This is a genomic window from Xanthomonas sp. fls2-241-TYG-148 (assembly GCF_030208815.1).
GTDB classification, from domain to species: Bacteria; Pseudomonadota; Gammaproteobacteria; order Xanthomonadales; family Xanthomonadaceae; genus Xanthomonas; species Xanthomonas campestris.
Genome location: NZ_JARVTE010000014.1, coordinates 1 through 209,127 on the forward strand (window position 1 = coordinate 1; position 209,127 = coordinate 209,127).

General features: G+C 65.9%; 157 protein-coding genes, 1 other RNA gene and 1 riboswitch. Of the genes, 62 read left to right on the forward strand and 96 right to left on the reverse strand.

All coding sequences use genetic code 11. The features are described from left to right. Positions 1-450 precede the first annotated feature (450 nt). Complete coding sequence (locus QRM60_RS14570) at positions 451-939, reverse strand: hypothetical protein (protein WP_043922206.1); 489 nt, start codon at positions 937-939, stop codon at positions 451-453. A gap of 268 nt (positions 940-1,207) precedes the next feature. On the opposite strand from QRM60_RS14570, the gene QRM60_RS14575 reads away from it, so the two are divergent. After that, positions 1,208-3,235 carry a sodium-translocating pyrophosphatase gene (locus QRM60_RS14575; RefSeq protein ID WP_285446455.1) on the forward strand — a complete coding sequence of 676 codons (2,028 nt, stop codon included), beginning with the start codon at positions 1,208-1,210 and terminating at the stop codon, positions 3,233-3,235. Positions 3,236-3,652: 417 nt separating this feature from the next. Here QRM60_RS14575 and QRM60_RS14580 read toward each other — a convergent pair whose 3' ends face one another. After that, positions 3,653-4,135: a hypothetical protein gene (locus tag QRM60_RS14580; RefSeq protein ID WP_285446456.1), complete on the reverse strand. Its 483-nt coding sequence runs from the start codon at positions 4,133-4,135 to the stop codon at positions 3,653-3,655. 199 nt (positions 4,136-4,334) lie between these two features. On the opposite strand from QRM60_RS14580, the gene ppa reads away from it, so the two are divergent. Together ppa and QRM60_RS14590 are read left to right on the forward strand one after the other, a co-directional pair. After that, on the forward strand, positions 4,335-4,871 hold the full coding sequence (ppa, locus tag QRM60_RS14585; RefSeq protein ID WP_002804918.1) for an inorganic diphosphatase: 537 nt from the start codon (positions 4,335-4,337) through the stop codon (positions 4,869-4,871). Positions 4,872-5,017: 146 nt separating this feature from the next. Continuing rightward, complete coding sequence (locus QRM60_RS14590) at positions 5,018-6,130, forward strand: HDOD domain-containing protein (RefSeq protein ID WP_012437451.1); 1,113 nt, start codon at positions 5,018-5,020, stop codon at positions 6,128-6,130. Between the two features lie 320 nt (positions 6,131-6,450). Here the strand turns inward: QRM60_RS14590 and QRM60_RS14595 are convergent, their stop codons facing one another. From QRM60_RS14595 to thiC, 4 genes are all read right to left on the reverse strand, one after another. Further along, the gene (locus tag QRM60_RS14595; protein ID WP_115575814.1) at positions 6,451-9,294 is read right to left on the reverse strand and encodes a TonB-dependent receptor; all 2,844 of its coding nucleotides are present in this window, start codon (positions 9,292-9,294) and stop codon (positions 6,451-6,453) included. A 48-nt stretch (positions 9,295-9,342) separates the two neighbouring features. Then, positions 9,343-10,236, reverse strand: coding sequence for a helix-turn-helix domain-containing protein (locus QRM60_RS14600; RefSeq protein ID WP_011038416.1), 894 nt, complete (start codon positions 10,234-10,236; stop codon positions 9,343-9,345). Between the two features lie 119 nt (positions 10,237-10,355). Then, positions 10,356-12,710 carry a winged helix-turn-helix domain-containing protein gene (locus QRM60_RS14605; RefSeq protein ID WP_285446457.1) on the reverse strand — a complete coding sequence of 785 codons (2,355 nt, stop codon included), beginning with the start codon at positions 12,708-12,710 and terminating at the stop codon, positions 10,356-10,358. Between the two features lie 396 nt (positions 12,711-13,106). Further along, positions 13,107-14,984, reverse strand: coding sequence for a phosphomethylpyrimidine synthase ThiC (gene thiC / locus QRM60_RS14610; RefSeq protein ID WP_285446458.1), 1,878 nt, complete (start codon positions 14,982-14,984; stop codon positions 13,107-13,109). 114 nt (positions 14,985-15,098) lie between these two features. Next, positions 15,099-15,197: riboswitch (TPP riboswitch) on the reverse strand. Between the two features lie 559 nt (positions 15,198-15,756). Here thiC and QRM60_RS14615 point away from each other — a divergent pair. Further along, a complete protein-coding gene (locus QRM60_RS14615; protein WP_285446459.1) occupies positions 15,757-17,727 on the forward strand; it encodes a prolyl oligopeptidase family serine peptidase in 1,971 nt (656 codons plus the stop codon). A 12-nt stretch (positions 17,728-17,739) separates the two neighbouring features. Here QRM60_RS14615 and QRM60_RS14620 read toward each other — a convergent pair whose 3' ends face one another. After that, entirely contained in the window at positions 17,740-19,578 is a 1,839-nt protein-coding gene (locus QRM60_RS14620) for a methyl-accepting chemotaxis protein (RefSeq protein WP_285446460.1), read from the reverse strand. 78 nt (positions 19,579-19,656) lie between these two features. Beyond that, positions 19,657-21,366, reverse strand: a complete 1,710-nt coding sequence (gene ggt / locus QRM60_RS14625) for a gamma-glutamyltransferase (protein ID WP_285446461.1) — start codon at positions 21,364-21,366, stop codon at positions 19,657-19,659. Between the two features lie 642 nt (positions 21,367-22,008). Between ggt and ilvC the strand changes: the two genes are divergently transcribed. The 5 genes from ilvC (at position 22,009) to QRM60_RS14650 (ending at position 27,771) form a co-directional block, all read left to right on the forward strand. Continuing rightward, positions 22,009-23,010 carry a ketol-acid reductoisomerase gene (gene ilvC, locus QRM60_RS14630; RefSeq protein ID WP_011038422.1) on the forward strand — a complete coding sequence of 334 codons (1,002 nt, stop codon included), beginning with the start codon at positions 22,009-22,011 and terminating at the stop codon, positions 23,008-23,010. A gap of 45 nt (positions 23,011-23,055) precedes the next feature. Continuing rightward, the gene (ilvG, locus tag QRM60_RS14635) at positions 23,056-24,777 is read left to right on the forward strand and encodes an acetolactate synthase 2 catalytic subunit (RefSeq protein ID WP_042596939.1); all 1,722 of its coding nucleotides are present in this window, start codon (positions 23,056-23,058) and stop codon (positions 24,775-24,777) included. Beyond that, positions 24,761-25,018 (forward strand): ACT domain-containing protein, encoded by a 258-nt coding sequence (locus tag QRM60_RS14640; RefSeq protein WP_011038424.1) that lies wholly within the window; start codon positions 24,761-24,763, stop codon positions 25,016-25,018. The genes ilvG and QRM60_RS14640 overlap by 17 nt, the downstream gene beginning before the upstream one ends. 75 nt (positions 25,019-25,093) lie before the next feature. Continuing rightward, on the forward strand, positions 25,094-26,212 hold the full coding sequence (locus tag QRM60_RS14645; RefSeq protein ID WP_011038425.1) for a threonine dehydratase: 1,119 nt from the start codon (positions 25,094-25,096) through the stop codon (positions 26,210-26,212). Then, on the forward strand, positions 26,209-27,771 hold the full coding sequence (locus QRM60_RS14650) for a 2-isopropylmalate synthase (protein ID WP_103700328.1): 1,563 nt from the start codon (positions 26,209-26,211) through the stop codon (positions 27,769-27,771). The genes QRM60_RS14645 and QRM60_RS14650 overlap by 4 nt, the downstream gene beginning before the upstream one ends. A gap of 1,128 nt (positions 27,772-28,899) precedes the next feature. Here the strand turns inward: QRM60_RS14650 and leuB are convergent. From leuB to leuC, 4 genes are all read right to left on the reverse strand, one after another. Next, a complete protein-coding gene (gene leuB / locus QRM60_RS14655; RefSeq protein ID WP_285446462.1) occupies positions 28,900-29,973 on the reverse strand; it encodes a 3-isopropylmalate dehydrogenase in 1,074 nt (357 codons plus the stop codon). Between the two features lie 37 nt (positions 29,974-30,010). Further along, the gene (locus tag QRM60_RS14660) at positions 30,011-30,796 is read right to left on the reverse strand and encodes a class I SAM-dependent methyltransferase (RefSeq protein WP_285446463.1); all 786 of its coding nucleotides are present in this window, start codon (positions 30,794-30,796) and stop codon (positions 30,011-30,013) included. Then, positions 30,793-31,440, reverse strand: a complete 648-nt coding sequence (leuD, locus tag QRM60_RS14665; RefSeq protein ID WP_285446464.1) for a 3-isopropylmalate dehydratase small subunit — start codon at positions 31,438-31,440, stop codon at positions 30,793-30,795. The genes QRM60_RS14660 and leuD overlap by 4 nt, the downstream gene beginning before the upstream one ends. A gap of 68 nt (positions 31,441-31,508) precedes the next feature. Further along, positions 31,509-32,948: a 3-isopropylmalate dehydratase large subunit gene (leuC, locus tag QRM60_RS14670; protein WP_115556713.1), complete on the reverse strand. Its 1,440-nt coding sequence runs from the start codon at positions 32,946-32,948 to the stop codon at positions 31,509-31,511. A gap of 124 nt (positions 32,949-33,072) precedes the next feature. Here leuC and QRM60_RS14675 point away from each other — a divergent pair, with 124 nt between their 5' ends. Next, positions 33,073-33,960: a LysR family transcriptional regulator gene (locus tag QRM60_RS14675; RefSeq protein WP_285446465.1), complete on the forward strand. Its 888-nt coding sequence runs from the start codon at positions 33,073-33,075 to the stop codon at positions 33,958-33,960. 34 nt (positions 33,961-33,994) lie between these two features. Here QRM60_RS14675 and QRM60_RS14680 read toward each other — a convergent pair whose 3' ends face one another. After that, positions 33,995-36,994, reverse strand: coding sequence for a ligand-binding sensor domain-containing diguanylate cyclase (locus QRM60_RS14680; protein WP_115571841.1), 3,000 nt, complete (start codon positions 36,992-36,994; stop codon positions 33,995-33,997). A gap of 206 nt (positions 36,995-37,200) precedes the next feature. Here QRM60_RS14680 and QRM60_RS14685 point away from each other — a divergent pair, with 206 nt between their 5' ends. The 3 genes from QRM60_RS14685 (at position 37,201) to QRM60_RS14695 (ending at position 40,054) form a co-directional block, all read left to right on the forward strand. Further along, complete coding sequence (locus QRM60_RS14685) at positions 37,201-37,854, forward strand: TetR/AcrR family transcriptional regulator (protein WP_011038433.1); 654 nt, start codon at positions 37,201-37,203, stop codon at positions 37,852-37,854. Between the two features lie 128 nt (positions 37,855-37,982). Further along, on the forward strand, positions 37,983-38,639 hold the full coding sequence (locus tag QRM60_RS14690) for a protein-L-isoaspartate O-methyltransferase (protein ID WP_012437436.1): 657 nt from the start codon (positions 37,983-37,985) through the stop codon (positions 38,637-38,639). A 20-nt stretch (positions 38,640-38,659) separates the two neighbouring features. Then, positions 38,660-40,054, forward strand: coding sequence for a TolC family outer membrane protein (locus QRM60_RS14695; protein ID WP_042596945.1), 1,395 nt, complete (start codon positions 38,660-38,662; stop codon positions 40,052-40,054). A gap of 379 nt (positions 40,055-40,433) precedes the next feature. Here QRM60_RS14695 and waaA read toward each other — a convergent pair whose 3' ends face one another. Continuing rightward, the gene (gene waaA, locus QRM60_RS14700; RefSeq protein ID WP_115571842.1) at positions 40,434-41,771 is read right to left on the reverse strand and encodes a lipid IV(A) 3-deoxy-D-manno-octulosonic acid transferase; all 1,338 of its coding nucleotides are present in this window, start codon (positions 41,769-41,771) and stop codon (positions 40,434-40,436) included. A gap of 422 nt (positions 41,772-42,193) precedes the next feature. On the opposite strand from waaA, the gene QRM60_RS14705 reads away from it, so the two are divergent. Beyond that, on the forward strand, positions 42,194-43,114 hold the full coding sequence (locus QRM60_RS14705; RefSeq protein WP_115556715.1) for an LpxL/LpxP family Kdo(2)-lipid IV(A) lauroyl/palmitoleoyl acyltransferase: 921 nt from the start codon (positions 42,194-42,196) through the stop codon (positions 43,112-43,114). A 229-nt stretch (positions 43,115-43,343) separates the two neighbouring features. On the opposite strand, the gene QRM60_RS14710 is transcribed toward QRM60_RS14705, so the two are convergent. From QRM60_RS14710 to QRM60_RS14720, 3 genes are read right to left on the reverse strand one after another with little or no spacing between them, the layout of a single operon-like run. Continuing rightward, complete coding sequence (locus tag QRM60_RS14710) at positions 43,344-44,678, reverse strand: O-antigen ligase family protein (RefSeq protein ID WP_285446466.1); 1,335 nt, start codon at positions 44,676-44,678, stop codon at positions 43,344-43,346. Next, positions 44,659-45,771, reverse strand: coding sequence for a glycosyltransferase (locus QRM60_RS14715; protein WP_225042418.1), 1,113 nt, complete (start codon positions 45,769-45,771; stop codon positions 44,659-44,661). Before QRM60_RS14715 ends, QRM60_RS14710 begins: the two co-directional genes overlap by 20 nt. A gap of 10 nt (positions 45,772-45,781) precedes the next feature. Then, complete coding sequence (locus QRM60_RS14720) at positions 45,782-45,979, reverse strand: zinc-finger domain-containing protein (protein WP_011038440.1); 198 nt, start codon at positions 45,977-45,979, stop codon at positions 45,782-45,784. A gap of 338 nt (positions 45,980-46,317) precedes the next feature. Between QRM60_RS14720 and QRM60_RS14725 the strand changes: the two genes are divergently transcribed. Then, positions 46,318-49,668, forward strand: a complete 3,351-nt coding sequence (locus tag QRM60_RS14725; RefSeq protein WP_285446467.1) for a GH92 family glycosyl hydrolase — start codon at positions 46,318-46,320, stop codon at positions 49,666-49,668. A 666-nt stretch (positions 49,669-50,334) separates the two neighbouring features. Here QRM60_RS14725 and QRM60_RS14730 read toward each other — a convergent pair. Then, positions 50,335-52,644: an NADP-dependent malic enzyme gene (locus QRM60_RS14730; protein ID WP_042596954.1), complete on the reverse strand. Its 2,310-nt coding sequence runs from the start codon at positions 52,642-52,644 to the stop codon at positions 50,335-50,337. A 165-nt stretch (positions 52,645-52,809) separates the two neighbouring features. Continuing rightward, the gene (locus tag QRM60_RS14735) at positions 52,810-54,156 is read right to left on the reverse strand and encodes a dicarboxylate/amino acid:cation symporter (RefSeq protein WP_042596956.1); all 1,347 of its coding nucleotides are present in this window, start codon (positions 54,154-54,156) and stop codon (positions 52,810-52,812) included. A 292-nt stretch (positions 54,157-54,448) separates the two neighbouring features. Between QRM60_RS14735 and QRM60_RS14740 the strand changes: the two genes are divergently transcribed. The 3 genes from QRM60_RS14740 to QRM60_RS14750 all read left to right on the forward strand — a co-directional run bounded on the left by QRM60_RS14740 (position 54,449) and on the right by QRM60_RS14750 (position 59,350). Next, entirely contained in the window at positions 54,449-55,618 is a 1,170-nt protein-coding gene (locus QRM60_RS14740) for an OprO/OprP family phosphate-selective porin (protein WP_042596957.1), read from the forward strand. A 115-nt stretch (positions 55,619-55,733) separates the two neighbouring features. After that, complete coding sequence (locus QRM60_RS14745) at positions 55,734-58,379, forward strand: PAS-domain containing protein (protein ID WP_285446468.1); 2,646 nt, start codon at positions 55,734-55,736, stop codon at positions 58,377-58,379. A 260-nt stretch (positions 58,380-58,639) separates the two neighbouring features. Beyond that, positions 58,640-59,350 carry a DUF1460 domain-containing protein gene (locus tag QRM60_RS14750; RefSeq protein WP_228418437.1) on the forward strand — a complete coding sequence of 237 codons (711 nt, stop codon included), beginning with the start codon at positions 58,640-58,642 and terminating at the stop codon, positions 59,348-59,350. 173 nt (positions 59,351-59,523) lie between these two features. Here QRM60_RS14750 and QRM60_RS14755 read toward each other — a convergent pair whose 3' ends face one another. The 4 genes from QRM60_RS14755 to QRM60_RS14770 form a co-directional block, all read right to left on the reverse strand. Beyond that, positions 59,524-60,162 (reverse strand): response regulator transcription factor, encoded by a 639-nt coding sequence (locus QRM60_RS14755; protein ID WP_011038447.1) that lies wholly within the window; start codon positions 60,160-60,162, stop codon positions 59,524-59,526. A 277-nt stretch (positions 60,163-60,439) separates the two neighbouring features. Then, entirely contained in the window at positions 60,440-61,489 is a 1,050-nt protein-coding gene (locus QRM60_RS14760) for an ABC transporter substrate-binding protein (RefSeq protein WP_011038448.1), read from the reverse strand. Continuing rightward, positions 61,489-62,874, reverse strand: coding sequence for a sensor histidine kinase (locus QRM60_RS14765; protein ID WP_228945258.1), 1,386 nt, complete (start codon positions 62,872-62,874; stop codon positions 61,489-61,491). Before QRM60_RS14765 ends, QRM60_RS14760 begins: the two co-directional genes overlap by 1 nt. Beyond that, positions 62,867-63,568: a response regulator transcription factor gene (locus QRM60_RS14770; protein ID WP_042596966.1), complete on the reverse strand. Its 702-nt coding sequence runs from the start codon at positions 63,566-63,568 to the stop codon at positions 62,867-62,869. The genes QRM60_RS14765 and QRM60_RS14770 overlap by 8 nt, the downstream gene beginning before the upstream one ends. Positions 63,569-63,834: 266 nt before the next feature. Between QRM60_RS14770 and QRM60_RS14775 the strand changes: the two genes are divergently transcribed. The 4 genes from QRM60_RS14775 (at position 63,835) to QRM60_RS14790 (ending at position 68,883) form a co-directional block, all read left to right on the forward strand. Then, positions 63,835-65,028, forward strand: a complete 1,194-nt coding sequence (locus QRM60_RS14775; protein WP_285446469.1) for an OprO/OprP family phosphate-selective porin — start codon at positions 63,835-63,837, stop codon at positions 65,026-65,028. Positions 65,029-65,252: 224 nt separating this feature from the next. After that, on the forward strand, positions 65,253-66,581 hold the full coding sequence (locus tag QRM60_RS14780) for a CitMHS family transporter (RefSeq protein WP_011038452.1): 1,329 nt from the start codon (positions 65,253-65,255) through the stop codon (positions 66,579-66,581). Between the two features lie 163 nt (positions 66,582-66,744). Beyond that, positions 66,745-67,485 (forward strand): acetoacetyl-CoA reductase, encoded by a 741-nt coding sequence (gene phbB / locus QRM60_RS14785; RefSeq protein WP_014508912.1) that lies wholly within the window; start codon positions 66,745-66,747, stop codon positions 67,483-67,485. Between the two features lie 366 nt (positions 67,486-67,851). Continuing rightward, a complete protein-coding gene (locus QRM60_RS14790; protein ID WP_011038454.1) occupies positions 67,852-68,883 on the forward strand; it encodes a LacI family DNA-binding transcriptional regulator in 1,032 nt (343 codons plus the stop codon). Positions 68,884-69,037: 154 nt separating this feature from the next. On the opposite strand, the gene QRM60_RS14795 is transcribed toward QRM60_RS14790, so the two are convergent. Beyond that, on the reverse strand, positions 69,038-70,357 hold the full coding sequence (locus QRM60_RS14795) for an MFS transporter (RefSeq protein WP_285446470.1): 1,320 nt from the start codon (positions 70,355-70,357) through the stop codon (positions 69,038-69,040). A gap of 266 nt (positions 70,358-70,623) precedes the next feature. On the opposite strand from QRM60_RS14795, the gene QRM60_RS14800 reads away from it, so the two are divergent. Together QRM60_RS14800 and QRM60_RS14805 are read left to right on the forward strand one after the other, a co-directional pair. Next, positions 70,624-73,080 carry a TonB-dependent receptor gene (locus tag QRM60_RS14800; RefSeq protein WP_285446471.1) on the forward strand — a complete coding sequence of 819 codons (2,457 nt, stop codon included), beginning with the start codon at positions 70,624-70,626 and terminating at the stop codon, positions 73,078-73,080. Positions 73,081-73,116: 36 nt separating this feature from the next. Then, positions 73,117-75,027 carry an alpha-amylase family protein gene (locus tag QRM60_RS14805; RefSeq protein ID WP_285446524.1) on the forward strand — a complete coding sequence of 637 codons (1,911 nt, stop codon included), beginning with the start codon at positions 73,117-73,119 and terminating at the stop codon, positions 75,025-75,027. A 320-nt stretch (positions 75,028-75,347) separates the two neighbouring features. Here QRM60_RS14805 and QRM60_RS14810 read toward each other — a convergent pair whose 3' ends face one another. The 3 genes from QRM60_RS14810 to rsgA all read right to left on the reverse strand — a co-directional run bounded on the left by QRM60_RS14810 (position 75,348) and on the right by rsgA (position 78,484). Then, the gene (locus QRM60_RS14810; RefSeq protein ID WP_285446472.1) at positions 75,348-76,028 is read right to left on the reverse strand and encodes a type 1 glutamine amidotransferase domain-containing protein; all 681 of its coding nucleotides are present in this window, start codon (positions 76,026-76,028) and stop codon (positions 75,348-75,350) included. A gap of 102 nt (positions 76,029-76,130) precedes the next feature. Beyond that, a complete protein-coding gene (locus QRM60_RS14815) occupies positions 76,131-77,393 on the reverse strand; it encodes a flavohemoglobin expression-modulating QEGLA motif protein (RefSeq protein ID WP_119960235.1) in 1,263 nt (420 codons plus the stop codon). Continuing rightward, complete coding sequence (gene rsgA, locus QRM60_RS14820; protein WP_274400193.1) at positions 77,393-78,484, reverse strand: ribosome small subunit-dependent GTPase A; 1,092 nt, start codon at positions 78,482-78,484, stop codon at positions 77,393-77,395. The genes QRM60_RS14815 and rsgA overlap by 1 nt, the downstream gene beginning before the upstream one ends. Positions 78,485-78,637: 153 nt before the next feature. Between rsgA and QRM60_RS14825 the strand changes: the two genes are divergently transcribed. From QRM60_RS14825 to QRM60_RS14835, 3 genes are read left to right on the forward strand one after another with little or no spacing between them, the layout of a single operon-like run. Next, a complete protein-coding gene (locus QRM60_RS14825; protein WP_011038462.1) occupies positions 78,638-79,909 on the forward strand; it encodes a pyridoxal phosphate-dependent aminotransferase in 1,272 nt (423 codons plus the stop codon). After that, positions 79,909-80,532, forward strand: coding sequence for an SGNH/GDSL hydrolase family protein (locus QRM60_RS14830; protein ID WP_115571854.1), 624 nt, complete (start codon positions 79,909-79,911; stop codon positions 80,530-80,532). Before QRM60_RS14825 ends, QRM60_RS14830 begins: the two co-directional genes overlap by 1 nt. A gap of 57 nt (positions 80,533-80,589) precedes the next feature. After that, entirely contained in the window at positions 80,590-81,261 is a 672-nt protein-coding gene (locus tag QRM60_RS14835) for a methyltransferase (protein WP_042596987.1), read from the forward strand. A gap of 368 nt (positions 81,262-81,629) precedes the next feature. Here the strand turns inward: QRM60_RS14835 and QRM60_RS14840 are convergent, their stop codons facing one another. Then, positions 81,630-82,406, reverse strand: a complete 777-nt coding sequence (locus QRM60_RS14840; RefSeq protein ID WP_076053841.1) for a polysaccharide deacetylase family protein — start codon at positions 82,404-82,406, stop codon at positions 81,630-81,632. A 60-nt stretch (positions 82,407-82,466) separates the two neighbouring features. On the opposite strand from QRM60_RS14840, the gene grxD reads away from it, so the two are divergent. Next, positions 82,467-83,393, forward strand: coding sequence for a Grx4 family monothiol glutaredoxin (gene grxD / locus QRM60_RS14845; RefSeq protein WP_285446473.1), 927 nt, complete (start codon positions 82,467-82,469; stop codon positions 83,391-83,393). A 100-nt stretch (positions 83,394-83,493) separates the two neighbouring features. Continuing rightward, on the forward strand, positions 83,494-84,363 hold the full coding sequence (locus QRM60_RS14850) for a hypothetical protein (protein WP_285446474.1): 870 nt from the start codon (positions 83,494-83,496) through the stop codon (positions 84,361-84,363). A 330-nt stretch (positions 84,364-84,693) separates the two neighbouring features. Here the strand turns inward: QRM60_RS14850 and QRM60_RS14855 are convergent, their stop codons facing one another. Then, positions 84,694-85,260, reverse strand: coding sequence for a DUF924 family protein (locus QRM60_RS14855; protein ID WP_285446475.1), 567 nt, complete (start codon positions 85,258-85,260; stop codon positions 84,694-84,696). A 134-nt stretch (positions 85,261-85,394) separates the two neighbouring features. Here QRM60_RS14855 and QRM60_RS14860 point away from each other — a divergent pair, with 134 nt between their 5' ends. The 7 genes from QRM60_RS14860 to QRM60_RS14890 all read left to right on the forward strand — a co-directional run bounded on the left by QRM60_RS14860 (position 85,395) and on the right by QRM60_RS14890 (position 92,238). Continuing rightward, positions 85,395-86,792: an amidohydrolase gene (locus tag QRM60_RS14860; RefSeq protein WP_012437413.1), complete on the forward strand. Its 1,398-nt coding sequence runs from the start codon at positions 85,395-85,397 to the stop codon at positions 86,790-86,792. After that, complete coding sequence (locus tag QRM60_RS14865) at positions 86,789-88,069, forward strand: amidohydrolase family protein (RefSeq protein WP_285446476.1); 1,281 nt, start codon at positions 86,789-86,791, stop codon at positions 88,067-88,069. The genes QRM60_RS14860 and QRM60_RS14865 overlap by 4 nt, the downstream gene beginning before the upstream one ends. Positions 88,070-88,235: 166 nt before the next feature. Beyond that, entirely contained in the window at positions 88,236-88,802 is a 567-nt protein-coding gene (locus QRM60_RS14870) for a hypothetical protein (protein ID WP_115529845.1), read from the forward strand. Then, positions 88,799-89,218 carry a DUF2809 domain-containing protein gene (locus QRM60_RS14875; RefSeq protein ID WP_285446477.1) on the forward strand — a complete coding sequence of 140 codons (420 nt, stop codon included), beginning with the start codon at positions 88,799-88,801 and terminating at the stop codon, positions 89,216-89,218. Before QRM60_RS14870 ends, QRM60_RS14875 begins: the two co-directional genes overlap by 4 nt. A 22-nt stretch (positions 89,219-89,240) precedes the next feature. Next, positions 89,241-90,059, forward strand: coding sequence for a hypothetical protein (locus QRM60_RS14880; protein WP_285446478.1), 819 nt, complete (start codon positions 89,241-89,243; stop codon positions 90,057-90,059). Between the two features lies 1 nt (position 90,060). Further along, positions 90,061-90,432, forward strand: a complete 372-nt coding sequence (locus QRM60_RS14885) for a hypothetical protein (RefSeq protein ID WP_042596998.1) — start codon at positions 90,061-90,063, stop codon at positions 90,430-90,432. Between the two features lie 204 nt (positions 90,433-90,636). Beyond that, complete coding sequence (locus QRM60_RS14890) at positions 90,637-92,238, forward strand: rhamnogalacturonan lyase B N-terminal domain-containing protein (RefSeq protein ID WP_042596999.1); 1,602 nt, start codon at positions 90,637-90,639, stop codon at positions 92,236-92,238. A gap of 62 nt (positions 92,239-92,300) precedes the next feature. Here the strand turns inward: QRM60_RS14890 and QRM60_RS14895 are convergent, their stop codons facing one another. Next, positions 92,301-93,089, reverse strand: coding sequence for a cellulase (locus QRM60_RS14895; protein ID WP_285446479.1), 789 nt, complete (start codon positions 93,087-93,089; stop codon positions 92,301-92,303). Between the two features lie 292 nt (positions 93,090-93,381). Further along, the gene (locus QRM60_RS14900) at positions 93,382-94,197 is read right to left on the reverse strand and encodes a cellulase (RefSeq protein ID WP_076053826.1); all 816 of its coding nucleotides are present in this window, start codon (positions 94,195-94,197) and stop codon (positions 93,382-93,384) included. Between the two features lie 469 nt (positions 94,198-94,666). Between QRM60_RS14900 and QRM60_RS14905 the strand changes: the two genes are divergently transcribed. Together QRM60_RS14905 and QRM60_RS14910 are read left to right on the forward strand one after the other, a co-directional pair. Continuing rightward, positions 94,667-95,611 (forward strand): DegV family protein, encoded by a 945-nt coding sequence (locus tag QRM60_RS14905; RefSeq protein WP_011038480.1) that lies wholly within the window; start codon positions 94,667-94,669, stop codon positions 95,609-95,611. Positions 95,612-95,709: 98 nt separating this feature from the next. Continuing rightward, positions 95,710-96,048, forward strand: coding sequence for a hypothetical protein (locus QRM60_RS14910; RefSeq protein WP_016944410.1), 339 nt, complete (start codon positions 95,710-95,712; stop codon positions 96,046-96,048). 152 nt (positions 96,049-96,200) lie between these two features. Here the strand turns inward: QRM60_RS14910 and QRM60_RS14915 are convergent, their stop codons facing one another. Together QRM60_RS14915 and QRM60_RS14920 are read right to left on the reverse strand one after the other, a co-directional pair. After that, the gene (locus tag QRM60_RS14915; protein ID WP_285446480.1) at positions 96,201-97,127 is read right to left on the reverse strand and encodes a DMT family transporter; all 927 of its coding nucleotides are present in this window, start codon (positions 97,125-97,127) and stop codon (positions 96,201-96,203) included. Further along, entirely contained in the window at positions 97,124-97,915 is a 792-nt protein-coding gene (locus QRM60_RS14920) for a PhzF family phenazine biosynthesis protein (protein WP_285446481.1), read from the reverse strand. Before QRM60_RS14920 ends, QRM60_RS14915 begins: the two co-directional genes overlap by 4 nt. Positions 97,916-98,042: 127 nt before the next feature. On the opposite strand from QRM60_RS14920, the gene QRM60_RS14925 reads away from it, so the two are divergent. Together QRM60_RS14925 and QRM60_RS14930 are read left to right on the forward strand one after the other, a co-directional pair. Further along, positions 98,043-99,452: a PLP-dependent aminotransferase family protein gene (locus tag QRM60_RS14925; RefSeq protein ID WP_285446482.1), complete on the forward strand. Its 1,410-nt coding sequence runs from the start codon at positions 98,043-98,045 to the stop codon at positions 99,450-99,452. A gap of 319 nt (positions 99,453-99,771) precedes the next feature. Beyond that, positions 99,772-99,844, forward strand: a non-coding RNA gene (locus QRM60_RS14930) — sX9 sRNA. A gap of 4 nt (positions 99,845-99,848) precedes the next feature. On the opposite strand, the gene fghA is transcribed toward QRM60_RS14930, so the two are convergent. The 5 genes from fghA to QRM60_RS14955 all read right to left on the reverse strand — a co-directional run bounded on the left by fghA (position 99,849) and on the right by QRM60_RS14955 (position 103,954). After that, positions 99,849-100,679 (reverse strand): S-formylglutathione hydrolase, encoded by an 831-nt coding sequence (gene fghA, locus QRM60_RS14935; protein ID WP_115556745.1) that lies wholly within the window; start codon positions 100,677-100,679, stop codon positions 99,849-99,851. A 59-nt stretch (positions 100,680-100,738) separates the two neighbouring features. After that, positions 100,739-101,314 (reverse strand): S-(hydroxymethyl)glutathione synthase, encoded by a 576-nt coding sequence (gene gfa / locus QRM60_RS14940; protein ID WP_012437406.1) that lies wholly within the window; start codon positions 101,312-101,314, stop codon positions 100,739-100,741. Between the two features lie 66 nt (positions 101,315-101,380). Beyond that, on the reverse strand, positions 101,381-102,490 hold the full coding sequence (locus QRM60_RS14945) for an S-(hydroxymethyl)glutathione dehydrogenase/class III alcohol dehydrogenase (protein WP_014508941.1): 1,110 nt from the start codon (positions 102,488-102,490) through the stop codon (positions 101,381-101,383). Between the two features lie 63 nt (positions 102,491-102,553). Continuing rightward, a complete protein-coding gene (locus QRM60_RS14950; protein WP_014508942.1) occupies positions 102,554-102,829 on the reverse strand; it encodes a metal/formaldehyde-sensitive transcriptional repressor in 276 nt (91 codons plus the stop codon). A gap of 210 nt (positions 102,830-103,039) precedes the next feature. Then, positions 103,040-103,954 carry a LysR family transcriptional regulator gene (locus QRM60_RS14955; protein ID WP_285446483.1) on the reverse strand — a complete coding sequence of 305 codons (915 nt, stop codon included), beginning with the start codon at positions 103,952-103,954 and terminating at the stop codon, positions 103,040-103,042. A 104-nt stretch (positions 103,955-104,058) separates the two neighbouring features. On the opposite strand from QRM60_RS14955, the gene QRM60_RS14960 reads away from it, so the two are divergent. Beyond that, complete coding sequence (locus tag QRM60_RS14960) at positions 104,059-105,231, forward strand: TDT family transporter (RefSeq protein ID WP_161962940.1); 1,173 nt, start codon at positions 104,059-104,061, stop codon at positions 105,229-105,231. A gap of 757 nt (positions 105,232-105,988) precedes the next feature. Here QRM60_RS14960 and QRM60_RS14965 read toward each other — a convergent pair. Then, positions 105,989-107,086: a glycosyltransferase gene (locus QRM60_RS14965; protein ID WP_285446484.1), complete on the reverse strand. Its 1,098-nt coding sequence runs from the start codon at positions 107,084-107,086 to the stop codon at positions 105,989-105,991. Positions 107,087-107,221: 135 nt separating this feature from the next. Here QRM60_RS14965 and QRM60_RS14970 point away from each other — a divergent pair, with 135 nt between their 5' ends. Continuing rightward, complete coding sequence (locus QRM60_RS14970; RefSeq protein WP_011038492.1) at positions 107,222-107,941, forward strand: response regulator transcription factor; 720 nt, start codon at positions 107,222-107,224, stop codon at positions 107,939-107,941. After that, positions 107,938-109,434, forward strand: a complete 1,497-nt coding sequence (locus QRM60_RS14975; RefSeq protein WP_285446485.1) for an ATP-binding protein — start codon at positions 107,938-107,940, stop codon at positions 109,432-109,434. The genes QRM60_RS14970 and QRM60_RS14975 overlap by 4 nt, the downstream gene beginning before the upstream one ends. Before the next feature lie 39 nt (positions 109,435-109,473). Here the strand turns inward: QRM60_RS14975 and QRM60_RS14980 are convergent, their stop codons facing one another. Further along, positions 109,474-110,838, reverse strand: coding sequence for a glutamate--cysteine ligase (locus QRM60_RS14980; protein WP_050911271.1), 1,365 nt, complete (start codon positions 110,836-110,838; stop codon positions 109,474-109,476). 368 nt (positions 110,839-111,206) lie between these two features. Between QRM60_RS14980 and QRM60_RS14985 the strand changes: the two genes are divergently transcribed. Next, a complete protein-coding gene (locus QRM60_RS14985; RefSeq protein ID WP_285446486.1) occupies positions 111,207-112,043 on the forward strand; it encodes a helix-turn-helix transcriptional regulator in 837 nt (278 codons plus the stop codon). A 104-nt stretch (positions 112,044-112,147) separates the two neighbouring features. Then, on the forward strand, positions 112,148-113,140 hold the full coding sequence (locus QRM60_RS14990; RefSeq protein WP_285446487.1) for an MBL fold metallo-hydrolase: 993 nt from the start codon (positions 112,148-112,150) through the stop codon (positions 113,138-113,140). Between the two features lie 120 nt (positions 113,141-113,260). On the opposite strand, the gene yihA is transcribed toward QRM60_RS14990, so the two are convergent. Then, positions 113,261-113,884, reverse strand: a complete 624-nt coding sequence (gene yihA / locus QRM60_RS14995; RefSeq protein ID WP_285446488.1) for a ribosome biogenesis GTP-binding protein YihA/YsxC — start codon at positions 113,882-113,884, stop codon at positions 113,261-113,263. A 147-nt stretch (positions 113,885-114,031) separates the two neighbouring features. Between yihA and QRM60_RS15000 the strand changes: the two genes are divergently transcribed. The 7 genes from QRM60_RS15000 (at position 114,032) to betA (ending at position 122,664) form a co-directional block, all read left to right on the forward strand. After that, positions 114,032-114,829, forward strand: a complete 798-nt coding sequence (locus tag QRM60_RS15000) for a c-type cytochrome (RefSeq protein ID WP_012437398.1) — start codon at positions 114,032-114,034, stop codon at positions 114,827-114,829. Between the two features lie 104 nt (positions 114,830-114,933). After that, positions 114,934-115,584, forward strand: coding sequence for a thiol:disulfide interchange protein DsbA/DsbL (locus tag QRM60_RS15005; protein WP_011038497.1), 651 nt, complete (start codon positions 114,934-114,936; stop codon positions 115,582-115,584). Between the two features lie 93 nt (positions 115,585-115,677). Further along, positions 115,678-116,499, forward strand: coding sequence for a thiol:disulfide interchange protein DsbA/DsbL (locus QRM60_RS15010; RefSeq protein ID WP_285446489.1), 822 nt, complete (start codon positions 115,678-115,680; stop codon positions 116,497-116,499). Positions 116,500-116,548: 49 nt separating this feature from the next. Then, the gene (locus QRM60_RS15015) at positions 116,549-117,286 is read left to right on the forward strand and encodes an endonuclease/exonuclease/phosphatase family protein (RefSeq protein WP_011038499.1); all 738 of its coding nucleotides are present in this window, start codon (positions 116,549-116,551) and stop codon (positions 117,284-117,286) included. Between the two features lie 124 nt (positions 117,287-117,410). Next, positions 117,411-119,390 carry a choline BCCT transporter BetT gene (gene betT, locus QRM60_RS15020; protein WP_014508954.1) on the forward strand — a complete coding sequence of 660 codons (1,980 nt, stop codon included), beginning with the start codon at positions 117,411-117,413 and terminating at the stop codon, positions 119,388-119,390. 40 nt (positions 119,391-119,430) lie between these two features. Next, positions 119,431-120,903, forward strand: coding sequence for a betaine-aldehyde dehydrogenase (gene betB, locus QRM60_RS15025; protein ID WP_285446490.1), 1,473 nt, complete (start codon positions 119,431-119,433; stop codon positions 120,901-120,903). A gap of 90 nt (positions 120,904-120,993) precedes the next feature. Further along, entirely contained in the window at positions 120,994-122,664 is a 1,671-nt protein-coding gene (gene betA, locus QRM60_RS15030) for a choline dehydrogenase (RefSeq protein ID WP_115556752.1), read from the forward strand. A gap of 757 nt (positions 122,665-123,421) precedes the next feature. On the opposite strand, the gene QRM60_RS15035 is transcribed toward betA, so the two are convergent. Continuing rightward, complete coding sequence (locus QRM60_RS15035) at positions 123,422-126,301, reverse strand: TonB-dependent receptor (RefSeq protein ID WP_285446491.1); 2,880 nt, start codon at positions 126,299-126,301, stop codon at positions 123,422-123,424. A 263-nt stretch (positions 126,302-126,564) separates the two neighbouring features. Here QRM60_RS15035 and QRM60_RS15040 point away from each other — a divergent pair, with 263 nt between their 5' ends. Together QRM60_RS15040 and QRM60_RS15045 are read left to right on the forward strand one after the other, a co-directional pair. After that, complete coding sequence (locus QRM60_RS15040) at positions 126,565-128,535, forward strand: transglycosylase SLT domain-containing protein (protein ID WP_285446492.1); 1,971 nt, start codon at positions 126,565-126,567, stop codon at positions 128,533-128,535. Positions 128,536-128,605: 70 nt separating this feature from the next. Then, the gene (locus tag QRM60_RS15045) at positions 128,606-129,838 is read left to right on the forward strand and encodes a multifunctional CCA addition/repair protein (protein WP_285446493.1); all 1,233 of its coding nucleotides are present in this window, start codon (positions 128,606-128,608) and stop codon (positions 129,836-129,838) included. Positions 129,839-129,967: 129 nt separating this feature from the next. Here the strand turns inward: QRM60_RS15045 and QRM60_RS15050 are convergent, their stop codons facing one another. The 24 genes from QRM60_RS15050 to QRM60_RS15165 form a co-directional block, all read right to left on the reverse strand. Next, the gene (locus QRM60_RS15050; RefSeq protein ID WP_261794201.1) at positions 129,968-132,631 is read right to left on the reverse strand and encodes a TonB-dependent receptor; all 2,664 of its coding nucleotides are present in this window, start codon (positions 132,629-132,631) and stop codon (positions 129,968-129,970) included. 551 nt (positions 132,632-133,182) lie between these two features. After that, positions 133,183-134,337: an N-acetylglucosamine-6-phosphate deacetylase gene (gene nagA, locus QRM60_RS15055; protein ID WP_285446494.1), complete on the reverse strand. Its 1,155-nt coding sequence runs from the start codon at positions 134,335-134,337 to the stop codon at positions 133,183-133,185. 2 nt (positions 134,338-134,339) lie between these two features. Then, positions 134,340-135,368 (reverse strand): SIS domain-containing protein, encoded by a 1,029-nt coding sequence (locus tag QRM60_RS15060; protein WP_042597036.1) that lies wholly within the window; start codon positions 135,366-135,368, stop codon positions 134,340-134,342. Positions 135,369-135,374: 6 nt separating this feature from the next. Beyond that, the gene (locus tag QRM60_RS15065) at positions 135,375-136,442 is read right to left on the reverse strand and encodes a LacI family DNA-binding transcriptional regulator (protein ID WP_011038510.1); all 1,068 of its coding nucleotides are present in this window, start codon (positions 136,440-136,442) and stop codon (positions 135,375-135,377) included. A gap of 40 nt (positions 136,443-136,482) precedes the next feature. Further along, positions 136,483-137,760: a sugar MFS transporter gene (locus tag QRM60_RS15070; RefSeq protein ID WP_076053790.1), complete on the reverse strand. Its 1,278-nt coding sequence runs from the start codon at positions 137,758-137,760 to the stop codon at positions 136,483-136,485. Between the two features lie 44 nt (positions 137,761-137,804). Then, complete coding sequence (locus QRM60_RS15075; RefSeq protein ID WP_161962941.1) at positions 137,805-138,527, reverse strand: GntR family transcriptional regulator; 723 nt, start codon at positions 138,525-138,527, stop codon at positions 137,805-137,807. A 253-nt stretch (positions 138,528-138,780) separates the two neighbouring features. Then, entirely contained in the window at positions 138,781-139,941 is a 1,161-nt protein-coding gene (locus QRM60_RS15080) for a heparan-alpha-glucosaminide N-acetyltransferase domain-containing protein (RefSeq protein ID WP_285446495.1), read from the reverse strand. 118 nt (positions 139,942-140,059) lie between these two features. Then, the gene (locus QRM60_RS15085) at positions 140,060-142,435 is read right to left on the reverse strand and encodes an alpha-N-acetylglucosaminidase (protein WP_285446496.1); all 2,376 of its coding nucleotides are present in this window, start codon (positions 142,433-142,435) and stop codon (positions 140,060-140,062) included. Beyond that, positions 142,432-145,326, reverse strand: a complete 2,895-nt coding sequence (gene galA / locus QRM60_RS15090) for a beta-galactosidase GalA (protein WP_285446497.1) — start codon at positions 145,324-145,326, stop codon at positions 142,432-142,434. Before galA ends, QRM60_RS15085 begins: the two co-directional genes overlap by 4 nt. 165 nt (positions 145,327-145,491) lie before the next feature. Then, the gene (locus QRM60_RS15095) at positions 145,492-148,200 is read right to left on the reverse strand and encodes a TonB-dependent receptor (protein WP_285446498.1); all 2,709 of its coding nucleotides are present in this window, start codon (positions 148,198-148,200) and stop codon (positions 145,492-145,494) included. Between the two features lie 730 nt (positions 148,201-148,930). Continuing rightward, on the reverse strand, positions 148,931-149,650 hold the full coding sequence (gene gspN, locus QRM60_RS15100; protein ID WP_285446499.1) for a type II secretion system protein N: 720 nt from the start codon (positions 149,648-149,650) through the stop codon (positions 148,931-148,933). Then, positions 149,647-150,099, reverse strand: coding sequence for a type II secretion system protein GspM (gene gspM / locus QRM60_RS15105; protein WP_115571879.1), 453 nt, complete (start codon positions 150,097-150,099; stop codon positions 149,647-149,649). Before gspM ends, gspN begins: the two co-directional genes overlap by 4 nt. Then, positions 150,096-151,160, reverse strand: coding sequence for a type II secretion system protein GspL (gene gspL / locus QRM60_RS15110; protein ID WP_285446500.1), 1,065 nt, complete (start codon positions 151,158-151,160; stop codon positions 150,096-150,098). Before gspL ends, gspM begins: the two co-directional genes overlap by 4 nt. Next, positions 151,157-152,149, reverse strand: coding sequence for a type II secretion system minor pseudopilin GspK (gspK, locus tag QRM60_RS15115; RefSeq protein WP_285446501.1), 993 nt, complete (start codon positions 152,147-152,149; stop codon positions 151,157-151,159). The genes gspL and gspK overlap by 4 nt, the downstream gene beginning before the upstream one ends. Next, complete coding sequence (gspJ, locus tag QRM60_RS15120; RefSeq protein WP_011269514.1) at positions 152,146-152,748, reverse strand: type II secretion system minor pseudopilin GspJ; 603 nt, start codon at positions 152,746-152,748, stop codon at positions 152,146-152,148. The genes gspK and gspJ overlap by 4 nt, the downstream gene beginning before the upstream one ends. After that, on the reverse strand, positions 152,745-153,116 hold the full coding sequence (gspI, locus tag QRM60_RS15125; protein ID WP_011038518.1) for a type II secretion system minor pseudopilin GspI: 372 nt from the start codon (positions 153,114-153,116) through the stop codon (positions 152,745-152,747). Before gspI ends, gspJ begins: the two co-directional genes overlap by 4 nt. Next, positions 153,100-153,573, reverse strand: a complete 474-nt coding sequence (locus QRM60_RS15130; RefSeq protein WP_043922212.1) for a GspH/FimT family pseudopilin — start codon at positions 153,571-153,573, stop codon at positions 153,100-153,102. The genes gspI and QRM60_RS15130 overlap by 17 nt, the downstream gene beginning before the upstream one ends. A gap of 60 nt (positions 153,574-153,633) precedes the next feature. Continuing rightward, on the reverse strand, positions 153,634-154,098 hold the full coding sequence (gene gspG, locus QRM60_RS15135) for a type II secretion system major pseudopilin GspG (protein ID WP_285446502.1): 465 nt from the start codon (positions 154,096-154,098) through the stop codon (positions 153,634-153,636). 26 nt (positions 154,099-154,124) lie between these two features. After that, positions 154,125-155,321 (reverse strand): type II secretion system inner membrane protein GspF, encoded by a 1,197-nt coding sequence (gene gspF, locus QRM60_RS15140; protein WP_285446503.1) that lies wholly within the window; start codon positions 155,319-155,321, stop codon positions 154,125-154,127. After that, complete coding sequence (gspE, locus tag QRM60_RS15145) at positions 155,308-156,807, reverse strand: type II secretion system ATPase GspE (RefSeq protein WP_285446504.1); 1,500 nt, start codon at positions 156,805-156,807, stop codon at positions 155,308-155,310. Before gspE ends, gspF begins: the two co-directional genes overlap by 14 nt. A 4-nt stretch (positions 156,808-156,811) precedes the next feature. After that, complete coding sequence (gene gspD / locus QRM60_RS15150; protein ID WP_228957656.1) at positions 156,812-158,884, reverse strand: type II secretion system secretin GspD; 2,073 nt, start codon at positions 158,882-158,884, stop codon at positions 156,812-156,814. Continuing rightward, positions 158,881-159,696: a type II secretion system protein N gene (locus tag QRM60_RS15155; protein ID WP_161962798.1), complete on the reverse strand. Its 816-nt coding sequence runs from the start codon at positions 159,694-159,696 to the stop codon at positions 158,881-158,883. Before QRM60_RS15155 ends, gspD begins: the two co-directional genes overlap by 4 nt. Before the next feature lie 158 nt (positions 159,697-159,854). Then, on the reverse strand, positions 159,855-162,509 hold the full coding sequence (locus QRM60_RS15160; protein WP_285446505.1) for a TonB-dependent receptor: 2,655 nt from the start codon (positions 162,507-162,509) through the stop codon (positions 159,855-159,857). A gap of 79 nt (positions 162,510-162,588) precedes the next feature. Then, a complete protein-coding gene (locus QRM60_RS15165) occupies positions 162,589-164,061 on the reverse strand; it encodes a hypothetical protein (protein WP_285446506.1) in 1,473 nt (490 codons plus the stop codon). A 186-nt stretch (positions 164,062-164,247) separates the two neighbouring features. On the opposite strand from QRM60_RS15165, the gene QRM60_RS15170 reads away from it, so the two are divergent. Further along, on the forward strand, positions 164,248-165,108 hold the full coding sequence (locus QRM60_RS15170; RefSeq protein ID WP_040940651.1) for a 2OG-Fe(II) oxygenase: 861 nt from the start codon (positions 164,248-164,250) through the stop codon (positions 165,106-165,108). Between the two features lie 44 nt (positions 165,109-165,152). On the opposite strand, the gene QRM60_RS15175 is transcribed toward QRM60_RS15170, so the two are convergent. Both QRM60_RS15175 and QRM60_RS15180 read right to left on the reverse strand, forming a co-directional pair. Then, positions 165,153-165,566 (reverse strand): VanZ family protein, encoded by a 414-nt coding sequence (locus QRM60_RS15175; protein WP_115571887.1) that lies wholly within the window; start codon positions 165,564-165,566, stop codon positions 165,153-165,155. Continuing rightward, positions 165,554-166,807 (reverse strand): class I SAM-dependent methyltransferase, encoded by a 1,254-nt coding sequence (locus QRM60_RS15180; protein ID WP_285446507.1) that lies wholly within the window; start codon positions 166,805-166,807, stop codon positions 165,554-165,556. The genes QRM60_RS15175 and QRM60_RS15180 overlap by 13 nt, the downstream gene beginning before the upstream one ends. On the opposite strand from QRM60_RS15180, the gene QRM60_RS15185 reads away from it, so the two are divergent. After that, the gene (locus QRM60_RS15185; RefSeq protein WP_285446508.1) at positions 166,806-167,543 is read left to right on the forward strand and encodes a pteridine reductase; all 738 of its coding nucleotides are present in this window, start codon (positions 166,806-166,808) and stop codon (positions 167,541-167,543) included. The two genes, QRM60_RS15180 and QRM60_RS15185, sit on opposite strands and share 2 nt — an antisense overlap. A gap of 6 nt (positions 167,544-167,549) precedes the next feature. On the opposite strand, the gene folK is transcribed toward QRM60_RS15185, so the two are convergent. The 5 genes from folK to QRM60_RS15210 form a co-directional block, all read right to left on the reverse strand. Continuing rightward, complete coding sequence (folK, locus tag QRM60_RS15190; protein WP_225042637.1) at positions 167,550-168,056, reverse strand: 2-amino-4-hydroxy-6-hydroxymethyldihydropteridine diphosphokinase; 507 nt, start codon at positions 168,054-168,056, stop codon at positions 167,550-167,552. 92 nt (positions 168,057-168,148) lie between these two features. Further along, on the reverse strand, positions 168,149-169,651 hold the full coding sequence (locus QRM60_RS15195) for a hybrid sensor histidine kinase/response regulator (protein ID WP_011038532.1): 1,503 nt from the start codon (positions 169,649-169,651) through the stop codon (positions 168,149-168,151). 3 nt (positions 169,652-169,654) lie between these two features. Beyond that, positions 169,655-170,095: a response regulator gene (locus QRM60_RS15200; RefSeq protein WP_011038533.1), complete on the reverse strand. Its 441-nt coding sequence runs from the start codon at positions 170,093-170,095 to the stop codon at positions 169,655-169,657. Further along, entirely contained in the window at positions 170,092-171,903 is a 1,812-nt protein-coding gene (locus QRM60_RS15205; protein ID WP_285446509.1) for an ATP-binding protein, read from the reverse strand. Before QRM60_RS15205 ends, QRM60_RS15200 begins: the two co-directional genes overlap by 4 nt. Before the next feature lie 543 nt (positions 171,904-172,446). Continuing rightward, complete coding sequence (locus tag QRM60_RS15210; protein WP_014508988.1) at positions 172,447-172,818, reverse strand: BON domain-containing protein; 372 nt, start codon at positions 172,816-172,818, stop codon at positions 172,447-172,449. A gap of 149 nt (positions 172,819-172,967) precedes the next feature. On the opposite strand from QRM60_RS15210, the gene QRM60_RS15215 reads away from it, so the two are divergent. Continuing rightward, positions 172,968-174,026, forward strand: coding sequence for an oxidoreductase (locus QRM60_RS15215; protein ID WP_285446510.1), 1,059 nt, complete (start codon positions 172,968-172,970; stop codon positions 174,024-174,026). 121 nt (positions 174,027-174,147) lie between these two features. Here QRM60_RS15215 and gnd read toward each other — a convergent pair whose 3' ends face one another. From gnd to QRM60_RS15255, 8 genes are all read right to left on the reverse strand, one after another. Beyond that, positions 174,148-175,089, reverse strand: a complete 942-nt coding sequence (gene gnd / locus QRM60_RS15220) for a phosphogluconate dehydrogenase (NAD(+)-dependent, decarboxylating) (protein ID WP_285446511.1) — start codon at positions 175,087-175,089, stop codon at positions 174,148-174,150. Between the two features lie 22 nt (positions 175,090-175,111). Further along, positions 175,112-176,476 (reverse strand): hypothetical protein, encoded by a 1,365-nt coding sequence (locus QRM60_RS15225; RefSeq protein WP_285446512.1) that lies wholly within the window; start codon positions 176,474-176,476, stop codon positions 175,112-175,114. Between the two features lie 95 nt (positions 176,477-176,571). Then, on the reverse strand, positions 176,572-176,931 hold the full coding sequence (locus QRM60_RS15230) for a glycine zipper 2TM domain-containing protein (protein ID WP_042597072.1): 360 nt from the start codon (positions 176,929-176,931) through the stop codon (positions 176,572-176,574). Between the two features lie 125 nt (positions 176,932-177,056). Continuing rightward, positions 177,057-177,824 (reverse strand): DUF2242 domain-containing protein, encoded by a 768-nt coding sequence (locus tag QRM60_RS15235; RefSeq protein ID WP_042597073.1) that lies wholly within the window; start codon positions 177,822-177,824, stop codon positions 177,057-177,059. A gap of 74 nt (positions 177,825-177,898) precedes the next feature. Next, entirely contained in the window at positions 177,899-178,963 is a 1,065-nt protein-coding gene (locus QRM60_RS15240) for a DNA methyltransferase (protein ID WP_042597074.1), read from the reverse strand. Beyond that, positions 178,956-180,101: a hypothetical protein gene (locus tag QRM60_RS15245; protein ID WP_161960638.1), complete on the reverse strand. Its 1,146-nt coding sequence runs from the start codon at positions 180,099-180,101 to the stop codon at positions 178,956-178,958. Before QRM60_RS15245 ends, QRM60_RS15240 begins: the two co-directional genes overlap by 8 nt. Next, a complete protein-coding gene (locus tag QRM60_RS15250) occupies positions 180,079-181,485 on the reverse strand; it encodes a nicotinate phosphoribosyltransferase (RefSeq protein ID WP_285446513.1) in 1,407 nt (468 codons plus the stop codon). The genes QRM60_RS15245 and QRM60_RS15250 overlap by 23 nt, the downstream gene beginning before the upstream one ends. Before the next feature lie 59 nt (positions 181,486-181,544). Then, on the reverse strand, positions 181,545-182,600 hold the full coding sequence (locus QRM60_RS15255; protein WP_042597077.1) for a bifunctional nicotinamide-nucleotide adenylyltransferase/Nudix hydroxylase: 1,056 nt from the start codon (positions 182,598-182,600) through the stop codon (positions 181,545-181,547). A 181-nt stretch (positions 182,601-182,781) separates the two neighbouring features. On the opposite strand from QRM60_RS15255, the gene QRM60_RS15260 reads away from it, so the two are divergent. Beyond that, positions 182,782-183,648: an endonuclease/exonuclease/phosphatase family protein gene (locus QRM60_RS15260; protein WP_042597078.1), complete on the forward strand. Its 867-nt coding sequence runs from the start codon at positions 182,782-182,784 to the stop codon at positions 183,646-183,648. A gap of 74 nt (positions 183,649-183,722) precedes the next feature. Here QRM60_RS15260 and QRM60_RS15265 read toward each other — a convergent pair whose 3' ends face one another. Continuing rightward, positions 183,723-184,628, reverse strand: coding sequence for a LysR substrate-binding domain-containing protein (locus QRM60_RS15265; protein WP_285446514.1), 906 nt, complete (start codon positions 184,626-184,628; stop codon positions 183,723-183,725). A gap of 88 nt (positions 184,629-184,716) precedes the next feature. On the opposite strand from QRM60_RS15265, the gene QRM60_RS15270 reads away from it, so the two are divergent. Continuing rightward, entirely contained in the window at positions 184,717-185,460 is a 744-nt protein-coding gene (locus QRM60_RS15270) for a sulfite exporter TauE/SafE family protein (RefSeq protein ID WP_285446515.1), read from the forward strand. A gap of 110 nt (positions 185,461-185,570) precedes the next feature. Here the strand turns inward: QRM60_RS15270 and QRM60_RS15275 are convergent, their stop codons facing one another. From QRM60_RS15275 to QRM60_RS15295, 5 genes are all read right to left on the reverse strand, one after another. Further along, positions 185,571-187,754: a carboxy terminal-processing peptidase gene (locus tag QRM60_RS15275; RefSeq protein ID WP_011038548.1), complete on the reverse strand. Its 2,184-nt coding sequence runs from the start codon at positions 187,752-187,754 to the stop codon at positions 185,571-185,573. A 223-nt stretch (positions 187,755-187,977) separates the two neighbouring features. After that, entirely contained in the window at positions 187,978-188,991 is a 1,014-nt protein-coding gene (gene lipA / locus QRM60_RS15280; RefSeq protein WP_285446516.1) for a lipoyl synthase, read from the reverse strand. 14 nt (positions 188,992-189,005) lie between these two features. Beyond that, positions 189,006-189,704, reverse strand: coding sequence for a lipoyl(octanoyl) transferase LipB (gene lipB, locus QRM60_RS15285; protein ID WP_285446517.1), 699 nt, complete (start codon positions 189,702-189,704; stop codon positions 189,006-189,008). Beyond that, complete coding sequence (locus QRM60_RS15290) at positions 189,692-189,970, reverse strand: YbeD family protein (protein ID WP_016944387.1); 279 nt, start codon at positions 189,968-189,970, stop codon at positions 189,692-189,694. Before QRM60_RS15290 ends, lipB begins: the two co-directional genes overlap by 13 nt. A 125-nt stretch (positions 189,971-190,095) precedes the next feature. Then, complete coding sequence (locus QRM60_RS15295) at positions 190,096-191,079, reverse strand: CsgG/HfaB family protein (protein WP_285446518.1); 984 nt, start codon at positions 191,077-191,079, stop codon at positions 190,096-190,098. 322 nt (positions 191,080-191,401) lie between these two features. On the opposite strand from QRM60_RS15295, the gene QRM60_RS15300 reads away from it, so the two are divergent. Continuing rightward, entirely contained in the window at positions 191,402-192,463 is a 1,062-nt protein-coding gene (locus QRM60_RS15300; protein WP_014509006.1) for a lipid A deacylase LpxR family protein, read from the forward strand. 138 nt (positions 192,464-192,601) lie between these two features. Here QRM60_RS15300 and QRM60_RS15305 read toward each other — a convergent pair whose 3' ends face one another. The 9 genes from QRM60_RS15305 to QRM60_RS15345 form a co-directional block, all read right to left on the reverse strand. Continuing rightward, positions 192,602-193,813 carry a D-alanyl-D-alanine carboxypeptidase family protein gene (locus QRM60_RS15305; protein WP_014509007.1) on the reverse strand — a complete coding sequence of 404 codons (1,212 nt, stop codon included), beginning with the start codon at positions 193,811-193,813 and terminating at the stop codon, positions 192,602-192,604. A gap of 128 nt (positions 193,814-193,941) precedes the next feature. After that, the gene (locus tag QRM60_RS15310) at positions 193,942-195,288 is read right to left on the reverse strand and encodes a septal ring lytic transglycosylase RlpA family protein (protein ID WP_285446519.1); all 1,347 of its coding nucleotides are present in this window, start codon (positions 195,286-195,288) and stop codon (positions 193,942-193,944) included. Next, positions 195,285-196,424 (reverse strand): lytic murein transglycosylase B, encoded by a 1,140-nt coding sequence (gene mltB / locus QRM60_RS15315; protein ID WP_285446520.1) that lies wholly within the window; start codon positions 196,422-196,424, stop codon positions 195,285-195,287. Before mltB ends, QRM60_RS15310 begins: the two co-directional genes overlap by 4 nt. Positions 196,425-196,779: 355 nt before the next feature. After that, on the reverse strand, positions 196,780-198,180 hold the full coding sequence (locus QRM60_RS15320; protein ID WP_285446521.1) for a glycosyl hydrolase family 28 protein: 1,401 nt from the start codon (positions 198,178-198,180) through the stop codon (positions 196,780-196,782). 399 nt (positions 198,181-198,579) lie between these two features. Further along, positions 198,580-199,698: a rod shape-determining protein RodA gene (gene rodA / locus QRM60_RS15325; protein WP_011038563.1), complete on the reverse strand. Its 1,119-nt coding sequence runs from the start codon at positions 199,696-199,698 to the stop codon at positions 198,580-198,582. Further along, positions 199,695-201,755: a penicillin-binding protein 2 gene (gene mrdA / locus QRM60_RS15330; protein ID WP_285446522.1), complete on the reverse strand. Its 2,061-nt coding sequence runs from the start codon at positions 201,753-201,755 to the stop codon at positions 199,695-199,697. The genes rodA and mrdA overlap by 4 nt, the downstream gene beginning before the upstream one ends. 3 nt (positions 201,756-201,758) lie before the next feature. After that, positions 201,759-202,244, reverse strand: a complete 486-nt coding sequence (gene mreD, locus QRM60_RS15335; protein WP_012437354.1) for a rod shape-determining protein MreD — start codon at positions 202,242-202,244, stop codon at positions 201,759-201,761. Then, a complete protein-coding gene (mreC, locus tag QRM60_RS15340) occupies positions 202,241-203,590 on the reverse strand; it encodes a rod shape-determining protein MreC (protein WP_285446523.1) in 1,350 nt (449 codons plus the stop codon). Before mreC ends, mreD begins: the two co-directional genes overlap by 4 nt. 165 nt (positions 203,591-203,755) lie before the next feature. Next, complete coding sequence (locus QRM60_RS15345) at positions 203,756-204,802, reverse strand: rod shape-determining protein (RefSeq protein WP_003482734.1); 1,047 nt, start codon at positions 204,800-204,802, stop codon at positions 203,756-203,758. A gap of 276 nt (positions 204,803-205,078) precedes the next feature. Between QRM60_RS15345 and QRM60_RS15350 the strand changes: the two genes are divergently transcribed. Then, positions 205,079-206,011: a carbohydrate kinase family protein gene (locus tag QRM60_RS15350; protein WP_011038567.1), complete on the forward strand. Its 933-nt coding sequence runs from the start codon at positions 205,079-205,081 to the stop codon at positions 206,009-206,011. 670 nt (positions 206,012-206,681) lie between these two features. Further along, positions 206,682-208,655: a sigma-54-dependent Fis family transcriptional regulator gene (locus tag QRM60_RS15355; RefSeq protein ID WP_016945071.1), complete on the forward strand. Its 1,974-nt coding sequence runs from the start codon at positions 206,682-206,684 to the stop codon at positions 208,653-208,655. Positions 208,656-209,127: the final 472 nt, after the last annotated feature.

A 209,127-nucleotide genomic window follows, 5' to 3' on the forward strand; every position in this document is an offset into this window, starting at 1 on the left:
CTTTTGGCGCATCCGCATAGTCTGCACTGATCAGGAAAGATCGTGAACAGGTTCTGAGGCGAGCCCGTCAAGTTTTTCTTCAGGACGGGTTTCTGGCCCTCCACCTTCTAGTTCCGAAAATCCCCAAGTAGGGACAGGATGGATAGCTACTCAAAATTGGGGGGACGTCGAACAACCTTCGTTGGCGCAACTTTTCTAAGCAACTAGCGGTATGCGGTATTAAGCTCAGTCGGTCTTTGGCTCGCCGGTCACCGCAACGGCGCCTAACGATTGAACGACGTGCCACTGCACGAGGTGGCACTACTGCTTGCCACGCAACACGGAAGCAGGCATTGATGCTTGACCCACTGCACCACCGCCGCGCGCGCTACATGCATGCATGTAGCGCCACAAAGCTGGGCACGCAGACCGAACTGACACCCTAGGCGTGCGCGGCCGCATCAGCCGCTCTTACTGGCAGGCCTTGCCTTCCATCGTCTGCTGCGCGGTAAACATGGGGACCTGCGGGATCTTGCCAGCCGCGGCCTGCTGCTTGGCCTCCTCCAGATAGATACGCGACTGTCCTTGTCCATCCAGCTGCGGCTTGGCCGCAACCGGCTTGCGCCATACCCGCACAACCGCCTGCTGTGACGGGCAGGACGCGCTCGGTACGCGGATCACATCATTGAAAATCCAACCGGAGGCCACGCTGGGTGCAGCTTTGGCGTAGTCGACGAAGCGGGCGCGCGGCTGACAGGTAGGACTGCTGCGCGTCACCGAAAACGTGTATGGCTGCGCCGCATTGCCGGTGAAAACGCCTTCCAGACGGGCACAGGCTTCGGGAATCTGGCGCAAGGTGTGCGCTGCACCAATCGCCTGCGCCGTGCCAGGGGCACGCTGCATTTCCGGTGCGGGCTCGGCGGCAAACACAGGAGCGCTCAGCAGCAGGCCGGTCATCATCAAGGCGGATTTCAACATACATAGGCTCCTGGATCGGGTCGATCACGGTGGCGGCAGGCTGTCATGCCATCACTGAACGCGGCGCCAAAGCCGCGGTGCTGGCAGGCATGCAGCACGCGGCGCATACTCGGCCGCAATCCGGCCACATGAACATCGCGACGCGCAGCAGGCCTAGTCAGGCCGTCGAGTCCGTCTTCGCCGTTCCACTCGTCGCGCACCGCCCTTCGTTCGTCCCGACCGGACGACATCCATTCTTTTGGGAGGGGTCATGCTGGAACACTACGGATTGATGCTCGCGCTGGGTTGTGCGGTCCTGGCCATTGTCTATGGCATGTTGTCGGCGCGCTGGGTGGTCGCGCAGCCGAGCGGCAATGCACGCATGCAGGAAATCGCCGCTGCCATCCAGGAGGGCGCACGCGCCTACCTCAACCGGCAATACCTGACCATTTCCATCGCGGGCGTGGTGTTGTTCGTGCTGGTTGGGCTGTTTCTGAGTTGGTACACCGCGATCGGGTTTGCGATTGGTGCGGTGCTGTCGGGGTTGGCCGGCTACATCGGCATGAACGTGTCGGTACGCGCCAACGTGCGCACCGCAGAAGCAGCCCGTCACGGAATCAGCAAGGCCATGGACGTTGCCTTTCGCGGCGGCGCCATCACCGGCATGCTGGTGGTCGGCCTGGGCTTGCTAGGTGTTGCCGGCTACTACGCCATCCTGCAGGCCATGGGACTGCCGCTTGATCAGAACCTGCACGCCTTGGTCGGCCTGGCGTTCGGTTCATCGCTGATTTCGATCTTTGCGCGCCTGGGTGGTGGCATTTTCACCAAAGGCGCCGATGTGGGCGCCGACCTGGTGGGCAAGGTCGAGGCCGGCATCCCCGAAGACGACCCGCGCAATCCGGCCGTGATTGCAGACAACGTCGGTGACAACGTCGGCGACTGCGCAGGCATGGCGGCGGACCTGTTCGAGACCTATGCGGTCACCGTCATTGCCACAATGCTGCTCGGCAGCCTGACCCTGGCCGAAACCGGACCGCATGCGGTGTTGTATCCACTGGTGCTGGGCGGCGTGTCCATCGTCGCATCGATCATTGGCGCAGCATTCGTGAAGGTGAAGCCGGGCGGCTCGATCATGGGCGCGCTCTACAAGGGCGTGATCGTGTCCGGTGTGTTGGCGGCGATTGCGTACTGGCCGATCACGCAGGCATTGATGCGCGACAACGCGCATGGCGCGATGTCGTTGTATGCCTGCGCATTGATCGGACTGGTCCTAACCGGGCTGATCGTGTGGATCACCGAGTACTACACCGGCACGCAATATGGGCCGGTGCAGCACGTGGCCGCCGCGAGCACGACCGGTCATGGCACCAACATCATTGCCGGCCTGGGGATCTCGATGAAATCCACCGCACTGCCGGTCATTGCGGTGTGCGCGGCGATCTGGGGCGCGTTCCATTTTGGCGGCCTGTACGGGATTGCGATCGCGGCCACGGCGATGCTGTCGATGGCCGGCATGATCGTGGCACTGGATGCCTATGGCCCGATCACGGACAATGCCGGCGGCATTGCCGAAATGGCTGAATTACCGCCAGAAGTACGCAATGTCACCGACCCGCTGGATGCAGTCGGCAATACCACCAAGGCGGTGACCAAGGGCTATGCGATCGGCTCGGCTGCACTGGCAGCGCTGGTGCTGTTTGCCGACTACACCCACAACCTGCAGGCCGCCAATCCGAACGAGGTATTCGCATTCGATCTGTCTGACCACACGGTGATCATTGGCTTGCTGATTGGCGGATTGATCCCCTACCTGTTCGGCGCAATGGCGATGGAAGCCGTGGGGCGCGCCGCGGGTGCGGTGGTCGAAGAAGTACGCCGCCAGTTTCGCGAAATCCCCGGCATCATGGCTGGTACCGGCAAGCCCCAATACGACCGCGCGGTGGACATGCTCACGCGCTCGGCAATCCGCGAAATGATCGTGCCCTCGTTGTTGCCGGTGGTGGTCCCGGTCATCGTCGGGCTACTGCTTGGGCCGCGTGCGCTGGGCGGATTGTTGATCGGCACCATCGTGACCGGGCTCTTCGTTGCGATTTCGATGACGACCGGGGGAGGTGCCTGGGACAACGCCAAGAAGTACATCGAAGATGGTCATTTCGGCGGCAAGGGCAGCGAAGCACATAAGGCCGCGATCACCGGCGACACCGTGGGCGACCCCTACAAGGACACCGCAGGGCCTGCCATCAACCCGCTGATCAAGATCATCAATATCGTCGCGTTGCTGTTGGTGCCGCTGCTTTAACGCTGTGCTTGAGGCGATCTGCAGACCTCGTGGGCCGTGGCTCCGGGCTCCAGGCTCTTTCTTTTGTCGGCTGGCAACGGCGCCTGGCCTCTGAGGCTCCTGAGGCTGCAAGCATGGCGATGCGTGCGGCTGCAAAGACCACTGCGGAGACCGGAAAGACGCCACTGGCCCGTTTGATCACTACGGGCCAGTGGCGCAGCGCATCTCCGCATGCAGCAAGTCAGCAAGTCAGCAAGTCAGCAAGTCAGCAAGGATCACGCCACAAGCCATCAGGCTGCGCAGGGTGCTCGTTACTTGGCGCATCAAGACGCATATCGGAGGCAAGCCGCGTAAGCACCAAAGACGCTGCACCAGAATCTGCTAGGTCGTCATGGATGATCGCTCGACCAACAGCATGAGCAAGACGCTGTCAGCGCCTCACAGGCAGCCGATCAGCCCGTCATAGATCGGCGGCGCACCGCCGGGCAGCGGCTCGAACAACGGATTGGTGACTGCAAGCACGCGATACATCTCGTCCAGGCGTGTTCCGGCCTTCAGAGGCGCCGTGCAGCGCCAGACCCGGCTGTCCGAGCGCAGATAACCGCTGCGCGGATCCACGCTGACCTCGCTCGCGCCAAAGGTCCAGATGCAGCTGCGCACCACCCCGCTCACCCGATTGACCGAGCAGCGGAACCGCAGCGGCTGGTAATCGCTGAACTCGCCGCCACAGAACGTATCGCCACAGATATTGTCGAAATCACGGTCCAGCCGTTGCTCCAGATCGACAAAGGCCTCCCAACCTTCGCCGTTGGCCGGCCAGTCCACCGCATCCACGAACGCCGGCGGCGGATCCGCGGCCAGGGCCGCCGGGGCGAGGATGGATGACATCAAGAGAACAATGACGCGCAGGTACCTGGACATGGGGCCAACTCCGTGGCTGTGGATGAGCCTGCAGCGTGACGCGAGGGCACAGTCAGCAACATCGGGCAGCGGCCCGTGATGAACGCGGACTATGCCGCACGCCACTGTCAGACGGAGGCCTATTCAGCGTCGCTGCACCGCAACAGCCGAACGCGTAGAATCGGCCTCCACACACAGCTGAAGCCTCGGAGCTACGCGCATGGGCCTGGAACTGGTCACGTCCGGCAAGAACCTGCCGGAAGAAATCAACGTCGTCATCGAGATCCCCAAGGACTCGGAGCCGGTCAAGTACGAAGTGGACAAGGCCAGCGGCGCGATCTTCGTCGACCGCATCCTGTCGACCCCGATGCGCTACCCCTGCAACTACGGCTACGTGCCCAACACCCTGTGCGGCGACGGCGACCCGGCCGACGTGCTGGTGGTGCTGCCGCTGCCGCTGGTGCCCGGTTCGGTGGTGCGTTGCCGCCCGGTCGGCGTGCTGCGCATGAGCGATGAGGCCGGCAGCGACGAGAAGATCCTGGCAGTGCCGATCGAGAAGATCTTCTCAGGCTATGCCCACATCGAAGATATCGATCAGGTCTCCAGCCACTGGATGGAGCGCATCGGCCATTTCTTCGAGCATTACAAGGACTTGGAGAAGGGCAAGTGGGTCAAGCTGGATGGCTGGGGCGGCGCGGCGGAAGCCAAGCGCATCCTGGTGGAGTCGGTGGAACGCTATAATTCCGACGCGCCCTGAGCCGTCGACCGTGACGCTGTCCCGCACGCGCGGGGCGATCGGCATCACGCTTTTGGCGTGATGCCGGTGACCGCTGTCGGCAGATTGGGTACATTGCCGACAGCGTTTGGCCGGCGCCTATCGCCGGTGACTCTTGGGGAAGTGCCTTGCGTATTTTGTTTGTTGGGGACGAAGCCAGTCTTCCGTCCGACCTTGTCGACTACATTGCCGAACTCGGCGACAACTGGCAGGCGCAGCAGGTCCCGGACGGGAACTCTGCCATCGAAGCCGCCGCGCTGTCGCCCTTCGATGCGGTCATCGTTGCCCCGGTCCTGCCGGACCTGACCGCCGCCACCTTGCTGGGGCAAATCCGCACCCTGCGGCCCGACACCATTCGCATTGCCCTGATCGATGCCCAGGACGGGCAGCGCACGCCACCGGCGCGCATCATCGGGGTGGCGCACCGTTTCCTGCCGATGCCGCTGGCACCGGAAGTGCTGCTGGAAGCCGTGACCAGCCTGGAAGAGTTGCGCGACCTGCTCAGCAATCCGCGCCTGCGCGCGGCCATTGGGCGGATCGAGAAACTGCCCTCCCCGCCTCATCTGTACTTGAGCCTGATGCACGCACTGGAAGAGGACGATGGCGCCGACGCGGCCGACATCGCCAAGCTGATCGCCGGCGACCCGGCGATCGCGGCCAAGGTGCTGCAGCTGTGCAACTCGGCGTTCTTCTCCGGCGGACGCAGCATCACCGACCTGCGCACTGCGGTAACGCGCCTGGGCGTGGCCACGCTGCGCGACCTGGTGCTGGCCAGCGAAGTGTTCTCGGTGCAGACCTTGACCCCGGCCGAGCGCGCCGCGATGCAGCGCCGCGCGCTGCTGTCTTCGCGCCTGGCCGCCAAGGTGTTGCCACCGACCAGCGCCGAACTGGGCTCCACCGCCGCGCTGCTGGCCGACATCGGCCTGTTGCTGCCCGGCGTGCGTGATGAACGCGAACCGGCCGTAGAAGGCGACGAGCGTCTAGGCCATACCGAGGCAGGCGCCTACCTGCTAGGCCTGTGGGGCCTGCCGATGCCGATCATCGAAGCGGTCGCCTTCCATCGCCACCCGCAACGCTCCAGCCTGCGCAGCTTCTGGGTGACCGGCGCCGTGCACGTGGCGACTGCATTGGCCAGCGGCGAGACCGTGGACGAGGAATACCTGACCAAGGTTGGCGTCATCAATCGCCTGCCAAATTGGCGCGAGCAGGCCGATACGTTGATGGGGCTTGCTGAGGCGTAAGTTGCCTCGCTACAGCTGAAAAAAACGCGGCGCAGGCCGCGTTTTTTTTTGACTGTTTGTTGAGCGCAACGCATTTTGCGCAGCGCGCGCCGTTGGCATTGGGTGCCAGGCGATGCTCGCTAGAGCAGCGGCACCGCAACGAAATGGATGCCCATATGCTGCAGCGTGGTCGCAGCCTCCCCACTTAATCACCTACCCCGGCATGAAGTGATGCTCCGGCGACAGAACCCCGATCGTCGCTAAGCAAACACTGTCTTCGGCCCACAAAAAAAGGACGGGCCTTGCGGCCCGCCCTTCTATTCACCAAACGCGTCGATCGATCAGAAGCGCTGGGTGTACTTCATGTACATGAAACGACCGATTTCGAAGCCGCCGTAGTAGGCGAAGCTGCTGTTCGGTGCCGAGTACTGAAGCGGACCGCGGTGATCGAACACGTTGTTCGCGCCGAGCGCGATCGTTGCATCCCACGGGGCCTTCCAGTTGACCTGCAGGTCGTGGAAGGTGTTGGAGCCGGTGTGGCGCAGCGGATCGGATTCACCGTTGGCGAAATGATCCGGCGCGTCGCAGTAGCCCTCAGCCAGAGTGATGCAGCTTTCCTTCATGCCCGAGTAGTAACGCAGGGTGTAGTTGACGCCGAAATCACCCAGCGTCCAGTTCACGCCAACGTTGGAGCGCACGCGGAAGATGCCCGGCTCGCCGACGCGGCCGATCATGATCGCGTTGCCTGCGCTGTCCTGGCCGGCTTCGTCGTACTTACTGACGTAGCTGGTCTGCCAGTCGAAGGTGAACGAACCGATCGCGGTTTCCGGCAAGCGGTACTTCACGCCGAGATCGTAGCCTTCGGTTTCCATCTGGCCGAGGTTGGCCACGCCGTAGGTCATCGACGAGATGTGACCGTCTGCAGCACGCGTCAGGCTCGAGCAGCGCGAGGTATCGCCGAGCACGTAGCAATCGCGCAGGATGCGGTCGACGCTATCGGCAATGATCATGTCATTGATTTCGTAGCGGTACCAATCCAGCGAGATGTCCAGGCCCTGCACCCAGCGCGGGCTCCATACCAGACCAGCCGTCTTGCTCGTGGAGGTTTCCGGCTTCAGGTTCGGGTTCGCGCCGCTGATGAATTCATCAGGCGTCTGGCACGGATACGTCGTGCAAGGCACGAAGCCCTGACCGAGCTGCGTGTAACCCAGCGGGACACCAGCGGCGTTACAGGCGGCATTGCCGTTCACGCTGTTCGGGGCACCCACGCCGCAAGGATCGATGTAATCCTCGAAGCTGCTGCTCAGGCCACCGTACAGGTCGCTGATGGTCGGAGCGCGGAAGCCTTCGGCGTAGGTCGCACGCACCAGCAGGTCTTCCAGCGGACGCCAGGTCAGGCCGAACTTGGAGTTCAGCGTGTTACCGAAGTTGCTGTAATCGGAGTAACGGGTTGCCGCGTTGAAGGTCAGTTCCTTGGCAAACGCAACATCGCTCAGCAGCGGCACGTTCAACTCGAGGTAGACCTCGTCCAGCGAGTACTGACCCTGCGTGGTCTTGGCACCCAGGCCGGTGCTCTCGCCCGACTGCGCAAATGCGTCCGGAGAGAAGCGACCTTCTTCCTTACGGTGCTCGTAGCCCACCGCGATACCCAGATCGCCAGCCGGCATCTCGACAATCGAACCCGACAGGTTGGCGGTGAAGCTGGTGGTCTTGGTCAGACCGGTGTCGGTGAAGGTCGGGAACAGGAATTCCTGCAGCGCCGGGTCGGCGAGCGAGCCCTGACCTGCAACGTTGTACGGCAGCAGCGGGTTCCACGGACGGCAAGCCGACAGCGAGACCGGGTCAGCAGCGGTACCGCACTGCGCAACGCCCTGGCCGTTGATGAACGACGGACCCAGCGCCTGACGCGAAGCGATCAGGCTCATGTCGCCGCGGCTACGCTTGGTGTTCTCGTTGCGGTTCCACAACGCGCCCACGTCCCAATCCCAGGTCTTGCCACCGAGATCGAAGTAACCGCTCAAGGTCGGCGCAAAACGCAGCGTCTTCAGCTGGTTTTCGCTGGCGCGCGGCACTTCCCACAGACGACGGCGGAAATCGACGTCCTGGCCGATCGGATTGAACGCGCTACCAGCTTCCAGCGGCGTACCGAACGAGCCGGACTGATACGGGTAACCCGCGATCTGGCCGTCGGTGGTGCGCTCGTTGTAGGCGATGTCGGCGTTGAAGGTGATCGCGTCGGCAACGTCGTAGTTGACGTTCGCAAACACCGACTTACGCTCGATGCCGGTCTGCACCATCATCTGCTGGTTCGAGTTGGCGTACTCGGCCGGCGTCAGCGGGTGGTAGTCAGCGGGATTGTTCGGGTTACCGCCGGCATTGAGGGTCTGCCACACCGCGGTGTCCGGGTCAGCGCAGTCGACCTGCAGCGGGTTGCACCACGAACCGTTCTGGCTGATCGGGCTCCAGCTGTTCGGGGTCGAGTTGGGACCACGCGAACCGTCGCGGCTGAACCAGCGGTTCTTGGCGAACACCGGATCCTGCTTGGAGTATTCGGCCGACAGCGTCACACCGCCACGCTCGCCCTGCGTACCCACAGTGAAGGAGTACTGGGTGGTATCGCCGTCGCCCTGGCCGAACTGGCCGAACTGCACGCTGGCTTCAGCGCCGTCGAAGCGCTTACGGGTGATCACGTTGACGACACCGGCAATGGCGTCGGAACCGTAGATCGACGAGGCGCCGTCCTTCAGCACCTCGATACGCTCGATCGCTGCCATCGGGATCTGGCTGAGATCCTGCAGGCCGGAGGTCGATGCACCCAGACGCTTGCCGTTCACCAGCACCAACGTACGCTGCGCGCCGAGGTTACGCAGGTCGACGTAGTAACCGCCCACGTCTTCGCCCGACGACAGCGCGTCGGCGCGCGAGATGGCCGGCGAGCCCGCCGAGGTCAGGTTCTGCAGCACGTCGGCGACCGACGTCAGGCCCTGCTTCTCCAGCGCCTGGCGGTCCAGCGTCAGAATCGGCTGCTGGGTTTCGACGTCCGCGCTACGGATGCGCGAGCCGGTGATCTCGATACGGTCCAGCGTGGTGGTCGACTCTTGCGCGGCGGCAAATGCCGGCGTCAACGCGATCGCAATACCGGCGGGCAACAGGCCCAGCCGCACTGCGGAGGTGCGAAGGTTCATCAATCTCTCCAGGGTTCGTTAGTGGCGCGTTAAGCGCCCCTGTGCAAATTACGTTTGCGTGAACGCCGTCGCTTTGCGCGTCACGTTCCGTGGCTTTGCCGAATCTGGCGGATTTGCTGCTTGGTCGCGGTAATGCGAAGCGGAAACGCCGAATCGCGCACGAAATGCACGCGCGAAGCTGCAGCAGTTGTCGAAGCCGCTGGCGGCCGCAACCTCACCGATCATCATCGAGGTATCGCGCAGCAGGTCCGATGCGCGTTCCAGACGCAAGCGTGCTGACAACGCCTGCGGACTTTCCTCGTACAGGCTCTGGAAGGTCTTGGAGACATACCAACTGGAGAAGTTGGTCAGTTGCGCCAGCTCGCTGATGCGCACCACGCGGTCGCTGTTGCCTTCCAGATATAGACGCGCCCGCTGCATCCGCCCGAACACCTGACGGCGACGGCTACGCGAGCGGCCCGGGCAGCGCTGTTCCTGTTCGACGAATTCGCGCTGCATCCCGGCCAGATGCAGCAGCAGCGGCCGGGCCGAAGCGCTACCGCTTTGCGCGGCGGCATTGCGCCACAGCCGCAATGCGATACGCAGGTCGCTGCGCGCAAGGTGGCTGCGACCGGGATACAACGTGGCGTCGGTCAGCTCGGCCAACGACTGCAGGCTGTCGCCATCCAGGCTGACGCCGACGCAGACGGCACTGCGGTCGGCCTGCACCGTGGGATGGGAATCCTTGTCGAAGGCGATCCAGTCACCTGCATGCAGGCGGAAACGTCCCTCCTTGGCTTCCACCCAGGAACGTCCGCGCAGCTGCACCCACAACGTAAAGGTCGCCGCCACCGTGCGCAGGCTGCCGAGTCGCGCAACTGCCAGACAGGTGGTCGGCGTGTGCTCGCCAGCACCGTCGATGGAGAGTGCAACGCCACGATCGGCAGTGATGACCTGTTGCATGCTGGCAGCCCGCTGTACAAAAGAGCGCACAGTGTTTTGCCGAATCTGGCGGCAGTCAGGATGTTTTGCTGAAGGTGTCCCGAAATCGCCACGAAGAGATTCCGAAGAACTTACGAAGCTTATTTCTTCAATTTGAACAATAGGTTGGAGACGATGCCGAGCGAGGTGGCGGGTGTTGCGGGTAGCGGCATGAAGGCAATGGCGCTGCCATCTTCCTCAGCCAGCGACACATACATCGCGCCACTGCGCTGATCGATGCTGAAGCCGTTGATGGCGGTGTACTTGGCAACATCCATGCACTGGCCCTGCTGCCTACTGCGCAGTTCACTGTCATGCGTGGAGCACGCGTCTGTGGAAGACAGGTAATGCACCTGCGCATGCGCACCCGGCGCCCAACTGCGGTAACGCCAGCGCGAGGGTTGCATGCGATCGATCGGCTGCAAGGTGTCGGCGGCCAGCGACGGCGCGATGCGCCACAGTCCGCCGCTGGACAAACGCGTGAACAACACCTCGCCTGAGGCGCGGTCCAGACGCAGCTGCGAGACATCAGGCAAGACGCTCAGCGCGCGCCACGGTTGCGTACGGCGGTCATAGACGGTGGCGGAGGTTCGACCGTCATCAGAAGCCGCAACCACCAGCAGTTGATTGGGGTCTGGCAGGTAGATTGCCTGCAAAGGCCGCGCCTGCGGCACCGCCAGCCGCGTGACCTTGCCGCTACCAGGCGTGACTTCGTAGATGCCACGGTGGCCGGTCGCATCGGTGCCGGTCACCAGCGCGTGCTGCGAATCGGCCGACCAATCCGCGGCCTGCCGGCTGTCCGGGCGCAATCCTTCAAGCAAGCGTACCGAGCCGGGCTTGGTGACATCGCCCCACCACAGGCCATAGGCGCCGGAACGATTCGAGGTGAACAGCAGTTGCTGGCCATCCGGCGCAATCATCGGTTGATCATCACGCCCATTGGACGGAAACAGACGACGTCGCAGGTATCCGCCGTTCATGGGGTCGCGGACCACTTGATACAGGCCAAACTGTGGCTTGCGCTGCACGAACACCGCATGCGTGCCGGCCACATCCGGTGCCTGTGCGTCGTCCACCCCAAGATCGTGCAGGCTACGGTCGTGTAACTCCAGCCGGTACAGCCGCGCTTCGCTGTCTACGCGCCGCCCGAAGATCACCCCACTGCTGTCGGGCAGCCAGCTCCAGCCGCGGATCTCGGCAATGTCGTCGGTCAACCGTTCCGGGGTGCCACCCTGCGCAGGCATGCGCCACAGGTCGCCCATCTGGGGGTTACGCATGAACACGATCCACGCACCGTCAGGCGAATACCGCGGCATGTAATCGAAGTCGTCCGGGTGCGCGCTGTACGTCAACGTCTGCCATTGCCCGGTTTCAAGCTCCAGCCGACGGATGCGCCGCGCGCCATTGGCACCGGTCATGGTGCCGAACAACAAGGCGCGCCCGTCTGGCGACCAGCTGAAACTCAGCATGTCCGCGCCATCGCACCGCACAACCTCGTGGGCCGCGGCCTGGCCGTTGGCGGCGGCAATCATGATGCGGCAGCTGCCATCTGCGCCATCGCGCTCGAATGCGATTGCACGGCCATCCGGCGACCACGCCGGAAGCCGGTCGGCCGCCCCGGGGCCCGGGGTGTCGAGCACGCGCGGATACGCGTTATTGGTGGTCTTGACCAGGATCGAGGTCCCAGGGCGGTCGTTGACCAGGGACGCGTACGCCACCATGGCGCCGTCCGGCGACAGGCTGGGGGTGAGGTCGAAGCCGCCACCGGCGGTGATCACCTGGTACGGGCGCTTGGGGCTGCCCACGACCGTGCCGACCGACACTGCGCCGGTGCTGGATGCATGCTGCCACAAGGCTTTTGCCGCCAACCCCAACACCACCAGCAGGGCGACGCAGGCCAATGCCAGCGCCACGCCACGGCGCCGGGCACGTGGCAGCTGAGCGCTCGCAGCAGGCTGTGCCGGGCTCGCGTCAATAGCGCTACCGATCAGCACGTGCGCGCTGGCGCTGTCTTCCCTCTGCGCGTTGCCGTTCGCATCTGTCTGTGACTGCGCAGGGTCAGGGAGCGCCGCCTTTGCACCAGCACGGTCAACGGCCTCCGGCGTCTCCCACGTCACCGGCGCCAGCAAGCGGTACCCGGTCTTTGCAATCGTTTCGATATGTGCGGAACGTTCGCTGCCATCGCTGGCAAGCGCCTTGCGCACCTGGGTAATGGCCTGCGTCACCACATCGTTGGTCGGCAGCGTGTCCGGCCAGACCTCGGCCAGCAGCTGCTCGCGCGTCACCACCTGCCCCGGCTGCCGGGCAAGCGCCAGCAACACTGCCAACGCCTTGGGCGCCAGTCGCGGGGTGCGCTTGGCACCGGGAACATGCACTTCGCGCGAGGCCACATCGACCGTGCAGACACCGACGCGCAGCCGGCCCATGGACGATGAAGGGATGGAGGAAGAACTCATGGGCAACAAAGACACACACGCCGGCAAGGACAACAAGACCAATCACGCACACTGCGCGAGACGCCAAATTCAGCAAAGCACGACAACCAACTGTGTCATGCATCTAATTGGTGCAAATTTTACGCTATGCACCGTTGCTTCCTATGACAGGCGGCGACGTCAGGCTCTCTCTCTCTCGCCGAAGAATTCAAACAATTACGACGTACCCTTCGCGCCTCTGGCGCGATTTTTTTATCTGCGATTCAGCTAGACGCGCCGAATTTGCTTGGATTTCGTGCCTCGACGCGAAAATTTTTCCGACGGCACTTGCGATGCGAGCGCCAATCTGCACCATTCAAAACTGAACTTTTCTTAAGCGGCCACAGCGATCGACTGCAGCCGCATGCTGCCCCGCAGTTACGACGCCCGATACACCTGTGCGCCCTGCGCCACAAATTCTCCAGACTTCTCCTGCATGCCCGCCTCCAGCGCATGGTCCTCGCTGATGCCGTGCTCAGCCGCGTAGTCGCGCACATCCTGGGTGATCTTCATCGAACAGAAGTGCGGGCCGCACATCGAGCAGAAATGCGCCAGTTTGTGCGCGTCCTTGGGCAGGGTCTCGTCGTGGAACTCCTTGGCTTTCTCCGGATCCAGGCCGAGATGGAATTGGTCGTCCCAGCGGAACTCGAAGCGCGCCTTGCTCAGTGCGTTGTCACGTACCTGTGCACCGGGATGGCCCTTGGCAAGGTCGGCCGCATGCGCGGCGATCTTGTAGGCCATGATCCCATCGCGCACATCCTGGCGGTTGGGCAGGCCCAAGTGTTCCTTGGGGGTGACATAGCAAAGCATGGCGGTGCCGAACCAGCCGATCATCGCCGCACCGATGGCGCTGGTGATGTGATCGTAGCCAGGTGCGATATCGGTGGTGAGCGGGCCCAGCGTATAGAACGGCGCCTCGCCGCACTCGCGCAGCTGCTTGTCCATGTTCTCCTTGATCAGCTGCATTGGCACATGGCCTGGCCCTTCGATCATGGTCTGCACATCGTGCTTCCAGGCGAGCTTGGTCAACTCGCCAAGCGTCTCCAGTTCACCGAACTGGGCCGCGTCGTTGGCATCGGCAATACAGCCGGGGCGCAAGCCATCGCCGAGCGAAAACGCCACGTCGTAAGCCTTCATGATTTCGCAGATGTGTTCGAAGTGTGTGTAGAGAAAGTTTTCCTTGTGATGTGCCAGACACCACTTCGCCAGGATCGAACCGCCACGCGACACGATGCCGGTGACACGCCCGGCGGTGAGTGGCACGTAACGCAGCAGCACGCCCGCGTGAATGGTGAAGTAGTCCACGCCCTGCTCGGCCTGCTCGATCAAGGTGTCGCGGAAGATCTCCCAGGTGAGCTCTTCCGCACGGCCGTCGACCTTTTCCAGTGCCTGGTAGATCGGCACGGTGCCAATCGGTACCGGCGAATTGCGAATGATCCACTCGCGCGTCTCATGGATGTGCTTGCCGGTCGACAGGTCCATCACGGTGTCGCCACCCCAACGAATCGACCACACCAGTTTCTCGACCTCTTCGGCAATGCCAGACGACACCGCACTGTTGCCGATGTTGGCGTTGATCTTGGTCAGGAAGTTGCGGCCGATGATCATCGGCTCGCTTTCCGGATGGTTGATGTTATTGGGTAAAATTGCGCGGCCGCGCGCGATCTCCTCGCGTACGAACTCCGGGGTGATGCGCTGCTGGATTGCCGCACCGAAGGCTTCGCCCGGGTGCTGCTTGCGCAACACCGCATCGGTGACCGCTTCCAGTCGCTGGTTTTCGCGAATGGCAACGAACTCCATCTCCGGGGTGATGATGCCGCGGCGCGCGTAATGCATCTGCGTCACATTGGCACCGCTGCGCGCCACACGCGGCAAACGTCGCGACGGGAAGCGCACCGCATCCAGCCGCGCATCATGCTCGCGACCACGACCGAAGCTGGAACTCAGTGCCTCCAATGGCAGCGTGTCGCCGCGTTCGACAATCCAGTCGGCACGCAACGGCGCAAGGCCGGCAGCAAGATCGATCGCCGCCTGCGGATCGGTGTAGGGGCCGGAGGTGTCGTAGACACTCAGCGGCGGGTTGTCCTGCCCACCGAACAGCGTCGGCGTGCGGGTCAGCACGATCTCGCGCATCGGCACCTGCAGGTCTGCACGCGAGCCTTGCACGAAGATCTTGCGGGAACCGGGAATCGGCTGGGTCACAGCCGCCGAGAGCGTCTGGGTCTGTTGCAGCAAAACGGTGGGCGCGGCATTCATTGGCGTTCGTCCTGTGTGCTGAGAAGCCAGCACCAAGGGTGCTGGCGCTGCGAGGGGTCGCAGTGCGGACGAAGCGGCGGCGCTCAATGGCGCGTACCCGTGCAGGCACGGAGCAGCGCATCTAACGAAGCTTCCCTACGCCGGTATGAGCCGGATCAGGTTCGAAGGGACTATCTCAACCGCAGCAGTGCTGTGGTACCCCCACTTCGGCGGCGATTAAACCACATCGCCGCACGGACGACATGTGTCTGTGGCGGTCTCAGGCGTCGTGGTGAGTCTGGATTAGACCAGCAACTATCGTCGTGTTGCCTACATCACCTTCAACGCCATACGGGCACTGCCATTTCCGTGGAACGCCACTGTCCATGTAGGCGTCAACCACGTGTTCGGGCGCGCCCCGCCGTCGTGGTCAGCACTCTGCCAAAAGGGTTCGACTGGGCGTCCGCCCTCCCGGCCGTTAAAGCTGCCTGCACCACACCTAGCGGTCTGATCGAACGGCCGCATGACGCAGCTGGAACGCAGCGTGTCTTTCGCAAAGCCGCCGCGTTCATGCCACGGCCGACAAGCAACGCGCATCCTGCCATGCAACACGCAATCGTCGGCATCCACCGGCATTTGCACGGCACGCCACAGCGCTAGCCTGCCCGCATTACAACAAGAAACCAGCTCTCTCTCCCTGCCGCCGATCTTCGGTGGCTTTTTTTTGCCGCCCCACTTGTCACCACCCGGCTCGCTTAGCTATCGTTCAGCAAACAGGGGATGGATGACGCAAATGCAGGGAACGCAGAAGTGTGCCTGGGCGGCAGCAATGCTGTTGATGTGGTTCGGCGGTCAGGCGTGGGCCGAGCCCGTGCCGCCGGCGGAGGCCTTCGTCGAGTCCGGCCCGATTTCCTCGCCATCGATGTCGCCGGATGGGAAACATCTGGCGGTGAGCGCTGATCTCGGCGAAGGCAGCTACGCCTTGGTGGTCTACCGAATTGCGGACATGCAATCCACCACCATGCTGCGCCTGCCGCGTTACGAGCTGCCGGTGCGGATTGCCTGGGTCAGTGACAGACGGCTGGTCATCGGCAAGGGCCGCAAGCTCGGCTCGCTGGAAGAACCGCTGCCGATGGGCGAAATCATTGCCACCGATCTGGATGGCAGCAACCAGCGCTATGTCTACGGCTACCTGCAGAGCACGCGCAATGCCGGCCTGGAGCGCGGTTTCGGCTATATCGAAGGGTTGCCGGCCCATCCCAACGGCCACTTCTACATGCGTCGCCTGTCGCTGGATTCGCGCCACTCGATGCTCTACGACGTCGACACCACGACCACCACGCATCGGCTGATGGCCGACATCGACGTGCCCGACCTGCGCTTCGTGCTCGACAATGCCGGTGTGGCGCAGTACGCCTACGGCACCGATGACAACGACAATTCGCTGTTGTATCGCCGTAACGGCAACGGTTGGGCCGCCCTGCAACAGGTGCAGGCAAACTGGCGCCCATTCGCATTCGCCAGCCAGCCGGGCCGCGTGTACGGCTGGTACAACGACGCCGGTGGGCCTGCAGCGCTGGTATCCAGCACGCTCGATGGCCAGCAACGCAGCGTGCTTGCAGCGGACCCGTTCTACACCGTGGACGACCTGCAGTGGGGGCCACTGCCGCAACCGCCGTTTGCGGCCAGGCTCGGGCCGGGAAAGCCGAAACTGCAGTACCTCGACGACAGCGCCGAAGCGCGACTGCACCGCAGCCTGAGTGAAACGCTGGCCGGCCAGTACGTGGATTTCATCAATTTCACCGAAGACGGCAACGGTCTCTTGCTGCACGCCTATAGCGATCGCAACGCCGGAGACTGGTACATCTTCAACCGCACGAGCAATACCCTCAAATTAGTCGTCAAGGCGCGCAACGCGTTGCAGCCGGCGCAGATGAGCGAACGGCGCATGGTGACCTTCCAGGCACGCGATGGTTTGACCCTGGACGGTGTGCTGACCGTACCGAACACTGCCGCCAAGGGCACGCGGTTGCCGATGATTTTGCTGCCGCACGGCGGCCCGCATGCCGACGGCGATGGCTGGGCGTTCGATACCGACGCGCAGTTCCTGGCCAGCCGCGGCTATCTGGTGTTGCAGGTCAACTACCGTGGCGGCCACGGCCGCGGCCACAACTTCGAGCGCGCCGGCTACCGGCAGTGGGGCGAACGCATCCAGGACGATCTGGTCGACGGCGTGCGCTGGGCGGTTGCGCAAGGGCTGGCCGATCAGTCACGCATCTGCAGCTATGGCGCCAGCTTTGGTGCGTATGCAGCGATGATGGTGCAGGTCAAGGCGCCGGAGTTGTTCCGCTGCGCAGTTGGCCTGGCCGGCATCTACGATTTGCAGATGATGTACAGCAAGGGCGACATCAACCGCAGCGACTACGGCATGAATTATCTGGAGCGCGCCATCGGCCGTGACGCCGCCGATCTTGCGGCGCATTCGCCGGTGAGCCTGGCCGACCGGATCAAGGTCCCGGTGTTGCTGGTACACGGCGAAGAAGACGAGCGTGCGCCATTCGCGCAGGCCAAGAGCTTGCGTGCAGCATTGACGCGCAGTGGCAATGCACCGCAGTGGATGGCCGTCCCAAAAGAAGGGCACGGTTTCTACAAGGACGCCAATCAAATTGCGTTCTATCGCACGCTGGAACGTTTCCTTGCCGAGCAGCTGGGCAACGCCGTGCCTGCATCGCCCGCCAGCACGGCCTCTGCCGCGCCGCAGTAAGCGCGGTGGCGGTTACTCCAGCGTATAGCCCACCCGCAGGCCGCCCCAATGCTTGCGGCCGACGAAGATCGGCGCGGACAGATCGAACATGATCTGCCCGGTGTCGCGGCGATAGACCTGCAGGCGGTACGGGTCGGTATGCGCGCCGACGCTGCGGCCGACACGGTCGGTGAACTTGCGCTTGGTGCGGTTGCCGACCAGGTCACGCTTGGCATCGCCGGTCAGCGGCTGGGTGAAGCGCAGGTTGTGGGTGGGCACATAGCCGTCGGGATTGGCACAGATCGCAAAGACGATCCACGCGTGCGCATCCAGTAACGGTTCCTGCAAGGCAGGCAGAATCTGATCACAGACGCCATCGAACGCGGTGCTGAACTTGGCCGGCTCCACGCCAGGAATGGGCGTGTAGGTGCGCGCAAACAGGGCTGCTTCGTCGATCTGGCCGCGCGCGATGGCTTGCGCCAACGCGGTGCCGATGCGCCCGGCGGTGGCCACCGCCAGTTCCTTGACCCGCGCATGCCGTGGCACCTGCAACGGGTCGGCCGGCAGCCGGAATAGGCCCACGCAGTCGCGCAGCGTTTCGGTGCCGCGCTCCAGAGCTTCGCTGCGTTCTGCCACATGCGCGGCATGCTGCAGATTGCTGCGCCCCAGCGCCACCACGCCATCCACGGCGCTTTCGATGCCACGGATCTCGCCGTCCTGCGCCTGGATGCGACCGGCCACTGCGGTCATCGCGCCACTGGCACGCCCGAGCAGGCCGGTGATGCCGTCGAGCACGGCTTCGGTGCCGCGCGCGGAAGCGGCGCCTTCGCCGATGGCTGCGCTGGTTTCGGCCAGGATTGCGCGCACATCGCGCGCAGCCGCCGCAGCGCGTTCGGCCAGGCGGCGGATTTCGGTGGCGACCACCGCAAAGCCGCGTCCGGCATCGCCGGCGTGTGCGGCTTCGATGCTCGCGTTGATGGAAAGGATGTTGGTCTGGAAGGCGACCGAGTCGATGACTTCGATGACCTCGCCCGCGCGTGCGGCGCGCCGTTCCACTTCCTGCATCGCCTGGCCCAGCGCACGCGCCGCGGCCATGCCCTGGCGCGCGCTTTCATCCGCGCTACCGGCCAGCGTGATCACCTGTGCCAGCTCGGCGTTGACGTCATGCAGGTTGGTCGCCAGCCGTTCCACCGCGATGCGCGCACCATCGAGCGCCTCGGTCTGCGCCTGCGACTGGCGCACCATTTCATCGTTCTCGGCCACCAGCGGCGGCACTTCGGCGGCGATCTGTACCGACAAGGCCACCGCCTGGCGGATCGCTTCGGCCAGATTGCCGAAACCCGCCTGTAGCCGGCGGCCCATCTCGGTCTCGGCCAGGCCAGCAGGGAGCAGCAGTTCAAGCTCACAGCCGGCCAGCGCCTGCGCGGTGCGTTCGAGCACCGTGCGGTCCTCGTGCTCGGCCTGCAGGCGGGCCACCAGCGGTTGCAGCAGTGGCGAGATCGGCACCGGGCGGCTGTCTTCGGCCAGACGTGTGGCCTCGCGCAGCAAGGTGGCGGTTTCCACGTGCGGCAAGGACAGCAGCCAGCCGCCATGCACGCGGTCGCGCGTATAGCGCACGCGGCGCGCCGGGTCATCGCCCGGAGCGGCCCACACGCCTTCCTCGCCGACCAGATCGGCTGCGTTCAAGCCCCACAGCAACATGGCGGGCGCGCCCTGCAGCTCGGCGGCGGTGATGCCCAGCACGTCGAGCCCGGCGCGATTGCAGGCCATCAGGCATGCCTCGGTCGAAAGCCGCAACAAGGCGACCGGTGCATCGGGAAGCAGTGCTGCCTGCGCATGCGCCGGCAGATCGGACTGTTGCATCGAATTCATGGGATTCCTCCGAATCCATCGAACACGTTAGCGGCGCGCGCGGCGTGGAATTGAGCGCGCATCATCGCGTGCAGCCGCTCAGTAACCGGCGGCCTGCCCGTCCTTGCGGCTCTCCGAGGCGCCGTAGTACACGCCGCTGGCCGGGTCGCGCGCAATCGCCTGGTAGCCGCCATAAGGTCCGTCGGCAAAGATCACCCGGTGACCTTTGCGCATCAGCCCGCGGATGGTGTCGTAAGAGAAGCCGGTTTCCAGGTTGACTTCGCCGCCGTCGCTCATCGCCGTGGCCTGGCCGGTGGGCTCGGTGGAGCCTTCATGCTGGATACGCGGCGCATCGCCGGCTTCCTGCAGATTCATATGGAAATCCACCAGGTTCATGACGATCTGCACATGTCCCTGCGGTTGCATCGCCCCGCCCATCACCCCAAAGCTCAGCCATGGCTTACCGTCCTTGGTGACGAACGCCGGGATGATGGTCTGGAACGGGCGCTTGCCCGGGGCGTAGCCGTTGGGGTGGTCCTTCTTCAGCACGAACATCTCGCCGCGATCCTGCAGGATGAAGCCCAGTCCCGGCGGCGCCATGCCGCTGCCCATGCCACGGTAATTGGACTGAATCAGCGAGACCATCATTCCGTCGGCATCGGCCACGGTCATGTAGATGGTATCGCCCTCCTCCAGCTGCTTGGGCGTGCCCGGCTGCACTTCCTTCAAGGCCTTGTCCATCGAGATCAACGCGCGGCGCTGCGCGGCATAGTCTTTGGAAATCAGCTTGGCCAGCGGCGCCGGCTGAAAGGCCGGGTCGGCATAGAAGCGTGCGCGGTCGGCAAAGGCCAGCTTCTTGGCCTCTGTGAACAGGTGCACGTGTTCGGTCGAGCCGAAGCCGATCTTGGAAAAATCGTAGCCTTCCAGAATGTTGAGCATCTGCAACGCGGCGATACCCTGGCTATTGGGCGGCAGTTCCCACACGTCATAGCCGCGGTAATTGGTGCTGACCGGCTCGACCCATTCGCCCTGGTGGCTGGCCAGATCCTCATAGCTCAGAAAGCCGCCATTGGCCTTGAAGTAGGCACCGATGGTGCGCGCGATCTCGCCCTTATAGAACGCGTCGCGCCCGCCATCGGCGATCTGCTGCAAGGTATTGGCCAGGTTCGGGTTCTTCCACAGTTCGCCCTTGCGCGGGGCATGCCCGTCGATGGTGAACTGCTCCTTGAAGCCGGGGTACTGCGACAACCGCGGCACGGAGCGGTCCCAGTAATAGGCGATCGTTTCGGCAACCGGGTGTCCCTCACGCGCGTAGCTGATCGCCGGCGCCAGGTCCTGCGCCATCGGCTTGCGGCCAAAACGGCCGTGCAACGCGAACCAGCCGTCCACCGCGCCCGGAACCGACACCGGCAGCGGCCCGGTCGGTGGAATGTCCTTCAACCCCCGGCGCTGGAACTCGGCCAGGGTCAGCGACTTCGGCGAGCGGCCCGATCCGTTGTAGCCGTAGAGCTTGTTGGTCTTGGGGTCCCACACGATCGCGAACAGATCCCCGCCCACCCCGTTGCCGGTCGGCTCCATCAGGCCCAGTGCGGCATTGGCAGCGATCGCCGCATCCACCGCCGAGCCGCCGTCCTTCATCACATCCAGTGCGATCTGCGTGGCCAGCGGCTGCGAGGTCGCGGCCATGGCATGCGGGGCGATCACTTCCGAGCGGGTGGCGAAAGGTTGCCCGGTGATGCGGTCGGCCGCACCAGACGGTGGCGCGAGCAGCACCAGAGCAGACACCAACAAGGCAGGTACGCAACGCATGGCAAGAGCCCCCAGGGACACATCAATGATGAGTTGCCAACGATACCAGTGCACCAGCGCGCAACGTCCAGACCGCAGGAACCGGGCGCAAAAGCCGCGCAATTGGTGACGCCGGTTGCAGCCACGCACCGCGCGTCGCTGCGGTTTCAGCGGTAACCATGCTGATGTGGCGGGGCTTTGCGCGCGCCACTTCGTACGATGACCGAAGTTTCAGCCGCAAGGGTTGACACCCCCGCAGCGGCGGTGGTTATCTCAGATCCATGCCGCAACGCACCGCCACCTTGAACGCCTTCCTGACCGCGCCCTTCGGCGCGTCGGCAGAGTCGCTTCTCGTGCTCGTACTTATTACCTCGCCAACCGGTGCGGGACGAGACTTCGTGTAGGCAACAGACACACAAGGCTTCGATCAGACCCCGCACCGGCAACGGCGCGGGGTTTCGCGTTTCAGGGACCACCAAAAGTTTCGAATGACATGAACAACGCCATCTCCACCACCGCAGGGTGCGTCACAAACGCCGCAACACGCGGCGCGGTGCATCCCTGCATGGACGACGCCGTTGTGATTCCCCGCTTTGTTCGGCCAGTACGTATCTCCACTGCCGGCTGATTCCTTTCCCACTGCCCACACCGCAAGGATTTTCAATGAGCAACGACACCCAACCGACCATCGCGATCATCGGCTACGGCAGCCAGGGTCGCGCGCACGCGCTGAACCTGCGCGATTCCGGCTTCGACGTCACCGTTGGCCTGCGCCCCGGTGGCCCGACCGAAGCCAAGGCCCAGGCCGATGGGTTCACCGTCGTTGCGCCGGCCGAAGCGGTAAAGACCGCTGATCTGGTCGCGGTGCTGACCCCGGACATGGTGCAGAAGAAGCTCTACGAAGAGGTCATTGCGCCGAACATGAAGCAGGGCGCCTGCCTGCTGTTCGCGCACGGGTTGAACGTGCATTTCGACATGATCAAGCCGCGCGCGGATCTGGACGTGGTGTTGGTCGCGCCGAAGGGCCCGGGCGCACTGGTACGTCGCGAGTATGAAATCGGCCGCGGCGTGCCGTGCATCTATGCGGTCTACCAGGACACCAGTGGCAAGGCCGAGCAGTTCGCGCTCACCTACGCCGGCGGCCTGGGCGGCGCGCGCGCCAACATCATCAAGACCACCTTCAAGGAAGAGACCGAAACCGATCTGTTCGGCGAGCAGGCGGTGCTGTGCGGTGGTGCGTCCTCGCTGGTGCAGGCCGGTTTCGAAGTGCTGGTGGAAGCTGGTTATCAGCCGGAAATCGCTTACTACGAAGTGCTGCACGAACTGAAGCTGATCGTGGACCTGTTCTACGAAGGCGGCATCACCCGCATGCTGGAATTCGTCTCCGAAACCGCGCAGTACGGCGACTACGTCAGCGGTCCGCGCGTCATCGATGCCAGCACCAAGGCACGCATGAAGGATGTGCTGACCGACATCCAGAACGGCACCTTCACCAAGAACTGGGTGGCCGAATACGAAGCCGGCCTGCCGAACTACACCAAGTTCAAGCAGGCCGATCTGGAGCACCCGATCGAAGAAGTGGGCAAGAAATTGCGCGCCAAGATGGTATGGCTCAATGGTGAGCAGCAGGCCGCCGCTACACCTGCCAAGCAACAGGCGGCGTAACGCCGCCGCCTCCCCCACCGTTTAACCGAAAGGTCCGCACAACGCATGAACACCTCCGCACACAGCAAGCCCCGCAATGGCGCGCGCTGGCTGACGCAGGCCCTGGAAGCCGAGGGCGTGGAAACGCTGTTCGGCTATCCGGGCGGCACCATCATGCCGTTCTACGACGCCCTGGTGGATTCCAAGCTCAAGCACATCCTGGTGCGTCACGAACAAGGTGCCGCATTGGCGGCCAACGGGTTCGCCCGTGCCAGTGGCCGTGTCGGCGTGTGCGTGGCCACCTCCGGCCCGGGCGCGTCCAACCTGGTCACCGGCATTGCCGACGCCATGCTCGACTCGGTGCCGATGGTGTGCCTGACCGGCCAGGTCGCTACGCCCTTGCTGGGCACCGATGCGTTCCAGGAACTGGACGTGTTCGGCATGACCATGCCGATCGTCAAGCACAGCTTTCTGGTGCGCAGCGTGGATGAGTTGCCGGAGATGGTGCGCGAGGCGTTTCGGATTGCACGCGAGGGGCGTCCTGGGCCGGTGCTGATCGACCTGCCCAAGGACGTGCAGATTGCCGATGCCTCGCATCTGCCCGACCACGTGCCGGCGCAGGTGCTGCCTCCGCCAGCGCCGCAGGACGCCAAGTTGGCCGAAGCGTTGGCGGCGATCGCCAGCGCCGAACGCCCGGTGGTCTACGGCGGTGGCGGCATTGCGCTGGCGGGCGCGGTGGAGGCCTTCCGTCGCTTCGTGGAAGCCACCGGCATCCCGACCGCGCTGACCTTGCGCGGCCTGGGCGCGTTGCCGCATGCCCACCCGGACTACCTGGGCATGTTGGGCATGCATGGCACGCGCGCGGCGAACATGGCCATCCAGGAATGCGATCTGCTGGTGGTGGTCGGCGCCCGGTTCGACGACCGCGCCACCGGCAAACTGAGCGAATTTGCACCATTTGCGCGCGTCATCCACCTGGATGCCGACGCGTATGAAATTTCCAAGCTGCGCACCGCCGACGTGGCGGTGCCCGGCGATGTGGCCACCAGCCTGAAGGCGTTGAGCGCGGCACGTGCCAATTGCCAGGCCTGGCGCACGCGGTGTTTTGCCAACCGTGAAAAGTTCGGCGCGCGCTATGACGCACCAGGCACCGATATCTACGCACCGGCGCTGCTGAAGCGCCTGAGCGAAGTGGCCCCGGCCGACACCATCATTGCCTGCGATGTCGGCCAGCATCAGATGTGGGTTGCGCAGCATTGCCGCTTCAACGACCCACGCAACCATCTCACCAGCGGCGCGCTCGGCACCATGGGCTTCGGCCTGCCGGCGGCGATGGGCGCGCAGTTCGCCTGCCCGGACCGCACCGTGGTGCTGGTCTCCGGCGATGGCAGCTTCATGATGAATGTGCAGGAGCTGGTGACGATTGCGCGCTGCAAGTTGCCGGTGAAGATCGTGCTGCTGGATAACAGCTCGCTGGGCATGGTGCGGCAGTGGCAGGAATTGTTCTTTGCCGAGCGCTACAGCGAGATCGACCTCTCCGACAACCCGGATTTCGCCGCGTTGGCGCAGGTATTCGGCATCCCGGCCAAGCGCATCATTGCGCGCGGCGATGTGGACGCCGCGCTGGCCGAGTTGCTGGCGCAGCCCGGCCCGGGCCTGCTGCATGTGGCCATCGACGCACGCGCCAACGTGTGGCCGCTGGTGCCGCCCAACAATGCCAACAGCACCATGCTGGACAGCAATCCCGCACATGCGGCCAAGGAGACCCCTCATGCGTTACCGGCTTGATCTGGTGCTGAAGCCGGCCGAAGGCGCGCTGGTGCGCGTGATCGGCATGACCGAACGGCGTGGCTTCCGCCCGTGCGCCATCCAGGGCGCCGCCGCGCCGGACGATGCCGGCCGCTGGCATCTGCAACTGGACGTGGACAGCACGCGCCCGCCGGAAACGCTGCGCCTACAGTTGGAAAAAGTGTACGACTGCGAGTCGGTGGCGATCACGGCATTGGACTCGGTGGAGGCGGCCGCATGAGCCTGCAGACCTCGCGGGATGACCAGATGGCTGTTCGGAGGTGTCTTCTTCCGGATCGGCCGCGCGCGTGCCGCAATGCCTGATTCCGGCCGCCCGACCACGCAGGAGCCAGACGTAGGCGAGGTCGCCGTCAGCGTGGCCGACGTGCTGGCCGCGCAGGCACGCCTGCGCAAGTACCTCTCGCCCACTCCACTGCATTACGCCGAACGCTTCGGCGTGTGGCTGAAGCTGGAAAACCTGCAGCGCACCGGCTCCTACAAGGTACGTGGCGCATTGAATGCGTTGCTGGCCGGGCTGGAGCGCGGCGATGAGCGCCCGGTGATCTGCGCCTCGGCCGGCAACCACGCCCAGGGCGTGGCGTGGTCGGCGTATCGGTTGGGCGTACAGGCCATCACGGTGATGCCGCACGGTGCGCCGCAGACCAAGATCGCCGGCGTGGCCCACTGGGGCGCCACGGTGCGCCAGCACGGCAACAGTTACGACGAAGCCTTCGCCTTTGCGCGCGAGCTGGCCGACCAGAACGGCTATCGCTTTTTGTCTGCGTTCGATGACCCGGATGTGATCGCCGGCCAAGGCACGGTGGGTATCGAATTGGCCGCGCATGCACCGGATGTGGTGATCGTGCCGATCGGCGGCGGCGGCCTGGCCTCCGGCGTGGCGTTGGCGCTGAAGTCGCAGGGCGTACGCATCGTGGGCGCGCAGGTGGAAGGCGTGGACTCCATGGCCCGCGCCGTGCGCGGCGACCTGCGCGAAATCACCCCGGTCGCCACCCTGGCCGATGGCGTGAAGGTCAAGATTCCCGGCTTCCTGACCCGCCGTCTGTGCTCGAGCCTGCTCGACGACGTGGTGATCGTGCGCGAGGCCGAATTGCGCGAGACGCTGGTGCGTCTGGCACTGGAAGAGCACGTCATTGCCGAAGGCGCCGGCGCACTCGCGCTGGCCGCCGGTCGCCGTGTTTCCGGCAAACGTAAATGTGCGGTGGTCTCTGGCGGTAATATCGACGCAACTGTCCTGGCCACCCTGTTGTCCGAGGTGCGGCCGCGTCCGCCACGCAAGCCGCGTCGTCGCAATACCGAGCGGCTCCGCAACGAACGCAGCACCAAAGCATCACCGCCATCCATTGCTATTCCCCGCCCATCCGCAGTCGCATCAACGCCTGTCACCGCCATCGCAGTAGAGGAGTCTTCCTGGTGAACACGACCGTATCCAACCAGACCCCGCATATCCGAATTTTCGACACCACCCTGCGCGACGGCGAGCAATCCCCCGGCTGCAGCATGACGCCCCAGCAAAAGCTGGTCATGGCGCGCGCGCTGGACGCGCTTGGCGTGGACATCATCGAAACCGGCTTCCCGGCCAGCTCGCATTCCGACCGCGAAGCGGTGGCGATGATGGGCCGCGAATTGCGCCGCCCCACCCTGGCGGTGCTGTCGCGCTGCCTGCAGGCCGATATCGAGATCTCTGCCCGTGCACTGGAAGCGGCCGCCAACCCGCGCCTGCATGTATTCCTGTCCACCAGCCCGCTACACCGCGAGCACAAGCTGCGCATGAGCCGCGAGCAGGTGCTGGAATCGGTGCACAAGCACGTGACGCTGGCGCGCGGCTACATCGACGACATCGAGTTCTCGGCTGAAGATGCCACGCGCACCGAAGAAGATTTCCTGGCCGAAGTGACACGCGTGGCCATCGCCGCCGGTGCAACCACGATCAACCTGCCGGACACGGTGGGTTTCACCACGCCGGAAGAAATCCGCGGCATGTTCTCGCGGCTGATCGCCAGCGTCGAAGGCGCCGAGAAGGTGATCTTCAGCGCGCACTGCCACAACGACCTGGGCCTGGCGGTTGCCAATTCGCTGGCCGCAATCGAAGGCGGCGCCCGCCAGGTGGAATGCACCATCAACGGCATCGGCGAACGCGCCGGCAATTGCGCGCTGGAAGAAATCACCATGGCCCTGAAGGTGCGTGGTGCGTTCTACAACCTGGACACCGCAATCAATACGCCGCGCATCGTCTCCACTTCGCAGCTGTTGCAGCGTTTGGTGGGCATGCCGGTGCAGCGCAACAAGGCGGTGGTAGGCGGCAACGCGTTCGCGCATGAATCGGGCATCCACCAGCACGGCATGCTGCGTCACCGCGGCACTTACGAAATCATGCGCCCGGAAGATGTGGGCTGGGAGTCGTCGCAGATGGTGCTGGGCCGCCACAGCGGCCGCGCTGCAGTGGAACAGCGCCTGCGCGCGCTGGGTTACCTGCTGGAGGAAGATGAGGTCAAGCTGGTGTTCGAGCAGTTCAAGGCATTGTGCGAAAAGCAGCGTGTCGTCACCGACGCCGACCTGCAGGCCTTGATGCAAGACGCCACCGTGCAGGAAGGCTACCGCCTGGCCTCGATGACCATCAGCGATGTCGGCAGCCGCGCCAATGCACTAGTTGAGCTGTCCGACCCAGACGGCAATCGCGTCGCGGAAACAGCGCAAGGCAATGGCCCGGTGGACGCGCTATTCGGTGCGCTGGCATCGGCCACCGGGGTAAAGCTGGAATTGGACAGCTACCAGGTGCACAGCGTAGGCATCGGCGCCGATGCCCGCGGCGAAGCCAGCCTGAGCGTGCGCCACGACGGCGTGGAATACGAAGGCACCGGCACCAGCAAGGACATCATCGAGGCCAGCGCCCTGGCCTGGCTCGATGTTGCCAACCGCCTGCTGCGTCAGCGCGAGCGCGGCGTGGTGGCGGGAAAGACGGCGGCGGTGGCGTAACGCGCGGTTTGGTTACAGCGTCGGCGACACGATGACGTCAGCAAAACGGCCAGCGAGTAATACGCTGGCCGTTTTGCGTTTGTGCTTCCGCTAGTTTTAGGGCGATTGAGGATGGATGACACTAGCTCGCAGCGGCTGGTGAATTTTTTGCACAACAACCAGCATGTTCGCGCACAGCACCTGCGGGCATCGCGTGCTGTGCTTCTCCTACTGCTCGCAGTAGGAGAAGGGCATCACGGGCCATTCCCTCGCGTTTCGTAGGAGCGCACTTGTGCGCGATGGGATTGATGGGAAGGCTTCATCGCGCACCAGTGCGCTCCTACGAGGTCATGGCTTCGGTACGTTTGTGCACAGTCGATTAGCAGAGGCGCATCGCAGCACGCGGCGCATTTTCGCGGTAAGTGCGACGTAGGAATATTGCTGATGGTAAAGGTGTGCCCTGCAGCGCGATGCGCGACGTGCCGCGATTGCTGGATAGGCGAACGGACCACTCTGGGCCATCCACGTATGCGGCATGGGCACCTGGACCTAGCGTTTTGTAGGAGCGCACGTGTGCGCGATGGGCTTTGCCGGATGGCTCCATCGCGCACAAGTGCGCTCCTACCAGGCCATGGCTTCATCATTGTTGTGCGAAGCCGAGCGGCAAAGGTGCATCTCTGCACGCGGCGCATTGCATTTTTTGCCTCGGAATAGCGTGAGCAGAAGCTACGCAAGTAGCCCTTCGCTCTTCGTTCCTCGCTCGTCGTTCCTCGCTCAGACAGCGCAATAGCGACAGAGCGGCGGTGGGTTCGGCGGCGGGACCATGTGGCGGCATGGATGCCGCCACTGAGCCTCCATGGACGGATTCACGGCGTGTCCCGGGGCCGGACCTACTGCCGCGCACACGGCCAACGTGCAGTGCAACTGCACCATTACGTACACAACTACGCATGCAAGCACTTACGCTTGCACTTGCACTTGCACTTGCACTTGCACTTGCACTTGCACTCGTATCGTGAGACGCAGACAAGAAAGCGACCACCGCCCCAACGAACGATGGCCGCCTCTCTAATCAAAAGCCCTCAGCAAAGCCAACAAGGGCGGCTCGCCGTGGACACTGAAGACCAAGCCGGATTGGTCGGCAAGCCGTTACAGCGCAGCCACCACCGCATCACCCATCGCAGCCGTGCCCACCTTGGTGGTGCCTTCCGACCAGATGTCGGCCGTGCGCAGTCCCTGATCGAGCACCTTGCCAACAGCTGCCTCAATCGCATCGGCCGCTGCCCCCTGGGCGAAGGTGTAGCGCAACATCATGGCGACCGACAGAATCGTGGCCAACGGATTGGCGATGCCCTGCCCGGCAATGTCCGGTGCTGACCCATGGCAGGGCTCATACATGCCCTTGCTGTTGGCATCGAGCGAAGCCGAGGGCAGCATGCCGATGGACCCGGTAAGCATCGAAGCCTGGTCGGAGAGGATGTCGCCGAACATGTTGTCGGTGACGATCACATCGAACTGCTTGGGCGCGCGCACCAGCTGCATCGCCGCGTTGTCCACGTACATATGCGACAACGCGATATCTGGATAGTCCTTAGCCACTTCTTCGACAACGGCGCGCCACAGCTGGCTGGACGCCAGCACATTGGCCTTGTCGACCGAGCACAGCTTCTTGCCGCGCAGCCGGGCCATCTCGAAACCGGCCTTGGCGATGCGGCGGATTTCGCTTTCGCTATAGGGCAACGTGTCGTAGGCCTGGCGCTCGCCATTGTCCAGCGTGCGCGTGCCGCGTGGCTGGCCGAAGTAAATGCCGCCGGTAAGCTCGCGCAGGATCAGCAGATCCAATCCGGAAACCACCTCGGGCTTGAGCGTGGACGCATCGGCCAGCTGCGGATACAGCAACGCGGGGCGCAGGTTGGCAAACAGGCCGAGTTGCGAACGGATCTTCAGCAGCCCGCGTTCCGGACGCAGTGCCGGATCGATGGTGTCCCACTGCGGGCCACCGACCGCGCCCAACAGCACGGCATCGGCGGCGCGTGCGCGCTCCAGCGTTTCGTCGGCCAGCGGGCTGCCGTATTTGTCGTACGCCGCGCCGCCCAGCTCGTCGTACACCAGGGTGACGCCGAGATTGTGCTGGGTATCGATACGCGTCAGCACCTTGACCGCCTCGGCCATGATTTCCGGGCCGATGCCGTCGCCGGGAAGAATCAAAATCTGCTTGCTCATGCAATCCTCGTGAGTTGGCGCCGCAGCGCCATGAAAATCAACGTGTCGCCCACAGCACCAGCACATCGGTGCTGAAAGAACCATCGGCGCCAATCTGGAAGTAATCGCGCACGTCATCCACCGCCGTGTCCTGCAGCGCCCGAATGGCTGCGCGCAGCACCTCCGGCGTGCGCATGCGATCGACCCAGCTCAGGTAATCCAGCTGCAGGCGTTGGCAATGATGGCGCTGTACGTGCAGGCCAGCATCGCCAACCACCTGCAGCCACTGCGCCACGCTGTAGTCGCGCACATGGCTGGTGTCGCGCAGTAACTCGATCGCCTGCAGATGCGTATCCAGCAGCGGCAGCCCCGGCGCCACCACGTCGATCAGTGCGGCGATTCCGCCGGGGCGCAGCACCCGCCGCACCTCACGCAGTGCCTGGCCCAGGTCGCTCCAGTGGTGCGCCGAATACCGGCTGACCACCACGTCCATGCTGCCGGACTCGAACGGCAGCCGCTCGGCGACGCCCTGCAAGGTACGCACCTGGGTCAGGCCACGCTCGGCGGCGGTGGCCGCCACGACTTCAAGCATGTCGGCGGATAGATCGTAGGCGACCACCTCACCCATCAACGGCGCCAGCTGAAAACTCACATGCCCCGCGCCGCAGCCTAGGTCGAGCAAGCGCCCGTTGCGATGACCTGCCAGGCCGGCGCGAAGCTCGGCGAATTCAACGCCCTGTGCATGCACCTCGCTCTGCAGATACGCCTGCGCCTGCGGCCCGAACTGCGCTGCAACATGCGTGCTCAACGCGTCAATCCCGCTGGATGGCGACGCAGCGCTCACTGCAGCGCGCCGAACAACCACGGCTGTTGCGCGCGATGCCCTTGCTCGAAGCGGCCAATCGCGTCGGCCTCCTGCAAGGTCAGGCCGATATCGTCGAGCCCATTGAGCAGGCAGTGCTTGCGGAATGCATCGATCTCGAACGCATACTCCACGCCATCGGGACGGCGCACGCGCTGCGCGGCCAGATCGACGGTGAGTTGGTAGCCTTCGTTCCCCAGGCACTGTTCGAACAAGGCATCCACTTCCGCCTCTGCCAGCACGATCGGCAGCAGGCCGTTCTTGAAACTGTTGTTGTAGAAGATGTCGGCAAAACTCGGCGCAATCACCGCGCGGAACCCATATTCGTCCAGTGCCCACGGCGCATGTTCGCGCGAAGAACCGCAGCCGAAGTTTTCGCGTGCCAGCAGCACGCTGGCGCCGTGGTAACGCGGGAAATTGAGCACGAACTCCGGGTTGAGCGGGCGCGTGCTGTTGTCGCGATCCGGCTCGCCGATGTCCAGATAGCGCCACTCATCGAACAGGTTCGGGCCGAAGCCGGTGCGCTTGATCGACTTGAGAAACTGCTTGGGAATGATCTGGTCGGTATCGACGTTGGCACGATCCAGCGGCGCGACCAGTCCGGTGTGTTGGGTAAAAGGGGTCATAAGGAGGCCGGGAATGGGGAGTGGAGAATGGAGAATCGGCAGAGCGCAAAGCGGGACGTGGCGATTCGCTATTCCCGATTCTCGATTCCCTGCAGTTCACGCACATCGACAAAGTGGCCGCTCACCGCCGCAGCCGCGGCCATCGCCGGGCTGACCAGATGCGTGCGCCCACCGGCGCCCTGGCGCCCTTCGAAGTTGCGATTGGACGTGGAGGCGCAATGTTCACCGCTGCCCAACTTGTCCGGATTCATCGCCAGGCACATCGAGCACCCGGGCTCGCGCCACTCGAAACCGGCATCCAGAAAAATCTTGTCCAGCCCTTCGGCCTCGGCCTGTGCCTTGACCAGTCCTGAGCCCGGCACCACCAGGGCCTGCTTGATGGTGGACGCCACCTTGCGGCCTTTGGCAACCACCGCGGCAGCGCGCAAGTCTTCGATGCGCGAGTTGGTACATGAGCCGATGAACACGCGATCCAGATGGATCTCGGTGATCGGCTGATTTGCCCGCAAGCCCATGTACTTCAGCGCGCGCTCGATCGAGTCGCGCTTGGTCGGATCCTGTTCGGCGGCCGGATCCGGCACCTGCTGATCGACCGCCAGCACCATCTCCGGCGAGGTGCCCCAGCTGACCTGCGGCTTGATGTCTTCGGCACGCAGTTCCACCACGGTGTCGAAGGACGCATCGGCATCGGACACCAGCGTGCGCCACAACGCCACGGCCGCGTCCCAATCCGCGCCCTTCGGCGCGAACGGGCGATCCTTGACGTAGGCGATGGTCTTTTCGTCCACCGCCACCATGCCCACGCGCGCACCGGCTTCGATGGACATGTTGCAGATGGTCATGCGGCCTTCCATCGACAGCGCGCGGATCGCGCTGCCGGCAAATTCCAGCGCATGCCCGTTGCCGCCAGCCGTACCGATCTTGCCGATCACCGCCAGCACGATGTCCTTGGCGGTGACGCCGAACGGCAGCGTGCCTTCCACGCGCACCTGCAGGTTCTTCATCTTCTTGGCGATCAGGCATTGCGTGGCCAGCACGTGCTCCACTTCAGAGGTGCCGATGCCATGCGCCAGCGCGCCGAACGCGCCATGCGTGGAGGTGTGCGAATCGCCGCAGACCACCGTCATGCCCGGCAGCGTGGCGCCCTGCTCGGGGCCGACCACGTGCACGATGCCCTGGCGCGTGTCGTTCATCTTGAACTCGAGGATGCCGAAGTCGTCGCAGTTCTCGTCCAGTGTCTGCACCTGCAGACGCGAGACTTCATCGGAGATGGACTCCAGCCCGCCCTGGCGCTCGGCACGGGTGGTGGGCACGTTGTGGTCGGGCGTGGCGATGTTGGCATCGATACGCCACGGCTTGCGGCCGGCAAGACGCAGGCCTTCGAAGGCTTGCGGCGAGGTCACTTCATGCAGGATGTGGCGGTCGATGTAGATCAGCGACGAGCCATCGTCACGGCGCGTGACCTCGTGCATCTCCCACAACTTGTCGTACAGGGTCTTTCCGGTCATCGCTTGAGATTCCGATGCGGTGGCGAACGGCGGATGCACCGCCTGGCTGAGACCGATGCTAGGAGCTTGCCATGGATAACGCAAATTCATATTGTTTATTCAACAAATGAATTTTAGGAATGGCATGGACCTCGCCAATCTGAGCGCATTCGTGGCGATTGCCGACCACGGCAGCTTTTCGTCAGCGGCCGAAGCGTTGCATCTGACCCAACCTGCGGTGAGCAAGCGCATCGCCTTGTTGGAAGCGCAGCTGTCGGCGCGCTTGTTCGACCGCCTGGGCCGCCAGGTGGTGTTGACCGAGGCCGGGCTGGCGCTGCTGCCGCGCGCGCAGCGCATCCTGGCCGAACTGGACGACACGCGCCGCGTGCTGGAGCACCTGGGCGCGGCGGTCGGCGGCCGGCTGAGCCTGGCCACCAGTCACCACGTGGGGCTGCACCGGTTGCCGGCATTGTTGCGACGCTTCGCCGCAGAGCATCCGCAGGCGGCCCTGGACATCCAGTTCCTGGATTCGGAACTGGCTTACGCGGCGGTGTTGCGCGGCGAGGTGGAACTCGCGGTGACCACACTGGCACCGGACACCCGCGCCCCGTTGCGCGCGCAGCCGATCTGGCAAGACCGCCTGCAGTTCGTGGTGGCGCCGGATCACCCGTTGGCCGCGTTGGAGACGGTCACGCTCGATGACGTGGTCGCCCACCCAGCGGTGCTGCCGGATCCGGGCACCTTCACCCATCGCATCGTGGCCGGGTTGTTCGCCGAACGCGGCCTGGCGCCGAGCCTGCGCATGACCACCAATTATCTGGAGACGATCAAGATGCTGGTGTCGGTTGGCCTGGCCTGGAGCGTGCTGCCCGAGCGCATGATCGATCACCAGATCATGGCGCTGCCGTTGGCCGATGTGGCGCTATCGCGTGCGTTGGGATGCGTCACCCACGGCGGGCGCACCTTGTCGCGCGCGGCGCAGGCGTTCGTGGCGTTATTGCATGCGCAGGCAGATCAGGCGGCAGGGCCATAGGTGTCGCCACGCTGACGCTACGCAAGACCGCACGCTACTGATCGATCAACCGATCGCGTCCCTGCCGCTTGGCGTGATACAGCCTGCGGTCGGCCAGCGCCAGCAACTCGCGCCGGCTGGGCGCTTCGTCGCTCATCGCCATGCCCATGCTCGCGGTGCACTGCACGGTGGTCTCGTCTGCGGCAATCGCAATGGTGCCCAGGCGTTGGCGCAGTTGTTCGAACAAGGCACGCGCGTGCGCAGCCTCCAAGCCGGTCACGGCCAGCAGGAATTCTTCGCCGCCGTGGCGTGCGGCAAAACAGTGCGCGTGTTCCTGGTCGGCCAATACCTCGCCCACTGCACGCAACACCGCATCGCCGACTTCGTGGCCGTGCGCATCGTTGATGCGCTTGAAGTGGTCGATATCGGCCAGCGCCAATGCCAACGGCGCGCCGCCCGCCTGCGCCTCGTCCAGCCATTGCTGCAGCACGCGCTCGGCTTCGCGCCGGTTGGGCAATGCGGTGAGCACATCGTGGCTGGCGCGGTATTCGAGCTGGCGCATCAGCGCTTCGCGCTCCTGGCTGGCCTGCTGCAAGGCCAGGTTCTTGTCGCTCAATTCGCGGGTGCGCTTGTCGATCACCACGTTGAGCTCGCGCTGGCGGCGGCGATAACTGGCGGTGCGCCACAGATAGAAGCCGTAGATCACACTGGCCAGGCACAACACGCCCAGGCCGATCACTTCGCCACGCCGCCACCACGGCGGCGCCAGTTCCAGCACCAGGCTGGTTTCACCGAGCAACGCCGCCTGGCGCCAATCCACCGGCAGCGACATCGCCTGCACGCGGAAACGGAACCGCCCCGGCGGCAGATTGGTATAGACCGCTTCGGTGGCGCTGTCGGCGTCCACCCAATCCGGGTCGAAACCGTCGAGCCGGTAGCGGTAACGCACCTTGTCCGGCCCGCGGAAATTGAGCCCGGCATAGCCAATGGCGATGCGTCGGGTATCTGCACTCAGACGATGCGGGCCGGCCAGCGGCTGCACCATGCCGTCCACCACCAGGCGCTCGAACACGATCGGCACGCGGTGGCCCTGCAGGGTGCCGACCCGGGTGGGGTCGATCACGCCCAGGCCGGCCGCGGTGGGAAACAGCAACTGGCCGGTTTGCGTCAGCCAGCCGGCCGGTGCGCTGCTGCCGTTGCCCTGGTTGCCGGGCATGCCGTCGCTGCGGTCGACCACTTCCACACTGAGCTGCTCGCGGGTGCCGGCGTCGATCTGGTCGAAGTCGCGCCGCGCAATCCGGAACACGCCGTGGTTGCTTGACAGCCACAGGTAGCCGCGGCCGTCGTCGATGACGCGGAACACCTTGTCGCGTGGCAGACCCACGCGATGGTCATACACCTGGAAGCGATCGCCGCGCAGCCGCAACAGCCCACGGTCGCTGGCAATCCACAGATCGCCGTTGGGATCGCGCAGGAAATCGAAGGCGTTCTGGCCCGGGAAATCCTGCTCGCCCAGCCAGGCGCGGGTGCCGCCATCGGGCGACAGCGCGGTCATGCCACGATCGGTTCCGCTCCAGATGGTGCCCTGGGCATCGCGATAGAGCACCTGCACCGAACCATCCGGCACCCCGTCGGCGGCGGTGTAACGACGCGCGCGGCCGTTGTGCCAGCGCACCAAACCGCCGGTGGTGCCGATCCACAGCGCATCGCCGTCCGGCAACACCGCACGCACCGACAACGAAGGCAAGCCCTCGGCCGCACCGATGCGCTGGACCACCGCACCTTGCGCATCCAGACGCAGCACACCCTGGCTATAGGTGCCGGCCCAGACCCCGCCATCGCCCGCATCGGCCAACGCCAGCACCGATTGCTCAAGCACCCGCCCGGCACTGCCCAGCGAGAACGGCACGCGCGCGATCTGCCCGTCGCGCCAGCGGTCCAGGCCCACCGCGCTGCCCACCCACACGGTGCCATCGGCGGTCTGCAACACGCTTCGCACGTAGTCCGAGGCCAGGCCATCGTCAATGGTGACGCCATGCGCGGCGCCTTCGGCGACCCGGAACAGGCCATGCGTGCTGCCCACCCAGATCAGGCCCTCGGCATCCTCCAGCAAGGCCGGGCTGGCCACGCCGGAAATGGCGATCTGTTCGTCTGGATCATCCGGCCCGCTGTGCACCACCAAGGTGCCGGCGGAAAGGCTCATCCACAGGTGACCGCTGCGGTCCATCACCAGCGAGTCGACCCGCTGGCCCTGGCGGAAGCGCTGCAGGCCACCGCCCCGGCTCCACCACCACACCCCATCGTCGCCCGCCACCAGCAGGCCACCCTGGCGATCGCTGGCGAGCCGACGCACGGGGGTGTCGGCCATGCCATGCGCCTGCCCCCAGGCAGTTACGGCGTTGGCGCCTAGCGGCAGCTGATACAGGCCGACGTCGGTCCCGATCCACAGGTCGCCACGCGCGTCCGTCGACAAGGCGGTGATGCGTACGCGTGGCAGGCCGGCCTGACGCCCGACATCCACCACCCGCCCATCCAGCTCGATCCGGTACAGCGTCTGCGGCGTGCCCACCCACAACGCACCATCGGCGCGCCGTAGCAACGCGCTGACGGCCAGATGCCTAGCGGAGGCATCGCCCAGCTGTTGCCAGCGGCCGTCCTGATAGCGGTACACACCGTCGAAGGCGGTGCCGAACAGCATGCCGTCGCCGTCGCGTACCACCACGAACACTCCGCCCAGCTCCACGCCCGGGGTGTTCTGACGGTCGAACACGGTGAAATCGCGCCCATTGAAGCGCGCCACGCCTTCCCAGGTGCCGAGCCAGATCACCCCATCGCTGCCCTGGGCGACCGCATGCACCAGGTTGTGCGGCAGGCCGTCATCCATGTCCCAGCGCGTGACTGTGTGGTAGGCGGTGTGCTTGAGCGGATGCGCGCCGAGCGGCCAGCCAGCCAGCAGCGCCCAGCACAGCAGCGGCCACAGCCACAGCGATGCATTCCGCAGCGCCTGCGCACTGCGGAGCTCGCCTGTGTGCGCATGCGCCCCGACCCCGTCCACGCGTCCTGCTTCGCCCCTTCGGCTGCCTGTCAACAGGGTGTTGCAGGCCGTTCGGCAATCTATCACCGGGGGTAGCAGCGACGCGCTAGGTGGATTCCCCACAGCGCCGGGGCAGACCACGACAGCGCAAGCGACTCACCGCAACGGTTAATGGACAGCGCGGTGCCGCCATATAAATATAGAACCCGATGGTCTAGTATTGGCGCATGTCCAGCTCGCCCCCCCTCAAGTCCAAGGCCAAGAGCAACGGCCCTGGGCGTCCCAAGGATCTTGGGAAACGCGCCGCCATCCTGGGCGCCGCCCGCTCGCTGTTCATGGAGCAAGGTTTTGCGGGCGTCAGCATGGACGGCATCGCCGCCCTGGCGGGCGTCTCCAAGCTGACCGTCTACAGCCACTTTGGCGACAAGGAAAGCCTGTTTGGCGAGGCGATCCGCGCACAATGCCAGCACATGATGCCCGACGACCTGTTCGACCATGCGCCCGAAGGCGCGTTGCGCGAGCAGCTCATCGAGATCGCCGACGCCTTCTTCGCCATGGTCAGCTCCGACTCGGCCATTGCCACCCACCGCATGATGATGGCGCCGGGTACCGGCGACGTGCACGTGCGCGAGATGTTCTGGGACGCCGGCCCCAAGCGGACCCAACAGGCACTGGCGGATTTCCTCAGCGCGCGCGTCGCCGACGGGCAGCTGGAGATTCCGGACGTGGCCCGCGCCGCCGCGCAATTCTTCTGCCTGCTCAAGGGCGAGCTGTATGCGCTGATGATGTGCGGCCTGCACGGCCAGCCCGATCGCGCGCAGGTGGACGAGCACATCCACGCCAGCGTGGATTTCTTCCTGAGAGCCTATGTGCCGCGCTGATCGGGCCTGCCCTTTGGTCGCGGTGACTTCCGGCACTGCGTGGTTTGGCGGCGCCCGGCGATGCTAGATGCGCCAGTTGCCCCAAGCCCCGCTAAAATGCCTGCCCCGCCGCGTTGGATAACCGCACCATGACGATCGATTTCACCCAGGCCCGCGAAAAGATGGTCGAACAGCAGATCCGGCCGTGGGATGTGCTGGACCTGCGCGTGCTCGACGTGCTGGCGCGCATGCCGCGCGAAGCCTTCGTGCCGGAGGCCTACAAGACCCTGGCCTACGTCGATGTGGAAATTCCGCTGTCGGCCGGCCACAAGATGATGAAGCCGGTGGTCGAAGGCCGCATGTTGCAGGCCCTGGATCTGCAGCCAGGCGAAGACGTGCTGGAAGTGGGCACCGGCAGCGGCTTCTCCACCGCCTGCCTGGCCGCGCTGGCCCGCGAAGTGGTGAGCCTGGAGATCGACCCCGCGCTGGCTGCCGCCGCGCGTGCCAACCTGGACGCCACCGGTCTGGGCAGCAATGTCCGCATCGAAACCGCCGACGTGTTCGCCTGGCAGAGCGAGCGTCGCTTCGACGCCATCTGCGTGACCGGCGCGGTCGATACGGTGCCAACCCAGTGGCTGCAGTGGCTGCGCCCGAACGGCCGGCTGTTTGTGGTGCGCGGTCACGATCCGGTGATGGAGGCCGTCCTGGTCCGTGGTGACGTCAACGCGCCGCGCATCGAATCGTTGTTCGAAACCGACCTCGCCTATCTCCAGGGCGCCGCACCGACGCCCCGATTCCAATTCTGATTCCCAAGGAAGCTTCCCCGATGATCCGCCGATCCCTCGTCCTGGCGCTGGCCGCCGCCCTGTCTCCGATGGCCGCGCACGCCACCGACCTGCTGCAGGTCTATGAAATGGCCCGCAACGGCGATCCGCAGCTGGCTGTTGCCGAGTCCACGCGGTTGGTGAATCGGGAAGGAGTGGTGCAGGCACGTGCGGCGCTGCTGCCGCAGCTGGATGGTACGGCTGGATATACGCAGGCGCACCGCAAGCTGGATACCATTAACAACTTGAACGAAGGGCGCTCCACCACCAAGCAGCGCCAATATTCGGTCCAGGGCACCCAGACCATCTTCAACTGGGCGCAATTCGCCAACGTGCGCGCGCAGCGCGAAGTCGCAAAGGCCGCAGACTTCACGTTGGAGTCGGCCAACAACGATCTGATCACGCGTACCTCGGCGGCCTATTTCCAGGTACTGGTGGGCATCGAATCACTTGCTGCGGCCGAAACCAACGAAGCTGCGGCCAAGAAGCAGTTCGACTATGCCGACAAGCGTCTGGAAGTGGGCCTGGCGCCGATCACCGATGTGCACGAGGCCCGCGCCCAGTACGACCAGGCGCGTGCGGACACTATCAATGCACGCAACACCTTGAAGGATTACTACCAGGCTTTGACCGAACTCACCGGCCAGCCGGTGGTGGGCCTGCGTGCGCTGCCGGAAGACTTCCGCCCGGAAGTGCCTTCGGCCTATAGCAATGTCGACCAACTGGTAGCCAGTGCCATCGCCGATAACCCGGCATTGAAGGCGCAGCAGTTGCAGGTCAGCGCAGCCGAGGCACAGGTCAATGCGGCACGTGCAGGCCACTACCCGACGCTCAGCCTGGGCGCCAACGTTGGCCGTAGCAATAGCTGGGGAGGTCAAGGCGCAGCAGATCAGGCAGCCGGTAACTTCACCACCAACGGCCGCGACATCGATACCGATTCGATCGGTGTGACCTTGTCGATCCCGATCTTCGCTGGCGGCGCAACCCAGTCGGCCGTGCGTCAGGCGTTGTCGCGTCGCGATATCCAGCAGGACACCTACGAACAGCAGAAGCGGGCGCTGGACCGCAATACGCGCAATGCTTATCAGACCGTAGTGGCCGGCATCAGCGAGGTGGAAGCACGTCGCCTAGCCGTGGTGTCCGCACAAGCCGCCTACGATGCGTCACAGGTGGGCCTGGAAGTGGGTACGCGCACCGTGCTGGACGTGGTGCAGAACCAGCGCACGCTCTTCCAGGCGCAGTTGAACTACGCGCAGTCGCGCTACACGTTCCTGCAGAACCGGCTGCTGCTGGGCCAGGCCATCGGCAAGCTCGACATCACCGATCTGCAGGACGTGAACCGCCTGCTATCGCAGGATGCAGAAGCCAAGCTGCAGGGCAGCGGTTCGTTGCAGTAAGCACCTCGCGCGGTGAATGAAGAGGCGGGCATGGCTCGCCTTTTTCATGTCTGCACTGTCAAACCCGGTGTCGTCATGTTTCGGTCTCGAATCACGGCAACGAGCTTGTGCAGATGTGCGCTTGGGCAGTGCGCTGCGCTGCTGAGTAAGGGCTGACGCAGCGGTAATGCCGCGATGTCTGCAATCATCAGTAGCAATCCGGATTTCGCCTCACTGACGATGCGCTTGCACGCAGGTCGCGCCGACCTCGCCACCCTGTTGAGCACGCTACGTAGTGCCTGACTCAACTGCAGGAAACGGAGCGCGCCTCGGCCCACCGGCAAGCCCCCGTACGCAACCTGGGCGCCAGCCGACATGCGCTGCGCGCTGCCGTCGCAACTCACTGCGACGAAGCGATCTCCTGCGACGAAGCGATCTCGCCAACCACTGATGGCAGATCCGGCGCAATCTGTACCAGGGTGCGTGCCACCGCGCCCTTGCCGTTAGCCACCAGCGCCAGCGCGGCCGCGGCCATGGCCTTGCGCTGTGCGGGATCGCCGAGCAGGCGAGCCAGATCGTGTTGCACGCACGCGGCGTCCTCGCAAATGGTCACTGCATCGGCCTCGCGCATGCGCCGCGAAATTTCCGAGAAATTGTGCAGGTGCGGGCCGGTGACGGCCGGTGTGCCGACCGCCGCCGGCTCCAGCAGATTGTGGCCACCGATCGGCTGCAGGCTGCCGCCGACAAAGGCGACCTGCGCGCAGGCGTAGAAACTCATCAACTCGCCCAGGGTATCGACCACGAACACCTGGTCGCGCGCCTGCGGCCACTGCTGCGCCTTGCGCGTGGTCACGGTCCAGCCGCGGTCACGCGCCAGCGCCTCCACCTTGGGAAAGCGCTCGGGGTGCCGTGGCGCCCACAGCAGCAACAGGTCCGGGAACTGTTTCAGCAGCTGCGCATGGATGTCGGCCACCGCCGCTTCTTCGCCTTCGTGCGTGCTGGCTGCAATCCACACCGGCCGGGTTGCCGGCACCTGCATGCGGAACTGCGCCACCAAATCCTGTAGCTGCGCCGGTGCGGCGATATCGAACTTGAGATTGCCCAGCGCAACCACTTGATCCGGCCGCGCGCCCAGGGTGATGAAGCGCCCGGCATCGTCCTGCGACTGTGCCGCCACGCAGGTGACAGTGCGCAAGGCGCGGCTGATCAGCGGTGCCAGCACGCGGTAGCCACGCAGCGAGCGCGCCGACAGCCGTGCATTGAGGATGTACACCGGAATCTGACGGTCGCGGCAGCCGAACAGCATGTTCGGCCACAACTCGGTTTCCAGGATCAGCGCCAGCCGCGGGCGGAAATGTTCGAGGAAGCGCCCGACGCTGCCGGGCACGTCGTAGGGCAGATAAACGTGATCCACCGCATCGCCCCACAGTGCGCGCACGCGCTCGGAGCCGGTCGGGGTGATGGTGGTGATGACCCAGCGGATATCCGGCCGTTGCGCACGCAAGGCGTTCACCAGTGGCGCCGCCGCATTGACCTCGCCGACCGACACCGCGTGCACCCACACGCGCGGCCGCCCGCAGGCATGCGTGTAGGAGGCGTAGCGCTCGTTCCAGCGGTTGAAATATTCGCGCACGCGGAAGCCGCGCCACACCAGATGGTACACCGTCACCGGCAGCAACAGGTAGAGCAGCGCCGAGTACAGCCCGCGCAACAGCCATTCGATCGGGTCTTTCCGCATGCGTGCAGGATACGGGAGGCATTGCGCGCGCGCATGTGTGGCCGTCCTGCCTGCTTGCTGATTGGCCTGGCCTGCCTGGCCCGGCTTGAGTGCGGTCGTTCGCAGTGCAGCCACAAGTGCGGCTCTGCGCGCGATCGCCGTGCATAACCGCCTGCATCACGATTCTGTGGTCCACCCGCTTCAGACACGCCGCGGGTGCACAGTATTCCGCCGACACGTTGGATACAGCGGTCCCGTCCTACTGGCATGAGAGATGCCTTCTGGCGAAGGCTACGCGTGACGTGGCGCCGCCGCATGCGCAAAGAACATGAGCGCGAACAATCCCTGCCAGTAGCGCTCACAACACGGTACGCGCGACACGTTGGCTGTACCGCCCACCGCCCACTCACCTCAAAGCCCGGAGCACGCTCTAGAATTACGCCATGTCCGAGTCCGCCAACGTCGCCGTCCGCCCTTCCCTGCGCAACCCCAAGCACTGGCCGATGTACCTGGGCCTGGCGGTGATGGTGCTCGCCGGGCGCCTGCCGTGGCTGCTGCAACGCGCGCTGGGCCGCGGGGTTGGTTGGGTGGCGATGCGCCTGGCGGGCACGCGCCGCCGCGCGGCCGAGGTCAACCTGAAACTGTGCTTCCCCGAGCAGGACGATGCGTGGCGGGCACGGCTGTTACGCGACAGCTTCGACGCACTGGGCGTGGGCCTGTTCGAATTCGCACGCGCCTGGTGGGGCAGCATCGCCACCATCCGCCCACGCGTGCAGATCGAAGGCCTTGAACATCTGCAGCAGCTGCAGGAACAAAAGCGCGGCGTGCTGCTGGTGTCCGGGCACTTCATGACCCTGGAAATGTGCGGGCGCCTGTTGTGCGACCACGTGCCGCTGGCCGGCATGTACCGCAAACACCGCAATCCGGTGTTCGAGTGGGCGGTCAAGCGCGGCCGGCTGCGCTACGCCACGCACATGTTCGCCAACGAAGACCTGCGCGCCACCATCAAGCATCTCAAGCGCGGTGGTTTCCTGTGGTACGCGCCGGACCAGGACATGCGCGGCAAGGACACGGTCTTTGTGCCGTTCTTCGGGCATCCGGCTTCCACCATCACCGCAACCCATCAGCTGGCACGGCTCACCGGCTGCGCGGTGGTGCCGTACTTCCATCGTCGCGAAGGCGGCAGCTACGTGCTGAAGATCGCACCGCCGCTGGCGGACATCCCCTCCGACGACGTGATCGCCGATACCACGCAGGTCAATGCGGCGATCGAGGACATGGTGCGCGAAGCGCCTGATCAATACCTGTGGATCCATCGCCGCTTCAAGCGGCAGCCCGGTGGGCGGAGCGACTTCTATCGCTGAGGGCACTGGCACTGGCACTAGTGCTTCAGTGCGGCGAACGCCTAGCAAGGTGGGCCGCCGGCGTACGGAGTTGATCGCGCATTGCAGGCAGCGATGGCGCGTCAAACGGATACGGCGCTCTTGCCAGGCATCCACGCCACCACATAAGTGCCGCATTCAGCTGCAGAGTCACTCAGCCGGTTGAACCCCGACGCAAACCACACACACCTCGCCCGAACAAAACATCCGCTCAGGCAGGCGGCGAACGATCCCCATCGTCATTGAGCAACGCACCGGCATACAGGCCGGCCAGCATCAGGCTGAGACCGCCCCAGAAGCTCGAATAGAACGCCAGGTGCGTGTTGAGCGGGAACACCGTGGCCACCAGGGCGATCATCGCCGGGCGTGCCTGCGCGCGGGCTGCCGGGCTCGAATAGCGCCACGCGCGCCACGCCTGCGCCGCGCCGGCCAGCCACAGCAGCAGGCCGATCACACCGGTTTCAGCCAGGATTTCCAGCAGGATCTGATGCGCGTGGAAGGCCGGGCCATCGCCCCAGGCCGGGGCCTGATCAGGTGCAGGATTGCAGGCCGGATACGCCTGGCGGAAGCCGCGCGCGCCCACGCCATTGAGCGGATGCTCGCGAATCATGCATAGCGCCGCGCCCCAGATCTGCGCACGCCCGGACAAGGCCTGATCCACGCCCTGCTCGCCATCGGTAAAGGCCAAGGTGGTGCGTTGCAGGCGCTCTCGGGCCTGCGGTGCCACGACAACCACGCCTGCGGCCAACACCGCGCCCAGCGCCGCCACTGCGATCACCTTGCGGCCGCCCAGCAACTGCCAACCGGACAACAGCACGATCACGCCGTAGGTGATCCACGAGGCGCGCGAGCCCGCCAGGACCAGCACCACGCCTACCGCCGCCGCCGCGCCGGCCCACGCCCAGGCGCTGCGCCGGCCCAGCGCCAGCAGCAGGAACGGTGACAGGCTGGCCAGGGTCTGGCCGAACTTGAGATTGCAAGGCCCCAGCACGCCACTGAGCCGGTCGACCACGGCCAGCTCCTGCGCGGTGCACAGGCCGTGCCCGCTGATCAGCTGTTTGACCTGATCCAGTGCGAAGAACAACGGGCTGCTGCCCAGCGCGACTTGCAGCAATGCGTCCAGCGTCCATACCCCGGCGATCACCGCCAGGCCGATAAAGGTGCGCTGCCGACGTTGCGCGTTGGCCACCGCGATGGCGCACAGCCACATGAAAGGCAGGTAGCGCAGATCAGTGGCGGACTTGCGCAACGCGCGGCCCACGTCCACCGCATCCACGGCCGCAAGCATCTGCGGGAGCCAGTAGGCGAAGAACAACACACTGGTCAGCGCCCAGGCAGCGCCGCTCAAGAGCCTGGTGCCGCCACGGAAGCGCGTGTGCAGCAGCCGGTAGGCGGCAAACACCGCGCCCAGCGACAGCACCGTTTCGGCCAGGCCCGGGGTGGGCCACAAGGCCACAAACAGCAGCACCCACACCGGCGCCCAGCGGCCGGCATCGGGCGTCAGCACGGGCGCGCGCGGCGCTGCCTCAGCGGCGGAGTTCGTCATAGACCTTCAAGGTGGCCGTTTGCATGGCCTGCAGCGTGTAGGGAAGCCGCGCCGGCGGTGCCGGGCGGTGGTGCAGTAACGCAAGCGCCTGTTGCGCCAATGCCTGGGCATCGAATGGCGGCACCGCGCCGGCGGGCTGCAGCTCGGCGAGCAGTTCACCAGCGCCGCCGTGCGCCCAGCCCAGCACCGGCCGGCCCACGGCCAGCGCTTCGATCACGGTGCGGCCGAAGGCTTCGGGCTTGCGCGAGAGTTGCAGCACCAGGTCGCTGGCGGCGTAGGCCTCGGCGATGCGGGCAGTGGGTTCGGTGAAGGCCACGGCATCGGCCACACCCAGCCTGGCCGCCTCGGCTTCCAGTTCGCGGATATAGGCCTCACGCCCCGGCTCGCGCGCACCGGGCAGCCACAACCAGGCCGGCAGACCGGCGGCGCGCACAGCGGCGAGCAGCTGCAGGCCATCGGCATGCCCTTTCAAGCGCGTGCCGCGGCCCGGCAGCAGCAGCAGCGGTGCGTCGGCTGGCAAGCCGGGCACCAGCGTCTGCGCCCACGTGCGTGCGCGCCGGTCTGGCTGCGGCCGGCGTGGGAACTGGGCGATCTCCACGCCGCGAGGGATCACCCGCAGGCGCGCGGTATCGGTGTGCGGGTAATGCGTGCACACGTAGTCGCGCACCGTCTGCGAGACGCAGATGACGCGCTCGCCGTAGGTCATCACCGCGCTGTAGCGGCTGGGCGAATTGAGCCCGTGCACGGTGGTGACGAAGCGTGGCCGCGTGGCCGGTGGCATCCCGCGCAAGGCGTACCAGCCCAGCCAGGCCGGCAGGCGCGAGCGCGCGTGCACGATATCGGCGCCCAGTTCGGTGAACAGCCGGCGCAACCCCACCACGTGGCGCAAGGTCAGCAACGACTTGCGCCCGATATCCAGCGTGAGATGTTCGGCGCCCACCTCCAGCAACGGCTGGACCAGACGCCCGCCCGCGGAGACGACCACGGCGCGATGGCCGGCGCGCACCAGCGCAGCGGCGATTTCCAGGGTGGAGCGCTCGACGCCGCCGGACTGCAGCGCCGGCAGCAGTTGCACCACGGTCAGGCGGTGCATGCCGCCAGGATCAGTCGGCGAGCACGAACAGTGCACCGCAGTACGGGCACTTGGCTTCGCAGTTGGGCTCGTCTTCGATCGGCAGGTACACCCGCGGATGCGAATTCCACAGCGCCATCGCAGGCGTCGGGCAGCTCAGCGGCAGGTCACCGCGGTGCACGGTGTAGCGCTTTTCGGCATTGGCGGGCGCGGTGGCGGTCTGGCTCATGGCGGCACGATCGGAAGGCGAAGACAGAGCGCGGATTCTAGCAGCCTGGCGCCCGGCACGGCCCAGTGACGCGCCCAGCGCGCGGTGCCGACGTTGGCCAGCGGGCTGCCAAGCGTGTTCACCATGACCATTGCCTGCGCTATCGGCGTCCCTGGCCTTGTTGCGGCACGGTCCCGAATCTGGTGCCGGTCGGTGTGACGCGAGCGGCGACGCATGCGCCGTATCATCGGCTGACACGTTGCCTGGGGTGCACGTGCGCGAACGCCGCATGGCTGCCCATGCGTCAGCACACTCGCCCCGGCGCTCTGCTGCATCCGCCTTCCGGGAGACATCATCACGTGCGTTCCTCTGCTGTTGTGCCGCGCCTGTTGCGCCCTGTTGCGCTTGCCCTGGCGGTCGCGACCGCGCTCCCGGCTGCTGCCGCCGAAGGGTTCTTCGCCTCCTTCGATACGCACGAGCGCGAGCTTGTCGCTGATCGTGCCAATGCGCTGCAGGTCGCGATCGGCAGCGGCCCGGACGCGCCGTATGCGGCCAAACATCATGCCGGCTACAGCGGCGCGCACGCACTGCATTACAGCAGCCAGGGTGGCGCGGGTCGGCGGACGTTGTTTACGACCGATCACCTGATCGGTGCCGACACCACGCTGTCGTGGATGGTCTTGCCCGAGAGCGTGGGCGATGACCATGTCAGCTCTACGTTTGTGTCGCTGGATCTGCTGCTGGACGACGGGACGCGGCTGTCGGCCAGCAACGCGCTGGACCAGCACGGTGTGGCGATCGGCGCGGCCGTGCAGGGCGCTTCCAAGACCTTGTACCCGCAGCAGTGGGCACGCAAGGCGGTAAGGCTGGGCGATGTTGCCGGGTTGCGCGGGCGGCGCATCACCGCCATCGCGCTGGAAGTGGCGCCACAGGGCGGCGCGCCGGTGAGTGGCTGGCTCGACGATATCGCCATTGCCGAAGTCCCGCGCGTGGCGCCTGCACGTCCGTCGGACTGGGTGCTGACCACCCGCGGCACGCAGTCCAATGGCACGTTTTCGCGCGGCAATAATTTCCCTGCCACGGCGGTGCCACATGGGTTCAACTTCTGGACCCCGGTGACCGACGCCGGCACGCTGGGTTGGCTGTATCGCTGGAACGAACACAACGGTGCCGACAACCGCCCGCGCCTGCAGGCGTTATCGCTCAGTCACCAGCCCAGCCCGTGGATGGGCGACCGCCAGACCTTCCAGGTGATGCCGTCCACACACAGCGGCGCGCCGGAAGCGGACCGCGTCAAACGCGCGCTGGCGTTCTCGCACGCCAATGAAGTGGCCAGGCCGTATCGCTACGCGGTACAGCTGGACAACGGCATCCAGGCCGAGATGGCCCCCACCGATCACGCGGCGCTGTTCCGCTTCCGCTTTCCACCCGGGGGCGATGCCAATCTGCTGTTCGATAACGTGGATGCACGCGGTGGACTGACCCTGGATGCGGCCACGCAAACGCTCTCGGGCTATACCGATGTGCGCAGCGGCCTGTCCACGGGCGCTACGCGCATGTACGTGTACGCCCGCTTCGATACGCCGTGGAAGGCGAGCGGCTGCAGCGACACCGGCCGGCCGACGGGCTGGATCAAGTTCGCTACAGGCAGCACGCGCGAGGTGCAGATGCGCATCGCCACGTCGCTGATCTCGCTGGAACAGGCCAGGCACAACCTGGCCCTGGAGATCGCACCACAGGACTCGCTGGAGCGCGTGGCTGCGCGTGCGCAGGACGCGTGGGATGCGCTGCTTGGGCGGGTCGAAGTGGCGGGCGCCAGCGACGATCAGCGCACCACGCTGTATTCCAATCTGTACCGGCTGCATCTGTATCCGAACTCCGCGCACGAGAATGCCGGCAGCGCCAGCGCGCCGGACTGGCGCTATGCCAGCCAGAACAGCTGGTCCGACGAAGCCACCGATGGCAGCGCCGTGCGCAGTTTTGCGCCGATCCGCGACGGCCGTGTCTACGTCAACAACGGGCTGTGGGATACGTTCCGCACCGCGTGGCCTGCCTATGCGCTGTTTGCACCCGAGGCCGGCGCGCTGGTGCAAGGATTTCTGGAGCAGGCGCGTGCCGGCGGCTGGGTGGCGCGCTGGTCCTCGCCGGGTTACGCCGACCTGATGGTGGGCACGAGTTCGGATGTGGCCTTTGCCGATGCCTGGCGCAAGGGCGTGCAAGGGTTCGATCCGGCCGAGGCGTACGCCGCCGCGTTGAAGAACGCCACCGTGGTGCCGCCCGACCGGCATGTGGGGCGCAAGGGCATGGCCCGTTCCACCTTCCGCGGCTATGCCGATACCGACACGCACGAGGGCATGTCGTGGTCGATGGAAGGTGCGCTCAACGACTTCGGGATTGCGGGCATGGCCGATGCGCTCGCTCAGCAAGCGCCCGACGCCGCAGCGCGCGAGCGCTATGCCACCGAGGCGCTGTATTTCCGCCACCGCGCCGCTGGCTACGCGGCGCTGTTCGACCCGGCAATCGGCTTCTTCCAGGGCCGCAGGCCCGATGGCGGCCGGCGCCTGGATGCCGCGCACTACGATCCACGCGAATGGGGCAACGATTACACCGAATCCAGCGGCTGGACCTTTGCCTTCACCGCACCACACGATGGCGAAGGCCTGGCTGCGCTGTATGGCGGACGCGACGCGCTGGCGGCCAAGCTGGATACGTTCTTTGCGACGCCGGAAACGGCACAGGCCGCGCTTTCCGGCTCGTATCGCGGCGTGATCCATGAGATGACCGAAGCGCGCGATGTGCGCATGGGCATGTACGCGCATAGCAATCAGACCGCGCACCACATCCCATGGATGTATCTGTACGCTGGCCAGCCGTGGAAGACCCAGCAGCTGACGCGCGAGATCCTGGCGCGGCTGTATCTGGGCAGCGAGATCGGCCAGGGCTATGCCGGCGACGAAGACAACGGCGAGATGTCGGCGTGGTACCTGTTCGCCGCGCTCGGGCTGTATCCGTTGCGCATGGGCGCGCCGGAGTATGTGATCGGCTCGCCGCTGTTCACGCATGCCAGCGTGCAGCTGCCCAATGGCCGCACGCTCACGGTCAACGCGCCGCAGAATTCGCCGCGCAACGTGTATGTGCAATCGCTCAAGGTCAACGGCAAGCCGTGGCGCAAGACCTGGTTGCCGCATGCCGACATCGCCGAGGGCGCAACGCTGGACTTCGTCATGGGCCCGCGCCCGTCACGCTGGGGCACGAATGCGGATGCGGCGCCACCGTCACTGACGCCACCGGGCCAGCGCCCTGCGCCGTTGCAGGATCTGCTGGGCACGCGCGCGCGCCTCACGCGGGACGATGGCCGCGCGGTGGACGCATTGCACGATGACGATGCGGCAACGATGGCCACAGTGTCGTCCGCGTCTGCCGTCACGGTGAGCGGCGTCGACTCAGGCACGCCGACGCTGTATACGCTGACCAGCGGCAGCGCGGCGATTACCAACGGCGGGTGGACCCTGGAGGCGCGTGCTGGGAGTGGTCACTGGACGGTGATTGATCAACGTCGCGATGAGGTGTTCCGCTGGCCCCTGCAGACGCGGCCCTTCCGGATCGCAACGCCCGGCGCGTACACGGACTACCGGCTGCGCGTGAGCACACCCAGGCCGGTGCAGTTGGCGGAGATCGAATTGCTGCGTGCGAGGCCGGTGTCGCCATGAGGGTTTGGCGAAGCGCGCGTGCGGGTGGCGCAGTGAGTACTGACATGCTGGCCTGGTAGCGACGACCAGGCGTGGCGGGCGGGTGCCGCGTTGTCGCGTGCTTGAAATGTTGCGCTGACTGTTTGGGATTGCGCACTTGCGGGCATTCTCACCGCAATTTCTTTACGCGTCGTCCTTATGGACGCTCATTGCTCGGCGGACCCACGCTCAGCCGAACCCTTCTCTCGCCGGGAGAGGGCTTTCAGCCACATTGGCAGGCGTACGGCAGCGAGTGACTGGCGCACCACTGATGCGCAGCGGATAGCGCATCAAAGGCCGTTGCTCGTGATCGCCGCACTCAAGCGACAGTTGCGCCAGCTTTTCGCATCGGCAATTGCTTCAGCGATATCCGTAGGAGCGCGCTCGCGCGCGATAGGGCTCTACCGATAACACTCAAATTTTTTGTCGAACAGATGCTCTAACGATTTATTCCAGCCAAATTGCTCACGCTGTTTGCTCGAATGGTCTGCGGTAGCGGCTTGCCATAAAGACTTGCTTCCGCCGCGTTGCTCCCAGCGCCTTCGCCTGTAGACGCGATCGCATCCACCACTATCGAACCTGCAACCGCCATTGGCGCTATTGATAACCGAGGCGTCACTCAACGCCCCGGTCACCAACGCTGCAACATCAGCCGCCGTTCTTCTCGGCGTTGTGCTTCTCGGCATCACGCTGCTTGCGGATCTGCGCATCCACCGCAGCAATCGCGGTCATGTTCATCACCCGACGCGAAGTGGCGCTGGTGGTGAGGATGTGCACCGGCTTGGAGATGCCCATCAGGATCGGGCCAATGGCTACGCCGTCGGTGAACACGCGCACCAGGTTGTAGGCGATATTGGCCGCTTCCAGGTTGGGCAGCACGAACAGATTGGCGCGGCCCTTGAGCGTGCTGTTGGGCATGATCTGCTTGCGCAGCGCTTCGTCCCACGCGGTGTCGCCCTGCATTTCGCCGTCGATGTTGAGCTCGGGCTTGCGCTTGAGCAGGGCTTCGCGCACTTCGCGCATCTTCAGGGCATCACGCGAATCGTGGCTACCGAAGTTGGAATGCGACAACAGCGCGATGTTGGGCTCGATACCGAATAATTTCAGGCGATACGCGGCCTGCAAGGTGGCTTCGACCACCTGCTCCACGGTGGGGTCCTCCTGCACGTGCGTATCCAGGAAGAAGAACACGCCCTGCTGGTTGATCACGCCGGTCATGGCCGAGGTGGAACTCACGCGCGGTTCCAGCGGAATCACGCTGCGCGCGTAGCCCAGCTTCTTGTGGAAGCGCCCCACCACGCCCGACAGCATCGCGTCGGCTTCGCCGCGCGCCACCATCACTGCGGCAATCAGGGTCGGACGCGAACGCATCAGCTCCTTGGCCGCGGTCACGGTCACGCCACGGCGCTCGGTGAGCGCGTAGTAGTACTGCCAGTAATCGTTGAAGCGCGGGTCGTCGTGGATGTTGGTGATCTCGAAATCTTCACCGGCACGGATGCGCAGCCCCATGCGCTGGATACGCGCCTCGATGACGTCCGGGCGGCCGATCAGGATCGGCAGCGCCAGACCTTCGTCGATGACGTTCTGCACCGCACGCAGCACCACTTCTTCCTCGCCTTCGGCATACACCACGCGCTGCTTGTCGGCGCGCGCGCGGTCGTAGACCGGCTTCATCATCAAGCTGGTGCGGTAGACGAACTGGCTGAGCCGGTCGCGGTAGGCCGCCATGTCGGCGATCGGGCGCGTGGCCACGCCCGAATCCATCGCCGCCTGCGCCACTGCCGAGGACAGCTCCACCAGCAGGCGCGGGTCCAGCGGACGCGGAATCAGGTATTCCGGGCCGAAGCTCGGGGTCTCGCCGCCATAGGCCGCGCCCAGGTCGGAGGCCTCGCGCCGCGCCATCGCCGCAATCGCCTTGACGCAGGCGATCTTCATGTCTTCGTTGATGCCGGTAGCGCCCACGTCCAGCGCGCCGCGGAACAGGTACGGGAAGCACAGCACGTTGTTGATCTGGTTCGGGTAGTCCGACCGGCCGGTGCCGATGATGCAATCCGGGCGCACCGCCTTGGCCGCTTCCGGGGTGATCTCCGGGTTGGGATTGGCCAGGGCGAAGATCACCGGCTGGCGCGCCATGGTGGCGACCATTTCCGGCTTGAGGATGCCGGCCGCCGACAGGCCCAGGAAGATGTCGGCACCTTCGACGATTTCGGCCAGGGTGCGCTTGTCGGTGTCGCGCGCGTAGCGCTGCTTGTCCGGGTCCAGATCGGTGCGGCCGGTGTGGATCACGCCATCGCGGTCCAGCGCCAGGATGTTCTCCGGCTTCAGGCCCAGCGAGACCAGCATGTTGACGCAGGAGATGCCGGCCGCGCCCATGCCGGTGGTAGCCAGCTTGACGTCTTCGATCTTCTTGCCGGTGACCACCAGCGCGTTGAGTACCGCCGCGCCGACGATGATGGCAGTGCCGTGCTGGTCGTCATGGAACACCGGGATGTTCATGCGCTCGCGCAGCTTGCGCTCGACGATGAAGCACTCCGGCGCCTTGATGTCTTCCAGGTTGATGCCGCCGAAGGTCGGCTCCAGGCTGGCGATGATGTCCACCAGCTTGTCCGGGTCGTTCTCGTTGATCTCGATGTCGAACACGTCGATGCCGGCGAACTTCTGGAACAGCACGCCCTTGCCTTCCATCACCGGCTTGGAGGCCAGCGGGCCGATGTTGCCCAGGCCCAGCACCGCGGTGCCGTTGGTGATCACCGCCACCAGATTGCCGCGCGCGGTGAGCTCGCTGGCCTGGGTGGCGTCCTCGACGATGGCCTCGCAGGCGAAGGCCACGCCGGGCGAGTACGCCAGCGACAGATCGCGCTGGGTCAGCATCGGCTTGGTCGCGGTGACCTTGATCTTGCCGGCCGGCTGCTGGCGGTGATAGTCGAGGGCGGCCTGTTTGAAGTCGTCGTTAGACATCGGCTGTGTAGGTCTCAAGGGCGCAGAAGGGCTGAATTCTACCCTCCTGCCTGAACAAGGGCCTGTCGCGCAGCTGTCAGCGCGGCAGGAAGATCGGTTGCTGCAATGCAAAAACGGCCCTGCATCCCGCTGGGATACCAGCGGAATACAGGGCCGTAGGAAGCATCAGCGTGCGCTGACCGGCGCAACTGCGTCCGGCGGCGGCACCGGTGCCTGCAGCGGCGGCGCACGGCCGTCCAGTGCCAGGCTCAACTGGTCGCGGTCCAGCGCATTTTCCCAACGCGAGACCACCACCGTGGCCACTGCATTGCCGATGAAGTTGGTCAGCGAGCGGCACTCGCTCATGAAACGATCCACGCCCAGGATCAGCGCCATGCCGGCCACCGGCACATCCGGCACCACCGACAGCGTGGCCGCAAGCGTAATGAAGCCTGCGCCGGTCACGCCGGCCGCGCCCTTGGAGCTGAGCATCGCCACCGCCAGCAAGGTGATCTGCTGGCCCAGGGTCAGGTCCACGTTGGTGGCCTGGGCGATGAACAATGCGGCCAGGGTCATGTAGATGTTGGTGCCGTCCAGGTTGAACGAGTAGCCGGTCGGCACGACCAGGCCCACCACCGACTTCTCGCAGCCGGCCTTTTCCATCTTCTCCATCAGCGACGGCAATGCCGACTCCGACGAAGAGGTGCCCAGCACCAGCAGCAGCTCGGCCTTGAGGTAGCGGATCAGCTTGAGCACCGAAAAGCCGCACAGACGGCACACGATGCCCAGGATCACCAGCACGAAGAACAGCGAGGTCAGGTAAAACGAGCCCACCAGCCAGGCCAGGTTGACCAGCGATTCCACGCCGTATTTGCCGATGGTGAAGGCGATTGCACCGAATGCACCGATCGGCGCGGCCTTCATCAGCATGTGCACCAGGCGGAACACCGGGGCGGTGAGCGCTTCCAGGAAGCTCAGCACCGGGCGGCCACGTTCGCCCACCAGGGCCAGCGCGATGCCGAACAAGACCGCCACGAACAGCACCTGCAGGATGTTGCCATCGACGAACGCGCTGATCAGCGTGGCCGGGATGATGTCCATCAAAAAGCCGACCAGGCTCAGCTCGTGCGACTTCTGCACGTAGGTGTTGACCGCGCTCTGGTCCAGCTCGGCCGGGTTGATGTTCATGCCGGCGCCGGGCTGCACCACGTGCGCCACGATCATGCCGACGATCAACGCCAGCGTGGAGAAGAACAGGAAGTAGGTCATCGACTTGGCGAAGACCCGGCCCACCGTCTTGAGGTGGGTCATGCCGGCGATGCCGGTGACGATGGTCAGGAAGATCACCGGCGCGATGATCATCTTCACCAGCTTGATGAAGGCATCGCCGAGTGGCTTCAGGCTTTCGGCGAAGGCCGGCTCGAAATGGCCCAGCAGGGCGCCAAGAACGATCGCCACCACTACCTGGAAATACAACTGGCGGTAGAAGGGGACAGGCGCCGGCAGGGGGCCGGCAGGCTTGCTGATGTGCATGACACCACTCCGAGGGAACTTGGAGGGCGCCTGAGCCAGGCACCCGGTGCAGGCATTCTGGCCGCACGTCACAGCCCGGGCCGATAACCCATTGGTACTACGCACTGGGCGTTGCCTGAACCTGGTCTTACACTTCAGCCACGCGCCCCTCGGCCGTTAATTCCGTTTAACGCAGACACCGACTTTCTGTGCTGTTGGCCGTCCCGGACCCTGCGCGTTTCATGAAGCTGTTCATTGCGCTCGCCATGGCAGGACGCCCGGCCCCTACTTTTCCTCGCCGAAGATCATTCCTATGCGCCTCAATCCGCTCGTTCTTGCGCTGGCCATCGCCGCCGCGCCCGCCGCCCATGCCGCCACCTCGATCGAGAACTGGCCCACCAAGTACACCTTCGGTGACGGCACAGAAATCGGCCTGACCGGCAACTACGCCTACGACGACAACAATTTCTCCGGCGACGACCGCCTGGAAGACCGCACCGATTTCCGCCGTAAGGAATTCGGCGCCACCTTGAAGAAAAAGGGCGTCTACGACGCCATGGTGTATTTCGACTTCGAAACCAAGCTGTGGCTGGACGTGTTCTTCCGCTTCGAAACCAAGGCGCTGCTGGGCCAGGACTACGGCCGCGTGCGCCTGGGCTACATGAAGGTGCCGGTGGGCCTGGAAGCGGTGCAGAGCTCGCGTGCAGGTAGCTTCATGGAACTGGGCCTGCCGATCCAGGCGGTGTTCCAGGGCCGTCGGACCGGTGTGGAATGGACCCTGGAGCGTCCGCAGTACCTGCTGCAGGCCGGCGCATACGGCGGCCAGGACCTGCAGGGCGACAACCCCGGCACCACCCAGGCCGTGCATGCGGCGTGGACCCCGTTCAAGGCCGAAGGCAACGTGCTGCACCTGGGCCTGGCCGGCTCGGTGGAAAACCCGCGTGGTTTCAGTGACGGCCGCGGCGTGTCGTTCAGCCCGCGCGTGCGGCTGCGCGCCCGCCCGGAAGCCGGCTTGACAGATGTGCGCCTGATCGACACCGGCACCATCCTCGATGTGGACCACGTGATCCGCGCCGGCGTGGAAGCGGTCTGGATCCACGGCCCGTTCTCGCTGCAGAGCGAAGCGCTGCGTGCCGAAGTGGCGCGCAACGCCAACCAGCCGCACTACATCGCCCAGGGCCAGTACGTCTACGGCACCTGGTCGCTGACCGGCGAATCGCGCAGCTATGCCGGCGGTGTGCCGGGCAACATCAAGCCCGCCCACGACTACGGCGCGGTCGAGCTGACCGCCCGCTATAGCCGCCTGGACCTGGAAGACAACCGCGTCAGCGGCGGCCGCCAGCACGACACCACCATCGGCGCCAACTGGTACCTCACCAGCCACTTCAAGGTGCAGGCCAACTACAGCTGGGTGGATGCCACGCGCAACGGCGTGCATGAAACCCCGCACGTGATGGAACTGCGCGCGCAGGTGATGTTCTAAGCACCCACGGCTGAGGCTTCAACACGCGTCACCCTGCGGCCGCCTCCTTCGGGATGCGGCCGCAGTCGTGTGTGCGATGGCTGCGCCCAGTGCCCACCGCCGCCATACTTGTGCGATGTATCCCTCGCAACGCCGCCGCCTGCTGTTCACCTTGTCCATCGTGCTGGGCGGGATGTTCGTGGCCATGTTCGCGGCCGGCTACTTCGTCGAACAGAACGCATTGCGCGAAGAAAGCGCCACGGTGCAACGTCAGTTGCGCCTGTATGCGCAGGCGCTGCAGCAACGCATCGACCGTTACCGCACCCTGCCGCAGATCCTGACGCTGGACCCGGACCTGCGCGCGGCCGTCGACGCGCCGTTGTCGGCCGACCAGGTCGAACGCCTCAACCGCAAACTCGAACGCGCCAACAACGTCACCCAGTCTTCCACGCTGACCCTGATCAACCGCGACGGCATCGCGCTGGCCGCCAGCAACTGGCGCGGCGCGCGCAGCAACGTGGGCGTGGATTATGCGTTCCGCCCGTACTACCAACAGGCCCTGGCCAGTGGCAGCGGCAGCTTCTACGGCATCGGCCTGACCACCGGCGAGCCGGGCTACTTCCTGTCCCAGGCCATCCGCGACCCTGCCGGGCAGGTGCAGGGCGTGGTGGTGATCAAGATCGCGCTGGCGGCACTGGAGCGCGAATGGCTGCAGACCCCGGACATCGTGCTGGCCTCCGACGCGCACGATGTGGTGTTCCTGGCCAGCCGCCCGCAGTGGCGCTATCGCATGCTCGCCCCGCTCAGCGAACGTGACCGGCGCGAACTGCAGGCCACCCGCCAGTACGCCAACCAGCGGCTGCTGCCGTTGCAGCGCCGCGTGATCGAACCCACCGGCAGTGGCGGTGTGCTGGCGGAGGTGCAGATGCCGCCCCTGAGTGGCCAGGTGCTGTGGCAGACCCTGCAGGTGCCCGAGAGCGGCTGGCGCCTGCACCTGCTGCACGACACCCGCGCCAGTGCGGCCGCCGGCCGCGCGGCGGCCATCGCGGCGGCCGGTGCGTGGCTGGCGCTGGCGCTGCTGTGGTTGTTCGTGCAACAGCGTAGCCGCCTGTCAGCCTTGCGCCAGCGCAGCCGGCATGAGCTGGAAACACTGTTGCAACAGCACGCTGAAGAACTGCGCACCGCTCAGGATGGCGTGGTGGCAGCGGCGCAACAGGCCAACACTGGCCTGAGTCGCAGCCTGGAACATCTGCCGCAAGGCGTTGTGGTCATCGACGCGGCGCTGAACCTGGTGGCGTGGAATTCGCGCTATGTGGAACTGTTCCGCTTTCCCGCCGAGCTGTTGCAGGTCGGCCGGCCGATCGAAGACCTGTTCCGCTTCAACGCGCGCCGCGGCCTGCTCGGGCCCGGCCCGATCGAGGCCGCCATCGAACGCCGCCTCAACCATCTGCGCAGCGGCAAACCGCACATGCGCGAGAGCGAGAAGGAAGACGGCACGGTGCTGGAAATCCGCGGCAACCCGCTGCCCGATGGCGGTTTTGTCACCAGCTACGCCGACATCACCACCTACAAGAACGCCGCGCGCGAACTGCGCTCGCTGGCCGATGCGCTGGAACACCGCGTGGCCGAGCGCACGCGCGATCTGGCCGCAGCCAAGCGCGAGGCCGAAAGCGCCAACCGCTACAAGACCCGCTTCGTCGCATCGGCAGTACACGACCTGCTGCAGCCGCTCAATGCCGCGCGCATGTTCGTCTCGGTGTTGCGTGGGCAAGTGCAGGCCACCGGCAGTGCGCAACTGGTGGACAACATCGACGGCGCACTGGCGGCGCAGGACGCCATCCTCAACAGCCTGCTCGACATCTCGCGCCTGGAAGCCGGCAGCCTGAAAACCCAAGTCCGCGATTTTGCGATCGGCCCGCTGCTGGACACCCTGGCGCGCGAGTTCGGCATCCTGGCCGAAGACCGCGGCCTGGTGCTCGACTGGGTGCCCACCTCGGCGGTGGTGTTGAGCGACGAAACCCTGTTGCGCCGCATCCTGCAGAACTTCCTGTCCAACGCGATCCGCTATACCCCGCGCGGCCGCGTACTGCTCGGGTGCCGCCGGCGTGGCGGCTGGTTGCGCATCGAGGTGCACGACCAGGGCCCGGGCATTCCCGAAGCGCTGCAGCACGAAATCTTCGAAGAATTCCGCCGCCTCGACGACGGCGTGGCCAACGACCGTGGCGCGGGCCTGGGCCTGGCGATTGTCGAGCGCATCGGCCGCCTGCTCGGGCATCGCATCGGCCTGCGCTCCACGCTGGGCGGCGGCAGCGTGTTTTCGGTCAGCGTGCCGCTGGGCGAACGTGCGGCCATCGTGCAGCCATTGCCCACGCCGCAGCTGCAGCACGAACACGGCAACGACCCCATCCTGCACGGCTGCCGGGTGTGGTGCGTGGACGATGACCCGCGCGTGTGCGAGGCCACGCGTGCACTGCTGGAGCGCTGGGAATGCCGGGTGGATTTTGCCGGCGGCCCCGACGACGCACTGGCCGCGGCCAGCGCCGACGATGCCCCGGAATTGCTGCTGCTGGACGTACGCATGGGCAACCATTACGGCCCGATGCTGCTGCCGCAACTGGTGGCGCAATGGCAGCGCGAACCGCGCGTCATCCTGGTCACCGCCGAGCCCAGCCCCGCCCTGCGCGAGCACGCGCTGGAGGCGGGCTGGGGCTTCCTGTCCAAACCGGTCCGGCCGCCGGCGCTGCGCGCATTGGTCACGCAGATGCTGTTGCGGCGCGGGTAAGTCTGTGCGGCAACGCACAGGCGCAGGCACCGCTGCCTGGCCGGGTCGGATCGTGCACCACCACTTCGCGTTTCAACGTCAGGCACTGGCCGTTAGCCTGAATCATCGTGCTTCCGCACCCGCAAGGTGGACACCCGATGATGAAGACGACGCTGCTTCTGTTGACGTCCTTGTTGATTGTCAGCTGCGCAGGCGGATTCACGGCGCATGCGCAGGACGCTCCGGCCGCTGCGCAACCCGGGTCATCAACACGCGTGCAGATGGATCCGTACACGGCAGGCAAACTGATCACCGTGCTGGATCAGGTCGCACGCCACCGCCATCTCAGCACCGGCCACATGATCGATGTGGTGTCCGCGCAATTCCTGGCGACGCCGTATCGCGATCACGTCCTGCAGGGCTCGGCGACCACGCCGGAGAAGTTGATCATCGACTTCACCGGCCTGGACTGCTTCACCTACCTGGACTATGTCGAGGCCGCGCGTCGCTCCTATTCGCAGCAGGACTTCGTCAATCAGCTGGTGCTCACCCGCTATGTCGACGGCATCGTCAGCTTCACCCACCGCAAGCACTTCTTCAGCGACTGGGCCAACCGCACCTATGAGCTGGCCACCGACATCACCGCAGCGGTCAGCCCCGACAGTGTCACCGTGGTGAAACAACTCAACCTCAAGGCCGATGGCAGCAACTACCTGCCCGGGCTGCCGGTGGTGGAACGGGCCATCACCTACATCCCCACCGCACACATCGACGCGGCGCTGATCCGCCAACTGCGTACCGGCGATTTCATCGGCATCTACACGCCGCTGGCCGGGCTGGACGTCACCCACGTCGGCTTTTTCATCATGACCGATCGTGGCCCGATGCTGCGCAATGCCTCCTCGCGCGCGGAGAACCAGAAGGTGGTGGATTCGCCGTTCCTGGACTATGTGGCAAGAACGCCGGGGATCATCGTCTACAGGGCCAAATAGTGATGCGGGTTTTGCACCTGCAGAGGATGTGGCATCCGCAGGCTGCATGAGCTTGGCTGCCGCGTAATAGCCGGTTGCAGCAGTGCATGCGCCACCTTGCGACTAGCTAGCTACGCAGCCGCTTAGGCCTTGTATCCGGAGCGCCCACCTGCCCTGCAACACGCGCAGTGCGCTCAGCCCTCGCCTTCCGGCTCCAACGCCTTGACCAGCACCGCCGCCTGGGTGCGGCTGTAGCAGTCCAGCTTTTTCAGGATGGCGGTGACGTGCACCTTGACGGTGTTCTCGGCCAGGCCCAGTTCGTGCGCAATCTGCTTGTTCAACAAGCCATCGGCCAGGCACAGCAACACGCGAAATTGCTGCGGGGTGAGCTGGGCGAGCTTGGCCGCCAGTTGCGCGTCGGCTTCGGAGCGCTCGGCGGTCATCGGCGGGAACCAGGTGCCACCATCGAGCACGCTGGCCACCGCGGTGCCGATCGATTCGGCCGGGGTGGATTTGGGAATGAAGCCGGCCGCGCCGAACTGCTGCGCGCGCCGGATTACCCGCGGGTGGTCGTTGGAAGAAATCACCACCACCGGAATGTCCGGATGCTCGCCACGCACGTGCAGCAGCGCGGAGAAGCCGCGCGCGCCCGGCATGGCCAGGTCCAGCAGCACCAGCTCGGCCTGCGGATGCGAGCGCAGCATCGCGCTCAAGGTGGTGGCGCTGGAGGCCTCCACCACTTCGGCAGTGGGCAGGGTCTGGTGCAGCACGTGGATCACGGCAGCACGGAACAACGGGTGGTCGTCGGCGACGAGGATGGTGAGATCGGCCATGCGCCAAGTCTGGCACATGGCTGCGTCGCTTTCCCGCTGCGCTGCGCGGTAGGTGACTCGTGCGCGGAGCTAGACGGCCCGGGCATGTGGCAGGCGCGCTGCCGATGCGCTCGATGCACTGGACTCCGCGCACGCGCCTCAGATGGCAGACGCGCGGACAATCCCTCCATCGAACGCCTGCATGGCGTGCATGCGCTGCTCCACCTCGCCGCGATCAAGCGGCCCGTTCAATGCGCGTTTTCACTATGGAACACGGACCGGCCCGCTCCGCGACCGCTCAGCGCGGCGGCTGGGTGCTGGCGCGCCAGGCTTCCAGAAACTGCCGGCGCTTGAGTTTGTCCAGATAGACCAGCAGGCCGGGACCAAGTGGAATCGGTCGAAACGGCGGCTGCGCCGAGCCACCGCGACCACCGGCCGAGGGCAGGATCGGCATCAGCCGCGCCTCGCGCGAGAGCACCTGCTGGCCGCGCGGCGAGAGCAGGTAATCCAGGAACCGGCGCGCCTCGGGCGCGTGCGGCGCGGTCTTAGGGATCACCGCGGTGCGCAGCGCCACCAACGTGTAGTCCTGCGGCTGCACGATGCCCAGCGGCGCGCCGGCATCGATGCGCGCCTGTGCGTAGGAGCCGAGCACGTTATAGGCCAGCAACAACTCGCCGCGGCTGACACGGTCCAGCAAGGTGCCGGTACGTTCTTCCAGACGCACCTGGTTTGCCCCCAGCGCGGCCAGCAACGCGCCGGCAATGCTGCCCACCTGCCCGTCCTGGGTGGCGAACAGATAGCCCACGCCGCTGCGTTCGGCATCGTAGGTGCCCACCTTGCCGCGCAACGGCGCATCGGGCGCGCGCAGCAGCGCGAGCAGTTGCCGGCGTGTCCGCGGCACCCGCGCGGCGGCGAGCTTGCGCGTGTTGTAGACGATGGCCACCGGCTCGTAGCTGATGCCGAAGACTTCGTGCCGCCACTGCGCCCAGGCCGGCAGCGCTTCGGTCTGCGCCGAGCGATGCGTCAGCGCGTGGCCATCGTTCACCAGCTTGGTCTGCAGATCCATGCTGGCGCTGATCAACAGATCCGCCTGCGGCGCATTGGCGGCTGGATGCAGGTACTGCTCGTAGATGTCCCAGGCGATCACGTCTTCGTAGATCACCTCGGTGCCGGGATGCAGGCGCTGGTAGTCCTGGATCACCGCGCCGAACACTTCCAGATCAGTCGAGCCCTGCACGCGCAGCTGCGCCTGCACCGCACCCTGCGCCGGAAAACGCCGTACATCGCCGGGCGCTGCCCAGGCCAGGCCGCACAGCAGCAGCAACACCACACCACACACCACGCGCATCACGCCGTGCCTCCGGGAAAATGCAATGACGCAATCAGCCCGCCACCGATGCGATTGGACAGATCGATACGTCCGCCATGTGCCTCGACCACGCGCTTGACGATCGCCAGGCCCAGGCCCGCCCCACCGGCCGGCGCATCCGGGCCGCGCACAAAACGCTCGAACACCCGCTCTGCTTCGGCCGGCGGAATGCCCGGGCCGTGATCGGCGATGGTCAGCACATGCTGATGGCCGTCACTGGTCAGCGCAACCTGCAATGGCGCGCCCGCGCCATATTTGCAGGCGTTGTCGATGAGATTCTTCAAGGCTTCGCGCAGCAGCAAGGCATCGCCGCGCAACAGCGCCGGCTGCGGGTCGATCGCCAGATGCACGCGCGGTGCCTCCTCGCCACGTGGCAGCGCGTCATGCAGCGCCTGGTGCAGGAGTTCGACGAGGTCGACCGTGGCAAACCGCTGCAGATTGGCGCGATGGATCACGCTGGCGTCGCTGAGCAGCTGGTTGAGCAGGCGGCTCATATGGCTGGCATTGCGCTCGATCGCCACCAGGCTGCGCTGCATGTCGCGCGGGTCGTCGTCGTCCATCGCCAGCTGCGCCTGCGCACGCAGCGCGGCCAGCGGCGTGCGCATCTGGTGCGCGGCCTCGGCCATGAACGCGCGCAGGGTTTCGTTGCTGGACGACAACCGCGCCATGAAGCGGTTGAGCGCGGCAACCATCAACTGCATTTCCTGCGGTGCGGGCACGGTGAGCGGTTTCAGATCGGAGGGCTCGCGTCGCGAGAGATCGCGCTCGATGCGTTGCAGCGGGCGCAAGGCGCGATACACGCCAATCCACACCAGCGCCAGCGCGAGCAGCGACAGCACTGCAATCGCCACCAATGCGTTGAGCACCACATCGCGCGCCACCGCATCGCGCGCGCGGCGGGTCTGTCCCACCTGCACGCGCACCTCGCCCTGCCCGGAGTCCGAAGCCACCCGGTGCATCACCACCGCAAAGCGCACCGGCTCACCGCTGTAGTTTGCGTCGAACAACAACGGCCGCTCGCCATCGGGCGCGCGCGGCGGCAACGGCAAGGTGTCTTCGCCGGTGATGGTGCGGCCCTGCGCATCGAACACGCGGTAGAACACGCGATCTTCCGGCGCCATGCCCAGCAGGTCGAGCGAGGCATACGGCAGATCCACCTGCCAATCGCCGCCCACCAACGCCACGCTGTCGATGATCGACAACGCCGACGACACCAGCAGGTGGTCGTAGGAGCGATTGGCCGCACGCTCGCCGTAATCGCGCGCGGCAAAGAACAGCACCACCGCGCCCAGCAACGACAGGCTGCTCAGATACAGCAGCAGCGTGCGCCGGATCGACGGCGCCACCGCCTGGGCTTCAGCCATCGCTGCCGGCCTCGGCGACGGCCTGCGGGTCGGCTTCTTCCAGCTTGTAGCCGGCGCCACGCACGGTGACGATGCGCAGCGGCGCACCGATCAACTTGCGGCGCAGCCGGCCCACATACAGCTCGATCGCATTGGGGCCGGCATCGTCATCGAATCCGAACAACCCGTTGCCGATCTCGTCCTTGCCCACCACCTGGCCCAGCCGCCCGATCAGGATTTCCAGCAGCCGGTACTCGCGATTCGGCAACTCGATCGCCACCCCGTCCAGGCTCACGGTGTGCGCAGCGTTGTCGAACACGAACGCGCCGAGCTGCACCACCTCACTGGCCTGGCCGCGATTGCGCCGCAGCAGCACCCGGCACCGCGCTTCGAACTCACGAAAGTCGAACGGCTTGCCCAGGTAATCGTCGGCCCCCACATCCAGCGCCTGCACGCGGTCTTCGATGCCATCACGCGCAGTCAGCATCAGCACCGGCGTGGTGTCGCCACGCTCACGCATCCCGGCGAGCACGCGCAATCCATCCAGCTTGGGCAAGCCGATATCCAGCACCACCAGATCAAAGCTCTGGTAGCGCAACACGCTGGCTGCGGCCAACCCGTCCTGCTGCCAATCCACCGCGTGCCCGCTACGGCGCATGCGCCGCACGATGGCATCGGCAAGGTCGGCGTTGTCTTCTACGAGCAACAGGCGCATTGGGGGCAGGGAATCGTGAATAGGGAATGGGGAATCGCAACAGCACGTCACCGCGGCCGGAAGGTAACAGGCCTCGCCAACAAAAGCTCTCCCATCCAAACCATGTGCTGCAGTCCGTCGCTGTTGCGATTCCCCATTCCCGACTCCCGATGCTCGCACCTGACAGGTCCATGACAGCTTCGCGGGACTAGGCTGCAGCCAGCTCGCCGTGACGCGGTTGCGGCCGATTGATTGCCTGTGCTGCACACATGTACCTGGGAGGGTCTGTGATCAACGACACCTTGCGCTTGCGCGCCATTACCGCCTGTGCGGCCATCTGTCTGGCGCCGGCGGCACACGCGGCCGATGACGAAGGCCCGGTGACCGCCGAAGTGGGCGGGCGCGTGCATTGGGACTTCACTGTCTTCGACAACGATGAACGCGGCACGCCCGAGCGCAACGACACCCAGTTCCGCCGTGTCTGGCTGGACGTGGCCGGCAAGTTCTACGGGTTCAACTACAAGGCCGAGGCGGAGTTCGCCGGCCTGCAGTACGAACCCGGCAGCCGCGGCATCCTGGCGCGCGATGTCTACATCGCCAAGAAGTTCTCCGCCGGCACGCTGACCGTTGGCCAGTTCAAGCAGTACTTCTCGCTGGACGACCGGACCGGCTCCAACTATGGCCCGTTCCTGGAACGCGGCTACGCCTCGACCACGCTGGCACCGATCTACCGCAAGGCGATTTCCTGGCAGACCAGCCGTCCGGACGCCACCTGGTCCACGGCCGCCTACAGCCTGGAAAGCATCGACAATTCGGCCACCAAGGGCGGTGCGCTGGGCACGCGCCTGACCTTCGCACCGGAAATGGGCGACGCGCGGCTGCGCCATCTGGGCGTGTCGCTGGCGCACGAGCGCTATTCGCATCCCGGCAGTGGCGGCGCCTCACCGCTGCTGATCCGCCCGCGCCCGGAAAACGATCTCGCCAACAACAGCCGCATCACGCTGGCACGCTTCGCCGATGGCCGCGACACCGACTTCGACAAATGGTCGCTGGAATATGCCGAAGTAATCGGCCCATGGTCGTGGCAGACCGAGTTCAGCGGCGGCCTGCTCGACGATGGCGCGCAGCATGCCAAGGTGCTGGCCAGCTATGGCCTGGTCAGCTGGTTCGTGACCGGCGAGTCGCGCGGCTACGATCGCAAGACCGGCCGCTTCAGCCGCATCAAGACGCCCAACCGCCCGTCCGGCGCGTTCGAGCTGGCGCTGCGTTACGACTACATGCGCGGCGACCAGCATCTGGATGGGCAACCCAACTTCATCGACGCCAACACGCAGTCGTGGACGCTGGGCGGCAACTGGTACTTCAAGCCCAATCTGCGCGTGATGCTCAATGTGATCGACAGCCGCAATCGTGACCGCATGGTGGATGCGGTGGTCGATCACACGTTGGCCGTTACCGGCCGCTTCCAGTACGACTTCTGAGTGGCCTGCATCTCTGCCCTGCGTCATCCCGCGTCTGCGCCCTGCCACTGCAGCGGCGCGCTGCCGTCCGCCAATGCGATGGCCTGCACCCTGCTGCATGACAGCCACACCGCCGTCACGTCAGCCACCACCAGCGCTGGCATGCACTACCTTCGCTGCTGCGCGCCCGGCGCAGTGGCGCGCTCCGCTTATCCCCCGCTGCACGCCTTAAAGGATTTGCCCGCATGCTGACCGCGCTCGGTTTCGGAATGGTGATCACCTTCATGTACCTGATCATGAGCAAGCGGCTGTCGCCGCTGGTGGCTCTGATCACGGTGCCGATCGTGTTCGCATTGCTCGGCGGCTTCGGCACCGGCATCAACGAGATGATGCTCGACGGCATCAAGAAGATCGCGCCTACCGGCGTGATGCTGATGTTCGCCATCCTCTATTTCGGGGTGATGATCGACGCCGGCCTGTTCGACCCGCTGGTCGGCCGCATCCTGCGCCTGGTCAAGGGCGATCCGCTGAAGATCGTCATGGGCACGGCAATCCTGGCGATGCTGATCTCTCTCGATGGCGACGGCTCCACCACCTACATGATCACCGTCTCGGCGATGCTGCCGCTGTACCAGCGCCTGGGCATGAACGCGCTCAACCTGACCTGCGTGACCATCCTGGCCAGCGGCGTGATGAATCTCACCCCGTGGGGCGGCCCCACTGCGCGCGCCGCCACTGCATTGCACGTGGATCCGGCCGATGTATTCGTGCCGCTGGTGCCTGCCATGGCGATGGCGATCGCCGGCATCATTGCACTCGCCTGGCTGCTCGGCATGCGCGAGCGTCGCCGCCTGGGCGTGGTGCGCCTGCCGGCCGACGGCAACTGGCTGGAAACCAGCCTGCCCGACGACAACGACGCCCTGCCGCGCGTGGAAGACACCGAAGACATGAAGCGGCCCAAGCTGCTGTGGGTGAACCTGGTGCTCACCCTGGCGCTGATGGCCGCGCTGGTGGTGGGCATCCTGCCGATGCCGGTGTTGTTCATGATCGGCTTCGCGCTGGCGCTGATGATCAACTACCCCAACCTGGCCGAGCAGCGCCGTCGCCTGGTCAACCACGCCGGCAATGTGTTGTCGGTGGTGTCGCTGATCTTCGCTGCCGGCATCTTCACCGGCATCCTGTCCAACACCGGCATGGTCGAAGCGATGTCGCGCAGCTTCCTGGCGGTGATTCCCGACAGCTGGGGCCCGTACCTGGCGGTGATCACCGCCATCGTCAGCATGCCGTTTACGTTCTTCATGTCCAACGACGCGTTCTACTTCGGCGTGCTGCCAATCCTGTCCGAAGCCGCCGGCCATTACGGCATCACGCCCGTGGAAATGGCGCGCGCCTCGCTGGCCGGCCAGCCCGTGCATCTGCTCAGCCCCCTGGTGCCCTCGACCTATCTACTGGTCGGCCTGGCCAAGGTCGATTTCGCCGACCACCAGCGCTTCACCCTGAAATGGGCGGTGCTGATTTCGATGCTGATGCTGGCGGGCGGGTTGTTGTTTGGCTTGTTTCCGTTGGCGCGCTGATTGCGCGCCGGGAATGGGGAATCGGGAATGGGGAATCGCAAAAGCGGCGCTGCGCTGCCGTTTCGATTCCTGACTTCCACATAAAAAAATAGAAACCGCGGCCCCTGCTCCACCGATTCCCCACTCCCGATTCCCCATTCCCAACTCCGAAGGAGTTCAAGCAATGACGCTTCGCATCGCATACGTCACCAGTGGCATGGGCAGTGTGGGTACTGCGATCTGCCAGAAACTGGCGCGCACCGGGCACACGGTGGTGGCCGGGTGCGGCCCCAATTCGCCGCGCAAATCAGCGTGGCTGCGTGAGCAACGCGAGCTCGGGTTCGACTTCGTTGCCTCCGAAGGCAACGCGGCCGACTGGGATTCCACCGTAGCTGCGTTTGCCAAGGTCAAGGCGGAGGTCGGCGAGATCGACGTGCTGGTCAACAACGCCGGTGGCAGCCGCGACACGCTGTTCCGTCAGATGAGCCGCGACGACTGGAATGCGGTGATTGCCAGCAACCTGCATTCGCTGTTCAACATCACCAAGCAGGTGGTGGATGGCATGACCTCGCGCGGCTGGGGGCGCATCGTCAACATCGGCTCGGTCAGCGCGCACAAGGGCCAGATCGGGCAGATCAACTTCGCTACCGCCAAGGCGGCCATGCATGGGTTCAGCCGTGCGCTGGCGCAGGAAGTGGCCTCGCGCGGTGTCACCGTCAACACCATTTCGCCCGGCTACATCGCCAGCGCTTCCATCAGCAATTTCCCACCGGATGTGCTGGACCGCCTGGCCACCTCGGTGCCGGTGCGTCGGCTCGGCAAACCGGCCGAAGTGGCCGGCCTGTGCGCATGGCTGGCCTCCGACGACGCCGCGTATGTGACTGGCGCCGACTATGCGGTCAACGGCGGTTTGTACATGGGCTAGCGTGCCATGCACGTGCGGCGCTGCTGCGTGGCGGCTGGCATCCATCACGCGCAGCGCAGCGATGCACTGGCAACGCAGCAGTGCGTATAGCCGCCCGTGCTGCGGCCGCCTCCCGCGCATGCAGCAACGTTTGGCATCGCATCCCCCTGCACGCCGCAGCCCAACGCGCTCCGTTTCATGCCCTGCATCAGCCCCCACAAGCACCGCGCCAGCGCGCTGCAATGCCTGAGCAAGCCGCTGTTTGCCGAGCGTTGTGCGCCCGCGTGGCACCGGCAAATGCCCTGCAAGCGACCGCCACCGCAAGGCCTGCCTGACACGTGGCGTGCACGAACTGATTACACTCTGGCTTTTCCGCAGTGCGGTGCCATGGCCAAACATCCCGAACGCGCCACTCCTGCTGCACGCCCGCAGATGGCCGACATCGCGCGCATGGCGGGCGTGTCCGAGTCCACCGTGTCGCGTGCGCTGGCCGGCAGCCCGGTGGTGGCCGAGCGCACCCGCGCCTACATCAAGCAGATTGCCGCCGATGCGGGGTATCAGGTCGATCCGGTGGCACGCAGCCTGCGCGCCAAGCGCTCCAACACGGTGAGCGTGGCGGTGCCGATGATGCATGCGCTGGACCAGCCGCTGTCGGACCCGTTCCTGATGACCATGCTCGCGCTGCTGGCCGAAGAACTCACCGGCCGTGGTTACAGCATGCTGTTGTCCAAGCTCAATCGGCATCAGGACGGCTGGGTGGAACAACTCGCACGCGGCAGCCGCTCCGATGGCGTGATCGTATTGGGGCAAAGCTCCGAACATGCTGCGCTGGATGCGGCCGCACGCGATGGCCTGCCGATGGCGGTGTGGGGTAGCCGAATCGACGGGCAGTCCTACATCAGCGTGGGCAGCGACAATTTCCAGGGCGGCGCACTGGCCACCGAGCACCTGATCGCCAGCGGCCGTCGGCGCATCGCCTTCCTGGGCGACGACCAGCTTCCCGAGGTGGCGCCGCGCTTTGCCGGCTACCGGCAGGCGCTGGAGCAGCACGGCCTGGAGTTCGACACGCGCCTGCACGCGCGCAGCCACTTCCTCAGCGAGGACGCCTACCGGCTGACCCGCGCCATGCTCAAGAAGACCGACGCGCCGGATGGCCTGTTCGCCGCTTCCGACGTGATTGCGGTCGGTGCGATCCGCGCCCTGGTCGAAGCCGGCCACCGCGTGCCGCAGGACATTTCACTGGTGGGCTTCGACGATATTCCGCTGGCCGCCTACAGCCAGCCGCCGCTGACCACCGTGCAGCAGGACCTGGGCTTGGCCGCCCGCCTGCTGGTGGACCGGCTGCTGGCATTGATCGCCGGCGAAGCAGTGGACTCGGTGGAGATGCCGGTGAAGCTGGTGGTGCGCGAGTCGGCTTGATTCGGGAATCGGGAATCGGGAATCGGGAATCGGGAATCGGGAATCGGGAATCGGGAATCGTAAGAGCGTGCGTCCGAGACGGATTGCACGCAATGTCTTGATGCTGCAATCCGCTTTTTTTTAGCGGCAAAACATTGCGACACCTTGCTGGCAACTAAGCCGCAACGGCCTTGGGTTTGCGGATGCGTACGCACAACATCGCCACCGCTGCAGCCAACATCAGTGCGCCGGCCAGGCGGATCACGTTGCGCGGGTCGCCGTGTAGCAGCGGTTCGTAATAGAGCGGCAAGGTCACGATCTGGATCAGCATTGGCAGCACGATGAACAGGTTGAACAGGCCCATGTACACGCCGGTGCGCTCGGGCGGAATGCTGTCGGCCAGCATCAGGTAGGGGTTGCCCATCATGCTGGCCCATGCAAGGCCAATACCGATCATCGGCAACAGCAACAACCAACGGTTTTCTATACCCGGCAACACCCACATGCCTACGCCAGCCGCCAGCAGGCAGGCCGCGTGCGTGTACTTGGGGCCGACGCGCCGCACCACCGGCACCATCGCAAAGGCCGCCAGAAACGCGATGAAATTATAGAAACCGCCGATCTGCCCGTTGACCAGCCCGGCCTCGCGGAAGCCGTGCGAGTTCGCCTCGGTGGTGCCGAACAAGGTAGTCGACAGCGACAGCACGATGTACTGCCAGTAGCTGAAGATCGCATACCACTGAAACAGCATCACCGGTGCCAGCTGGCGCATGGTCGGCGGCATGTCGCGCAGCGCGCTGCCGATTTCGCGCAGCGTGGCGCCCAGCCCGGTGCCGGCCTTGCGCATGCGCGCGATCTCCGCCGCAGACACCACCGGTTCGCGCACGCTGCGCGCGGTGAGCAGGATCGAGGCGGCCGAAAAGCCGGCACCGATCACGAACGCAGCAATGGTCACGTACGGAATATGGTGCGCATTGGCCGCGTCCTGGCTCATGCCGAACCACACCAGCAAGGGCGGGGTGAGATAAGCCAGCGTCTGCGCCAGCCCGGTAAAGGCGCTCTGGGTGAGATACCCCAACGGCCGCTGCGGTGGCGCCAGCACGTCGCTGACCAGGGCGCGGTACGGCTCCATCGCGACGTTGTTTGCGGCGTCCAGCACCCACAGCAGGCAGACCGCCATCCACAATGCGGTACTGAAGGGCATCGCCAGCAGGCACAGGCTGCACACCAGCGCGCCGAGCACCATGTAGGGCATGCGGCGGCCCCAGCGCGTCACCGAGCGATCGCTCAAGGCGCCGACGAACGGCTGCAGCACCAGGCCGGTGATCGGCCCGGCCAGCCACAGGTACGGCAGGCTGGCGTGGTCGGCACCCAGGTAGTTGTAGATCGGGCTCATGTTGCTCTGTTGCAGCCCGAAGCTGTATTGCACACCGAAGAACCCGGCATTGAGGGCCAGGATGCGTGCGAAGGAAAGCGGAGGAGCGGTCGACGACATGCAGGGTCCAGGCATCGGTGCGGCTCCCAGTGGCCGCAGCGCACTCTACCCTGGCCGCTTTGCAATCGATTGTAACGCTGCGCCGCAGCACGGGCGCTTTCCCGCTTTGCCCTCTTTTCATTAGCGCAATAAATGCTGCAACGCAGGATTGCAATCGATTGCATTAGGGCGTATCACTCCGCTCGCACTGCAGGCCACCCGGCCATCCCTGGGAGGGGACGACGCAGGGCGTCGACACACCACCATCCGTGAGAGAGAGAATCGCGATGTCCACCTTGCACACCCTGCGCCTGCACGCTTTGGCCTGCGCGGTCACCACCTGCCTGTGCGCGCCGCTCGCGCTGGCCCAGGACGCCACCCCGCCCGCACCCGCCACCCCGCCGGCTGCCGACAGCGCCGCGGTCAACCTGGATTCGGTGTTCGTCACCGGCACCTCCACCGCCACCACCAAGCTCAAGTCCAGCGTGTCGGTCAGCACCGTGGGGGCCGAGGCGATCGAGCAATCGGCCCCGCGCAGCACTGCGGAAATCTTCCGCAACATTCCCGGCATCCGCTCCGAGTCCAGCGGCGGCGAAGGCAATGCCAATATCGCCGTGCGCGGCCTCCCCGTGGCTTCGGGTGGCGCCAAGTTCCTGCAGCTGCAGGAAGACGGCCTGCCGGTGATGGAGTTCGGCGATATCGCCTTCGGCAATTCCGATATCTTCCTGCGCTCGGATTTCACGATGGATCGCATCGAAGCGATCCGCGGCGGCTCGGCCTCGACGTTTACCAGCAATGCGCCCGGCGGCATCATCAACTTCATCAGCAAGACCGGCGACACCGAAGGCGGCAGCGTCGGCGTCAGTCGCGGCCTGGACTACGACAACACCCGCATCGACTTCAATTACGGCGCGCCGTTTGCCGAGCACTGGCAGTTCAACATCGGCGGCTTCTTCCGCCAGGGCGACGGTGTGCGCGATGCCGGCTACACCACCGACAAGGGCGGCCAACTCAAGGCCAACCTCACCCGCCTGTTCGAGAACGGCTACGTGCGTGTGTACGGCAAATACCTCAACGACCGTGCCGCCGGCTATTTGCCGGTGCCCACCTCGGTGCGTGGCCGCGACGGCTCGCCGGACCTGGGCGGCTTCCCCGGTTTCGATCCCGGCAACGACACCTTGTACAGCCGTAATTTCCGCACCGATGTTGGCCTGGATGGCAACAACCAGCCGCGCCGCACCGACCTGGGCGACGGCATGCACCCGATCTCCCGCACCATCGGCGCCGAAGCCTGGTTCGACCTGGGCAATGGCTGGAACCTGAGCGATAAATTCCGCATCGCCGACAACAGCGGCCGCTTCGTCAGCCCGTTCCCGGCCGAAGTCACCGATGCCGCCGCGCTGGCATCGTCCATCGGCGGCGCCGGCGCGCAGCTGGTGGAAGCCGGTGGCGCCAATGCTGGCCAGGCCTACACCGGCACGGCCATCCGCACGCATCTGTTCAATGTCGCCATCAACGATCTGGGCAATGTCACCAACGACCTCAGTCTCTCGCGCGAGTTCGGCGGTGACGGCCGCACCCTCAACCTGCGCATGGGCTACTACACCTCGCGCCAGACCATCGATATGGACTGGACCTGGAACTCCTACGTGCAGAGCCTGGGCCGCGACTCGCGCCTGCTCAATGTGGTCGACGCCAGCGGTGTGTCGCGCTCGCAGAACGGCCTGTACGCCTACGGCACGCCGTTCTGGGGCGACTGCTGCATCACCCGCAGCTACGACGTGCGCTACGACGTCAACGCACCGTACGTGGCGCTCACCTTCGACAGCGGCAAGCTCAGCATCGACGGCAGCCTGCGCTACGACATGGGCGATGCACGCGGCAACTATTCCGGCACCGCCATCGCGCAGAACCTGGACGTCAACGGCGATGGCGTGATCCAGCCGGTGGAGCAGCGCGTGGCCACCGTGGACACCGCCAATGCGCGGCCAGTGGACTACGACTGGAATTACCTGTCGTACTCATTGGGCGGCAATTACCTGATCAACGACGACCTGGGCGCATTCGCACGCATCAGCCGTGGCGCACGCGCCAATGCCGACCGCCTGCTGTTCGGCGTGATCCGCGACGATGGCTCGGTGACCTCCGATGAAGCGGTCAACGTGGTGCGGCAGACCGAAGCTGGCCTGAAGTGGCGCCGCGACGGCCTGAGCCTGTTTGCCACCGCGTTTGCCGCGCGCACCCAGGAGCAGAATTTCGAAGTCACCAGCCAGCGCTTCTTCAACCGTAGCTACAAGGCGCACGGCATCGAGCTGGAAGCCAGCTACCGCTACGAGGGCTTCACCGTCAACGGCGGCGTGACCTGGACCGATGCAGAAATCGCCAGGGACCAGATCACTCCGGAGAACACCGGCAACGTGCCGCGTCGCCAGGCCGACTTCGTGTGGCAGCTCACCCCGAGCTACCGCGGCGACGGCTACCAGTTCGGCGTGAACCTGATCGGCACCACCGAGGCCTACACGCAGGATTCCAACCAGCTGAAGATGCCGGGCTACACCCAGGTGAATCTGTTCGGCGACTACCGCATCACCGATGCACTCACCGTCGCGTTGAACGTCAACAACCTGTTCAACACGTTCGGGCTGACCGAAGCCGAGGAAGCCACCATTCCGGCCAACGGCATCATCCGCGCACGTTCGATCGCCGGCCGCACCACCAGCCTCAGCCTGCGCTACGACTTCTAAAGGACTCGCGCCGGGCCCTGCCCAGCTTTCCCCATGATCGCTTCCTCCCCCATCGACGCCGCTGCACTGCGCGCCCGCGTTGCCGCCGCACTGGATCCGTTCACTGCCGCAGCAACACTGGCGCGTTTTGATACGCATGCCCCGCGCCTGCTCGACGCGCTGTCCACGCTCTACGGCGCCCGTGCCGACTACGCCAGCTGGTTGCCACAGTGGCTGAGTGCACTGGGCGTGGTCGCGCAGGCGCGGCCAGCGGCCCTGCGGCACCTCGACGACAGCCGCGCACCGGGCTGGTTCGGCCAGCAGGACATGCTGGGCTACAGCGCCTACGTGGACCGTTTTGCCGGCACGCTGCGCGGTGTTGCCGAGCGCGTTCCGTATCTGCAGGAACTGGGCGTGCGGTATCTGCACCTGCTGCCATTCCTGCGCGCACGCGCCGGCGACAACGACGGCGGTTTTGCGGTCAGCGATTACGGCCAGGTGGAACCGGCCCTGGGCAGCAACGACGATCTGGTCGCACTCACCGCACGCCTGCGCGCGGCCAACATCAGCCTGTGCGCGGATTTCGTGCTCAACCACACCGCCGACGACCACGCCTGGGCACAGGCCGCACGCGCTGGCGATACGCGTTATCTCGACTACTACCATCACTTCGCCGACCGCAACGCACCGGACCAGTACGACACCACCCTGGTGCAGGTGTTCCCGCAGACTGCGCCCGGCAACTTCACCTGGGTGGACGAGACCCGGCAGTGGATGTGGACCACGTTCTATCCCTATCAGTGGGATTTGAACTGGAGCAACCCGGCAGTGTTCGGCGAGATGGCCTTGGCGATGCTGGAGCTGGCCAATCTGGGCGTGGAAGCGTTCCGGCTCGATTCCACGGCGTACCTGTGGAAACGCCCGGGCACCAACTGCATGAACCAGCCCGAGGCACACACCATCTTGGTGGCATTGCGTGCCGTGGCCGACATCGTGGCGCCCTCGGTGGTGATGAAAGCCGAAGCCATCGTGCCGATGGCAGAACTGCCGCCCTACTTCGGCAGCGGCGTGCAGCACGGGCACGAGTGTCACCTGGCCTATCACAGCACGCTGATGGCGGCTGGCTGGTCGGCACTGGCCCTGCAACGCGGCGACATCCTGCAGGACGTGATCGCGCACAGCCCACCGCTGCCGCCCAACTGCGCCTGGCTCAGCTACGTGCGCTGCCATGACGACATCGGCTGGAACGTGTTGCAGCACGAGGCCGCCGGCACTGCCGCGCAACCGCCGTTCTCGCTGCGCGAGGTGGCGCAGTTCTACGCCAACGCCGTGCCCGGCAGTTACGCGCGCGGCGAAAGTTTCCAGAGCAGCGGCGATGGCGTGCACGGCACCAATGGCATGAGCGCGGCATTGGTGGGCGTGCAGGCTGCGCACGAACACGCCGATGCGGCGGCGGCCGCCCGTGCGGTGGACCGCCTGGTGTTGCTCTACGCCGTGTCGCTGGCGATGCCGGGTGTTCCGCTGATCTACATGGGCGATGAACTCGCGCTACCCAACGACAACGCCTACCTGGACGATGCGCAGCGGCGCCACGAAGGACGCTGGCTGCATCGCCCAGCGATGGCATGGGAGCTGGCCGCGCAACGGCATGACCCCTCCACGTTGGCAGGTACCGTGTACACGCGTTTGCGTGCGTTGATCCGGCTGCGTGCGGGCTTGCCTGCGCTGGCTGCCACTCAATCGCTGGGAAGCATTTCCCTAGCTGATGCACGGCTATTCGCGCTGACGCGTGGCGACAGCTTCCTGGCGGTGCACAATTTCAGCGAGGTGCCGCTGCCGGTGGATCTGACCCAAACCGAGCATGCGCAATGGGCTGTGCTGGACACCGACGGCACTGGCGATGCGCCCGAACCGCGTACGGAGCTGTTGCTTCCTGCCTATGGCGTGCGCTGGTTGCAGCGTCGTTGAATCATGGGTTGATCTAGACCGCACTCGGCAAAGCCGACGTCCCCCCGCCCTGAGTAGCGGCCGTGGTGCGCGTCGCGTGTCGATGCTTGATGCGCGAGGCACTGGAGTGCCTTGCCGACTCGACGCCAGCGCTTCATCAGTACGATGAGGTTCCGCACTCAGCCAACACTGCATTGCAGCGTGTACATCGGCAATAAAAAAGCACGCCGGTCAGGGCGTGCTTTTTCTCATCGCATTTGCTCGACCCGACGACCACGAAGGCCGCGCCGCCGCACAGATGAGTTGCTGCACTAGCGCGTTTCCGCGCCAGCAGTCGCATCTCAGCGCTTGCCCAGGCTCAACAGCGTTTCTGCAGTCTTCTCGGACGAAGCCGGATTCTGGCCAGTCACCAGCATGCCGTCGGTGACCACATGCACGCCCCAGTCGGCGCCCTTTTCATACTGGCCACCAAGCTCGATCAGCACGTCTTCCACCAGGAACGGCACGATCTTGGTCAGACCCACGCCCTCTTCTTCGCCATTGGTGAAGCCAGTGACGCGGCGGCCATTGACCAGCGGCTTGCCGCCTGCGCCCTTGACCCGACGCAGCGCGCCCGGTGCGTGGCAGACCAGACCATGTGGCTTGTTGGCAGTGGCGAACGCTTCGATCAGCGCGATCGAGTGCGCGTCTTCGGCCAGATCCCACAGCGGGCCATGACCACCCGGATAAAACAGCACATCGAACGCGTCTGCCTTGATGTCGGCCAGGCGATGCGTGCTTGCCAGGGCCTGCTGGGCGTCGGGATCCTGCTTGAAGCGCTTGGTCGCCTCGGTCTGCGCGTCGGGCTCGTCACTCTTCGGGTCCAGCGGCGGCTGGCCGCCCTTCGGCGAGACCAAGGTGATCTGCGCGCCTGCGTCCTTGAACACGTAGTACGGCGCGGCGAATTCTTCCAGCCAGAAGCCGGTCTTCTTGCCGGTATCGCCCAGCTGGTCGTGGGAGGTGAGCACCATCAGAACATTCATTGGATTGCCTTGGGTTATCGCCCCGGACTCGGGCAAGGCAGCCAGTCTGCGGTTCAGCCCGTTGCAGCGCCGTGTAGAGCGCGTGGGCGCCGCGCACACGGTTCAGACATTCATCGCTGGCGGCTGCAGCTGATCCATGCGGATGCGGTTGGCAAACAACGAGAACGCCAGCATGCCGGCCAGCCCGCTGACACGGCTCACCCACGGCGGCAGCCAGCGTGGCGCCACCAGCACACCGCTTTCGAACAGCGGCGCAAAGCGCGCCACATCGCCCAGCGCCATCTTGCCGGCGAACAAATACCGGCAGCGCTGCAGCTGATCGCGCTGCAACGCATGCCGGAAGAACGTGTGCACCGCCACCAGCCCGCGCAGGTACACCGTGTCCTTGGTGAAGGCACCACCACCGCTGGTCGGCACGCCGCGGAACACGCGCTGCGCGGAGGAAAAACTTTCCGGCGGGCTTTGCCCGCTCTCGGTGAAATAGCGAAAGATCTCGATGAAGTCCGCGCCGGAGCGCGCCATCGCAATCGCTTCGATGCGCAGGCTGATGCGCTTCATGCGTTCGATGTCGATACTGCCAGTGATCTGCTCGGCAAACGTCGCCAGGCCTTCCTGCGTGGCGGTGGTGCGTGGCGAAGAAATCCCCAGGCTGGGCAGGTGCACCTGCGCACGCCCGTTGAGCGCCGTGAGCGAGTGCACCAATGCTTCGTGATGGAACAACTGCGCGCGGTCGTAATCGCTGAAGGTCGCGCCACTGCGCAGCCGGATGCGATGCGCACCGGCTGCAGCCTTGGCCAGCAAGTCCGGGTCCAGCGTCACGGTGATCACGCGGCCTTCGAAAAACGCATCCAGATCGTTCTGCAACTGCATCCGCAACGCGGTGGCCGACACCGGCACCTGTTCTTCCGGCGCCAGCAATTCGCGGTCCAGCTCCTGCGCGATCTGGATGAAGTGCCGCGCAGCCTCGCGCGTGCTCGGCCCGTTGCCCGGCATCGGGTCGTCCGGCACGCCAAACAGCTGTGCCGAGTAATCACTGACCGCTGCGGTGCCCAGCGATTCCAGCAACCCGGCCGCCAGCCCCCAGCTATGCGCCGAATCGATCAAATACGCGCCGAGCGGATGCTGCGGGTCGGCGGCCTTCGCAATGACGGCCAGTTCGCGCCGGGTGTCGCCAAAATCCAGTACCGGGTACTCCACCTGCGGCAGTTCTGGCTGCCCGCGCGCCACGCTTTGCAGGAAGGGCTCCTGCAAGGCCCGAGGCCAGCTCGCCAAGGCGAGCAATTTGACCCCGCGCACCGCCTTGACCAGACGCGCATCCAGCGCCGCGTGATGGACGATGTCCGGCGGCCCCTTGCGCGATGGCATCAGCGCCGTCCGGGACGATCGACGCTGGCAGGCCGCTTGCCCGAGCCCTTGCCGCGATTGTTCTGCGCAACACGGGTGGCGAGTTTTTCGGCCGCGCTGGCCACTTCCACGCGCAGCTTCATGTAGTTGGCCACGCGCTCCGGGTCCAGCTGATCGGCCTCGATCGCCGCACGCACCGCGCAACCGGGTTCGGCAATATGCGCGCAATCGTTGAAGCGGCATTGCGCCGCCAACGCTTCCACATCGGAGAAGCCGCCTTCGGCCAGATCCTCCTCACCGGTGGGCTTGAGCTCGCGCATGCCGGGCGTATCGATCAGACACGCACCCGACGGCAGCGGAATCAACGCCCGATGCGTGGTGGTGTGGCGGCCGCGCGAATCGTTCTCGCGCACCGCGTTGGTCTTCATCTTCTGCGTGCCGAGCAAGGTGTTGGTCAGCGTCGACTTGCCCGCGCCGGACGAGCCCACCAGCACCGCGGTGCGGCCATCGCCCAGCCACGGCCGCAACGCCGCCACGCTGTCCGGATCCTTGGCATTGACCGTGAGCAGCGGAATGTCTTGCGCGGCCAGTTCTTCCAGCACCGCCAACGCGTCGTCGGCATACTCGGTCTGGTCGGCCTTGGTCAGTACCACCACCGGCTCGGCACCGCCCCCGCCAACCAGCAGCAGGTAGCGCTCGATCCGCCGTGGATTGAAGTCCGCATCCAGCCCGCACACGATGAACACCGTATCGATATTGGCCGCGATCACCTGCTGGTGGTAATGCTCGCCAGCCGCCCCACGCTTGATCGAGGTGCGCCGCGGCAACAACGCCACGATGCGCTTGCCCTCCATCAGCACCCAATCCCCCACCGACGCCCGCTCATGGCTGGGAAAGCGCGGCCGCTGCCATTCCGGCAACGACTCGGCCTTCAGGCTGGCCTCCGGCGTATCGGCCACCACATAACCGGTGCGGTGCTGCTCCACCACCCGCGCCGGCAACGCCTGTGGATGCGCCGCAAAGATCGCCTGCCAGGCCGGGTCCTCGGGAGGGCCAGGCCAGGGCCAGCCGATAGATTGAAGGGTGTGGTAGTTGGGGGATGTGTCGCTCATGTGCGGATTCTAGCGGTCCAACCTGGGCCGCTTGTGCATTCAAGCGTGATCGGAGCGCTTGCCGTGCACTTGACATTGTTGCCAATGCAAGCATGTCCGCCTGTCATATTTCCGCTACCATGCCAAGCCTCACGCCTACAACCGGCCTGCCGTATGTCCACCGCCCCGCAAAAGCCGCTCGCCATCCGCGAGCGCCTGTCCGAAGTCCGCTACGAGATCCGGGGCGAACTGGCGCGGCGAGCGCGGGAGTTGGAGGCGCAGGGCCGCAAGCTGATCAAGCTCAACATCGGCAACCCCGGTGCATTCGGGTTCCGTGCGCCGGAGCATCTGCAGCGTGCGATTGCCGACGACATGGGCCGCACCGACCCCTATACGCATCAGCAGGGCCTGCCGGAGGCGCGCGAGGCGATCGCCGCCGCGTATGCGCGCCGCCAGCATCCGGATGCGCATCCGGACCGGATCTTTATCGGCAACGGCGTCAGCGAGCTGATCGACCTGTCGCTGCGCGCCCTGCTCAACCCCGGCGACGAAGTGCTGGTGCCCTCGCCCGATTACCCGCTGTGGTCGGCGGCCACCATCCTCAACGACGGCCGCCCGGTATATTACCGCTGCGCGCCGGAGAACGGCTTCCAGCCGGACCCGGTGGAAATCGAGACACTGGTGTCGTCGCGCACGCGCGCCATCGTGCTGATCAATCCGAACAACCCCAGCGGCGCCAGTTATTCGCGCGAGTTGCTGGAGCGCATCGTCGCCATCGCGGTCAAGCACAACCTGCTGTTGATGGTGGACGAGATCTACGACCAGGTGCTGTATGACGGTGCGGCGTTTGTGCCGGTGGCACCGCTGGCTGGCGAGCACCCGTGCATCACCTTCAGCGGGCTGAGCAAGGTGCACCGCGCCTGCGGCTGGCGGGTGGGTTGGGCGCTGTTGTCCGGTGAGCAATCGCGCATCAACGATCTGCGCAACGCCATGGACCTGCTCGGCGCGCTGCGCCTGTGCGCGAATGTGCCGGGCCAGTATGCAATCGACGCGGCAGTCAACGGGCCGGACACCATCTCGGCGCTGTGCGCGCCGGGTGGACGCCTGTACGAGACCCGCCGCGCGGTGATCGAAGCATGCGCGGCCAGCTCACATCTGTCGTTGGTTGCACCGGCCGGCGCGCTGTATGCGTTCCCGGCAGTGGTGGGGCCGGCGGCGCGTGCTTTCGACGACCACACCTTCGCGCTGGATCTGATGAACGACGAAGGCGTGCTGGTGGTGCCGGGCTCCAGCTTCAACGTGCCGTATCGCCACCATTTCCGCGTGACGCTGATGCCCGAAGCTGCGGTGATGCGCGATGTGTTTGCGCGCATCGATCGCGCCCTGACGCGACGTGCAGAGGCGGTGACCAAGGTCGTGCCGCTCAAGTCGCGCAGCGTGGCGTGATGGCGGCGGTCGGCCTGCCGCGGCGCTATCTGGCGCTGGGCGACTCCTACACCATCGGCGAGGGCGTCGCCGCCGAGCAGCGCTGGCCGGAGCAACTGGCCGAAGGCCTGCGGGCCTATGGCTGGCCGGTGGCAGCGCCGCAACTGATCGCCACCACCGGCTGGACCACCGACGAGTTGCAGGCCGGGATCGACGCGGCCGCGCCGCAGGGCCCGTTCGATCTGGTGAGCCTGTTGATCGGGGTCAACAATCAGTACCGCGAGCGCACGCTGGATGCCTACCGCGCCGAGTTCGACGAGTTACTACAGCGCGCGATTGGCTTTGCCGATGCCCGGCCCGAACGCGTGGTGGTGCTGTCGATTCCCGATTGGGGGCTGACCCCATTTGCGCGCGCACAAGGACGCGATGCGGCCCTGATCGCCGCACAGATCGATGCATTCAACACGGTGGCCGCCGAACGCTGCGCGGCACGCGCGGTGCGCTTCGTCGACATCACCGCCACCAGCCGCGACGGCGGCGATGCGCCGGACATGCTCGTCGATGATGGCCTGCATCCGTCCGGTGCGATGTATGCGCGCTGGACTGCGCTGGCGCTGCCCGCCGCGCGCGACGCACTCAGCTAGCCGCGTTAAACGCCTCACTGCCAAGGACCGACATTGCACACCACCGCCACCCAACCCATGAGCCGCCCGCAGGCGCTGGCGATCGCACGCGCGTTTCTGCCGCCGCATCCGTTGGGTAACCGCTACGACTACTACTACACGCAGGCCAAGCTGCGCACCGACCCGCTGTACCCCGGCGTATTGGCAGAGCTACGCAGCACCACCGCGCCGGTGCTGGACCTGGGCTGCGGGCTTGGGCTGCTGGCCCATGCATTGCGCGCCGATGGCCAGACGCTGGGGTATCACGGCGTGGATGTGGATGCGTCCAAGATCCGCCGCGCACAGCACATCGCGCAGCGCTCGGCGTTGGGCAATACGCAATTCGCCGTGGTCGACCTGAGCGTGGCGTGGCCGCAACACAGCGGCAGCGTCACCATCCTGGACGTGCTGCAGTATCTGCAGGCCGACATGCAGGCCAGCTTGTTGCACAGCGTGGCGCAGATGCTGACCCCGGGCGCCAAACTGGTCATCCGCAGCGCGCTGGGCGATGACAGCGGCCGTGGCCGCACCAGCCGTGTCACCGACGTGCTGGCGCACCTGAGCGGCTGGATGCAGCGCATGCCGCGCAGCTATCCCACCCGCGACAGCCTGCAGGCGCAGCTGGATGCCGCGGGCCTGCGCGCGACGTTTGCGCCGCTCTACGGCAACACGCCATTCAACAACTGGCTGATCGTGGCCGAGCCGCGCTGAGCGGTGCTGCCGGTCCCCCCGCTGCGTTGCGGGGAACGGTGAGCTGCACGTTGTCAAAAAAAAATGGTGAACTCTTGTGCGTATCCGGTTTCGTCGCATCTTTCGTGCTGACGCAGTGCGTAGCGACGGATGTCGGCCTGCGGCGGCGTCCGTAAGGACGATGCATTTTCAAATGCCATCGGCTAGGCATTGGACCTGACTACCGAAAATGCATTGCCGAAGCATGCGATCGCCTCCCCCATGGCGTGACCTGCAAACTCAGCTCCATCAGACGTCGGCCGAACAGCGATGTCATGAATGGCACTGCGCACGCCTTGTGCATGCGTCGCCGTGTTCCGCGAGAATGGATTTGCAACACAGCCGCGCCGTCAATCCGGGCGCCGCGCGACCAATCCACGCGCCTGCATCGCCTCGAGCACGCCGCGCAGAATGGTGACGTTGTGGCCGTGCGCGGCGCCTTCGTGCAGCAGCACGATGGCGCCCGGTGAGAGGTCGCGCACGATGCGCGCCACCGTGGTGTCGGGTTCGCAGCGCACGCCGTCGAAGCCACGTGCGCTCCAGGCCACGCGTGTCAGGCCGTGCTCACGCAGCGCGGCCGCAACGAAGGGGTTGGTCATGCCTACCACCGAGCGGTACAGCCGCGGTGCCTGGCCGGTGATGTCCGCCAGCGCCTGTTGCGCGTCGCCGATCTCGCGCGCCATGCGGCGCGGGCCCAGCGCCCAGAACCAGGCCTGCGGATGGCTGTGGCTGTGATTGCCGATGCCATGGCCACGGCGCACGATTTCGCGCACCAGTTCAGGCCGCTGCGCGGCGCGTTCGCCCACCACGAAGAAGGTGGCGCTGGCGCGGTGCGCATCGAGCAGGTCGAGCATGGCCACGGTGTCGTCGGAAGGGCCATCGTCGATGGTCAGCCACACCTGCGGCCCCTGCCCGGGCAAACGCGACACCACCGGCGCGTACAGGCGTGCGCGCGGCAGGAACACCGGCGCAACGAACAACGCATGCGAGAGCAGCAACGCCGGCAGGCCCCAGGCCCAGCCCAGCCGCCACCACAGCAGCGCCACGGCCAGCTGCGAGACGGCCAGCCAGCCGACCCAGCGGTACGGGCGCGAGGGGATGCGATACAGCGTTTCCAGCGTGGTCATGCCTCATGATGCCACGGGGCGTAGAATGGTCGGCCTCCACGATCTGACCGAAGTGCTGCCATGTCCCTCGATCCCGCCCTGCGTTCCCGCATCGATACGCTGCTGCAATCCAACCGCGTGGTCCTCTTCATGAAAGGCCAGCCCGGCATGCCGCAGTGCGGCTTCTCGGCCAAGGCCATCGGCGTGCTGGACGGCCTGGGCATCGACTATGCCCACGTCAACGTGCTGGCCGACCAGGAGATCCGCGAAGGCATCAAGGCCTACGGCGACTGGCCGACCATTCCGCAGCTGTATGTGGATGGCGAGCTGATCGGCGGCAGCGACATCATCGTGCAGATGGCCGACAGCGGCGAGCTGAGCAGCATGCTCGGCCTGCAGGCACCAGACCGCAGCCCGCCTAAGATCACCATCACCCCGGCTGCGGTCGAGATGCTCAAGGGTGCACTGGCCGATGCGCCGGATGCCTCGCTGACGCTGGCCATCGATGCCAATTTCCAGCCGAACTTCCAGCTGGCGCCGACCAATCCGAATGCTATTGCCGCCGAATCCAACGGGCTGCGCGTGCAGTTCGACCTGGCCAGCGCGCGCCGCGCCGACGGCATCATCATCGACTGGGTGGATGACATCCGTGGCCGCGGCCTGGCCATCGACAACCCCAACGCGCCCAAGCCGGTGCAGGAGCTGTCGGTGCGCGATGCCGACGACCGGCTCAAGGCCGGCACCCTGACCCTGGTGGACGTGCGCCCGGCCGATGAGCGTGCGCTGGCCACGGTGGCAGCGCCGTTCCGCACCCTGGACGCACACGAGCGCCTGGAGATCGAGCAACTGCCCAAGGACACCCCGCTGGCGTTCATGTGCCACCGCGGCGGGCGCAGCCTGCAGGCGGCCGAGCATTTCCGCGGCCTGGGCTTTACCAACGTCTACAACGTCACCGGCGGCATCGATGCCTGGTCGGACGCGGTGGACAACGGCGTGCCCAAGTACTGAGCACGCCGGGTGGCCACGCACGGCCGCCGTAACACCCAAACGGGCGCTCCCATGGAGCGTCCGTTTTTTCATGCCTCCCATCACAAGGACACCGATGCGCATGCACTGCCGATTGCTTTCCCTCGCCCTCACCGCCCTGCTGCCGCTGGCCGCGCACGCCGCCGCACCGCCGCGCGCGGTGATGCTGGTACAGACCTACGACACCCAGCCGGCGGATGAGCCGTTCGAATATGTGCCGGTGTGGTTGGGCCGTGGCGTGGTGCAGGAAGCCACCATGCCGCGCTCGCTGATCGGCCAGCCGCTGCAGCTGTTCGATGCAGGCGCCTCCACCGGCGCAGTGCGCCTGACCGCATTGAGCGTGGACGACAACAGCATGTGCGGCGGCACCGCGCGCCTGCGCTTCAAAGGGGCGACATCGCCGACCAGGCCGGTCTTGCTGTCGTCGGTAGACCTCAACCCGGGCCAGCGCTTTGCTACGCGCGCGGCCACGCCCACCGAGCAGACCGAGCTGCTCCGTCTGCTTGGTGAGAGCGCGCAGCTGCGGCAGAAGGTCAAGCCGGCGGCGTTGAACAAGGCGTTGGCGGCATTTGCGGCAGACCGTACCAACGACGCCGCGTCGCTACAGATCTTCACCGATGCGCGCGCACCGCAACGCCGCGTGGCCGTGCTCACCCAGAGCCACCCCACCCAGACCGGCAACACCGAAAGCCCTACCGGCGTGCTCACGGTGTTCGCCCTGCTGGAGCACACCGGCCAACGCTGGCAGCTACGCCAGGGCAACGCCGAGAATGGCTGCGACGACTGCGAAGGCCTGCCACGCAGCACGCACTTGCTGCAGTTCGGCGACATCGACGGCAACGGCACGTTGGACTTCGTGCTGTCCGACAGCGGTTATGAAACCTACGGGTTCTATCTACTGCTGGGCGAAGGCGACCGCTGGCAGAGCGAGACCTTGATGGGCGGCTGCTGAGGCATCGAACGCGTACAGGGAGGCGCCTGTCGATGCATGAAAACGCGTGATTGGCTTGGACGCGCGCAGATCAGCCCTGCGTGCGTCCATCCACGCGATTGCGTTGAGGTGCAGACAACGCGATCTGCTCAGCCATCAGCATCTTTCAGAATCGGCTGGGCGCGCACGCATCAACACTGCGTGCGCCCACGCATGCGGCTGCGCGCAGATCCAGACGCACGCGACCCGGGCAGTCAACACTATCTTCAGCGCCTGCTTCAGCGCCTGCGCGCAGATGCCAGCTCGCCGTCATACCCAATGGGGGCAGTCCGCGCCGCACTCATCAGCCGCCTAACCGGCAAACCCACCTTCGTCGAGAAACTGCTGCTCTTCGACAGTGGTTTCGCGCCCCAGCACGGCATTGCGATGCGGGAAACGACCGAAGCGCTGAATGATCTGCTGGTGCTCCAGCGCATAGCGCGTGGTCTCGGCCTCGCCGAGCGCGGTGATCAATGTCACCGAGCGTGCCTGCTCCTGCAGATCCTCCGCATGCTCGAATGGCAGATATAAGAACAGGCGCAATTGCGCTGACACCTGCTGGTCGAAGCCGCGTGCAATGGCCTGCTTGGCGTAGAACAGCGCCAGGCCGTCGGTGGCATAGGCGTGCGCACTGCCCCGGAACGCGTTGCGCGGAATCTGGTCGAGCAGCAACAACAACGCCAGCGCATCTTCGGCGCGGGTCATCCAATCGGCGTACTCGCCCCGAGCCGCGGCAAAATGCTGTTCGCTGAAATGCTGGCGCACGTTGGCGTCAAAGGCGTCGTTGCGGGTAAACCAGCGCGCCTCGCCGGCCAGTTCCCAGAAAGCCAGCACCACATCGGCCTGTTTGTTGCGTTCGGTTTTGGCAATCATCGACATTCTCCCCCATGAATACGGCACAGCATGCGCCTGCAGGCGTGATGAGCCCGCTGCGCCGCGACCATCAGCACTTGGCAAGCGCGCCGCCGGCCGCTAGGTTTGCGCAGACGTCTTTCGTTCCACCGGGGAAATCCATGCGTTCCATCCTGTTCGCCGCGCTGGGCGCGGCTGTGCTGTGCGGGCCCGCCGCGGCCGCGTCGCGCTTTGTCGAAGACCCGTACCCCAGCACCTACCACGCACTCGCCTCTGGCCCGGTGCTGATCCAGCATGCCACCGTGCTCACCGGCACCGGCCAGCGCCTGGACGATGCCGACGTACTGCTGCGCGACGGCAAGGTGGCCGCGGTTGGCCGTGGCCTGGAGGTGCCCGCCGACGCGCGCCGCATCGACGGCACCGGCAAGTGGGTGACGCCGGGCATCATCGACGTGCACTCGCACCTGGGCGTGTACCCCAGCCCGGGCGTCAGCGCGCACAGCGACGGCAACGAAATGACCGCCCCGGTCACCCCCAACGTGTGGGCCGAGCATTCGGTGTGGCCGCAGGACCCGGGCTTCGGCACGGCACTGGCTGGCGGCATCACCTCGCTGCAGGTGCTGCCCGGTTCGGCCAATCTGATTGGTGGCCGTGGCGTCACGCTCAAGAACGTGGCGGCCACCACCTACCAGGGCATGAAATTCCCCGGTGCGCCGTGGGGCCTGAAGATGGCCTGCGGCGAAAACCCCAAGCGCGTGTATGGCGAGAAAGGCGGCCCGGCCACGCGCATGGGCAACGTCGCCGGCTACCGCGCGGCCTTCATCGACGCGGCCGAGTACTTGAACAAGAACGCGCCCAAGAAGAGCGAGAAGAAGCGCCACTGGTGGAGCGGCGGCGGCGACAACGACAGCAGCGGCGATGCCGGTGGCAAGCGCGATCTCAAGCTGGACACGCTGGCCGGTGCCATCAACGGCGACATCCGCGTGCACATCCACTGCTACCGCGCCGATGAAATGGCCACCATGCTGGATCTGGCCAAGGAATTTGGCTTCCACATCGCCGCGTTCCATCACGGCGTGGAAGCCTACAAGCTGGCCGACCGGTTGGCGCAGGAAAACGTCTGCGGCGCGCTGTGGGCCGACTGGTGGGGCTTCAAGATGGAAGCCTTCGACGGCATCCAGGAAAACATCGCCATCGTCGATCGCCCGGCCAACAGCTGCGCCATCGTGCATTCGGATTCGGAAGAAGGCATTCAGCGGCTCAATCAGGAAGCGGCCAAGGTGATTGCCAACGCGCGCCGCGCCGGCATGGAGATTCCGCCCGAACGCGCCATCCGCTGGCTCACCAGCAACGCCGCCAAGGCGCTGGGCATCGAGCAACAGACCGGTGCGCTGGAGCCGGGCAAGATGGGCGATATGGTGGTGTGGAACGGCAACCCCTTCAGTTCCTACGCACTGGCCGAGCAGGTGTATATCGACGGCGCGCAGGTGTACGACCGCCACGACCGCAGGTTGCAACCGGTCTCCGACTTCATGCTGGGCCAGGAGGTGGCACGATGAGCCGCGCCATGTTCCGCCGCCCGCGCCTGCGTGCGTTGTCCGCCGTGGTACTGGCTGCGCTGGCATTGCCGGCGGTTGCGCAGCAGGTGCTGATCCGCGGCGCCACCGTGCATACCGCCACCAGCCAGGGCACGTTGCGCAATACCGATGTACTGGTGCAGGGCGGCGTGATTCGCGCCATCGGCACTGGCCTGGCCGTGCCCGCCGATGGCCGCGTGGTGGAGGCCAAGGGCCGCCCGCTGACGCCGGCCCTGTTCGGCGGCATCACCGAGATCGGTATCGAAGAAGTGTCCGGCGAAGCCGCCACCGTGGACAGCGGCGTCAAGCTGACCGAGCAGCCGATGCGCCCGGAATTCGACGTCACCCTGGCCTACAACCCGGACTCGGTGCTGATCCCGGTGGCACGCGTGGAAGGCATCGGCTTCACCGCGCTCGGGGCGACCACCAGCGGCGCGTTCATCGCCGGCCAAGGCGGCATCGTGCGCCTGGATGGCGGCCCGGATCCGGTCGGCCCGCATGCCCTGTTCGTTCGTCTGGGTGCGGCCGCGTCGGACCTGACCGGCAGCTCGCGCGCCGCGCAGTGGATGCTGCTCGATCAACTGGTGGCCGAAGCACGCGGGCGCGTGCCGGCAGACTCGCCGCATGCCTTGCTCACCCCGGTTGGCCGCAGCGTGCTGGCCAACTACCTGGCCGGCCGGGGCCGCATCGTGGTGCAGGTGGAACGGGCTGCGGACATCCGCCAATTGCTGCGTTGGGCGCAGCGCGAGAAGGTGCGCATTGCCATTGCCGGCGGTACCGAAGCATGGAAGCTCGCCCCGCAGCTGGCGCAGGCCAAGGTGCCGGTGCTGGTGGATGCGTTGGCGGATCTGCCGTCCACCTTCGACCAGATTGGCGCCACGCTGGAAAACGCCGCACGCCTGCGCGCGGCCGGCGTGGAGGTGAGCTTCACCCAGAGCGGCGATGCCTCGCACAACGCGCGCAAGCTGCGTCAGCTGGCCGGTAATGCCGTGGCCAATGGCCTGCCATGGGAATCCGGCCTGGCTGGGCTAACCCGCGTGCCGGCGGAAATCTTTGGCGTGGGCGATCGCATCGGCAGCATTGCGGTGGGCAAGCAGGCCGACCTGGTGCTGTGGGACGGCGACCCGCTGGATGTGGCGCATTACGCCGAACAGGTCTGGATGGGCGGGCGCGACATGCCGATGCGCTCGCGCCAGACCGATCTGCGCGACCGCTATCTGCAGCAGGCCGGCCCGTTGCCACGCGCCTACCAACGCTGAGCTGCGCGGCGCAGACGGCTGCGCCGCTGACAGTGGTCGCAGCACGTTGTAAGCGCCGCATTGCAGCGCCGCGCACTGCACTGCACTGCACTGCACTGCAAGCATCGCAATGCACTCCACCGTCGCAGGCGACACGCCTGCGACACCTCATCGCAAAGGATTGCCCATGCGCCTGATGCGCACACTGCTGTTGTCGTTGCTGCTGCTGCCGCTGCTGGCCAGCGCCCAATCCGGCTGGATCGATACGCGAGGCCAACCGATTCCCAACTCCGCCAGCCGCAAGGCGGTGCAGGACCTGGGCGCTAGCCTGTTACTGACCCCCGACGCGGACTGGCAACAGAAATGGAATACGCCCAGCGACACCACGCCGCACTTCAACGAAGTGGATCACCTCGCCACCGGCGAGGTGTTGTTCATGCTGATCCTGCTCTCCAACCCGGGCCTGGATGCGCGCCGGCATACCGACGTGGTGTGCAATATCCGCATCATCGACCCGACCGGGCACTTCGTGCAGGACACGACAGATACGCCCTGCCTGCAGGGGGAACTCAGCGGCGACCCACGCAATGTGTACATGGCCCAGGCTAGCCTGCATGTGGAGGCCGAAGCCGACGACCCGCCGGGCCGCTGGCAGGTACAGGTCATCGTCAATGACCGCCTGCGTGGCGTCAGCATTCCGCTCAGCACCAGCTTCACCATGGGCCGCAAACGCGCCGCAGCGACCGCCCGATGAGCAACATGCCGCGACGGACCCGCGCCGCGTACCTGCTCATCGCGGCGGCCATCTTCTTGATCGAAGTGGCCATCGCCGCCGGCTGGATCGGCGGGCCATGGGTGCGCGGCAGCCTGGGCGATGTGTTGGCGGTGGCGTTGGTGTATTGCGGCCTGCGCGGTGTGTTCGCCTGCCCGCCGCGGTGGGCCTGCATGCTGGCAATTGCCATCGGCCTGCTGATCGAAGGGCTGCAGGCCGTGCACCTGGCGGACCGGCTCGATCTGCGCCCCGGCAGCGCCGCCTACATCGCACTTGGCAACACCGCCACGCTGCACGACCTGGTGATGTATCTGATCGGCGGGCTGCTTGCCTACGGGTGCGACGCGCTGCTGCGTCGCCGTGTCATGCGTGCATCGCATCATGTAGCGCAGCAGTGAGCCACTTTTTCTGGAGACACGAATGGCCGGTTCGATGACCACGGCGCTGACACGCATCACCGCCCTCTGCACGCTGCTTGCGCTGGCCGGCTGTGAGCGTGCGCCCGCGCCTGCTCCCGCGCCATCGCCATCGCCGTCGGCCGCGACGCCGACCACACCGGCGATCAATGCGCCGGCAACACCAGCCGCACCAGCCGCGCCAGCAACGCCAGTCGAAGGCGCATCGCTCACGCTGGGCTGCGCGGAAGGCGACGACCCCGCGCAGGAAGCCAGTACCATCGCCGCACGCGGTGGCGGCATGGTGCAACGGGTGTCCGCGCATCGCCTGCAGGTCACCACACCGGCCGGCGTGCAGGTCTTTGCCGACACCGCGCCCTTCGATGAACCGCTGGACGGCGAGGACTACCGCTTTTGTGATCGGCGCGATGGCTACCTGCTGCTGCAGCATCGCGACGGCGGCACCTTCGCCGGTACTTTGATCGACGCACGCACCGGCACGCAGACGCCGGGCGGCCTGCGCGTGGTGATCGCGCCGGACCGTAACCGCTATCTGGCCACCGCGCAGCCCGATGGCATGGATGGCGAGGAGTGGCAGGTGCTGAGCATCGGCGGAAAGCAGCTTGCGTCCACGACCAATGCCTTGCTCAGTGACGACGCTGTCGAGCCCGGCATCATCGCCACGCTGGACGCACCGCAGTGGAGCACCGCGCAGCAGCTGCAGGCCACCGCCACCTGCCTGAGCGATGAGACGCAGCAGTGGCAGGTGCGCCTGGTCGAGCAGGCCGGCCGCTGGCAATGGCAGCCACGTCGTGATTGCGCGGGCGCACCCACGGAGCAATGACATGTTCCAGGGCAGCACGACGGGGTCGATTCAACAGCGTGTCCTGCAACAGGCGCCCGCCAATCTGCAACGCGGCCTGGAAACGGTGGGCGGGCGGCTGATCCTGACCGCCGATGCGCTGCACTTCCAGCCGCATGCCTTCAATATCCAGACCCAGTCGCTGACCATCATGCTGCTGCAGATCGCATCGCTGCAGTTGTGCTGGACGCGCCTGCTCGGCCTGCTGCCGCTGGCACCCAATTCGCTGGCGGTGCAGCTGGCCGATGGCAGCGAGCATCGCTTCGTGCTTGGCAAACGCGACCAGTGGATGCGCGCCATCCAGGCGGCGAGCGATGCCAAACGCCAGGCCGCCACACCGCCGCCATTGCCGTAGCCGTCACCGCCGGTTTGCGCAGCCGGCGGGGCCGCGCATCAGCGGCGACGCATGCCGGTCGCACCGCGAGCGTGACCTGCACTGCGCTTCGCGTACCGGGCGTGAACCCAGCGCACGCTCCTGGGCTGCGGTTATCGCCGCTGCAGCCGCGCCCGCCTAGCATCGCGCATCGGCGCACCGCGCTTGCTCGTTACGGAGATCGACATGCATCGCATCCCGCTGCGCACGCTGGCCTGTGCGCTTGTGCTCTACGCCGGCGTCGTCGTGCCCGCATCCGCCGCCTTCGGCATCACCCGTAGTGGCGATCGCATCGTGGTGGATACCGGCGCCGAGCTGCTGTTTTCGGTCAACGCCAGCAACGGCGATCTCGTGTCGATGCGCTACCGCGGCAACGAACTGCAGACCACCGAATCCAAGGGCTCGCATATCGCCTCCGGGCTAGGCACCGCCAGCGTGGAGGCGCGCGTGGTGGGCGGCGCCATCGTGGTCACGGCCAAGGCCGGCGACCTCACCCAGTACTACATCGCGCGCAAGGGCCGGAATGCGATCTACATGGCCACCTCCGCGCCCAGCTTGCTACCGGTGGGCGAGCTGCGCTTCATCGCCCGCTTGAACGTGGCCAAGCTGCCGAACGCGTTGCAGGAACCGGATTCCAGCGTCGGCACTGCGATTGAAGGCGAAGACGTGTTCCTGCTGCCGGATGGGCGGACCAGCTCCAAGTTCTACTCGGCCCGGCGCATGCTCGAAGACCCGTTGCACGGCGTGAGCGGCAATGGCGTGGCGGTGTTCATGCTGATGGGCAATCGCGAGCGCAGTGCGGGCGGGCCGTTCTTCAAGGACATCGCCACACAGAAAACCCGCGTCACCCATGAGTTGTACAACTACATGTATTCGGACCACACCCAGACCGAAGCCTTCCGCGGCGGATTGCACGGCGTGTACGGCCTGTTGTTCACCGACGGCGGTGCGCCTTCCTCAGCACAGACCAGCACCGACTTCATCGATGCCAGCCTGGGCGTGAGCGGCTACCTGGCCGCGGACGGGCGCGGCACGCTTGCCGGGCGCGTGAGCGGCGTGCTGGCGGGGCAGCCGGCAGTGGTCGGCTTGCGCAACGCTCAGGCGCAATACTGGGCCACGGCCACTGGCAGCGGCGACTACCAGATCAGCGGCGTACGCCCGGGCCGCTACCGCATGACGCTGTATCAACACGAGCTGGAGGTGGCGCAACGCGATGTCGAGGTGTTTGCCGGCGCCACCGCACAGGCCGCGCTGCAGGCGGTGAGCTTGCCCGGCGCGGTGAAGTGGCAGATCGGCGTTCCCGATGGCACGCCCGGCGGCTTCCAGTACGCGGACCTGCTGCCGCGCGCGCATCCGTCCGATGCGCGCATGCGCTGGGCACCGGTCACCTACACGGTGGGATCAAGCAGCGTGGGCAGCTTTCCGGCGGTGCAGTGGCGCGGGATCAACACGCCCACGCAGATCGTGTTTAGCTTGAGCAGCAGCGAAGTGCGCAGCTATCGCCTGCGCATCTTCGTGCCGTTGGCGCAGGTCAGTGCGCGCCCGCAGATCACCGTCAACGCACGCTGGAACGGCCCCGTCCCCGCTGCACCGAATCAACCCAAGACGCGCGGCATCACCCGTGGCACCACACGCGGCAACAACACGCTGTATGAAGTGGATATCCCAGCGACGGCGCTGCAGGCCGGCAGCAACCGGATCGCCATCAGCCTGGCCTCGGGGTCGCCGGACAATGGCTTCCTCAGCCCGGCCATCGTCTACGACAGCGTGCAGCTGGTCGCACCGTAATCACGCCACGTCCGGGTGCCCGCACACCACACGCAAGAACGCGTGGTGTGCGGCGCATAGCATCAATTGGCGGTGATGCCGCCGCTCAACGACACGCTCCCGGTACCACCGGTCACCTCGAAGCCACCCTCCACCACTTGCAGATACAAGGCATTGCTGTAGCGGCCATCGCCACTGCGCAAGGTCTGCAACCTGTCGAGAAACGCCTTGATGTTGGCGTTGAGGTTGCCACTGGTTGGCAGCGGATTGCTGTTGCCTGCCGTGCCATGCGGAATGAAGGTGTAGACGTAATAGCCCGCAGCATCGTTATTGCCTTGCCACAGGTCGTAGCTGACACCGCCGGAGCTGATCGCGTTGGGCACGCTCAACGTACCCAGGGGATAGGAGTTGTTGGCACCCCAGATCATCACTTCCAGCTGCGGCGTGCCCTTGCTTGCGTCCTTGCGGAAGAACAAGTCATAGGCGAAATCGCCGGTTTGCCCACTGCCCTTGGTGGTGAAGGCCACCGCGCCGCTCAATGTCTTGATCGCCGATACCTGATGCGGAAAGAAGCTGTCGGTGGCCGGGTTCATCGTGTAATGCCAGCCGCGGCAGATGGCTGGGTAGCCGTAAAGCTGCCCACTGGGCAGGCTGTAGGACACCGTCATGCTGGGCGTGCTGCCGCTACCGAATGTCGCGGTGATGGCGTTATTGCTGTCGTTGAAATTGTTGTTATAGGCGTATTGCGTGCCGTATACCTTGGTCTGCCCGGTGTAGGCGATGGCAGTACCGGCGGCAAGCAGAAGTGCGGCAACGACACTGCCTGCAAGCCATGAGGGGGCGAAACGCACTGCGTGTGTGGACGTTTGCATGTGGACTCCAGTGATGGACGGACAACGCGCCTACTTCTGCACATGCGCTCTTGGGCGATACACCGGTTAACGAAGCCGTTACGCAATATCCGAAGCCAACAGCGAGAGAAAACATCGCGCATCCCTTCGCATTTCGCGCTCAGCACCAGATGTGCGCGCACGAAGAAACGCGTTACACCTCTACTGGTGTAACGCGTTTTGATCATCGCGCCGGCTAGGCGGTGATCAAGGCCGACCGGGGCCAGCACCGACAACGCCAGCCGTGGCCGCGCAGCCGCGCTGATCGCCGCTGTTACTTGGCGTCCATCGTGGCGCTGACCTTGGCCCAGCCGTTGCCGCGCACCACTTCGAAACCGGCTTCGGCCGCATGCAGATACATGCTGTTGTTGTAGCGGCCATCCTTCGAGCGGTTGGTCTGCAACCAGTTGAGGAACGGCTTGGCATCCACGTTGAGGCTGCCGCTGGTCTTCAGCGTGGCCTGCCCTGCGGTTCCGGTCGGGATGAAGGTGTAGACGTAATAGCCCGCACCGGAGTTGAAGCCTTCCCACAGATCAAAGGTGCGCCCGCCAGCGGTGATCACCTTGCTGGCGGTCAGCGTGCCGATCGGCCAGGAGTTGTGCTCGCCCCAGATCATCACTTCCAGCTGCGGATTGCCTTTGGCGGTATCCCAGCGGAAGAAGATGTCGTAGGCGAAATCGCCCGCAAGGTTGGTGCCGCCGGCGCTGTAGCTGAACTTCATCGGGATCGAGCTGATCGAGGAGATCTGCTTCGGAAACAGCGTGTCGCTGGTGGGGTTCCAGTCGTAATGCCAGCCGCGCACGATTGCCGGATACCCGTAGAGGTTGTAGTCGGCGAAGTTGAAGGTGACGGTGAGCTCCGGCGTGCTGCCGGTGCCGAACGTGCCCTGGATGATGTTGTTGGGATCGTTGAAGTTGTTCACCCACGCGTAGTGGTTGCCGAAGATCTTGTACGGCCCGGCCAGCGCGACCGGCGCCAGTGCCACCAGCCCGAGGGTCAGGGCGGCCTTCCACCAGCGCGAGGCACGCCGCCTTGTGGTGGGCGCCTGCGCAGTGGCCTGGTCGAGGATGCGATGTTGAGTCTGCTGCATGTGGTGTCTCCCTTGGATTCAGCGCGCGACGCCACCGTTGCGGCGTCGGGACCGCTGCCTGGCAGCGATCGCAGCGGGACCCTAACAGCGCCGCGTCGCCAGGAGCTATAGCGAAACCTGGGGGCCTGCAGGTGCCCGCACGATAGCGGGCGCTACCCGGCAATCGGGGCGTGCGCCCGTCCTCAGTTCGTCGTCGGCGTGCTGCCACGCCACTGCATCCCGGTCAGGTGGCGGCGGCCTTGGTGAGCGCGATTGCTGCGTTGCCACATCGCGCGACGGCGCACTGGCGCCGTGCAGTGACCTGCCTGGACAGGTGCTGCGCGCAGCGTGCCCGGGCCATCCGGCAGACCCCGGCGACGCTGCCGCCAAGCCCGTCTCCGCACGCCTTCCGACCAATGCCCTTCGCCTCGCGCCCGATTTGCGATAGCGTTCACATCCAGAGACGACGCAACAGCCGGAGGGGGCGACGATGCGCATCGGAATCGTGGTGGATAGTGCGTGCGACTTGCCGCAGGACTTCATCCAACGCAACAACGTCATCGTGCTGCCGATCAGCGTGCGTATCGGCGAAGCCGTGCTGGCCGACCATCGCGATGAGGAAGCCACCTTGAGCTTCCTGCATGCGCACGTGGCCGAGCGCGGCCATGAGGCGGAGACCACGCCGTTTTCGGTCAACCAGATCCGCGACCTGTTCCTGCAGCGGCTGGTCATCGATTACGACCACGTGTTCTGCCTGACCATCTCCAAGCTGCGCAGCCAGATCTTCGACAACGCCACCCAGGCGAGCTTTGCGATTCTCAACGACTACAAGCCGGTGCGGCAGGCGGCCGGGCACACCTCGCCGTTCGCGCTGCGGGTGATCGACACGCTGAACCTGTTCGCAGGCCAGGGCATCACCGCGGTGGAAGCGGTACGCCTGCGCGCGCAAGGCCTGGGCGTGGCGCCGATCCGCGCCCGGCTCGAGCAATTGGCCGAGCACACATATGGCTACATGATTCCGCGCGATCTCTACTACCTGCGTGCGCGTGCGCGCACCAAGGGCGATCGCAGCGTGGGCCTGATCGGCGCCGCGCTGGGCAGCGCGCTGGACATCAAACCGGTGCTGCGCGCCTACCGTGGCGTCACCGAACCGGTGGCCAAGCTCAAGGGCTTCGAGCCCTCGGCCGAAAAGCTGTTCGCCTTCACTGTGCGCAAGCTCCGCGAGGGGCTGATGACGCCCACCGTGTGCGTGGGCTATGGCGGCGAACTTGCCGAACTGCACGCGTTGCCGGGCTATGCCGCGTTGCAGGCCGCCTGCCAGACGCAGGGCGTGGAGCTGTTCGAAAGCGTGATGAGCCTGACCGGCATGGTCAACGTCGGCAAGGGCGCGTTGGCGGTGGCCTTCGCCGCCGAGCCGCACAGCTTCTCGGCATAGACGTGCGCCTGCACGCCAGCACACGGCAGCAGGCCTCGACGACGCACTCACCGCTGCTGGCATAAGGTGCCCGGCACCTGTCATCCGAGTGTGTGCCCATGCCTGTCAGCTATTCGATCAGCCTGCCCGACCCCAAGCTCGCCCGCGGCAGCGCGCCGGCGGTGAGCTTCAGCGCCAACGGTGCGGAGGCCTTTGCCGAACAGTTGCAGGCTGCCCTGCGCGACCCGGCCTGGTTCGACCGCTGGCGCCAGCTGCAGGCCGACCCGGACGAGGTGGACCCCAGCCTGGGCGTCACCGACCCGGCGGCCACCGTGACCGGCAAGCAGGGCGACCTGCGCATCGACCTGGTGGCCACCACCAGCATCCCCGGCGACTTGCTCAAGCAGCGCATGCAGGCCCTGGCCGGCCATCACTGGGAACTGCGCGACGTGCGTTGACGCGCAGATGCCGTGCCGGTTTGCGCGAACGATCGTGTTGCGCAAACCGGTACGGCTTCAAGACACTGCCGCGCTGACTACGCACGCCGCAGATCGCATTCCTCTCCAGCATACGAGCGGGATGACTGACTACTCGTCATCGCCAGCGCGCGTTATCGCTGCAGCACTGCCTTGCCAGTTGCCCACCGCGGCCAGCGCCATTTCAGATTCACCGCCAGCGTGCCGCAGACGATCAGGCCCAGGCCCAGCCATTGCACCGGCGCCAGCGCATGGCCGTACAGCAGGTAATCCAGCAGCAGCGTCACCAGTGGATACACGAAGGCCAGCACCGCAATGGTGGCCACATGCAGATGGCGGTACGACGAATAGAACAGCACGTAGACAATGCCGCTGTGGATCACGCCCAGGCCCACCAGCCAGGCCCAATGCAGGCCCGGATGCAGCGCAGCGCTGCTGGAAAACCCCACAAGCAGCACTGTCCCGACCCAGCATTGCACGGTGACCACTGCCATCGGCCGCTCACGGCCGATGCGTCGGGACATCAGTAGCGAAGTGCCACAGAGCAGTGCCGCCAGCAGCGTCAGCCCGATGCCCAGCAGATAGCTGCGGTCGGCGGACTGCCACAACCGCAATGGGTCTGCCGAACACGCCACCCCGATGAAGGCGAGCAGCGTCCAGCCCAGATCGGCGCGACGCGTGCGTTCGCCCTGCACCACCGCCGCCAGGATCAGCATCACGAACGGAAACACGTGATACACCATGGTGGCCACGCCGATCGACGAGCGCGCCATGCCGGCAAACAGCGCCACCCAGTTCAACACCAGCAGCACGCCGCTGATGGCCGCATCGCGTAACAGGCGGCGCTCGCGCCATAGCCCGCGCAAGTGCCCACCAAGCACCCCGCACACAGTGAGAAACAGTGCGCCAAACAGGCAGCGGTAGAACACCGCCGTCACCGGGTCCTGGCCGCTTTCATGCACGAAGACGCCAACCGAGCCGATCAACACTTCGGCCAACAGCAGCTGCCAGATTGCGCGGCGCGACGCCGCCGCCGGTGGTGGTGCAGCCGCAACGCTCATAGCGTGATCTCCCCACGCAGATACTGCACGGCGCTGCCACGTACGTAGACATGCGCCGGTGTGACACGGCATGCCAACTCACCGCCACGTGCCGAGGCCTGCAGCGCGCGCAGATCGGTCTTTCCAAGCGTGCGTGCCCACAACGGTGCCAGCGCTGCATGGATCGAACCGGTCACAGGGTCCTCCGCTCCGCCATTGGCCGGCCAGAAATAGCGCGACACCAGGTCATGCGTGGCTCCCGGTGCGGTGATGGCCACATCGCGTGGTGCCAATGCCAGCATCTGCGCCAGGTCGGGCACCACGGCACGCACCTGCTGCTCGTCCGCGTACACCGCGATGTAGGCCTGTGCGTTGGCATACACCGCCTGCGGTGCGATCGACAACGCGGCCAGCAGTGGCGCCGGGACCTGCGTGACCAGGGTCGGCAGCTGATTGGGAAAACGCATCTCGAACGTGGCTTCGTCCACCTGCTCCACACCGATCTCACCGACCGCCGGGGCGCGCAGCCGCAACGGAAACGGTGCCAGCTGCTGGCGCGCAATGACGTACGCACTTGCCAGCGTCGCATGGCCGCAGAAGCAGACTTCCTTCAACGGCGAGAACCAACGGATGTCGAAGACGCCAGCGTGATCGCGCACAAAGAACGCTGTTTCGGACAGATTGTTTTCGGCAGCGATCGCCTGCATCACCGGCACCGGTAACCATGCCTGCAACGGCACCACCGCCGCAGGGTTGCCCTTGAAACGCACACACGTAAACGCATCGACCACGAACAGGGAAAGCAGCACGTTGCAACCTCGCCAGAAGACCGGGCCGCGCGGGTCGCCCGGCACGGCCAGTCTGCGGCGCGATGCGCGACCAGGACAGATTCAGATACGCTACAAACAGACCAATACAGATGCGGGCACCGCACCCATGCTGCTTTACGAATCGCTGGCCACACAGCTGCGGCACCAGATCGAGCGCGGCACCCTGCGCGCCGGCGAACGCCTGCCTTCCATCCGCCAGCTGGCCGCCAGCCATGGCATCAGCCCCGCCACCGCCGTGCAGGCTTGCCTGCAACTGGAACGCGAGGGCCGCGTCCAGGCGCGGCCACGTTCCGGCTATTTTGTGCGCGCCGCTGCCGCGCCACTGCCGGCCGCCACGCCCACGCCGCGCCGGCGTGCGCCGGGCGTCATCGCCAATCCCGCCCTGCAGGGCGTGTTCGACCTGCTCGCACGTACCGACCTGGTGCCGCTGCACCTGGCGACGCCTGCGCCCGCGCTACTACCCGGCGCACACCTGGCTGCAGCGATGTCGCGCCAGCTACGCCGCCAGCGCACCGCGGCACTGGACTATGCACCTCCACAGGGCCACGCCGCGCTGCGTCGGCAGATCGCGCTGCGGTATGCGCAATGCGGCACCAACGTGGACGCAGACGAAGTGGTGATCACCGCTGGCGCGATGGAGGCAATCAGCCTGGCGTTACGCACCATCACCACGCCAGGCGATGTGGTGGTGGTGGAGACGCCCACCTACCATGGCATCCTGCAAGCGGTCGCCGCGCTGCGCCTGAAGGTGCTGGAAGTTCCCAACCGTGCAGGGCAAGGCATTGACGCCGCGCATCTGGATGCACTGCTGCAACGCACGCCGGCGCGCGCCGCGATCCTGGTGCCCAACTTCAACAATCCGCTGGGCAGCCTCACCCCCGATCACGCCAAGCGCGCTGTGGTGGACAGTTGCGCACGGCATGGCACGGTGGTGATTGAAGACGATATCTACGGCGAGCTGGCCTGGTCTGGTCAGCGCTCACGCCCGCTGCGGCAGTTCGACACGCACGCCAACGTCATCACCTGCGGTTCGTTTTCCAAGGTGTTGTCGCCCGGCCTGCGGGTGGGCTGGCTGCTCGGTGGGCCTTGGACCGACGCGCTGGTGCGCGCCAAGTATTTCTCCACCGTCGGCAACGCGAGCCTGCCGCAGCTGGCCCTGGCCGATTACCTGGCGCAACACGATCTGGAGCGGCATCTGCGCAAGCTGCGCCGCACGCTGGCCGACAACGGTCAACGCCTGCGCGATGCGATCGTGCGGTACTGGCCATCCGGCACGCGCATCGGCGAGCCAGCAGGTGGATTGTCGCTGTGGCTGCAATTGCCCGATGGCGGCAGCGGCCAGACGCTGTTCGAAGCCGCGCTGGCCAAGGGCATCGGCACATCACCTGGCCAGGCGTATTCCAGCCGCGGCGACTACGCCGACCATCTGCGCCTGACCTGCGGCCAGCCGTGGAGCGAGGCACTGGACCGCGCCATGCGGCAGCTGGGGCGGCTGGCCGCGCAACGCCCGCGTTGAATCGCGGGCGTAAGCGTTGTTGCCAGAAATCCGGCAAGCGCCTGACCTGTTCGCAGGTACTGCGCGTCGATGGTCGGGAGGTGATCAACGTCGTCCGCAGTCGTGACGCGATGCGCGGCGGGAAGTAAAAGCAAAGGCTCACAGGGCGACAACACTGCGGCATTGCCACCGCATTTAGCAATGGCGCCTTATCGCATCAGCGCGAGCGACATGGCAACCACCACGCCACCACGCACGCCGGCATCGCCTCACTGAGAGCAGCGATCAAAACAACGACGCAACCGCCAGGCGTGCGCGGCGACTGGTGCACGGAATCGGCATGGCCACCGTACCTTCTGATTCCTCTGCGCCGTTCGCACCCAGCTGACGATTGCTCGCTGCGTCTGTTAGCCGCTTTTAGCTTTTCAGCGCGCGCGCATGATGGGCAATATGCTCACCGATGAAGCTGGCGATGAAGTAATAGCTGTGGTCGTAGCCGGGCTGCAACCGCACGGTGACCGGATAGCCCGCCGTCTTGGCGGCATCTTCGAATAGCTTTGTTTTCAGCTGGTTTTCCAGGAATTCATCGGCATCGCCCTGGTCGATCAGCAGCGGCAGGCGCTCGGCCGCGTGTGCGATCAGTGCTGTGGCGTCGTACGCCTTCCATGCCGCGCGATCGTCGCCCAGATACTGACCGAAGGCCTTCTCGCCCCACGGCACCTGGCTCGGTGCAACGATCGGCGAAAACGCCGACACGCTGCGATAGCGGCCTGGATTCTTCAAGGCAATGGTTAGCGCGCCGTGCCCGCCCATCGAGTGACCACTGATGGCGCGTACGCCGGTGGTGGCGAAGCTGGCCTCGATCAATGCCGGCAGTTCGTTCACCACGTAATCGTACATGCGGTAATGCGCGGCCCATGGCTGCTCGGTGGCATCCACGTAGAAGCCGGCACCCTTGCCAATGTCGTAGCCCTCGGCATCGGCGACATCGTCACCGCGCGGGCTGGTATCCGGGGCCACCAGGATCACGCCGTGTTCGGCGGCATAGCGCTGAGCGCCGGCCTTGCTGATGAAGTTCTGCTCGGTGCAGGTCAACCCGCTCAGCCAGTACAGCACTGGCAAGGGGCCGTCGGCTGCCTGCGGCGGCAGATACACGCCCACCTGCATGGCGCAGCCCAGGCTCGTGGAGTGGTGCCGGTAAACGTCTTGCCAGCCGCCGAAGCAGGCACGGTGTTCGATGCGTTCCATGGGATTCCTTGCGAAGAGAAAATCCTGCGGCCGGGATCACCGGCCGCAGGATCGGACCATCAGTGCAACAAGCCCTTGTGACGCGCCACGTTGGTCGACAGCGCATCCATCAGCGCCGGCGACAGGCAGTCGTACGGCGTCAGACCCAGTTCGGTGAGACGCGCACGCACGCCATCCATCTGGTCCGGCGGCGTGCCGGTTTCGATGATCGACGAGACGAACGCGGCAAAGCCCGGCGGCGACCATCCCGACTGCTGCGACAGCTCGGTATGGATGAAGTCCAGACCATAGAACGCATGGTCCTTGTTCTCGATCCGGCCATACAGATGCACGCCGCAACCGGTGCAGGCATGGCGCTGGATCGTCGCGCTTTCATCGACGATCTTGAGCTTCTCCGGATGCGCGGTCACGGTGACCTTGTCGCGTGGCGCAACCGCCACCACCGAGAACTTGGCACCTTCCGGCTTCCAGCATTTGCTGCAGCCGCAGGCGTGGTTGTGCGCGCTCTGCGATGCCACGTCCACGGTCACCTTGTCGCTGGCACACAGGCATTGCAGGGTGCCCCCTGCAAAACCTTCGGTACTGCCATGCACAACACCACCATCTACTGCAGGGTGAATCGACACGTTAGCCATCATGCCCCTCCCGGTTACGGGTCCCACGTGCGCGGAAGCGGCCGCGCGCCGCTCCTGGCCGTCCGGTCAGAAATGAATCACGGTGCGGATCGACTTGCCTTCATGCATCAGGTCGAAGGCTTCGTTGATCTGTTCCAGCGGCATGGTGTGGGTGATGAACGGATCCAGATCGATCTCGCCCTTCATCGACTGCTCCACCATGCCCGGCAATTGGGTACGTCCCTTGACGCCGCCGAAGGCCGAGCCGCGCCACACGCGGCCGGTCACCAGCTGGAACGGGCGGGTGCTGATTTCCTGGCCGGCACCGGCCACGCCGATGATGACGCTCTCGCCCCAGCCCTTGTGGCAGCACTCCAGCGCCGAGCGCATCACGTTGACGTTGCCGATGCATTCGAAGCTGAAATCCACGCCGCCTTCGGTCAATTCGACGATCACTTCCTGGATCGGCTTGTCGTAATCCTTCGGGTTGATGCAATCGGTGGCGCCCATGCTGCGCGCCAGGTCGAACTTGCCCGGGTTGGTGTCGATGGCCAGGATGCGTCCGGCCTTGGCCTGCACCGCGCCCTGGATCACCGCAAGACCAATACCGCCCAGCCCGAACACGGCCACGCTTTCACCCGGCTTGACCTTGGCGGTGTTGTGCACGGCACCGATGCCGGTGGTGACACCGCAGCCCAGCAGGCAGACTTTTTCCAGCGGCGCTTCCGGGTTCACTACGGCCAGCGAAATCTCCGGCACCACGGTGTATTCGCTGAAGGTGCTGCAGCCCATGTAGTGGAAGATCGGCTCGCCGTTGTAGGAGAAGCGCGTGGTGCCGTCGGGCATCAGGCCCTTGCCTTGGGTTGCACGCACGGCCTGACACAGGTTGGTCTTGCCGGACAGACAGAACTTGCACTTGCGGCATTCGGCCGTGTACAGCGGGATGACGTGATCGCCCACTTTTACGCTGGTCACACCTTCGCCGATCTGCTCGACGATGCCGCCACCTTCGTGCCCGAGCACCGACGGAAAAATGCCTTCCGGGTCATCCCCTGACAGCGTGAACGCGTCGGTGTGGCAGACGCCGGTGTGGGTGATGCGGACCAGCACTTCGCCGGCCTGCGGAGGTGCCACGTCGATCTCGACGATTTCCAGCGGCTTGCCGGGTCCGAATGCAACTGCTGCACGGGATTTCATGGATGAGTGCTCCTGACGAGGATGTTCGAGGACGGGCGCGGCGCATGCCGACCCGGTGGGAGTTCATTTGAGATAGGACCGGACCAGGCCAAGCAATTCCTGCACCCGTTCGGCGCGTTGCGCATCGGACGCGGCGGCATGCCCGAAGTCTTCACGGATATGCGCCTCCAGTACCTGCGACATCAGCCCGTTGACGGCCCCCCGGATCGCGGCGATCTGCTGCAGGACTGGCGCGCAGTCTGCGCCTATTTCCAGCGCGCGCTCAAGTGCATCGCACTGCCCACGCAGCCGACGCACACGCGCTAGCGCTCGCTTTTTCTCCTGTGGCGAATGCGGCATGCACGGTCCCGCTCCGGATACTGGGGGGTAGTATATGGATAGAAGACAAAAAAGCCATGACCGCCGCATGACAGACGATGCAGTGCGCCGATTCAAAGCTTCTCCCTCTTCGCAGCGCAGGCGCACGTCACGCCCCACCACCACAACTCCCCCGCGATGGCATATGCAGTGGGCTGCGAACATTCGGCAAGCTGCGCTGCAGCAACAACGTTACGGTGTAACAGGCACTCTCTGCGTCTTTGCAAACTGCCGGCAGCTGCTGCGAAAACGCGCAAGACTCGGCGAGAGAAACTTGTCGCGATGCGTGATCAGAAAGAAGCGACGTGACATCGGCGGGAGCACGCCGGTGATGGCCTTCAACGTCCCGGCAGCCAAGGACGCCTCCACCACCCAACGCGACAGACAGCTCACGCCCAGGCCGTGCATCACCATGTGCTTGATCGCTTCGGAGCTGCCGATCTGGCGTGCATCGGCCAACTGATGCAGATGCCGCAGCAGTCGCTGCTCCACCTCCTCACGTGTGCCAGACCCCGCTTCGCGCAACAACCACGCAGCGGCGCGCAGATCCTTGCGGGTGACGTTTGCCTGCTTTGCCAGCGGGTGTTGGCTACCAACCACGATGAGCAGTTCGTCGGACAACCAGGGCTCGACGTGCAACTCGGGCACGTGGCACGGGCCTTCGATCAGCCCCATCTCCAGCTCGAAATTGGCAACCTTCGCAGCGATGGCCGTGCTGTTGCCGGCTTCCATTTCCACGCGCAGATGCGCAGCGGTTGCACACAGCTCGCGCAGCACCAGCGGCAGCACATAGTTGCCGATGGTGGTGCTGCAGCCCACCTTCAGACGTGTCGACAAACTGGCGCTGCCGGGATGGAAGCCGGCTTCGATCTGCTGCGCGTTGTCGAGCATCCTGCGTGCGTGCGGCAGCAATGCGCGACCGCTGTCATTCAACAGCAAGCGTTTGCCGACCCGATCGAACAGCCGGGTGCTCAAGCCACTTTCCAGTTCATTGAGCGAGGCGCTGGTGGCCGACTGCGACAACGCCACCTGCGCCGCCGCTGCGGTGGTGGAGCCACACTCGGCAACCGCACAAAAGATCTTGAGCTGCCGCAGGCTGAGTTTCATCGTTAGCGATTTATTGGGTTACATCAACCGATATTACGCGCTTTACCGCTAGATCCAGCTGCCTAGACTCACTCACTTCTTCAGCCGACACCGCTGTGACCCAAATGCCGATGCCCACCTCCCCGACCTGCCCTGCAACCGCCTGGCCGCTGTACGCGCTGCCCAGTCCGGGCGAAGCGATCCGCCAGTTCACACCAAACTGGTTCGCGGTGACGATGGGCACCGGCATCCTGTCGCTGGTGCTGGGCCAGCTCCCCTGGCCCGTGCCTGGCGCCGCGCTGCTCGGCGCTGGCCTGTGGCTCTGCAATATCGGGTTGTTTGTGGTGTTCAGCGCGTTGTATCTCGCTCGCTGGGCGCTGTATCCGCACGAAGCCCGACGCATCCTGGCCCACCCGACCGCCTCGATGTTTCTGGGCACTATCCCGATGGGATTGGCGACGCTCATCAACGGCCTGCTGCTCTATGGCCTGCCGCGCTGGGGCGCTGCCGTCATTCCCGTGGCCACTGCGTTGTGGTGGGTGGACGCGGCCATGGCGCTGGCCTGCGGCGTGCTGGTGCCCTACCTGATGTTCACCCGCCAGCAGCACCGCATGGAACAGATGACTGCACTATGGCTGCTGCCAGTGGTGGCTGCGGAAGTCGCCGCGGCCAGTGCTGGCGCGCTCGCCCCGCATCTGGCCGATGCCGGCAGCCGCTTCGGCATGCTGGTTGCCGGGTACGTGCTGTGGGCGTACTCGGTGCCGGTGGCGATGGGCATCCTGGTGATCCTGTGGCTGCGCATGGCGCTACACCAGTTACCGCCTGCCAGCATGGCCGCTTCGAGCTGGCTGGCGCTGGGGCCGATCGGCACTGGTGCGTTGGGCATGCTGGTATTTGCCGGCGACGCGCCGACACTGTTCGCCGCACATGGCATGGGCACCATCGGCCAGGCCGCGGCGGGATGTGGCCTGATCGCCGGCCTGTTGCTGTGGGGGCTGGGGCTGTGGTGGCTGGCGCTGGCCATCCTCATCACGGCCCGCTATTTCGCAGACAACGTGCCGTTCAATCTGGGCTGGTGGGGATTCACGTTCCCACTCGGGGTTTATGCGTTGGCGACACTGAAGCTCGGCGCCGCGCTGCAAATGCAGGTCTTCGATGTACTCGGCAGCGTATTGGTCCTGCTGCTATGCGTGACCTGGACGATCGTGGCGGCACGCACTGCGGCAGGCGCCTATCGGGGCACGTTGTTCGTTGCGCCCTGCCTTGTCGAATCCTGCGGGAATGCACCTGCACACTGAAGTACAGGTTGCATGTCCGATAGGTGTGCTTCGACGTTGCCGGATGAGCACGCATGCGCGTTCGGCTACTCTGCGGCGTCCAGATCCGGTGGTGGTGGATCTGATGGGTCATCGAACCAGTCGGCATCAGGCGCATCTAACGTATCCGGTGGCGGTGGTAGCGGGGCAACCATGTCGTGATCCGCCAGGCAGCGTGCGAGCGCTGCCGGATCTACGGGGATGTCTTCAGCGCCATCGTGCAAGGCGGGTGGCTGGTCCGGTGACTGCAGGCACTCGCGCAGGATCCCTCGCTCCATTGCAGACGGCGGCGGCTCGCGGTGCACATGCACTGGGGGAGGTGGAGGTGGCGGTGGGCCCGGTGGAGCACCGCACAGGCTTGCACAGCCTCCGAGGGTCAGCATTGCAAGGATGGTGCTCACGGCAGCAATGGCCGGGCGCATCTGCCCCATATTTTGATCTCCCTGGTGTGCGGCAAACGCAGCGCGCGGCGTGTGGCGGAGCGATGCGCTCTCCGTTACCAGGAGATCCTTGCAGGCACGTTTTGCACAGGCGTGTTGTGCGCTGGCGCCGCATGGCATGCCGTGCCGGGCGCGTACAAACGTGAGGAAACAAGCGAAACGACGACAAACATGCTTCGTGCATCAGCATTGCGTCAGCGTGATCCAACGCCGCGCTAGAGGAGGCCTACACGTGAGTGGGTTGCACACCACAGCATCTCAGCGCTGCAAAACAAACCGTACGATCAGTGCATTCCCAATCAGCTCTTCGCGGCCACCGGCACCACGTCGGCCACTGCCTCGGTCGGCATCGCCACCGCAGCCATGACCGCAGCGCGGAAGCGCCCCGCAAAAACCGCGTCGTTGGCCAGATAGCACGTCCGCGCAGCGGCCGAGAGGCGCTCCAGCTCTGCGGGCGGCAGCGCCAGCGCGGCTTGCACTGCCTGCGCAATGCCTGCCGCATCCACATAGTGATAGCTCGCCAGCCGACGCTGGCGCACTGTCGCCACCGGAATCAGCAGGCCGTGCTCGGGGCGGACCAATTCATTCATCGGCTCGCCATCGGTGGCCAGGGTGATCGCACCCACGCTCAAGGCCTCCATCAGGTAATGCCCGAAGCCTTCGGCCTCCGATGGACAGATATGGAACTGGTGGGCGTTCTGCAGGCGGCGCAGCGCTGCATCGTCGAGATACCCAACGCGGTGATCGATGTTGGCCGCCACCACCGGCTTGCCCGCGGTGCGCGGGTTCTGCACCACCGTCAGCAGCGGCCATTCGGGATGCTGCTGCCAGGTTTCCAGCAGCACGCGGGTGCCCTTGGCGGTGCTACGCCCGGCCAGGTGGAAGAAGGCACGCTGACGGAACACCTCCGGATCATGGCGATCGGGGCTGGTGAAGCCGATGTACTGCGTGCGGCAGCCCAACTCGCGGAAGATCCGCTCGGCATGGTGGGTCTTGCACAACACCGCGGTGAACCGCGGCAGCAATGGCAACCACTTGGGCAGCAGCCATTCCGGGTTCGGGACGAGCAGGTTGGCCTTACCGAGTGACAGGCAACGCGTATAAACGCGCTCGGAAAAAATCTGAACCGGCACGTGTCCGACCAATGCACGCTGCGCCCACAGGCGCAACTCACGCCCGGTGTCGTGCAGGCGCTGGCTGGTGAAACCAACTTCCTGCACCTGCGCCCCGCCGGCACGCAGCGTCTGTGCCATCAACACCATGTCGCGGGTCAGGCCCACGCCATTGTCACGGCTGATCACCCGCATCATCGGCAGCACCACGTCATGCACCTGCTCGACCTTGTCGGCGGGCAGTGTCGGTGCAGCGGATTTTGGTGGGATGTCCCGGTCTGTCATGCTGCGTCACACGTGTGCCAATGGTTGACAAATTCGATCATTATGATGCGTGCTCCCGTCCTGCACCTTGCGAGCACCATGTTTCCGGTAGCCACCCCGCGCAGCCCGACCGTTGCGCCTCCGACGATGACCTCCATGGACATGCAACAACCCTGCGTTCTTGTGGTCGACGACGACCCCGACCTGCGCAAGCTGATCGGCGAGTTCCTGAGCGCCCACGGCTACCAGGTGGATGTGGCCGAGAATGTCGCCGAAATGCGCAAGCGCATCACACAACGGCGTCCGGACCTCATCGTACTCGACGTGATGATGCCGGGAGAAGACGGGCTGAGTGCGGCGCGTTCGCTGGCCAGCGAGCGCGGCTCGCCTGCGGTGATCATGCTGAGCGCGCTGGGCAATGATACAGACCGCATCATCGGGCTGGAGGTCGGTGCCGACGATTACCTGGCCAAACCCTGCAACCCGCGCGAGCTGCTGGCCCGGGTGCGCGCCCTGCTGCGCCGCAGCCAGGTCACCAGCGACCAAGCCGAGCCGCGCGGCAATGTCTACGAGTTCGCCGGTTGGCGGCTGGACGTGGTGCGGCGCGACCTGCGCGACCCCACCGGTATCTTCATCAATCTCTCCGACGGCGAGTTCGCGTTGCTGCGTACCTTTGTGGAGCATCCGCAACGCGTGCTGAGCCGCGACCAACTGCTCGATTACGCGCGCGGCCGCGATACCGACGTCTATGACCGCGCCATCGACAGCCAGATCAGCCGGCTGCGCCGCAAGATCAACGAACGCGTGCACACCGAGCTGATTCGCACCGTGCGCAACGAGGGCTACATGCTGCTGCCGAGCGTCGCGCGTCTGTGAGTGAACCGGCGCGCCGCGGGCTGTCGATCTTTGCCCGCACCTTTGTCCTGCTGGCGGTGGCCCTGGTCACCGCACAGGCGGTCGGCATCGCCCTGCTGGTGATGCGCACCCCCGTCTACGAGCCGCCAGTGCATCCGCCGGAGGTCGTGGCCCTGCTGTCCACCCGCATGCCGGCCGGCACCCAGACGCTCAAGGTGCACGAAGCCCGCCAGGCGCCCACGCCACCGGCCGGCCAGGTCCGCGACGGCTTCGCCGAAATGCTGCTGGCGCATTGGCTGGATGTGGACAGCGCGCGCGTGCGCTTCTATCGCAGTGCCGATGACGGCGAGGCGCCACGGCTCCTGCCGCGCGAGGGCACATCGAACCGGACGTCGGCCCAGGCCCGAGCGGCTGGCGCGGGCAACGAGCAACTGCCAGCCGGGGCACCGCCATTCAGCAAGGACTGGCCACGCCCCAGCCCCGAGGGCGCGCCCTTTGGCAACGGGCTGCGGCCTGACGACCCGCGCGGCGATTGGGAAAGCGAACGCCTGACCCCGGGCGTGCCGCTGCTGGACGGCTTTACCGCCGCGCTGCAACAGCCCGACGGCCGCTGGCGCACGGTGGAATCGCCGCGCCGCCGCCTGTCGGCCGAGTTCAAGACCCACGTGGTGCTGCTGTTCCTGGCCGGCCTGCTAGCGAACGTGCCACTGGCGTGGTGGTTCTCGCGTGCGCTGTCGGCGCCGATCAAGCGCTTTGCCGAAGCCGCAGACCGCCTGGGCCGCAATCCCGACGCGGCGGCCCTGCAACGTAGCGGCCCGCCGGAGATCGTGCGCGCGGCCGATTCGTTCAACGCCATGCAGGCGCGCCTGAACCGGCTGATCAACGAGCGCACCCACATGGTGGCGGCGATCGCGCACGACCTGCGCACCCCGCTGGCGCGGCTGTCGTTCCGCTTGGACGACCTGCAAGCGCCGCTTCGCGACAAGGCGCTGGCCGACATCGACGAGATGAAGGCGATGATTTCCGCAGCGCTGGATTTCATCCAGAACGACCGCCATCGCGGCGAGCGCGCCCCGCTGGACCTGCGCCTGCTGGTGGAGAGCGTGGTCGACAACGCGGTGGACACCGGCGCCGATGCCGAACTGCTGCCAGGCCCGGCGATCACCCTGGACGGCGACCCGCTGGCGTTGCGCCGCGCGGTGATGAATCTGCTGGAAAACGCGCTGAAATACGGCCGGCGCGCGCGCCTGCGGCTGCATCGCGAAGGCGAGGACGGCGTGCTGTGGATCGACGACGACGGCCCGGGCATCGACCCCAGCCAGCGCGAACAACTGCTGCTGCCGTTCGTGCGCGGCGAATCCTCGCGCAACCGCGACACCGGCGGAATCGGGCTGGGGCTGTCGGTGGCGCACAGCATCGTGCTGGCGCATGGCGGCGCACTGCGGCTGGACAATCGCGACGGTGGCGGGCTGCGGGTGACCGTGCGCCTGCCGTGCATGCCGGAACGGCGCTGACGGCGACGCAGGCAGGCCTGCGCCGCACTGCTCACTGACTCAGTATGCGAACTCGCGGAACACCGGGTCGATATCGCCCTTCCAGGCGCCGTGATACAGCGCTAGCTTGCGCTCTGCAGCAGTGACGCCGGTTTCGGCAATCTCGGCGATCACATCGAGAAAGCCGGTCTCGTCCTGGCCATCGCGGTTCAGGCGCGCACGCCGGCGCAGACCTTCGCGGGCGATGTTGACCGCCTCCAGCGCCAGATCGCGCACCACGCCGTTGCGGAACGGCAGGCCCAGCGCCTGCTTGGGGACGCCGTCGCGCAATGCGTGGCGCTCGGCCAGGGTGAAGTCCTTGACCAGGTCCCAGGCCGCATCCAGCGCAGTCTGGTCGTACAGCAGCCCGACCCAGAACGCCGGCAGCGCGCACAGGCGATTCCACGGCCCGGCGTCGGCGCCGCGCATTTCCAGGTACTTCTTCAAGCGCACTTCGGGAAACGCGGTGGTCATGTGGTCGGACCAATCGCGCAGCGTCGGCAGTGCGCCCGGCAGCACCGGCAGCTTGCCCTGCATGAAATCGCGGAAGCTCTGCCCGCTGGCATCGTGGTAGACGCCATCGCGGTAGGAGAAATACATCGGCACATCGAGCAGGTAATCCACGTAGCGCTCGTAGCCGAACCCGTCGTCGAACACGAAATCCAGCATGCCGGTGCGATCGGCATCGGTGTCGGTCCAGATGTGCGAGCGGTAGCTGAGGTAGCCGTTCGGCTTGCCTTCGGTGAACGGCGAATCGGCGAACAGCGCAGTGGCGATCGGCTGCAGCGCCAGCGAGACGCGGAACTTTTTCACCATGTCCGCTTCGGTGGCGTAATCCAGGTTGACCTGCACCGTGCAGGTGCGCGTCATCATGTCCAGGCCGAGCGAGCCGACCTTGGGCATGTAGCTTTTCATGATCTGGTAGCGGCCCTTGGGCATCCACGGCATCTCGTCGCGGCGCCACTTGGGCTGAAAGCCCATGCCCAGGAAGCCCAGCTGCAGCTCGCCGGCCACTTCGGCCACCTCGCTCAGGTGGGTGCCGGTTTCCACGCAGGTGTGGTGCAGCGTTTCCACCGCCGCGCCGGACAACTCGAACTGCCCGGCCGGTTCCAGCGTGACCGAGGCGCCATCGCGCAGCAGCGCAATGGTGCGGCCGTTTTCCTGCACCGGCTCCCAGCCGAAGCGGGTCATGCCGACCAGCAAGGCCTCGATGCCGCGCTCGCCATCGAAGGTGGGCGGGCGCAGGTCATCCAGCCGGAAGCCGAACTTCTCGTGTTCGGTGCCGATCCGCCAGTCCGCACCGGGCTTCTCGCCGGAGGCGAGCACCTGGATCAGCTCTGCGCGTTCGGTGATCGGCGTTTCGGCAACGTGGCTGGGACTCGACAAGGGCACGCTCGCAGGCGAAAGGGGGGTGGGACGATGTGGGGATCCTCCCCAGCCACCGCAAGGCCCGCACTATAACCGCCCAACATGGAAGAATTGCCGCCATCGGCCGGGTCTTAGATTTCCATCCATGCTTACTGCATGCAGATGTAGGCGAACGCCCACCGTCGTGCTGGCAACGCGTGCCGGGACTTCACACACACAGCGACAAGCGCAGGCATGGCCGGGGCTGGTCAAGGTCGGGCAGCGCCGCAGCCCTGCAGATGCCAGATGGCCGTACGAGGCCAGCATCCATGCGTGCAATAGCGCGGCAACCGCGACGCTGTTCCAGCTAAAGACATGCGCACATGATCCTGTAGCATCGCCCGGCCATGACTGTTGCGCCAACACCCGCCGACACCCTGCTTGCGCAGATGACCAGCCTGATGCACTGCGAGCGCGCCGAAGGCTTTGCCTGCGTGAGCGCGCGGCGCGCTCACGGCGCGCGCTCGGTGGACCTGACCCAGGCGCAATTTTCGATTCTGCTGCAGGGCCGCAAACACGTGCGTACCGCGACCCAATCGCTGGAGTTCGTGCCGGGCGACCTGTTCCTAGTGACGCGCTATTGCCGGATCGATGTGATCAACACGCCCGACCCATTAACCGGACTCTACCTGAGCGCAGTGGTGCCCCTCTGCGAGGAAGCGCTTGCTGCTGCGCGCGCGTTGTGGAACGAGCCGCTGCCCAAGGCCGGCGACGACATCGCGCGGCTGCCGGCGATCGATTTCGGCCCGACGCTGCGGCAATGGCGCGATGCGCTGCAACACGGCCTGTATACCGAAGCACGCCTGGCGCTGGCCTCGCTGGTGGTCAGCTTGAGCCGCCGTGGTCATGGCGGCCTGCTATTGCCGCCCGCACCAAGTCTCGCCTCGCAGGTGCGCACGTTGATCACCGCGCAGCCACAGCGGGCTTGGCGCTCACGCGATGTCGAAGACAGCCTGGGCATCAGTGGCGCTACCTTGCGCCGGCATCTGGCCGCAGAACACTGCTCGCTGCGCGAGCTGATCACCGACGCGCGGCTCGCGCATGCGATGGCCCTGCTCTACACCACACGCTGGCCGCTCAAGACCGTGGCCGCACGTGCAGGCTATCGTTCCACCCGCAGCTTCAGTCAGCGCTTCCAGCAGCGTTACGGGCTGGATCCGGCCAGCATCGGCAACAGCCGCTAGATCGCTGCAGCGAGCGCTTCGCGCAGCGCAATGAGCGAATCGCGCAAGTCGCTGCCGCCAGCATGGCGACATCGCGGCCGTTGCCGCCTGCCCTGGAGTTGCTCATGTCTGTTTCCGTACTGCGTTCGCTTGCGCCGCTATTGCTCGCCGCAAGCGCCACGCTGGCGCACGCCGCTGCGCCCGCGTCCACCCACGCACAGGTTCCCGGCTTTTACCTGCAGCGCATCGGCACGCTGCGCGTCACTGCGTTGTTCGACGGCAGCGTCGCGTTGACGCGTCAACAACTGTCCAATGTGGACCCGACAGAGCGCGACCGCCTGCTAGCGCAGGGCTACGTGCCCGAAGACGACAAGGGCCTGCAGACTGCAGTCAACGCCTATCTGATCCAGGACGGCAGCCACCTCAGCCTGGTCGATACCGGCACTGCTCGGTGCCTGGGCCCCGGCCTGGGCCCCGGCCTGGGCCAAGTGCTGGCCAACCTGCGCGCCGCCGGCTACGACCCGGCCCAGGTCGACGATGTGCTCCTCACCCACGCGCATCCGGACCACCTGTGCGGCCTGCTCGATGCGCAGGGCACCCCGGCATTTCCCAACGCCACGGTGTGGCTATCCGACGCCGATGCCGCGTACTGGCTGGATCCCGCTTCGGAGGCCGGTGCCGCGCCAATGCTGCAGTTCGCCTTTCCGCTGGCGCGCGCGGCGGCAGCGCCCTATCAGGCCCAGGGTCGGCTGCGCCGTTTCCAGCCGGGCACGACCGCATTGCCGGCCGGCATCATTGCCCTGGACAGCCAGGGCCACACGCCCGGCCACGTGTCGTATCGCTTTGACGGCGGCGCCGGCAACACGCTGCTGGTGTGGGGCGATGTGTTGCACTACCACGCCGTGCAGTTTGCCCAGCCGGATGCCTCGTTCGAAGCCGACAGCAACCGCAGCAAGGCCATTGCCTCACGCCGCAGCATGCTGGCGCAGGCCGCCGACGGCCGCTGGTGGGTGGCCGGCGCGCATCTGCCCTTCCCGGGCCTGGGTCATGTGCGCCGCGAGGGCAATGCGTTCGCCTGGGTGCCGACCGAATTCGGCGCCGTGCCGGCGACACCTTGAGTGATGGGGCGTCCAGACAAGGTCCCTGTCCCGCAGTGCAGCCCGGCGTCGCCCGGCCCCGATATCGGTGCCGCAAATGAAAACGCCCGCAGGGCCAGGCGTCATGGCGCCCGGCCCGGCTTACTCCGCTGCGGGCGGCACCCCATCCAGGCCCAGCCAGCCGCCGACGATGCCGCGCAGTTCGTCCACGCCCTGGCGCGATTCGCCCGAGTAGGTCTGCACGGTGACACTGTCGCCGAAGCGGGAGGTCATTTCCTTCTTGACCTTCTGCAGGGCCTGCATCTGCTGGCCACGGCCGAGCTTGTCCGCCTTGGTCAGCAGACCGTGCGCCGGAAGCCCGCGTTCGGCGGCGTAGCCCAGCATCTGCAGGTCGTAATCCTTGAGCGGGTGGCGGATGTCCATCACCACCACCAGGCCGCGCAGCGCTTCGCGGGTGCGGAAATAGCGGTCGATGAAGGCCTGCCAGTGCGCCTGCAGGTCCTGCGGCACCTTGGCGTAGCCGTAGCCGGGCAGGTCCACCAGATAGCGCTCGGGCTGGATCTGGAAGAACACCAGCTGCTGGGTGCGGCCGGGTGTCTTGGACACGCGGGCCAGGGAATTTTGACGGGTCAACGCATTGAGCGCGCTGGATTTTCCGGCGTTGGAGCGGCCGGCGAAGGCGACCTCGTAGCCGCCATCGTCCGGCAATTGCCGGGCGTTATGGGCGGACAGGTGGTAGCGGGCTTGTTCGATAAGGAGCGACATCCCCCTAGGATCGCACGTTCGGCGCCCCAGGCGATTTTGCTGCACTGTTCGTTGACCCTGGCGCGAAGGCGTGTCGATAATCGGGAACGCCTGCCACAGCCAGCACCTTCCACGCGCGCGGGCCGGGTCCATACGGAGCTTTAGCTGATGCGCCATGCTCGTGTGCTTGTCCTTGCCGCCATTGCCGTGCCGGTCGTTGCCGCGGTGGCGTTTGCCCAGTCGGCGGTCACGCCGATCCCCGATCCGCCGCCCATCCGCGTTGCGCCGCTGGAGGTCGACCTGTCCAAGACCACCTGGGGCGATGCCAAGGCCGGCCAGGCCAAGGCCGCTGCCTGCGCGGCCTGCCATGGGCCGGACGGCAACCCGGCCGTGCCGATGTATCCGCGCATCGCCGGCCAGACCGAGCGCTACGTGGCGCACCAGGTGGCGCTGATTGCCAGCGGCGAGCGCAATACCGGCATGTCGGCGGTGATGGTGCCCTTCGTCAAGGACCTCACCGCGCAGGACATGCGCGATCTGGGCGCCTACTTCGCCACGCAGAAATCCGCCGCCGGTGTCGCCGACGATGCGGTGATCAGCGAGGGCCCCTACCAGGGCATGAAGTTCTACGAGGCCGGCGAAAAGCTCTACCGCGGCGGCGACATCGCCCGCGGCGTGCCGGCCTGCATGGCCTGCCATGGGCCCTCCGGCAGCGGCAACCCGGGGCCGGCCTACCCACGCCTGGGCGGTCAGCACGCCGAGTACGTGGCGCGCCGCCTCAAGGAATACCAGGCCGGCACCACCCAGGAGCGCAATCCGGCGCTGTTCAATATCATGGCGCAGGTGGCCAAGCCGCTGAGCGAGCAGGAGATCCAGGCGCTGGCCAGCTATCTGCAAGGCCTGCACGACCGCGCCGACGATGCCGCGGCCGCGCAACTGCCCGCCGGAACGCCCGCACGCTCATGAGGTGAGTGCCGCGGCGCTCCACCCGCTTCGCAACGCCGGTCTTCGGGCCGGCGTTGTCGTTTCACCGCGTCGTATCACCGCAATCCATCCCCCTCGGAGCCCGCATGAACCTGTTTTCCCGTCTGTCGCTGCTGTTGTTGATCCTGCTGCCGCTGGCCGCCTGTGCCGCGGACAAGAAGGCCCCGCCGGTGGAAGGCGAGGACTATGTGCTGATCGACGGCGGCCAGCCGTATGCGCCCCTGGCGGGCAAGGTCGAAGTGGCGGAAGTGTTCGGCTACACCTGCCCGCACTGCGCCCACTTCGAGCCGACGCTGGAAGCCTGGACCGCCAAGCAGCCAGCCTATGTGCGGGTCACGCCGGTACCGGCGGCCTTCGGCGGCTTCTGGGATGCGTTCGCGCGTGCCTACTTCGCCGCCGACACGCTGGGCGTGGCCAAGCGCAGCCACCGCGCCATGTTCGATGCCATCCACGAAAAGCACACCGTGCCCACCCAGAACGTGGCCCCGGAAGAGCTGGCGGCCTTCTACGTCGCCTACGGCGTGCCGCAGCAACGTTTCATCGACACGCTCAAGAGCGCGGCGGTGGAAGACAAGGTCAAGGCCGCGCGCGAATTTGCAACGCGCGCCAAGATCCCCGGCACGCCGGCCCTGGTGGTCAACGGGCGCTATCTGATCACCGCGCGTGACTACACCGACATGCTGCGCGTAGCCGATTATCTGATTGCCCGCGAGCACGCCGCGCCGGCCGCGCGCTGAGCCGCATAACCGCCATCACGCACGGCCCGTGGCATCATGCGCCCCGCGGCCGCTGCGGCCTCCCCTTCCGCCCCACGCTGGAGATCCAATCCGATGAAGACCCGCTTCGCCCTGACGCTGATGGCGCTGCTGCCGATCCTGGTCGCCTGCAAGGCCCAGGACGGTTCGTCCGACACCGCCCCGGCGCCTGCCCCGGCTGCCGAGACCGCCACCGCGCCTGCGGCCGCCCCGGCCACTGATGCCGCTGCCCCGCCTGCCGTGGGCGAGAGCGCCAACGCGCCGGCCACCGACACCGCCGCTGCGCCGCCAGCGCCGGCACCGCGCGCGCCGAACGGCCCCGAGCCGGTCGCCGGCACCGATTACCTGGATATCGAAGGTGGCCAGCCGTACCAGCAGGCCGCCGGCAAGATCGAAGTGGCGGAAGTGTTCGGCTACGTCTGCCCGGCCTGCAACGCGTTCCAGCCGCTGATCGGGCCGTGGAAAGCCGGCCTGCCGTCGGACGTGCATTTCGTCTACGTGCCGGCGATGTTCGGCGGGCCGTGGGATGACTACGCACGCGCCTTCTACGCCGCAGAAACGCTGGGCGTGCAGGAAAAGACCCACGACGCGCTGTACAAGGCGATCCACGTCGACCAGAGCCTGAAGGGCGAGCGCGGCAAGGATTCGGTGCAGGACATCGCCGGTTTCTATGCCAAGTACGGTGTGGACTCGAAGACCTTCATCGACACCATGAGCAGCTTCGGCGTGTCGGCCAAGACCAACCGCGCCAAGCAGTTCGCCACCCGCAGCAAGATCACCGGCACCCCGTCGCTGATCGTCAACGGCAAGTACCTGGTCAAGGGCCAGAGCTTCCCGGACATGCTGCGCATCGCCGATCACCTGATCGCGCGCGAACGCGCCACGCTGGCCAAGTGACCCGAGCGATCGCCACGTCGTGAACGCTTCGGACTCGCGCACCCTGCGGGTGCTGACCGCCAATATCCAGGCCGGCTCCAGCACCCGCCGCTACAGTGACTACGTGACCCGCAGCTGGTCGCATGCGCTGCCGCTGGGCAGCAAGCGCACCAGCCTGGACAGCATCGCCAAGCTGGCCGGCGAGCGCGACATCGTGGGTCTGCAGGAAAGCGACCCCGGCAGCCTGCGCTCGGGCTTCACCAATCAGACCCACTACCTGGCCGAGCGCGCCGGCTTCAATTACTGGAGCCACCAGCCCAACCGCCGCATGGGCGGGGTGGCGTCCAGCGCCAACGGCCTGCTCAGCAAGCTGGAACCGCTGGAAGTCCAGGACCATGCCCTGCCCGGCCGCATCGGTGGGCGCGGCATCCTGCTGGCCAAGTTCGGGCAAGGCCGCGAAGGCCTGGCGGTGGCCGTCGCGCATCTGTCGCTGGGCGCCAATTCGCGCATGGCGCAGCTGGCCTTCATTGCCGAATTATTGTCCGACCATCCGAATGTGATGCTGATGGGCGACTTCAATTGCGTTGCCGATCGGCCGGAAATGCAGGCCTTGTATCGGCACACCCGGCTGCAACCGCCAAGCTGCGTGGTGCACACGTTCCCGAGCTGGCGCCCCGACCGTGCGATCGATCACATTCTGGTCAGCGACAGTCTGGTGATCGAACACACCGAAGCGATTCCTGCAGCGTTCTCCGACCACCTTGCAGTGGGCATGGATCTGCGCGTTCCGCTGCAATTGCTGCGTTAAACCCGCAGTAGAACGCCAGCGCCCGGTTGCGCTGGCGACCTCAACCGATGACGTGCTCTAGACACCGCTTGTGGCATAACACAGGCGGTTTTTTCGTTGGAGCACGCCACGTGACGCACCGCGCATGAATGTGTCCGAGCCGCAGCTCGCACCGGTACGCACCCTTCGGCCGGTGTTCGTGTTGGCGGCGACGGTGGTGTGTACGTTCGCGCTGCTGGTGGCGCTGTTTCCCCTCGATGCCGGGCGCATCTTGCTGGATGCGCAGACCTGGGCCTCACGCAATGTGGGCTGGTACTACCTGCTGGCAATGACGCTGTATCTGGTATTCGTGCTGGGTGTGGCGCTGTCCAGCTACGGCAACATCAAGCTTGGCGCCGATCACGACGAACCGGAATTCAGCTATCTCTCCTGGGCCGGCATGTTGTTCGCCGCCGGCATCAGCATCACGCTGTTCTTCTTCTGCGTCTCCGAACCGCTCACGCACTATCTGCAGCCACCGCAAGGCGGCACCGGCAACGGGGAGGCGTCCGCACGCCAGGCCATGCAGCTGCTGTTCCTGCACTGGGGCCTGCACGGCTGGGGCGTGTTCGCGTTGGCGGCGATGGCGCTGGCGTACTTCGCATTTCGCCACAATCTGCCGCTGGCCTTGCGCTCGGCGTTGTATCCGTTGATCGGCAAACGCATCAACGGGCCAATCGGCTATACCGTCGATGCGCTGGGCATCGTGGCCACGGTGTTCGGCCTGGGCGCAGACATGGGCTTTGGCGTGCTGCATCTCAACGCCGGCCTGGCCACCTTGTTCAACGTGCCGCACACGCATTGGGTGCAGGTGGCGTTGATCGTCGCCATGATGGGCGCGGCCATCCTGGTGGCGGTGTCCGGCGTCGAAAAAGGCGTGCGCTGGATGTCAGACATCAACATGCTGCTGGCGATCGCGCTGCTGTTGTTCATGCTGTTCGCAGGCCCTACGCAATATCTGCTCAATGCCTTGATGCAGAACCTGGGCGACTACCTGGGCAGCGTAGTCGGCAAGAGTTTCGACGTGTACGCCTATGGCGGCCGCCCCGACTGGCTCGGCAACTGGACGGTGTTCTATTGGGCGTGGTGGATTGGCTGGGCGCCCTTCGTGGGGCTGTTCATTGCGCGTATCTCGCGTGGCCGCACCATCCGCGAATTCGTGCTGGGCGTGTTATTGATCCCGCTGGGATTCACGCTGGCGTGGCTGTCGATCTTCGGCAACAGCGCGCTCGATCAACTGCTGCACCACGGGCAAGCCGCCTGGGCGCAGCAGGCCATCGATGCGCCGCAAACGGTGCTGTATTCGCTGCTGCAGGATTACCCGTGGAGCCGCGTGGTCATCACGATCACGGTGGCGATCAGCTTCGTATTCTTCGTCACCTCGGCCGACTCGGGCACGGTGGTGTTGTCCACGTTGTCCTCGCATGGTGGCGAGCCGCATGACGACGGCCCACGCTGGCTGCGTGTGTTCTGGGGCGTGCTCACGGCCGTGGTCACCGCAGGCTTGCTGCTGGCCGGCAGCATGGACGCGCTGAAATCCGCAGTGGTGCTGGCGTCGCTGCCCTTCTCGGCCGTGTTGCTGCTGATGGCGTGGGGGTTGTCGCGCGCGCTCAGTGAGGAATCGCAGCGCAAGCGTGCGCAGCTCTACAGCCCCAGCCCGCTGATCGGGCAATCGCGCGATCACCGCGGCTGGCGTCAGCGCCTGGGCCAGGCGATGCATTTTGCCGCGCGCGATGAGGTCTATCGCTTCATGCACGAACAGGTTCGCCCGGCGATCGAAGCGGTGGCCGCGCAACTACAGGATGAAGGCTGGCAGGTCAGCAGCCGGCTCGACGACGCCGACATGGAGATCAGCGTGGACCACGGCGAACAACAAGGCTTCCGTTACCAGGTGGTGATGCGCGGCTACCTCACCCCGTCGTTCGCCGCGCAGCGCCTGCGCAACCAGCGCTATTACCGCGCCGAGGTGTATCTGTTCGAAGGCAGCCAGGACTACGACCTGGTCGGCTACAGCCGCGAACAGATCATCAACGACATCATCGATCAATACGAGCGTCACCTGCAGTTCCTGCATCTCACCCGCTGAGGTGTCGTCGCTGCGGCGAGCGTCCCACAGGAGGTTTGTCATGCCACGTTTACCCGACCAGCTGCTGTACATCGGCGGCCGCTATGTTCCCGCCCGCGGCGGCCACACGTTCGAGGTGGTGAACCCGGCCACCGGTGAAGTCCTTGCCAACGTCCACAACGCCGGCGCCGACGATCTGGATGCAGCCGTGGACAGCGCCAAGGCCGGCCAACGGCACTGGGCCGCACTCACGGTGGTGGAGCGCTCACGCATCCTGCTGCGTGCCGTCGCGCTACTGCGCGAGCGCAACGACGCCCTGGCGGAGCTGGAAACGCTCAACACCGGCAAGCCGCTGAGCGAAACGCGCAGCGTGGACATCGTCACCGGCGCCGACGTGCTGGAGTACTACGCCGGCGTGGCGCAGGCGCTGCAGGGCGTGCAGGTGCCATTGCGCGAAGGCAGCTTCTTCTACACGCGGCACGAGCCGCTTGGCGTGGTGGGCGCGATCGGTGCGTGGAATTACCCGATCCAGATCGCGCTCTGGAAAGCCGCACCGGCCCTGGCCGCCGGCAACGCGATGATCTTCAAGCCCAGCGAGGTGACGCCGCTCACCGCGCTCAAGCTCGCTGAAATTTTCACCGAAGCCGGCCTGCCGGATGGCGTGTTCAACGTGCTGCCCGGCGACGGCGCCAGCGTGGGCCACGCGCTCACCGAGCATCCGGAGATCGAAAAGATCAGCTTCACCGGTGGCACCGCAACCGGCCGCAAGGTGATGGCCAGCGCCTCCAGCTCGTCGTTGAAGGACGTGACCATGGAACTGGGCGGCAAGTCGCCACTGATTGTCTGCGCCGATGCCGACCTGGACCTGGCGGCCGACATCGCGATGATGGCCAACTTCTACAGCTCCGGCCAGGTGTGCACCAACGGCACGCGCGTCTTCGTGCCACGTGCACTGCGCACTGCATTCGAAGCGCGCCTGCTGGCACGCGTGCAACGCATCCATATCGGCGACCCGCTCGATGAGCGCACCACGTTCGGGCCGATGGTCAGTGCCGCGCACATGCAGCGCGTGCTGGAACACATCGAGCAAGGCAAGGCCGAAGGGGCGCGCCTGCTGTGCGGTGGCGAGCGGCTGCGCGATGGTGCACTGGCGCAGGGCTGCTACGTGGCGCCGACCATCTTCAGCGATTGCACCGACGTGATGACCATCGTGCGCGAAGAGATCTTCGGGCCGGTGCTGAGCCTGCTCACCTACGACGACGAAGACGAGGCAATCACGCGCGCCAACGCCACCAGCTATGGCCTGGCAGCGGGTGTGGTGACACCGGATCTGTCACGCGCGCATCGGTTGATCCATCGCCTGGAGGCCGGCATCTGCTGGATCAACACCTGGGGCGAATCGCCTGCGCCGATGCCGGTGGGCGGCTACAAGCAATCGGGTGTGGGCCGCGAGAACGGGCTGGCCACGCTGCAGGCCTACACACGCACCAAGTCTGTCCAGGTCGAACTGGAACGCTACGCGTCGGTGTTCTAGGCGCGGCTCACAGCGCGCGTACTGCCGTTCAAACGAGCGCAGACGCGTGCCGATCCGCACGCCTTACCGACCACGCATCAGGAGATCACCATGCAACGCGAATACGACTACATCATCATTGGCGCAGGCTCGGCCGGCAACGTACTGGCCGCGCGCCTCACCGAAGACCCGGGTGTCAGCGTGCTGCTGCTGGAAGCCGGCGGGCCGGATTACCGGCTTGATTTCCGCACCCAGATGCCCGCCGCATTGGCGTTTCCGTTGCAGGGCCGCCGCTACAACTGGGCCTATGAGACAGAGCCAGAACCGCACATGGATAACCGGCGCATGGAGTGCGGGCGCGGCAAGGGGCTGGGTGGCTCATCGCTGATCAACGGCATGTGCTACATCCGCGGCAACGCACTGGATTTCGATCATTGGGCCAAGCGCCCGGGGCTGGAAGACTGGAGCTACCGCGATGTGCTGCCGTACTTCCGCAAGGCAGAAACGCGCGACATCGGCGCCAACGATTACCACGGCGGCGAAGGCCCGGTGAGCGTGGCCACGCCGAAGAACGACAACAACGTGCTGTTCCAGGCGATGGTCGATGCTGGCGTGCAGGCGGGTTACCCGCGCACCGACGACCTCAACGGTTATCAGCAGGAAGGCTTCGGGCCGATGGACCGCACCGTGACACCGCAAGGCCGGCGTGCCAGCACCGCACGCGGCTATCTGGACATGGCCAAGCCGCGCGACAGCCTGCACATCGTCACCCACGCCACCACCGACCGCATCCTGTTTGCCGGCAAGCGCGCGATCGGCGTGCATTACCTGGTGGGCAACAGCAGCGAAGGCATCGACGCGCACGCGCGCCGCGAAGTACTGGTCTGTGCGGGCGCGATTGCCTCGCCACAGTTGCTGCAACGCTCAGGCGTGGGTGCGCCGGACCTGTTGCGCGCGCTCGACGTGCAACTGGTGCACGACCTGCCAGGCGTGGGGCAGAACCTGCAGGACCACCTAGAGGTGTACATGCAATATGCATGCACCAAGCCGGTGTCGTTGTACCCGGCGCTGCAGTGGTGGAATCAGCCGGCCATCGGCGCCGAGTGGTTGTTTGCCGGCACCGGCACCGGGGCCAGCAACCAGTTCGAGGCCGGCGGTTTCATTCGCACCCGCGAAGAGTTCGACTGGCCCAATATCCAGTACCACTTCCTGCCGGTGGCGATCAATTACAACGGCAGCAACGCGGTAAAAGAGCATGGCTTCCAGGCCCATGTGGGCTCCATGCGTACACCTAGCCGCGGCCGCGTGCATGCCAAGTCGCGCAACCCGCGCCAGCATCCATCGATCCTGTTCAACTACCAATCCACCGACCAAGACTGGCAGGAATTTCGCGACGCAATCCGCATCACCCGCGAGATCATCGCCCAGCCCGCACTCGACCCTTACCGTGGGCGCGAGATCAGCCCCAGCGCAGACTGCAAGACCGACGCCGAGCTGGATGCATTCGTGCGCGCACGCGCCGAAACCGCGTATCACCCCTCGTGCTCGTGTGCGATGGGCACCGACGACATGGCGGTGGTGGATGGTCAAGGCCGCGTCCACGGCATGGAGGGGTTGCGCGTGATCGATGCCTCGATCATGCCGCGCATCATCACCGGCAACCTCAACGCCACCACCATCATGATCGCCGAGAAGATCGCCGACCGGATGCGCGGGCGTGCACCGCTGCCGCGCAGCACCGCCGACTATTACGTGGCGGGCGATGCACCTGTACGCCGGTGATGTGTGATCGACCGAATGCATGGCTTGAAACCGCTTGCCAAGCGAGCTGTCGGCCGACTTGCGTTTGATCTAGATAGCCAAGCGCAGCGCCCTCACCGCTCGCGGGACACGCGGGACACGCGGGACATCCTTTCATGAAGGCTTCGTGCGGCATCTGGCCCGCCGCAGGTTTCGGCAAGCGGCGAGGACATCGCATGTAGCACGTGAGGTGTTTTTTGAAACCCACGCAAACCAGCCAACTCGCTTGGTCCTTGCGTGCCCGCCGTCGCGGGACCTTTGGCGGCATGGATGCCGCCAAAGAGCCTACAGGGACGTACTTGCGGCGTGTCCCACGATGGCGGGCGCGCAAGGGCCCTGCATGCGCTATACGGCCCTGCGTTTTGCGCGCATACATCAGCTGATCGACAGCACTCATGCGTGCACCGAACAACGCCGAGCGACCAGGCACCCAACATCAGATAATCGCTCAGCAGCGGGACAACGCCAACGATGTAGCCTGGCGCAGAAACGCCTGTGCTCCCGAGCGCACGATGCCCTCGCCGCCCCCGGGACACGCCGTGAATCCGTCCATGGAGGCTCCTTGGCGGCATCCATGCCGCCAAGGGTCCCGGACGCGGTGAGGGCACCGCGCCATCCGTCCTGGTCGCTGACTGATGCAGGAGCAACGCCGATGCGCGGTGCGTCACTGCACATCTGCATTGCAAGCAGAGTGCTGCCCGCCGCAAGCATCAAGCGCGGCAGGCAGCCGTCGTGCCAACTAGAACTTCAGGTCCGCGCGCACGTACCAGAAGCGACCACCGGGGATGTCATAGGTGGACGCGTCATAGCCGTTGAGTGAGCACGACAGGCAGATCGGTGGATCCTTGTCGAACACGTTGTTCAAGCCGGCGGTCAGTTGCAGGCCCTTCAACCAGTCGAAACGGTAGCCCACCTGCGCATCGTGATAGGTGATGGCATCCAGTTGATTGGTGCCCTCGGCCGGCGTCGAGCACACCGCAAATTCCACTGCGTCGCCGCACTGTTCGGTGAGCTTGGAAATGTGGCGTGCGGTCCACGATGCGGTCCAGTTGCCCAGCGACCAGTCCAGCACCGCGTTGCTGGTCCACTCGGGAATCGCACTATCCACCACTTCGATGCCCGGCCCCTGCGGCTGCCGCTGCCCGGCGGCGCCCAGCGCCTCGTAACGGCCCACGAAGGTGTTCTGCCAGGACAGCTTGAAGCGGCCCAACGCGCTTTCCGGCAAGGTCCAGAAGAGGTCCACGTCCCAGCCGTCGGTCTTGATCGAGCCCAGGTTGGTCAGGCGGTTGTTGAACGCATTGATGCCGCCGGTGGACGCGCGGCCGATGCCGTCGCAGTACAGCGCGTCCAGCGTATCCACGCACAGATCGAGCTGGGTCTGCGCGTTGATCGCCTGGATCGCGCCATCCACATGGTGACGGTAGAAGGTCACCTCGAGATCAAGCCGGTCGGACCAACTTGCGTTGCTGCCAAAGCCCGGGCTGAACACGAAGCCGGCGCTGAAGCTACGCGAGCGCTCCGGCTCCAGTTGCTCGTTGCCGCCGGTGGTCACCGAAATCTGCTGGTTGGCCTGCTGGTAGTTCACTGGCACCCCCAGCGTTGCGCAGTTGGCGGCGCTGCCACGCGGCGCGGTCCCGCCCAGGCCGATGGAACACGGGTCGGACAACTGCAGATCCGCACGCGCCGCCGAACCGAACAACTCGCCGATGGTCGGCGCGCGGAAGCCTTCCGCATAACTGGTGCGCAGTACGAACTCGTCGCTCACCTGCCAACGCAGGCCGTACTTGGGCGTGAACTCGCCGCCGAAAGTGGAGTAATCCGAATACCGGCCCGCAATGTTCAGATCGAGTTTGTCGCCCAACGTGGAGTTGGCAAAGATCGGGATGTTGAGTTCGAGATAGGCTTCATTGACGTCGTAGCTGCCGGAGGTAGGCAACGACGGCACGCCGTTGTAGCGGCCGGCCACGGTGAGCGGGTCCGGCTGATACGAGCCTTCGTATTTGCGGTACTCGTAGCCGGTGGCAAAGCTCACCGCACCGCCGGGCAACTGGAACAGCTCGCTGCTCAGGTTGGCGGTGAACAGGCTCAGTTCGTTCTGGCTGCGGTCGCGCACCACCGGCTGGATCCAGCGCAACATCTCCGGCGTGATGCTGCCGGCGCCGCTGAAGATATCCAATGGCACGCAGCCGGCCACCGCCGCGCAGGCGGCCGGGTCGCCGAGCCCCAGGTTGATGTTGAACAGGTTGTAGCTGCCGTAGTTGGTCTGCTCGGCCTTGTTCTTGCTGTACATGCCGTTGACGTCCCAGAACCAGGTCCGCGACGCGCCTTCGAAGGTGCCGACCAGGCCAGTGCCGAAATACTGCGTGTCCACCTGTTGCTCATACCGCCGCGGGCCGCCTTCCACCGGGCGCCGCCCGATCTGGATCAGGTTGGTGGCCGAGTTCAGATCGAAGCCAAACGGGTTGAACGGGTTGAGCGCGGAAATCACGATGTTGTCGGCCAGCGGATTGCCGGTGCCGGCATCGGGGCCGAGGAAGATCGGCTCGGGCGCGGCCTGGTTGGTGGACTCGCGCCGGTTGCCCAACGCCTTGACATACCACTGCACGTCGTCGTTGAAGTAATAGCGGAACTGCGCGAACACACCCTTGCGCTCGGACGGCGTCAACAGCAGGTTCTGCTCGGCAAAGTTGTAGCGGTCGGCGGTGCCGAAGCAGTGGTAGTCATCGCTGCGGGCGCAGCCACCGCTGCCGTCGTATTGCGGCGTGCCCACGCCCACGTTGGGGGTGAGGTTCTGGCGCACGCCGGTGTTCGGGTCGACGAACTGGAAGCGCCCATCGGGCGTGGCCGAACTGGCAAAGGTCAGCCCGGTGCCGGGAATAGGGAAGCGTGCCTGGGCACGGTCGCGCGCATAGATCGGATCCTGCTTGACGTAGCTGGCGCCCAGAAACAGGCTGAAATCCTCGCCACTGGTGCCCCAGGCCAGGTCCATGCCCTGGTTGGTGCCATCGCCCTTGCCGTATTGCCCGTAATTGAGCGTGACCTGCGCGCCATCGAACGTGCGCCGCGTGATGATGTTGACCACACCGGCGATCGCATCCGAGCCGTACAGCGACGAGGCGCCGTCTTCGAGCACTTCGATGCGCTCCACGATCGCCAGCGGAATGGTGTTGAGGTCCGTCGACGAGCCCACGCCCGAGGCGGAGGATTCATTGACCCAGCGGATGCCGTCCACCAGCACCAGCACGCGCTTGGAACCGAGATGGCGTAAATCCACCTGCGCCGAGCCGGCACCCACGCCGCTGCCGTCGGGCGGAAAGCCGAAGTTGCCGGACGAATTGAACTTGGCATTGAGCGCCGAGCCGGAGGCAGTGAGCTCCTGCAACACCTCGCCGATCGAGGTGAGCCCGGTGCGCTCGATATCGGCGCGGTTGAGCGTCTGGATCGGCACCTGGCCCTGCAATTCGGCCGTCTTGATGCGGGTGCCGGTGACTTGCACGCTGTCGAGCGTGCGCGTACTCGGGGCGGCTTCGGGCTGCTGCGCCCAGGCCAGCGAAGGGATCAGACACAACGACAACTGCACGGCCAGGCACGACCGACGGGAGCCACTCAGACGCTTCATCCTTTCTCTCTCCAGAAGGATTTCAGGAAATGTCACCGCACGCCCCCGTGCCCTGCGGTCCATGCCGACTTTTAAACGAAACCTTAACGCACCGCAACCTGGCAACGCAGCACTGCCTCTGTCATCGCATCGGCACGCTTGCTTCGTGCTCCCTACTGAGCGAGTGCCAGCCCCGCCTACGCAGCGCGCGACAGGCGCACATGCGCGGCGCCACCGCGCCACATTCACTCAAGTGCTCAGCCAGGCTTCGGTATAGTCGCGCGATGACTTATTCCCCACGTTTCGCCGCTGTTTTCGCCGGCCTGCTTTGCCTTGGCAGCACTGCGCTGCATGCCCAATCGCTCGATCCGCAATTGACCGCCATGCGCGATGCCATCGCCGCCGCCGAGCGTGGCCAGGCCGACGCCGGCCAGCTCACCGCCCTGCGCCGGCATCCGCTGTACGGCTGGCTGGAATACGCCGCGCTCAAGCGCAACATCGACAGCATCTCCACCGCGCAGGCGCAGGGCTTTCTGCAGCGGTATGCGGGCCAGCCGGTGGCTGAGAGCTTCCGCGGCGCCTGGTTGCCGGCCGTGGCGCGGCGTCAGGACTGGACCACGCTGCTGGCCAACTGGAAGCCCACCGACAACCTGGGCCTGCGCTGTGCGCAACTGAGCGCGCGTCAGGCCACCGGCAAGGCGGATGCGCAGTGGAGCCGCGATGCCTTGACGCTGTGGCGCACCGGTAAGGGCCTGCCCGATGCCTGCGACGCGGTGGTTGCCGGGCTGGAGTCGCGCGGCGAGCTCACCCCGGCCTTGCGCTGGGAGCGCGTGGAAGCCGCTGCCGACGCGCAGCAGCCTGCGGTGATGCGCACAGCCGCACGCGGGCTGCCGGCAGCCGATCTGGCCCTGGCCACCGACTACGCGGCATTCCTGGACAAGGTGCATCCGCGTGCGGCGAGCTGGCCCAGGACCGAGCGCAGCCGCAACATCGCCGTGGACGGCCTGGCCAAGCTGGCCAAGAGCGACCCGGACGCGGCCGAACAACAACTGCCTGCACTGGCCGCCGCGTTGGGCTTCAGCGACGCGCAGCGTGGGCAGGTGCTGTACCAGATTGCGTTGTGGACCGTGGCCTCGTATCTGCCCGATTCGGCGCGCCGCCTCAATGCGGTGCCCGATGCGTCCTACGACGAACGCCTGCACGAATGGCGCGCGCGCGAGGCGATGTCGCGTGGCGATTGGCCTGCGGCACTGGCCGCCATCCGCAAGATGCCGGCTACCCAGCGCAGTGATTCGCGCTGGCAGTATTTCGAAGCACGGCTGGCCGAAAAGACCGGCGCCGCCGCGGCGGCACAGCCGCTGTATCGCGCCGCTGCGCAGTCGCCCACCTTCCACGGCTTCCTGGCTGCCGATCGCCTGCAGCAGCCCTACCGGTTGTGCCCGTGGGAGCCCAAGGACAGCCCGCAGGCCAAGGCCGCGGTGGCACGTGACCCGGCATTGGTGCGCGCCATCGCGCTGTTCCAGATCGACCGCCCCGGCTGGGCCGTGGCCGAATGGAACGATGCCGCCAGCCGCTTCGACGACACCCAACGCCGCCTCGCCGTGGAGGTCGCCAGCGACAACGGGTGGTTCGACCGCGCGGTGTTCGCACTCGGCAAGCAGCCCGACGAACAGCGCCTGTACGCGCTGCGCTTTCCGCTGCACCACGACGACAGCATCCGCCGAGAAGCAGCCAAGAATGCTATCGATCCGGCATGGGTGGCCGCGGAGATTCGCGCAGAAAGCATCTTCAACCCACGCGCGCGCTCGCCAGCCAATGCAATGGGCCTGATGCAGGTGTTGCCGGGCACCGGCGCGGCGGTGGCCAAGGGCATTGCCCTGCCCAACTACGGCGGCGCCGCCAGCCTCTACGAGCCAGACACCAACATCGCGATCGGCACGGCTTACCTGCGCCAGCTGCTCAACACCTACGGCCTGCCCTACGTCACCATCGCCGCCTACAACGCAGGCCCCGGACCGACCGGGCGCTGGCAGGCCCAGCGGCCCGGCTTTGATCCGGATTTCTGGATCGAGACCATCAGCTACAAGGAAACGCGCGAGTACGTTGCGCGCGTGTTGGCCTTCAGCGTGATCTACGACTGGCGCCTCAACGGCGATGCATTGCCGTTGAGCGACCGGTTGATGGGCCGGCTGGTGGACAAGCGCACGCGCCCGGTGTGTTCGCCGGGCCCGGCGGCTAACGCCGCACAGGACTGACGCCGCCCGCGCACTGCCGCGCGCGCTTGCCGTGCGTGGCAGTGCGCGGGGCATCGGGCATCATGTGCGCATGAAGATCTATCTTGTGGGCGGCGCAGTCCGCGATGCCTTGCTCGGCCAGCCAGCCGGCGACCGCGACTGGGTGGTGGTCGGCGCCGATCAGGCGCAGATGCAGGCGCTGGGCTACAAGCCGGTGGGCAAGGATTTCCCCGTGTTCCTGCACCCGCGCAGCGGCGAGGAATACGCGCTGGCACGCACCGAGCGCAAATCCGGGCGTGGCTACCGTGGCTTTGTCGTGGACGCCGATCCGTCGGTGACGCTGGAAGAGGACTTGCTGCGCCGCGACTTCACCATCAATGCGATTGCACGCGACGAAGCCAGCGGCGAAGTGTTCGACCCGTATGGCGGCGTACGCGATCTGCAGCAACGCGTGTTGCGGCATGTGGGCCCGGCGTTTGTGGAAGACCCGGTGCGCGTGCTGCGTGCGGCGCGCTTCATGGCACGGTTGGCGCCGCTGGGGTTTAGCATTGCGCCGGAAACCGCCGCGCTGATGCGCGAGATGGCCGACAGCGGCGAACTGGACAGCCTGGTGCCCGAACGCGTGTGGCAGGAGCTGCGCCGCGTGCTGGCCAGTGCGCAGCCTTCCGCGTTCCTGCGCACCTTGCACGACACCGGCGCGCTGCGCGCCATCCTGCCCGAGCTCGATGCGCTGTACGGCGTGCCGCAGCGTGCCGAGTTCCATCCGGAAGTGGATACCGGCGTGCACCAGGAGATGGTCAGCGACATGGCTGCGCGGCTTGCGCCCGGCGATGCGCTGGTGGGATTTGCAGCGCTCACCCATGACCTGGGCAAGGCGCTGACCCCGCCGGAGCAATGGCCGCGCCATGTGATGCATGAGCAGCGCGGCGTGGCCCCGTTGCAGGCGCTGTGCGAGCGGCTGAAAGTGCCGCAGGACTATCGCCAGCTTGCGGTCACCGCCTGCCGCGAACATCTCAACGTGCATCGCTTGCCCGAACTGCGCGACCGCACCGTGCATGAGCTGCTGGTGCGCTGCGACGGCTTCCGTCGGCCGGAGCGCATCGCCCAACTGGCGCTGGTCTGTGAAGCGGACAAGCGCGGCCGGCTGGGCAGCGAAGAAGCCGCATACCCGCAAGGGCCGGAACTGCAGCGTGTGCATGCCGCGGCGCTGGCGATCAATGCGCGCGACCTTGCGGCAGAAGGCTTGCAGGGCCCCCAGATTGGCGAGGCATTGGCCAGTGCGCGCATCGCTGCCATTGCACAGGCGCGCAGCTTGCGTCAGTAAGCGCGGGATCGACGCGCGGTGTGGGCGCCGCGCGGCCACACTGCAGGCCAAGCCGTATCGGTAACACCCACTCGGTAACACCCACCTGGCGAACGCCCGCCTGCAGCCGGCGTTCGCCAGGTGGTACAGCTACAGCTTGAAGTTGAGGCTCAGCATGAAGGAGCGGCCGTTCTTGTACAGGTAGTACGGCTGGTTCTTGTTGCCGATGTAGCTGAAGTAGGTTTCATCCAGCAAATTGGTGGCTTCCAGCGCCACGCGCAGCCGCTCGGTGGCCTGATAGCCCACCGACGCATCCACCTGGGTAAACGCATCGGTCATCTGCTGCCCGTTGAGCCGCCCGATCTGGGTGAAGTATTCCGAGCGCCAGCCCAGGTTGACGCGTGCACTCCACTTGCCCTGCTCGTAGTACGGGCTGATGTTGTACGCATTGCGCGAGTTGTACGGCAGGCTGTAGTCGCCATCGGTGTTGGAATCGGAATAGGTGTAGTTGGCCACCACGCCGAAGCCATTGCCGAAGTTGTGCTGCAGATTGACCGCCACACCGCGCACCTTGGCATCGCCGGCATTGGTCGGCACCGAGGTCTGGTAGGTGCTGGAGCCGCCGGTGGCGTTGTTGAAGAACACCCGGTCCTGCACGGTGGTGAGGATGTAGTTGGAAATATCGCGCGAGAAGAACTCGCCGCTGAGCACGCTGCTATCGGTGAAGTACCACTCCAGCGATGCGCCCAGGTTGGTCGACTCGTACGGGCTCAAGCCGGGGTTGCCGGTGGAGGCGGTCAGCGTGGTGTCGTCGGTGGCCACGTACGGGGTCATGTTGGTATAGCGCGGCCGCGCGATGACCTTGGAGGCGGCGAAACGCATGATCAGATCGTCGCGCAGGTCGTAGGCGATGTTGAACGCCGGCAGCCACTTGCCATAACTGCTCAGGAAATTCACCGGCGTATAGCCACCGCCCGGTGCGTAGCTATAGCCATCGGTGGAGTCGCGCGTATGCACATAGCGCACACCGATGTTGCCGCGATAACGCTCACCGGAAAAGTTACCCTGCAGGAACCAGGCGCGGTTCTGCTCTTCGATGCTGTAGTTGCCCGCATAGCTGATCGGCAAGCCTTCATCGCCTTCGAGCCCGCCGATGTACTGGCTGATGGCGCCACTGTTGATCGTCGACCAGCGCTGCATGTCGGCACTGGTCGACAGCCCGTCCAGATAGCCGGAGGGCGTGGTGCCCGGCGAGAACGCGGCCAACGTGCTGCCATCGTTCGGGTTCCAGGTGCGGCTGTACGACGACTGCCCGGTGGCATGATTGGTGAGCTTGATGCCGGTAAGAATCTGCGTAAACGGGCCCCACTCCACCGCATGGTCGAAGTCCAGCTGCAGGTAGCGTTCCTTGTCGTACTGCGGGCTATGGCTGGCCGAGGCGTTGTTGAGCTGCATCGCCGCCGCATTGGTGGGGTCGGTGCTGTAGTCCATCGCGGTGCGGCGCCCGTCGATGTTGTAGCTATAGCCGGCCAGGTTGCGAAACTGGATGCCGTAGATGCGCTCGGCGCCGCCTTGCGAGCTGGTGTAACCCACCTGGCTGGAGGCGTTCCAGCCATCGCCATGCCAGTCGGCGCGCAGATGGATGCTGCCGGTACTGACCTCGCTGTTGCGCAGGTAACCGTCGAGATAGGTGTTGGACTGGTCGCCGAAGGTGCCGGAGGTGGCGATGCCGTTTTCGAACCCCAGCGCTTGCGCATCACCAGGCGTGGAGCCCCAGTAGCCGTAGCGGCTCTGGTTGTAGTTGTCGAAGCTTTCTTTAACGTACAGGCCGGTCAGGTTGAGCTCGAAGTCTGCATCCGGCTTCCACTGCAGTGCGGCGCTGACGCCATCGCGCTTACGCGTCTGCTGAAACAAGGCGGTGTTGATCGAGGTGGGAAACACCCCGGTATTGTTGCCGACCACGGCAGCGGGAAAGCCGGCGCCTGCCACATCGTCGTAACCGAAGATCTCCACACCATCACGGCGCAACACGCGTTGCGAATGCATCACCGAGGTGAGCACGCCGAGCGTTTCATCCTGGTTTTTCCAGCTGTACAACGCGGAGGCATTGGGCTTGCCTTCTTCGGAACGATCGTTATACCCGTAGCTCACGGTGCCGGTGAGCGTGTTGCGCTCCAGCTCCAGCGGCTTGCGCGTGTGCACGATCACGGTGCCACCGATCGAGCCCTCATCAATGCGCGCCTCAGGAGTCTTGTAGACCTCCATCAGGCCCACCACTTCCGGTGCCAGCGTGCTGTAGTTGAACGAGCGGCTATCCGGGTCATTGGGGTCGCCGCCCCAGCTGGTGGAGGCGATGGTCTGACCATTGAGCAACACGCGGTTGAGTGCCGGATCGGTACCGAGGATGCTGACTTTTTCGCCTTCGCCGAACTGGCGGTCCACCGTGATGCCGGATAGCCGCGACAGCGACTCGGCGACGTTGGTGTCGGGGAATTTGCCGATGTCTTCGGCGCTGATCGCGTCGACGATGGCATCGGCATTGCGCTTGACGTTGAGCGCCTTGCCGAGACTGGCCTGATAGCCCACCACCTTGATTTCATCCAAGGTGGAGACCGATGGATTGGTTTGCGCGGGTGCCTGTTGCTGGGCGGGTGCAGGCTGTTCCTGTGCGAATGCGGGAAGTGCCGCAGTGTTGGCAAAAGCCGCGCCACCCAACAGCAAACCACGGACCGCTGCGCTCAGTGGCGAACGACGCGGTGCACGCGCATGACACATGACATGACCGGACAACTCGAACACACGGGGATACACCATTGCGTGGACCTCTAGGCTGATACGTCGCAACCGGTGAGTTGCGCAAGAACGCGCGATGCGCGTGCCATGTTCGCAATCCGTCCCCTGTGCCGGATGCGAGCAGCGTCCCGCACTGCCTCGTGGCGTACGGGTCAAGGCGCCAGACCGATGCATGATCGGCGGCAACGTCTGCATGAATTCGGAGCGTGCTCCTGTTTCGCTGACAACGTTATCAGCGAAGGTGCCTCCCGCAAGCCGCGCTGTCAACTCAACGACACAAACAGCCTGATTTATGTGTAATTCGTCGAATTCAACGCAGATAACGGAATGACGACGTGATCACCATCGCGTTCTTTTGGTGTGCAGGCAGACCACTGCGCATGGAACCCTGATGCCATAAGGCTGCGCACGCAGATGTTGCGATGCAAAGTGTTTGCACGCTTTGATACGGCGCGTACTCGTACGCAACGCTCTCACCAGAAAGCGCTCGACTTCTGCTGCAGAAGTGCTGCAAGTCCATGCGGCTGCGGCAACTCGCCGCGCAGCATGGATCCACGCACCGGCACGCACGCTTACTCGCGCTGCCCGGCCACCCAGGTCGCTAACACCTGCACATCCGCATCCACCAGCACCAGGTCGGCCTGGTAACCCGGTGCGATGCGGCCCAGGCGCTCGCCCAGGCCGATGCACTGCGCCGGATAGGTGGACGCCATGCGCGCGGCTTCGGCCAGGTCCACGCCCAGCCACTGCACGCTGTTGCGCACCGCGGTGGCCATGTCCAGCGCGGAGCCGGCGAGCGCACCGGCGGCGTTGCGTACCACGCCGTCGATGGCGGTGATGGTTTCGCCGTACAGATCGAAGCTGGGGCTATCGGCGCCGACCATCGGCATGGCGTCGGTGACCAGCAGCAGCTTGCCGCGCGGCTTGGCGGCCAGCGCCACGCGCAGGCTGGCCGGATGCACATGCACGCCGTCCACGATGACGCCGCACCACACCGCGGGATCTTCCAGCGCGGCGCCCACGGCATTGGGCTCGCGCCCGGCCAGTGGCGACATCGCGTTGTACAGATGGGTGAAGCCGCTGACGCCAGCGGCAATGCCGTCGCGCGCCTGTTCGTAGGTCGCGGCGGTATGGCCGGCAAACACAACTGCACCACCGGCGACAAAGGCGCGGATGTCGTCCAGCGGCACGCGCTCGGGCGCGAGCGTGATCAGGGTGACGCCGTTGTCCAGCGAAGTATCCACGGCGATCTCGTGCGCGTCGGGCACGCGAAATTTCTGTGCGTCGTGGGTGCCTTTGCGCGCCGGGCTCAGGTACGGGCCTTCCAGGTGGATCCCGAGCACGCCCGGCACGCCCTGTGCGATCGCCTGGCGCGTGGCGGCGATGGCCTCGGCCATCACCTCGGCGGTGTCGCTGATCAGCGTGGGCAACATGCCGGTGGTGCCGTAGCGGCGATGCGCTGCGGCGATCGTCGCCAGCGCCTGCGGCGTGCAGGCGTTGTTGAACAACACCCCGCCGCCGCCGTTGACCTGGATGTCGATGAAGCCGGGCAGCAGGGTGGCGCCACCCAGATCCACGCGCGTGCCGGCCTGCGCCACGCGCGCATCGTCGGCCGCGACAACGGCCTGGATCTGCGCGCCGTCCAGCAGCACGGCCAGGCCGTCCTGCAGGCCGGTATCAGTGAGCACGCGTGCATTGCAGAGCGCTTGAATCGGGGAAGCATCCATGTTCAAACCGTTTCCGTGACCTTGTTCAAATGCGGCGGCAGATCGGGGTTATGCCCGCGCTGCAGCGCCAGCGCGTTGATGGCGCGGTAGAAGCTCTGCACGGTGAGCAACGGTGCGCACGCCGGGTGCGCAGCGTCGGCCAGCGGCAGGTCGCCATCGGGCGCGGCCAGCCACACCTGCGCGCCACGTGCACGAAATTCTTCCGCCAGGGCGCGCGTGCCTGCGCCGGTTTCATCCGGCTGCGCGAACACCAGCACCGGGAAACCCGGGCCCACCAAGGCCATCGGACCATGCTTGACCTCGGCCGAGCTGTAGGCCTCGGCGTGCAGGCCGCAGGTTTCCTTGAACTTCAGCGCGGCTTCCTGCGCCGCGCCCAGGCCCAGGCCACGGCCGAGCACAAACAGGTTGTGCGCCGGCTTCAGGCCGCTGGTGAGTGCGGACCAATCGGCCTGCCAGGCGCTGCGCAGCTGCTGCGGCAACTGCTGCACGGCGGCAAGCAACGCGGGGTCGTTCTTCCATACCGCACCCAGGTGCAGCACGGCAGCGAGCGAGGCGAGATAGCTCTTGGTCGCGGCCACACTCTTTTCCGGGCCGGCACCAAGCGGAATCACCACCTCGGCCAGCTGCGCCAGCGGCGAATCTTCCACGTTGACCAGCGCCACCACGCGCGCACCGGCGGCTTTGGCGGCTTCGGCATTGCGCAGCAGGTCCGGGCTCTTGCCCGATTGCGAAATGACGATGTACAGCGCGCCGCGCAACTGCAGCGGCGCCACATAGACCGAGCCCACCGAGGGCGAAGCCGACGCGGTGACGATGCCAAGCTGGGTTTCGAACAGGTACTTGGCGTAGGTGGCGGCGTGATCGGAACTGCCGCGCGCGCAGGTCACCACGAACGGCGGCGGGTTGTCGCGCAGCGACTGCGCCAACGTGGCGATGGTGTCGGCATTACGCGCGAACTGTGCAGCGACCACGTCGGCGGTTTCGGCCGCCTCGCGGAACATCAGGGTGTCGGTTTCCTGGGGGAGATTCATCGGAGCTCAGGCGGATTCGGGGGAGGGGGACTTGGCGGCCGGCGGTTGCGCCGGTGCGGTGGAGCCGCGCACCACCAACTGCGGCACAAAGCCGCGGTTCTGCAGTTGCGCCGGTTGGTCGTCGTAGGCGTCGCTGCGCAGCTGGCTGATCAGCAGGCGTGCGGCGTGCCGCGCGATGTCTTCGGTGGCCTGCTTGGCGGTGGTCAGCGCCGGCCACGACTGCCGCGAGAATGGGCTGTCTTCGAATCCAGCGATCGACAACTGGTACGGCACGTTCATGCCGGTGGACTTGGCCGCGGCCAGCACGCCGGCGGCGATCTCGTCATTGCTGCCGAAGATGGCCGTGGGCGGCTCGCGCAGCGACAACAACCGGCGCGCACCACGAAACCCATCGTCGAAGGTGTAGTCGCCCGGAATCACCAGGTGCTTGTCGAGGCTGATGCCGTAGTCCTTCAATGCGGCTTCGTAACCGGCGTAGCGCTCGCCGCTGGAGCGGTGCTGCGGGCCGCCCCACAAAAAGCCGATGCGCTGGTGCCCAAGCTGGATCAGATGCTCGGTGATTTCATAGGCGGCATCGCGGTCGTCGATGTACACGCACGGCCCATCGCCCGGGTCGGTGGTGGAGGCGATGATGCGCACGCTCTTGATGCCGCGCGCGGCCAGGCCGGCCAGCAACTCGGGGCGCTCGGACATCGGCGCGGTCAGCACCACGCCGGCCAGGCGCGAGCGCTGCACCCATTCGGCCAGTTCTTCGGCCAGCAGCGGCGAAGTGGAATCGCAGGGATGGATCTGCAACCCGAACCCGGTTTCGCGGCAGGCGGCCAACACGCCGTTCTGGATGCCGATGATGTGGTACGGGTTGGGGTTGTCGTAGACCAGGCCGATCACGAACGGCGTGCCGCTGCGCAGGTTGCGCGCGGACGGATCGGGTTCGTAATCGAGATCGGCGATGGCACGCAGCACGCGCGCGCGCGTGGCCTGCATCACTGACGGTTCGTTGTTGATCACGCGCGACACGGTCTTCAAGGAGACCTTGGCGCGCTCGGCGACATCTTTGATGGTGGGCCTGCGCATACTCGTGCCTTGTTCGTCTGAACGCATCATGCCGCTTCACTCATTTCGGTTGAGCCGGCAGCCCCACACGGTGGCCGCGCAGCGAATAGAACAGGATGTACAGGTAGCACGGCACCATCAGCGCGGCGAACACCACCTGGAAGTCGTAATGCTGTTTGAGAATCGCGAACAGCTGCGGAATGATCGCGCCGCCGGCAATGCCCATCACCAGCAGCGCCGAACCGATCTCGGTGAACCGGCCCAGGCCGCGGATGGCCAGCGGAAAGATCGCCGGCCACATCATGGCGTTGGCAAAACCGAGCGCGGCCACAAACCCCACCGACACATAGCCGTGGGTAAGCAAGGCGCCCAGCGAGAACAGCACGCCCAGCAGCGCAGACACGCTCAGGTAGCGCGCCTGCGAAATCACCCGCGGAATCAGCACCAAGCCGGCGATATAGCCCAGCAACATTGCGCCCAGCGTGTAGGAAGTGAACAGCTTCGTGCTGTCCAGCGGCAGATTGAAGCCGTGGCCGTAGGTGCCGATGGCATCGCCGGCCATCACTTCCACACCGACGTACACAAACAGACACAACACGCCCAGCCACAGATGCGGGAACTGGAAGATGCTGGACTTCTGCGCTGCGCCACCGCTGCCCGGCGTGGCATTGGCTTCGGAGGCCTTGAGTTCGGGCAGCGGCGAGAACAACACGCCCACCGCCAGCACCAGCAACACGCCGGACATCACCAGATACGGCGCATGGATCTTGGCGGCGAACGCATTGAGCAGTTGCTGCTTGGTCGCCGCATCGGCCGCGGCAACCTGGGTGGAGAGATCGCCAATGCCGTGCAGCACCAGCGAGCCGATCAGGATTGGTGCCAGGATGCCGGCAATCTTGTTGCAGATGCCCATCAGCGCGATGCGCCGCGCCGCGCTTTCGATCGGCCCGAGAATGCTGATGTATGGGTTGATCGCGGTCTGCAACAGCGCCAGGCCACTACCGATCACGAACAGGCCGGCCAGTGCGCCCGGATACCAGCGTTGCGTGGCGAATTGCCCGAACGCTGCCGCGCCCAGCGCCATCACCACCAGGCTCAGCGCCAGGCCTTTTTTCATGCCGGTGCGCTTGAGGATCCACGACGAGGGCAGCGCCAGGAAGAAGTACGACAGGTAGAACACCATCAGCACCAGGAACGCATTGACCTCGTTGAGATCGAACGCCAGCCGCACGAAGGTGATCAGCGGCCCGTTGATCCAGGTGAAAAAGCCGATGATGAAAAACAGCACGCCGACGATGGCGATCGAGACAACGGGATTTGCGGGCCTGGCGGTAGTCATGGATCGGCTGGCTCTAGGTTGTCGTGCGGGGAATGCCGTCGGCGTCAGCGGCGCAGTTCGGCGACGAAGTCGTAGAAGTCGTTGTGGCAATAGGTGTCGGTGAGTTCGATCGCGCTGCCGTCGCGGGTGTAGCCCACGCGCACCACATGCAGGATCGCCTCGCCGGTCTTCATGCGCAGGTGTTCGGCCAGCCGTGCCGGCAGATTGATCGCGCGGAAGTACTGCAGCGCACGCACCACCGGGGTGCCTTGCGCATCGAGAAAGCTGTAGAGCGAATCGCCCACCTGCTCCGGGTCGGCGACCACGCGCTGCGGCAATACGGCGTGCTCGTAGGCCATGACGCGGTCATCGGCGCTGCGCAAGCGGGTGAGCGAGGCGACCGCCGCATCCGGCGACAACCCCAGGCGCAGGATTTCCTCGCCATGCGCGGGCCGCAGGCGCCGTTCCAGCCACTTGGTGCCGGGCTCGTAGCCTTTGATGCGCAGCGTCTCGCTGAAACTGGTCAAGCCGCTGAGCTGGTGCTGGATGTGCGAGGTGACAAACGTGCCGGCGCCCTGGCGGCGCGAGACCAGGCCCTGCTCCACCAGCGCATCCACCGCCTGGCGCAAGGTGACCCGCGAAATCTGCAGCCGCTCGCACAGCTGGCGCTCGGCGGGCAGCGCTTCGCCGGCCTTCCAGTGACCACCGCGGATCTGCTCGTCCAGCCTGCTCGCCAACTGCAAGTACAGTGGCGTCGGCGCAGAGGCGTCCAACGCCAGCGCATCCATCCTGGGGTCGGCGTCCGTCCTGGCATCGGTTTTCGGTTTGGCCATTGCCTGTCCTCTGGACCGACTTGGATTCATTAGGTCCAATATAGTACCAATTTGCCCGGAGCGCATCAGTGCAGTGAATTGCGGAGCGATACGGGTGTCGGTGGGGCGCTGCGGCACCGCGAGGGAGCGAACCGCAGCGGACCACCGCATAGCCGCGCATGAACTTGCGCTGCCGCCACCGCGCCTCACCACGTAGGGCGCAAGGCCATCACAAGCGCAGATACCACCGCCGCCGGTCCATCCACCAGCCCACACCCCAGCACAGCAGGGTGTAGCTCAGCGCGCACAGGAAAGACCCAAGCGGCCCGGGCGCGATGGCCTGGAACACGCGGATGCCGGCCCAGGCGTACAGGTCCAGACCAGAATGACCTGCCGGCAGCAGCCGCAATACGACCACGAACAACTCGGAGAACAGGTAGATCGCCAGCGGGTTCCGCCCCAGCACGGTGAAAAAGCCGCTACCGCCGACCCAGCCGCGCAGCTCCAGCAGATAGACCAGCACGCTCAGCGCCAGCAGATCCAGCCCCACGGTGCAGGCGACGAACGACCCGCTCCAGAGCTTCTTCGACAGCGGCCAAGCGGGGTGCCAGAGCAGCGCCAGCAGCACCAGCCCCACGCCGGCCAGCAGCAACGCGCGCGTGGCGGCGCCCGTCTTGCCGCGCCGCTGCAGGAAACGCCCGGCCAGATAGCCGGCCAGTACGTTGACCGTGGCCGACAACGTGCCGAGCAGGCCCTCCGGGTCGAAGCCGCCATCCTTGCGATACAGATGTGCGCGCCCGAACAGCCATAGATCCAGCCGCGTGCCAGCGTTGCCGGCTTTGCTCAACTCCGCGCCGGGCCGGCCGAAGACATACAACGCTGCCCAGTAACCCAGCAGCAGCGCCACGCAGGCCGGCGCGATGCCGCGCGGCGGCAGGTAGCGCACCAATAATGCCGCCAGCAGATAGCACAGGCCGATCCGTTGCAGCACGCCAGGCAAACGGATCTGTTCGATCTCAGTGAACGCCCATCCGCCTCCAGGCTGCAGATGGAAGAACGGGAACCAGTACATCAGCACGCCGCACAGAACGATCAGCGCGGCGCGCTTGCTCACGCGGCCGAGGAACTGCCGATGCGGCGTATCGGTGGCCAATGCAAAACTCATCGCGCTGCCGACGGCGAACAGGAACGAAGGAAACACCAGGTCGGCGAGGGTGAAGCCGAACCAGGCCGCATGCGTCAGCTGCGCGTATGCCTGCGCGCCCGGCCCGGCGGTGTTGACCAGAATCATCAGGAAAATGGTCAGGCCGCGAAAGACGTCCAGCGATAGAAAACGCGCGCGCTTCGGCGTGGCGGCGATGGGTGCGGCAGCATGGGTCTGCCCGCTCATCGGCCTGCCTCGCCGATCCACAACGGTGCGCCAGGTGCGCACGCGACGCCGGTGAATTGCGGCGTTGCATCGGCTCGATCACCATCCTCCACGGTCACGATAGGCGCTCCGGGGCCGATCATCGAACGGCGCCTTCGGCCGCGCCACGCGTGGCGCCCTGAACCGCGCCCTGCATCTCGCTGCGTACGCCCTGTTGCGCATCCACCTGCGCCAGCAAGCGGCCCAGCAGCTTCAGCGGATCGCGTGGCGGTTGGCGCTGCGGCACCGTGCCCTGCTCGGCCCAGTCGCGCTCCCACGCGGCAAGCTGCACGTTGACCGCCGCTGCATCGAACGGCGTGCCGGCCTTGCGTGCAGCACGGTACGCGCCGAGAAAGCTCGTCCAGCGCTGCAGATAGAAATCCGCGTACATGCCTTGCCATGCCTTGGACGCGTAATCGGCAAGATTGCCGTCGCCGCCCCACACGCTGACCTGCGCACGCGCATTGCCGATATAGGCGCGACGCAATCCGGCATCCTCGCCAGCGGCAGCGGCAGCCTGGCCGGTCCAGTCAGCCAGGGTTTCGTGTTGACCACCGACCAGTGCATCCAGTCCCTGCACCAGTTGCGTGGTGCGCGCCAGCAGCGCATCGCCGTGTGCGAAGTCGTCGGCGTCGTACGCCTGCACAACCGCCTGCAGTTGGCTGTCGGCTTGCAGGCTTAGGTAATGCCGCGCGTCTTCGATCAGGTCGTAGCGGTACAGCGGCGCGTCGGCGTAACGGTCGGCTTGCTGCAGTAGCGCGTCGATGGCGCGGCGCAGGCGTTGCGGATCGCCGGGGCGATCGTCGAAGTCCACAATGTCGGCAGTCGGTCGCTTGAACAGCAGATACGCGCCGGCACGCTTGTTCCACCAGCGCGGCGACCAATAGCGGGCCTGATAGATCCCCGCTTCCAGATCCGACCAGGCTTGCAGCAAGGCCGCATCACTGCGCCCGTAGCGCGCACGCATGTACTGCGCAAGCCATTGCGACCAGGACTGCTGCGGCCCTTCCCACGCCAGCGCGTAGAGATATTCATAGACCACCGAGTTGCTGTGCAGGCCCTCCGGGAATACTCCAAAACCGCGCAGATTGCGCTTGTCCGGATCGGCCAGCAACGCCTGCAGATCCTGCCGATAGAACGCAAAGTCGCCGTACAACGGATTGCTGGCGCCGTAGTTGTGCACGTAGCCGTAGATCCACTGCTTGTTGTCGAAGGCCTGGGAGGCCTTCCAGGTACCGGGATAGCGATCGTTGCCAATGTCCAGCACCATCAAGCGTGCGTCCGGCACCTTTCCGAGAAACGCGGCAATCGCCTGCGGTTGCCAGAAGTCGCGGTCGGCACCGAATAGCCAGCCCTGCATCACCCAGGTGGCCTGCGGGTTGACCTGCGCGATGGAGCGATACAACGCCTGCCCATACTCGGCCAGGCGTGCATCGCGTTGCGCTGGCGGCACCGCTTTGGCGCGTGCGGCATCGGAGTTGGCCGTGCTGTCGCCGTACTTGGCGGCCGCCACGTCGCTGCCATCGTCGGCTACTGGCGGCAACATCTCGTTGAAGGCATCGGCCAGATAGAACTCGCCTGCGCCATAGGTCTGCGTGTACAACTCCAGGAACCGGCGTGCGACCTTGGCGAACAGCGGATCGCGCGGATCCAGCCAATAGGTTTCGTGAAACCCCTCCCAGGCGCGCATCCGGTAGATGCGCGCCTTCGGATGCGCCTGTGCGAATGCCTTCGGCACATAGCCTGCAAACGCCGGCAGCACCGGTTTCATGCCCAGTTCGCGCATGCGGGTGAGGATCTGCCCCTGCAGCATGCGTTTACTGTCGATCCATTGCTGCGGCAACGGCGCACGATAGCCTTCGATATTGCCCATGCGCTGCCACGGGGTGAATGCCGGACCGGAGAAATACTCCGCCAGCGCAGCATCGTCTACATCGAACTCGCGCCACAGTGCCTGCCAGATGGCTTCCTGCCCTTCCATCGCCAGCGGCATGTCGATGCCGTGCAGCGCCATCCAGTCGATCTCGCGCTGCCAGCGCGGCCAGTCCCAGAACGGTGTGGTGTACCCGTAGGTGCAGGTGTTGAGATAGGCGCGATGGGCAAACGGCGTGCGCACCTGGCCGCTGGTGTAGGCAGGCCATTGCGCCGGCAGTGCCACGCGGTCGCCCTCCCAACTCATCGAGGCCGCACCGGCCTGCCCCAGATACGCGTAGGCGCCACGCGCCAAGGCCACCTGCGAGGAGCCGGCAATGCGCACCGTGTCGCCGCCGGCATCGATGCGATACCAGTCTGCACCGTCTCCGCGCGGTGCCACGGTCATTTCGAACTGGGCGGCGCGCGCGCCGATCAGGCGTTGCAGCACCGCCTGTGCAGGCGGGGCGGCCAGCACGGTGACGGGAATGATGAGCAACGCGCTCAATGCTGTGCCGGCGAACAGGCGCGCGTGCGACGACAAGGAAAATGGTGTGGCAATCATGGCGAGTTCCGATAATGCACGGTGACGACGTCGTGGAATCCAAACGGTTGATCGGCAGCGACCTGCAGGATCACCGCCAGCGTGCGTGCACCGCTTGCCGGCGCAAGCACCAATTGGATCGGCATGCCGGCCGCTGCCTGCGCGACTGCGCGACCATCCAGAAACACCTGGGCCGTCCCGCTGAGCCGGCCCAGATCGAGCATGCCGCCGTGGGCCTGCACGCCCTGCCAGGGCGTGAACTGGGTGCGGTACAACACATAGCCAGCGCGTTCGGGTGCCGTTTCCAAGGTGCCGGGCAGCGTGTTGCTCCAGCTGTTGTTGTCATTGGGACGACGCGACAGATCCGGTGCCGGCGGCTGCGCAAACGCGGCGGTGTGGCGCCAGCTTTCAACCACCATCACTGGTGCGGTCACTGCCACAGTTGCTGGTAGCGGCACCGCCGTGCAGGTGATCTCGGCCACCGCTTCCTGCAATCCTGATGCACGCGCCTGCAGGCGCAGTACGCCCGCGCCGCGGCCGGCCTGCACGATGGCCTGCGCCAGCCCGTTGAACAAGGCCACCTGCGCGGCCTGATCGGGTGCATGCGCATTCGGGTCGCCATTGCCCACGCCCAGCAGACGTCCGCCACTGATGTGCAGTGTCAGCGTTGCATCGCAATCGGGCACGTGGCGGCCTTGCGCATCCACCGCTTCCAAGGTCACCGGCTGCGCGTCGCGGCCATCGCCGCGCAGCTGTGTGCGGTCAGGCGTCAATCGCAGCGCGACCGCTGCGCCGGTAGTCGCCACGCGCGTACGCGCCACCTCGTGGCCATCGCGCCAGGCCACCGCTTCAAGGACGCCCGGCACGTACTCCACCTGCCATTGATTCATCTGCACGCGATCCACTGCCTGTCTGCCAAGCGAGCGGCCGTTGAGCCACAGTTCCACCTGCGCGGCATTGCAGAACGCCATCACCTTGATCGGCTGGCCTTCGCGGCCCGGCCAGTTCCAGTGCGGAAGCAGGTGCAGCACCGGCGCATCATCGATCCACAACGCGCGGCGCAGCCAGTAGGCACCTTTGGGAAATCCGCACTGGTCCATGATGCCGAAGAACGAGCCCACCGACGGCCATTCGAACGGCGTGGGTTCGCCGCGATAATCGAAACCGGTCCACACGAAACTGCCGGCAACGAACGGCCTCTCGGCAATCAGCTGCCAGGCACGACGATGGGTATTGCCCCAGTCAGCCGCCAGGCTATCGTCTTCGGCCACCACGTGCGCGCCCAGGTCAGTGAACCATGCGCCGCGGGTCTGAAAGGCGCTGGTGTCCTCGCTGGACAGCATCGGCGTGCGCGGCCGCGCGGCATGCACACGGTCGTAGTTGTATTGGCGATAGTTGAAGCCGAGCACATCCACGACATCGGCCGCGCCACGCGTGGCGAACATGCCATCGTTCATGCCGGCGGTGATCGGGCGGGTGTCGTCGAGCGCGCGCACCGCGCTGGCCGCGCGCGCCATGATCGCGTAGCCGGCTGCGGTGCCCTGTAGCGGTTCTTCGTTGAGCAGTGACCACAGGAACACGCTGGGATGGTTTCGCTGGCGCCGCACCATGTTGCGCAGCAGCGCCACATAATCGGGCGCAGGATTGAACAAGCGGTTCTCCGCCATCACCAGCATGCCGAGCCGGTCGCAGGCCTGCAGCAGTTCCGGCGCCACCGCATGATGCAGGCGGATGGCATTGCAGCCCATCGATTTCAGGCGCCGCAGACGAAATGCGTGCAAGGCATCGGGTAGCGCCACGCCAACGCCGGCATGGTCCTGATGCAGGCAAACCCCCTTGATCTTGAGTGCGCGGCCATTGAGAAAGAAGCCGTGGTCGGCATCGAAACGCAAGCTGCGAAAGCCGATTTCGCATTCGGCACGATCGCCGCGGCCGTCTGCGCCGCGCACGCTGGCCTGCACGTGATACAGCACCGGCGTGTCTACACTCCAGCGCTGCGGCTGCGGCACCGACAGGTTGATCGCGGCCTGCGCGTTACCGAATGCGGCGACGCGCACTTGCGTCGCGCCGTGCGCCACCACCACACCGCCTGCGTCACGCAGCGCGACGTCCACCCACGCATCGGCAGGCCGTTCGCTGCTGTTGACCAGGTCTAGCTGGACCGGCACCTGCCAGACGTCGCCCGGCCCTTCGCGCGGCACCGCCGCCAGGCCATCGCCAGCGATATGCAAGGGTGTACGCACCACCAGCCACGTGTGCCGATAGATGCCGCCACCTTCGTACCACCAACCATCCATCGCTTCGGCATCGACACGGATGGCGATGCTGTTGACGGCATTGCCGTAGCGCGCGACCGGCGTGAGGTCGATGACCAGCCCGTTGTAGCCGCTCCAACTGCGTGCCATCAGCATGCCGTTGACCCACACCGTGGCATGACTGGCGATGCCATCCAGACGCAATTCCACCGCCTGGCCGCGCGCGGACGCTTCCAGCCGCAGTGTGCGCCGATACCAGGCAATCCCGCGCGGGCGATAGCCCTGCGCGATATTGGCGTCGGCGCGCACCGCTTGTTCCACCACGAAGTCGTGCGGCAGTTGCAGCTGCCGCCAGCCGGTGTCGTCGAAGTCCGGGGCCGCCGCGCCCCAGGCACGCCCGGCCTTGGCGTTGTCGTACGTCTCGTCTTGCGCAAGCAGGCGCGGGAACGGGAGATCGCCGGCATGGAAACGCCAGCCTTCGTCCAGATCCAGCCATTGGCCACTGCCATCTTCAACCGATGGCCGCGGCGTGGGACGCGGCGTGCCGGTATCACCCGTGCGCGCAGTCGCGGCGCTCGCCATGCCTAGAGTCAGCGCCGGCACACCGAGCAATGAGGAGGCGCAGACGCTGCTAGCGAGAAAGTCACGTCTGCGCATGGCAGCGCCCGATCGCCAGCGTTGCATACGTGCGCTGCAACAGGCGCAGAGCCGCAACTCCCCCAGCACCTTTAAACTGCGTTTCCACAGCATCGACAGCAGCGCATTCACTGTGTGCCGCAGCACGCAACCATGCGCCCTGGCGCTGCGCTCGCTCCGCCGCCATCAAAGCATGTCCCACTGCATCGACAGGTAGTAGCTGCGGCCGGTGACGCCAGTCATCTGCCAGCGGCTGGCGATGTCCTTGTACGCCTCTTCGGTGCGGTTGGTGAGGTTCAAACCACCTAGCTGGAAGCTCAGCTTGTCACTGACCTGATAGCCAAGCACTGCATCCAGCTGGGTGCGCGCCTTCATGGTGTGGCCTTCGCGGGCGAAGAAGCTGTCGCTACTGTCCTGTTCGTATTCGCTGCGGTGGTTGAGCGAAACACGCGCCGAATAATGCGCGCTCTCCCAGTATGCGGTGGCGTTCCAGGTCTGTTCGGACAGGTTGCGGATCTGGAACGCGGTGCCGCGCTGCGGAATCACCCGGGTGAAATTGGTGGTCACGCCGAAGCCGTCGATCGGCAGCCAGGCATCCAGCGATTGCGTCCAGCCCAGTTCGTAGCCGCGGATCTTGACCTTGCTCGGATCGTTGGTGGTGGCGGTGATCTCGTAAATGTCGCCGCCACTGTCCACACAATCTCCGGCCGCGTTGCTGGACAGCGCAGTGCCGTTGAACGTCGTCGGGCAGACGATGCTGTTGAACGTGCCGTTCTTGATGTTCTTCCAGAACCCGGCCACGGTCAGCGCACCGCCGTTGCCGTAGTACCACTCCAGGCTCAGGTCGGCCTGGTCGGCGGTCAGTGCCTTCAGATCGGTCTGCCCCTGGGCGACGATATACGTGGTGGTGCCGCCGGTATTGGTGCCCGTGGAGATGGTCGAGGCGATGGCGGTATTGCTGTCTAGAATTGGCCGCACCAGCACTTTGGCCGCGGCAAACCGCAGCAGCAGGTCCTCGCGCATGTCCAGCACCAGATTCATGCTGGGCAACCAGTTGGAATAGTCGTAGGGTGCACGCGCGGTGCCGATCACCAGGTTGGCGTCGTCGCTGGCCTCCTGCGTCTGGGTCAGGTAGGTGTCGGTGGTGCGCTTGGTGTTCTCGTAGCGCATGCCGACATTGCCGCGTAGGCGCATGCTGCCGAGATCGGTATCGATGCGCGCCATCACATATGCAGACGAAATATCGTTTTCGATGCTGTAACTGCTTTGCGGCGCGAACAAGATCGGCACGGTGATGCCGGCGGCCGCCAGCGAGCGCGCATAGGCGCCGATGTCCGGAGTGACCCAGCTGTCCTGCGAGGCAAGCTGCCCGTCAAGGAAATTGCTCACTGTGCTATTGGCGGCCGACAGTTCCGGGAACATGTCGAACCCCGACACGGCACCTGTCCTGATCAGATACAGAAAATCGCGCCGGCGCACGTCGCGCTCGAACGTTTCGCGGCGGTATTTGGCACCGAAGCGCACCGCATTCAACGCGCCCATGTCCAAATACCGTTCGGCATCCAGTTGCAGCGACCATTCCTTGTTGCTGAGCGACTGGATGGAGCCATTGGGATACTCGCTACGCACCAGATTGGCCTTGTCCCAGGCGCTGGCATCGTTGGCGTCGGCATCGGTGGTCAGCGAGATCGCGTCGGGATTGGAGGTATCCAGCAGCGTCGCCGAGGGAACACGCCCCAAAATTGCGGCGCGTTCGTTCTCGTCGGTCTTGCCCTGGGTGTAGTTGGCCGCGCCACTGAGCGTCCAGGCATCGCCCTTCCATTTGAAGTCGTAGGTGAGCAATTGCGTCGACAGATCGTGTTGTTCAATCTGGCGATTGTTTTCCAGCCAATAGTCCGATGCCGACACTTGGGTGGCGGTCAGCCCGTTGGTTTGCAGCACCGACAGCGGATTGCGCTCGAATGAATACACCAGCTGATTCATGTCGTTGGCGGTCTTGTCCTGCGAATACAGCGCCGTGAGGTTCATTTCCACACTGTCGTTGGGCTTCCACTGCAGGCCGCCGTTGAACATCTTGCGCGTGGTTTCACGTTCGATCGAGCGATAGCGCGGGCGGCGCGGGATATACAACGTGCCGGCATCGGTTTCCTGCGTGTACCACCGGTCGATCCACAGATAATCGGCGCGGTCCTTGAGCTTCTGATAGCCGGCACTGAGGAACACGCCCACATCGCCGCCGCCGACCTTGAACTGGTCGATATAGGTCAGCACGCCCTTGGGCGTGGGCGCGCCACCGGCGAATTCGGCGTATTGGGTCTTGGCCGAGAACAGCAGCTTGGTCTGTTGATAGTCCAGCGGTTTGGTGGTGTTGATGTTGACCGTGCCGGACAAGCCACCGGCGTCCATGTCGGCCGAGGGCGACTTGATCACCTCGATCCCGGCAGCCACTTCCGGCTGGATGATGTCGTAGCGGAAACCATCGGTAAAATCGGCGCTCTTGATCACCTGGCCGTTGATGGTGGTGGCCGAGTACTGCGGCCCCAGGCCGCGCACGCTGATGGTGGAGCCACGCCCGTTGATGGTGGAGATCTGCACGCCGGGAATGCGCTGGATCGCCTCGGCGATATTTTCAGCGGGAAATTTGCCGATGTCCTGCGCCGAGATGCCATCGGTCATGCGCACGTCGTCGCGCTTGTTGTCCATCGCGGTGATCAGGCTCTTCTGGTACGAGCTGGTGACCTTGACTGTGTCGAGCTGGGAGATGGCCGCAGGATCTGCAGGCGGCGACTCCTGCGCCTGTGCGGCGCCACCGCAGGCCAGCAGCGATAGTGCAATGGCAATGGACAGCGAGGAGGGAGAGCAACGGCGCATGGCGGCACGGGACACGGACGGCATAGGAGTTCCTGGTTGGAATGGCTGGGCGACAACGCGACTGGCATTCCGATTGACCAGCAATCAACAGACCCACGCGGCAGCAGGCGCTACCCAACACGCACAGCTCTGCGTCCCGGATATCCGAAAAGTACCTGCGATCTGTTGTTTGCAAACACCCCGTACGGCCCCCCGTGGGTGCCGATGCCACGCCCCCTCCCAGGACAGGACACCGCAAACCGTTGCTGATCAACGGTCCTGATTGGCAAATACCAATTCAGTGGTTTCGAGTTTTATGGTCTTTAAAAGATCGTGTCAACAGTCACTGATGAAAACGTCTTTCTAAAATTGGACGCACGCTAATGGTGCATCTTTCTGCGGATTTATCGCCAAGGCGCCTACGAGAAGGCAAATCGACGCGGGCACCGTTGTCATGGGACCAGTCAGCGACCAATCGCCGTGGACCAGACCAATCGTGGCGTCGCGACCGGCGTCAAGCACGCCGTGGTTGAGGCAGGCAAAACCAAACTGCACGCGTTACATGCGTCAGCACGCTTGAATCAGACGCGCATGCCTCGCTGCCAGGGCGCGCCTGAGAACGGATGACTCAAGCGCATCAGTCCCCCGACAACGTTGTCGGCGGTCGCGCCGGGGTGTGGCCGTTGCAGACCACCGGCAAGCTCCATCCCGGCGCAGCGGGCGCTTACCGCAGGCAGCGACGGCAGTGCACAGTGGCGCACCACGCAAGCTCGCCTCAGTAGAGCTGCCCTAGATCGGTGCGCACCAGCACGCGTTCGGGCGTAGCGGCAAAGCCGAGCAATTGCAGGCCCATGCCCAGCGCTGCGTCCTGGCCCGGGCCCACGCGCGATTGCAACTGCCAGCGGCCATCGCGCTGCAGGCGCAACTCGGCGTTGAGCTGCACGCCGTCGGGCATCCCGCCATCGGGCTGCAGTGCAAGCTCCACCGCAGCGTCATTGCAGCGCGGGCTGCCGCGCAGGCGCAGCGGCAGCAGGCCGACCGCTTCGCCAGCGCTGGTTGGCACGATCTGCACGGTCACCTCTCCTGCGGCCTGTACGCAGCGGGTGGCGTCGAATAAGGCCTGCACCTGCCGCAGGTCCACTGCCAGATCCAGCAAGGTGATGCCACCGGGTTGGCGCAGCAACACGCGCCCATTGCCTTGGTCGATGCCGTGGCGCGCCCCCTGCAGGGCGATGAGCGCTGCCGTGGACGTGGCGAGCCGCACGCGCTGCTCGCCGCGCACCAGCGGCCACGGCTGCAGGGCCACCTGCACATCGCCGATGGGCTGCGCCTTCCAGGTGACGCCGCGCAAGCTGCCGTTCCAGATCGAGCCCTGCGCCTCCAACACCGCGATCGGCAGCGACTGCGCAGGCAGCACCCACCGCAACGGCAAGGTGGCAATGACAACGGCGATCAGTACAGCGAGCACCAGCAACGACCAGCCCAGCAGCCTCATGGCGTGAGGCCCTCGAAGCGACAGCGCACCTGCAGCTGCTGGGCGTGGCGGGTGATCTGCAGTTGCGTGGGGGCTAAGCCATGCGCAGTGCGCAGGCGTTCCAGCCAGGCGAATAACGCCGGGCTGTTGACGGCATCGATCTGCAATTCGACTGCGCCAGCCACCGCACGCGGCGCAGGGCCGATGGCCACGCCGGCATCGCGTGCGGCCTGCAGGATGTCCGCCAAGGTCACCACCGCGCTGCGTTGCCGGCCCTGTGCGTCGAGCAGGGCTTGCGCGGCGGTGTCATAGCGTGCCTGCGCGGCACTGCGCCACTGCCGCAGCGGCACGAGGATGGCGTACCACGCAATGAAGGCAGCGATTGCCGCGCCCATCACGGCCAGCATCACGCGCTCGCGCGGTGCGCGCTGTTGCCACCAACGATGGCTGCGGTGTCGCAAGGCGGTCATCGGGGTGGCTCCAGTTCCAAGGGGGTCTGCAGCCTGGTCTCGACCGCCTGGCTGCTGGCCGGGCGCACCTGCCAGCCGGCGCTGCGCAAGCGTGCCAGCAATTGCTGCAATTGCGCGTCATCGTCATGCACCAGCGTTGCGCGCACTGGCTGCGCTTGCTGATACGCAAGGGTGTCGAGCTCGGCACCGGGCACGCTATCGACCGCGGCGATCACCGCGGCGAGCTGCGCTGCGAATGCATCGGCCGACACGGGCGGTGCGCCGGTGGCTTGCACGCCCTGCACCGCCACAGCGCGGCGCTGCAACAGCTGCGCGCCGATCTCATAACGCAGTGCCTGCGCACCCAGCAACAGCATCGGCGAGATCAGCAGCAACACGCCAAGCCATGCGAGCCTGCGCGGCGTCAACCCGCGCCGCTGCGGCGTGGCGCGTGCGAAGGCATGCTGCCGCAATTCGATCGGTGCCTGCGTCACATGGCGGGCGAAGATGGCGATGACCTGCGTTGGATCCTCCAGAGGCCGAAGCGGCGACGGATGGCCTTGTGAATCGAGCACCAGCTGCGCGGTCTCCGGCTCCAGGCTGCAGGCCAGGCGTGCGCCGCGCACCAGCCAACGCCCGTCCCACTGCACAACCGTCGGTGGCGCATTGGCGTCCACCGTGGGCAGCAGCAGACATTCCGGCACCACGCTATCGGGCACGAAGCCGAGCTGCGCGGCACGCTCCAGCCACTGGTGCAGGGTTGCCTGCTCCACTGCGGCCACCAGGCGCGTGCCATCGGCCTGCGCGTTGGCGGCAATCACCACATGCAGCGTGCTGACATCGCTGGCCAGATGCTCGGCCAGTTGCAGGCGCGCGGCCGCCAACGATTGCGCCGGGCTGCGTCCGGGCAGGGCCAGCCAGCGCAGATGCATCTGCGTGCCCGGCACCACCAGCACCGTGCGCGCCGCGGGTGGGGTCGACGCAGCTGTGCCATGGACGCGCACATGCCCCTGCGCATCCACATGCACGGCGGTGGCGGCTGCGCCTGCGTCGGCCGGCAGCAACAGCAAGGTGGTACTCATTGATCGGAACTCCATTGACGCGCCACCAGGCGGATCCGCCCGGCTGGCGCTTGTTGCAGCAACGCTTCCAGCATGACCTCGGCACCCGCGTAGTCGACCTGGCTGTAGAGCGAAAAATATTCGGTGCGCAGCACGATCTGCTCGTACATCGCATCGGGCAGGGTGACCTGCAGCAATGCCGGCTGGCGGAAGAACGCCTGCACGTCGCGCCAGCCGCCGGCCGGGCGCGCGGCAATGAGGCGGCGCGCCGCGCCCAGGTCCAGCGTGCCTTCGGCGATGGCCACCAGCACGGCCGCATCGGTGGTGCGCAGCGTGTTGATGTTCACCTGCGACAAGCGCCCACTCGGCAGCGCACACACATGCGGCTGCAGGCGCGTCAGCAACGCAGGGGTGTAGCCGGCGATGGCGCGTAGTTCGCTCACGCCCGCCAGCAAGGTGTCACCGGTGCGCAGCGGCAGCGCAGACTGCAGATATGCGGCGTCCTCTGCGCCCTGTGCGCCGGGTTGCTGGTCACTGTCGATCCAGTCCACCAAGGCGTCGGCCAGCGCATCGGCCTGCGCGGGCGCGATGCCCAGCGTGCGCAACAGGGCCACGTACTGGCGCACGCCTTCTTCGCTGCGTTGCCATTGCTCGGCCGCGCCGAACACCACGCTGTTGAGGTTGAAGCAGCTGCCGCGGTCGCGCAGGCGCAGTTGCACGCTGCCGCCCTCCAGCGGAAAGCTGAGCGGCTGGTCATCCCACCCGCCGTCCAGCGTGGTGCGCAGCGGGTCGCGCCTGGACAGGGTCTGCAGTCGCTGGCGCGCAAACGCTTCGCTGCCCAGCGCGTACCACTGCGCCTGCGTCATGGCCTCGCCGTTCCCGCTGCGGCGCAAGCCAAAGCGCAAGTCATCCAGCACCGCGACCATCAGCACGGTCATCACCGCCACCAACAGCAACACGGTGAGCAAGGCCACGCCGCGCTGCCGGCGAGCCCCCCCACGCCTGCTCATTCGCGCCCCTCCGGCACCAGGAACAATTGCCGCACGCGGCCCCAGTCCTGCATTTCCAACTCCAGTGCCACCGCATCCGGCAGCGCCGCTACACCACCGCTCCAGCCATCGCTCCATTGCGCGCGGTAATGAAACCCCACGGTGGCCGCACGCACGCCACGCAGCAGCACCTGTGGTGCGCCGGTCACTGCACCGTCCAGCGCTGGACGTGCGCTGCGCTCGAGCCGGTCCTCCACCAGCCGGTATTCCACGTACTGCAGCGACGCACGCGGCGCCTGATCCGGATTGCTCCAGCCGCGTCGCACGAACGCCAGCAACGGGCCTTGTGCGCCGGGTGGTGTGGCGACAAAGGCAGTCCGCGCAGGCACGCCATCACTGCCACGGGTGCGCCGCACCGCGGCCTGTTGCAGATCACTGCGTAGCAACCCGTGCGCAATCTGGAAATCGCGCAGCTGCTGCAGCCGCGCCTGCACCGCAGCGCGCTGCTCGATGCTTTGCCGCAACACCCCCACTGCCGCGGCAGCCACCAACGCAAACACCGCCAACGCCACCAGCAGTTCGATCAAGGTGAAACCAGCGGCGCGGCGCAGGCGCATCACTCGGTACTCCGCACGACCTGCAGGCTGGCCAGTTCCTGCGCCTGCCCGGCCGCGTGCACGCTGATGGCGATGCGCAGCATGCCCTGCCCGGCGGGTGTTGCCGTGCGCTTCCAGTCCCAGCCGCGCGCACCGGCCGATTCCTGCCCTGCGGCAGGTGCCGCGGCAACGGCGGCCGGTGCAAGCAGTGCTTCAATCGCCTGGTTTTCCGCCACCACGGCCGCGAGCGCGCGCTCTTCCAGAATCACCGCGGTGCGCGTGCTTTCGCCGGACAGATTCAATAGCCCTACCACCGCCATGCCGAAGATCGCCAACGCGACCAGCAGTTCCAGCAGCGAGAACCCTGCCTGGGTGTCAGCGCGCCGCTGCATCGACCCGCACCGTGCCCACTGCATCCACTACCACCTGCACGCGTTGCTGGCCCTGCCCCAACGCCAGGCGCTGCGGCGTGGCGGCGCCAGTCGGGTCGAAACGCACGCTCACCTGCGTCGCACCCTCCGGCAGCTGCGTGCGCACCCCTTCCGGCCACTGCACGGGCGTAAACGGCACCTGGTCCAGCGCCACCCAGCGCTCGCGTGCCTGGCGGCGGAAGGCATAACCCCCGGCGCTGAGCACCACCTCGGTCATGCGCAGGCTCAGGATGGCCTCATCGCGCGCGTGCGACAGCGCGGTGGCCAGCGCATCGGCCTGATCGGGCAGCGTGCGCTGCGTGTCGGGCAGGGTCAGCAGCACAACGGTGCTGGCCAGCGCGGTGATCACCAGCACGGCCAGCACTTCGAGCAAGGTGAAGCCCCGTGCATTGCACGCGCACGGGAGCGCGGCGCGCATGCGTGTTTGCGGCGCACGGGAGCCACTCGATGCCAGCGCGCGCGCGGCCATCCCTGCGACTCAGCGCCAGTTGCCGATATCGGCGTTGTCGGCATCGCCGCCTTCGGCACCATCGGCGCCGAACGAATACACATCGAAGCCGCCGCTACGCCCGGGACGACGGTACTGGTAGGCGTGACCCCACGGGTCTTCCGGCAACCGGCGGATGTAACCGCCCTGGCGGTAGCGTTCCGGCCGGCTCAGGCCGCCGGGCGCGCTCAACAAGGCCTGCAGGCCCTGCTCGGTGCTGGGATAGGTGAGGTTGTCCAGGCGATAGGTTTCCAGCGCCTGCTCCAACACGGCGACGTCGGCGCGCGCCTTTTCCACCATGGCGCGGTCCTGGCTGGGCATCACGTTGATCATCACCACCGTGGCCAGCAAGCCGATGATGACGATGACCACCATCAACTCGACCAGGGTGAACCCGTGCGCCGCACGGCGCGAGGCGGTGCACGGGGAAACGCGGCGAAACGACATACGCGACATGAGACTCTCCGAATACGCGGCTGCCATCAGCCGAGTGCCAAGGTGTTGAATTGCAAAATGGGCAACAGGATGGACAACACGATCACTGCCACCACGCCGCCCAGCAGCACGATGATCAGCGGCTCCAGCAGGCTCATCGCCGCAGTGGTGAACGACTCGAATTCGCGCTCCAGATAGTCGGCGGCACGTTCCAGCATCGGCGCCAGGCGCCCGCTGTTTTCGCCGCTGGAGGCCATGTACAACAAGGTAGGTGGAAACACGCCCGCGCGCTTCATCGCCGCACCCAGGCTGCCGCCTTCACGGATGGCGGTGACCATGCTGTCGGTGGCCAGGCGCAGCGCATGGTTGTCCACGGTGCGTGCGGCGATCATCAGCCCTTCCATCAACGGCAAGCCGCTGTTGACCATGATCGCCAGGGTGCGCGCCATGCGTGCGGCATGCAGGTCGCGCAGCAAGCGCCCCAGCAGCGGCGCGCGCAGGATCGCCCGGTCAATCGCCAGCCGCACCGGCGGGCGCTTGCGCACCTGCACGGCCACCACCGCAGCGATCACGCCAGCCACCAGCAGTGGAATGCCGGCATGCAGCAGAAACTGCGAGAGCGCGATGACCGCGCGCGTGAGCCACGGCAGTGCGCGGCCCATCGAATCGAACTGGTCCACCACCTTGGGCACCACAAAGGTCATCAGCACGATGACCACCACGCCGGCAGTCATTGCCAACGCTGCCGGGTACACCAGTGCGGATTGCAGCTTGCTGCGCACCTGCGCCTGGCGCTCGAGCAGGTCGGCCAGGCGCTCGAGCACCTGCGGCAAGGCCCCGGCGCTTTCGCCGGCCGCCACCATCGCGCGGTACAGCGGCGGGAAGGCAGTGCCCTGGCCCGCCATCGCATCGGACAGGCGGAAACCTTCGACCACCAAGGCATGCGTCTGCCCGGTGACTGCGCGCACGCCGCGGCGCTCGGACTGGGTGCCGATGGTGCGCAGCGCTTCTTCCAGCGGTGCGGTGTCCACCAGGGTGGCGAGCTGGCGGGTGAACAACACCAGGTCCTTGCCGCTGAAGCGCGCCGCACGCACCGGCGTGGCGGCCGCTGCCGGCTCCACCCGCAACGGCACCCATTGGCGCTGCTCCAGCAAGCTGCGCGCACTGCGCACGCTGTCGGCGCTGATCACGCCGTGACGATTGCGGCCGTGCAGATCCAATACGGTGTAATCAAACTTCGCCATGCGCCTCGTCCTGCTGACGGGTGACGCGCAAGGCTTCTTCCAGCGTGGTCACGCCTTGCAGCACGGCCGCGCGCGCGGCGTCGCCCAGGCGTGGCGCACGTACGAAGGCCGCGGCGGCCAATGCGTCTTCGTCGGCGTTGTCGCCGATCAGCCGGCGCAAGGTGTGGTCGACGGTGATGGCTTCGTAGATCCCCACGCGCCCGGCATAGCCACTGTGGTGACAGGCCGCACAGCCGGCGGCGCTGTAGATCACCGCATCGGTAGATGTGCCCAGCATCTGCGTGGTGGCCGCATCCAGCGGCCGTGGCGTGCGGCACTGCGTGCACAGCCGGCGCACCAGCCGCTGCGCCAGGATCAGGCGCAGGCTGGAGGCCAGCAGGAATGGTTCGATGCCCATGTCGCGCAGGCGCGTGACCGCGCCCACCGCATCGTTGGTGTGCACGGTGGACAGCACCAGGTGGCCGGTGAGGCTGGCCTGCACGGCGATCTGCGCGGTTTCGGTATCGCGGATCTCGCCGATCATCACCACGTCCGGGTCCTGGCGCAGGATTGCACGCAGGCCGGCGGCAAAGGTCATGCCCACGCGCGCATTGACCTGGGTCTGGCCAACCCCGTCGATGGCGTATTCCACCGGGTCTTCGACGGTGAGGATGTTGCGCGAACCGTCGTTGAGCAGGCTCAGCCCGGCATACAGCGTGGTGGTCTTGCCCGAGCCGGTGGGCCCGGTCACTAGCACGATGCCGTTGGGCACCTGCAGCGCACGTTGCACTGCGCCCATCACACCGGCGGGCATGCCCAACTGGGTCAGCGACAAGGTGCCCTGCTCCTTGTCCAGGATACGCAGCACCACGCGTTCGCTGCCGCGGGTGGGCAAGGTAGAGACGCGCACATCCAGCGCCTTGGCACCCATTGCCAACGACACCCGGCCATCTTGCGGGATGCGTTTTTCGGCGATATCCAGGCGCGCCATCACCTTGACGCGCGAGACCAGCAACGGCGCGATCCGCCCCGGCAAGGTCGCCGCTTCGCGCATCACCCCGTCCACGCGCAAGCGCACGCGCAGGCGCGACTCGTACGATTCCAGATGCACGTCGGACGCACCCAGGCGTGCGGCCTCGGCGATGATGCCGTTGATCAGGCGAATGATCGGCGCATCGTCCTGGCTGTCGAGCAGATCGGCGGTGGGGATGTCTTCGATCAGCGAATCCAGACTACCGTGCAGGTCCAGCGCTTCCACCGGCATGCCCTGCTCCAGCCCGGCATCGGCATAGATTTCCGACACATGCCGGTCGAACACCGCCGGTGCCAATGTGCGCACCTGCAACGGCACGCCGAGCACGCGGCGCACTTCGATCAAGGCCTGCACGTCGCCACCTGCGCGCAGGCCGACCTGTGCGTGCGCGGCGCTCTCGCCGGTGAGCAGCACCACGCCGTGGCGCTTGGCAAACGCGTACGACAGCGTGGCCGTGGGAGTGATGGTCGACATGCTGTCAGCGCGTGCGCGGCGCGGCGGTGGGTGCCGGCGGCTGCGGCGCAGGCGTGGCGGGCGCGGACGCCGGCAGCTGTGGCGGCTGTGCACGCAGGTAGTCGCGCACCAACGCATCCAGGGCCGCTTCCGGGTCGCCATCGGCCAACTGCCGGTCGCGCAGGTAGTTGTAGCGTGGCGCGGTCATGCGCTGCGCATCGGCGGCGTCGCGGATGATGGTGGGGCGGATGAACACCATCAGGTTGGTCTTGTCGCGGTTGCGCGACTTGTGCCGGAACAACGCACCCAGCCCGGGCACGTCGCCCAGCAGCGGCACCTTCTCCACGGTCTGCCGGTCGTTCTGATCCAGCAAGCCGCCCAGCGCGACGATGGCACCGTTCTCCACCACCACGCGGGTTTCGATCTGGCGCTTGTTGAACACCAGCTCGGAGGACTGCGTGCTCACCGGCCCGGCAATGGCCGAGACTTCCTGCTTGATCGCCAATGTGATGCCACCGGCGGTATTGATCTGCGGGCGTACTTCCAGCTCCACGCCCACATCCTGGCGCTGGATGGTGCGGAACGGATTGTCATTGGCCGCGCCCAGCACCTCGCCGGTGGTAATCGGCACTTCCTGGCCCACCAGGATGCGTGCCTGCTCGTTGTCCAGGGTCATGATCGACGGCGTGGACAACAGGTTGGAGCCGGTGTCGCTCTTGACCGCATCGATGATCATGCCGAACACCGCATCGTTGCTTTGCCCGGCCAGGCCGATCAGCCCGCCGCTCAATCCGAGCAGCGATTGCGCGGCCACGTTGCGCGCCTGCTCCAGTACCGAATCGTCTTCCCCGTTATTGCTGCGCGTGCCGGCGGCCGCAGCAGCCAGCGGCACGATGCCCGGCGCGGCGCCGCTGTACTGCGTGGCCAGCAACGGCACGGTGCCGTTGCGCCCGGCCAGCAGCAGCTGCACGCCCAGACGCTTGGCAGCGGTGTCGGAAATCTCCACCACGATCGCTTCCACCAGCACCTGCTCGCGGTGCACGTCGAGCTGGCGGATCACGTCCATCAAGGCGCGCTGGGTTTCCGGGTCGGCATTGATGATCAGGGCATTGGAACCGGGGTAGCGCACGATCACCGGGCGCTTGCCGGCGGCCGGTGCAATCACCTGCGTCTGCGCAGCGCCAGCGCTCGCGGCCACATCCACGGCGGTGGGGCGCGCCTCTTGCCCGGGCTGCGCCTCGTTACCCGGGGTTTGCCCAACCAGTTGCTGCAGCACCGGCAGCAGTTGTTCGGCGCTGGCGTGCTGCAGGCGCACCACGCTGACATCGCCCCGGCGCTCGGCCCGCCCATCCAGATCCAGCGCGGTGCGTACCACGCGCTGCACCAACGCCGGGTCGCCGCGCACGATCAACGAATTGCTGCTCTCCACCGGCAACACCGACAACACCGCGCTGCGCTCACCAGCCTGGCCAAACAGCGTGGTGAGCGTGCGTGCCAGTTCCTGTGCCGAGCTGTTGCGCAGCGTCACCGTGTCGATGGCGGCGCGGTCGGTGTCGATCTGCGCCACCAGGCCACGGATACGGCGCAGGTTGTCTGCGTAGTCGGCGATCAACAGGCTATTGCCCTGCGGCATCGCCATGATCACCCCGCCGCGTCCCACCAGCGGCTTGAGGATCTCTGCCGCACTGCGCGCATCCACGCGCTGCAGCGTGAACACCTGGGTGGCGAAGCCGAGATTGCCGCTGGCCGCGCTGCCGGGCTGCTGCGCGGCGGTGTCGTCGGGGATGATGCGGTAGGTCGATGGCCCGCTGGAGACTGCAATCAAGCCATTCGCACGCAGCACCGCCAGCAGCATTCCCAGCAGGTCGGCTTCGGACATGGCCTGCGCACGCGCTACGTTGACCGAGCCCTGCACGCGCGTGTCGACGATGAAGGTAATGCCGGTGGCACGCGAGACATCCTGGATGAAGGCGCGCAGGTCCACGTCCTGCATGCGCACCGCCGGTGCATCGGCGGCGTGCAGCGGCAGCATCGTCAACGACGGCAGCGCAAGCAACAAGGTGGCGGACAACAGCCAGGGGCGACGGACGACGATCATTGCGGGCGCTTCAAGGTCATGGTGTGGGTCTGGCCGTCGCGGCGGTAGGTCAGCGTGGCGGTCTGGCCATCGCGCAGTTCGTCCTGCAGCTCGCGCAGGTGTTCGGCGTCGAGCGTGCGGCCATTGAGTTGGGTAAGCACATCGCCGGGCGCCAGGCCGGCCTGACGCAACAGCGCATCATCGCCGCGCGGCATCACCGTGAAGCCGCCGCCATCGGCATTGGCACGCAAGCCGGTGGTGCGCAGCAGCTGTTGCGGGTCGACCGCCGTGGTGCCGGCCGCTGCCGTGCGCACGCCGACATTGGAGGCCACCGCCGCGGCTGCTACGGGAGCGCCACTCGCCGGCAATGGTGCCGTTATTGCTGCGTTCGCCGCAGCGTGTTCGATCAACGGCAGCCGGCGCAGTGCACTGCCTGCACGCACCATCACGTGGTCGGCTGCGATCGCCTGCAGCGTCAGCCCCGGGCCCACTGCATCGCCAATGCGATACGCGCCCTGCCGGCCGTCCCCTGTACTCAAGTACGCAGCTGAGTCCGCACCGCCCACGCGCACGCCATGCAGCGCCAGGCCGAGGTCGCCGCTGTCGGCGGGCGCGCGAAAAAACACGTCGCGCTGCAATGCAGGCAAGGGCGCAGCGGTGGTTGCGCTGCCTTGTGCGGTGCCCAGCGGGCCCAGCGGCGTTACCAGCAGCCACACCAGGTGCACGCCCTGCACGGCAAGCAGCACGAGCAACACACAGACAGCGGCAGTGCGCACGGCGCGCGCCGACATCAGGTCATTCAACGAGGGCGAAACGCGCTGCAAAGCGGACATCCGTCTCAGGATTGCGGTCGAATGACAGAATGCGGCGGAATTGTGTCAGTTCGAAGAAAGTGATGACACGCATTGCCACACGCTTCCAACACGCCAATGCAAAACGCCCGCCGTGCGAGGCAGGGCGGGCGCTTGCGTTCATCGGCACTTGGCGCAGATCAGAAGCGCGCTGTCACACTGATGTCATAGGTGATGCCCGGCTGATACTCGTACAGGTCTACGCGGTTGCCACCGCGCGATTGATATTCCTGGTACTTGGTCTTGAGCAGATTGCGCGCGGCAAAGTTCAGCGAGAGCTTGTTGCCCGACCACACCAGCCCCTTCTTGATCACCAGATCCAGCTGCGTTCCCGGCTTGTCGATGTAGTCGGGCTGGCCCGGTCGGCCGCGTGCGGAAATCCGCTCGCCCACGTAGTTGGCAATCAACGTGGCCTGGCTGTTGGTGCTTTCGCTTTCCACGCCGATCTGCAGGTTGGCGATGTCGTCGGACTGCCCCTGCAGCGTGCTGCCATCGCGCACGAACAAGGTCGCCTGCACCGGTGCGGCAAACCCGAACGGCTGCACCGTGTCGCCGTCGCTGGCGCTGACCTCGGACTTGGTACGCGTGTAGTTGCCCGAGACGAACATGCGGTTGTCGCCCCACCAGTTGGCGGCGATCGGCAAGTCCAGATACTTCTTGGCTTCCAGCTCGATGCCGTACAAGGTGGCTTCCGGTGCATTGATGAAGCTCTGCACGATGCCGCCGCCGGGCGCGTCATTGACGATGGCTTCGATCGGCTTGTCGATCTGCTTGTAGAACAGGCCAGCGGTGACGTACTCGCCCGGCTCGAAGAACCACTCGTAGCGCGCATCCAGATTGACCAGTTCGCTGTCGACCAGGAACGGGTTACCGAAGAACTGGCGGTCGATGTCCGGGTCCAGATACTGCTGCGGCGCCATTTCGCGGAACTGCGGCCGCGCGATGGTCTTGGACGCACCGAAGCGCAGCTGCTGGTTCTCGGCGAAATTCCAGGTCACCGTGGCCGAGGGCAGCGCGTAGCTGTTCTCCAACGGTGCCACGCTGTCCTGGCGCGTGCCGCTGAAGATGTCGTACGGATGCACCGCCTGGGTGGCGTCTTCATAGCGCAGGCCCACCGTGGCACGCAGGGTCGGCACGATCTCGCCTTCCATCTGCAGGTAGGCCGCCTTGACCTTGAGCGTGGCGTCATAGGCGGCCGCACCGAAGCTGCCGGTGGTCTCGCGCAGGCGCAGGAAATCGTTACTGAGGTTGTAGTCGGAGATCAGGTAGTCCACGCGCTGGTACTGGTTGTAGAACGGCAGCGGGCCGTCCAGCGCCAGAAAGCGGAACTCGCGATTCCATGCAGTGCGGTCGTTGTCCAGATACGCCAGGCCACCCTTGACGGTGAGGTCGTGCTCGATCGGCAGGCGCCAGGTCACGTCCACGCCGCCGCTGGCCACCTTGTCGTCGACCTTGCTGAAACGCGTGTAGTTCTGCACGCGCGAGGCATCGTGCGCCCAGTAGCCGTCCAGCAGTTCGTAACGGATGCCGGTTTCGTACGGCACATCGCGGCTGGCGTTGGCCAGCGCTGCACGCCATTCGATCTTCAGATCGTCGTACTCGCCAAACGCATGCGTGCCGCGCAGCTGGTTGTTGATCAGCTGGCGCGCGTACCACTCGGTGTTGTCGTCGCGCACATCGAAGCCGGCCAGTTCATCGCGGCCGGCACGGCTGCGCGCCACCTTCAAGGTGTCGTGCACGTACAAGGTGGTCCAGCCGATGGTGTGGCGGCCGTATTCCCAGCCCAGGCCCAGCATGCCGTTACTGCGCACGTTGTTGCGGGTGGTGGCGAAGTCGTAGTTGGAATTGAACTCCACCGTGTCGCCGGTGAAGATGCCGTCCTGCTGCTTGCCGGTGCGCGTGCGCCATTCGTTGTCGTAACTGGCCACGGCCAGAATGCCCAGCTTGGCCTCGCCAATGTCCATGCTGTAGCCGGCGCTGGCGCCGACGTTGACGTCCGGGTCGATGCTGTCCTTCTCCTGCAGCACATACAGGTTGGCGTTGTTCATGCTGCGGCCAATGCGGCGGATGTCCTCGCGCGAGAAGCTGCCCAGGTCCACGCGCCGGCCGGTGGCGATGGCATCACGCAGCGCGCCCGGTTGCTTGCGCGCGCCATCGTCGAAGCCCCACTCGTCATCGCCGGAACCGTAGTAGGTCAGGCCCTTCTCGCCGGTACTGACACTGTTGGCGCCGCCACCGACGGTGAGCGAAAAGAACGGTTTTTCCGGCACCGCCATCGATTGCAGATCGATCACGCCGCCGCCGAATTCGCCGGGATAATCGGCCGAATAGGTCTTCTGCACGGTCACGCTCTGCAGCACGTCGCTGGGAAACAGATCCAGCGGCACCACGCGCTGCATCGGCTCGGGGCTGGGCAATGGCGAGCCATTGAACAGTGCCGAGGAATAGCGCTCGCCCAGGCCGCGCACATAGACATATTTACCGCGCGACAGGCTCAGGCCGGTGACACGCGTCAGCGCGACCGCGGCACTGCTGTCGCCGGTGCGCTCCATGTCCTCGCGGGTGACGAACGACGCCACTTCGGAGGTCTGCAGCATCGGTTCGGGAATGTATTCACCGCGCACCACGACCTGGTCGAGTTGCTTGGGCGCAATGGCGGCAGCACTGGAGCTGCTGGTGCCGCCGCCGGCATCGGTGGTGGTGGACTGCGCCATTGCTGCACCGGAGGCGAGCAAAGCGGAAATGGAAAGAGACAGGCCCGTCCGCGAAAGACGGGCAACAGCGAAGGTTCGCATCGTGGGAGCCCTGGCAACAGAAGAATGAAGGCGTGGATGCAGCGCGGAGCGGCCAGATGCCGCTCCGCGCTGCCCGGCCTCAGCAGGGGCGGTCGGCGGTCAGGCCGCAGGTCCAGCCCTGCCACCAGGTGTCGTTGGCATCACGCACGCCACCGATGTAATTGACCTGCTGGAAGAAGCTGCTCACCCCGGTCAGGCCCTGGAACGCGGGCACTGCGGACTCGTTGGCGCCGTTGATGAAGGTGTTCTGCAAGGTGGACACACCGTTGGCCACGTTGTTGGTGCCGGCCGCGAACGAGGTCGCTGCACGCGGGTCGCTGCCGAAGGCGGTCGGGCAGGCGAAGAAGACCGACTGGAACACGCCGGCGGTATCGGCATCGGCCATGTTCAAGCACACCAGGCCATCGCCGGTGCCGCCTGCAGGACGGGTGAACACCGCGTTGTAGAACGCTGCCTGGGTGCCCTGGTTGAGCATGATCGCCGCACCGGCACGGGCATTGCCCACGTAGGTGAAGTTGGCCACCTTCGGGCGCGAATACGGCTGCCGACGCAGGCTGCTCCACTCGTTCATGCGGTCGCCGCCGCCGGCGCGCTGCACCACGATGCCGAACTGCAATGCACCGCTCCAGCCGGCATCGGTGTCCAGTGCATCGTCGTCGGCGCCGGTGATCACCACGTGGCTACCGTTGACCGTGCCACCGAACCATTCGATGCCGTCGTCGGAGCTGTTGTGGATCTGCACGTAATCCATCCGCGTGCCGCTGCCCACGCCGGCCATGGTGATGCCCTGCAGCTCGTTGTTGGGCGAGATTTCAAAGCCCGAATACATCACGCGCAGATAGCGCAACGTGCCGCTGTTGTCGGTGGCGTTATTGCCGCCGTAGAACGCGTTGGTGCCTTCCACCTGTGCCTGGCATTCCGGCGTACCGGACACCGTGGCGGCCGGGCAGTTGTTGATCGCCGCGCGACCCAGCACCACGATGCCGCCCCACAGACCGATGGTGTTGGCACTGACCTGGCCTTCCAGCGCCTGGCGTGCGGTAAACACGATCGGTGCGGTGGCGCTGCCTTCGGCAAAGATCTGCGAGCCGCGGTTGACCACGATGTAGTCGCTACCCGACGAGCCGTACAAGGTCACGCCCGGCTCGATGGTCAGCACGCCCTGCACGCTGCCGGCGGCCGGCGCGGTGGCGTTACCGCCACGGTCGGTACCGACATTGACGCGGCCGCTGATCGAATACGCCGTGCCGGCGCGCGCAGGCACCACCAGGTTGCCGCTGACGGTCTCTGGCAACTGGCAGGCGCGCAGCGTGTTGTTGGCGATGGTGCCGACGTTGGAAAAACCGGTGGGGCAATCCGCAGCCGGGCCGGTCGGCGCCGGGGTCGGTGTCGGAGCCGGCGTTGGTGCAGGCGTGGGCGCCGGCGTCGGTGCCGGCGGAAACGCGCCTTCGCCCGGCGACGCGACACGGTCGGCACCGCCACCGCAGGCGGACAACGCCAGCGCGGTGCCGAAGGTCATGAGAAGGGTTTTACTGCTGTTGCGAACGGACATGCGGCTGATCTCCAGGTCAAAGGGTCCGGTATGAAGAGGAGTCGTCAAGAATGGTTGCGTTCCGCTCACTGCAGTGGCGAGCACGTTCAAGATCCCCGTCACTTTTATAGAGGGCGTGTGTTGCATTTGTCTTACGCGACACACGCTGACACACAGCTGCCACATGTCGGCATGCACTGTAGCGGGATGACAAACACCTCCATTCCCGCCGATTTGGGCGACTGGATCATTGCCCAGGCCATCGCCGGACAACCGCCCGAGCACACGCTGCAACCGCTGCTGGAAGCGGGCTGGAGCGAGCAGGACGCCATCGATGCGGTGGAAGCACTGGTACGCACGCATGTACAGGCACACGCGCAGGCGCACGGCCTGCCGGTGCCGGTGCGCGTGCCCGCACCGCTGCAGGCCGACGCGTCGTCGCTGCTGGATCTGGGCGATCGCCAGGTGCAGGTACTGGTCAGCCTGATGCTGCCGCGCGTGGTGGTGCTGGGTGGCCTGCTCGCCGATGACGAATGCGATGCATTGATCGCACTGGCACGCCCACAGCTGGCGCGCTCGCGCACCGTGGACAACCGCGACGGCAGCGAGATCGTGCATGCCGCGCGCACCAGCCACAGCATGGCCCTGCAACCGGGCCAGGATGCGTTATGTCAACGCATCGAAGCGCGCATTGCGCGGCTGCTGGAGTGGCCGGTGGAGCACGGCGAAGGGCTGCAGGTATTGCGCTATGCCACCGGTGCGCAGTACGCGCCGCATTACGATTACTTCGAACCGGATGCCCCCGGCACGCCGGTGCTGCTGCAGCACGGCGGGCAGCGCGTCGCCTCGCTGGTGATGTACCTCAATACGCCCGAACGCGGCGGCGCCACGCGCTTTCCCGATGTGCATCTGGACGTGGCCGCGGTGAAAGGCAATGCGGTGTTCTTCAGCTACGACCGCCCGCATCCGATGACACGCACCCTGCACGCCGGCGCACCGGTGCTGGCCGGCGAAAAATGGGTGGCCACCAAATGGCTGCGCGAACGCCCGCTGCACGCACCGACCTGATCGGTGCTGCAGCGCGCCGGCATGCGTGGGCTTTCGTGGCGGTGTTAGCGGCTACCGAACACGCGCTGGTCGATGCGCAGCATCACCAGGCGCAGCGGCGTCCACGCCAGGCACAGGCCGGCCAGGATGCCCAGGGTGTCGGCCAACGCGTCGTACGGATCGGCGCTGCGATTGGTGGTGAGCGCGCCCTGTGCAATCTCGATCCCGATGCCGAGCAACACCAGGCCTGATGCCGCGAACACCAGCGCACGCCGTGTGGCGAACAACTGCACCGCGCCCCAGCACAGCAACGCGAAGGTCAAAAAATGCTCGGCCTTGTCGCTATTGGACGGCAGCTCCGGGAAGTCCGGCGGCGGCCCCAGGCACACGCCGATCACCACCAGGATTGCCAGAACCCACAGCCCCACCCACAGCGCTGGCCGCCGAAACGGCCGCAACGCCTGGGTCATAGCCGCCACGTCAGGTCGCCCGCCAGAAACGCCGGCGCAAAATCCACGTCGCGTGCAAAGCCCATCACCTGGAAACGTTCGCCCATCTCGCTGGGCAAGGTGAGCTGTTTGACCTGCTGACGCAGGCGCATGCGGCCAACCTCGTCGGTGCGCGCATCGGCTTGCGTCAGCAACGCATCCAGCCCGTTGCCGAGCAGGAAGTTGGCCTGCGTGCAGTAGCCCGCCAATTCGAAACCGGCGCCGGTGCCGGCTTCGGCCAGCGCGGTGAAATCCACCGATGCGGTGAGGTCCTGCAGGCCCGGCCAACGGTACAGATCGGTGTGCATGCGATGGCGATAGAACGCGCGCAAGGTGCCGTCTTCGCGCTGCGCACGGTAGAACTCGCCACGCGGATAACCGTAGTCGACAAACAGCATCGCGCCACGCTTCAAGCCACCGGCCACCGCCTGAATCCAGTACGGCAACTGCGGCAGCAACTCCGAGCGGTAACCATCGGCAAACGGTTGCTCCAGGTAACGCTCCAGATGCCGCACCGCCGCGCCCAGCAGCGCATCGGCCGGCTGCTCGCCCCGCGCGAAGTGCTGCTGTGCATCCAGCACCACGGTTTCTTCATACACCTCGCCATCGCGCAGGGTGAAACGCGGCGTGGGCAATGCGTCGATGACTTCGTTGGCGAACAGCACACCGTCCCAATCGTCCGGAAACGGGCCATCCAGCCACTCCACCAGGTCGAACACCGGCGGGATCAGGCTGCGTCCCAACCGTTCGCGCTGGCGCTCGCGCAGATCGGCGCTGGGCTCCAGGATCGCGTAGCGCTCCGGCAAGGCATCCAGTTCGAGCAGGCGCTTGAGCGTGACCTCGGCAAACGCGCCGCTGCCGCCACCGACCTCCAGCACACGTGCCTGCGGCCCGAGCTGCTGCAGCACCGGCGCCAGCGCACCGGACACGGTGGCGGCAAACAACGGGCCCAGCTCCGGCGCGGTGACGAAGTCGCCGCTCTCACCGAACTTGCTCGCGCCGGCGCTGTAGTAGCCCAGGCCGGGCGCGTACAACGCCAGCTCCATGAAACGCGAGAACGGAATCGCGCCACCGGCAGCGTTGATTTCGGCGCGCAAATGCGCGGCCAGTTGATCGCTGTGGGCCAGTGCGTCCTGATCGGGAACGGGAAGGTCGGCGTGCATGCGGGCACCGGTTGCGGAGACAATGCACAGGATAGCCGAGCCTTTCGCAACGCCGAGCGAGTACGCCATGACAGACAGTTCCAAGGTGGTCCTGATCACCGGTGCCGCCCGCCGCATCGGCGCGCAGATCGCCACCACCCTGCACGGCGCCGGCTACCGCGTGGCCCTGCATGCGCACCGCTCCGGCGATGCATTGGCCGCGCGCGTGGAAGCGCTGTGCGCCCAGCGCGCGGGCAGCGCCTGTGCACTGCAGGCCGACCTGCGCACGCCCGAGGCACCGGCCCAGCTGGTGGACGCCTGTATGGCTGCATTCGGCCGCCTGGATGCGGTGGTCAACAATGCCAGTGCGTTTTATCCCACCGTGCTGGGCGAGGCCACGCCGGCGCAATGGGACGAGTTGTTCGCGGTGAACGCACGCGCGCCGTTCTTCATTGCACAGGCCGCTGCGGCGCAGTTGCGCGCGCACCACGGCGCCATCGTCAACCTCACCGATCTGCATGCCGAACAACCCATGCGCCAGCACCCGCTGTATGGCGCCTCCAAGAGCGCGCTGGAAATGCTGACCCGTTCGCTGGCGCTGGAGCTGGCGCCGCAGGTCCGCGTCAATGCCGTCGCACCGGGCGCGATCCTGTGGCCGGAAGACGGCAAGGCCGACGCCGCCAAGCAGGCGCTGCTCGCGCGCACGCCGCTGGCGCGCACCGGCACGCCCGAAGAAGTGGCCGAGGCCGTGCGCTGGTTGCTGGACGATGCCAGCTTCATCACCGGCCACACCTTGCGCGTGGATGGCGGCCGCCGGCTCAGCTGAGCGCGGTTACTGCGGCAACGCCACCGCGATGTCCAGTTCCACCGTGGTGAACGCACTGCCGTACTGCGGATGCGCCTGCCACAACGCCGCCAGGGTCTTGCCGCTCAGCGGGTCGACGAATGCCGGCGCAATATCGGCCAGTGGCTTGAGCACGAACGCATGCTTGAGCTCGGGCCGCGGCACGCGCAGGTGGCCCGGCCCTTCCACAATGCGGTCGCCGAAAAACACCACGTCCACATCCAGGGTGCGGTCGCTGAAACGCGGCCCGCTGCGATCACGGCCGTGGCGGTCTTCCAGCGCATGCAACCAGTCGTCCAGCGCCTGCAACTCCCAATCGGTCTGCAGTTGCACGCCGTTGTTGACGAAGTCCGGGCCATCGAAACCAACCGCCGCGGTGCGATACGCCGGCGAGACGTCGATCGGGCCAAAACGCGCGCGCAAGGCCTCGACGGCCAGACGCAGGTAATGGGTTGGCTGGACGTTGCTGCCCAGGCTGAGGAGCACGGTGGTCATGCGATATTCGCGCATGCGGGCGGCGTCAGCGTCAACTGCCTTGCGCGCATGCCAGCTATTCGCTGCGCGCACGCCGCGGTGCGCAACCCGGCTCAGGCCACTTCGAGTGCGTGCGCCACCGCGCGGAACACGCGGCGCATCTCGAGCGGTTTGCGCAGCACGTGCACCGGGATATCGTGGGGAAGATGCGCACGCTGCAGCGGCGCGCCAACATCTTCCAGCACGATCGCCGGGCCCTGGTAGCCCAGTTCCTGCATGCTCAACAGCACGCTGACCGCCGACAGCAGGATGATGTCGCTGTCGATGATCACCAGATCCGGCATGGCGTGCTGCTGTACCAGTTGCAGCGCCGCAGCGCCATCGGTGGCCAGCTGCGGCTGGTAGCCCTGGCTGGAGAGCGCATTGCCCAGCAGCGACAGCCGCGTGGCTTCGCCGTCCACCAGCAGGATGCGCTGGCCGTGCCCAAGCGCCAGCGGCGGCTCGCTCTCGGTGGTGGGCGTCACCGCCGCGCGCATCGGCACGATCATGTCAAAGCGCGTGCCCTCGCCCAGGCGGCTGTCGACCAGGATCGTGCCGCCGTAGCTTTCGATGATGCGCTTGCACGAAATCAGCCCCAGCCCGGTGCCATCGGTCTTGGTGGTAAAGAACGGGCTGAACAAGCGCGCGCGGGTGTCATCGCTCATGCCCACGCCGGTATCGGCCACGCTCATGCGCACGCGGGTGCCGTCGTGCTGCTCGGCCGACAAGGTGAGCGTACCGCCACCGGGCATCGCCTGGATCGCGTTCAAGCCCAGGTTGAGCAGGCACTGCTGCAGCTCGGTGTAGTTGGCTTCGATGGTGAGGTCGGAGACCACCATGTCCATCTTCAGGCGCACGCCATCGGGCAGGCTGCTCTTGAGCAGCATCTGCACCGCCTGGAACAGGTTGGCCACCGACACCTGCTCGCGCGGCTTGTTGGAGCCGCGCACGAACGACAGCATCGACTCGGCCATCTCATGGCCCCGGCGGCCGCATTCGGCCACCACGTTGGCCAGCTGGCGCAGTTGGGGGTCGTCGGTGCGCCCGGCCAACAGGTCGGGCACGATCAGCAGCGGCTGCAGGATATTGCGCAGGTCGTGACTCAGGCCGGCCGCCAGCATCGCCAGGCTTTCCAGGCGCTGCGCACGCATCAATTCGCTTTCCACGCGCTGGCGCTCGATCTCGGCGCGTGCCTCGCGGATGGCGCGCAATACCGCGCTTGGCAAGCGGGTGGGATTGTGCTTGATGATGTAGTCGTTGGCACCGTCCTGCAGCGCCTTGACCGCAGTCTCCTCACCCATGGTGCCGGAGACGAAGATGAAGGGCGTGGCGCCGCTCTGGCGCACCAGGCGCAAGGCCTGGTGACCGGAGAACCCCGGCATGCTCAGGTCAGACAGCACGATATCCGGCTGAAACCGCTCCATCGCCGCGCGCAGCGACGGCTCGCTGTCCACGCGCTCGAACGCGGCATCGATGCCCGCGTCTAGCAGCTGATCGGACAACAGCTCGGCGTCTTCCGGTGAATCTTCCACCAGAAGAATCTTCAACTGTTCGTGCTGGCCACCCTCATGCGGCATCGGTCAGTCCAGCTCCGGTGCCTGATTGATCACTGCCCAGAAGGTGCCCAGCGTCTTGACCGCGTTGAAGAACTGGTCAACGTCCACCGGCTTGACCACATAGGCATTCACGCCCAGGTCCCAGCTGCGCGCCAGGTCGCTCTCTTCGCGCGAGGACGACAAAATCACCACCGGCAGGCGCTTGAGCGATTCTTCGTTGCGAATCTGCTTGAGCACTTCCAGCCCATCCAGGCGCGGCATCTTGATGTCCAGCAGCAACACGGCCGGCAGGCCTTCCTCGCGGTTGGCGAAGGCGCCGCGCCGCAACAGGTAATCCATGGTTTCCACACCGTCTTCCACATGCACGATGGGATTGGCCAGACGGGCATCACGCAGCGCGTCGACGGCCATCTCCGCGTCGGCCGGGCTGTCTTCTGCCAGAAGAATGGTACGGATGGCGGTCATACGGTGGACTCTTGGTTGGGCGCTTCAAGCGCAGGGGGAAGGACAAAATGGAAGGTGGCGCCCTCGTCCACGACGCCTTCGGCCCAGACGCGGCCGCCATGGCGCGCGAGGACGCGGCGCACGCTGGCCAAGCCAATGCCGGTGCCGGGATATTCGCTGACCTTGTGCAGCCGCTGGAACACGCCGAACAGCTTGCCGCTGTAGTCCATGTCGAAACCGGCGCCGTTGTCGCGCACGGTGAAATAGTGGCCACCGTCGGGCATGGGCTCGTAGCCGATCTCGATCTTGGCCACCTCGCGCTTGGTGCTGTACTTGACGGCATTGCCCATCAGGTTCATCCACAGCTGGCGCATCATGTTTTCGTCGGCAATCAGCACCGGCAGCGGCGCGATGTGCCAGTCCACGCGGTGGCCGGTGTTTTCGCTTTGCACGTTGGCATCCAGGATCGCGCGCGTCTCGGCCACCAGCGATTGCATGTCCACGGCCTGCAGACGCAAGGCGCTGCGGCCCAGGCGCGAATACACCAGCAGGTCGTCGATCAGCGAGGCCATCCGCCGCGCCGAGCTGCTGATCACTTCCATGTAGTGGCGCGATTTCTCGTCGGCCGCATCGCCCAGATGACGGGCCAGCTTGTCGGAGAAGCCGGCCACGTGCCGCAGCGGCGCGCGCAGATCGTGCGAGACCGAATAACTGAAGGCCTCCAGTTCGCGGTTGACCTCCGAGACCTGCTCCACCTTGCCTTCCAGCTGTCGATTAAGCTCCTGGATGCGCTGCTGCGAGACCTTCTGCAGGCTGATGTCGCTGACCGTCATCAGCACCACTTCTTCCTCGGCATCATCGGGCAGCGGCATGCGGCGCGCGTTGATCAGCATGGTGCGCAGCACGCCGTCGGCGCCACGCTGCTCATGCTCGAAATCCCACAGCTCGCGGTCGCGCAGCAACACGTCGGCCAGGCGCTGGTGGATCTGCGGATCGCGCCAGGCGCCATCACCCACATCGTCCAGCAGCATCAATTCGTTACCGCGCTCTTCCAGGCCATACAGCTCGGCAAATGCCGGGTTGTGCAGCACGATGCGCTGGCGTGCGTCGAGCAACACGATCGGTTCGCGCACGGTCTGCAGCACCGAGCCGGCACGGCCGCTGGCGCGCAGGTATTCCTGTTCGGCCGCCAGGCGGCGCCGGATCTGCCGCTGCAGCAACCAGATCACCGTGCCCAGCAACAACAACTGCACCGCCAGCGTGGCCCAGCTCAGCACCTTGTAGTGCAGGCGTTCGCGTTCGGCGCGCGCATTGCGCACGCTCAGCAACCGGCCTTCGGCGGTCTGCAGATCGCCGATCAATTCGCGGATCGGGTTGCTGACCGTCATCTCCTCGATCAGTGCACGGATCTGCTCCGGCGCGCGTGTCACCGCGATACGCTCGGCCAGCAACAGGCGGCGCTCGATGGTGCTCTGGATACGCCCCATGCGCACCTGCTGGCCAGGGTTGTCCTTGGTCAGCGCGATCAGATGCGTGATGGCCTTCATGGCCTCGGTGCGGCCTTGGCGCATGCGCTCAACCAGCACCGGGCGATCCACCCTGTGCGAGCGCATCATCGCCGCCGACTCGGTATCGCGCATCGACGCTTCCAACCGCTGCGCGGTCTCCTGCACGTCCTGGCTATGCGACACCCACTCCGCCGCCTGATTGGCGTTGGCGGCCATCTGCTGCAACAGCAGCGACGGCACCACCACGATCAGGAACACGGCAACCGCCAATAACGGCAGGCGCCAGCGATCCCAAACGTCTTCTCGGACCGGTGTTTGCATTACGGGGTCTGTGTCCGCTCGCGGCAGTGGGCTAGGCAGGGCGTATTGTCCCCGATCAGACCCGCATTGGAATGAATGCTTCAGGCTCAGCTGCGCCGGTCCATGACATAGCTGAATGGGCATATCATAAGTGCAGCGCGCGTGAAAACGGCGCGAGAACTAGCCCAGCCGACCGGCGGTATTCGAGGTGCTCTACGCCCTGCTACCAACCGCCCCAGACCTGCCCTGACGAGCGATCAGGCGCCAGCACCCGTGGCGCTGCTCCACGGTTGCGCCTGCAGATTGCCTTCAGGGCACCCGTGTACGTGGCGGCCCCAGCGCCCCGCCCTCACCGAGCACAGGCGGCCATCGGACCTTGGCAACTTCACATCGGGCAGCGCGAAGGCCACCACGCAATGTCGATGCGTGCGCTGCCTGTCAGCAGGCATGGTCCGCCCTCAGCCTTCGACATCCCACGCACAAAAAAAGGCGCACTCCCGTAAGAGTGCGCCTCGTGTCGGGCAGCCGCCTCGCCTCGGCCGGCCCGGCATGCGTGCCTGCTGCTTACATCTTTGCAGCAGTGACCTTCAGGCCGGTCGACTTGACGCTCTTGACGCCCTCGATGCCCTTGGCAACGGCCACGGCCTTGTCATGCTCGGCCTTGGTGGCAACGCTACCGGTCAGGGTCACGATGCCGTTCTTGGTCTCGACCTTGACGTCGGTGCCGGACACATTGTCGGTGGCCAGCAGATCGGCCTTCACCTTGGTGGTGATCCAGGTGTCGGTGACCGGCTTCTTGGACTCGTTCATGCCGGCGGCATGGTCCTTGTGGTCTGCGTGTTCCTGCGGTGCGGCAAATGCCTGCGACGCGCCAAGCGTCAGACCGAGCGACAGCGACAGAGCCAACAACTTGCGTGCATGCGTCATGGTGTTCATCCGATTACCCTCCGTTGGGTGTGGGGCGAGTCTGCGGGCCCAGCCGTCGCGCGGATGTGACCGCTGGATGCAGAGTTCGTGAACCCGGCGCACACGGGTGGGTGCAATACCATGCAGGTCTTCCCCAGCGTTGCGGTGAATCGTTTTCAATGCCTAAACCATTCAATCTGGCCGTCGTCGGCTATGGCTATGTTGGCCGCACCTTCCACGCACCGCTGATCGCCAGCACGCCGGGCCTGCAGTTGCACAGCGTGGTGTCGTCCAAGCCGCAGCAACCGCAGGCCGACTTCCCCGAGGTGCGCGTGCTGCCCGACCTGGAAGCCGCACTGGCCGACCCGGCGCTGGATGCGGTGGTCATCGCCACGCCCAACCAGACCCATGCGCCGATGGCGCTGCAGGCGCTGGCCGCCGGCAAGCACGTGCTGGTGGATAAACCCTTCGCGCTGGATGCCGCGCAGGCCCGCACCGTGGTGGGCGCCGCCGCAGAGGCCGGCAAGATCGTCAGCGTGTTCCAGAACCGCCGTTGGGATGCGGACTTCCTCACCGTGCGGCGCTTGATCGAAGACGGCCAGCTGGGCGAGGTAGTGGAGTTCCATTCGCACTTCGATAGGTATCGCCCGCAGGTACGCGACCGCTGGCGCGAAAGCGATATCCCCGGCGCCGGGCTGTGGTACGACCTGGGGCCGCATCTGCTGGACCAGGCGTTGCAGTTGTTCGGCATGCCGCAGGCGATCAGCGCAGACCTGCAGCGCCAGCGCACCCAGGCGCGCAGCGACGATTACTTCAACGTGGTGCTGCGCTATCCCCGCTTGCGGGTGATCCTGCACGCCGGCTCGCTGGTGGCCGATGGCAGCCTGCGCTTTGCCGCGCACGGCACGCGCGGCAGCTATCTCAAGCATGGCGCCGATACGCAGGAAGACCAGCTACGTGCCGGCCGCCGCCCCGGCACCGCCGGCTGGGGCATGGATCCACTGCCCGGCACGCTCACCCGCGTGGACGACGAAGGCCGTGTGCATACGCATCAGCCAGATGGCGTACCCGGCGACTACCGCCATTGCTATGCGGCATTCCGCGACGCAATGGCCGGCACCGCACCGCCGCCGGTCAGTGCAGCGGATGCGGTGCGGCTGATGGAGCTGCTGGAGCTGGCGCAACGCAGTGCCGCACTGGGCCAGGTGCTCTGGCTGGAAGGCAACAGTAGCGGCTGAGCGCCAACGACCGGCAGAGGCGGTGCGGCGCTCACCGCGCGCGGCTGCTGCCACGCGCACACGCTGTTGTTGAGCAGACATGCATGCCACGCCAAGCGTGGCGCACACGTTCGTGGCCTGATCAGGCGTCCTTGCTGCCGATCGGCGGCGGGGTTGGCGTAGTGGTCAGCACCGCATGCCCACCGAACTGATTGCGCATCGCCGCCAGCAGTTTGTCGGTAAACGAATCCTTGTCGCGCGACCGCAACCGCTCCATCAGCGACAAGGTGATCACCGGCGCGGAGACTTCCAGGTCGATGGCCTCTGCCACCGTCCAACGGCCTTCGCCGGAATCGGCCACATACGGCGCAATGCCGCCCATGGTCGGGTTGTGCGCCAGCGCATCGGCGGTGAGGTCCAGCAGCCACGAACGCACCACGCTGCCATCGCGCCAGATCTCGGCAACCTGGTGCAGGTCCAGCGCGAAATCGGTCTTGTGCTGCAGCAGCGCGAAGCCTTCGGCATAGGCCTGCATCATTCCGTACTCGATGCCGTTGTGGACCATCTTGGTGAAGTGGCCGGCACCGCTCGGGCCCACCCGTCCCCAGCCCTTGTCCGGCGCCGGTGCCAGCGTGGCCAGCACCGGATGCAACGTGGTCACGGCCGCTTCGTCGCCGCCCACCATCAGGCTGTAGCCTTCCTGCAGGCCCCACACGCCACCGCTGGTGCCGCAATCGACAAACGCAATGCCGCTGGACTGCAGCTGCGCGGCGCGGCGCTGCGAATCCTTGTAATACGAATTACCGCCGTCGATGACGATGTCGCCGGCCTGCAGCAACGGCAGCAGCTGCGCCAGCGTGTCGTCGACGATCTTGCCGGCCGGCACCATCAGCCACACCACACGCGGACTCGGCAGTGAGGTGACCAGCGTGGCCAGCGCGTCGGTTGTCTGGATGCCCTTGGATTGCGCACTGGTGCGTGCCGCAGCGCCCAGATCGAACCCATGCACGCGATGCCCGCCGCGCACCAGCCGCTCGGCCATGTTGGCGCCCATGCGGCCCAGTCCCACCATACCCAGTTCCATAGTCACTCCTCGTGTCATCTGATCAGTGCAGGGTGCCACGCGGCGCGTAGAACGGCGTGGCGGATTTCTCAATGGATTGTTCCAGCGCGTGACCGGCCGCGCACTGCTGCAGCTGCCAATCGATCCAGCGCCAGTACAGGGTGCTGCGCAGGTTGTGCAGGGTCAGGTCGATGGCATACGGCGTGCGCGGGTTACGGTCGAGCAGGCGCGCCACGTGGTAGCCGATCGGCTTGACGCCCTTGGGGTGCACGTACACCTGAAACCCCTGGTAGAACGGGTCGTCCAGCAGCGCAAGCAGTTCCTGCAGACGGGCCCGCTGATGCGCATCCAGGCTGGCGCGCAGCGCGGCATCGCGTTCGTACAACAGCCGCTCGAAACGCCGCCGGCCGGGCCCGCGCAACTCTTTGGCCAACTCCCAGATCTGACGGTTACGCGCGTCGTAGTACCCAAAGCCACCGCGGCGTGCCAGCGCCTGCGCGGCTGCATCGCTGACATCCACCACCACGAAGTTTTCGGCCTGGTTGTGGATGTCGTCCAGATACGCCTTGTCGAACACATGCGCGATGAAGCCAGGCGCCCCCACGAAGGCTTGGCGCCCCAGCTGCGCAGTCTTGACCGCCTTGCCATCGGCGAAAAACTCGCCGGCGTGCGCCCCCAGCAAAATGCTGTCGGTGTCGTGCAAGGTCACAAATGTGCCGATCGACAGCTCGCCCGCGCTGAAGACCGTATCGAAGCCCGCATCGCCGTAGAGTTCGCGCTGCGTGGCCAGCTGCGCCACCTGCCGGCCCACCCCGCATTCGGAGCGCACCTGGCCGCGATAGAACGCATCCAGCGCCTGCGCGTTGCTCCCGCTTGGCTGATAGCCGCGACCGAAGCTCTTGAATCCACTCCACCCCTGCGCCGCAGCGCCACGCCAGCCAAAACCGATCCAGCCCAGTTGCACTGCCGAAAAGCGATAACGCGAGTTGCTCTGCAGTTTGCTCACTGCACGTTGTGTGGCCGCACCCAGCTCGAACGCGTACGCGCACTGCGTGGCGGGATCGTCCAGCAGCGCCCGCAAGGCATTGCCACGTTGCTGCGCGTTCCACTGCGCCGGGAGCACGGCGTGCAAATCGCCTGCCTGCTGCGCCTGCACCAAGGTGGCGCGCGTACACGGCAGGCCACGATCGATTACCGGCGCCGTGGTGGATGCCTGCTCAATCCGCCAGCCCATCCGCCGCAACAACGCCTCCACGCAATCCGCATCGGCCGCGGCGGCGGCTGTTGGACTGGGTGCCGCCAACACGCTTTGCAACAGTTGCGCACCCAACAAGACCGCCGCACAGGCAACGCGCGTGCGGCGCCTTTGGTGCGGGCGTCGCTCAACGGGTGTGGGAGACAAAGTCATGCGAGGCGGCATTGATCGAGCGTAGATCCGCACTGCGGCGCGGGCAAAAGAAAGCCCCGGCAGGGCCGGGGCTCGTGGCGTTCAGTCGCTCAGCCTCAACGACGCTCGCAGACGCGTTCAACCCGGCGATCCCCATTATTTTGCTGGCTGTTGCCCTGGATCGTGCGGCCTGCCGCACCGCCTGCCACCGCACCCAGCACGGTTGCGGCCTTCTTGCCGTTACCACCGCCTACCTGGTTGCCGAGCAGACCGCCGACGATGGCGCCAGTCGCGGTGCCAGCGATGCGGTTCGGGTCACGGGAATTCTTCTGCACTTCAACGTTCTTGCAGCGCACGCGGGTACCGTCGTCTGCCGTCGTGTACCGGTGCTGCGAGTAGTTTTGCGCCTGCGCGAAGGTGCTCGTCGCCATCAGAGCGATCAGGGACATACCCATCAGGGAAGTGTGCATTTTCATCGTACGTCTCCATCGTTCTCGCCCATTCGGCGAGCCATGGCTGCACTCTGGTCGCTACGTCGAGAACAGTACGTGAAGCGAACACCCCGCTATTCAGGCTTCAGCGCGGAGCGTGAAATGCACCGTCACGGCTGCTTTGCGGGCTCGCTCTGCGGCACCGGGGCTGGTGCGGGCGGCGGGTCCTGCGCTTCAACCGGCAGCGGCGCGACAGGCGGCTGCGCAACGCTGGTCGGCATTGCTGCTGGCGACGGCGCAGTGCTTGCCGGCGCGGCCGTGGTGGGCACTGGCTGCGTTGCTGGCGCTGGCGCCGGAGACGCAGCTGCATGCGCTGGTGCAGGTGCCGCCGAAGCCGGCGTGGATTCGGCCACCTTCGGCAGGTACGAATTCAACCGCTCGAAGAAGCGCTTGTAGAAGGCCGCGTCCTGCACGGTGGTGCTGGACACACGCACCAGCGAATCGCCGCTACTGCCGACCGGCACCGACAACGAGCCCAGCACGCCCACGCCCACGCTGGCGGAGGTGGAGCTCTTCTTCAGTGCATAACGGTCCTGCAGCGCGCTGACAAACACCTGCGCGGTGCCACCGTCCTGCCCGGCGCAGGAAATACGCAGATTGAGCTGCTCGCTCTGGTCGGCGTCCTTGAGCTGGAAGTTCTTGCTGCCCTCCACGGCGGCGGCATCGGCGCGCGTGACCGCATAGCCCTGGCTCAACAGCACCCGCCGCGCCGCTTCGCACGCCTGCGGCGAGGTCGCGCTGACGTTGCGCGAATAGGTGTCGTCGGAATTGAACGACTCGCGCATCAGCATGGTGTCGCCTTTGCTGCCACCGCAACCGGCGAGAGCCGCCAATGCGCCAAGCAACGCGCCGCGCGCAATCAGGGAAGAACAAGACATGGGTAAATTCCGGCATCCAAAACCGGCACAGAGCATAGCCGCAACCCATGTGCGCGCGGTGTCGCGTCCGCCGCTCAGGGCTGCGCGGGTTCATCCATCGGCAGTTGCAGGTCCACCTGCAGGCGGCGGCCATCGGCGTCCAGCCGTTCGGCGCGCAGATAGTGGTGCGCCGCCACCATCGCCAACGGCACGGCGGGCAGACACGGCGCGCCCCACAGGCTCAGCGCGAAGCCCTGCGCATGCAGCCAGTGGGTCAGCCGGTCCCAGACCGCCTGCTCGCCGGGCACGGTCAGGTCCAGATCGGCCGGGCCATCGGGCACCTGTCCGGGCGCCTGCAGCCAATGTGCGTAACTGCCGTGCGGGGTGACGGGCATGCCTTGGTCGCGCAGCGCCTGCAGCAGCTGCGCGGCGGCCTGCAGATCCAGGCGGCTGCGGCAGTGCTGGAAGATCAGCGCATATTCGTGGCTGCGGTTGCTGGCGGTGTCGCCCTGCGCCAGCACCCCGCCGGCGCGTGGATAGCACAGCACCCGCTCCTCGCGCAGCGTAAACAGACTGGACAGGATGCGCCCCAGGTCCCAGGCCTGCGGCACCAGCTGCCCGTCCAGCACCACGTTCTCCACCATCGCCACGCCGAAGCCGCCTGGCCGCAGCTGGCGACGCAGCGCATGGAACACCGCACGCAAGCCAGCCAGATAACTGGCGTAATCGGTGCTGGCATACAGCTGGCCGGGCCCTACCTGCCCGGACCAGTGGCAGCCGAAATACGGCACGTTGGTCAGGCACAGGTCCACTGGCGCGGCGGGCGGCACCTGCGCCAGCCCGCCCACCACGATCGGCGCCTGCACCGCGTGCCGCCGCAAGCGCTCGCGTGCCGTTGCGGCACGCGCCGGGTCGATCTCCATGCCATGCGCCTGGCGGCCTTCCAAGGCGGCCGCGAGCAAGGTGCTGCCGAACCCGCAGAACGGGTCGAACACCTGCTGCCCCGGCGCACTGAAATGGCGCACGAACGGGCGCATCTGATTGACCCAGCCGCAGTCGCGCCCGTGCAGGGGATCGGTGGCGCGCAGGTCGTCCGGCAGCGCCCAGGCCGGATCGTCCGGCGCTGGCGTCCACCAGCTGCGCTGATCGAATTCATCCATGGCCAGGCTCCCACAGGATGTCCGCATCCGGGTCCCAGCCTGCGCACAGCCGGCCATTGGCGAAGAACACCAGCTTGTACAGATCGCCGCTGGCGTGGCGGGCATGCATGGCGGCGTAGTCCGCGCTTTCGAACACGACATGCATGCCGTGCGCATCGCGCAGCCGCACGTTCCAGAAGTAGTAGCCCTGGGTCATGCCGTCGAGCGTCCAGCCCGGCCACCACGGCTGTTGCATGCACTCGGCCAACAAGGTCTCCACGCCGATGCGCCGTTGCTCGATGTAACGCACGGTACCGTTGGTGCGGTAGCCGGCATCCAGCCGCGACAGCTCACGGAAGATCACCTGGCTGGCGCCGCAGCGTCGCGCGAACTCCAGATAACGGGCGATTTCCTGCGCAGTATCTACGCCGCCCTGCTGCACGATGCACACCAGGCGCACCGGCACGCGCAGTGCCAACCGATTGGCGGTGTGCACGAACGCATCCACCTGTGCGATCGGCTCGTCCGGGCGGAAGCGCATGATCGCGTCGTTGCCGGCCTGTAACGGATGATGGCGCGACAGCTCGATCCACGACAGATCGAAGTCCACCAACGCATCGATCAACGCCTGCCCGTGGCTGCGCGCCAACCCGGCGCCATTGCTGTAGAGCACCCGCTGCGCGACCTGCGGCCCGTTGCGCGTGTTCGCCAGCGTCTGCAGCAGGGTCTGCAGCCATGCCGCATCGTCGGTCATTTCCAGACCCGACAACGAATACGACAACGGCACCCCAGCCAGCAGCTGCAGCACCTGCTGCAAGTGGTCGAAGTACGCCGGCCCTGGTCGCAGCTGCGCGGCCGCCACACCGCCGGACTGCGAGCGCAGATTCTCCGAGCAGAAGCCGCAGCGCGCCGAACACGGCCGCACCGAGGCGTAGGGCGTCAACGTGATCGGCAGCGCCGCGCGATACCGGCGCCCGCCGATCTCCAATGCATGCCAACGGTCGACATCGTGGGCAGCCGGCACCCGCTGCTCGATCGCCGGCGCGGCAGCCCGCAGGGTGGCCAGCACCGACGCCGCTGTCACCTGCGTGCTGGGCTGCTCCGGTGTCAGCGCCGCGCTGGCCTGCGCACCTGCCTCACAACCGGGCAGCGTCTGCATGTGCACGCACCTGCTCCAGCGTCCATTCCTGCAGCATCTGCCCGTTCTCCCACACCGTGACCAATGCATCGTCGCTATCGGCTGCGTGCGTGGCGACCTCGTCGAGCAAGGCGCTGCGGTACTGGCCCGTGGTACGGTCGCGCAGCAGCGTCAGCCGGCCACGCTTGCTCTGCTTGCCCTGATCGGTGATCGGGTCCTTGTAGACATCGATCCATGCGCCATCCACGCGCACCGCCGAGCACTTCAGTGCGAACTTCTGCGTGTCGCGGTCCACCTTCTGCAGCAGCGCACCACCCATGCCGAAGGCGACATTGTCGGCCGCATATCCGGCAGCGGTGATGCGTTCGAGGATGGCGCGCAGCGACTGCGGATTGATGCCATCGCCCTGGATCACGCGCACGTGATTGAGCACCTTGTAGCCCTTGCCGTTGACCTGATGGCCGAACGCCTCGTCCAGCAACAACAGACACTGCTCGACCACGTCCACCGGGTCGCCCGAATCCGGGCGGATCACCACGGTGGCACCGGAGGCGATGATCTCCTCGCGCAGCGTGGTGCCCCAATGCTCGCGAATGGCGCGGTAAATGTCGTAGCTGTCCGACACCACCGCCACGATCGCGCCCGGCCGCGCAAACTGCGTGAGCATGTTGCGGTATGCATCCACCTCGCGCTCGCGCCCCCAGCTGGTGATGGTGCTGTGCTCGGCTGCGGGGATCGAATAACCGGCCACCGGCGTGTGGTAATGCGCGCGTGCCAGCAACAACGCCGATAAAGTATCGGTGCCGAGGAAGTTCACCAGGTGCGCCGCACCACCCAGCGCGGCCGAGCCCAGGCTGGACACGCCACGCGCACCGAAGTCATGCAGCTTGAACGGCAACTGGCCTTCGGGATCGTCGCTGGTGCGTTGCAGGAAATCGCGCACAATCTGCTTCACCTGCCAGCTCACCGTGGCCACGGTCACCGGATACCACACGCGCAGCAGCAGGGTTTCCAGATACGACGGCACCCAGAACGCCTTGGCGTCGGTGGATTCGATCGTCATCAGCACGTTGTGCGTGGGCACCACGCAGCCTTCGGGCACCGCACGGATGCGGATCGGCAACTGCCCACCCAAACGGTCGACGATATCGCGCCAGCCGGCCTCGTTGAACGGCTCGCCATGCGCCGCCAGCAACGCCTTGGCATCGTCGATGTCGGCGTGCGTCACCGGGCGGTTGATCGCTTCTTTCAGGATCGACTGCAGGCCGAAGAACACAGTCTGGTCGTACACGCCGCCGCGCGATTCCACGTAGAAAAACGAGGCATCGGTGCCGGGAGGATATTGCAGCCAGTGGCTGGCCTTGTAGCTGTCGGTGTTGAGCAGCAGGTTGTCGAGATAATGCATGACGGAAGCTCCTTCGCGTCGGGAGGCCGGCGGTCTGTCCGCCAGCGGGAGGTCATGGCTCAGCCATGGCCCAGAAAGAATTCGAGGATATGCAGATGGTCTTCGTAGAGCCGCGGCCCCATCGCCATCACCTCGGCGATCGGGATCCAGCGCGCCTTGTCGGCATCGTCGCCGCCACGCACCGCCGGCAATTCGCCCGCGGCAAATTCGAAGTGGAACGCATGGGTAATGGTGCGCCCGCGCAGGCTGCGCTCAGGGTGATCGAACACCTGCCGTGCACGCAACGAACCCTTGATGACCGGTAGCGGCACCTTGAGCCGGGTTTCCTCGCGCAACTCACGCAGGCAGCTGTCCAGCAGGCCTTCGTCCTGCCCCACAAACCCGCCCGGCAGCGCCCACAAGCCCTTGCCTGGCTCGGCGCGACGACGCACCAACAACACGTGGCCGGCCTGCACCACCACCGCATCGGTAGTGACGAAGGTGGGCGCATACGGCGCGTCCTTCCAGGCAGCGCGGTACTGTTCGATGAAGCGGAATTCGGCCACCAGCTGCGCGTAGCTCGGTGAGCTGCGACGGAATGCTTCGAGCATGTCGTACACCGGCGCCGGCACATTGCCGCGCAACATCAACAGCCCACCATGAAAGCCGATATCGCCGGCTTCGAAGAGATAGCGGCGCAGTTCGGTGGCCGACAACGTGGCGGTGTGCTGCACATCCTCCAGCGGCCACTGCGGAAATTCCCGCAGGTAATAGCTGCTGGCGTCCTTGTCCATGCCGATCAGGCCCACACGTGCATCAGCATTGCCGCCATCGGCCTGCACGGCTTCGGCCACCTGCCGTTGCACTTCGGCAATCCACAGGCTTTCGTTGTACAGATGGTCGCGCAGCGGGCGCAGGATCAGGCGTTCGGCATCGTCGGGCAATGCGGCCTGGATCATGACCGCGCGTTCGGCGACGGTCCACGGATTGCGAATGGTGCGGGGGGTATCGGCAGAACCGATCAGCACGATCAGCTTGCGGGCCTTGCCCAGCGCGTGGCGGGCGACGGCGGCGTGGCCGTTATGAAAGGGCTCAAAACGCCCGATAAAGACGAGATAGTCGTACGGTGTTGCCATGAGAATCCCTCACGGTTGTGTGGTCAGCCAGTGGTCTGTCCGCTGGCTTGCACCAAATGCTACGCCGATGCGCAGCGACGTCAAGCGCGCGATGGCATCGGCGAACACCGGCGTTGCCATGACACAGCGGTCATCATTGCTGACTAGACTTGGCGGCTCTGTTCTTCAGGAATTCGCCTGCATGCCACGCCTGACCACGCGCGCACTGACGCGCTGCTTGCTTGCCACCATTGCACTGCTGTGCATCGCCTTTCCGGCACTTGCCGCAGCGCCAATCACGCCGTTGCGTGTGATGTCATTCAATGTGCGCGTGCCCGTCGATACCGATGGCGACAAACGCTGGCAGGCGCGTCGCGGTGCGATGGTCAGCGTGATCAAGCAGACGCATCCGAATGTGTTCGGCACCCAGGAACTGGTCAGCGAGCAAGCCGGCTATCTCACCGCGCAGTTGCCTAACTACCGCTGGTTCGGCCAGGGACGGCGCGGCGATGACAGCGACGAACACATGGGCGTGTTCTACGACACGCGCGCGCTCAACGTGGTGGAATCGGGCAACTTCTGGCTGTCCGATACGCCCGAGGTGGCCGGCAGCATCACCTGGGGCAACGTGTTGCCGCGCATGGTCACCTGGGCCTTGTTCGAGCGCCGCAGCGACAAGCGCCGCTTCTACCTGTTCAACACGCATTTCCCGTACCGCGACGAAGACGAACCCGCGCGCGAACGCAGCGCGCGGCTGATCCTGTCGCGCATCGCGCAATTGCCGGCTGATATTCCGGTGGTGCTGACCGGCGACTTCAACAGCGACCCGGACAAGATCACCTATCCCACGCTCACCGCCGTGCTAGGCGACGCACGCGCGAAGGCGCCCAAGCGCAGCGGGCCGGAGAACACCTTCCAGGATTTCAGTACCCACCCCACCCGGCGGATCGACTGGATCCTGTTCCGCGGGCTGACGCCAACGCAGTTCACCACGCTGGATGACCGGCCCGGCGGCGTGTTGCCGTCGGATCATTATCCGGTGCTCGCCGAGTTTGCCTGGCCGCGCTGAAAGCACGCGCTTCAGCCACGGCTTCACAGGCGCGCACGGAGTGAGCACACCGATGCCTGCGAAACAGCCGGCAATCACGGCGGCTGGATGCCCGCCTGCGCCGCGCTTGCCTGCAGCCATTCCAGCAACGCCTGCAAGGCAGCCGATGGCGTATCGCGCCAGACGATGGACAACTCACGCCGTGCCCAGGGTTCGTCCAGCGGCACGGCCACCAGTTGTTGGCGGACGCTGGAACACGCCAGCGCCGCGTGCGGCACGATCGCCACGCCGACGCCGCGCGCCAACATGCGGCACAGCGTTTCGATCCCCGGTACACGCGCGCGAATGCGCAGGTGCACGCCGGCTCGCGCCAGGTGCATGCGCAGATGACGCTGCAAGGCGTTGTCGGCCGATAACGCCAACAACTGCATGTCCTGGATATCGGCCAGGCGCAGCGTGTCCGCGCCGCCAAGCGGATGGCGGGCCGCCACCGCAACCACCAATTGATCGTGGCGGAACGGGCGCCGCTGCAGACCAGTGAAATCCACATGCCCGGCGACCACCGCCAGATCGGCGCGCTCCTCGCGCACTGCATCGGCGGCCTCCTCACTGCCCCACTCGGCCAGGGTCAGGTCCACGCGGGGATGCGCCAACAGAAAGTCGGCCACGCACTCGGGCAACCATTCCGACAGCGCGGCCGTGTTGGCAGCCAGCCGCAGGGTGACCTGCCCACCCGCACCGTAGTCGCCCAGCTCGGTGCGCATCGCCTGCTCCTGTCGGGCCAGCACCCGTGCGTGTCGCAGCAGCACCTGCCCGGCGGCGGTAAGCGTCACGCCACGCCGGCCACGCTCGAACAGCGCAGCGCCCACCTGCAGCTCCAGCGCGCGAATGCGGGCACTGGCGGCTGCCAGCGACAGCGCCACGCGGTCGGCACCGGCGGTGATGCTGCCGGTGTCGGCCACTGCCGCGAAGATCCGCAAATCGACGAACTCCACTTGCATCGCGCACCCACAGCCTTCGGCGTGGACGAAGTCTGCCTCAAACAAAGACAGCTTGCCGCCTCGCCCCGGCGGCAGGATCCTGCCCGGCATGAATGACGATGCATTGCACTGGATCTTGATTGCGGGCGTGTTCCTGCTGGCTGGCGGGGTCAAGGGTGTGGCCGGCATGGGCCTGCCGACCGTGGCCATGGGCCTGCTCGGGCTGTGGCTGCCACCCAGCCAGGCAGCCGCGTTGTTGGTGCTGCCTTCGCTGGTGACGAATCTGCAGCAGGCCTGGGGGCCGGCACCGGGTGCACTGTTGCGGCGACTATGGCCACTGCTGGCACTGATGAGCGTGGGCACCTGGCTGACTGCCGGGGTGATCATCGGTGGCGACCCACGCACCCTGCGCGCCGCGCTCGGCGTGTTGTTGGTGGCTTATGCGTTGCTGGGGCTTGCCCGCTGGCAGTGGGCGCTGCCACCACGCCATGAACGCTGGGCCAGCCCATTGACCGGCCTGATCAGCGGCCTGCTCAACGGCGCCACTGGCGTGGTGGTGCTGCCGATAGCGCCGTATTTCGCCGCGCTGGGGTTGCCACGCGAACTGTTGATCCGCGCACTGGCCACCTGTTTTGGTACCGCAACGCTTGCCCTGGCCATCGCGCTGGTCTGGCAGGGCGGCGTGCCGCTAACGGCGGGCGTGCCGTCGCTACTGGCGCTGCTGCCAACAGCGCTGGGCGTGTGGGCCGGCACCCGGGTGCGGCGACGCATCTCCGCCGAGATGTTCCGGCGTGTGTTCTTCGGCACCTTGCTGCTGCTCGGCCTGCAGGCCTGCTGGCAGGCACTGGCCTGATCTGCTGCGGGCAGTGGCTGCGTGCATGTATCGCTAACCGATGCGCCGCCTCAAAAGACAAACGCCACCGACAAGCGGTGGCGTTGCTCACCCATCAATGACGCAGGCAATCAGTCAGCCCAGCGACCCGGTGCCGTCGATTGCGGCAGTACTTGCGCCGACAGCGGCTGGTCCTTGGACAACAGCCCCAGCGCATCGGCCAGGATGGCCGCCGATTCGTGCAGCAGCGGATCCGGACGCTTTTCAGCGGCCTTCTCGCGTGCGGTGTCCTTGACGATGTCACGCTCGTTGCCGGTCAGGCCGTCGTCGCTGTCGTCGGCCAGCGGGTCCAGCGGCAGACCCAGCTGCTTGCGCACCTGCTGGCGGTCCTTGCGCTGCTGATCCTGCTTCTGCCGTTCGGCAACGCGCTCGGCTTCGTTCAACGAAATGTACTTCTTGGCCTTCTCGTCACGGAACTGCTTGACGTCCTCTTCCCACCACTGGAATTCCTTGTCGCTGGCGATGCGCGTGGCGTGCAAGGTCTGCAGCTTCGGCAGCAGCGGGGCGAAGTTGCCGTACTGGGTGTGCGGCACGGCGGCAATCCGCGTCCACGGCAGCGCATTGTCGTAGGTGCTTTCGCCGAACTCGGTGGCATCCACGCTGGCCGGGAAGGCGATGTCCGGCACCACGCCCTTGTGCTGGGTGCTGGAGCCGCTGACGCGGAAGAACTGCGCAATGGTCAGCTTGACCTGCCCATAACGCTGCCCTTCGGCGGCCGGCCAGCGGTCCAGGTCAACGATGTTCTGCACCGTGCCCTTGCCGAAGGTGGTTTCACCAATGACCAGACCGCGGCCGTAGTCCTGGATGGCACCAGCAAAAATTTCCGACGCCGAAGCCGAGCCGCGATTGATCAGCACGCCCAGCGGGCCATCCCAGGCCACCTTCGGGTTGCTGTCGCCATTGACGGTGACCCGGCCACCGGATTCGCGCACCTGCACCACCGGGCCCTGCTCGATAAACAGACCGGTGAGCTCGATCGCTTCGTCCAGCGAACCGCCACCGTTGTTGCGTAGATCCAGCACCACGCCGTCGACCTTGTCGGACTTGAAGCCCGCCAGCAGCTTGGCGACATCGCGGGTGGCCGAGGCATAGTCGGCCGCGTTACGGCGACGGCCTTCGAAATCCTGGTAGAAGCCCGGCAGTTTGATGATGCCAATCCGGCGCTGCGGCACGTCGCCACTGGCCGGCAGCGTGATGGTCTCGCCCTTGGCGGCCTGTTCGGCCAGGCGCACCTTCTGACGCGTCAGAGTTACGGTGCGGTGCGTGCCGTCGATGCCCAGCTCGGCCGGAATGTACTCCAGGCGCACCTGGGTGTCCTTGCTGCCGCGGATCTTGGCCACCACGTCATCGATGCGCCAGCCGATCACATCTTCGATGGCGCCGCTCTTGGCCTGGCCAACGCCAACGATGCGGTCGCCCGGCTTGAGCGTGCCGTCCACCGCGGCCGGACCACCCGGGATCACCTCGCGGATCACCACCATGTCGTCCTGCTTCTGCAACTGCGCGCCGATACCTTCCAGCGACAGCGACATCTGCTGATTGAAGGTCTCGGCGGTGCGCGGCGTGAAGTAATCGGTGTGTGGGTCAACTGCATTGGTATAAGCGTTGAGGAAGAACTGGAACGCGTCTTCTCCCTTCAGTTCATTGACCGAATCGGCCAACGTGGCATAGCGCTTGTCCAGCGTCTTGCGGATGTCGTCCGACTTCTTGCCGGCCAGCTTCAAGCGCAGCCAGTCGTTCATCACCGACTGCCGCCACAGCACGTCCAGCTGCTTGTCGTCGGCTGCCCACGGCACGTCCTTGCGGTCGTACTCGAACTTCTCGCTACCGGTGAAATCGAAATCCTGCTTGAGCAGTTCGCGCGCGTATTTGACGCGCTGATCGACACGCTTCTTGTAGACCGAGAACACCTGGAACGCCGGCTCCAGATTGCCGCCGCGCAGCGCATCACCCACGCCCGCCTGCAGCGGCGCGAACGCATCCACATCGGCCTGGGTGAAGAATTGCTTGCCGCCGTCCAGCGTCTCCAGATACCGCTTGAACACGTCCTTGGACATTGCCTCGTCGAGGGTACGCGGGCGATACGCATACCGGCTGTCCGAGAGCAGCCCGTAGACCAGTTTGGTCGCCGTCGCCTGTTCGGGCGTGGCCGCGGCAGGCAGCGCCGTGTCCGCACGCGCCAGCAATGCCATCGGAGTGGTGAGCACCAGTGCCAGCAGGCCGGCCTTCAGGGACGCAGAAACGTTGTAGGTCATCGAATGGCTCTCGGCACGGGGCCGATGAAAGAAGGGCGGTGATCGGATGTGACAGCATGACAGTGCCGAAAGTTGCTGGCGTTGTCATCCGCTGGCTGAATCAGCCTAGCTCCGGGCATGTAGCAGATTGTGAACGCGCCCGTACCCTCGGCACGCTGGCCCGGATACGACACGGCCCCGCGCACTGCGCAGGGCCGTGATGCACACACCACTGCGGTTGGGCTCAGGCGGCGACGCCGGCACCGGCAGCCTGGCGGTCGGCGTGGTACGAAGAACGCACCATCGGGCCGGACGCCACGTGGCTGAAGCCCAGCGCATTGCCGTAGTCTTCCAGCGCCTTGTATTCCTCCGGCGTCCAGTAGCGCATCACCGGGTGGTGGTGCGGCGTGGGCTGCAGGTACTGGCCGATCGTGATCATGTCCACATCGTGCGTGCGCAGGTCACGCAAGGTGGCCTGCACCTGCTCCATTGTTTCGCCCAGGCCAAGCATGATGCCGGACTTGGTGGCGATGGTCGGGTGCTGCGCCTTGAAGCGCTGCAGCAGCGTCAGCGACCACTGGTAATCGGCACCGGGGCGCACGTTCGGGTACAGGTCCGGCACGGTTTCGATGTTGTGGTTGAACACGTCCGGCGGGCTGGTGGCCAGGATCTCCAGCGCGCGGTCCATGCGGCCCTTGCCACGGAAGTCCGGGGTCAGGATCTCGATGCGGGTCTTGGGCGCGCTGGCGCGGATCGCCGAGATGCAGTCGACGAAGTGCTGGGCACCGCCGTCGCGCAGGTCGTCGCGGTCCACGCTGGTCACCACCACGTACTTCAGGCCCATGTCGGCCACGGTGGTGGCCAGGCTGGCCGGCTCGCTCGCATCCGGCGGCTTGGGCCGGCCATGCGCCACGTCGCAGAACGAGCAGCGCCGCGTGCACACCTCACCCAGGATCATGAAGGTGGCGGTGCCGTGGCTGAAGCACTCGTGGATGTTCGGGCAGCTGGCTTCTTCGCAGACCGTGACCAGGCGGTTTTCACGCAGCTTGGCCTTGAGGTTCTGCACCGCGTTGCCGGACGGGATCCGTACCCGGATCCACGACGGCTTGCGTAGCACCGGCGCGTCGACGAACTGCACCGGCGAGCGGTTGATCTTGTCGCCACCGATCTGCTTGACGCCGGTCTGCAGCGACGCAGGTGCGGCGGTGTCGCCGGAGACGACCTGCAAGGGAATGGAACGGGCGATAGGCTGGGTCATGACGGTACGGGCGCTCAGGCCGGAAGCGAAAGGTCGGGCAATGCGGAGGTGGGCTGCAACACGAGGCCGAACTGGCGCGCCAGCTGGTCGAGCAGCACCGCCTTGACGGCGTCAATCCCGGAGGGGCCGCCCAAGTCTAGCACCGAGGTCACCTGCAGACCCTGGTAGCCACACGGGTTGATGCGGTGGAACGGTTCCAGGTCCATCGCCACGTTGAACGACAGGCCATGGAAGGTGCAGCCGCGGCGCACGCGGATGCCGAGCGCGGCGATCTTCGCCCCGCCCACATACACGCCGGGCGCGCCATCTCGGCGCTCGGCGATGATGTTCCACTCGCCCAGCGTATCGATCAGCGCCTGCTCGATCTTGCACACATAGTCGCGCACGCCGATCCTGAGCCGGCGTAGATCCAGCAGCGGATACACCACCAGCTGGCCGGGACCGTGGTAGGTCACCTGCCCGCCGCGATCGACCTGCAGCACCGGAATCTCGCCCGGAGCCAGGACATGCTCGGGCTTGCCGGCCTGCCCCAGGGTAAACACCGGCGCATGCTCGACCACCCACAGCTCGTCGCCGGTGTGCTCGTCACGTGTATCGGTGAAACGCTGCATTGCACGCCAGACCGGGGCGTAGTCCTGCATGCCCAGGTCGCGGACCTGCGCCGGCAAGGGCAACACCGGGGCGATGACAGGCTCGGCCGCTACAGCGTCCACTTCACTTCCGGATGCTCGCGCAGCGCTTGGTGCGCGGCGTCGAACTGCTCGCGGGTGTCGGCCCGAAAGCCGATCCGGACCGAGACGTATTTGCCACTGGAGGAGTGCTTCCAGCTGATGCTTTCTTCCAGCAGTTCAACGCCGGTGGCGGCAAGCAGGCGCGGGAGTTCGGTTTCCAGCCCGCGCTCGGCCGTGCCCATGGCGCTGAGCTCGAAGGTGCCGGGGAACTGGAAGCCGTGATCGGGGTTGTCGGAGCTGATTTCCATCCGCCCATTATCGGGCCGCCTGGCGGCAAACCCAACCCCGCCCTGTCGCAACACCTGTCGCAGATAGCAAAACGGGGCCCAGTGGGCCCCGTCGTTTCACACCGGATGTGCGTCTTGCGGACGACTTACTTGGACAGTTCCAGCATGGCCGACGACACCCAGCCGCGGTTGCCCATTTCGTCTTCGACTTCCCACATGACGCCTTCCTTGGTGCCGGTGGGGTACAGCATCATGCCCGGCTCCAGCGTACGCACTGCCGCGCCCGTGCCCTTGGCATTGGCCAGCAAACGACCCGCACGGGTCACAGTGACTGCCTGCTGGGCATTGGACGCTGCGGCATTGCCGGACAGGCCACCCAACTGGCTGACGATATCGGTGTAAGCCTGTAGATACGCCAGCGTGATCACCTGGCCGATCTCGGTATTCGCATAACCGCCAGCACCGGCAGCGCCGTAGTCGCTACCGCCGAACACATTGCCGCGCGCGCCCCAGCCGAGGTCGGTCTTTTTGGCATTGCCTTCAGCCATTGCGACCTGCTCGGACGAGCGCACGTCGGTGATGGTCAAGACCACATCGGCGGTCTTCTTGCTCAGATTCAACCCACCCACCAGATTGCCGGCGTTACCGCCAACCAGACCGCCCAACATGCCGGCAATGGCGCTGCCACCGGCATTGCGGTTCTGCGAGATGAGGTCCGGCGTCATCACATAGTCGGCCGCGCGGATCTGGCCCTTGCCAATATTGGAGCGCGCGCGCAGGTCGCCATTGGCGGCCATGTCGCGCTCGCGCTGCGAGGCAGCCATGCCGGCGCCACGGTCCACCAGGGTGAAGCAGCGCGACCGGTTGACGAAGACCTTGATCAGCTTGGAGGGCGCAGGCAATTGCTGACCCGACCACCAGTTGACGGCGTCTTCCGGCTCAATCACCGACAGGCTGCCCAGGGGCTTGGCGCACACCGGGATCTGCGCGACGGCATCTTTCCGCTGGTCCTGCGCGGATCCCTTGAAGGCGTCCTTCAGCCCGGCGGACGCCGGCGCGCTCACGCTGGCCAATGCAATACCCAGCACGCTGGACAGTACCGCTGCGCTCACAGAAATCGTCTTGCTCATGTTGTTCCCCTAACACCTGCGCCGCCGTGGGCGAACGCGATCCGTTGGTAATGAAATAGCCTGCTGCAGGCCGCCGTTCCTTGGGGCTAGTTCCCCCGGGGGCGGATCATATGCTATTCGCGCGCGAAATTCATGGCCGCGGGCTCATGCCCGCCGTGCAATTCGCGCCGACGGGCCTCCTGAGCGCGATAGAACGAACTGGTCCGCACATGCAGTCATGCCCGCCACGGCAGGCGCGGCATCATGCAGCCCATGTTCACGCGGCGCAGCAGTGGCCGCAGGCACCTTTGCCGCATCCTGTCCCTCTTGCTCCGGGTCCTCCATGCTCCGACCGCGCGCGCTGTCCGCTGCCTTGTTGCTTTCCCTCACCGGCCTGGCGCTGCCCGCGCTGGCGGCCGACCAGTGCGATTCCAGCCGGCTGGGTCGTACGCCGCCGGCGGTGAATTTCCGGGTCGACAACGACCTGTTCGGTGGCGAAGACCAGGACCAGGGCTATTCCAACGGCGCGTTGCTGACGCTGGTCTCGCCGAACCTGGTCGACTACACCGACGACCCGTGTCTGCCGCGCACGGCGCGCTGGGTCAACAGCTATCTGGAACGCCTGCATCCGGGCGAGTTCGACCAGCAGAACATGGTGTTCTCGATCGGCCAGGCGATCTTTACCCCGACCGACTACACCCGCCGCGACGTGATTCCGGACGACCGCCCGTACGCGGGCATCCTGCTCGCCAGCTTCGGCTACAACGCGCGTAACGACGCGCACCTGCGTACCACGCAGCTGCAGATCGGCGTGGTTGGCCCGTGGGCGTTCGCGCAGGAAGCGCAGGACGCCATCCACGACGCATTGGGCGACGAGAAATTCCAGGGCTGGGACAACCAGCTGCACAACGAGCCGCTGATCAACCTCGTGCACGAGCGCATGCGCCGCTGGCCGGGCGACGCCACGGTCAACGCCGATGGTTGGGGCTGGGACGCGATTTCGCATTGGGGCGGGTCGCTGGGCAACATGTCGACCCATCTCAATGCCGGCGGCGAAGTGCGCTTCGGCTGGAAGCTGCCGGATGACTTCGGCAGCACGCCGACCCGCCCGGCCGGCGAGAACACCGCACCCAGCCGCCTGGGCCGCGCAAGTGGCTGGTCCGGGCATCTGTTCCTGACCACCGACGCGCGCTGGGTGATCCGCGACATCACCCTGGACGGCAACACCTTCCGCAACAGCCACAGCGTGGACAAGCGCCCGTTCGTCGGCGATGTCGGCTACGGCCTGGCGGTGATGTACGGCCGCTGGAAATTCGCCATCGCCCGCTACCACCGCACCCGCGAGTTCGAGACCCAGCGCGAGACCCCGGTGTATGGCAGTTTCACGATCAGCCGGATGCTTTGAGGGCTGGGAATAGAGAATCGGGAATCGGGAATCGGGAATCGGGAATCGGAACAGCAGGAGCGGCGCGCAGCTTTACGATTCCCGATTCCCCACTCCCAATTCAACAAAAAAAAGCCGGCTTTTGCCGGCTTTTTTTTGTTATTCGGATTCCCACCACATCCAGAAGGCGTCCCAGAGGCGCTTGAAGAACCCGCCCTCTTCGACCGCGTTGATCGCCACCAGCGGTGCCTGCGCGATGACCTTGCCTTCCAGGCTGACCTTGACGGTGCCGACCTGCTGGCCCTTCTTGATCGGCGCCTGCAGGTTCTTGGCCACTTCCATGCTGGGCTTGAGGTCGTTGTAGCGGCCACGCTGCAGGCTGACCAGCAGCGGCTGCGCCACGCCCAGTTGTACTTCGTCCTGCTCGCCCTTCCAGACCTTCTGCTTGGTCACGACCTTGCCCGGTGCGTACAGGCTGTGGGTCTCGAAGAAGCGGAAGCCCCAGTTGAGCAGCGCCAGGCTGTCATCGGCGCGTTGGCGCTCGGAGGTGTCGCCCATGACCACGGCCACCAGCCGCTGGTCGCCACGCTTGGCCGAGCTGAGCAGGCAGTAGCCGGCTTCGGAGGTGTGGCCGGTCTTGATGCCGTCCACGGCCGGGTCGCGCCACAACAGCAGATTGCGGTTGTTCTGCTTGATGGTGCCGACCTGGAACTCCTTGATCTTGTTGTAGGCGTAGGTCTCGGGGTAATCGCGCACCATCGCACGGCCGAGCATGGCCAAATCGTAGGCGCTGGAGTGATGGCCCTCGGCGCTCAACCCATGCGCGTTGACGAAGTAGGAGTTCTTCATGCCGATCTTGGCGGCGTAGCTGTTCATCAGCGAGGCGAAGGCTTCTTCGCTGCCGGCGACATGCTCGGCCAGGGCAATCGCGGCATCGTTGCCGGACTGGATCGCCATGCCCTTTTCCATGTCTTCCAGACGCGCAGTCTGGTTGACCGGGAAGCCGCTGTAGCTGCCGTCGGTGCCGGCACCGCCCTCGCGCCAGGCGCGCTCGCTCATCATGACCTGGTCATCGCGGCTAATCTTGCCGTTCTTGATCTCGGCCGCCACCACGTAGGAGGTCATCACCTTGGTGATGCTGGCCGGCGCCAGTTCCTGGTGGATGTTCTCACCGGCGAGCACCTGCCCGGTGGCGTAGTCCATCAGGATCCAGGACTTGGACACGGCCGGTGCCGGTGCCGGCGGAACCGGCAATGCCGCCGGAGCGGTCGGCGCGGCAGCGGCGGGGGTCGGCTGCGGCGCAGGGGTCTGTGCGCAGACCAGGCCGAACGCGAACGTGGCCACGGCAGCGGCGGCGAAGCGGAATTTCATTGAAGAACGACTCCTGACGGGCCCGAAGGCTGGGTAATACGAAATTGTAAGGCGCCACAGCGATCAGGGCGATGCGCACCGGCGCCGCGCCTGACCGAAATTCAGCCCCGATCAGGCGCGCAGGGCGCTCAGTTGGCCACGATCTGCGGGCGGCCGAAGCCCAGCCCGGCAATGCGCTGCGCGATTTCCGAGGCATTGGCGTGGTCGCGTGCATTCACGCGCAGGCGCCACAGGGTGCGCCCGCCGCTGACGATGTCGCTGACGCTGGCACCGGCAATGCCGGCCGAGGCCAGCTGCGACAGCGCGCGGTTGGCGTTCTCGCGGCTGGCGAAGCTGGCGACCTGCAACAGGATGTCGCCCAGCGTGGCTTCGGCGGCGGTCGGCGGCTTGGCAACGACGACCGGAGCGGCGGGGCGCGGCGCTGGCGGAGCATCCGGCGTCCTGGCCACCGCCACCGTGGTTGCCACGGCGGCGGCAGCGACCGGGCGCGGCGTGGCCGCTGTCGGTTTGCCGGTGGCCACGCGCACGCCTTGCGACTTCATCCACGCATCGAAATTGTCGGCATTACCGGGCTGCCGCGAATCCGCCACCCGGTAACGCCAGCGCTCGCCCATCGGCACCGGCGCGGCGGCCGTGCCGGTGGCGGGCGCACGCGCTGGGGTGCCGCGGGCGGGCAGCTGCTGCACCAGGCTGTCGATCTGGCTGCTGGCCGCCGGTTTGGCTGCGGCCACGGTGGCGACCGGCGCGATGCCGCTGCGGCGCTTGGCCAGCAGATTGGCGTTGTCGGCTTCGGTCAGGCCGCGTACCTCGACATTACCGGTGCCCTTGCCGGTGATGCCCAGCTTCACCGCAGCGGCGTAGCTCAGGTCGATGACCCGGCCATCGTGGAACGGGCCGCGGTCGTTGACGCGCACCACCACCGATTGCCCGTTGTCGGTATTGGTCACCAGCGCAAAGCTGGGCAGCGGCAAGGTCTTGTGCGCAGCGGTGAAGGCGTACATGTCGTACACCTCCTTGTTGGAGGTCAGCCGGCCGTGGAACTTGCTGCCGTAGTACGAGGCGGTGCCGCGTTCGACATAGTCGCCGGGGTTGTCCATCACCACGTAGCGCTTGCCCAGCACTTCATACGGCGAGCGATTGCCCACCGCCGAGCGCGGCTCATTGCTGACCAGCGGCTCGGGAATGCAGGCCACGTTGGGCACGTGGTCCGGGGTGGTGTCCTTGACGCCGGGCTTGTACAGGCCGCCGGCGGTGTAGTCGCCCCGCGTGGAGGGGTCTTCCTTGGCGGCGGCATACGGCGAGGTGGACGGGCAGCCGGTGGCGACATGCGCCGGCCCCTTGCCCTCCACCTTGACGCCCTTGATCGCGCCATTGCCGGCGCTGCCGGCGGTTTTCTTCGGTGCACTGCTACAGGCCGCCAGCCCGAGCATCAATGCCATCGGGATCAGCCACTTGGGACCTGTGCTGCTGTTCATGCCGGGGGTAACTCCTTGCCGGCGATGGCCTCGGACAGCTGGAACACGGCCATCGCGTACATTTTGGAAATGTTGTATCGGGTGATCGCGTAGAAGTTCTGGAAGCCCAACCAGTACTGCTTGCCGTTGGCATCGTCCAGCGTGATCGGTGTGGCGGTGCTGCCGGCAACCACCGGCGCGTTGGGCTGGTAGCCGCGCGCGGACAGATCGGCCAGCGTGTACACCGGCGACCAGTCGGTGGGGTTGAACTCCTCGCGCCCCGCGGCCAACGTGGCCGGCACGGCGACCTGACCATCTCGCACCCAGCCGCCCTTCTTGACGAAGTAATTGGCGATCGAGGCGAAGACGTCGTTGTGATCGGTGAACAGATTGCGCTTGCCGTCGGCATCGCCGTCGACCGCGAACTGGCGGTAGCTGGACGGCATGAACTGGCCCATGCCCATGGCGCCGGCATAGCTGCCGATCAGGCTGGTGACGTCGAGTTGCTCTTCCTTGCCGAGTGCGAACAGCTGGCCGAGTTCATCGCGGAAGAACAGCTCGCGGCGCACTTCGCGTTCGAGCTTGGCCGGGTCGCCGCTGCGCGGGTAGCGGAAGGCCAGCGTGTACAGCGCGTCCAGCACACGGTATTTGCCGGCGTTGCTGCCGTAGCTGGTTTCCACCCCGATGATGGCCACAATCACCTGCGCTGGAACGCCGGTGGCGGCTTCGACTTTGCTCAGCTCGGCGCGATGCTCGGCCAGGAACTTGCGGCCGCCGTCGATGCGCGCCTGTGTGATGAACATCGGCCGGTATTCGTTCCACGGCTTGACCCGCTCGGCCGGGCGCGACATCGCGGTGACGATCGCATCCTTGAACTGGGCCTGTGCCAGCACCGCTTCAATCCGTGCCGCGTCGATGCCGTACTTGGCCGCGGTGTCACGCACGAAGTTGGCGCGTGCGATCTCGAACGGCACCGGGGTCAGGTCCACCGGCGGCAAGGCCGGCGCTTCGGCCGCCGCACTGGCGGGCGCAGCGGGAGCAAGCGGCGGCTTGGCCGGCGGCGCGCTGGCGGCCGGAGGCGCAGGTGGAGGGCTGGGCTGGGTCGCGCAAGCGACTAGGCCGAGGGTGAGCAGGCAGGTCAGTGTGCGTCGAATCATCGGCCGAGAGTAACAGAGACCAGATGAACTTCTGGCAATAAGGCCATGAAACGCAAGAACTTTAGGTCTTGTCAAGGCGGGGCGCGGCACTGGCCGGCCCTCGCTGCGACTACAGGCGAGCGGTCATGGGCATGGACGAACTGCGAAAGCGAACAGATGGGCCTGGTTGCCGCGAGTGCCGGTCGCGGCTGCCGCGTGCCGCATCTGGCATCACCCTTCCCTACACATTCCTAGGTGCGGCCAGCTTCCGGCCGCACCTGGCTGGGCTACGTCGTCTGAAAGCAGGACGTCCAGGCAGGTCGGCGTGCTGCCGGCCGGTTGCACAATCCGCGTGACCCGGCCGCAGCTTGTCCGATTACAACGCAGGAAAGTGCGGTGCGCTCGAGCAGGTCGGGATGCTGCCGGCAAGCTGCACGGTGCTGGTGGTGACATTGGTGCCGGTCGGCACGAGCTCGCTGTTGCTCAGCCCGATCCGCGCATTGCTGGCGGTGACGGCCTTGTTGCCTGTCGCGACATTGGCAAGCACCAGGTCCAGCGGTGTCTGCGCGTTATAGCCTTCCAGGATCCAGCCCTTGCCCTTGAGACCCGCATCGCCGGTGGTCCGCAAGCCATTGACGACGATCTGGCTGAAGGTGGGCGCGGTGCCGCTATCGCCGCGGGAATAGAACGGATTGATCACCAGCGGGCTGGTGACGCCGTACAGGCAGGTATTGCGATAAGTGATCAGGCTGACCGGGCCACCCTTGGTAATGCTGGTCTTGATGCGCAGACCGTTGTTGTCGGTGCTGCGGTTGCCGGCATCGTCGCTGGCGGTGATGGCAGTGGAATCGACCAACACATTGCTGACGCCCGACATCACCTCGCTGCCAATCGAGATGCCGTGCGTGCCGTAGCAACGATTGTTGCGCAAGGTGATGTTGCCGGACTTGGAGGCGATGGTCTTGATCGCCACGCAATCGTCGCCGCCCATCACATCGTTATCGAACACGGTGGCGTTGACCACGCTATCCAGGTCCAGACCATCGGTGTTGGGGCTGGTCGCCGGCGACTTCACCCGCGTGCCCCAGATGGTCAGGCCATCGACGATATGCGCGAAAAAATGGAAGTACGCCGCATTGATCAGATTGACGTTGTAGAGTGTAAATGCGCTGGAATTCTGCACCTTGATCAGGTCCGGGCTGTTCTGCACCTGGTTGGCCTTCTTGGCGTTCTCGCCGAACTCCCACCACGTGGTGCTCTTGCCGAGCATGGTCAGATCACCACGGCCATCGATGGTGCCCTGGCGCCCACCGATGCGCACACCCATCACACCAGACCTGGTGCCCTTGACGCTGATCAACGGCAGGCATCCGCCGCTCTTGGAACCGGCCGTGCCGCAGCCACTGCCGTAATCGGCGGGGTTACGCGAGCCGTACACGGTGACGCCCTGATCGACCACCAACGTCACGCCAGTGGGAATCGACAGCGGCCCGGTCAGGAAGGCGTTGCCCGCGCCCGCCGTCAGCAGCACGCTGCCATTCTTCCCCGCACACGCGGTCAGTGCGGCCTGGATGTTTTTGGTATCGGGCGGCGCACTTTCCAATGCCGCCGCGAACTGGCGCGCGCTAGCCGTGTGCTCAGCCTTTACCGCCTGGCAGGTCGCAGGAATACCAGGCTCGGAGACCGCACGGCTATCGCCGGTTGCCTGGGTGATGGCGCTCGCCTGTGAGGCAAGCGAAAGACAAAGACCGCCGATGGCGGCAGCGAGCAGTTTCATGACGTAGTCACCCGAAGAATGAAGAGACGCGTGCCGTTCGAGTGCGACGCAGCACCCAGGGAACCAACACGGTGAGTGGCGCACTCTACGGCGCGTCGACCGGGGGCGATGGCAGCGCGCGAACCGGCTGCCGTGCAAACGAAGCAGCACTGCGCCGATGTGTCTGGTTGCGATGCAAGGCGCAAACATGTGCACGGTCCGTATGCTGTCAACTGCGCGACATCACCGTGTCGCATGCAACACGGCCATGCTGCACAACGCACTGCACGCAGTGCTCAACCGCAGGGTGTTGGGCCGCATGAGGCCGCGCTGTGCATTAGGCGGGTCATGCATGAACCATGCGTGACCTGCACGCCGCACTCATACACATGGCACGCGCTCATGCGCGTAACGACAGCCTCAGTACCCGTGCACCGGTCGGTGCGATTTCACCGCCATCACCAGGCCCAGCCCTGCCAGCAGCGAGACCGCCGAGGTGCCGCCGTAGCTCATCAGCGGCATCGGCACACCGACCACCGGCAGCAGGCCGGAGATCATGCCGCCGTTGACCAGCACGTAGACGAAGAACGCCAGGCCGGTGGCGCCAGCGATCAGGCGCGAATAGGTGTCACGTGCCTGCGAGGCGATCCACAGGCAGCGGCCGATCACCACCAGGTAGAGCGTCAGCACCGTGGCCACGCCGATCCAGCCGAATTCCTCGCTGAGTACCGAAAACGCAAAGTCGGTGGTCTGTTCGGGGATGAAGTTCAGATGCGACTGCGAGCCCAGCCCCCAGCCCTTGCCGTTCAATCCGCCAGAGCCAATGGCGATCTTGGACTGGATGATGTTCCAGCCGGCGCCGAGCGCATCGTTTTCCGGGTTGAGGAACATCATGATGCGGTCCTTCTGGTACGGCCGCAGCAGCCAGAACCAGGCCACCGGCGCCGCGGCCGAGACGCCGCCAACGCCCACCGCCACCCACCACCACGGCAGGCCGGCCAGCAGCAGCACGAACACGCCGCTGGCGGCGATCAGCACGCCGGTGCCGAAGTCCGGCTGCAACATGATCAAGGCGGTAGGCACGCCGATGATCACGCAGGTGACCAGCACGGTGGAAATGCGCGGCGGCAAGGGCATGCGGTGCAAATACCAGGCGGCCATCATCGGCAGGCTGATCTTGAGCAGCTCGGCCGGCTGCAGGTAGAACAGCTTGAGATCCAGCCACTGGCGGCCGTATTTGCCGGTACCCAGCGCGAACACCGCCAGCAGCGGCAGCATCGACAAGCCATATACCCACGGCGTCCAGGCGCGCAGGCGCAGCACCGACATGCGCGAGATGCCCCACATTGCCGCCGCGCCGATGGCAAAGCGCACGCCTTGCGCCATCACCAGGTGATCGCCGTTGGCGGTGCCGCCGGCGCTCTTGAGCACCGACAGGCCGATGACCATCAGCGCGGCCAGCGCCAGGCACAGCACCCAGTCCAGGCTGCGGGCGAAGCGTGCGGCCAGATCCACCAGCCAGCGCAGGATGTCGCTCACCGGTCGGTCTCCGAGACAGTGTCCGGCACGTCCGGAATCACCGGTTGCGCGGGGCGGTTGGGATCCAGGGCCACGGCCACCTGGCCGATCACCACCGGCAATTCGTCCAGCGCCGCAGCGGCGGTATCGCCTTGTTGGCGCGCATCGGTGGCGCCGGCCTCGAACTGGTTCACGCCGACCGCGGTCATGCCCAGCTCGCTATCCAGCGGCTCCAGGCCTTCGGGCAACTTGCCGAGCAGCCAGGCATCGAAGATCTTGCGCGCGATCGGCGCGGCCGAACTGGTGCCGAAACCGCCACCTTCCACCGCCACCGCGACGGCGATGACCGGGTTGTCGGCAGGGGCGAAGCCCACGAACAGGCCGCGGTGGCGCAGATGCAAGGGCAGGCTGCGCGGGTCCACGGCGGCCACGCCGCGGCGGCTGACCACCTGCGCGGTGCCGGTCTTGCCGGCCATTTGGTACGGCGCGCCGGGGGTGATCGCATAGCCGGTGCCGCCCGGGCGCATGGTGTCCATCATGCCCTCGCGCACCACCTGCAGATGGGCGGCGTTGGCGCTGATCGGCTTGCCCGGCGGCTGAATCATCGGCTGCCAGGGGTGATCGAACCCGGTGCGTTCTTCCAGCACCAGGTGCGGGCGCAGCAACAGGCCGCCGGCAATGGCCGAGACTCCGCGCACCAGCTGCAGCGGCGTCACTTTCCAGTCGCCCTGGCCGATGGCGATGTTGACCGTATCGCCCGGGTACCAGCGCTCCTTGCGGGTCTTGTACTTGTAGGCCGGCGACGGCAGGATGCCGCCGATTTCGCCCAGCAGATCCACCCCGGTGGGCTGGCCGAAGCCGTATTCGCCCATATAGTGGTCGAAGCGGTCGATGCCCATGTCCACCGCCAGGCGGTAGTAATAGGTATTGACCGACTGGGCGATCGACTTGCGCAGATCGGTCCAGCCATGCCCGCCACGGTGCGAATCACCCCAGCCACGGCTGACGCCCGGCAGGTAGAACATGCCGGTGGAGAGCACGCGGTCTTCGGGGCGGCGCAGCCCGCTGTCCAGGCCGGCCAGGGCGATCAACGGCTTGAGCGTGGAGCCCGGCGCCACACCACCGAGCACCAGCCGGTTGAACTGCGGCCGCGAGGGGTTGTCGTTGAGCGCCTTGAAGTCGGTATGCGAGATGCCGTTGACGAACAGGTTGGGGTCGTAGCTGGGCAGGCTGACCATGCCCAGGATCTCGCCGGTGCGCGGGTCCATCGCGATCGCCGCACCTTCGTGTTCGCCGAACGCGGCCACCATCGCGCGCTGCAGGTCGGCATCCACCGACAGGCGCAGGTCTGCGCCCGATTGCGGCGCCACCCGGCCCACCGTGCGGATCGCCCGGCCCTGCACGTTGGTTTCCACCTGCTCGTAGCCCACCTGGCCGCGCAGGTCCTGTTCGTAATAGCGCTCCAGCCCGGACTTGCCCATGTGGGTGAGCGCGGCATTGCCCTCGCCCAGCACCGCCAGGTCTTTTTCGTCGATACGCCCGACGTAGCCGATGATGTGCGCAAACAGCGGACCGTACGGGTAGCGCCGGGTCAGGTACGGCTCCAGCTCCACGCCGGGGAAGCGCCAGCGCTCCACCGCGAAGCGCGCCATCTCCTCATCGCTCATGCGCAGCTTCAGGGTGACCGGCAAGAAGCTGCGGCGGGCCTTGCGCTCGCGGTTGAAGCGCTCAAGGTCCTCGGGCGCGATCGGGATCACCTTGCCGAGCGCGGCCAGCATGGTCTCCATGTCCTCTACCTTGTCCTGGGTCACGTCCAGGCGGAACGCCGGCACGTTCTCGGCCAGCAGCCGGCCGCTGCGGTCGTAGATCATGCCGCGCCCGGGGACCACCGGACGCGGCTTGATGCGGTTGGCCTCCGACCGGGTGGCATAGACCTCGTGGTCGAGCACCTGCAGCTTGAAGTACCAGCCGCCCAGCCCGACCAGGCACAGCACCACCATCACAAAGCCCAGCACCGCGCGGCGGCGGAACTGCTCGGCCTCGGCGTGCGGATTCTTGGGGTGGCGACGCCCGTGCATGGGTTACTTCTTGCTCCGCTTGCCCAGCCGCACCGCATCCAGCAACACGAACACCGGCGGCCACAGCGCCATGCCGAGCAGCGGCGCCCACCAGTAGCTCCACGGCAGCGTAGGCTCGCCCACCGCCAGGTGCACCGCCGAGGAGACGATGCGGTCGTTGAGCAACAGCCCGCCGATCGCCAGCGCCTGCTGCGAGATCGGGAAGAAGCGCATCCGCGCGCGGAAGCGCTGCAGGATGAAGGTCATGATCACCAGCCGCAGGGCCTGTTCGCCAAGCAGCCCGCCATACAGCAGGTCGGCCAGCACCCCGGCCACGAACGCCGCGCCAAGCCCGACCCGGTCCGGCTCCTCGATCACCCAATAGGCCAGCACCAGCGCCAACCAGTACGGGCGCAGCGGCTGCACCACCGCCGGCAGCGGCAGCAGCCCCAGCACCAGCGCGATCACGATGCTGACCGGCAGGATCCAGCTGTTGCGCATGCGGCTCATTGGTCCGTCTCCTGCGGAGCCGGACGGGAATCGGGAGTCGGGAGTCGGGAATCGGTAGGAGCAGTGCTCTGCGGCGGTGAGGCGCTGCGGTTGCCCGTTCCCGATGCTGCATTCCCTGATGCCCGTGAGCCCTGCGGTGACGCCGGGCGGGAATCGGGATGCTGGATGCTGGATTCGCTCGATGCGGGAGGACGGGCAGGCAGACTTGTCGGGCGGCTGGGCGTCGGCGCGCTGGCCGGCTGTGTGCCAGGCGTGGCTGGTGTCGGCGCGGACTGGGCGCGCGGCGCGGCGCCGGTATTGGTGGCGGTGGCGGTTGTGGCACCAGATGCCGCGCCCGCCGTCGGGCGTGCCGGATCGGTCGCCGCATCGGAAGCGCCGCCCGCCGGCGTGCGCGGGGTTGCAGTCCCCGGCATGTTCGCTGGCGCAGTGGTGGCTGGCGCGGCATTTCCACTGCCGTTGCCGTTGCCATTCCCAATTCCCGATTCCCCATTCCCCACCGGAACCCGCAGCGGCTTGCCGGCACGCAGCAACAGCACATCGCGGCCGCGGTCGAGCTTGGCGGCGGGGGTGAGTTCGCCGACCAGGAAGGCGTGGGTGTCGTCCGGATGCAGTTCGGACACCTTGCCCACCGGGAAGCCGGCCGGGAACCGCCCGCCCAGGCCGGAGGTGACAATCTCATCGCCCACCTGCACGCCGGCGCTGAGCGGGATGTCGCGCAGTTCGAGGCGGTCGCCGCGGCCGTAGACGATCAGGCGCACGCCGTTGCGCGCCACGCTGACCGGCACCGCATGGTCCGGGTCGGTGAGCAGCAGCACGGTGGAATGCAGCGGCGTCACTTCGATCACCTGCCCCATCAGCCCACCGGCGTCGATCACCGCCTGGCCCATCAGCACGCCGTCGCGGCTGCCGGCATCCAGAAGCAGCCGTTGCCGGGTGGGGTCCAGGTCGATATCCAGGATGGGCGCCAGCTGTACGTCCAGGCCGCGGCGCTCGGCCACGTTGAGCAGTTCCCGCAGCTGCGCGTTGTCCAGAGCAGCGGTCTGCAGGCGGGTGAGGCGCGCATTGGCCACCAGCAACTGGTTGCGCAGCGCGCGGGTCTCTTCCACCAGTTGGGCGTGGGTCGCGGCGTTGTCGCGCACCTGCGAGCCGATCCGGCCCGGCAGCCCCGCCACCGCCCACACCGGCTGGATCAGCAGGTTGGCCTGCAGGCGCAGCTGGCTCAGCCAGCCACCGCGGCTGTCGAGCGCAATCAGCACGACCGCCAGCACCAGATAGACCAGCAGCCGCAGCGTGGAGGTGACTTCGCCCGGACGGGAGGCGACAGGAGGACCGGCGTAGGAGGGCACTTTAAGGCCGGGATTTGAGAGTCGGGATTGGGGATTCGAGGAGCGGTCGGCTGCCCCCGATACGACTAAGCGTTAGACAAACAGGGCTGTACCGCAATCGGTCAAGGCCGAAGGCCGGGACACGCGTTGCGAATCCCGAATGCCGACTCCCGAATCCCGAACGCTTCACTCCGGCGCGAAGAACTCGTTGCCATGCATGTCCACCAGCTCCAGCGCGCGGCCACCGCCGCGGGCCACGCAGGTGAGCGGGTCGTCGGCTACCTGTACGTGCAGGCCGGTTTCTTCGGAGATCAGGCGGTCCAGGTCGCGCAGCAGCGCGCCGCCGCCGGTGAGCACGATGCCGCGCTCGGCGACGTCGGCGCACAGTTCCGGCGGGGTCTGCTCCAGCGCCAGCTTCACCGCCGACACGATGCCCGACAGCGGCTCGTGCAGCGCTTCGAGCACTTCGTTGGAGTTGATCTTGATCATCTTCGGCACGCCCTCGGCGAGGTTACGGCCGGAGATTTCCATCTCCTGCACCTCGTCCTGCGGGTAGGCGCAGCCGATCTGCAGCTTGATGCGCTCGGCGGTGGCTTCACCGATCAGCATGCCGTGGTTGCGGCGCACGTAGTTGGTGATCGACTCGTCGAAGCGGTCGCCGCCCACGCGCACCGACTGCGAGTAGACGATGCCGTTGAGCGAGATCACCGCCACTTCGGTGGTGCCGCCGCCGATGTCGATGACCATCGAGCCACGCGCTTCGGTCACCGGCATGCCGGCGCCGATCGCCGCGGCCATCGGTTCCTCGATCAGGTAGACATCGCGCGCACCGGCCTCTTCCGCCGATTCCTTGATCGCGCGGCGCTCCACCTGGGTGGAACCGGCCGGCACGCACACCAGCACGCGCGGGCTCGGGCGCAGGAAGCGCGACTTGTGCACCTTCTTGATGAAGTGCTTCAGCATTGCCTCGGTGTAGGTGAAGTCGGCGATGACGCCGTCCTTCATCGGGCGGATCGTGGTGATGTGGCCGGGGGTGCGGCCCAGCATCTGCTTGGCCTCCGCACCGACGGCAGCCACCGAACGCGTTCCGCCGATGGCACGGTCCTGACGCACCGCCACCACCGAGGGTTCGTTCAGTACGATGCCTTGTCCGCGCACGTAGATCAGCGTATTGGCCGTGCCCAGGTCGATGGACAGGTCGTTGGAGAACATGCCGCGGAGTTTCTTGAACATCGAGGGAGTCGTTCCTGAAGGAGTCGCGTGCCCGGCGGCCGATTGGCGCAAAAATGGGCAGAAAACGAAGTCAACTAGCCTAGCAATCCGCCTAGGTGCGAGCAAGGAAAAATGCGCCGTCACGCGCGCATTTTCATGCGGCGGTCACCCTGAACATGGCAAGCGCGTCTGGCCCTGGCCGGCCGCAGCCGTTAACCTTTGCGCCGCGGCGCCCGCGCCGTCCCGCTGCCATGCCCGGCAATTGGCGGCTATTTCCCTACGCAAAGGCCTGACTCGATGTCCGCACTGATCTGTGGTTCCCTCGCCTACGACACCATCATGGTGTTCCCGGACCAGTTCAAGAACCACATCCTGCCGGACAAGGTGCACATCCTGAATGTGTCGTTCTTGGTGCCGCGCATGCGCCGTGAGTTCGGCGGTTGCGCCGGCAACATCGCCTACAACCTGCATCTGCTGGGCGGCGCGCCGATCCCGATGGGCACGGTGGGCCAGGATTTCGGCCCGTACCGCGAGCACTTCGAGACGCTGGGCATCGACCTGTCGCGCGTGAAGATCATCGATGACCTATTCACCCCGCAGGCGTTCATCACCACCGACCACGACAACAACCAGATCACCGCCTTCCATCCGGGCGCGATGATGCGCAGCTACGAGAACCACGTGCGCGACGTGCCGGGCGTGACCCTGGGCCTGGTGGGCCCGGACGGGCGCGAAGGCATGATCCAGAACGCGGAAGAGTTCGCTGCCGGCGGTATCCCCTTCATCTTCGATCCCGGCCAGGCCATGCCGTTGTTCAACGGCCCGGAGTTGCGCGAGTTCATCGAGCAGGCCGACTACGTGGTGGTCAACGACTACGAGTCCAACCTGCTGCAGGAGCGCACCGGCTGGAACGAGCAGGACATCGTGTCGCGCGTGCAGGCCTACATCACCACGCAGGGCCCGAAGGGCGCGCTGGTGCACACGCCGGAAAAGACCTACGACATTCCGCCGGCGCACGAGCGCCGCGTGGTAGACCCCACCGGCTGCGGCGACGCCTTCCGCGCCGGGCTGATCTACGGCATCCAGCACAACTACGACTGGCTGACCATCGGCCGCATGGGCAACCTGATGGGCGCGCTGAAGGTGGAGCACCCGGGCACCCAGAACCAGCGCTTCGACTTCGCCGAGTTCAACGACCAGTTCAAGCAGCAGTTCGGCTACGCGCTGTAGGCACGCAGCGGCGCCGCAGGGTGCTGATGCTGTAAGCGCATGACCTGGCGCCGCGCGCCGTGGCGGCGGCGCCGGCGGTGCGTGTGATGGTCGCTGCCAGGCGCACTGGTAGCTCATGCACAGATGTACCGGCCAGACGCGTTTGGCCGTGGCGATAGTGGGTTCGGCCGTGGCTATGGCGCGGGTGTGCATCTCCCCCGCCCGCCTCGCCCACTTCTTCCCATCCGAAGCGATCGGGACAGTCGATTGCGTGGGACACCCATCAGCACCGTGGCGGGCCGTTGCGGCGGGCCGCCGATCTGCTACCGCGGGCAGTGGCAATGGCACAGCGCCGGCATCAAGTCATGCGCGCCAGGCGTCCAAGGCTGTGAAACAGCAGTTCGGCTAAGCGCCGTCCTCCTGCGTAACGCACGCGCAAGCTTGCAGTGCATTGCAGCGAACTCAGCAATAGCTGAGTGCCGACTTCGCCGAGTGATAGCCGCCTGCCGTGGTCGCCCTATCTGCGCAAACCGCCGCTGCGCGCGTCATCACACCGCGCCAGCGTGGTCCGGCCCGCCATACCGCAGCAGGCATTGCATCACCGCCGTCGCGCTTTGCTGCGATGCGGTTTGAGCATGGGCCCGGTTTGTGTCTCTACTGGCGCCTCGCGCCCTTCGAGGAACGCTGGCCCATGTCCGAGCCGAGCGTTGTGGCCAGCACCTCCATCGTCCTGCCGGAGATCGAGCCGGAACTGCTCCAGCAGATCCGCCGGCTGCGCGATATCGCGCCGTTGGCGGCGCCGCTGTCGCGTTCCTGGCGTCGCTGCCTGGAGGACTACGCCTTGTTGCCGGAGGCGCTGCCGGACCCGATGGTGCATGACGCCCTGCATGTGCGTGAGCGCCAGCAACGGTTGGGCGATGTCCTGCGGATCGCCCGGGTGGAGATGGAAAACCTCTACGAGCAGATCGCCGGCAGTGGCTATGCGGTGATCTTTGCCGACGCCGACGCCACCGTGCTGCACAGCGTGCACGACCCTACCCTGCTGCGCGAATTCCGCCAGGTCGGCCTGTTTGCCGGCGCCAGCTGGGCCGAGCGCCATCAGGGCACCAACGGGCTGGGCACCTGCGCGGCCGAGCGCACCGCGGTGAGCGTGCACCGCGGCGAGCATTACCTGACCCGGCACCTGCCGCTGTCGTGCTGCAGCGCGCCGATCCTTGACGCGCACGGCGGGCTGCTGGCGGTGCTGGATGCCTCCACCCCCAATGCCCAGGACGGCAAGCAGATCCAGCGCCATACCGTGGCGCTGGTGAGCATGTCGGCGGCGCAGATCTCGCGCTCGCACTTCCTCAACCAGTTCGGTCACGCCTTCATCCTGCGCTTCCACAGCCGCCCGGAGTTCGCCGGCCTGCTGCATGAAGCACTGATCGCCATCGGTGCCGATGGCCGCGTGCTGGCCGTCAACGAGGCGGTGCTGGAGCAGCTGGGCAAGCTGGACCGCAGCCAGCTGGTGGGCCGCGACATCTCGCAGGTGATGCAGCTGGACTTCGACACCATCGAGCACCGCGCCGGCAGCGATGCCGGCACCTTGTGGTCGATCCGCTGCGCCTGCCACGGCCGCCGCTTCTATGCGCTGGTGCGGCCGCCGCGTGCCCGCCCGGCGCTGCCGGCGGTGGGCGGGCCGGCACAGCCGGCACCGGAAACAGAATTGAACCCTGGCGAGCATGTCGGCTCGGACCCGCGCATGCGCCACAACCTGGCCAATGCGCTGAAGCTGGCGGCGCACCGCGTCTCCATCCTGCTGCGCGGCGACACCGGTACCGGCAAGGAGGAGTTCGCCAAGGCCGTGCATCGCGGTTCGCCCTGGGCAAGCGGCGCGTTTGTGGCGATCAACTGCGCGGCCATTCCCGAGGCGCTGATCGAAAGCGAATTGTTCGGCTATGCGCGTGGTGCATTCACCGACGCCGCGCGCGAAGGCCGCCACGGCAAGTTGCTGCAGGCCAGTGGCGGCACCTTGTTTCTGGATGAAATCGGCGACATGCCGCTGCCGTTGCAAAGCCGCCTGCTGCGCGTACTGGAAGAGCAATGCGTCACCCCACTCGGCAGCGAGCGTGCGGTGCCGCTGGAGTTGCATGTGATCAGCGCCAGCCACCGTGACCTGGCCCAGCGCGTCTCCGCGGGCGAGTTCCGCGAAGACCTGTATTACCGGCTCAACGGCGTGGTGCTGCATCTGCCGCCCTTGCGCGAGCGCAGCGACAAGGCCGAGTTGATCCGCACCCTGCTGCGCGAAGAAAACAACGAGCGCGGTGTGCGCATCAGCGAAGAGGCCATGCACAAACTGCTCAGCTACGCGTGGCCGGGCAATCTGCGCCAGCTGCGCAACGTGCTGCGCACCGCCGCGGTGCTGTGCAGCGATGCGGTGATCCGCCTGCCCAACCTGCCGCAGGAAATCGTCGATGCCGGCAGTGCGCCGTGCCTGGTCGATGGTCGCGCCGTGGCCGCCGACGACATGCCCGGGCGCGTGGCGCTGGACCAGGCCGAGCGCCTGGTCCTGCAGCAGCAACTCGAACGCCACCGCTGGAATGTCAGCCGCACCGCCGACGCGCTGGGCATCAGCCGCAATACGCTGTACCGCAAGCTGCGCAAGCATGGGTTGGATACGGGGTGATTGAGGGGCGGGATCTGGGATTGGGAATTGGGGGTGCGTCAAAGCCAAGGCGGTGGCTTTGCGCTGATATTTAGAGTTTATTTCTTCGCCATCAGACGGGTACCGATGTTGCCGTGTGCGGCGTTTGTCATGCGCGCATGTCGCGATTGCGGAGCGGATGCTCTGGGCTTAGCTGCAGGGCCCTTGCCCGCCCACCATCGCCGGACACGCCGCAAGTACGTCCATGTAGGCTCTTACGCGGCATCCATGCCGCGTAAGGTCCCGCTACGGTGGGCGGGCAAGGACCAGTCGAGATGGTCGGTATGCTTGGTGCAAGCAATGCTTGACATGGGTTGCTTAGATAACGGCGCGTCCGATCATCTTCTCAATGAAAGCCGAGCAAAGGACAAGATTTTAAGAAAACAACCGACCAACTCCCTGGTGCGGTGTCCTCGCCGCTTGCGGGACCGTGTGGCGGCATGGATGCCGCCAC

Bases quoted from the DNA above. Each gene is read 5' to 3' on its own strand.
- QRM60_RS14685 (WP_011038433.1), top strand. From the start codon at position 37,201: ATGTCCAGCTCGCCCCCCCTCAAGTCCAAGGCCAAGAGCAACGGCCCT.
- gspN (WP_285446499.1), bottom strand. From the start codon at position 149,650: ATGAGGCTGCTGGGCTGGTCGTTGCTGGTGCTCGCTGTACTGATCGCC.
- gspI (WP_011038518.1), bottom strand. From the start codon at position 153,116: ATGCAGCGGCGCGCTGACACCCAGGCAGGGTTCTCGCTGCTGGAACTG.
- QRM60_RS15080 (WP_285446495.1), bottom strand. From the start codon at position 139,941: ATGAGCGGGCAGACCCATGCTGCCGCACCCATCGCCGCCACGCCGAAG.
- QRM60_RS15310 (WP_285446519.1), bottom strand. From the start codon at position 195,288: ATGAACAGCAGCACAGGTCCCAAGTGGCTGATCCCGATGGCATTGATG.
- QRM60_RS14695 (WP_042596945.1), top strand. From the start codon at position 38,660: ATGATCCGCCGATCCCTCGTCCTGGCGCTGGCCGCCGCCCTGTCTCCG.
- QRM60_RS14605 (WP_285446457.1), bottom strand. From the start codon at position 12,710: ATGAGTTCTTCCTCCATCCCTTCATCGTCCATGGGCCGGCTGCGCGTC.
- QRM60_RS14615 (WP_285446459.1), top strand. From the start codon at position 15,757: ATGCAGGGAACGCAGAAGTGTGCCTGGGCGGCAGCAATGCTGTTGATG.
- QRM60_RS15270 (WP_285446515.1), top strand. From the start codon at position 184,717: ATGAATGACGATGCATTGCACTGGATCTTGATTGCGGGCGTGTTCCTG.
- QRM60_RS14760 (WP_011038448.1), bottom strand. From the start codon at position 61,489: ATGCGCGTGGTGTGTGGTGTGGTGTTGCTGCTGCTGTGCGGCCTGGCC.
- QRM60_RS14600 (WP_011038416.1), bottom strand. From the start codon at position 10,236: ATGCAACAGGTCATCACTGCCGATCGTGGCGTTGCACTCTCCATCGAC.
- QRM60_RS15225 (WP_285446512.1), bottom strand. From the start codon at position 176,476: ATGACTTTGTCTCCCACACCCGTTGAGCGACGCCCGCACCAAAGGCGC.
- QRM60_RS15040 (WP_285446492.1), top strand. From the start codon at position 126,565: ATGACTTATTCCCCACGTTTCGCCGCTGTTTTCGCCGGCCTGCTTTGC.
- leuB (WP_285446462.1), bottom strand. From the start codon at position 29,973: ATGAGCAAGCAGATTTTGATTCTTCCCGGCGACGGCATCGGCCCGGAA.
- gspG (WP_285446502.1), bottom strand. From the start codon at position 154,098: ATGTCGCGTATGTCGTTTCGCCGCGTTTCCCCGTGCACCGCCTCGCGC.
- QRM60_RS14905 (WP_011038480.1), top strand. From the start codon at position 94,667: ATGCGCATCGGAATCGTGGTGGATAGTGCGTGCGACTTGCCGCAGGAC.
- QRM60_RS15200 (WP_011038533.1), bottom strand. From the start codon at position 170,095: ATGACCGCCATCCGTACCATTCTTCTGGCAGAAGACAGCCCGGCCGAC.
- QRM60_RS15230 (WP_042597072.1), bottom strand. From the start codon at position 176,931: ATGAAAATGCACACTTCCCTGATGGGTATGTCCCTGATCGCTCTGATG.
- QRM60_RS14950 (WP_014508942.1), bottom strand. From the start codon at position 102,829: ATGCCGCATTCGCCACAGGAGAAAAAGCGAGCGCTAGCGCGTGTGCGT.
- QRM60_RS15275 (WP_011038548.1), bottom strand. From the start codon at position 187,754: ATGACCTACAACGTTTCTGCGTCCCTGAAGGCCGGCCTGCTGGCACTG.
- QRM60_RS15265 (WP_285446514.1), bottom strand. From the start codon at position 184,628: ATGCAAGTGGAGTTCGTCGATTTGCGGATCTTCGCGGCAGTGGCCGAC.
- phbB (WP_014508912.1), top strand. From the start codon at position 66,745: ATGACGCTTCGCATCGCATACGTCACCAGTGGCATGGGCAGTGTGGGT.
- QRM60_RS15095 (WP_285446498.1), bottom strand. From the start codon at position 148,200: ATGCCGTCCGTGTCCCGTGCCGCCATGCGCCGTTGCTCTCCCTCCTCG.
- QRM60_RS15305 (WP_014509007.1), bottom strand. From the start codon at position 193,813: ATGAAATTCCGCTTCGCCGCCGCTGCCGTGGCCACGTTCGCGTTCGGC.
- betT (WP_014508954.1), top strand. From the start codon at position 117,411: ATGAATGTGTCCGAGCCGCAGCTCGCACCGGTACGCACCCTTCGGCCG.
- QRM60_RS15210 (WP_014508988.1), bottom strand. From the start codon at position 172,818: ATGAACACCATGACGCATGCACGCAAGTTGTTGGCTCTGTCGCTGTCG.
- QRM60_RS14745 (WP_285446468.1), top strand. From the start codon at position 55,734: ATGTATCCCTCGCAACGCCGCCGCCTGCTGTTCACCTTGTCCATCGTG.
- QRM60_RS14915 (WP_285446480.1), bottom strand. From the start codon at position 97,127: ATGAGCGTTGCGGCTGCACCACCACCGGCGGCGGCGTCGCGCCGCGCA.
- QRM60_RS15130 (WP_043922212.1), bottom strand. From the start codon at position 153,573: ATGCGCGCCGCGCTCCCGTGCGCGTGCAATGCACGGGGCTTCACCTTG.
- QRM60_RS15345 (WP_003482734.1), bottom strand. From the start codon at position 204,802: ATGTTCAAGAAACTCCGCGGCATGTTCTCCAACGACCTGTCCATCGAC.
- QRM60_RS15215 (WP_285446510.1), top strand. From the start codon at position 172,968: ATGCCTAAACCATTCAATCTGGCCGTCGTCGGCTATGGCTATGTTGGC.
- QRM60_RS14865 (WP_285446476.1), top strand. From the start codon at position 86,789: ATGAGCCGCGCCATGTTCCGCCGCCCGCGCCTGCGTGCGTTGTCCGCC.
- gspL (WP_285446500.1), bottom strand. From the start codon at position 151,160: ATGAGTACCACCTTGCTGTTGCTGCCGGCCGACGCAGGCGCAGCCGCC.
- QRM60_RS14640 (WP_011038424.1), top strand. From the start codon at position 24,761: ATGCGTTACCGGCTTGATCTGGTGCTGAAGCCGGCCGAAGGCGCGCTG.
- QRM60_RS15035 (WP_285446491.1), bottom strand. From the start codon at position 126,301: ATGAAGCGTCTGAGTGGCTCCCGTCGGTCGTGCCTGGCCGTGCAGTTG.
- QRM60_RS15085 (WP_285446496.1), bottom strand. From the start codon at position 142,435: ATGATTGCCACACCATTTTCCTTGTCGTCGCACGCGCGCCTGTTCGCC.
- QRM60_RS15010 (WP_285446489.1), top strand. From the start codon at position 115,678: ATGAAGACCCGCTTCGCCCTGACGCTGATGGCGCTGCTGCCGATCCTG.
- QRM60_RS14780 (WP_011038452.1), top strand. From the start codon at position 65,253: ATGCTGACCGCGCTCGGTTTCGGAATGGTGATCACCTTCATGTACCTG.
- ilvC (WP_011038422.1), top strand. From the start codon at position 22,009: ATGAGCAACGACACCCAACCGACCATCGCGATCATCGGCTACGGCAGC.
- mltB (WP_285446520.1), bottom strand. From the start codon at position 196,424: ATGATTCGACGCACACTGACCTGCCTGCTCACCCTCGGCCTAGTCGCT.
- mreD (WP_012437354.1), bottom strand. From the start codon at position 202,244: ATGAGCCGCATGCGCAACAGCTGGATCCTGCCGGTCAGCATCGTGATC.
- QRM60_RS14875 (WP_285446477.1), top strand. From the start codon at position 88,799: ATGAGCAACATGCCGCGACGGACCCGCGCCGCGTACCTGCTCATCGCG.
- QRM60_RS14870 (WP_115529845.1), top strand. From the start codon at position 88,236: ATGCGCCTGATGCGCACACTGCTGTTGTCGTTGCTGCTGCTGCCGCTG.
- ggt (WP_285446461.1), bottom strand. From the start codon at position 21,366: ATGCGTTGCGTACCTGCCTTGTTGGTGTCTGCTCTGGTGCTGCTCGCG.
- QRM60_RS15355 (WP_016945071.1), top strand. From the start codon at position 206,682: ATGTCCGAGCCGAGCGTTGTGGCCAGCACCTCCATCGTCCTGCCGGAG.
- QRM60_RS14815 (WP_119960235.1), bottom strand. From the start codon at position 77,393: ATGCCATCGCGCAAGGGGCCGCCGGACATCGTCCATCACGCGGCGCTG.
- QRM60_RS15350 (WP_011038567.1), top strand. From the start codon at position 205,079: ATGTCCGCACTGATCTGTGGTTCCCTCGCCTACGACACCATCATGGTG.
- thiC (WP_285446458.1), bottom strand. From the start codon at position 14,984: ATGAATGCCGCGCCCACCGTTTTGCTGCAACAGACCCAGACGCTCTCG.
- gspM (WP_115571879.1), bottom strand. From the start codon at position 150,099: ATGACCGCCTTGCGACACCGCAGCCATCGTTGGTGGCAACAGCGCGCA.
- QRM60_RS14765 (WP_228945258.1), bottom strand. From the start codon at position 62,874: ATGGCTGAAGCCCAGGCGGTGGCGCCGTCGATCCGGCGCACGCTGCTG.
- QRM60_RS15245 (WP_161960638.1), bottom strand. From the start codon at position 180,101: ATGCAGACGCTGCCCGGTTGTGAGGCAGGTGCGCAGGCCAGCGCGGCG.
- gspD (WP_228957656.1), bottom strand. From the start codon at position 158,884: ATGATCGTCGTCCGTCGCCCCTGGCTGTTGTCCGCCACCTTGTTGCTT.
- QRM60_RS14900 (WP_076053826.1), bottom strand. From the start codon at position 94,197: ATGCAGCAGACTCAACATCGCATCCTCGACCAGGCCACTGCGCAGGCG.
- grxD (WP_285446473.1), top strand. From the start codon at position 82,467: ATGTCCCTCGATCCCGCCCTGCGTTCCCGCATCGATACGCTGCTGCAA.
- QRM60_RS14750 (WP_228418437.1), top strand. From the start codon at position 58,640: ATGGATCCGTACACGGCAGGCAAACTGATCACCGTGCTGGATCAGGTC.
- galA (WP_285446497.1), bottom strand. From the start codon at position 145,326: ATGCGCAGACGTGACTTTCTCGCTAGCAGCGTCTGCGCCTCCTCATTG.
- QRM60_RS15295 (WP_285446518.1), bottom strand. From the start codon at position 191,079: ATGAGCAAGACGATTTCTGTGAGCGCAGCGGTACTGTCCAGCGTGCTG.
- QRM60_RS14830 (WP_115571854.1), top strand. From the start codon at position 79,909: ATGGCGGCGGTCGGCCTGCCGCGGCGCTATCTGGCGCTGGGCGACTCC.
- folK (WP_225042637.1), bottom strand. From the start codon at position 168,056: ATGACCACCGTGCTCCTCAGCCTGGGCAGCAACGTCCAGCCAACCCAT.
- QRM60_RS15235 (WP_042597073.1), bottom strand. From the start codon at position 177,824: ATGTCTTGTTCTTCCCTGATTGCGCGCGGCGCGTTGCTTGGCGCATTG.
- QRM60_RS14970 (WP_011038492.1), top strand. From the start codon at position 107,222: ATGGACATGCAACAACCCTGCGTTCTTGTGGTCGACGACGACCCCGAC.
- QRM60_RS14740 (WP_042596957.1), top strand. From the start codon at position 54,449: ATGCGCCTCAATCCGCTCGTTCTTGCGCTGGCCATCGCCGCCGCGCCC.
- gspK (WP_285446501.1), bottom strand. From the start codon at position 152,149: ATGAGCAGGCGTGGGGGGGCTCGCCGGCAGCGCGGCGTGGCCTTGCTC.
- QRM60_RS15185 (WP_285446508.1), top strand. From the start codon at position 166,806: ATGACAGACAGTTCCAAGGTGGTCCTGATCACCGGTGCCGCCCGCCGC.
- QRM60_RS14580 (WP_285446456.1), bottom strand. From the start codon at position 4,135: ATGTCCAGGTACCTGCGCGTCATTGTTCTCTTGATGTCATCCATCCTC.
- QRM60_RS14985 (WP_285446486.1), top strand. From the start codon at position 111,207: ATGACTGTTGCGCCAACACCCGCCGACACCCTGCTTGCGCAGATGACC.
- QRM60_RS15290 (WP_016944387.1), bottom strand. From the start codon at position 189,970: ATGGAAATCAGCTCCGACAACCCCGATCACGGCTTCCAGTTCCCCGGC.
- waaA (WP_115571842.1), bottom strand. From the start codon at position 41,771: ATGCGGAAAGACCCGATCGAATGGCTGTTGCGCGGGCTGTACTCGGCG.
- QRM60_RS14735 (WP_042596956.1), bottom strand. From the start codon at position 54,156: ATGCACATCAGCAAGCCTGCCGGCCCCCTGCCGGCGCCTGTCCCCTTC.
- QRM60_RS15005 (WP_011038497.1), top strand. From the start codon at position 114,934: ATGAACCTGTTTTCCCGTCTGTCGCTGCTGTTGTTGATCCTGCTGCCG.
- QRM60_RS15065 (WP_011038510.1), bottom strand. From the start codon at position 136,442: ATGCGCAGGCCCACCATCAAAGATGTCGCCGAGCGCGCCAAGGTCTCC.
- QRM60_RS14835 (WP_042596987.1), top strand. From the start codon at position 80,590: ATGAGCCGCCCGCAGGCGCTGGCGATCGCACGCGCGTTTCTGCCGCCG.
- QRM60_RS15165 (WP_285446506.1), bottom strand. From the start codon at position 164,061: ATGTCCGTTCGCAACAGCAGTAAAACCCTTCTCATGACCTTCGGCACC.
- QRM60_RS14895 (WP_285446479.1), bottom strand. From the start codon at position 93,089: ATGCAAACGTCCACACACGCAGTGCGTTTCGCCCCCTCATGGCTTGCA.
- gspF (WP_285446503.1), bottom strand. From the start codon at position 155,321: ATGGCGAAGTTTGATTACACCGTATTGGATCTGCACGGCCGCAATCGT.
- QRM60_RS15180 (WP_285446507.1), bottom strand. From the start codon at position 166,807: ATGGCGTACTCGCTCGGCGTTGCGAAAGGCTCGGCTATCCTGTGCATT.
- QRM60_RS14800 (WP_285446471.1), top strand. From the start codon at position 70,624: ATGTCCACCTTGCACACCCTGCGCCTGCACGCTTTGGCCTGCGCGGTC.
- QRM60_RS14890 (WP_042596999.1), top strand. From the start codon at position 90,637: ATGCATCGCATCCCGCTGCGCACGCTGGCCTGTGCGCTTGTGCTCTAC.
- rsgA (WP_274400193.1), bottom strand. From the start codon at position 78,484: ATGAGCGACACATCCCCCAACTACCACACCCTTCAATCTATCGGCTGG.
- QRM60_RS15260 (WP_042597078.1), top strand. From the start codon at position 182,782: ATGCCACGCCTGACCACGCGCGCACTGACGCGCTGCTTGCTTGCCACC.
- QRM60_RS15060 (WP_042597036.1), bottom strand. From the start codon at position 135,368: ATGAATCTCCCCCAGGAAACCGACACCCTGATGTTCCGCGAGGCGGCC.
- QRM60_RS14755 (WP_011038447.1), bottom strand. From the start codon at position 60,162: ATGGCCGATCTCACCATCCTCGTCGCCGACGACCACCCGTTGTTCCGT.
- QRM60_RS14825 (WP_011038462.1), top strand. From the start codon at position 78,638: ATGTCCACCGCCCCGCAAAAGCCGCTCGCCATCCGCGAGCGCCTGTCC.
- gnd (WP_285446511.1), bottom strand. From the start codon at position 175,089: ATGGAACTGGGTATGGTGGGACTGGGCCGCATGGGCGCCAACATGGCC.
- QRM60_RS14620 (WP_285446460.1), bottom strand. From the start codon at position 19,578: ATGAATTCGATGCAACAGTCCGATCTGCCGGCGCATGCGCAGGCAGCA.
- gspE (WP_285446504.1), bottom strand. From the start codon at position 156,807: ATGTCGACCATCACTCCCACGGCCACGCTGTCGTACGCGTTTGCCAAG.
- QRM60_RS15255 (WP_042597077.1), bottom strand. From the start codon at position 182,600: ATGGCAACACCGTACGACTATCTCGTCTTTATCGGGCGTTTTGAGCCC.
- QRM60_RS15155 (WP_161962798.1), bottom strand. From the start codon at position 159,696: ATGTCCGCTTTGCAGCGCGTTTCGCCCTCGTTGAATGACCTGATGTCG.
- yihA (WP_285446488.1), bottom strand. From the start codon at position 113,884: ATGTCGCTCCTTATCGAACAAGCCCGCTACCACCTGTCCGCCCATAAC.
- QRM60_RS14595 (WP_115575814.1), bottom strand. From the start codon at position 9,294: ATGAACCTTCGCACCTCCGCAGTGCGGCTGGGCCTGTTGCCCGCCGGT.
- QRM60_RS14840 (WP_076053841.1), bottom strand. From the start codon at position 82,406: ATGACCACGCTGGAAACGCTGTATCGCATCCCCTCGCGCCCGTACCGC.
- QRM60_RS15050 (WP_261794201.1), bottom strand. From the start codon at position 132,631: ATGGTGTATCCCCGTGTGTTCGAGTTGTCCGGTCATGTCATGTGTCAT.
- QRM60_RS14690 (WP_012437436.1), top strand. From the start codon at position 37,983: ATGACGATCGATTTCACCCAGGCCCGCGAAAAGATGGTCGAACAGCAG.
- QRM60_RS14705 (WP_115556715.1), top strand. From the start codon at position 42,194: ATGTCCGAGTCCGCCAACGTCGCCGTCCGCCCTTCCCTGCGCAACCCC.
- leuC (WP_115556713.1), bottom strand. From the start codon at position 32,948: ATGACCGGAAAGACCCTGTACGACAAGTTGTGGGAGATGCACGAGGTC.
- QRM60_RS14880 (WP_285446478.1), top strand. From the start codon at position 89,241: ATGGCCGGTTCGATGACCACGGCGCTGACACGCATCACCGCCCTCTGC.
- QRM60_RS14715 (WP_225042418.1), bottom strand. From the start codon at position 45,771: ATGCACCGCCTGACCGTGGTGCAACTGCTGCCGGCGCTGCAGTCCGGC.
- QRM60_RS14960 (WP_161962940.1), top strand. From the start codon at position 104,059: ATGCCGATGCCCACCTCCCCGACCTGCCCTGCAACCGCCTGGCCGCTG.
- QRM60_RS15300 (WP_014509006.1), top strand. From the start codon at position 191,402: ATGCTCCGACCGCGCGCGCTGTCCGCTGCCTTGTTGCTTTCCCTCACC.
- betA (WP_115556752.1), top strand. From the start codon at position 120,994: ATGCAACGCGAATACGACTACATCATCATTGGCGCAGGCTCGGCCGGC.
- leuD (WP_285446464.1), bottom strand. From the start codon at position 31,440: ATGACCCCTTTTACCCAACACACCGGACTGGTCGCGCCGCTGGATCGT.
- QRM60_RS14945 (WP_014508941.1), bottom strand. From the start codon at position 102,490: ATGAAATCCCGTGCAGCAGTTGCATTCGGACCCGGCAAGCCGCTGGAA.
- QRM60_RS14570 (WP_043922206.1), bottom strand. From the start codon at position 939: ATGATGACCGGCCTGCTGCTGAGCGCTCCTGTGTTTGCCGCCGAGCCC.
- gfa (WP_012437406.1), bottom strand. From the start codon at position 101,314: ATGGCTAACGTGTCGATTCACCCTGCAGTAGATGGTGGTGTTGTGCAT.
- QRM60_RS14855 (WP_285446475.1), bottom strand. From the start codon at position 85,260: ATGTCGATGATTGCCAAAACCGAACGCAACAAACAGGCCGATGTGGTG.
- QRM60_RS14790 (WP_011038454.1), top strand. From the start codon at position 67,852: ATGGCCAAACATCCCGAACGCGCCACTCCTGCTGCACGCCCGCAGATG.
- QRM60_RS14925 (WP_285446482.1), top strand. From the start codon at position 98,043: ATGCTGCTTTACGAATCGCTGGCCACACAGCTGCGGCACCAGATCGAG.
- QRM60_RS15320 (WP_285446521.1), bottom strand. From the start codon at position 198,180: ATGAAACTGCTCGCTGCCGCCATCGGCGGTCTTTGTCTTTCGCTTGCC.
- QRM60_RS15195 (WP_011038532.1), bottom strand. From the start codon at position 169,651: ATGCCGCATGAGGGTGGCCAGCACGAACAGTTGAAGATTCTTCTGGTG.
- fghA (WP_115556745.1), bottom strand. From the start codon at position 100,679: ATGGAACGCATCGAACACCGTGCCTGCTTCGGCGGCTGGCAAGACGTT.
- QRM60_RS14770 (WP_042596966.1), bottom strand. From the start codon at position 63,568: ATGCGCCTGTTGCTCGTAGAAGACAACGCCGACCTTGCCGATGCCATC.
- QRM60_RS15000 (WP_012437398.1), top strand. From the start codon at position 114,032: ATGCGCCATGCTCGTGTGCTTGTCCTTGCCGCCATTGCCGTGCCGGTC.
- QRM60_RS14710 (WP_285446466.1), bottom strand. From the start codon at position 44,678: ATGACGAACTCCGCCGCTGAGGCAGCGCCGCGCGCGCCCGTGCTGACG.
- QRM60_RS15160 (WP_285446505.1), bottom strand. From the start codon at position 162,509: ATGCGAACCTTCGCTGTTGCCCGTCTTTCGCGGACGGGCCTGTCTCTT.
- QRM60_RS14575 (WP_285446455.1), top strand. From the start codon at position 1,208: ATGCTGGAACACTACGGATTGATGCTCGCGCTGGGTTGTGCGGTCCTG.
- QRM60_RS15250 (WP_285446513.1), bottom strand. From the start codon at position 181,485: ATGCATTATCTCGACAACCTGCTGCTCAACACCGACAGCTACAAGGCC.
- QRM60_RS14885 (WP_042596998.1), top strand. From the start codon at position 90,061: ATGTTCCAGGGCAGCACGACGGGGTCGATTCAACAGCGTGTCCTGCAA.
- QRM60_RS14850 (WP_285446474.1), top strand. From the start codon at position 83,494: ATGCACTGCCGATTGCTTTCCCTCGCCCTCACCGCCCTGCTGCCGCTG.
- QRM60_RS14810 (WP_285446472.1), bottom strand. From the start codon at position 76,028: ATGAATGTTCTGATGGTGCTCACCTCCCACGACCAGCTGGGCGATACC.
- QRM60_RS15070 (WP_076053790.1), bottom strand. From the start codon at position 137,760: ATGACTACCGCCAGGCCCGCAAATCCCGTTGTCTCGATCGCCATCGTC.
- QRM60_RS15205 (WP_285446509.1), bottom strand. From the start codon at position 171,903: ATGCAAACACCGGTCCGAGAAGACGTTTGGGATCGCTGGCGCCTGCCG.
- QRM60_RS14965 (WP_285446484.1), bottom strand. From the start codon at position 107,086: ATGACAGACCGGGACATCCCACCAAAATCCGCTGCACCGACACTGCCC.
- QRM60_RS15045 (WP_285446493.1), top strand. From the start codon at position 128,606: ATGAAGATCTATCTTGTGGGCGGCGCAGTCCGCGATGCCTTGCTCGGC.
- QRM60_RS14645 (WP_011038425.1), top strand. From the start codon at position 25,094: ATGCCTGATTCCGGCCGCCCGACCACGCAGGAGCCAGACGTAGGCGAG.
- QRM60_RS14860 (WP_012437413.1), top strand. From the start codon at position 85,395: ATGCGTTCCATCCTGTTCGCCGCGCTGGGCGCGGCTGTGCTGTGCGGG.
- betB (WP_285446490.1), top strand. From the start codon at position 119,431: ATGCCACGTTTACCCGACCAGCTGCTGTACATCGGCGGCCGCTATGTT.
- QRM60_RS14910 (WP_016944410.1), top strand. From the start codon at position 95,710: ATGCCTGTCAGCTATTCGATCAGCCTGCCCGACCCCAAGCTCGCCCGC.
- QRM60_RS14675 (WP_285446465.1), top strand. From the start codon at position 33,073: ATGGACCTCGCCAATCTGAGCGCATTCGTGGCGATTGCCGACCACGGC.
- QRM60_RS14730 (WP_042596954.1), bottom strand. From the start codon at position 52,644: ATGTCTAACGACGACTTCAAACAGGCCGCCCTCGACTATCACCGCCAG.
- nagA (WP_285446494.1), bottom strand. From the start codon at position 134,337: ATGGATGCTTCCCCGATTCAAGCGCTCTGCAATGCACGCGTGCTCACT.
- mrdA (WP_285446522.1), bottom strand. From the start codon at position 201,755: ATGCACGGGCGTCGCCACCCCAAGAATCCGCACGCCGAGGCCGAGCAG.
- QRM60_RS14795 (WP_285446470.1), bottom strand. From the start codon at position 70,357: ATGTCGTCGACCGCTCCTCCGCTTTCCTTCGCACGCATCCTGGCCCTC.
- QRM60_RS15075 (WP_161962941.1), bottom strand. From the start codon at position 138,527: ATGGATGCGCTGGCGTTGGACGCCTCTGCGCCGACGCCACTGTACTTG.
- ppa (WP_002804918.1), top strand. From the start codon at position 4,335: ATGGGCCTGGAACTGGTCACGTCCGGCAAGAACCTGCCGGAAGAAATC.
- lipA (WP_285446516.1), bottom strand. From the start codon at position 188,991: ATGACCCAGCCTATCGCCCGTTCCATTCCCTTGCAGGTCGTCTCCGGC.
- QRM60_RS14955 (WP_285446483.1), bottom strand. From the start codon at position 103,954: ATGAAACTCAGCCTGCGGCAGCTCAAGATCTTTTGTGCGGTTGCCGAG.
- QRM60_RS14990 (WP_285446487.1), top strand. From the start codon at position 112,148: ATGTCTGTTTCCGTACTGCGTTCGCTTGCGCCGCTATTGCTCGCCGCA.
- QRM60_RS15170 (WP_040940651.1), top strand. From the start codon at position 164,248: ATGACAAACACCTCCATTCCCGCCGATTTGGGCGACTGGATCATTGCC.
- QRM60_RS15240 (WP_042597074.1), bottom strand. From the start codon at position 178,963: ATGGATGAATTCGATCAGCGCAGCTGGTGGACGCCAGCGCCGGACGAT.
- QRM60_RS14720 (WP_011038440.1), bottom strand. From the start codon at position 45,979: ATGAGCCAGACCGCCACCGCGCCCGCCAATGCCGAAAAGCGCTACACC.
- ilvG (WP_042596939.1), top strand. From the start codon at position 23,056: ATGAACACCTCCGCACACAGCAAGCCCCGCAATGGCGCGCGCTGGCTG.